Below are 189284 nucleotides of genomic sequence, written 5' to 3'. Positions count from 1 at the left end.
CGAAGGGCGAGCGAAGCGAGTCATCCTGCACGACCCACCAATGTAAAAAGGCACCCTAAAGGTGCCTTTTTGCTATGCGCGATATTTATATGCCTGATGACGCTTCGCTTATCAAGCCTACGGGTCTTGTAGGCCGGATAAGGCGCTTGCGCCGCCATCCGGCAATGCTCAACGAATCAGCGCATCAATCAACTTCGTTAATGCCGGTGTTGCCTGCTGCGGCTCGTAAACAATATACAAATCTGCCGGAATACGTTCTTCCAGAGGGCGGAACACCACGCCCGGCCAGTTCATCTGCGCATAACTGTCTGCGATTAACGTAATGCCAATCCCCATGCTGATCATCGCCAGCACCGTTTGCGGCTCCATAACTTCACGCACTATCATCGGCGTAAATCCGGCTTTCTGACAAACACGTTGCAAAAATGCCCAGTCGGTATGAATCGAAGGCATGGTAACGAAATATTCGTTACGTAACGCATCAAGAGGGATCGCCGGGCAGCAAGCCAGAGGGTGATCTTCCGGCATCGCCACCAGAAATGCGGATTCATGTAAGCGCAGGCTGGTAAATCCCTCCGTCGGTTCGATCGCCATTCGCCAGATGCCAGCATCCAGCTCGCGTCGCTCCAGTAACGCCATCTGCATCGCAGGCATTTTTTCGCGAAATAACACCTCGACATTGGGGTTCTCTTTCAAAAAACGGCGCATCACAGGACGCATTTTCCCCCACATCGCCGTGCCCACAACGCCCAGTTCAATGCGCCCTGCCTCACCGCGTCCGATCTGTTCCACGCGCGCAAATGCCTGATTCGCGCTGAACAACAAACGCCGCGACTCTTCCATGAGAATTTTCCCCGCATGCGTTAACGCCACGCTGCGGGAATGGCGAACAAACAACGGCGTGCCGAGCTGATTTTCCAGCTCTTTGACATGAATACTCAGAGGAGGCTGAGACATATTCAGACGCGCCGCCGCCCGGCCAAAATGCAGCTCCTCAGCAACAGCGAGAAAATAGCGCAATAATTTAAGATCTATACGATGTACACGTTCCATGATTATTGCGCTCCACAGATAAGGAATAATGCGCAACGTTAGCACATTTGTCTCAGGGACGTTGAAACGGCGGCAGGCACTCCGCCGTTTCAGCCGTTAGTGCGCCAGTGGTTTCGCCAGCCATTTTTCTGGCTCATGTTTATATTTGAAAAACAGCGCAAAAATCACTGCCAGCGCCAGCGCATAAGCGGCGAATACCAGCCAGATGGTCTGCCAGTCTTTCACGCCGTCCACCGAGAAGTAGTCCACGACGATACCACTCAAAATTGACCCGACCCAGGCGCCTACGCCATTGACCATGGTCATAAACAGCCCTTGCGCACTAGCGCGGATCGTCGAACTGACTTCCTGCTCAACAAATACCGATCCTGAAATATTGAAAAAGTCGAAAGCGCAACCGTAAACAATCATCGACATCAGCAGCAGCACAACGCCAAACGGGGATGGATCGCCAAACGCAAAAAAGCCAAAGCGCAGCGTCCATGCCAGCATACTCATCAGCATCACGATTTTAATGCCAAAGCGTTTCAGAAAGAACGGGATAGTCAGAATGAAACCCACCTCAGCCATTTGGGAAACAGACAGCAGGATGGAGGGATATTTCACCACAACGCTGTCGGCAAACGCCGGATTGTGGGCAAAATCGTGCAGGAAGGGATTACCGAAAACATTCGTAATTTGCAGCACAGCCCCTAACATCATCGCAAACAGAAAGAAAATCGCCATTCGCGGATTTTTGAATAAGACAAACGCATCCAGCCCCAGTTTGCTGGCAAGCGTGGCGGACGTATTCTTCTTCGCCACCGGAATTTTCGGTAGCGTAAAGGCATACAGCGCCAGTAACAGCGAAGCGCCAGCGGCAATGTACAGCTGCGCGCTGCTTAGCTCCAGCCCCATCAGGCTGACTGTCCACATAGCGATAATAAAGCCCACGGTGCCAAAGACGCGAACGGGCGGGAATGCAGTAACCGGGTCCTGGCCGGACTGCGCCAGGCAGGCGTAAGAAACGCTGTTGGATAAGGCAATAGTCGGCATATAGGCCATTGCATTAATTAACATTATCCAGAACATCGCATCCGGGTCGGTCACGGTCGTGGCATACAACAACGCACCGGCGCACACCAGATGGCAGAGCATATATGCACGCTCGGCACGCAGCCATTTATCGGCGACGATCCCCATAATGCCCGGCATAATAATCGCCGCCAGCCCTTTTGAGCTGTAGATCATTCCAACGTTAGCGCCAGTAAAATGTAAGGTGTTAATCATGTAAGAACCCAGGGTCACCAGCCAGCTTCCCCAGATAAAATATTGTAAAAACGACATGACTTTTAAGCGGGACGTAATACCCATTTTTTTTCGTTCCTTGCCGTAAAGTACGGCCCTGCAAGCAGGGCCATTATTATTTTGTGTTTTAAGCCAGTTGGCGTAAGAAGCCGCAAATCAGATTGATGAAGTTCTGCCGGGAAAGCTCAGCCGCCGCCAGCGTTTGCGCATGGGACAGTTTCACATCACCCAGCCCTTCCGCCAGATTGGTGATCGCGGATACGGCCACCACCTTTAGTCCGCAATGACGCGCGCTCATCACCTCCGGGACGACCGACATTCCCACCACGTCGCCACCGATGATCTGCATCATGCGAATTTCCGCCGCCGTCTCAAAGTTCGGCCCCGGATAAGAGACAAACACCCCTTCGTGAAGCGTGAAACCCTCTTCCCCAGCAACGCGCTGGAGAATGGCGCGGTAATCCGCATCGTAGGCATTGGCCAGCGAGAAGAAGCGATCGCCAAAACGTTCGTCGTTCATCCCCACCATCGGCGTGCCTGGCATCGTATTGATATGATCGCTCAACGCGACCAGGCTGCCTGGCCCGACTTCCGTGCGTAGGGAGCCGGCGGCGTTAGTGCAAAACAGCAGTTCACAGCCCAGCAGTTTCAGGGTACGGATCGCGTCAGTCATGATCGTCATGCCGCGACCTTCGTAAAAGTGCCCACGGCCTTTCATACATGCCACCGGGACTCCAGCCAGATTCCCCAGCACCAGTTCCCCCGCATGCCCGTGAACGGTACTGACCGGAAAACCAGGCAAACGCGCATAAGAAATCGCCACCGCGTCTTCAATTTGCTCCGCCAGTGCTCCCAGACCGGAGCCAAGAATGAAAGCAACACGCGGGGTAAAATCAGGCTTGTGCGCGCGAATGATGTCAGCGCTGTACCAGGGATTCTGCGAAAAAAGGGTGTGGGTCATAAGAGGTCCTTAAAAACGGAATAATCGATAAATACGTTGGGTACGTCGTTGTTATAACGAGAGTAACCAATCGATTACCAATACCGTTTTCCCGGACGATCGATATAAAATGTATATTGATACGTAAAATAAAATGGTCAGACTTTGCCTGATTTACCCACCAGAAATGGCAGGGACTGCTGAAGGTCTGTTCACCTCTGCCGATATTAACGTTTTAAGGCAAGAGGAAATGGTAATGACGACGATCAACACTTCAGTCTCCGCCGTTCAGAGCGGCAGCACGGGCAGCAAGGCCGCTACCGGTAACGATCTGTCTGCGCAAATCTCACGCATCACGCAGCAAATTACAAAGCTTACACAGCAGCTCAAAGAGGTTGCTGACGGCAGTGGCAGCACAGAAGAGAAACAAAAGCAGCAGGAACTGATACAGACGCAAATTAAAATGTTGCAGGCGCAGCTGGCGCAATTACAGCGCCAGCAGGCAGAAGAAACGCAGCAGAAGCAGGAGCAGAAACAACTCAGGGCCGAAGGTGTCAACGCGCCTTCCGACGATCACCAAATTGATGTTTATATCTGATACAACGGATCGCGTGCACGGCCAGCGGTAAGTTCACTGGCCTGCATGCGCACGACGTCCCACAGCGCCTGAGCCGCCGTAGAGAGCGACCGGTTCTTGCGTCTCGCCAGCATCAACTGCCTTTCAACGACGGGCGTCAGCCGTTTCACCTGCAAATGACTTCCCTGGGGCAGCGGCAACGCCAGCGCGGGCAACACGCTGATGCCAATCCCCGCCTCCACCATCGGAAACAGCGTTGCGGGATGCCCAATCTCCTGCACGATCGTGGCATCAATGGCAAAATGCGCGAAAGCCGCGTCAATCAACGGGCGGCTGCCGGAGGCGTAATCCTGCAATACCAGCCGCTCATGTTTAAGATCCTGCCAGTTAACCCACTCCCGCTGCGCTAACGGACTATCCTGGCGACACAACAGCAAAAAGGGTTCTGACAGCACGGCTTCACATTGCAAATCCGAAACAGCCCCGGGATCGATGACAATGCCAAAATCCACATCCCCCTGACGAATGCTCTCCAGCACCCACTGCTGGGGACGATCGTGCAGTACAAAATCAATTTCCGGGTACAGCTGGTTACTCTGCGCGATGCACTGTGGGATAAGATGCGCGGAAATCGTCTGGCTGGCCGCCACGCGCACGGTGCCGGTTAACTGAGTCCCCACTCTTCCGGCTTCCCGCAGAGTACTGTGCAGTTCATCGAGAACACGCTCCAGACGCCCCGCCAGCTGCTGACCCGCTTCCGTCAGCGTCACTTCTCGCGTGGTGCGATCCAACAGCTTAACTCCCGTCTGCCGTTCCAGCTCTTTTACGCTGTGGCTCACCGCAGACTGACTCAGACCAATGACGTCCCCTGCCCGACTAAAGCTTTTAGCCTGAGCAACGGTGACGAAGATACGAAGTTGACGCAGAGAATAATTCATCTGTTAAATTCATATATAGATGCAATAAATCAATTTTATTTCTCAAACGGAAAAAAGCAAAATACCTGCATCGACTTTCAGGAGTTTTTATGAAACTTTTTCGTATTCTTGATCCGTTCACGCTGACGCTTATCACCGTCGTTTTGCTGGCCTCCTTTTTTCCGGCCAAAGGGGATTTCGTTCCGTTTTTTGAAGGCTTAACCACCGCCGCGATTGCGCTGCTGTTTTTTATGCATGGCGCAAAACTCTCACGCGAAGCCATTATCGCGGGCGGCAGCCACTGGCGGCTGCACCTGTGGGTAATGTGCAGCACCTTCATCCTGTTTCCGGTTCTCGGGGTGTTATTTGCCTGGTGGGCGCCCGTCAATGTCGATCCCATGCTGTATACCGGTTTCCTGTACCTGTGTATTTTGCCCGCGACCGTACAGTCTGCCATCGCCTTTACCTCTCTGGCGGGAGGAAACGTCGCGGCGGCCGTCTGTTCGGCATCGGCCTCCAGCCTGCTGGGGATTTTTCTTTCGCCGCTGCTCGTCGGCCTGGTGATGAATATCCACGGAGCGGAAGGCAGCCTGGAACAGGTCGGCAAGATCATGCTGCAACTGTTACTTCCGTTTGTACTGGGGCACCTGTCGCGTCCGTGGATTGGCAACTGGGTCGCGCGTCATAAAAAGTGGATTGCAAAAACGGACCAGACCTCCATTCTGCTGGTCGTCTATTCCGCATTCAGCGAAGCCGTCGTTAACGGTATCTGGCACAAAGTGGGATGGGGCTCGTTGTTGTTTATTGTCGTCGTCAGCCTTGTGCTGCTGGCGATTGTCATTGGCGTTAACGTGTTTGCCGCCCGCAGGTTCGGATTCAACAAAGCGGATGAAATAACCATTGTTTTCTGCGGGTCGAAAAAGAGTCTGGCGAACGGCATCCCGATGGCCAATATCCTGTTTCCCACCTCAGTGATTGGGATGATGGTGCTGCCGTTGATGATCTTCCATCAGATCCAGTTGATGGTCTGCGCGATGCTGGCGCGTCGCTACAAACGCCAGACCGATAAGTTGCAGGCGCAGCAAGAAGGCCGCGCCGCGAAGGCTTAAAGAGGTCGTTTCAGGGGCTGCACCAGCTGCGTCAGCCCCTCGGTTTTAATCAGCAGCGTGATTTGCATCAGCTCGCCCAGTCTTCCCGCCGGAAATTCATCCTTACGGGCAAACCACAGCAAATACTCCTCCGGCACATCAATGAGCCGACGCCCTTTGTACTTGCCGAACGGCATCACCGTGTTGGCTATCTCAATCAGCTGCTCTTTTTCCATGTCAGACACCCAGTAAGCGGAGCATCTCTGCTTCGTCGATCACGTCAATCCCCAGTTCTTGCGCTTTCGCCAGCTTAGATCCCGCCGCTTCGCCCGCAATCACCAGATCGGTTTTCTTCGATACGCTGCCCGCCACTTTCGCCCCCAGCGCCACGAGGCGCGCTTTCGCATCATCTCGCGACATCAGGCTGAGGCTGCCCGTCAGGACGATCGTTTTACCGGCAAACGGGCTGTCGATTTCGTCGGCGTTAACCACGATCGGCGCAGGCCAGTGAATGCCTTCCGCCAGTAACTGCCCGATCACGTCCCGGTTACTCTCTTCAGCAAAGAAGTTAAAGACGTGCGTAGCGACCACAATGCCGACATCCGGCACTTTTTGCAGTTCGTCGATAGAGGCCGCTTCCAGCGCCTCTAACGTACCGAAGTACGCCGCCAGCCCTGCCGCCGTGGCTTCGCCCACTTCGCGGATACCGAGCGCATAGAGGAATCGCGCGAAGGTGGTCTCTTTCGCTTTTTCCAGCGCATTCACCACATTCTGCGCCGATTTCGGCCCCATACGATCCAGGCCCGTCAGTTTGCCTGCCGTCAGACGGAACAGATCTGCCGGGGTGTGGACATACTCTTTCTCGACAAGCTGGTCGATAATTTTATCGCCCATGCCATCAACGTCCATTGCCCGGCGGGAAACAAAGTGCTTGAGCGACTCTTTGCGCTGCGCGCCGCAGATCAGGCCGCCGGTACAGCGAGCGACCGCTTCGCCTTCCACGCGCTCGACATCAGAACCGCACACCGGGCAATGCGTCGGGAACTCGACCGGGCGCGTCTCTTCCGGGCGTTCGGAAAGCACCACGTTCACCACCTGCGGGATCACATCCCCCGCGCGGCGAATCACCACTTTGTCGCCAATGCGCAGGCCAAGACGCTCGATTTCATCCGCGTTGTGCAAGGTGGCGTTGCTGACCAGCACACCCGCAACATGCACCGGTTCGAGACGGGCGACGGGCGTGATCGCGCCAGTCCGCCCCACCTGGAACTCTACATCGCGTACAAACGTCATTTGCTCCTGCGCCGGAAACTTAAAGGCCACCGCCCAGCGCGGCGCGCGGGCGACGAATCCAAGCTGTTCCTGCAACGCCATCGAGTTGACTTTAATCACCACGCCGTCAATGTCAAAACCCAGCGTCGGGCGGTCTTCTTCCACTTTGTGATAGAAGTCCAGCACCGCTTCGGGAGAGTCGCACAGCGTCACCCGGTCGCTTACCGGAAGCCCCCAGGCTTTGAATTGCAGCAAGCGCCCCAGATGCGTATCGGGCAGTTCGCCACCTTCCAGAATGCCGACGCCGTAGCAAAAGAAAGTGAGCGGTCGCTTCGCGGTAATACGCGGATCAAGCTGGCGCAACGACCCCGCCGCAGCGTTACGCGGGTTGGCAAATACTTTATTACCGGTGCGGCGCGCCTCTTCATTAATTTTTTCAAACCCGGCCTGCGGCAGGAAAACTTCGCCACGAACCTCCAGACGCGCCGGAATATTATCGCCACGCAGCTTCAGCGGAATAGCGCGAATGGTACGCACATTGGAGGTGATGTCCTCGCCGGTCGTTCCATCGCCACGCGTTGCTGCGCTGATCAGCACGCCGTTTTCATACAGGATGCTGACGGCCAGGCCGTCCAGCTTCAGCTCGCAGCACCAGGTCAGTTTATCGCTGTTTTTTAGCCGATCCTGCACGCGCTTGTTAAACGCCAGAAAACTCTCTTCATCAAACACGTTGTCCAGCGACAACATGGGCACTTCGTGGCGAATCTGGCTGAACGCCGCCAGAGGCGCCGCTCCGACGCGTTGGCTCGGGGAGTCCGGCGTAATTAAATCTGGATGCTGCGCTTCCAGTTCACGAAGTTCGCGCATCAGACGGTCATACTCAGCGTCCGGGATCTCCGGCGCATCCATCACATGGTAAAGATACTCATGATGGCGAAGCGTGGTTCGCAGTTCTGTCAGTTGTTGTTCGATTGATTCCATATCGCACCATCAATGATAAAAAACCCCCGACAGGCGGGGGTTCAGAAAGGGGGGATCACGCCTGGGTTTCTCAGGCGTTGGATTCTTTCACTTCGCGAATGCGATCCTGATATTCACGCAGTTTCTGCGGCGTCATCATCCGGCGCTGGTCATCAAGCACCACGCCGCCGACTTCATCAGCGATATGCTGCGCAGACTGGAGCATCAGCTTAAAGTTTTGCAGTTCGTCGCCGTAAGAAGGCACCTGCATAAAGATAGTGACCCCCGGCGTGGAGAAATCACCGGTCATTTCAGGATCAAACGTTCCCGGGTTCACCATGTTGGCCAGGCTAAACAGCGCAGGGCCGCTGCCATCCGGGCTCAGGTGGCGATGGAAAATATTCATATCGCCAAATTTGAAGCCCGCTTGCTGGATGCTGTTCAGCAGCACTTCGCCGCTAAGCTCGCTGCCATGATGAGCGGCGACGTTCATAATAATGACCGCTTCTTTACGCTGCGGTTTTTCCGCGACGGGCGCTTCTTCCACTACTGGTTCAGGCGCTGGCGCTGGCTCTGCGACAGGTTCCGCTGGCTGGAAAGTCTGCGGAGCAGGCTGAGGCGCAGGTTGCTGTGGCGCTGGCTGAACAGGCTGTTGCGGCGCAGACTGAACCTGCGGCGCTACCGACTGTTGCTGTACTGGCTGCTGCACAGGCTGTGCCGGTTGTTGTGCCGGTTGCGGTTGCGACGGCTGCCCATACTGCGGCCGTTGCTGCGGCTGCGCTGGCGCTTCAGGCGGCTGCTGAGCCGGTTGACGAGGCTGCGCAGACGCATAAGGCGGCTGGTATTGGTGTTGCGGCGACTGACGAGGCGCATCATGCTCCTGAGCGTTGCCGGGGGCATGATTCACGCGGTGAACACGAACTTCACCCACGCCTTCCTCTTCTTCGACGTCATCGTCGTAAGAATCGTCGTCACGTTTTGACTTCATGCGTTTCAGTGGACGATCGCGGAACATAGAAGATCGTTCTTTACGGCTGGTCCAGAAACCATGTACCAGTAAAGCGATTATGGCGATCGCGCCAACAATGATTAATATCAGACGCAAATCCTGCATCATTATATTCTCTGTTGTTCTAACACCTTGCCACCACGGCAAACATTTACTCACTAAGAGTATTTGCCGATTACGTCAAGTGCAAGTGCGCTCTTGGCTTTCACAGCATAAAGATGAACGAAATCGTGCTTTTTGCTGTTTTTTCGAACATTTCTTAACTGGCGAACGCGTCACAACCCGGTAAGATACGCAAAGTTTACCCGGGGCTTTATTAAAGGAGCATGTCCTGATTATGGTGTCATCATCCGCAACTGCACCTCGCAGCGGCTTTTACTATTTCTCACAGGGGTGGAAACTGGTCACGCAACCGGGGATCCGTCGCTTTGTTATTTTGCCGTTACTGGTAAACATTTTGCTGATGGGCGGCGCATTCTGGTGGCTGTTTACGCAACTGGACGTCTGGATCCCTTCGCTGATGAGCCACGTTCCCGACTGGTTGCAGTGGTTAAGCTATCTGCTGTGGCCCATTGCGGTCATCTCGGTTTTACTGGTCTTCGGCTATTTCTTTTCAACCATTGCCAACTGGATCGCCGCCCCTTTCAATGGGCTGCTGGCGGAACAGCTTGAGGCGCGCCTGACCGGCGCAACGCCGCCAGATACCGGCGTACTGGGTATTATGAAAGATGTGCCGCGCATTATGAAACGCGAATGGCAAAAGTTCATCTGGTATCTGCCGCGCGCCATTGTGCTGTTAATTCTCTATTTTATTCCAGGAGTCGGGCAAACCGTCGCCCCGGTGCTGTGGTTCCTGTTCAGCGCGTGGATGCTGGCGATTCAGTATTGCGACTATCCCTTCGACAACCACAAAGTCCCGTTCAAAGAGATGCGCACCGCCCTGCGCACGCAGAAAGTCGCCAATATGCAGTTCGGCGCGTTAACCAGTTTGTTCACCATGATCCCGGTGCTTAACCTGGTGATCATGCCCGTCGCCGTGTGTGGCGCAACGGCGATGTGGGTTGATTGCTACCGTTCCAGACATGGGTCATGGAAATGAATCACAGCACACCCATAAACCTGTAAAATAGTTGTATAAAAAAGGAGGGGCTTATGCCGCTCCTTATTCCATCCAGGTAACCATTATTTCCCTTCCGAATATAGATATGCTAAATCCTTACTTCCGCATATTCTCTGAGCAGGTATGCTAGCCCATGTATCCCAATTTCATACAGTTAAGGACAGGCCATGAGTAAGATTTTTGAAGATAACTCGCTGACTATCGGTCATACGCCGCTGGTTCGACTGAACCGTATCGGTAACGGACGCATTCTGGCGAAGGTGGAATCACGTAACCCGAGCTTCAGCGTTAAATGCCGTATCGGTGCCAATATGATTTGGGATGCCGAAAAACGCGGCGTGCTGAAACCGGGCGTCGAACTGGTGGAACCGACCAGCGGCAACACCGGTATCGCGCTGGCTTATGTTGCTGCCGCGCGTGGCTACAAGCTGACGCTGACCATGCCAGACACCATGAGCGTTGAGCGTCGCAAACTGCTCAAAGCACTGGGGGCGAACCTCGTACTGACCGAAGGCGCGAAAGGCATGAAAGGCGCTATCCAGAAAGCGGAAGAGATTGTCGCCAGCGATCCAGAAAAATACCTGCTGCTTCAGCAGTTCAGCAACCCGGCTAACCCGGAAATTCACGAAAAAACCACCGGCCCGGAAATCTGGGAAGATACCGATGGTCAGGTCGATGTCTTTATCTCCGGCGTCGGCACCGGCGGTACGCTGACAGGCGTCACCCGCTACATCAAAGGCACCAAAGGCAAAACGGACCTCATTACCGTAGCAGTAGAACCGACCGACTCTCCGGTTATCGCGCAGGCGCTGGCTGGTGAAGAACTGAAGCCCGGCCCGCACAAAATTCAGGGCATTGGCGCAGGCTTCATTCCGGGCAACCTCGATCTGAAACTGATTGATAAAGTTGTCAGCATCACAAATGAAGAAGCCATTTCCACCGCTCGTCGCCTGATGGAAGAAGAAGGTATTCTGGCGGGGATCTCTTCCGGCGCGGCCGTTGCGGCAGCGCTTAAGCTCCAGGAAGATGAAACCTTTACCAATAAGAATATTGTGGTTATCCTACCGTCATCGGGTGAGCGTTATCTGAGCACTGCTTTGTTTGCCGATCTCTTTACTGAAAAAGAACTGCAACAGTAATGCCAGCATGTTAAAAACGCGTAAAAAAGCACCCTTTTGGGTGCTTTTTTGTGGCCTGCTTCAAATTTTCAACCCTCCTGGCATTGATTCACCCTGCCGGGTCTGGTATTTAACCAGACTAATTATTTTGATGCCCGAAATTAATCGTTACAGGAAAAGCGCTAGCTGAATCGATTTAATGATTTGGTTCAAGTCTTCCTTTCACGGCATAATGTTTAATGACGAGCGAAACGTCAGCGGCCAGCAGTTGCCAGCAACGGATTGCGCATAACACCTGGTGTGTCGCGTCCCGTTTACGCCGACGCTAACAATACAGGCTAAAGTCAAACCGCCAGGCTAGACTTTAGTTCCACAACACTAAACCTATAAGTTGGGGAAATACAATGTTCCAGCAAGAAGTTACCATTACCGCTCCGAACGGTCTGCACACCCGCCCTGCTGCTCAGTTTGTTAAAGAAGCGAAAGGCTTCACTTCTGAGATTACTGTGACTTCCAACGGCAAAAGCGCCAGCGCAAAAAGCCTGTTCAAACTACAGACTCTGGGCCTGACTCAGGGCACCGTTGTCACCATCGCTGCTGAAGGCGAAGACGAACAAAAAGCGGTAGAGCATCTGGTCAAACTGATGGCGGAACTCGAGTAAGTTCCCGGGTTCTTTTAAAAATCAGTCACAAGTAAGGTAGGGTTATGATTTCAGGCATTTTAGCATCCCCGGGTATCGCTTTCGGCAAAGCACTGCTGCTGAAAGAAGACGAAATCGTCATTGACCGGAAAAAAATTTCTGCCGACAAGGTTGATCAGGAAGTTGAACGTTTTCTGAGCGGTCGTGCCAAGGCATCTGCGCAACTGGAAGCGATCAAAACGAAAGCTGGTGAAACGTTCGGTGAAGAAAAAGAAGCCATCTTTGAAGGGCATATCATGCTGCTCGAAGATGAGGAGCTGGAGCAGGAAATCATAGCCCTGATTAAAGATAAGAACATGACGGCTGACGCAGCTGCGCATGAAGTTATCGAAGGTCAGGCCACTGCCCTGGAAGAACTGGATGATGAATACCTGAAAGAACGTGCGGCTGACGTGCGTGACATTGGTAAGCGCCTGCTGCGCAACATCCTGGGTCTGGCAATCATCGACCTGAGCGCAATCAAGGACGAAGTCATCCTGGTTGCCGCTGACCTGACCCCATCAGAAACCGCACAGCTGAACCTGCAAAAGGTGCTGGGTTTCATCACTGACGCAGGTGGCCGTACCTCCCACACCTCTATCATGGCGCGTTCTCTGGAACTGCCGGCCATCGTGGGCACCGGTAACGTCACCTCTCAGGTGAAAAACGACGACTATCTGATTCTGGATGCCGTAAACAATCAGGTTTACGTCAACCCAACCAACGAAGAAATTGAAAAACTGCGCGCCGTTCAGGAGCAGGTTGCAACCGAGAAAGCGGAACTCGCTAAACTGAAAGATCTGCCGGCTATCACGCTGGACGGTCATCAGGTAGAAGTTTGCGCCAACATCGGTACCGTTCGTGACGTTGAAGGCGCAGAGCGCAATGGCGCGGAAGGCGTTGGTCTGTATCGTACTGAATTCCTGTTCATGGACCGTGACGCGCTGCCGACTGAAGAAGAACAGTTTGCGGCGTACAAAGCCGTCGCTGAAGCTTGCGGCTCTCAGGCGGTTATCGTCCGTACTATGGATATCGGCGGCGACAAAGAACTGCCGTACATGAACTTCCCGAAAGAAGAGAACCCGTTCCTGGGCTGGCGTGCGGTACGTATCGCTATGGATCGCAAAGAGATCCTGCGTGACCAGGTTCGCGCCATTCTGCGCGCTTCTGCGTTCGGTAAACTGCGCATCATGTTCCCGATGATCATCTCTGTTGAAGAAGTTCGCGCGCTACGCAAAGAGATTGAAATCTACAAACAGGAACTGCGCGACGAAGGTAAAGCATTTGATGAAAGCATTGAGATTGGCGTGATGGTGGAAACACCGGCTGCGGCAACCATTGCTCGTCATTTAGCCAAAGAAGTTGATTTCTTTAGTATCGGCACCAATGATTTAACGCAGTACACCCTGGCAGTTGACCGTGGTAATGATATGATTTCACATCTTTACCAGCCAATGTCACCGTCCGTGCTGAACTTGATCAAGCAAGTTATTGATGCTTCTCATGCTGAAGGTAAATGGACTGGCATGTGTGGTGAGCTTGCAGGCGACGAACGTGCTACACTTCTGTTGCTGGGGATGGGTCTGGACGAATTCTCTATGAGCGCCATTTCTATCCCGCGCATTAAGAAGATTATCCGTAACACGAACTTCGAAGATGCGAAGGTGTTAGCAGAGCAGGCTCTTGCTCAACCGACAACGGACGAGTTAATGACGCTGGTTAACAAGTTCATTGAAGAAAAAACAATCTGCTAATCCACGAGATGCGGCCCAATTTACTGCTTAGGAGAAGATCATGGGTTTGTTCGATAAACTAAAATCTCTGGTTTCTGATGATAAGAAAGACACCGGAACTATTGAGATTGTTGCTCCGCTCTCTGGCGAGATCGTCAACATCGAAGACGTGCCGGATGTAGTTTTTGCCGAGAAAATCGTTGGCGATGGCATTGCTATCAAACCAACCGGTAACAAAATGGTCGCGCCAGTAGACGGCACCATCGGCAAAATCTTTGAAACCAACCATGCGTTCTCTATCGAATCGGATAGCGGCATTGAGCTGTTCGTTCACTTCGGTATCGACACCGTTGAACTGAAAGGCGAAGGCTTCAAGCGTATTGCTGAAGAAGGTCAACGCGTTAAAGTTGGCGATCCGGTAATTGAGTTCGATCTGCCGCTGCTGGAAGAAAAAGCCAAGTCTACCCTGACTCCGGTTGTTATCTCCAACATGGACGAAATCAAAGAACTGATCAAACTGTCCGGTAGCGTGACTGTGGGTGAAACCCCGGTTATCCGCATCAAGAAGTAATTCTTGCCGCAGGGAAAAATGGCGCCGACTGGCGCCATTTTTTTATCCTGGTTACGGTAAAACCGCGCCTGATAGCGCTTCGCTTATCAGGCCTACAATAAAAGATCGTAGGCCGGATAAGGCGTTTTTCGCCGCCATCCGGCATAGTTACGCGCTCACAACAGCGAGGTGACCGGACGGTAGCACTTCTCGCGCATCAGGATCTTCATCCCTTCCGGCCCACTTTCCAGCATCCGCTTCTCCGAGTCCGACACCAGTAATTCACACTGATAGCCGCCCGCAATGCCGAACATCGCGCGCGCCACGCAGATATCCTCCAGCGCATCAAGCCCGCTCGTTTCAAAGTGACCAACCACACGCCCCTGCTGGCGAACCACCAGCCGATAACTCTTCATCGCGCCTCCCCTGCCGGTGGCAGAATCAACTCATCACACCCGCAGCGCTGCGTCCAGGTCATCACCTCCAGCACGCGCTCTGCGGCATGTCGCGTCGCTGCCGTCAGCGCTTTCCCCTGCACAATACCGCTCACCAGTTCGGCGCAGAACAGATCGCCCGTCCCTTTTAAATCGGTTTCCACACGCGGGTGTTCAATCACATCCACGCCGCCGTTCGTCACCACCGCCACATTGATGGTATCCGCCGTCTGGCCTGGCGCACTGGTGATCACAATCCACTTCAGCGTGTCGGAAAGCAGCGATTTCGCCGCTGCAACCGCTTCATCCAGCGTGCCGCACGGTTTGCCGCTGAGCATCTCCAGCTCGAACACATTCGGCGTCAGCCCCTGCGCCAGCGGCAGCAGATAATGACGATACGCCTGCGGGATCTCCGCTTTCACATACATTCCGCTGTCCGTGTCGCCAATAACCGGATCGACCAGAATGCACACCTCAGGATGCGCGATCCGCACCGTTTCCAGCCATTTCGCCAGCAGAACGATTTGTTCCGCACTGCCCATATAGCCCGTTGTGACCGCTTTAAGCTCACGCAGCGCATCCCGCTCATTTAAGGCCTGGAGATAACCGCTGAACCAGTCGGCAGGAATAATGCCGCCGTAAAACGTTTCATAATGCGGCGTATTGCTGAACAGCACCGTGGGCACCGCCGTCACCCGCAAGCCCTGCGCTTTAATCGCCGGTACGGCAATACTGTTGCCTACGCTGCCGTACACCACCTGTGACTGAACGGCGACAATGTCGGTCTGTAAAGCCCGATGCTTATCGTCGAAGAGCACTGACTGTATTTCACTATCCTGCCCCATTTACCTCTCCTCTCACTGGACAGCGGGCTAACGCCTCACTATTATCGTCATATGCTAAAATTCATTTTGTCATAGGTCAATAATGATCGACGGAAAAACCGCCAGCGAAATCTTTGACAGTATTCGTCAGCATGTCACCACCGGCGCACTGGCGCCAGGGGAAACGCTGCCGCCGGTGCGGGAACTGGCATCGGAATTAAACGTGAACCGCAATACTGTCGCGGCGGCTTACAAACGGCTGGTGACATCCGGCCTGGCCCTGAGCCAGGGACGTAACGGTACGGTCATTAAAGGTGCGCCTTCTCCGCTCGCGCTGGAAGGAAGCAGTCCCGATACGCCGCTGACCGATCTTTCCGGCGGTAATCCCGATCCCCAACGGCTGCCCGATCTCAGCAGTTATTTTTCGACAATAAATAAGTCACCGCGACTTTACGGCGATGCGGCCGTTTCTCCCGGCCTTCACGCGTGGGCGAAGCGGTGGATGCAGGATGCCGTACCTGGCGAAGGCGAGATTGATATCACCAGTGGGGCGATTGACGCCATCGAGCGTCTGCTGTGCGCCCATTTACTGCCGGGTGACAGCGTGGCGGTGGAAGATCCCTGCTTTTTAAGCAGCATCAGTATGCTGCGCTACGCCGGGTTTTCCGCCATCCCCGTTGGCGTCGATAGCGAAGGTATGCAGCCTGAGATGCTGGAACAGGCGCTGAAAAATGGCGCCCGCGCCGTCATTTTAACTCCGCGCGCCCACAATCCTACGGGGTGCAGTTTGAACGCCTCCCGCGCCGCCGCGCTACAGAACATTGTGGCGAAATACCCGCAAGCGCTGGTTATTATCGACGACCACTTTGCCCTGCTCTCTTCATCTCCCTGGCACCCGGTGATCGCCCCGGAGACGCTACACTGGTCAGTGGTTCGCTCGATGTCAAAGACGCTGGGGCCTGATCTGCGCCTTGCCATTGTCGCCAGCGATCCCGCCACCTCAGCCAGACTGCGTCTGCGCCTTAATTCCGGCAGTCAGTGGGTCAGCCATCTGTTGCAAGATTTAGTGCATGCCTGTCTGAGTGACAAAAACTATCAGCGAACGCTGGCGCAGACCCGGCAATTTTATGCTTCACAGCAGCAGAAGCTGGCCTGCGCGCTCCAGCGAACCGGTCTTACACACGCCCCCGGCGATGGGTTGAATGCGTGGTTGCCGTTGAAAAGCCACAGCCAGGGCATCGCGTTTATGCTGGCGAAAGCGGGCTGGCTGGTACGGGAAGGCGAAGCATTTGGCGTCAACGCGCCCGCCCACGGTCTGCGCATTACGCTGTCGACGCTGGGCGACGGCGATATCAACAAACTGGCGGCTGATATCCATCAGGCGTTAAAACGTTAACAGGAGAGAAAAAGTGCGAGTTCATTTTGTCGTTCATGAGTCTTTCGAATCTGCCGGAGCCTATCTGCAATGGGCTGAGGATCGCGGTTATCCCCTCTCCTGGTCCCGCGTGTATGCCGGTGAACCTGTCCCCGCCAATGCGGATGGTTTCGATATGCTGGTGGTGTTTGGCGGCCCGCAGTCACCGCGTACTACGCTCGAAGAGTGCCCGTATTTTGATTCTTTAGCGGAGCAGCGGCTTATTAATCAGGCGATCTCTGCGCGTCGTATTGTGATCGGCATCTGTCTTGGTTCCCAGTTGATTGGTGAGGCGCTGGGCGCAAAAGTACGCCAGAGCCCGGAAAAGGAGATCGGCCACTACCCGATTACGCTAACGGAAGCCGGGAAACAGAATCCGCTGCTCGCTCATTTCGGCTCTCCGCTTGTGGTCGGGCACTGGCACAACGATATGCCAGGGTTAACCGATCAGTCGGTCGTTCTCGCGACAAGCGAAGGATGTCCGCGCCAGATCGTGCAATACGGTAACGCCGTTTACGGTTTTCAGTGCCATATGGAGTTTACCGCCGAGGCGGTAGAAGGGCTGATCCAGCATTCAGAACAGGAACTGGCTGCGGCAAAAGGGAAGCGCTTTATTCGCTCGAACGCCGAAATGCGCGAGTGGAATTATCAGGAGATGAACGAGAAACTGTGGCGCTTCCTCGACCTGCTGGTGGAGAAACGTAACGCTTGACGTTGCAGGCCGGATGAGACGCTTTGCGTCGTCATCCGGCGATCATACTTTACGGTTGCCGGATGGCGCTACGCTTATCAGGCCTACAGGCTAAATCCCAGCCCCCTGGCTGAAGTGTTCTTCGCCAAAGACGCCGGTAGAAAGATAGCGATCGCCGCGATCGCAGATGATCGCCACCACCACGGCCCCCGGCGTCGCGCGGGCAACGCGTAACGCACCGGCAACCGCGCCGCCGGAACTCACGCCGCAGAAAATACCTTCGCGTACCGCCAGTTCGCGCATGGTGTTTTCCGCCTCACTCTGGTGAATATCCAGCACCTGATCCACAAGCTGAGCATTAAAAATACCCGGCATATATTCTGCGGGCCAGCGACGAATCCCCGGAATGCTGCTGCCCTCTTCCGGTTGCAGGCCAACAATCGTTACCGGTTTTGCCTGTTCACGCAGGAAGCGCGACACACCGGTAATCGTGCCGGTTGTTCCCATACTGGAGACAAAGTGGGTGATGCGACCTGAGGTTTGCTGCCAGATTTCCGGCCCGGTCGTGGTGTAGTGCGCGTAAGGGTTGTCGGGATTGTTAAACTGGTCGAGCAGCTTACCTTCGCCGCGTTCGGCCATTTCCAGCGCCAAATCGCGCGCGCCTTCCATCCCTTGCTCTTTAGACACCAGAATCAGATCCGCGCCATAGGCGCGCATCGCCGCGCGGCGCTCCTGGCTCATGTTGTCCGGCATCAGCAGTTTCATGCGATAGCCTTTCAGTGCGGCAATCATCGCCAGCGCAATACCGGTATTGCCGCTGGTCGCTTCAATCAGCACATCGCCGGGCTTAATTTCCCCGCGCTTTTCCGCCTGGACGATCATCGATAGCGCCGCCCGGTCTTTCACTGACCCGGCAGGGTTATTGCCTTCCAGCTTGACCCAAATTTCACTGCCGTTATCCGGCGCCATCCGCTGCAATTTCACCAGAGGCGTATTGCCAATTGTTTGTTCTAATGTGTTCACTTCTCTGTCCAGTAAAAAGCCCGGTGGCGCTTCGCTTACCGGGCCTACGCAGATCATATTGTAGGCCGGGTCAGCGCAGCGCCACCCGGCAAAACTACGTGATATTAACCTATCAGGCCGATTCTGCCAGAGCAAGCTCCTCTTCGCGCGTCTCAATGCGCTGGTTGCCATTGTACAACCGCGCATTTTGCAGCCCGACAAACAGCCGCTCGCCGCGCTGTGGGGGATTATCCCCCTGCATCACCACCGTCAGCGGTTCGTTATACCACCCCAGAGGCTGCACGACTAATTGGGTGTAGTGACCTTTCGGACTGGCCTCCAGCACCTGTACCGGCAGCGGGGAATCCAGACTGGTGCGACGGCTGACATCCACCTCCCACGGACGCAGGAACAGATCGACCGCTCCCTGGTACGCTGGCGTATACCCCAGCGGCCAGCGATGCGCGCCAACGTGGAACTGACCGCCGCGAACAGTCCCCTGCAAACGGTTCACTTCGCCCATAAACTCCAGCACAAAGCGGGTGGCGGGTTCACGCCACACCTGATCCGGCGCATCGGCCTGTTCAATGTTGCCCTGGCTCATCACCACCACGCGATCCGCCACTTCCGTAGCCTCTTCCTGATCGTGGGTGACAAACACGCTGGTGAATTTCAACTCTTCATGCAACTGACGCAGCCAGCGGCGCAGCTCTTTACGCACCTGCGCATCAAGCGCGCCAAACGGTTCATCCAGCAGCAGGATCTGCGGCTCAACCGCTAACGCGCGCGCCAGCGCCACGCGCTGTTTCTGCCCGCCGGAAAGCTGTGCCGGAAAACGCTCCGCCAGATGGGCCAGTTGCACCATTTCCAGCAGTTTCGTCACTTTCGCTTTGATGGCCGCCGCATTCGGACGTTCGCGACGCGGCAGCACCGTCAGGCCAAAGGCGATATTGTCGAACACCGTCATATGACGAAACAGCGCATAGTGCTGAAAAACAAAGCCGACTTTACGATCGCGCGCGTGCAGACGGCTTACGTCTGTACCGTGAAAACGAATATGCCCGCTGGTCTGATGCTCCAGCCCGGCAATAATACGCAGCAGCGTGGTTTTACCTGAACCGGACGGCCCCAGCAAGGCAACCATCTGACCTGAAGGAATATCCAGCGAGATATCGTTCAGCACCTGGGTGCGACCAAAAGACTTCTTAATATTGGCAATCTCAATGCTCATGATTTTCCTCCTGTTGCGCGCGTTTTTCCTGATTTTCCAGGCGCCATTGCAACATACTCTTCAAAAACAGGGTAATAATCGCCATCAGCGTCAGCAGCGCGGCGGCGGTAAAGGAGCCGACGGTGTTGTAGTCCTGCTCCAGTAATTCAATCTGTAACGGCAGCGACAGGGTTTCGCCGCGAATCGAGCCGGAAACCACCGACACCGCGCCGAACTCGCCAATGGCGCGCGCGTTGGTCAGCACCACGCCGTACAGCAGCGCCCAGCGAATATTAGGCAACGTAACGCGACGGAACATTTGCCAGCCGGAAGCGCCAAGCAGAATCGCCGCTTCATCTTCCTGGCTGCCCTGACTCAGCATAACCGGCACCAGTTCACGCACCACAAACGGACAGGTGACGAAAATAGTGACCAGCACCATTCCCGGCCAGGCGAACATAATTTGCAGGTTGTGCTCATCCAGCCAGTCGCCCAGCGGGCCGTTCGAGCCGTAAAACAGCAGGTAGACCAGACCGGCCACCACCGGCGAGACGGCAAACGGAATATCCAGCAGCGTCAGCAGCAGCTGGCGACCGGGGAAATTAAAGCGCGTCACCAGCCACGCCAGCAGAACGCCAAACACCAGGTTTACCGGTACGGCAATCAGCGCAATCAACACCGTCAGCCAGATCGCGTGCAGCATGTCCGGGTCGGCCAGGTTCTGTAAGACCGGCATCAGCCCTTTGCTGAAGGCTTGTACGAAGATATAAATCATCGGCACCAGCAAAATAAACGCCGAAACCAGCATCCCGGTGCCAATCAGAAACCATTTTCCCCAGTTAATGCGGGGGGCGTCATAACGCTTCAATTGGGTAACTTCCGCCATTAGTGACCTACCACACGTCGACCAAAGCGACTTTGCAGGGTGTTAATCGAGAACAGCAGCAACAACGACGCCGCGAGGATCACCGACGCAATCGCGCTGGCCGCCGGATAGTCAAACTCCTGCAAACGAACAAAAATCATCAGCGAGGTCACTTCGGTTTTCCACGCAATGTTCCCGGCAATAAAAATCACCGCGCCGAACTCGCCGAGGCTTCGGGTAAACGAGAGCGCAATACCCGCCACCAGCGCAGGAGACAGCTCCGGCAACACCACTTTGCGGAAACTTTGCAGGCGCGTTGCGCCGAGCGTTTCCGCCGCTTCTTCATATTCCGGGCCTAACTCTTCCAGTACCGGCTGCACCGTGCGCACCACAAACGGGATGCTGGTAAAAGCCATCGCTACCGCGATGCCAAGCCAGGTGTAAGTCACTTTGATATCAAACTTCGCCAGCCATTCGCCGTAAAAACCGTTCACGGAAAACAATGACGCCAGCGTCAAACCCGCCACCGCCGTCGGCAGGGCAAACGGCAGATCCATCAGCGCATCCAGCAGAGTACGTCCCGGAAAGCGATAGCGGGTTAAGATCCACGCCATCAACAGGCCAAATACGCCGTTGAAGATTGATGCCACAAACGCCGACAACAGCGTGACCTTGTAGGCCGCTACCACCTGCGGGTTGGTGATAACCTCCCAGTATTGCGCCCAGCTCATTTGCGCCAGCTGCATCACCAGCGCGCTCAACGGAAGCAGCAATATCAGGCAGACGAACAACAGGCTGGTTCCGAGGCTTAAGGTAAAGCCGGGCAGCACACGTCTTGTCGATACTGCGAACATTACTTACGCCCCGCCGCCAACAGTTTGTCCAGCTCGCCGCCGCTGCCGAAGTGGGTTTTCATCACTTCCGGCCAGGAGCCAAACTTATCTTCCACGCGGAACAGTTCGGTCTGTGGGAATTTATCTTTCAGTTTGTCCATCACTTCCGGGTTATTCACGCGGTAGTAGAAGTCGGTGATGATGGTCTGCGCCTGCGGGCTGTAGAGCCAGTTCAGGTAAGCCTTCGCCGCTTTTTCAGTACCGTTAGCCTGTACGTTTTTATCCACCCATGCCACCGGGAATTCGGCCAGAATATTGGTTTTCGGGATAACGACTTCAAATCCCTGCGCTTCATACTGTTTACGGATGTTATTCACTTCCGATTCAAAGCTAATCAGCACATCGCCCAGGCCGCGTTCCGCAAAGGTGGTGGTCGCGCCGCGACCGCCGGTGTCAAACACTTCGACGTTCTTCAGGAACTGGGTCATAAACTGCTCGGTTTTGGCTTTGTCGCCACCGTCAGCTTTATCCGCCGCGCCCCATGCAGCCAGATAGGTGTAACGGGCGTTGCCTGAGGTTTTCGGGTTCGGGAAAATCAGCTTTACATCGGAACGCACAAGGTCATTCCAGTCATGGATATTTTTCGGATTCCCTTTGCGCACCAGGAATCCCATCGTGGAATAGAACGGTGAACTGTTATTCGGCAAACGGCTTTGCCAGTCGGCAGGGATCAGCTTGCCTTTGTCATGCAGGATCTGCACATCCGTGACCTGGTTATAGGTCACTACGTCAGCTTTCAGCCCTTGCAGGATCGCCAGCGCTTGTTTTGACGAACCGGCGTGAGACTGCTTGATGGTCAGCTTATCGCCGCCGTTATCTTTCGCCCACTGCTGTTCAAACGGCGGATTAAGGGCGGCAAACAGTTCGCGAGAAACGTCGTATGAGCTGTTCAGCAGCTCTGTTGCCTGCACCTGCGTGGCCAACAACAGCATCGCGCTCAGCGCCAGGTATCTTTTTTTCAGTAAGTTAACAGCCATTGCGCACCCTTATAAATTTGATGACTTTCTTATGGTCATAATATTTATAACGGGTACGAAAGGAGTAACGGTTTTATATACCGTTTGATGATTTGAAAGTCGAAAAGGGAATAAGAGAATCCCTCCCCACATGCGGTGAGGAGGAAAGCGGCGTTAATCAGACGCCCACGCTCACGCTTTCAGGCAGCGTGCTGCCGCCATCAATCACGTTTTGCGTCCCGGTCAAATAGCTGGACTCATCCGACGCCAGAAAGGCCGCCAGTTCACCCACTTCGAGCGGACAGGCCAGACGGCGCATCGGGATCGCTTTCGCCATTTCGGTGAGTACCGATTCAGGATCGTCAGGATTAGACTGACGGGCAATATTTTCCGCCATCGGCGTGCGGACATAACCCGGACAGATTGCGTTCACACGAACGCCGGACTGCGCATACTCCACGGCCAGGGACTTGGTGAGTCCGATAATCGCCGCTTTAGACAGGGCATAAGCCGTTTCGCCTGGATCGGCCACCATATCCCCGGTCACGGAGGACATCATGACGATACGCCCATCTTTGCGTTCAACCATTTCCGGCAGAACGGCTTTTGTGACGTTCCAGACGCCTTTGATATTAATATCGATATGGAAATCGCGATCTTCTTCGCTCATGTCGAGGAAGTTGCCCAACCGGCAAACACCCGCATTGTTGACCAGAATATCAATTTTACCTTCTATCTTTTTCGCGCGCGCCACTGCCGCCGCGACCGATGCAAAATCCCTGACATCCGCTTTGATGGCGGTACAACGATGACCGCGTCCGCCCAGCTCATCCGCCAGTTTTTCCGCCTCATCGGAGATATCCAGCAAAATTAAATTCGCGCCGTGGCGAGCAAACACTCTGGCGATCCCCTCGCCAATGCCCTGTGACGCGCCGGTAATCAATGCCGTTTTGCCCGTGAGTTTACCCATTTCAATGTTCTCCTTTTCAGTCTGTTGCAGCGCATAAGCGGTGCGTCTTATGCGCTACTCTCGTCTCCAGCGAAACTACGATGAAGCCTTACACTCCATTAACATTGAAAATACAGAAAAAACAAATAAGTGCTGCGGAACAGCTCACTAATTAGGGTAAATCTTACGTAAAAGTCCCTAGCTCCTGCCTAAAAGATTAATCAGCTCGCTGCTGCGCTCAATCATACGAAGCGACTCAACATCATTGAGCTGCACCATGCCAACAAACAGCAGATCGGTCACCGAGTTCTGCGCGGTTCGGGTGGACATGGACGAACTGCGCCATTCGGTCTCACCGGATACGGTATCCAGCGTGTAATCGGCCAGCCGCCGCAGCGGAGAGTCCGTCAAAGAGGTGATCGCAATCACCGTCGCCCCCTGCTTACGCGCCGCTTCAGCGCAAAGCACGATCTCCTTTTTCGACCCGCTGTAGGAAATGGCTATTTGCACGTCCCCTTCCTGCAAGGCCTGAGCAATGGTTGCCTGCACATGGGTATCGACCTCGCAGGCCACGCGATAACCAATTTTCATCAGCTTGAAGGATAAATCCCGTCCTACCAGCGCCGAACCGCCGACGCCCGTAATCTGAATAAGCCGGGCCTTGCTGATCAGGTTAATCACCTGCTTCAGGCGATCGAAATCCATCAGACTACAGGTTTCCTCCAGCGCGAACATTTTTTCTCTGTTCAGCTTACGGGCAATCACCTCCAGGCTGTCTTCACTGGTAATCGTACTGTGCAGATGCAGCGCCGTGTCATGTTTCTTTTCCCGGTTGACGCTGTACTCCTCAATGAGCGCCATTCTGAGCTCGGTGAATCCCTTCGCGCCAAGTTTCTGGGCAAATTTCACAATACTGGACTGGCTGACTTCCAGCTGCTTCGCCAGATTGCGGGAAGAAACGGTTTTTAGCTCGCTGACATGGGCCAAAAGAAAGCTGGCAATTTTCTGTTCATTTTCCGTTAACTCTCCCTCTGCATTACGCATTTTCGCCAGATACAACATCGCTCTTCCGCTCCCGTCATCATGGAATCATTAATTCCAACGCACTGTTCGCAGGATAACACAACGCGGGTGAGAATTTGATAGCCCTCACAATATTTGTATTACGATTCAATGATTCTATTGTAAATATTTTTATGGAATATATGATTCCTTGCGTCTTTCATAGCAACAAAAAACTACACACAGAAAAGGATAATCATAATGAAACGTACTCTGAAGTCCCTGGCAATCTTTACTCTCCTCGCAACCAGCGCCAGCCATGCCGCCGTGATCTACCAGGCCAATGACGGATCGAATATCGATCTCTACGGGCGTCTCGGATTCAATATCTCTGACAAGAAATCAGGCGACACCTCGGGCGATTTTGACGCGCGTATCGGTTTCTCCGCCCGCCAGGCGATTAATGACAAGCTGGCCGTTATTGGTTTTACGCAGTATCAGGTAAATGCCGCAGAGTACGCGAACAACATCAGCGCGGAAAACCCGAATGACTTCACCGCGCGTTACGTCTGGGCAGGGATTGATTTTGCCGAATACGGCAAGCTGACCGGCGGGCGCGTGTCATCCGGCCTGATCATGTTCACGGATATCGGCGATGTGTTCGCCAGCTCCGATGTCGCAATGGCCCGCCAGGCAAACTTTGTTGACCCGACGGCGGTACAGGTTTTCCGTCAGGACGGCACCATCCAGTACCAGAACACATTCGGCAATTTTGATTTCTCTACCGCCTATATTCTGGGCAACAACACCTCCGATCTGGATTACGGTTATAATGCCGCCCTTCGCTATACGCTCGATATGGGCGATTTTGGCCGCCTCCAGCCGGTCATTGCCGGTCAGACAGAGAAAGCGAGCCATGACGATACATCCACGCTGTCGGATAATAATGTCGATAAGTACACCTTTTATGGCATCGGCACCCGCTACTACCTGGGCGATTTCATGTTCGGCCTGCTCTATGCCCAGGATAAAGTCACCTACCTCGACGGTTCTGCGGACAGCACCGATAAAGATTACGAAGCAACGCTGGTCTGGAACGTCAGCCCGGACTGGGCGTTACGTACCGGCTATCGCCATCTGAAAAATGAGGACGGCGACGGGCTGAAACTTCGCGATACCACCTTTGAAGCGCAGTACAAACTCACCGTTCGCAGTTCCATATTTGCGTCTTACTCCTGGCGTAATGGTGAAGAAGGGAAAAAACGGACGAACGGCAATGATGTCTCCTTTGGCGGCAGCAACCCGGCTGATGACTATTTCCACCTTGGCTTACGTTACGAATTCTGATTCCCCTTTTCCGGGAGAGTAAAAATGAAGAAATATTTTATGTCCGCCGCAGCACTGTTGTTTTGCAGCCAGGCTTTTGCCGCTCCACATCTCTTTATTGGCGATAACGTCAGCGTGCTGGCGGCCCGTTCGGCAAAAGTCAGTATTTTTAGTAAAGACGTGGCGCTGCCAGACGGCGCTCAAAAAATGGTAGTGAAGTTCGACAGTCCGGCAAATCCTGAATCGGTGAACAATAACCGGGGCCGCGTAACGTCTAACCCGTATATCATCTCGTTTAACGCTTCCGGCAATGTGGATCTGCAACTGTCTGCGGGAAAACCGCTGGACGAAAAAGAAGCCAGTCAGATGGCGCAAAAACCGGTATTCACCCTGACGGCGGCCGGGAAACCCGTACCGTTTGATATCAAAATTCTCGACCGTGACAGCATCACCGTGTTCACCGACCTGAGCGCCATCGTCAACGATGACAGCACGATGATACCTTCTCCGGCGCGCTCCGCTTCCCCGGCGGCGCCCGCCACTTCGCATGACCAGCTCTCCCAGCTACAGCAACTGTATCTGAAAGCTGACGACACCCAGAAAAAAGCATTCCTGAAATGGGCGCTAAACCTGTAAGGCTGTAAGTAATATGCAACTTGAAAATATGATTACCGAAGGTGTTAACCGCGCCTCTTTTGAGATTGACCGGGCTTCCACCCTCGATATGTGCCGCATCATTAATGATGAAGATAAAACGGTTCCACTCGCCGTGGAGCAGGTTCTGCCCGAAATCGCCGCGGCTATCGACATCATTTATGCGCAGGTCAGCGCTGGCGGGCGGCTGATTTATACCGGCGCCGGAACGTCCGGTCGCCTGGGTATCCTTGACGCCAGCGAATGCCCCCCGACCTATGGCGTGGAATCAGGTCTGGTTATCGGTTTGATCGCCGGTGGCGAGCGCGCGATACAGCATGCGATTGAAGGCGCGGAAGACAACCGCGAACTTGGGGTCAACGACCTGAAGTCCCTCGCACTCAATGAAAAAGATGTGGTTGTGGGCATTGCGGCCAGCGGTCGCACGCCGTATGTGATTGCCGGTCTGGAATATGCCCGTACGCTCGGCTGCCGGACGGTCGGGATCTCCTGCAATCCGGGGAGCGCCGTAGCAAAGGCGGCGGAGCTTGCCATCACACCCGTTGTCGGCGCCGAAGTGGTGAGCGGTTCTTCCCGTATGAAGGCGGGCACCGCGCAGAAGCTGATTCTCAACATGCTGTCCACCGGCCTGATGATTAAATCCGGTAAGGTGTTTGGCAACCTGATGGTGGATGTTGTCGCCACGAACGAAAAACTCAACGTGCGTCAGGTAAATATTGTGAAAAATGCGACAGGCTGCACCGGGCAACAGGCTGAAGCCGCGCTGATGGCCTGTGGCCGTCACTGCAAAACCGCTATCGTCATGCTACTGAAAAACCTCAACGCAACAGAAGCCAGTCTGCGTCTTGAGCAACATGGCGGCTTCATTCGCCAGGTACTGGAAGAGGAATAAAGCGAATGGCAAAAGAAATCAGTAATGATCTCCTGAATACGATTATCTCCCGGGTCGGTGGCCCGGGTAATATTGCCACCTGCGGGAACTGCATGACCCGTTTACGCCTGGCGGTACATGACAGCGATCGGGTCGATCCGGCGATTAAAACGCTCGAAGGCGTGAAAGGCGTGGTCCTCTCGAATAACCAGGTGCAGGTCATTTTTGGCCCCGGTAAAGCGCAGCGGGCGGCAGATGCCATGAATGCGCTACTGAGCGACAACAGCGGCACCGTCACGCAGGCGGCAGATATCGCCGCCAAAACCAAAAGCCAGCTAAAAGCGAAACAAACTTCAGGCATTCAGCAATTCCTGTCGAAGTTCGCCACTATTTTTACGCCGCTCATTCCCGGTTTTATTGCTGCGGGTCTGCTGCTGGGGATTGCCACGCTGCTGGGTACGGTATTGCACGTTCCGGCCGATGCGCAAGGTATGCTTCCCGACGCCCTGAACTTTATGAAAGTGTTCAGTAAAGGGCTGTTTACCTTTCTGGTCATTCTTATTGGCTATAACGCCGCGCAGGCTTTCGGCGGCACCGGCGTTAACGGGGCGATCATCGCCTCGCTGTTCCTGTTGGGATACAACCCTGCCGCCACCACGGGCTATTTCTCCGGTATTGAGGACTTCTTTGGCCTGCCGATCGACCCGCGCGGCAACATTATCGGCGTACTGATCGCCGCCTGGGCCAGCGCGCGTATTGAGGGCTTTATTCGACGCTTTATGCCCGACGATCTGGACATGCTGCTGACCTCCATGTTAACCCTGCTGGTCACCGCCGCACTGGCCTACCTGATCATCATGCCGCTGGGCGGCTGGCTGTTCGAAGGGATGTCATGGCTCTTTATCCACCTCAACAGCAACCCGCTGGGCTGCGCCGTTCTGGCGGGTCTGTTTCTTGTTTCGGTGGTGTTTGGCGTCCATCAGGGCTTCATTCCCGTCTATCTGGCATTAATGAGTAGCCAGGGATTCAACAGCCTGTTCCCTATTCTTTCTATGGCGGGCGCAGGTCAGGTCGGCGCCGCACTGGCGCTCTACTGGCGAGCAGAAAAACACAGCGTGTTACGCAGCCAGGTTCGCGGGGCGATTATTCCCGGCTTACTCGGTGTTGGCGAACCGCTGATTTACGGCGTTACGCTGCCACGAATGAAACCGTTTATCACCGCCTGCCTCGGCGGCGCTGCCGGGGGGCTGTTCATCGGCTTAGTGGCCTGGTCGGGTCTGCCGATGGGCTTAAACAGCGCCTTTGGCCCATCCGGTCTGGTGGCGCTGCCGTTAATGACGTCCGCGCAAGGTATTCTGCCCGCAATGGCGGTATATGCCGGAGGAATGCTGATTGCGTATCTTGGCGGATTTATTTTTACCGCTCTCTTTGGCTGCCGTAATGTGAATCTGGACTAATACCATGAAAATGACATTACTTTTTGCTTCCCTGCTGGCGCTCAGTTGCACTGCCAGCGCCGCGCCATTTCCGGTATTGACTGACGCCGCGCCGGAAAAAGCAGGATTTAATATTGAACGGCTTAACGCGCTGGATAACTGGATAGCGCAACAGGTTGATGCCGGTTATCCGAGCGTTAACCTGCTCATTATTAAAGACAGTCATATTGTTTATCGTAAGGCCTGGGGTCAGGCTAAAAAATATGACGGCAGCGTCCTGATGCCTCATCCCGTCAAGGCAACCACTGACACGCTGTACGACCTGGCATCAAATACAAAAATGTATGCCACGAACTTTGCCCTGCAAAGACTGATGTCAGAGGGCAAATTACAGCCGGACGATCTTATCTCTAAATACATTCCCGGTTTTGGCGATCGCCCGGGGGATGCGATTAAAGGGAAAAGCACGTTACGCATTGCGGATCTGCTGCATCATTCCGGCGGTTTCCCTGCTGACCCGCAATACCCGAACCAGGCCGTCGCGGGCGAATTGTATTCGCAGGATAAAGCCACCACGCTGGAGATGATCAAACGCACGCCGCTGGCGTACCGCCCCGGCACGAAACACATCTACAGCGATGTGGATTATATGCTGCTTGGGTTTATCGTGGAGTCCGTGACGGGCCAGCCGCTCGATCGTTATGTTGAAGAGAACCTCTATCGCCCGCTCGGTTTAACGCATACGGTCTTTAACCCGCTACAGAAAGGCTTCCGCCAACAGCAGATCGCCGCGACGGAACTGAACGGCAATACCCGGGATGGCGTGATTCATTTCCCCAATATCCGCACGACCACCCTATGGGGCCAGGTGCATGATGAAAAAGCATTCTACTCGATGGGCGGTGTTTCAGGACATGCGGGACTGTTTTCGAATACCGGCGATATTGCGGTACTGATGCAGACCATGCTGAATGGCGGAGGGTACGGTAACGTGACGCTGTTCAGCCCGGAAACCGTGAAAATGTTCACGCAATCCTCGCCGGAGGATGCCACGTTTGGTCTCGGCTGGCGCGTTAACGGCAATGCGTCCATGACGCCGACATTCGGCACGCTGGCCAGCGCGCAGGCATACGGCCATACCGGATGGACAGGGACGCTGACCGTTATCGACCCGGCCAATCAGATGGCGATTGTGATGCTGAGCAACAAACCGCACTCACCCGTCGCCGACCCGCAAAAGAACCCGAATATGTTTAACAGCGGGTTGATGCCGATAGCCACATACGGTTGGGTGGTGGATCAGATATACGCGGCGTTAAAACATGAGTAACCGATAAGGCAGGACTGCCGGGGGCGCTTCGCTTGCCCGGCCTACAAAAAGGCTCTGTAGGCCGGGTAAAACGATGCCGCCATCCGGCAAAAGAAATTACAGCGCCATCAATCTGTCCAGAGACGGTGCAAAGTAATAGCCGCCCGTCACTGGCTTCGTGAAGCGCAGCATGGCGTCACGCTTCCCGTCGGTATCGCCAAACATGCTCAGCAACTGCTGCTCAATATTGTACAGACGCGCGCAGTAAGCGCAGAAATAGAGGCCGTGGGTGCCGCTGGCCGTACCGTATGGCAGGCTCTGGCGCACAATTTTCAGCCCTTTGCCGTCTTCTTTCAGATCCACGCGGGTCAGGTGAGACGTGACCGGACGGTCATCGCCATCGATCTCTTCGTTGGCTTCTTTAGTACGACCAATCATCATCTCCTGGTCGTGAACGCTCATGCGGTTGAGTTGCGTCAGGTTGTGTTCCCAACGCTGAACGAACACGTAGCTGCCGCCCGCATCCACGCCGTCTTTGATGACCGCCACGTCGCGGCGAACCTCTTCTCCCGCCGGGTTTTCCGTCCCGTCAACGAAGCCGCTGAGATCGCGTTCTTCCACCCAGCGGAAACCGTGGATTTCTTCCTGCACCTCGATGCACTCGCCAAAAGCCGCCATTGCCGCCTGCGCGACAGAGAAGTTCACGTCGTGACGCAGTGAAAGAATGTGGATCAGCACATCGTACTGGGTTGCTGGCGCCAGACCTTTACCGTAAGGGATAAAATCTTTCAGCTCTTCAGCCCCAGCGCCGCCGCTCAGGGCGCGCCAGGTGTTGTTGCCAAATGCGACAACCGCGCCCAGATGCGCGTCAGGGAATTTCGCTTCGAAGGTTGCCAGTTTATCGGCAAACGCTTTGCTGGCCGCACGCAGGGCATCGACATCCCCTTTTACATTGGCTTCAATCCAAATCGCCGCGCGGCAGTGTTCTGGCAAAATGCCACTTTGAACCTGAGACATTGTTCCTCCTGAAAAATAAGAATGCCACGGCTGCGTGGCATTGATGGGCGTATTGTACCCGTTTTTTCAGCGAGGCGGTTTGTTCAGACGCAAATTAACGGCGCCAGATGATTTTGCTCACTTTCCAGTTCTTCAGCGTGTCGTCAGGAGGCATTAACCCTTCCGGGCCGTTCCACTCGCCGGAGAACAGATAGCTAATATGTTGACTGTCTTGTGCTTTACACTCGACCGACGCGCTGTCATCGCCCGTCGCTTTCTGGCAGTTACCGAAGGCTTTGCTGTAAAGGTCGCTAAACGGCGTACCGATTTCGACGCCTGCCTGCGATGGAATATCGCTGTCCAGCACATCAATACGGCTGATGGTTCCCTGGTCGCCATTGATAACCAGCGCAACCTTGTCCTCTTTCATCACTTCAAAAAAACGCACCACGTTGCCGTTCTGGGTTTTCATTCCGCTACGCAGGCGATAGTCGCCATCCAGCGCGTCAGTAATCGCTTTTTCATCCAGCGGCGTGGACGCAGTTAATGCCCCAACGCCCTGCTCAGTGACCTCTGTCGACGATCCAAACCAGTTCCACGGATTCGCAGCAGACCAGTTCACCGACGAGAGGGTTGAACAGCCGCTCAGCACCAGCGGCATTGCGCATAAAATCAAACGCAGCGATTTCATCTCACTTCCTTTCTTTATTAATCAACGTTGTTTGGAGTCCGGTTTCGCCAAAAAGTGCCGTTATTCTTTTACCGGTGCAAAGCAGGCGCGTAAACGACGGTTAGAGAGCAACCAGATAAGCGCGACAATATCGGCCACCACCAGCGCCAGCCCGATGCCGTTTACCGGTTCACCGTACAGCCACAGCACCGGTTGCCAGCAGAGCAGAACGCCCTGCGCCAGAATCAACAAACCGCGCAGCCCGCGCCACAGCACCGGGAAAGCGTCGCGCCGCCCGCTCAGTAAAAACGCCAGTACCGCCGGGACGCCGGGCAACAACCCCAGCCAGAACGTATCGTGATCGGGATAAAACAGATTCAGCAGCGTATCGCCCTGCTCGCGGGAGGAGCCAGCAATCACAAACAGCACCCAGGTACGCGCCTGAAGCAGCAGCACGCACCAGAACAGAAAAGGCAGGCGCAAGCGCCCATGACCGTCGTAGTCAGCAGGATGAAACTCAGTACTCTTCATCTTCAATCAGACGCTTGCCCAGACTTAACGCGTCCGAATGTTCATAACCCAGGCGCTCGTACATGCCCAGTACAATGTCGTTGTCTTCCCGCACCATGATTTGGATTTTCGGACAGCCGCGAGCAATGAGCTTTTTCTCCAGCCGGTTCAACAGCGCGTTGGCGATGCCACGACCGCGAAACTCCGGGTGTACGCCAAGATAATAGGCAGAACCCCGATGGCCGTCATAGCCGCCCATGACCGTACCGACCACCTCGCCATTCACCTCAGCAACCAGGAACAGGCTGACGTCATGGTTCAGCTTACGTTCGATATCCATTTCAGGATCGTTCCACGGACGCAGCAAATCGCAGCGCTCCCAGAGGGTGATCACCTCTTCGAAATCTTCCTGGCGAAAAACGCGTATCTCCATGGTATTGAGACCCTTTTCAAGGTTAAAACTCCGATTATGGCGCGAACGACTGATTTAGCCAATATCTGACGCGAAACGGCGAAAAAAATGGCATAATGACGGATTGTCACGTATTGAAATGAAAAGTAAAACAATTCTCATCACGAACAGTCGTAACGGATTACGCGATACGATATAACATCTGGAACTCAATTTTCACAACTCAGGCTGTATGAGCACTTTTAAACCCTTAAAAACTCTCACATCGCGCCGCCAGGTGCTGAAAGCCGGGCTGGCGGCTCTGACGCTGTCGGGCATGTCGCACGCCATCGCTAAAGAAGAAGCGCTAAAGACCAGTAATGGTCACAGCAAACCGAAGGCCAAAAAAGCAGGCGCCAGACGCATTGTTGTTCTCGACCCCGGCCACGGCGGTATCGACACCGGCGCGATTGGTCGCAACGGCTCGAAGGAAAAACACGTCGTGCTGGAGATCGCCAAAAACGTGCGCGCGATTTTGCGCAACCAGGGGATTGATGCGCGCCTGACACGCACGGGCGACACCTTTATTCCCCTGTACGATCGCGTGGAAATCGCCCACAAGCACGGCGCGGATCTGTTTATGTCCATCCACGCAGATGGTTTTACCAACCCCAGCGCCGCAGGGGCCTCGGTGTTTGCGCTTTCTAATCGCGGCGCCAGTAGCGCCATGGCGAAATACCTCTCCGACCGTGAAAACCGCGCCGATGAAGTCGCGGGGAAAAAAGCGACCGATAAAGATCATCTGTTGCAGCAGGTGTTGTTCGATCTGGTGCAAACCGACACCATCAAAAATAGCCTGACGCTGGGATCGCATATTCTTAAGAAGATCAAGCCAGTGCATCGTCTGCACAGTCGCAATACGGAACAGGCGGCGTTTGTGGTGCTAAAATCACCGTCAATTCCCTCCGTACTGGTAGAAACCTCATTTATCACCAACCCGGAAGAGGAGCGTCTGTTAGGCACCACCGCATTCCGGCAGAAAATCGCCACCGCGATAGCCAATGGCGTGATCAGTTATTTCCACTGGTTTGATAACCAGAAAGCACACTCGAAGAAACGGTAATCATGAAACCCGATGCACAACGCGTAAAACAGTTCCTGCTCAGCCTTCAGGATGATATTTGCCAGCAGTTAGCCGCCGTTGATGGCGCTGATTTTGTTGAAGATAGCTGGCAGCGCGACGCGGGTGGCGGCGGGCGCAGCCGGGTACTGCGTAACGGCGGCGTCTTTGAGCAGGCTGGGGTAAATTTCTCCCATGTTCACGGCGACGCGATGCCCGCCTCCGCGACGGCACACCGCCCGGAGCTGGCTGGGCGCAGTTTTGAAGCGATGGGCGTATCGCTGGTGGTGCATCCGTTGAACCCGTACATTCCAACCAGCCATGCCAATGTTCGCTTTTTTATTGCGGAGAAGCCCGGCGCGGAGCCGGTCTGGTGGTTTGGCGGCGGTTTCGACCTGACGCCCTATTACGCGTTTGAAGAGGATGCCATTCACTGGCACCGCACGGCGCGGGATCTGTGCCAGCCCTACGGCGAGGACGTCTATCCGCGCTATAAAAAATGGTGCGACGATTACTTTTTCCTGAAGCATCGCGATGAGCAGCGCGGCATTGGCGGGCTTTTCTTCGACGATCTGAACACGCCGGATTTCGACAGCTGCTTTCGCTTTATGCAGGCGGTAGGCAAAGGCTATACCGATGCTTTTCTGCCAATTGTCGAGCGGCGTAAAGCAATGGCCTGGGGCGAGCGCGAGCGTCATTTCCAGCTTTATCGCCGGGGCCGCTATGTGGAGTTTAATCTGGTGTGGGATCGCGGCACGCTGTTTGGCCTGCAAACGGGCGGACGCACCGAGTCCATTTTGATGTCGATGCCGCCACTGGTGCGCTGGGAGTACGACTGGCAGCCGGAAGAAGGCAGCCCGGAAGCGGCGCTGAGCGAATTTATCAAAGTCCGCGACTGGGTATAATTTACCTGGCCGCGTTTTGCCTGATGACGGCTAACGCCTTATCCGGCCTACAACTGCAACGGTAGCGCCCGTAGGCCGGATAAGACGCAAAGCGTCGCATCCGGCACAATAATGTCATCACATCCACTGGCGCATACGCTGATGCAGCGTCAGCGACGGTTTTTCGGCAAACAGCTGCTGGTAATCGGTCGCGAACTGCCCCAGATGCCAGAACCCCCACTGCATTGCCGCCTCTTTGACCGTCGAACTTTGCGACCACGGGCTGATCAGCTCCCGCCGCACCGCGTTTAATCGAATCCGCTTCAGCCACGCGTTCGGGCCAATCCCCAGAATCGCGTGAAACGCGTTTTGCAACGTGCGGCGGCTGACGTGCAGCTGATTACACAGATCGAGCACCGTCAGCGGCTCCGACATATTCTCCAGCACGTATTCCCGCGCGCGGGACAGCAATTTTCGATAGCTCTGATGGCTGACGCTTTCTGCCGTTATAATCGGCTGCGCTTCTTCCAGCATCGTCCCCATCGCCAGCAGCAGGTTATCCCCCAGCACTTTACGCACCGCATGCTGATGCAGGTTTTCCGGGTTCTCGCTGAACGTCGCCAGCGCCTGCTGGACAAAGCCCCACAGCGCCGCTTTATGCTGCTCTTTCACTTCCAGCGCAGACTGGTTACGCAACATATGCAGCACCCTTTCCGGGTGATGCAGGAAATTGGCCTGCCGGGTAAGCACCTCCTCCGAGACAACCACGCCAAGGATGGTGTAATCATCCGGCGTGCTCAGCTCAAACTCCGTCCCGCCAGGACGGGTGGCGATCTCCGCGCTGCCAATGCACTGCGTGCCGATAAAACCTTGCTCGCCGCGCGTTGCCGGAATACCGAACCAGAAGGAGTTCGGCCAGACCAGGCAAGACTGACGCAGCGCCAGACCGGTGTACTCACGGAACACCTGAATTTCATCCAGCAGGATTTCCGTGAATTCCCCATGAAATTTACCGGGATGCAGCTGATCGTAAATCTGCTGCCAGGCGGTTATCGTCAGGGCGTGTTCATAGACGTCCGTTGTCAGCCGCTGGTGAACATTATCCACCTCAACCAGAGGCGTAAGTTTAACGTCTTCGGGTAACGCTTCATGATAAAGATGGTGCAAGTTTGCTGTACGAGTCTTTTTCATGATCTTCAAAGCCGGGGCGCAACGTCCCCGGCACCTCCGACAGGTTATACTTTCTTCAGACGATAGCGACTACTGCGTTTACGCAACGCCCCGTCAGAAAAGAGTTGCTCCAGCGCATTTCTGGCGCGCTCCAGTGACCAGCCAAAATGCGCGGCCACCTCCCCTGCCGTCATTCCCTGACGTACTGATGCTAATAACGCCAACAGCGCTTCTGAGGATTCAGAGGTAACAGGCGCATCTGGCGTCTTTCCGACTTTCGTTGGCTGGCGCTTAAAGCCGCCGATCAGCCACTGGGTGTCGTCTTCCGGCCGCCCAATTTCTTTGCGGCTGATAACACGGCCCGTGCGTTGTGCTGCGGCGCTTCCAGCATCCAGCGCCGCGCGACACGCCGCCAGATCGCCCTCCACCACCAGCGTCAGCCTGCCGGGATCGAGCACTTCGTGGCTGAGCAATCGCACATTGGCGGCTTTCAGCATGGCGTCCGCCGCATCAACGGCGGCAACCATGCCATCCACTTCCAGTAATCCCAGTGCATTGATCATCGCTACCTCTCTTACGCGCGCTGGACGGGATTACGGGCAATATCCAGAACGGCATCGGTAAAGGCGTTGCAGGCGGCTTTACAGGCGGCCTGGCTCCCCGTTAAAAACGCCGCAGAGTAGTTGGTTTCTGACGGCGGCGGCACGTAGGTCACCAGTTGGACATCGGCGGATTTCATCGCCGCATCAATGCCAAACGTCGCTTCCAGCGGCGGCGCCACCAGATAGGCGATAGGATCGCCCAGCGCGATGCCTGAGGTTGACGAGAGATAAGACCCGGTACGCGAAACCACATGCGCCAGGAATGCAGTATCTTCCGCATCGTTGGCCCACTGGAACGCTGCGCCGCCTTCAATATGCGCCACCATCGCATCCAGACCCGCCCGCACTTCCGCCGGGTTCGGGCCGCCCAACATAATCAAGACTTCACCGGCCGTCGGCGACGGCCCGTGGGCCGCTCCGGCATACAGTGAACGGCCATACACCACTTCCACCATCGCCTGTTTTGTCGCTTCGTCTGCCGCAATATACGTTACGTCATCAGAGTCTGCCGTGATGAGACCGAGGCTACGTATATGTGACGGTAATTTAAGCTCACGCGCGAAACCGTCATTCACCGAGGCAATCACGCGCATTGCGGTGACCGACGGTCGAATCAAATCTAATGCTGGCATGTTGCCTCCTTAACGGGTCATATTGATGCCGGATGCTTTCTGCTCCAGCATACGTTTCGCCAAATCCACAATTACCGCGGCGGCTTCAACCGGCGGCGTGCCGCCCTGGTGAATATTCGAAATACAGGTACGATCCGCTTCAACGGTGGTTGCCACCCGTGGTGAGTAAACCGCATAGCAGGAGAGGCTTTCCGACTGGCCTAAGCCAGGACGCTCGCCCACCAGCAGAATCACCACTTTCGCGCCGAGAATTTCGCCGATCTGATCTTCAATCTTCACGCGGCCATAGCGTACAAAGAACGGCGTCCCGACTTTCAGCCCAGCCTGTTTCAGGCCTGAGAGCAGCGGCGGCAGGATCTCTTCATAGTTGGCGGTAATCGCATCCGTCGATAAACCATCGGAAATCACCACCTGGACATCCGGGCTGGCGACACACTGCGCTTTCAGCGCGTCAATGGCCTCCTGGCTCAGACGACGCCCCATATCCGGGCGGGTCAGGTAGAGGTTTTTATCGCTGATTTCCGAACGCACTTCCAGCAGCCCCTGTGCTTTCACCCACTCTTCCGGCACCTCTTTCAGGACGGTATCTTTCGAACGAGAGTGATCCGCCAGGAAGCGCAACAGCGCCAGGGTGCGCGGACGTGGGCCAGCGCGACCGGTACACACGCGCGCAGCGGTGCTGCGGCGCAGTTCGGCCAAAACATCCGCGCGATGCGGATTCTCCACGCCTACCCAGGCTTTCGCCTCAGCCGAACCTAAATCCAGCGCGCAGCTTTCCGCCGCTGAAGGCGCTGAAGGTGCGGCACATTGTTTAGCGCTACAGGCTGGCGCGGATTCTGCGGGGGCCTGCGGCTGCGACTCGCCCATTGACGCCATTACACTGCGTACAATTTCTTCAATCTGTTTTTGATCCATCGTATGTCATCCCCGCGTCATCAGAAGAACAGTGACGGATCGCCCGCCCGCTTGGTCAGGCGACCGTTTTCCATAATGCCCATCGTTTCCAGCCAGCGCTCAAACTCCGGCGACGGACGCAGGTTGAGTAACTGACGTACCGTTGCGGTATCGTGGAATGCGGTGGTCTGGTAGTTGAGCATGATGTCGTCGCCGAGCGGCATGCCCATAATGTAGTTACAGCCTGCGGTGGCGAGCAGAATCATCAGGTTTTCGTTGAGGTTCTGATCGGCGTCGGCGTGGTTGGTGTAGCAGCAGTCGCAGCCCATTGAGATGCCGCTCAGCTTGCCCATGAAGTGATCTTCCAGACCGGCACGAATAATCTGCCGGTCGTTGTAGAGATACTCCGGCCCGATAAAACCGACCACCGTATTCACCAGGAACGGATCGTAGTGCCGCGCCAGGCCGTAGTTACGCGCTTCCATCGTCACCTGGTCGGCGCCGAAGTTGGCTCCAGCCGAAAGCGCAGACCCCTGCCCGGTTTCAAAGTACAGGCAGTTTTCCCCGGCGATACGGTTGAACTCCGCGCCGACCGCACGCGCTTCATCCAGCATCGCCAGCTCCACGCCGAACTCTTTTAATCCTTTTTCGCTGCCGCAAATACTCTGGAAAATCAGCCCGCCCGGCGCGCCGCGACGAATGGCTTCAATCTGAGTGGTGACGTGCGCCAGCACGCAGCCCTGCGTCGGAATATTGAACTTGTCGATCACCCCGTACACGGTATCCAGCACGCGGCTTAAGTTTTCCACGTCGTCCGTTACCGGGTTAACGCCAATCACCGCATCGCCCGCCCCGAAAGAAAGCCCTTCATAGATTTGCGCGGCGATACTCTGTACATCGTCACGGGTATCGTTCGGCTGCAAACGGCAGCTAAAGGTGCCCGGAATACCGATGGTGGTATTGGCCTTTTTGATCACCGGCATCTTCTTACCACCGTAGATCAGGTCGGCGTTGGAGCAGATCTTCGCGACCGCCGCCACCACTTCCGAAGTCAGCCCTTTACGCGTAAACGCAATGTCATCGACGGACGTTTCATCACTCAGCACATATTCGCGCAGCTCACTGATGCTCCAGTTTTTAATGCGGTTATAGGCCGTTTCATTGACGTCGTCCTGAATCAGACGCGTCACGCAGTCCTCTTCATAGGAAATCACCGGGTTGTTGCGAATATCCGCCACCGACATTTCCGACAACACCTGTTTCGCGGCAACACGCTCCTGTGAGCTTTCAGCCGCAACACCTGCCAGCACATCCCCCGAACGCAGTTCGTTGGCTTTTGCCAGCACCTCTTTTACATCCTTAAACTGATAAACATTGCCGAACAATGTGGTCTTTAGTTTCATAAGTCGTTCCCTCAGGAAGGAAATGCGAGTGATTTCACCGTCACCGGCACAACCGATCCGCCAAAAAGAGGCGTACCAATGTCGATATAGTCCCCCGCCCGGACGCTCACTTCGTCAATGACCGCCAGCGGGTGTTGCTGTAACTGTGGGCGCAATAACATGCCCAGGGCTTTGCCAAAGTCCTGCTCGGCCACCACCAGCAGGGGATGCGGATTGGGAAAACGCGCGGTAAACGCCAGCAGCGCGTCGATGACCGTGAGTAATACCGCGTAGCGCACCGGAAGCCGGGCGGGAAGCGCCAGCACGTATGCGTCAGTGCCAGGGTCGAGATCGAGCTGAGTCAGCGCCTGTTCCCAGGCGGCCACCAGTTCGTTTTCATCTTGTGGAATCGCCACCGGCAGGTTGCGCAGCGGAAGCGCCACCCCCTCCAGCCAGATGGTGCTGCCGGACAGCGACAGCGTGTGCGCCCCCGCGCCAATCACCGTGGCGCGCACGGTTTGCGTCGGGAACTGCACGTTCATCTCACGCAGGCGCGGGTGCTCATGCAGCGCCGTCGCCAGCAGCGGGCCGACATCAGAAAAGCAGAACGGATCGGCAGGCTGATTGCGGTAGCACTCCCCGACTCCGCCGGAAAGGGTGATCACTTCCGGTTTCACCCCTGCGGGCAATAATCCGGTTTGCATCAGCGCCTGCGCCAGCGGCGAAGGCTCGCCGTCAATGATTTCGACAATCAAATCCGCCATCCGCCGCACAACCTGCGCCAGCTGTGTGGCATTGAGCGAGCGGGCGTCAGTGCCCGCGCCGAACACCGCCTCAACGATCATCTGCCCCGGTTTATGCGCATGCACCACCCGCCCCTGGCCGTCCGTTTCCAGCAATCTGCCGCCCACGTTCAGACAGGCGGAGCCGCTCACTTTTCCGGCGTCAAACAGAACATAGTTCGAGGTGCCGCCGCCGATGTCGATGTTGAGCACGCGACACAAGCGCAGTTCAGACAGGGTCTGCGCCCCCGCGCCGTGCCCGGCAATCACCGATTCCAGATGCGGCCCGGCGCTGGCGACGACAAAATCGCCGAGAGACTGCGACAGCGCCATCACTGCCGGACGCGCATTGCGGGTTTTCGCGCTTTCGCCGGTAATGATGATCGCCCCGGAATCCACCGTCTCCGGCGCAATCCCCGCCGCCTGGTACTGAGCCAGAATCAGCGCCTTAAGTTCGGCCTCTTTCAACCCGCCCTGCTTATCCACAGGGGTAAAAAAGACCGGGCTTTGCCAGCTAATTTCACGTTTGATAAATTCGTAGCGCGGCACCTGCGACACTGCCGCACGGTTAACCAGCTCAAGGCGTGAGAAGATCACCTGAGTGGTGGTGGTGCCGATATCGATACCGACGCTCAGTAGCTGGCGAGTGTTCACGACTGCGCCTCCACTTCCGTTTCTGCCGGAACATCTTCATCTTTGGGCACCAGCATCATCGCCACGCCAATCGCCGTCACGCCGCCGATCAGCTTGCCGACAATCATCGGGAAGATCATCGCGTTCATGTTGGCGGCCGCAAAGCCTAAGTGGTCGCCCAGCGCAAAGGCAGCGGAGACCGCAAAGGCGCAGTTGATCACTTTGCCGCGGGTATCCATCTGTTTCATCATGCCGAACATCGGAATATTGTTCGCCAGCGTCGCGACCATGCCGCCTGCCGCCATATTGTTGATTTTTAACAGGCCGCCAACGCGCATCAGCGGTTTTTCAAACCAGCGGGTCAGCAGAAGCACCATCGGATAGGCGCCGAGCAGAACGCAGGAGATGGAGCCGATCACTTCAATGGCGCGCATCACTTCGCCAGGCTGGTCGCCAGGGGACATGAAGATCGGGTCAAGACCTGGGATCAGCTCCCATCCCAGCAGGAATTTAATCACCGCAGCCGCCAGGCCAATAGTGATCAACGCCACCAGGAATTTAGCGAAGATCTGGAAACCGCTGATCATTTTCTCCGGGATAAATTTCAGCCCCAGCGCAACCAGCACCGCGACGATGATCACCGGGATCATGTTCATCAGGATCAGCGCGAAGGTGAACTCCACCGGTTGCCCGTTGATCTCCACGCCGGAGTACATCGCCACTAAACCACCGGCGATACAACCAATGGGAATGGTAACAATCCCCGCCAGCACGCCCAGCGCCAGGTAGCGGCGGTCAGACGGCTCGATAATGCCGAGCGCCACCGGAATGGAGAAGACGATCGTCGGCCCCATCATCGCCCCCAGGATCAGGCCGGAGTACAGCCATGCCGCCACATCGCCGCCCGCCAGTTCTTTGGCGAGGAAGAAACCGCCCATATCGCAGGCCAGCAGCGTTCCGGCGAACATCGACGGGTTCGCGCCGAGCATTTCATACAGCGGGATAATCACCGGCCCGAGCAGCTTCGCCAGCACCGGCGCCAGGGCGGTCATACCGACCATCGCCAGCCCCAGCGCGCCCATCGCCATAAAACCTTCTTCAAACTGACCGCCCGATCCCTCGATGCTCTTACCGAATTTACCGAGAAAACGCGCCGAACCACCAAACTGCGACAGGATCCTGTCCACGGCGGCAATCAGCATAAAGAACATCATGATGTACATGATGATTTCGTTAATTCCCATAGCCCTATCTCCATTTGCCAGGTGTTTCGTAGGCCTGATAAGCGCAGCGCCATCAGGCAATAGTGCCGCGTTTTTGCCGGATGGCGGCGCGAACGCCTTATCCGGCCTACATCCTGGTATGCTTTATTGTGCCGCCGCGTACAGGTCGATAATCTGTTCCTGCGTGGCGGTTCGTGGGTTACTGCGAATACAAATATCTTCCAGCGCGCCTTGCGCCCACGCGCTGTAATGCGCGGACGTCGCGCCAACATCGGCGAGGCGTTTTGTCAGCCCGGTTTCAATAATCAGTTCGCTAACTGCGCCGATCGCGTCGCGATCGTCCGCTTTCTTGTTGAGTAACGCCCGGCCGATATGGCTGAACCGTTCGCGACACACCATGCGGTTAAATCCCATCACCGTCGGCAGCAACATACTGTTCGCCTGGCCATGCGGAATATGCAGCGTCGCGCCCGGCTGGTGCGCCATCGCATGACACAGCCCCAGCCCCGCGCTGGAAAAGGCCATCCCCGCCATGCAGGACGCCAGCAGCATGTTTTCCCGCGCCGCCATGTCGTGCCCGTTCCCCACCGCTTTCGGCAGCGACTTGCCGATCATCGCAATAGCGCCAATCGCCAGGCTGTCGGTAAACGGCGTAGCATTCAGAGCGCTATACGCCTCAACCGCATGGGTCAACGCGTCAATCCCGGTCATCGCCGTTACGTGAGAAGGCACCCCTTCCGTCAGCGCCGCATCCAGAATGGCGACGTCCGGCATCAGCGAGGCATGCGCCAGAACCTGCTTGCGCCCGCTTACCGCATCAATAATCACCGTCACGTTGGTGGTTTCCGACCCCGTACCCGCCGTCGTCGGCACGGCAATCAGCGGCAGACGCGGGCGCAGTACGCTCTGCGCCGTCATATCCGCCAGCGTCTGCCCTGGGTTGGTAAAGAGCAGCGCTACGGCTTTTGCCGCATCCAGCACCGAGCCGCCGCCAAACGCCACCACGCCGTCACATTTTGATTCGCGCAGCTGCGCGACCGCCGCGCAAACGTCAGTGATGGAAGGTTCTCCCACCGGGCAGGGCCAGATGCTCATCGCCACGCCTTTCATCGCCAGACTCCGTTCAAGCCCGGCGGTCATCCCTGCCTGATGCAGAAAACTGTCAACCATGACAAACAGATGCGTCAGCCCGCGCGTTTGCGCTTCCTGCCCGCAGGCGCTGAGCGCCCCCAGGCCGCACAGCGTGACGGGCGGAACGCTGAACGTTTTTATCCGTTGCAGATTCAGGGTATCGAATGCCTGAAAGAGCGCGGTCTGCAATTCACTTTGCATAGATCCCCTCCGCTTTTTCTTTCCCGCTGTTGGCAATCGCCAGCGGCGTCATAAACAGGCTGTGTTCAGGTAAATGCACCCGCAGTTCCGGGAAGCGTTTACGGAATAGTTCATCCACGCCCGGTTGCATACAGGAGCCGCCCGCCAGCCACAGATCGGCTATACCTTGCCCTTCGATATGCCGGGCAACAATCTCCGCCATCTTTTCGTACACCGGTTTTACCACCGGCCAAATCTCCCGGGCGTTGCTGCGCTTGAACTGCTCAGCGTCTTCCAGTTCGATGCGGCGGTTTCCGGCCAGCGTCAGGGAAATATGGTGTCCGCCAGTCGCTTCATCAGCGGAGTAAGTCACCTTGCCCTGCTTCACAATGGCGATCCCCGTCGTACCGCCGCCGATATCCACCACGCCCGCGTTATCCAGTCGCAGCAGATCCGCCACGGCGGTCGGCTCATCCAGCACATGACTGACCTCCAGCCCGGCGGATTCCAGAACATTGATGGAGATACGCGGGTCGGTGCCTGGCGGAAATGAGGTCGCCGCGTGGGTGAACTGGCAGCCAAGCTGGCGTCCGAGCGTGTCGAGATGGCGACGCACGATGGTGACGGCGCCGAAGAAGTCCCAGACGATGCCGTCACGCACGACGTCAGCCCAGTCCAGACAAACGGCGACCGGCTGCGCGTCGCGGTCGACAACCATCGACACCACATCGCACGTCCCTAAATCAATACCCAGCCACAGCGGCGAATCGCTGGCGACGGGATGCTGATTACACAGCTCAGCGGCTTTCTGGAGTCTCGGCGTCAGCCAACGTTGTTCATCGTGCGCCATCTCTTTTCTCCTTATAGACAGTCTGCTGGGCCGGTATCAGACGATGCGAAACGCATCCACCAACACGCAGCGACGCAGACGCACGAAGGTGCGCGCGCTGGTCACCCCTTCCCCGGTTGGCGTAGTAATGGTCATGGTGGTCCAGCCTTCGCCGCCCAGACCCAGCCCGGCGATGCACGGTCCGTTCTTGACGAAGATGCTGGTATCAATGGCGTTTGCCATCCGGTTCATGTTGTCGATGTTGCGCGAGTGCATCGCCGCCGTATGGTGGCAACCGCCTTCCAGCGTGACCGCCAGTTCAATGGCCTCTTCTACGTTGGCGACCCGCACCACCGGCAGTACCGGCATCATCAGTTCCGTGACCGCGAACGGGTGCGTGGCAGGTGTTTCCACAAACAGCAAGCGCGTTTGCTCCGGCACCGTCAGCCCAATCGCGGCGGCGATTTTGGCGGCATCACGCCCAACCCAGTCGCGGCTGACCGTTCCTTTGCCACGCTCGTCGATATTTTTCAGCAATACCGGCTGAAGCTGTTCGGCCTGTGCGGCGGTGAGTTTCACCGCATGCTGCCCTTCCATCAGGCGCATCAGTTCATCGGCAACGCTATCGACAACAATCAGCACCTTCTCGTCGGCGCAAATGATGTTGTTATCGAAGGATGCGCCTTTGACGATGGACTGCGCGGCACGCGCCAGGTCAGCGGTTTCATCCACCACCACCGGCGGGTTCCCGGCGCCTGCGGCAATCAGACGTTTGTTGGTGTGTTTACGGGCAGCTTCAACGACCGCTTCGCCGCCGGTCACCACCAGCAGACCGATACCGGGATATTTAAAGAGGCGCTGGGCGGTTTCGATATCCGGGTTCGCAACGGTCACCAGCAGGTTAGCCGGGCCGCCTGCGGCAACAACCGCCTGGTTAAGCAGCGTAATGGCGCGCTGAGAAACCTTTTTCGCCGCCGGATGCGGCGCAAAGACCACGCTGTTGCCTGCGGCAATCAGGCTGATGGCGTTGTTAATCACGGTTGCCGCCGGATTGGTGGACGGCGTAACCGACGCCACAACCCCCCACGGCGCATTTTCAATTAAGGTCAGACCGTTATCGCCGGTCAGTACCTGCGGCGAGAGGCATTCCACGCCCGGCGTACCGCGCGCCTGCGCCACGTTTTTCGCTAATTTATCTTCGACGCGTCCCATGCCGGTTTCTGACACGGCAAGTTCCGCCAGTTCTCTGGCGTGCTTTTCACCCGCCTCACGTATCGCATGAATAGCGAGCTGGCGCATGGCCACGCTCTTCAGCCCCTGCTGAGCCACTTTCGCTGCGGCAACGGCGTCATCCAGGGAGGCAAAGACGCCCATTTCATGAACGGCGGCGGCAGGTTGACTGCTGTCTTTCATTTTCAGCAATACCGCTTTTACCACCTGTTCAATATCCTGTTGATTCATGATGTTCAGTCCTATTTATGGAAAACGACTTTCCCGCCAGCCACCACTTCATCGACAATACCAATCACGCACAGATCGACAGGTGAGGATTCGCTCCGATGCGCCTGGCGGGCAGAACTGCCGCTAACCAGCAGCACCCACTCCCCGGTTCCCGCCCCAATGCTGTCGATTGCAACGGCGCACTGCCCGTCGGGATTCCCTTCGGCATCAATCATTTTCACCATCAGCAATTTGTCATGCGCGAGTCCTTCATGGCGCACCGTACAAACAATTTGTCCTGTGACGACTGCCAGCTTCATACCCGCCTCCATGTGTTGTGTGTTGCGTGCCGAAACTGTAGGCCGGATAAGCGAGGCGCCATCCGGCATCGATGCCATCTCATTGCCGGATGGCGACGCGTTTGCGTCTTCTCCGGCCTACACGATCAGACGTAGCCATCCAGCTTAGATATTGCTGTCACCTTTGAAGCTGATCGGGAACACCTCTTCCAGATCGCCGTGCGGGCGCGGAATGACGTGTACGGAAACCAGTTCGCCAATGCGCTGCGCCGCTGCGGCGCCGGCATCAGTAGCGGCTTTGCACGCTGCCACATCGCCACGCACCATCGCGGTGACCAGACCGCCGCCAATCTGCTTCACGCCAACCAGTTTCACGCGTGCTGCTTTAACCATCGCATCAGAGGCCTCAATCAGTGCAACCAGGCCCCGGGTTTCAATCATTCCTAATGCTTCCATTGTGTTTTCCTCTTCGGTAAGGGGGTCCAGACGGGACCTTTATACAACCAGTGTTTGCGAGTCGTGTTCACGACTCACGTCAGTCTGGCGCGGCACTGCTGCCACCAACGCCAGTTCGATAATTTCCTGTACGCTACAGCCTCGGGAGAGATCGTGAAGCGGTGCGGCAAGCCCCTGAATCAGCGGCCCAACGGCGCGATATCCTCCCAGACGCTGGGCGATTTTGTAGCCAATGTTGCCCGCTTCCAGTGACGGAAAGACCATCACATTGGCTTTGCCCTGTAACGGACTGGCGGGCGCTTTTTGCGCGGCGACGTCCGGGACAAAAGCGGCGTCGAACTGCAACTCGCCGTCAACAATCAAATCCGGAGCGCGCTCGCGAACGATCTCTGTCGCCTGCTGCACATTGGCGACATTGGGGTGACGCGCGCTGCCATGACTGGAGAACGACAGCATGGCGACCCGAGGCTCCTCTCCGGTAATGGTTCGCCAGGTCTGCGCGCTGGCGATGGCGATATCCGCCAGTTGCGCCGCCGTGGGTTGCGGCACCACGCTGCAATCGGCGAATCCCAGCGCCTGCCCGGTGTACTGCGGCAGCATCAGGAAGATCGACGACAGCGTTTTGCAGCCCGGCTGCAAACCGATCAGGCGTAGCCCTGCCCGCAGCACGTTCGCTGTCGAAGAGAGGTTGCCGGCAATGCACACATCGGCATGACCGGCGCTCACCATCGCGGCGGCGAACATCAGCGGGTCGTTCAGTTTTTCCAGCGCATCCGGCGGTGTTTTCTCTCCCGCCCGCGCCAGCCAGCGCCCGGCGAACACCTCGCGCATAGACAGATTGCTCTGTGGGTCAATCACCTGAATGCCATCCATCGCGATACGGTGAGTGAGCGCAAACTGGCGTAGCGCAAACGGGCTGGTGACAAGAACCGGTCGCGCCAGACCATGCCGTTGCAGATAGTGCGCCGCCTTCAGGACACGGACATCCAGCGCATCCGGGAAGACCACCCTGGCGGGCGCGCGTAAGGCCTGTTCGCGGCAACGTTCAATGATCATTGCTCCCCTCCCAGTCGCTGTTGAATCTGGCTGACGGTGAGCGGATGCTTCGTCACGCACAAAATCATCATCACGTAGACCGTACTGGAGAGGCGGTTCAACGCCTGTAGAAGATCCGGGCGCAGCACGTCAAAATTGCGGGTGATAAAGACCTGAGCGGCCACGACTTCCGTCTCACGCACTTTGGTACGCAGCAGATTCAGCAGCGCGGCATCGCGGCCGTGGCTGGCTTCCGGCACCAGATGATCGTGATCGAGATAGCGCAGCGGCTGATGGGACAGACGATGCAATTCGTCTTCGTTTAGCCCCACAATGGCCTGCGCGGCCAGCGGTTCATCCATCGCATCGGCACGCATGATGTTGCCCAGGCGGGAACGAATGTCGGCAAGCCAGGGCTGCCACTGCTCCGGCAACTCAATTTGCAGCCACACCACCAGCGCGATGGTGCTGTCCAGCGCGGCGCGAAATCCCAGGCGCGGATCGCTTTTCGCAACCATTTTGTCGGCGGTCAGGTGGGTCAGCGTATCGGGCTTTTTCGCCACCGGCTGGCGACACAATTCGCAGCACGCCTTAGGGTGCGTATCGCTGCTGGTCAAACCGTGCACCGGCTGTAATTGCTGCTCATCGTCATCGACGAAAAGACGGCCTTGCTCATCCAGAAACTTGATGCGCAAATGGCGGCTTTCCAGCAATTCCCGGGCAGATGGCGTCAGGCGAGCGTCAGCGGGAAGATGGATCTCCGCCCCTTCGCTGAGCGTATGATTCGCTCTGAGCCATGCTTCGGTAATGAAATCCTTCATACATCCGCCTTAGCAGGACTGCCAGTTCGCAGGCCAGGCAACGTATAAGAAGCGCACGGTCGACGGTGTGCCAAACTCAATGCTGGAGCCTTTCGGGATAAACATCACGTCCCCGGCTTTCGCGATCATGGTTTCGCCTTCATGACGCACATGCAGTTCGCCCTCCAGTACCATATCGATCTCGTCGTAGTTCAGCGTCCACGGGAAAAAGGCGTTATCCCACTGCATGAACCCGGCGGCCATGCTGCTGCCGTCCTTGTCGGTGACCAAATCCGTTAAGCCGACACAGTGGGGCTGCGCGCCGTCGAAGCGACCAAACTTCACGCTGCTGCCGTCGATCACTTTTACGCCGCCCTTGCCGGTGACCGACTTAAAGCCCGGCTGCATGTCAGCCTGCTCCAGCGACTGTTTTTCCTTCATCACTTTGTCCATCAGCTGCGCGACCAGGCTTTCGGTAAACTGCCCTTCCGGCAGTTGTGCGATGATGGTTTCACGAATGCGCTGACTTTCGGTTTTCGCGTCTTCCACCGGCGCGACAGCCGGTGCCGATTCGTCGCATTCCACGATCGTGAAGTCCAGCAGTTCCGCAACTTCGCGGGCTTCCGGGGTAATGATGCTGGCGCGCAGAACAACCGACATTTCCTGTTCGCCGCGTGCGTGAGCCGCACGAATATCGTTAGCTGTGATGAGTTTCTTCACCTGCGCCTTCCTCCTGTTCGGTGAGTGCTGCCAGATAATCCACCAGGTGCTGCACACTTTGCGGGTCATGGCTGTTGAGCTCGAAAATCGGCTCCTGAAATCCCAACCCGCTCAGTAGCTGTCGCGCGGCGGCGACGTCGGCATCCGGCATGTCCGTTTTGCTGATGACGGCGATGTGTCGTTTACTGGCGCCAATATCCAATAACCCGGCGGGTAAGCGACTTTCGCGGTCATTTGCCGCATGTACATAAATCAGCGTATCCACATCCTGTAGCGTGGTAATTAAGGCGTGATACCAGCGAGGATGGCTAAAATATTCTCCCGGCGTATCAATATCGCCGTTGTCATTAAATTCCACGGCTTGTGTTTTTCGGGCGAGGGAATAATTTCCCTGCAAGGCGTTAAAAAGCGTTGTTTTCCCCGCGCCAACGGTGCCGACAAACGCAATACGTTTCATTGCCGCCCCCCAATTAACTTTTTGTTAATTCGCACAACGTGAAATTTAATAAGCGTCCCAGCCCGCTGACCGTTTGCAATAAGGCTTCCTCGACGGCGCCAACAGAGCCATAAATCACCAGCGCGCCGCTGAATCTATCGAGAAAACCGATATGTACATCGGCGGCTTTCATGGCTAAATCGCCCGCGATCATCGCCGTTTCCCCTGGCGTTAGCGTCATGATGCCGATGGCACCCGCTTCGGGAACGCCAATCTTTTTCGCCAGTTCTTCACCCGGGTGGGCAATCAGATGCGCCAGCGTGACCTGTTTCCCCGGCACAAATTCCTGAATAATGCGTTCTTTATCCATTGCTCACCGCCTCCGCTGAAACTGACCTCATCGTGGCAATTTTTTGTCAGAGTAAATAACAAAATTCGGCAAGCAGATTTAAAAGGTGAAGTAGATCACTAAGAAAGGAGGAAATAAAAAAGCGCGGGGAACCCCGCGCCGGAATGAATTAAAGTGAAATTACAGTGGTTGTGTTTGCGCTTCGACCACCGCCAGCGCCACCATATTAACGATACGGCGAACAGAAGCGATCGGCGTTAATACATGCACCGGTTTGGCAACGCCCATCAATACCGGCCCTACCGTCACGCCTTCCGAGCTGGAGACACGCAGTAAGTTGTAACTAATACGCGCGGCCTCCACGTTAGGCATAATTAAAATATTCGCCGCCCCTTTCAGCGGGCTGTCCGGCATCCTGTCGTTGCGAATACTTTCAACCAGCGCGGCATCACCGTGCATTTCGCCGTCGATCATCAGCTCAGGCGCGCGTTCGCGTACTAACTCCAGCGTCTGACGCATTTTGCAAGCAGCGACCGACTTAGACGAACCAAAGTTGGAGTGCGACAACAGCGCCACCTTCGGCTCAATACCAAAGCGGCGCACCGTTTCCGCAGCCATTAACGTAATTTCCGCCAGTTGCTCCGGCGTCGGGTCGTCATTGACATAGGTGTCGGCGATAAAGGTGTTGCCGCTCGGCAACAGCAAGGCGTTCATCGCCCCCGCCGCGTGGACGCCCTCACGGTAGCCAAACAGTTCCTGCACCACGCTGAAGTGTTCGTGGTATTCGCCGATGGTGCCGCAGATCATCGCATCCGCTTCACCGCGCAAAACCATGATCGCGCCAATCACCGTGGTATTGCTGATCACCGCCCGCTGCGCCTGTTCCTGCGTCACGCCACGGCGTTTCATGATCTTATAGTATTCACCCCAGTACTCTTTGAAGCGCGGATCGGATTCATTGTTGACGATCTCAAAATCCACACCCGATTTGATCTGTAGCCCCAGCTTCTGAATGCGCATTTCGATCACGCTCGGGCGACCAATCAGGATCGGTTTCGCCAGACCTAACGTAATCAGCTCCTGCGTCGCATGCAGGACACGCGCCTCTTCCCCTTCCGCCAGCACCACGCGCTTCGGCGCTTTACGGGCCAGAGAGAAGATTGGCTTCATGAACAGGTTGGTTTTGTAGACAAATTCGGTCAGCTTATCGATGTAGGCATCGAAATCAGCGATCGGCCGCGTCGCCACGCCGGAATCCATCGCCGCTTTCGCCACGGCAGGCGCAATCTTCACAATCAGGCGCGGGTCGAACGGTTTTGGAATGATATATTCCGGGCCGAAGCTCAAGTCCTGATCGCCATAGGCGGAAGCGACCACTTCACTTTGTTCGGCGTGCGCCAGTTCGGCAATGGCGTGTACCGCCGCCAGTTTCATCTCTTCGTTGATCGCGGTTGCGCCGACATCCAGCGCGCCACGGAAGATGAACGGGAAGCAGAGCACGTTGTTGACCTGGTTCGGATAGTCGGAACGTCCGGTACAGATGATGGCGTCTGAACGCACCTCTTTCGCCAGCGGCGGCAGAATTTCCGGCTCCGGGTTCGCCAGCGCCAGGATCATCGGCGCACGCGCCATTTTTTTCACCATCTCCTGGGTCAGCACTTTCGGGCCGGAACAGCCCAGGAAAATGTCCGCCCCGTCGATCACGTCATCCAGCGTGCGTTTACCGTCATCCACCACCGCATAGGCCGCTTTGGTCTCCACCATGTTGGGTTCGCGATCTTTATAGATAACGCCTTTCGAGTCACAGACCACGATATTGTGTTTCTGCATCCCCAACGCCACCAGCAGGTTCATACAGGCGATTGCCGCCGCCCCTGCCCCGGAAACCACCATCCGCACGTCAGAGATATTTTTTTCCACCACGCGCAGGCCGTTAAGAATCGCGGCGGTGCTGATAATCGCCGTTCCGTGCTGGTCATCATGGAATACCGGAATATTCATGCGCTCACGCAGTTTCTGCTCGATATAGAAACATTCAGGCGCTTTAATATCTTCGAGGTTAATCCCGCCGAACGTCGGCTCCAGCGCGGCAACGACATCAATGAATTTATCCGGGTTATGTTCATCGACTTCAATATCAAACACGTCGATGCCCGCGAATTTCTTAAACAGAACGCCCTTACCTTCCATCACCGGTTTACCGGCCAGCGCGCCGATGTTGCCCAGGCCGAGCACCGCCGTTCCGTTAGAGACCACCGCGACCAGATTGCCGCGAGCGGTGTATTTGTAAGCCGCCAGCGGGTCTTTTTCAATTTCAAGACACGGCGCCGCTACGCCTGGTGAATAGGCCAGCGCCAGATCGCGCTGTGTGGCAAGGGGCTTGGTCGGGGAAACCTGGATTTTACCTGGAACGGGAAATTCGTGGAAATCGAGGGCGCTTTGTTTTAATTGGTCATCCATCTTGTTGTTCCTTTCACGTATCGATCAAAAAAGTGGCGCGGGTAACCTCTGGTGCGCCGCACATTATCACCTCCCTGCGCGGCATAAACTTTGAAGGTAGCCATACTCTCACTACTCAAAGAAAGAATTTGTTATCAATTTATAGCATCCATGTTACCCGCTTAAACCCGCATTACCATGCCTGTCTGCTATGCTTTTTTGTTGTGTACTGCATGAATTTCTCAGAAGTGTGAATCAACGCACTCACCTAACGCTTTACTTTTCAAGGAGTATTTCCTATGAACCAGTTAGACGGCATCAAACAATTCACCACTGTCGTGGCAGACAGCGGCGATATCGAATCCATTCGCCATTATCAGCCTCAGGACGCCACCACCAATCCCTCGCTGCTGCTAAAAGCGGCTGGCCTTGCGCAATACAGCCATTTGATTGATGACGCGATCGCCTGGGGCAAGAAACGCGGTAAAACCCAGGAGCAGCAGGTCGCCGAGGCCAGCGATAAACTGGCCGTCAATTTCGGTGCGGAAATTCTGAAAATCGTCCCCGGACGGGTCTCTACGGAAGTGGACGCGCGCTTATCCTTCGATAAAGAAAAAAGTATGCAGAAGGCCCGCCACCTGGTTGACCTCTACCAGCAGCAGGGCGTGGAAAAATCGCGCATTTTAATTAAGCTCGCGTCAACCTGGGAAGGGATACGGGCGGCGGAAGAGCTGGAGAAAGAAGGCATCAACTGTAACCTGACGCTGCTGTTCTCTTTTGCACAGGCGCGCGCCTGCGCGGAAGCGGGCGTTTTTCTGGTTTCGCCGTTTGTCGGGCGTATCTATGACTGGTATCAGGCGCACAGCCCGATGGATCCCTACGTCGTGGAAGAAGATCCGGGGGTGAAATCGGTACGTAATATCTATGACTACTTCAAACGTCACCGCTACGAAACCATCGTCATGGGGGCCAGTTTCCGTCGCACCGAGCAAATCCTGGCGCTGACAGGCTGCGATCGCCTGACCATTTCTCCCAACCTACTGAAAGCACTACAAGAAAAAGAAGAGACGGTAATCCGCAAACTGGTGCCGTCATCGCAGACGTTCCATCGCCCGACCCCGATGACCGAAGCGGAATTCCGCTGGGAACATAATCAGGACGCGATGGCCGTTGAGAAACTGTCGGAAGGTATCCGCCTTTTCGCCGTTGACCAACGCAAACTGGAAGACCTGCTCGCCGCCAAACTGTAAACCTTGCCACGGAGTGATTTATGTCCCGAAAAGACCTTGCCAATGCCATTCGTGCGCTCAGTATGGATGCCGTACAAAAAGCCAATTCCGGTCATCCCGGCGCGCCAATGGGCATGGCGGATATTGCTGAAGTGCTGTGGAATGATTTTCTCCGCCACAACCCAACCGACCCCGCCTGGTATGACCGCGATCGCTTTATTCTTTCCAACGGCCACGCGTCAATGCTGCTCTACAGCCTGCTGCACCTGACCGGCTACGATCTGCCAATCGAGGAGCTGAAAAACTTCCGTCAGCTCCATTCAAAAACGCCGGGGCACCCGGAAATCGGCTATACGCCAGGCGTTGAAACCACCACCGGGCCATTGGGTCAGGGACTGGCGAATGCCGTCGGTCTGGCGATTGCCGAACGCACGCTGGCCGCGCAGTTTAATCAGCCCGATCATGACATCGTCGATCACTACACGTATGTCTTTATGGGCGATGGCTGCCTGATGGAGGGGATTTCGCACGAAGTCTGCTCGCTGGCGGGTACGCTGGGGTTGGGCAAGCTAATCGGCTTCTACGATCACAACGGCATCTCAATTGATGGCGAAACCGAAGGCTGGTTTACCGACGATACCGCCAAACGGTTCGAAGCGTATCACTGGCATGTAGTGCATGAGATCGACGGACACGATCCCGAAGCCGTGAAGAAAGCAATTCTTGAAGCGCAGAGTGTGAAAGACAAACCGTCGTTGATTATTTGCCGGACGGTAATCGGCTTCGGCTCACCGAATAAAGCTGGGAAAGAGGAGTCTCACGGCGCAGCGCTGGGAGAAGAAGAGGTGGCGCTGACCCGCCAGAAACTGGGCTGGCATCACCCTGCTTTTGAGATTCCGAAAGAGATTTACCGTGCCTGGGATGCGCGTGAAAAAGGTGAAAAAGCGCAGCAGGCATGGCAGGAGAAGTTCACGGCGTATCAGAAAGCGTATCCCGATCTGGCAAGAACGTTTACCCGACGAATGCGCGGCGAGTTGCCAGAGTCCTGGGAAACCACGACGCGAAAATACATTGCTGAATTGCAGGCCAACCCGGCCAAAATCGCCACCCGCAAGGCATCGCAAAATACGCTGAACGCCTACGGCCCAATACTGCCGGAACTGCTCGGCGGCTCGGCGGATCTCGCGCCCAGTAACCTGACTATCTGGAAAGGTTCGACGTCGCTGAAAGAAGATCCGGCCGGGAATTACATTCACTACGGCGTGCGCGAATTTGGTATGACGGCCATTGCTAACGGCATTGCCCACCACGGCGGATTCGTGCCATACACCGCGACCTTCCTGATGTTTGTGGAATACGCCCGTAACGCGGCGCGAATGGCGGCGTTGATGAAAGCCCGGCAGATCATGGTTTATACCCACGACTCCATCGGGCTGGGTGAAGATGGGCCGACGCACCAGGCCGTGGAGCAACTGGCCAGCCTGCGTCTGACGCCAAATTTCAGCACCTGGCGTCCGTGCGATCAGGTTGAGGCGGCAGTCGGCTGGAAGCTGGCGGTTGAGCGCCATACCGGCCCGACGGCGCTGATTCTCTCAAGGCAGAATCTGGCGCAGGTGGAGCGTACCCCGGAGCAGGTGAAGGAGATCGCCCGTGGTGGTTATGTGCTGAAAGACAGCGGCGGTAAGCCGGATGTGATCCTGATTGCCACCGGGTCTGAAATGGAAATCACCCTGCTGGCGGCAGAAAAGCTGACCGGAGAAGGCCATAACGTCCGGGTGGTGTCCCTGCCTTCGACGGATATTTTTGATGCTCAGGATGAGGCGTATCGCGAATCCGTGCTGCCGTCGAACGTTGCCGCTCGCGTGGCGATTGAGGCAGGCATTGCCGACTACTGGTACAAATATGTCGGGCTGAAAGGCGCGATTGTCGGGATGACGGGATATGGCGAATCGGCCCCGGCCGAAAAACTGTTCCCTTACTTCGGCTTTACGGTCGAGAATATCGTCGAAAAAGCGCATAAGGTGCTTAAAGCGTAAAAATGGATGAGTGGGTCGGAAGCCGGATGGCGACGCGATGCGTCTTATCCGGCCTACAAAACAGCCCGTAGGCCCGGTAAGCGTTAGCGCAACCGGGCGCCTTGCCGGATGACGACGCGATGCGCCTTATCCGGCCTACAAAATGGCCCGTAGGCCCGGTAAGCCTTAGCGCCACCGGGCACCTTGCCGGATGGCGACGCGATGCGTCTTATCCGGCCTACAAAACAGTCCGTAGGCCCGGTAAGCGTTAGCGCCACCGGGCGCCCCTAACGTGTGATCCACAACGTGGGCCAGGCATCTGGCCCATGCCAGTTATCGCAGCTTGGCTCTTCGGCATAACGCACCAGACGAAAACGCTGGCCGTCAAAACGCCAGCGCGTCTGGATACCGCAATCGGCCAACCCACGCCCTTTTGCCAGCGTGATTAATTCCCGGGATTTCTCGTCAAAAACCGCGTTCATCAGCTCCATATCATTGCTTTCAGCCCCGGAGTTAAAGGGTAAACGCAACCGTACGGCGCGGGAGGCGAATGGTTTTTTGCGTGAGACAATCCACGCGAGATCGACCGTATTATAGGCTCCGGCTTCGCAACCGGTCATCAGCAGGGCTTTGTCATCGGTCAGGGCCGCGACGCGCGCTTCCCGGCGCATCGGGTCAAGCGAGCAGTGAATACTGTTCATCCGCCAGTTACCGTAATCCAGCAGATCGTTGCGTTCATCATAAGAAAGCGGCGTCGGCGTTGGGTTGACGATAGCCACGCCTTTCAGCGCTGGCGCGGGCGGCACGCTGAGCGGTGGATCATTCCCTTTATCAATCCACGCCGTTTCGCTGCCAACGCGTTTTTGCTGTGCGTCGATAAACAACAGCGCAGCTTTAAGCCCCACCAGAGAAATCGTCTGTTTTCCCTTTTTCAGGGTAATCGCCTGGGCTTCCTGAATGGTCTGTAAAAACGCGGCAATGGTGGCGGTGTCGTCCGTCATCAGATGCCAGGGCGTGATACGCCATTGCCCGGCATTTAGCGGCAGCGGTTTTTCATCCAGCAGCAGACGCGGCGCAATCTCCGCCTCTTTCGCACCGGGTGAGGTCAGCCCCCCCAAATCAATGCGAAGTACCGCATCGGTATGCGCCCCGGCGCTGCGGCTTAACGTCATCACCAGCCCGCGATGTTCGCCGGTATTACGCGCCACGCAAAAATTCTGATTGTTACAGGTGACCTGCCAGTCAGAAAAAGTCTGCTGCGCTGGCGCCGCCCACGTCAGCGACGTCGGCAGCAGACCGAGCAGGAAAACGAAAATAACGCGATTGCGCATGGACGGTACAACCCCAGAAGAAAAACGAAACGGCTTTAGGCGGTATCTTCCTTGCGCGACTCCTGTGGCTCAATCAGATTTGTCGGATAGCGACATCATTATGTAAAGAAATATAAACCTTATTTATCAATTCATTAGCGAGGAAGAATGCAAATAATTGAGCAATAACACGGTCTTACCGTCTCGTATCTCACCGGTTTTGATCATCGCCAGCGCCTGTGTCAATGGCAGTTCCAGTACCTCAATATCTTCATCTTCCACACCGCCGCCTGCGTTTGCCCGCTGGCTGTCGCTGTATTCTGCAATGAAGAAGTGAATCAGTTCCGTCACGCCGCCAGGCGACATGTATAACTCAAACAGTTTACGCACCTCACCCACTTCATAGCCGGTCTCTTCAATCGCTTCTTTGCGAATGCACGCTTCCGGCTCGTCGTTATCCAGCAGCCCGGCGCAGGTTTCTATCAACTGGCCGCTTTCATTGCCGTTCACCCAGGTGGCAACGCGAAACTGGCGGATGAGCACCACGGTCTGTTTTTCGCGGTTATACAGCAGGATCGTTGCGCCATTGCCGCGATCGTAAACCTCGCGCTTATGGCGAATCACATCACCATTTTTACGGGTCAGATCGTAGGTAATATTGCGCAGGATAAAGTAGTTATCAGAGAGAACTTTGTCTTTGATGAGAGTAATTTTTTGCGACATACCGGCTCCACAGCGTAAGAAGACAGGTAATCTTACGCCGCAAGGCCGGTTTTGTCTGCGCGCTATCATGCTGCTCGCGCCGAATGGAGACTTATCCGGTTTGCATGATCCCCAGCCACTGAATAATCCCCTGCGCGGCGTGACGCCCTTCCGCCATCGCCGTCACCACCAGATCGGCGCCGCGCACGGCGTCACCGCCCGCGAAGATTTTAGGATTACTGGTCTGGTAACGGAACGCGCTTTCGACATTTGCCGCAATGCGCCCCCAGTCGTCCACTTTCACACCGTGCGCCTCCAGCCACGGCATACCATGCGGATGAAAACCAAACGCCATAATTACCGCATCAGCGGGCATGACAAACTCGCTGCCCGCGATGGGCATCGGGCGGCGACGCCCCTGCGCATCGGGTTCGCCAAGCTGAGTACGTAAAAAACGCACGCCGCTGACGCAACCGTCGGCATTCAGCACCAGCTCAACCGGCTGTACGTTAAATTCAAAGTGCGCCCCCTCTTCCCGCGCGTTTTTTACCTCTTTTTTCGACCCCGGCATATTCGCCTCGTCGCGACGATATGCGCAGGTCACCTGGCTTGCGCCATGACGCAGCGCGGTACGCACGCAGTCCATCGCGGTATCGCCGCCGCCCAGCACCACAACATTAAGCCCGGCGGTGTCGATAAAAGGTTCGTCAGGCAATTCATCCAGCCCCATAACCTGTTTTGTGTTAGCAATCAGGAACGGCAGCGCATCATATACGCCCGGCGCATCTTCGTTTGGCAGGTCGGCTTTCATGGAACGGTATGTGCCGACACCGACAAAAACCGCATCGTACTCATCCAGCAGCGACGCCAGTCTGACGTCTTTGCCGACTTCGCAGTTCAGTTCAAAATGAATTCCCATCGCGCTGAAGATTTCGCGACGGCGCGCCAGCAGTGATTTATCCAGCTTAAAAGAGGGAATGCCAAAGGTCAGCAGGCCGCCAATTTCAGGGTGGCGATCGAACACGGTCGTGCTCACGCCATGACGCGCCAGCACATCCGCGCAGGCCAGCCCGGCCGGGCCCGCGCCAATAATCGCCACACGTTTATCCTGCTGCTGCACGCCGCTCAGATCTGGCCGCCAGCCTTTGTCCAGCGCCCGGTCGGAAATGTAGCGTTCAATATTGCCGATCGTCACCGCGCCATACTCATCGCGCACCGTACAGGCGCCTTCGCACAACCTGTCCTGCGGGCATACGCGCCCGGTAATTTCCGGCAGACAGTTAGTCTGGTGCGACAGCGCCACCGCATCGTCAATGTTTCCCGCTTTTACCAGCTCGATCCACTGCGGAATATGGTTGTGCAGCGGACACGTCCACTCGCAGATACTGTGTTCACCGCACTTCAGGCAACGGGCCGCTTCGCGTTCAGCCTGCGCGGTACGAAACGGCAGGTAGATTTCATCAAAGCTGGTTTTTCGCGCGTCAATCGCCAGCTTATCCGGCTCGCCGCGTGGGGGCGTCGCCCGCATCTGTTCGACTTTATTGAGCGCACCAGGAGTGACTCCCGTCGCACAGGCATGCCAGGGCTGATTTTCCTGACGCGCGGTGCGCAGACGCCGCGCTTTCGACAGCCGGGTCAGCGACGCTTCCGTTACCAATTGCAACGCATCTGCCGGACAATTTTCAACACAGGCCGGGCCGCCTTCGCGATCCAGACACAAATCGCATTTGTGCGCCGTGGCTTTGACCTGATCCTGACCTGTTGGCGTAAGGATTATCTGCATTGTGCCGAAGGGACAGGCAACCACGCAGGATTTACAGCCGATACATTTTTGCTGGTTGACCTGAACGCTGTCTTTGACATGACGGATTGCGCCATTTGGGCAACTCCGGGCGCAAGGCGCATCCTCGCAGTGGTGGCAGGTTACCGCGCTGCGCTGATGCTGATGTTTGATCACCGTAATTCGGGGCTGAAAATGCCGCTGGTGCAGTACGTGTTGCTCATCATTGTGGGCCATTACGCAAGCGACCTCACAGGCATGGCATCCCAGGCACTGTTGGCTATTGGCCATAATAAAACGATTCATGGCGTCCTTCTGTTTTGGTGGCAAAAACCTTATTCTTTATATGAATGTTATTAACCGACGCCGAAGGGGTCGGCAATGTTCATTTGCCCAGGACGCACAACTATTTATCCAGAACCTGTGGCAGATCAATTTATTTCATCGCTGGTGAAATTGCGTTTCAGTTACACTTGCCAATATTTATCCGTTCACTGTGAGCATATTTTTCGGGGATTACGCGCGTGGTCGTCAAACGCCCTGTCTCGGCCAGCCTGGCCCGGGCCTTTTTTTACATTGTGCTGCTGTCGATTCTCTCAACCGGTATCGCTCTGCTGACGCTGGCGAGCAGTTTGCGGGATGCCGAGGCCATTAACGTGGCCGGTTCACTGCGTATGCAGAGCTACCGACTGGGTTACGATCTGCAAAGCGGCAGTCCGCAATTGAACGCGCACCGTCAGCTTTTTCAGCAAGCGCTCAACTCTCCCGCGTTAAGTAACCTGAACGCCTGGTACGTCCCGCAGACGGTTAAAAGCCGTTACGGGCAACTGCATGCGAACTGGCTGGAGATGAACACGAGACTGGTAGATGCGGATATAAAGTGGTATCGCGCCAATATCAATAACTATGTCGATCAGATCGATCTCTTCGTTCTGGCGCTGCAACACTATGCCGAGCGTAAGGTGATGCTGGTGGTCGGCATATCGCTGGCGGGCGGTATCGGGATCTTCACGCTGGTCTTTTTCACCCTGCGGAGGATTCGCCAGCAGGTAGTCCAGCCGCTTAACCAACTGGTCGCCGCCAGCCAGCACATTGAACATGGTCAGTTCGACATCCCGCCGCTGAATACCCACTTGCCGAATGAGCTGGGGCTGCTGGCCAAAACATTTAGCCAGATGTCGAGCGAGTTGCATAAGCTGTACCGCTCTCTCGAGGCTTCGGTAGAAGAAAAAACCCACGATCTGCACGAAGCCAACCGCCGTCTGGAAGTGCTGTACCAGTGCTCACAGGCGCTCAATACCAGCCAAATCGACGTTCACTGTTTCCGCCATATTTTACAGATCGTCCGCGAACATGACGCCGCTTACTATCTGGAATTAACCGTGGGCGATAACTGGCGGATCAGCGAAGGAGCGGAAAGCGCTGATTTGCCCATGCAGATTCTGCCGGTCACGATGCAGGAAACGGTCTACGGCGAACTGCACTGGCAAAGCCCCAACGTCAGTGCCTCCACCCCGCTGCTGCACAGCGTATCGACCATGCTGGGGCGCGGTTTGTACTTTAATCAGGCGCAAAAACATTTCCAGCAACTGCTGCTGATGGAAGAGCGCGCGACTATCGCCCGCGAGCTGCATGACTCACTGGCGCAGGTGCTCTCCTATTTGCGCATTCAGTTGACGCTGCTGAAGCGCTCAATTCCAGAAGATAATCTCCCCGCGCAAAGCATCATGGCGGATTTCTCCCGGGCGCTGAACGACGCTTATCGTCAGTTGCGCGAGCTGCTGACCACCTTCCGCCTGACGTTACAGCAGGCCGACTTACCTTCTGCGCTGCATGAAATGCTGGATACCCTGCAAAGCCAGACCTCCGCGAAACTGACGCTGGATTGCCGTTTACCGACGCTGGCGCTGGATGCGCAAATGCAGGTGCACCTGTTACAAATCGTTCGCGAGGCGGTGCTGAATGCGATTAAACACGCCAGCGCCACGGAGATCGCCGTTAGCTGCGTCACCGCCCCCGATGGCAACCATACGGTCTATATTCGGGATAACGGCGTCGGTATTGGCGAACCGAACGAACCAACGGGGCACTACGGTCTGAACATTATGCGCGAGCGTGCGGAAAGACTTAGCGGCACGCTGAATTTCTCGCAACCGTCAGGGGGCGGGACGCTGGTCAGCATCAGTTTTCGCTCATCGGAAGATGAAGAGGGTCAATTAGCGTAAAGAACGGCAAAGCACCGCACGGCGGGAATACAGACAGGGCGGCACTGGCACAAAATGTATGCTGTAAACGTGCATGATAATTTACATTATCTTCTTTTTTTCTCCACGTTTGACACGTACCTTGCCGCTACAGTGAAGCAGGTCATACCCAATAATTATACGCAGAAACACGAGGTCCTCCTTTAATGGCGAATTTCTTTATCGATCGCCCCATTTTTGCCTGGGTGCTGGCAATCCTGTTGTGTCTGACGGGCACCCTGGCCATTCTCTCTTTGCCCGTAGAGCAATATCCCGACCTGGCGCCGCCAAACGTCCGCATTACCGCGAATTATCCGGGGGCATCCGCGCAGACGCTGGAGAATACCGTCACTCAGGTTATCGAACAGAATATGACCGGCCTCGATAATCTGATGTATATGTCGTCGCAAAGCAGTGGGACGGGCCAGGCAACGGTGACGCTCAGTTTTGTGGCCGGAACCGACCCCGATGAAGCCGTCCAGCAGGTACAAAACCAGCTGCAATCGGCAATGCGTAAATTGCCGCAGGCGGTACAGAACCAGGGCGTCACGGTCCGTAAAACCGGGGACACCAACATCCTGACCATTGCGTTTGTCTCCACCGACGGTTCAATGGATAAACAGGACATCGCCGACTATGTCGCCAGTAATATCCAGGACCCGCTCAGCCGCGTAAACGGCGTGGGGGATATCGATGCCTACGGTTCGCAATATTCGATGCGTATCTGGCTGGACCCGGCCAAACTCAACAGCTACCAGATGACCGCGAAAGATGTCACGGATGCCATCGAATCACAGAACGCGCAAATTGCCGTCGGGCAGCTTGGCGGCACGCCTTCGGTCGACAGGCAGGCGCTCAATGCGACAATCAACGCCCAGTCGCTGCTGCAAACGCCCGAGCAGTTTCGTGATATCACGCTGCGCGTCAACCAGGACGGTTCAGAGGTCAAGCTGGGCGATGTGGCGACCGTCGAAATGGGCGCTGAAAAATATGATTATCTCAGCCGCTTCAACGGTAATCCGGCCTCCGGTCTGGGGGTCAAACTGGCCTCTGGCGCCAACGAAATGGAAACCGCCAAACTGGTGCTTAACCGCCTGGACGAGCTGGCCGAATACTTCCCGCACGGTCTGGAGTATAAGGTGGCGTATGAAACCACCTCCTTCGTCAAAGCCTCGATTATCGATGTGGTGAAAACCCTGCTGGAAGCCATCGCGCTGGTGTTCCTGGTGATGTACCTGTTCCTGCAAAACTTCCGCGCCACGTTGATCCCCACTATCGCCGTACCGGTGGTATTGATGGGGACATTCTCCGTCCTGTATGCCTTCGACTACAGCATTAACACGCTGACGATGTTCGCGATGGTGCTGGCGATCGGCCTGCTGGTCGATGACGCCATCGTGGTGGTGGAAAACGTCGAGCGCATCATGAGCGAGGAAGGTCTTTCGCCGCGCGAAGCCACCAGAAAATCGATGGGGCAGATACAAGGGGCGCTGGTCGGTATCGCGATGGTGCTGTCAGCCGTATTTGTGCCGATGGCTTTCTTTGGCGGTACGACCGGGGCTATCTATCGCCAGTTCTCCATCACGATTGTCGCCGCGATGGTGCTCTCCGTGCTGGTGGCGATGATCCTGACGCCCGCCCTGTGCGCCACGCTGCTAAAACCCCTGCACAAAGGCGAGCATCACGGACAGAAAGGCTTCTTCGGCTGGTTTAACCGGACGTTCAACCGCAACGCTGAACGCTACGAGAAAGGCGTTGCGAAGATCCTGCATCGCAGCCTGCGCTGGATACTGATCTACGTTCTGTTGCTCGGCGCGATGGTGGTGCTGTTCCTGCGTCTGCCGACCTCCTTCTTGCCGCAGGAAGATCGCGGGATGTTTATTACCTCGGTACAGTTGCCAAGCGGCTCCACGCAGCAGCAGACCTTAAAAGTGGTGCAGGAAGTTGAAAAATATTACTTCACCCAGGAGAAAGACAACGTCATGTCCGTCTTCTCGACGGTGGGATCGGGGCCTGGCGGGAACGGTCAAAACGTGGCGCGCATGTTTGTCCGCTTAAAAGACTGGGACGAACGCAATGCCACGACCGGCACCTCGTTTGCCATTATTGAACGCGCCACGAAAGCCTTTAACAAGATTAAAGAAGCGCGCGTTTACGCCAGCAGTCCACCGGCAATCAGCGGTCTGGGCAGTTCCGCAGGGTTTGATATGGAACTTCAGGACCACGCGGGCGCCGGTCACGATGCCTTAATGGCCGCACGCGATCGGTTGATTGAGCTGGCGGCGCAGGACAGTTCGCTGACCCGCGTGCGTCACAATGGTCTGGACGACAGTCCACAGTTGCAAATTGATATCGACCAGCGCAAAGCCCAGGCGCTGGGCGTCTCTATCGACGACATCAACGACACGCTGCAAACCGCATGGGGCTCCAGTTACGTCAATGACTTTATGGACCGGGGCCGCGTGAAGAAGGTCTATGTACAGGCGGCGGCGAAATACCGCATGCTGCCGGACGATATCAATCTCTGGTATGTGCGTAATAAAGACGGCGGCATGGTGCCTTTCTCCGCCTTTGCAACATCACGCTGGGAAACGGGCTCTCCGCGTCTGGAGCGCTATAACGGCTACTCGGCGGTCGAGATTGTCGGCGAAGCGGCGCCTGGCGTCAGTACCGGTACGGCAATGGATGTAATGGAGTCGCTGGTTCGCCAGTTGCCAACGGGGTTTGGGCTTGAATGGACGGCGATGTCTTATCAGGAACGCCTCTCTGGCGCGCAGGCGCCTGCGCTGTACGCCATTTCGCTGCTGGTCGTTTTCCTGTGTCTGGCCGCGCTGTATGAAAGCTGGTCGGTGCCGTTCTCGGTCATGCTGGTGGTGCCGCTGGGCGTCATTGGCGCGCTGCTCGCCACCTGGATGCGCGGACTGGAAAATGACGTTTACTTCCAGGTCGGGTTGCTAACGGTGATCGGCCTTTCCGCGAAAAACGCGATCCTGATTGTCGAATTCGCCAATGAGATGAACGAGAAAGGCCACGATCTGCTGGATGCCACACTGCATGCCTGCCGCCAGCGTTTACGCCCAATTCTGATGACCTCTCTGGCCTTTATTTTCGGGGTGCTGCCGATGGCGATTAGCAACGGGGCGGGTTCCGGGAGCCAGCATGCCGTCGGGACCGGCGTCATGGGCGGGATGATCTCCGCCACCATCCTGGCGATTTACTTCGTACCGCTGTTCTTTGTGCTGGTGCGTCGCCGCTTCCCGCTGAAACCGAAGCCGGAATAAGACACAAAAAAGGCGACTTACTTTGAGTCGCCTTTTTCTTATCCTTTTCAGGATCAGGATATCTTCCAGAAATTTATTTGCGAAGCATAACTTCGATAAAATCTTTCCAGTTCCCCAGTTCACGTTCAATCATAACAACCTCTCTTATTATTATGGCTATTCTACGAAAACATTATCCTCAAGAGAAGATAATTTAACCGATTGCAGTGATTACATCCTCCGGTGAATGGGGTTCATGGCATTACTATGACCCTGTAACCATAAATTTTATGTGACTTACTGCAATATTTTGAAACATTAATCCACTTCTGAAAACCGCGCTCATTTCAGTTAAGAAACAGCCTATTGCAGCTCGCTGGATTTATACTTCCCGATGAGATGCTTATTAAGCAACATTTCAGAATTATTATTCACAAGAGTTCAACAATGTTATATTTACCGTTTATTATGTCATGATAAATAACCGGTATATGGCAGTTCCGTACTGACGGATACCACGATAATATTGCTTAATTATTCGTAATTCGCGTAAAAGGATTCAACATGATCACCGTCTACGGCATCAAAAATTGTGACACGATTAAAAAGGCGCGACGCTGGCTGGAGGCTCACGGTATTGACTACCGCTTTCACGATTACCGCGCAGACGGAATCGATGCCGCGTTATTGAATACGTTTATTGCGGAGTCAGGCTGGCAGCCCTTGCTGAATACGCGCGGAACGACATGGCGTAAACTTGATGAAGCCACGCGTAACAGCATCACGGATGCGGCGTCCGCCGCAGCATTAATGACTGAAATGCCAGCAATTATCAAACGCCCATTGCTCTGCGCGACCGGGAAGCCTATGCTGCTGGGTTTTAGCGAATCCAGTTATCAGCAGTTTTTTGATGAGGTGTAGTCTATGTCGTGCCCGGTTATTGAGCTGACACAGCAGCTTATTCGCCGCCCTTCCCTGAGTCCAGATGACGCAGGATGCCAGGCGTTAATGATTGAACGCCTGCGTGCAATCGGTTTTACCGTTGAGCATATGGATTTTGGCGATACACAGAATTTTTGGGCATGGCGCGGACAAGGCGAAACGCTGGCCTTTGCCGGGCATACCGATGTCGTACCAGCGGGTGATGTCGATCGCTGGATCAACCCGCCTTTTGAACCGACAATCCGCGACGGAATGCTGTTTGGCCGTGGTGCGGCAGACATGAAAGGCTCTCTGGCGGCGATGGTCGTTGCGGCTGAACGTTTCGTCGCCCAGCATCCAGATCATCAGGGGCGTCTGGCGTTCCTTATCACCTCGGATGAAGAAGCCAGCGCGAAAAACGGCACCGTGAAGGTGGTCGAAACGCTGATGGCGCGTAACGAACGTCTGGATTATTGCCTGGTCGGCGAACCGTCCAGCACTGAAATCGTCGGTGATGTGGTCAAGAATGGCCGTCGCGGGTCGCTGACCTGTAACCTGACGATCCACGGTGTGCAGGGGCACGTCGCTTATCCCCATCTGGCGGATAACCCGGTGCATCGCGCAGCGCCGATGTTGAATGAACTGGTGGCGATCGAGTGGGATCAGGGAAATGAATTTTTCCCGGCGACCAGTATGCAGATTGCCAACATTCAGGCTGGCACCGGCAGCAATAACGTCATTCCGGGCGAGCTGTTTATTCAGTTCAATTTCCGCTTCAGCACCGAGCTGACCGATGAGACTCTCAAAGAGCGCGTTCACGCGCTGCTGGATAAACATCAATTACGCTACACGGTGGACTGGTGGCTTTCCGGCCAGCCGTTCCTGACGGCGCGCGGCAAGCTGGTGGATGCGGTGGTGAACGCCATTGAGCACTATAATGAGATAAAACCGCAGTTACTCACTACGGGTGGAACGTCCGACGGGCGTTTTATTGCGCGTATGGGGGCGCAGGTAGTCGAACTCGGGCCGGTCAACGCCACCATTCATAAAATTAATGAATGTGTTAATGCAGCCGATCTGCAACTGCTTGCCCGCATGTATCAACGTATTATGGAACAACTCGTCGCCTGACGCGTGTTCCTGTAAGAGGAAATAAGCATGGACTGGCTGGCAAAATATTGGTGGATTCTGGTGCTGGTGTTTTTGGTGGGCGTACTGATCAATGTGATCAAAGACCTCAAGCGGGTCGATCACAAAAAATTCCTCGCCAATAAACCGGAGCTGCCCCCGCATCGTGATTTTAACGATAAGTGGGACGATGACGACGACTGGCCGAAGAAAGATCAGCCAAAGAAATAGTCAGATAAACCTGTAGGCCTGATAAGCGTGTCGCCATCAGGCAACATACAGTCTGAATGCCGGATGGCGGCTTTGCCCTATCCGGCCTACGGTTCAGTTCCGGCTTATATCATTTCAATAATATCATCATCATTCGGCTTACCGCCGCTCAACGCTTCATCAAAGTAGTGTTTCGGCACGGTATAGCGCAAATGGTCAAGCGCAAACTGCATACTGCGATCGTCAATCGCATGGCCTAAATCCTCGACGATATCCAGCGTCACATCGCCTCCGGCACGGACTAACGCTTCCTGTGCGGCAACCGCATGAGATAACTCAATCACCCGGTCTTCACCGCCGTGAATCAAATGTACCGTTGTGGCGGTCGTGGCGATTTCCGGCAAGCTGGCGTAGCGTCCGTTGAAAGCAATCACGCGCGATGCCAGACCCGGCTCGGCTTTGATGCTTTCAAGAGACATGATCGCCCCCTGCGAAAACCCAATCAGCGCGGTAGCCTCCGGCCCAACGCCGCTCTGTTTCTGCCAGTAGCGAACCGTCTCGATAAACACCGGCATAATCGCATCAACCCGCGCCTGGCGGTTCTCTTCCGTCACATCCTGAACCGAAAACCACTGACGCCCAGGCGCCGGGCCACAAGGTTCCGCGCCGCCAATGCTGACCACCAGCGCCTCTGGAAATAACGGTGCGAACCAGGAGCCAATTTCTCCCATTGAGACCGGGTTATCGCCCACGCCATGAAACAGCAACAGCAGTTGTTTCGCGGGTTTATCGGGGCTTTGAACAACAAAATGGTCATGTTTCATGGCGATCTCCTTAACTGATAAAACAGATTCTACGCCGCTTAATCACAATGACCATGCCAGGAAATTGAAGGAGTTAGTGAAAAAATTGCCATTGCAAAACGCGTTCGCGTAACCGCTGCGCCCGTTCGTCATCCAGTGCGGTAAGCGCATGGGCGACTTCCCGGCGCTGGGCGACAAGCAGCGCTTTACGCCCAGGCAAACCCAGCCGGATACACAGATTCGCGTCGCTGCACTTCTCCTCCAGGCGTCCACGCAGCGCGGGGAGCGCCAGCTCGCAGCGCTCAAGCAGTCGACTCAGACTGCCTAACGACGTGAGCAACGGTCGATGGGCAAACGCAAAGCCCGCCAGTTCATCCCAGTCATCATCATTAAGCGTAGACGCTTTCAGCGGGATAACCGGGATCGCTTCGCCGTTCCAGCGAGCCAGTATCTCCGCATCCCGGCGCAGACGCTGGTGCTCGCGGTGCGCCAGCCGCGCGCCAGCCTCGCTGATGGGCAGCAAAGCCATCGCCGTATAACAGCCGCTGCTCGCCTCCTTGTGGTTCCCCATCCGCACCAGTACAAAACCGCAACGCTGCCAGAATCGCCAGAGTTCGGCGGTATAACCAAAACTGACGGAGAGATAGTCGCACTGGCTGGCGCCGCCGTATGCCTCAGCGATCAGCTGCTGCCCAATCCCTTCCCGCTGGCGGGCCGGGTGGACGGCAATACGGCTCACCCGACGCCCGGTCAGCGTCGCCGCCAGCGGATCGCCGCCATGAGCGGCCAACGACTGCGCGACAAGATTTCCGCGCGGGCGACGATAGCCCGCCCACACGGCCTGGCTCATCGCGGCCGATAGTCCGCCCTCTTCCACCAGCCAGGCGGCCCCCGCCACTCGTTCAGCCGTAAAAGCGCCGAGAAAATGCTGCCCCGGCGCATCCATCATGCGACGCAGATCGAGCGGAGAGGTGCGGTAATGCGCGCCGGAAAGCAGCTGATACACCGCCAGCGGCTGCGCCGGCCCGGTATGCCAGAGCGCCTGCGTAAAAGCGGAGAACCGAATCGCCCCCTGCGGCGCATGGGCAAACGTCTCGTCGTCGAATATCAGCGCTTCGCCGACCCATTGTTCCAGCGGGCACCCCTGCGCCCAGCGAACAGGCTGTCGCAGTTCAAAACGCCGGAGATGAGGAAAACGGGCGCAGAACTTCAGCAGAAAACCGCGTCCCGTCCCTTCATAGCCCTGAACGGTGGTGGTCAACAATATGCGTGAAAAACGCAACGCCAGGCGATGCAGCAGCGGCGCGGGAATTGCCGCCGCTTCATCGACAATCAGCCAGTCGGTCGTTTCCGTACCCGCCAGCAGCGCATCAGGAGCGAGAAAGCGAAATTTCTCACCGGCAAACTGCGCCAGCACGTCCGTCGCCGCTTTCGACGGCGCAGTTACAATGGCCGTCCCGCTCATCCGCGAAATTAACTGCCCGGCCAGCGCCGATTTCCCCCGACCTCGCGCCGCCGTAACGGCGGCCACGCCGGGTGGCATTCGCAGCAGGTGCTGCAAAATCGCGGCCTGCTCAGGCTGCGGTTCACCCGTAGCGGGTTGCCAGTGGGGACGGGCAGGAAAGCGCGGCCATGAAAACGGTTGAGACTGCTGCCAGTGCAGCGTCTGCTCGTCACGGGACATCACGCGTTTGAGGTGCTGGATAAAATGTGGCGTTGCAACAGGCTGCGGGCAGTCGCTCCAGCGCAGCGAGTCCGCATCGGGACGGGATTCCCATGCAGAATACGGCGGCGTCAGCAGCACCAGCCAGCTTCCGGCTCGCAGCGTGCCGCTCAGCGCCGCGAATGCCGAGGCATCAAACCCTAACTGCGCATCAAAAACCGCGTGGCGGAACTCGCGTCCCAGCAGCGTTTGTAACGCCTGCGGCGTACAGTGCGGCGCGGCGGGCGCATCGGTTGCCACCCACAGCCAGTCGCCAGCCAATGCTTCTCGCAGCGCCAGCGCCCGTTCACGACACCAGGACGCATCGCCGCTGAGCACCAGCAGCCGACGAATCCCTTCCTGCGTCATTTGTGCGGTTAGCGCCCGCAATGCGTCATTGTCAGACATCCCTGCCCCGGTATGTTAAAAACCTTTGCCGAAGGTATTACATTGTGCCGGATCGCCGCTATCAAAACCGCGTTTAAACCAGGTATAGCGCTGCTCGGAAGTGCCGTGAGTGAAGCTGTCCGGCACCACGCGTCCCTGACTTTGTTGTTGCAGACGATCGTCGCCAATCGCCTGCGCCGCATTCAACGCTTCTTCCAGATCGCCGGATTCCAGCACGCCCTGTTGCTGCATGTTGTGCCCCCAGACGCCCGCGAAGCAATCCGCCTGTAGCTCCATACGTACGGAGAGTCGGTTCACTTCCGCTTGCGATGCGGTCTGTTGCAGCTGACGGACCTTCGGTTCGATGCCCAACAGTTTTTGCACATGGTGCCCCACTTCGTGGGCGATAACGTAACCCTGGGCAAAATCGCCATCCGCGCCCAGTTTGTTTTTCATGTCATCGTAGAAGGAAAGATCGATATAGACCGTGCCATCCGCCGGGCAATAGAACGGCCCCATTACGGACTGACCCGCACCGCATCCTGTGCGCGTCGCGCCACGGTACATCACCAGCTTAGGCTGCTGATATGTGCGCCCCATTTTCTCAAACTGCTGGCCCCAGGTATCTTCTGTGGTCGCCAGAATGACGGAGGTAAACTTCGCGGCCTCATCGTCATTTGGACTGATCGAACGCGTCGTTTCCTGCTGAGAAATCGGCTGCCCGGTCATTAAACCGGTAAGATCCACCCCGTAATAGCCCGCCACCAGCACGACAATCAGCAGAATGATTCCGCCTTTGCCGCTGGGCAAACGAAAGCCCGGCCCGCCCATTGACGGGCCGCCGGAGCTATTGCGTCTGTCTTCTACATTGTCACTTTCACGACGCCCTTGCCAGCGCATAATCACCTCAACATACTATTCATTATGATGATGATCGTAGGCGGTTCAGCGCAAGATTACCATTAGAATAATGGTGGTAGAGAAAAACCGGAGAGCGTTGACTCTCCGGTTGATGCTGATGGGGGAAGAATTAATCTAACTGCACACCCAGGCGACGTGCGACGGTTTCATAGGCTTCGATCAGGCCGCCCAGACTCTGGCGGAAACGGTCTTTGTCCATTTTATCCAGCGTCTCTTTGTCCCACAGGCGGCTGCCGTCCGGGGAAAATTCATCGCCCAGCACCACTTCGCCTTTGTACAGACCAAACTCCAGTTTGAAATCGACCAGGATCAGACCGGCATCGTCAAACAGCTTTTTCAGCACGTCGTTAGCTTTGTAGGTCAGCTCTTTCATGCGCGCCAGATTCTCTTTGCTCACCCAGCCGAAGGTTTCGCAGTAAGAATCGTTGACCATCGGATCGTGCATCGCATCGTTTTTCAGGAACAGGTCGAACAGCGGCGGGTTCAGTTCGATGCCTTCTTCAATGCCCAGACGCTTGACCAGAGAACCAGCCGCACGGTTACGCACCACGCACTCGACCGGCACCATATCCAGCTTTTTCACCAGACACTCGGTATCGGACAGCAGCTGCTCCATCTGGGTCGGGATGCCCGCTTCTGCCAGTTTAGTCATGATGAAATGGTTAAACTTGTTGTTCACCATCCCTTTGCGATCAAACTGTTCAATGCGCGCGCCATCCCCTGCTGACGTATCATTGCGGAATTCGAGCACCAACAGGTCCGGGTTTTCCGTGCTGTATACGGTCTTCGCTTTACCACGATACAACTCAGCTTGCTTTTGCATCTTTATTACTCCTGGTGTGAATTAACGATAAAAATTCATTTTCTGCCACACTTTGCCGGATGGCGGCGTTGCCTTATCCGACCTACAGCCTGGGGGCGAAATTACGGTAAAAATTGCGTTTTTCTGCTGACGCACACGTTTGCGTATCATATCAGAAAAAAGGGCTGGATTGCTCCAGCCCCTCAATTTTTACTTGCTGAACGCTGCCTGGAAGACGGCAACCAGCGCGTCGTTCTGGCTCTGCGTCAGGGTATGCCCCTTCGGATCGATAAACTGTAGGCTACTGCGGTTGTCTAAATCGCCCACCTGCAATTTATAGTCGCCGGACGACAGCCCCGGATCGGTTGCGCCCAGCTCCTGCCAGCCGCTGTCAGACAGCGGTTTGTAGGTCACTGCCAGGCTGCCCTGAGAACGCGTGCTGTCGGTCACTTTCATGCCCACTTTTTCAAGCGCGGCTGGCAGACGCTGCCACACCACGTTGAACGGCCCACGGACGACCAGCATTGGCAAACCGGTGTCATCTGCGGCGCTCTGCACATCCATCGTAGCGGCAGAACGGTTTTGCGCGGCGTTCGCAGCGTCGGTGGCGGTTTTATCCAGACCCGCCGAGATTACGTTCATCATCTCAGCGCTATAACGCTGTAGCGAAGCGGCATCTGCGGCAGGCTTGCCAGCCTGTTCCAGATTCACCAGTTTCACCGTTACAGCCTGCTGATAACCCTGCGGTTTCACCGAGATTTGATAACGTCCACGGTACTGCTGGTCTTCATCCAGACGGTTCCATTCAACCCAATCGGTCGTCAGGGTCTGGCTGGCGTCATCACGTTTTTCAATCGTGTAGTTTTTGGACTGAATCACGCTGACAACCTGCGGCCACAGGTTGGTATTGCGACCATTTTCCACCAGCAAGGTTGCGGTATCGCCCGTAAACTGGGTACGCGCGCCGGTCACCAGCGCTAACGGCTGAGCAGGCGGACGAATGTCCAGCGCTTTGCCGACAGCGCCGCTGCCGTTGGTCACCGGAATGTTATAGTCGCCCGTCGTTACCGGCAGAATCATCCCTGCTGGCGCATGAAGTTCAGCAAGCGGCGCGGCTTCCAGATAGGATTCATCACCGCTCACCTGGCGCTTGTAGCGCGAGTCAGAGCTACAGGCCGCGAGCAGCATAATGAGCGAAACACCCGCAACCCTGGCCAGGCGCGACTTTTGTACTGAGTAAGCCATCAAATCTCCCTAAACTTTACAGCAAACCGGCATGCTTGAGCGCCGCTTTGACAATCTCACGACCCGTATCGGTGATCGGCGTCATCGGCAAGCGCAGCGTATCGGTCGCCACAAGTCCCAACTCCTTACATGCCCATTTCACCGGGATCGGATTGGGTTCGACAAATAGTTTGTTATGTAACGGCATCAGACGCTGATTAATCACCCGCGCGTCGGCAAAACGACCTTCCGCCGCCAGTTTGCACATTTCCGCCATATCACGCGCCGCAACGTTCGCGGTAACGGAAATCACGCCATGACCGCCGAGCTGTATGAAGTCCAACCCGGTCGCATCATCACCGCTGAGCAGAATAAAATCGTCTGAAACCAGCTCTTTGATCTGGTGAACCCGACTTAAGTTCCCTGTCGCCTCTTTGATTGCGACAATATTTTTTACTTTCGCCAGACGACCGACGGTTTCCGGCAGCATATCGCAGCCTGTACGGGACGGCACATTATACAGAATTTGCGGCAGGTCAGTATGTTCAGCGATGGCTTTGAAATGCTGGAACAGACCTTCCTGAGTCGGGCGGTTGTAGTAAGGCGTCACTGTCAGGCAACCGACAACGCCGCTGTCGTTGAAACGCTGCGTCAGGCTAATGGCCTCCGCCGTCGCGTTCGCGCCCGTTCCGGCGATAACCGGAATACGCCCGTCCGCCAGCTCCAGCGTCATCATGACCACATCGCCATGCTCGTCATGGCTCAGCGTGGCGGATTCGCCGGTGGTGCCAACAGAAACAATCGCCGAGGTACCGCTGGCGACATGATAATCAATCAGTTTTTTCAGGCTTGACCGGCAGACATTACCTTTTTCATCCATCGGTGTAACAAGCGCGACAATACTTCCCGTGAACATGGGCCATCCTCTGTGCAAACAAGTTTCTCAATGGTACGTTTGGTACGACAATAAAAGCAAGAGACCATAGCCCTTCTGATTATTGTATGCAGGTTTTTTTTATGCTTTCCTTATGATTACCCCACCTCTCAAAGGAAGAACCGGTTTGACATCGTCATCACAACATTACCTGGTTATCACTGCGCTGGGTGCCGATCGCCCGGGAATTGTGAATACTATCACCCGCCATGTCAGCAGTTGCGGCTGCAATATCGAAGACAGCCGACTGGCCATGCTGGGCGATGAATTCACGTTTATCATGCTGCTGTCTGGCTCCTGGAACGCCATCACCCTGATTGAATCAACCTTGCCGTTGAAAGGCGCAGAGCTGGATTTGTTGATTGTGATGAAGCGCACCACCGCTCGCCCCCGTCCGGCCATGCCCGCAACGGTATGGGTACAGGTCGAGGTGGAAGATTCTCCGCATTTAATTGAACGTTTTACCGCGCTTTTCGACAGCCATCAGATGAACATCGCTGAGCTGGTCTCCCGCACGCAACCTGCTGAAAATGAAAAGGCTGCACAGCTGTTTGTTCAAATCACCGCGCACAGTCCGGCATCTCATGATGCCGTAAATATTGAGCATGCCTTTAAAGCACTATGTACAGAACTCAATGCGCAAGGCAGTATTAACGTTGTTAATTACTCACAACATGATGAACAGGATGGAGTTAAGTAATGAATCCACTGAAAGCCGGTGACATCGCACCGAAATTTAGCTTGCCGGATCAAGACGGAGAACAAGTAAATTTGACCGACTTCCAGGGACAGCGCGTACTGGTGTATTTCTACCCTAAAGCCATGACGCCCGGCTGTACCGTACAGGCCTGTGGTTTACGCGATAACATGGACGATCTGAAAAAAGCAGGCGTAGACGTGTTGGGGATCAGCACCGATAAACCTGAAAAACTGTCTCGTTTCGCCGAAAAAGAGCTGCTTAACTTTACGCTCCTGTCCGATGAGGATCATCAGGTCTGCGAGCAATTCGGCGTCTGGGGGGAAAAATCCTTTATGGGGAAAACCTACGACGGCATCCATCGCATCAGCTTCCTGATCGACGCTGACGGCAAGATCGAACACGTATTTGACGACTTTAAAACCAGTAACCACCACGATGTGGTACTGAACTGGCTGAAAGAAAACGCCTGATTTACGTTTTGCCGGATAAAGCCTGATGCGACGCTAATGCGTCTTATCAGGCCTAGATTCGCACAACCCCGTAGGCCGGATAAGGCGTTTACGCCGCCATCCGGCATACGCGTCGTTTATTCAAACGTTCCTTTCACGCACGCTTTACCGTCTTTCACCACCGCTTTGCCTTTCGCCCACAGATGGCTGACTTCCAGCGCCTGATTCAGCACCAGAATGTCGGCGTCACAGCCTGCCGCCAGACGTCCTTTATGCTCAAAGCCAAGAAATTCCGCGACGGTGCGGGTAAGCGGGCGCAGCGCCTGCTCCAGCGGCAGTTTATGCTGCGTAACTAACTGACGCAGCGTGCCGATCAGCGACTCAAAACCCGCCACGCCAATGCCCGTCAAATTCCCATGCTCATCAAATTCCGGCTGGCTGCCGTTGCCATCAGAACTCAGGGTAATGCGCGACAGCGGAACCTCATGGCGCAAGGCTGTCACGATGGCCGTCGCCGGATCGATCGGTTCATCAATGCTGCTGGTAATATCGATGTAGCCGCCATCAAGCGCGTACTCCAGCGCCGCCTGGAACAGCGGTTCGGCACGGTTAACATGCGTCGGCAGCAGTTTCGTGATAGGGACATCGGCGTTGGCGAGAACATCGTACAGCGGTTCCAGCATGTGTGGGCTGTCACCCATATGAAAGACGCTGATTCCCGGCTTCTGGCCCAGTAATCCCCCCACGCGGGACTGCGCCGCCATTGTCGCCAGCGCGGCGGAATTCGGCGCCGAAGAACGATGATCGGAGACGGCGCATTTCACGCCAATCACTTTATCGATCAACGCCACATCGCGATCGACGCTCCCGGTGATGGTTGGCGAGGGCAGAGAATACGCCCCCGTTAACATCCATGCGCTGATCCCTTCATATTCCAGCGCGCGCGTTTTCGCCAGCAGAGATTCAGGATGACGGGTGATGCCGTCCGTTCCCAGCAGCCCGACAACGGAGGTAATACCGGCTTCAACCAACCGTGACAGCCGCACCTCTGGCGTACGGGTATGCGGCCCGGCTTCGCCGCCACCGCCGATGAGATGGACATGCTGATCGATAAATCCCGGGCAGACGATATCACCGTGGAGATCGACCTGCTGGCAACCGGGGAAGTCTTCCGCAGCGATAGTCGGCGCAATAGCGACAATTTTGCCGTTGGCAACCAGAATGTCCTGCTGGCCCAGATCGTCCGGGGCATATACGTGTCCGCGCTGAAAAAGCGTCAGATTAAGAATGGAACAGTCCATGATAGTCCTTTTTAAACAATAGCCTGCATGACCCAAATAGAGACCAGGGCATTAATCACGCACACCGCAATAATATGCGGGTAATAACGCGGATGAACGCCCGCCGTTCCCAGGCAGCGCCCTACATTCTGAACCGGGTTGCCCATCAGGTAAATGGCGGGTAACAGCACAGTGGCATCGTGACCGGACAGCGCGCCAGTAACCACCAGGCTGGCGCAGACACCCACGCCGCCGCCCATACTCATCACCGCAGCCAGCAGAACGGTCGCCGATTCTCCCGGCAAACCCCATAGCGCCATTACCGGTTCACACACTCGCCCGACGATATCCAGCAACCCCGTCACCTTCAGCGCCTGAATAATGACAAAGGCCATGACGACGTTGGGCAACAGGCTGGTGGTGGCGATGGTAAAACCGCGCCGCGCGCCGTCGATAAACAGATCCATAACATTTTTACGTACCTGTGCGCTCATTTCAGGCCTCCTGTTTCATACGACGATGTTCAAGCTGCGCGATCCACACCCGCAACAGGTTCGCACCGATAAATTTGAAGACTAAAATGACCGCCAGCGGCGTAATAACCGGTACGGTTATCGTGGCAAATAGCGCGGCGCCTGATGAGAAGTAGTTCGTCAGAATCGCGCTGCCGCTTGTCTGCCAGCAGGCGAAAATCGCCCGTTCCTGTTCGGTAATCACCCCCTCTTCCGCCAGCTCTTTGGTCATCCCGGCGGCGGCATCCGTATTTTGTAAATTGGCGATAAGCGCCAGAGAGCAAATGCCGGGGATGCCCAGGATCGGCCTGAGTATCGGCGTCATCAACTGCTGTGCGGCGCGCAGTCCGCCCAGCCCTTCCGTCACGGAAATAATGCCGAGCGATAAAATAACCGATGGCGCCAGCTCCAGTGCGAATAAAAAGCCGTCTCTCGCCCCTGTACCGCCAGTGCCGCGAAATGAAACCGCCGTGTCGCCTGCCGCGTTAACCAGGCCAAACGCGCCATTGAGCACGGTAAAATCAAACACTCGCCACCATTCCGTACTTTTCGCGAACATGCCTGAAAAAAGGATAATGGTAATAAAAAAGGCGAGATAACCGCCCCACCCCACTTTTTGCTGCGTGTGCATCTGATGACCCATTTTTTTCTCCGGTTGGTCTTGTCCTTGTGAGATTAAAAAACCATCTATACCGGTAAGTTGAAAGCAAAAAAGGAGGGCGGGACAGCACATTCGGAAAACGTTCAGGAAAGGAGAAAGCGGATAAAACGTGGAACGCCCGATGACGTTGCGCCACCGGGCAGAGTGATAATCGTGCTTAACCGTCGCTGACCTGTCCGTCCGGCCAGGCATGTACCACGGCTTTAATTAACGTCGCCAGCGGGATGGCGAAGAACACGCCCCAGAAACCCCACAGGCCGCCGAAAATCACCACCGACAGAATAATCACCAGCGGGTGCAGGTTGACGGCTTCTGAAAACAGTACCGGCACCAGCAGGTTTCCATCCAGCGCCTGAATGATCAGATACACGGCGAAGCAGCTCCAGAACTCCGTTCCGAGGCCAAACTGGAATAACGCCACGCCAATCACCGGAATGGTCACCACGAACGCGCCGATGTAGGGGATTAATACCGAGAATCCAACCAGAACCGCCAGCAGCAGCGAGTAGTTGAGACCAAAGAGCAGGAAGCCAAGCCAGGTCGCTACGCCAACCACCACCATCTCCAGCACTTTGCCGCGAATATAGTTGGTGATCTGCTGGTTCATCTCCATCCAGACCTGCCCGGCCAGTCCACGATTGCGCGGCAGCACCCGGCGCACGGCATTCAGCATCTGCTCTTTATCCTTGATCAGGAAGAAGACCATCAGCGGCACCAGCACCAGATACACCGCCAGCGTCAGCAACCCGACCAGAGAGGCCAGGGAGTATTTCACGACCGAATCGCCTAACGTCAGCATCCGGGTGCGCATGTTTTCCGCCATCGCATCAATGATCCCGGCATCCATCAGCGCCGGGTAACGACGGGGTAACGTGGCGGCATAATCAGAGAGCTTATTGAGCATACCCGGCATATCGCGAATCAAATAGATCCCCTGCTGCCAGGCCACCGGCATCACGACAAACGCCATCAGCAGTAAAATGCCGACAAAAACAATCAGTACGATTGAGGTGGCCCAACGCCGGGAGCAGCCAATCGCCTCCAGACGGACCGTAGGCCACTCCAGCAGGTAAGCGAGGACAATAGCCACCAGCAACGGCGCCAGAAGCCCACTGAAAAAGAAAAGGATGCCAAAACCGGCAACCAGGATAACCAGCAAGGCGATCGCCTCCGGGTCGCTAAAACGACGGCGATACCACTGCATCAACATCTCAAGCATAGAAACCGTTCCCTGAACCTCAATAGCGGGATTGCGATCCCGAATTGTATCTAAATGTCACAAAAAAGACTTCGCTTTTTGTTGCTGATTCAGGAAACTGAAAAGTCATTTGAGCGGGGTATTCACCACCGGGTTTCGCAGTTACACTCCCTGTGCTGGCGTGGCGGAACGATACGTCGCGGCATCGGTCAAATGGCTATATTAAAGAAAACAGGACAGAGGTCTATGTTCAGGCTGTTGAAGAAAAACCTGGTTGCTACCCTCATCGCTGCGCTGACTATCGGTCAGGTAGCCCCCGCGTTTGCAGATTCCGCAGACACGCTACCGGATATGGGGACCTCAGCAGGAAGCACGCTTTCTATCGGTCAGGAAATGCAAATGGGCGACTATTACGTTCGCCAGTTGCGCGGCAGCGCGCCGTTGATCAACGATCCGCTGTTAAGTCAGTACATCAACGCGCTGGGGATGCGTTTAGTCTCTCATGCAGACTCCGTGAAAACGCCGTTCCATTTCTTTTTGATTAACAACGACGAAATTAACGCCTTCGCCTTTTTCGGCGGCAACGTTGTGCTGCATTCCGCGCTCTTTCGCTATTCCGATAACGAAAGTCAGTTAGCTTCGGTGATGGCGCACGAAATTTCCCACGTAACCCAACGCCATCTGGCGCGCGCGATGGAAGATCAAAAGCGCAGCGCTCCGCTGACCTGGGTCGGCGCCTTAGGCTCTATTCTTCTGGCGATGGCCAGCCCGCAGGCCGGTATGGCGGCGCTGACCGGTACGCTGGCGGGAACGCGTCAGGGGATGATCAGCTTCACCCAACAAAACGAACAGGAAGCAGACCGAATCGGTATTCAGGTGCTGCAACGTTCAGGGTTCGATCCGCAAGCGATGCCGACGTTCCTGGAAAAACTGCTCGACCAGGCGCGCTACTCCACGCGTCCTCCCGAAATTTTGCTGACGCACCCCCTGCCGGAAAGCCGTCTGGCGGATGCCCGCAACCGTGCAAACCAGATGCGCCCGGTGGTAGTAGAGTCGTCGGAAGATTTTTATCTGGCGAAGGCGCGTACGCTGGGGATGTACAATTCTGGCCGTAATCAGCTTACCAGCGACCTGCTCGACGCATGGGAAAAAGGAAACGTGCGCCAACAGCGTGCAGCACAATATGGTCGGGCGCTACAGGCGATGGAAGCCAGCAAGTACGACGAAGCTCGCAAAGCGCTGCAACCGTTGCTGACGGCTGAACCAAATAACGCGTGGTATCTCGACCTGGCGACCGATATCGATCTGGGGCAGAAGAAAACCAGCGAAGCGATTAACCGTCTGAAAAATGCCCGCGATCTGCGCGCAAACCCGGTATTGCAGCTAAACCTGGCGAATGCTTATTTACAGGGCGGGCAAGCCCGAGAAGCCACGACCATCCTCAATCGCTACACTTTCAACAATAAAGACGACGGCAACGGCTGGGATCTCCTGGCGCAGGCTGAAGCGGCGCTCAATAACCGCGATCAGGAGCTGGCGGCACGCGCCGAAGGCTATGCGCTGGCCGGGCGACTGGATCAGGCGATCTCTATGCTCAGCAGCGCAAGTTCTCAGGTCAAGCTGGGCAGCCAGCAACAGGCGCGTTACGATGCCCGTATCGACCAGCTGCGCCAGTTGCAGGAACGCTTTAAGCCATACACCAAAATGTAGTATTCGTTCTGTTGCCGGGTGGCGACGCTATCGCGTTTTATCCGGCCTACAGTTCGCGCGAAAGGAGAAATCATGTCTGATGCAGTAAAAATCTACCACAACCCGCGTTGTTCAAAGAGTCGCGACACGCTGAGCCTGCTGAAATCCAACGGCGTTGAACCGGAAGTGGTGCTTTACCTGGAAACACCTGCCGACGCGGCGACGCTGCGTGAACTGCTGCGTATGTTAGGGATGTCCAGCGCACGCGAACTGATGCGCCAGAAAGAAGATCTCTACAAGTCACTCAATCTGGCCGACAGCCATCTGAGCGAAGAGGCGCTGATTCAGGCGATGGTGGAAAACCCGAAACTGATGGAGCGACCGATTGTCGTCGCCAACGGTCAGGCGCGTATTGGCCGCCCGCCGGAGCAGGTGCTGGAAATCGTGAGCTAATCCATGCGCCGCAGCGCTTCCAGAAAGTCCTGCGGCGTACAATCCCCCAGTTTTTTCTGTGTCTTACCACGGTTGTAGCATTCACATAAGCGGATAAGCAGCTCGCTGGCAGATTCACTATTTAGCCGGGGAACAATCTCATTCAGCGGTATTGTCACCGGCACCCAACCGGGAATCGTACCGGTTATTTGGCATGACATGCCGCGCGTCGCCAGGTGCGTTTTTAGATGCGGGCATATGCGATCAGAAATATTTGTCTCAATAGATTGTATATCAGCCGGGCAGGTTTCCAGCAATTCATCCAGCCAGACCACGACCCGCTGCGGTGAAATACCCGCATACAGTCGGGCAAAGCACCAGCCGCTCATCGGCTCGCGCGCCCAGAACAAATGATGTTCGCCACCGTCGTCCATATGCAACGAGAGTGGAAGGTGATACAGCGCCAGATGATTCGGCAGTATCCCGGATTTTAACGCTTTTTTCCCTTGTAACGACGCCCGCTGTCGCCGAGGTGTCGCCGGTTTAAGATAACGATTCAACGTCGCGCGCGACACAACAATGCCCAGCACCTCGTTCACCAACAATAAGAGGTCATCCAGCGGCGCACCTGTTACGTCGCGCAAGGCGTTCACCAAAACAACCTGCTCTTGTCTCATCGCTTTGTATATCATCTTCGGCGTAGTTTGCCCATCACTAACCCGATCACGATGTCGCCATCGCCTTACTGTCGTAACAGAAATCCCAAGCTCGGCGGCAAGCTCTCTGTCGCTTTTTTCAGACTGCTGAAGATAGCGACGAATACGCGGTGTGGTAGTGGCATTGGCGTGTAATTTTATTTCCATCGCAAGAATCCCTGTCGATTTTTAGATAATTAATCTTATGAGATTTATATGCTAATCGCGATCACATTGTGAGCTATTTCACCTTTCGTTCACACGCCTTCGCAGATAATCCTCATGCATAGCACACACAACGTGAGTTAATCTTGTACGGAGTTCACAATGAACAATGTTCTGGGATTTCTTGAAGCAAAACTGATGCCTCTGGCGGCGAAAACCGCTCAGCAGCGGCATCTCGGCGCGATTCGTGGCGCATACGTTTCGTTTATGCCGTTTATTATCGTCGGCTCGATTCTGCTGGTGATCTCCTCGTTTCCGAATCAAAACTATCAGCAGTTTATGTCTCAGGCTTTTGGCGAGAGCTGGAGTGCGATTATTGAGATCCCGTTTAACGCGGTGTTCTCAACGATGTCGCTGTTTATCAGCTTCCTGGTCGCATTTCGTCTGGCGGAACACTACGGCGAAGATCGCATCTCCTGCGGCATTCTGGCGCTGGTCTGTTTTCTGATCCTTACACCGTTTATCAAAGTGGCGGAAAACGGCGGTATTACCGTGATCCCCGTAGAATGGATTGGCACAAAAGGGTTGTTCGTCGCGATGATCGGTTCGCTGCTGTGGACTGAACTTTTCTGCTGGCTAAAGCGTAAAAATCTGGTGATCAAAATGCCAGAAGGTGTGCCACCGGCGGTGCAAGAATCTTTTGCCGCGCTGATCCCCGCCTTACTGGTCATGATACTGGTACTGAGCATTCGCATCTTGTTTGAAAACACCCATTACCAGACCATCCATCAGTTTATTTACGAAGTGGTCGCCACACCGGTTCGTCATTACGGCACCTCTTACTTTGGCGCGCTGATGACAGTGTTCAGCATCACTATTTTGTGGTCGGTCGGTATTAACTCCGGCTCAATGGTTAACGGCATCATCCGTCCGCTGTGGATGGAAAACCAGACCGACAACATTGCGGCTATTCAGGCTGGCACCACACCCCCACACATCATTACAGAACAGTTTTTTGACATGATTTGGATGGGCGGCGCGGGCGCAACGTTGTCGCTGGTGTTAGCCATGCTTTTCTTTGCGCGCAGTAAAAACATGCGGGAAGTGGCGCGGCTCGGTGCCGGAGCGTCCGTGTTCAACATCAACGAACCGATTCTGTTCGGTCTGCCGGTGATAATGAATCCGATAATGCTGATCCCCTTCAACCTGGTGCCGCTGGTGCTGGTCACCGTACAGTATACCGCGATGAAGCTCGGCGCGGTCGCCGTCACCACGGGCGTCTTTATTCCGTGGACGCTGCCGCCAGTCATTAGCGGTTTTATCGTTACCGGACATATTAGCGGCAGCGTCATGCAGCTCATTAACCTGCTGATTGGCGCAATGCTGTATCTGCCCTTTATGCGGATCGTCGATAAACAGTACCGCGCGGCGGAACTGGCTGCCGTAACACAGCCCGATGCACCACTTGCAAAACAGGAGTAAACCATGTGGGGAATTATCGCAACCTGGCGAATGGCGCTTGAAGGTGTGGCGGAATCCGCGTCTGCACTGGCTGCGGGGAACCCGGTCGCAATGGCGGTGGTAGACGCCGTCGCAACCGTTGAGGACTTTCCGTTTTATAAATCCGTGGGCTATGGCGGACTGCCTACTGAAAATGGCGAGGTCGAACTGGATGCCGCCTATATGGACGGCGATACCCTGGCGTTTGGGGCGGTCGGGAATCTGGTGGATATTGCCAACCCGGTGCGCGTCGCACATGCGTTAAGCCGTCAGCGCTATAACTGTCTGCTGGTTGGCCAGGGTGCGCGTGAATGGGCACTGAGCCAGGGATTTGCGGATAAAACCATGCTCACCGACAGAGCCATCCAGCACTATCAAAAACGCTGCCGGGAGACGCTGGATAAAGGCTTAAGTCCATATAACGGCCACGATACGGTTGGCATTATTGGTCTGGATAAACTGGGGTCGATGAGCGTTGCCACCTCCACCAGCGGCCTGTTTATGAAAAAACGCGGCCGCATTGGCGACTCTCCGGTTATTGGTTCCGGCTTCTATTGCGACAGTGAAGTCGGCGCGGCGACGGCAACGGGCGTCGGTGAAGATCTGATGAAAGGCTGCGCCAGCTATGAAATTGTTCGTCGCATGGCGCAGGGAATGACACCGCAACAAGCGGCTGATTCTGTAGTGTTTGAGCTGGAAGATAAATTGATGTCGCGATTTGGTCGCACAGGCGACCTCTCGGTGGTCTGCATGAACCGTAAAGGCGAGTTTGGCGCAGCCACCAACATCAAAACATTCTCGTTCGTTGTCGCTACCGCACGCCAACCGCTCACCGTATTTCGCGCCGAACGCCAGCACGAGAAGACCCATTATCACCCCGTCGATGAAGAATGGATGCAAGACTATGCCGCACGGATACGTGCTCCAGTCGAGGAAGAAAAATGATTTCATACCAACTGATTTGCTCACCCGCAGAGGTTCAACCACAAGGCCATCTTATCGCGCCTCCTGGCTGTTCTTTATTGCGGGATTCCGCTCTGCTCGCGGAAATGCACGTACTGGCGCAAGATAAAGTAGCGGATACCCGCTTTGGCTGCGCGCCTTTTACGCGAATTACCCTGTTGCCTGATGCGCTCTGGCAGGACAGCCTGACCGAAGGTTTACTCAATGCGATACGACCGCAGCTGGCCTCGCCAGTCAGCGAAAATGTGCTGATTGATGTCACCGAAATAAATGACACTGTACTGGCGCTGCTGCTGCGTTTTCTGTTTAATCAGGCGTATACGCTCAATGATTTACAATTGAAAAAAACGGATGCCACCGCCACTCGCATCCGCCATATCACCGCGTTCTGCCTGCCAGAACAACATGAGAAACGTGAAAAAGTGTTCAGGCAGCAGCAGGCCATTGCCAACGGCATGGTCGCTGCAAGGCGGCTGGCGGATACCCCCTCCGATTGCTGTACGCCGCAGTTCGTGGTCAATGAGGCACAAACCCTGTGCGCCTCTTTTCCTGCGCTGCACTGTGAAGTCCTTGATGAAAAACAAATTGTTGAACAAGGCCTCGGACTGCTCCATGCGGTTGGCAAAGGAGCGACCTGTCCACCGCGTTTGCTTGCCATTCATTACAACGGCATAAGTGACGGCCCGGTACGCTGCTACATAGGTAAAGGGATAACGTTTGATACCGGTGGCCTGTGGTTGAAAGAGGGCGCGGGTATGTACACCATGAAATATGACATGTGTGGCGCAGCCAACGTGTTGGGACTGCTCCTGACGGTTGCGGAGTTAAAACTGCCCGTACGCATAATGGGCGTGCTGGCGCTGGCTGAAAACGCGATCGGCCCGAACGCAATGCAGCCTGGCAGCGTTGCTCGCGCCTGCAACGGTATGACAGTGGAAATCAATAACACCGACGCTGAAGGACGACTGGTGCTGGCCGACGCCATTGCATGGACGAGCCAACGACAGCCGCAGGCCCGTTATATCATCGACATGGCAACCTTGACCGGTGCGGTGGTGAAAGCGCTTGGCTACGAACTCAGCGGGCTGATGACTCAGGACGATGCGTTAAGACAGGCGCTAACAGAGGCTGGACGGCAGAGCGGAGATGAAGTCTGGTCTTTACCTCTGGATGCACGACTGAAAAAGCAGACCGAAAGCGCCATAGCCGATCTCTGTAATACGCCGACGAACAATGCGGCAATCAGCGCTTCCGCAGCCTGGTTACTGCATCATTTTTGCCCGTCGGATATCCCGTGGGCACATCTGGACATTAGCGGTACGGCGCTATGGCGAGAAAACGGCAGAAGCGTCGCGTCCGGCAGGCCGATTCCACTGCTGGTTGAGCACTTACTGGAAGATATTGCCTGAGTTTTTTGCCCGGCCACCGGGCAAAAACGACAGCGTTACAGCGTCAGAATCTCTTTAACGAACGGAATGGTGAGTTTACGCTGTGCGGTGATTGAGGCGTGATCGAGCTGATCCAGCGTAATAAATAGCGTACGCATCTCGCGATCCAGCCGCTTCAACAGAAAACGCCCGACATCTTCCGGCAGTTCAAACCCACGCAGTCTGGCGCGCAGTTGTAACGCCTGGAGTTTGTCTTCATCAGAGAGTGGTTGCAGCTTGTAGATTTGCCCCCAGTCCAGACGAGAAGCCAGATCGGGTAATCCCAGCTTTAGCTGACGTGGAGGACGATCGCCGGTGATCAGCAGGCGCGTTTTTCCCGACTCAAGGATGCGGTTATAGAGATCAAAGATCGCCATTTCCCACAGTTCATCTCCGGCGACACATTCAATATTGTCAATACACACCAGCGACAAATGTTCCATGCCGTCAAGCACTTCCGGTACAAACCAGGTGCGCTTATCCAGCGGCACATAGCCTACCGCGTCGCCGCGTTGCGACAGTTCAGCACACGCCGCGTGCAGCAGATGGCTACGGCCCGCGCCTTCACGCGACCAGAGATAAATATATCCGCTATGTTCCTGACGCAGCACGTTTTGCAGTGCAGCCAGTAAAGAGGCGTTATCCCCCGGCCAGAAACTTGCGAAAGTTTCGTCGTCAGGAAGATAAAGTGGCAGAGAGAGCTGTGCCGGAGTGTTCAGAGATACCTCAATCCAGGATTCCATAAAATCGCGATGAGTTTACCACAGAATTCCATCACGATAGAACCGGGCAGCAAGCACTGCCCGGTTTCAGGATTATTGCTGCGGCGTATCCGCGTCTTTCGCATCCAGCACCACTTCTTCCGGTCGCAGGACGCTGATCAGTTTGAAGATCAGGCTCAGGCCGATCCCAACAATGGTCGCCAGCGCCATTCCTTTCAGTTCAGCCGCGCCAATATGCACTTTCGCGCCGCTGACGCCGATGATCAAAATCACCGAAGTCAGGATCAAGTTCTGCGCTTTGTTGTAATCGACTTTTGATTCAATCAATACACGAATACCGGATGCGCCGATCACGCCGTACAGCAGCAGCGATACGCCGCCCATTACCGGCAGCGGGATTATCTGAATCGCAGCGGCCAGTTTACCCACGCAGGAGAGCAGAATGGCAAAAATCGCCGCGCCACCGATAACCCAGGTGCTGTACACGCGGGTGATCGCCATAACACCGATGTTTTCACCGTAGGTGGTGTTCGGCGTAGAACCGAAGAACCCGGAAATCATCGTTGATAACCCATTGGCAAACATCGAACGATGCAGGCCAGGGTCACGAACCAGATCCTTTTTAACGATGTTCGCCGTCACGACCAGGTGGCCTACGTGTTCGGCAATCACCACCAGCGCCGCTGGCAGAATTGTCAGAATGGCAAACCATTCAAAGCGCGGCGTATAGAACGTCGGCAGCGCGAACCAGTGCGCTTCGGCAATCGGCGCGGTATCCACCACTCCCATTGCAAATGACAGCGCATAGCCTGCCAGCACGCCGATCAGGATCGGGATAATGGCCAGGAAACCCCGGAACAGCACGGAGCCAAAGACCGTCACCGCCAGGGTCACAAGGGAGATGGTAATGGTTTTGGTATCCGGGGATTGCCCTTCAGCAGGCAGTAACCCGGCCATACCCGCAGCCACGCCCGCCAGTTCCAGACCGATAACGGCAACGATTGCGCCCATCGCCGCAGGCGGGAACATCACGTCCAGCCAGCCGGTTCCGGCTTTCTTCACGATAAAAGAGACCAGGCAGAACAGCACGCCGCACATGATAAAACCGCCCAGCGCCACTTCATACCCCAGCGGCAACAGCAGCAGAACCGGCGAAATAAAGGCAAAGCTCGACCCTAAATATGCAGGGATTTTACCTTTACAAATAAAGAGATACAGCAACGTACCGATGCCGTTAAACAGCAGAACGGTAGCCGGGTTGATATGAAACAGGACTGGCACCAGCACGGTTGCGCCAAACATGGCGAACAAATGCTGCAAACTAAGCGGGATTGTCTGTAAAAGCGGCGGTCTTTCACTTACCCCGATAGCACGGCGCGTCATAGTGTTTTCCTCTGAGTGTTGTATGTTATGGGTGTTTTATTCAAAAAAAAGCCGACTCTTAAAGTCGGCTCTTTATTATTCATTCACTTACTTCGTACCAAAGATCTTATCGCCGGCATCGCCGAGGCCCGGAATAATGTATCCGTGCTCGTTAAGTCCCTTATCAATCGATGCGGTGTACAGCTCAACATCCGGGTGCGCTTTCTCCAGCGCCGCAATGCCTTCCGGCGCAGCAACCAGCACCAGCACTTTAATGCTGTGGCAGCCTGCGTTTTTCAGCAGATCGATCGTCGCAATCATTGAACCGCCGGTTGCCAGCATCGGGTCAACCACCAGCGCCATACGCTCATCGATGTTGGATACCAGTTTCTGGAAGTACGGAACGGGCTCCAGCGTTTCTTCGTTACGGTAGATGCCCACCACGCTGATACGCGCGCTCGGCACATGCTCCAGGACGCCTTCCATCATGCCCAGACCGGCACGCAGGATAGGAACCACGGTGATTTTTTTACCTTTGATTTGTTCGATTTCAACCGGGCCATTCCAGCCGTCGATGGTTACCGTTTCGGTTTCCAGGTCTGCGGTCGCTTCATAGGTCAGCAGGCTGCCTACTTCCGAGGCGAGTTCACGAAAGCGTTTGGTGCTAATGTCGTTTTCACGCATCAGACCCAGCTTGTGTTTGACGAGTGGGTGTTTGACTTCCACGATCTTCATACTCTTCTCCTTTCCTCAGACGAGTGGCAACCACAAAAAAAATCGCCGGATTATACCGCTTTTCCTCTCTGGCGCAACACAACGTATGCTTGACATGGATCAACCAAAGTGACATACGTCTGGAGAATGAGTATAAAACACGCCCCGCACAGATGGCGGGGCTGAATAACAACGTATTGAATCTTAAATATTTTCTCCGTTGTTTTTAATTACATTTTGATACCAGGCAAAAGATCTCTTCGGATGGCGCGCTAACGTCCCGCTGCCGTCATTATTTTTATCGACATAGATAAAGCCATAACGTTTTTTCATCTCGCCCGTCCCCGCCGACACCAAATCAATGCAGCCCCACGGGGTGTAGCCCATCAAATCAACGCCATCTTCCACAACGGCTTTTTTCATTTCACGAATGTGCGCTGCGAGATAGTCGATACGGTACCGATCGTCGACGGAACCATCTGCCTGCTGAATATCTATCGCCCCAAAGCCGTTCTCGACAATAAACAGCGGTAGCTGGTAGTGATCCCAGAACCAGTTGAGCGAGTAGCGTAACCCCACAGGATCGATCTGCCAGCCCCAGTCCGACTTCTGCACATACGGATTGGAGACCAGACTTTTCGTTTCGTCGTAATCGAGCTGTGGGTTATCTGCGGTCGCTTTCGTGGCAAAAGACATGTAATAGCTGAAACCGATATAGTCCACACAGCCCTGTAACAGCGCCGCGCGATCTTCATCGGTGATATCCAGCGCAAAGCCCCGACGCGCAAAGTAGTTGAGGATATGCTGCGGATATTTCCCGCGCACATGCACATCCGTAAACCAGTAGCGACGGTGCATCGCGTTCATCGCCATCATCATATCGTCCGGCGCGCAGGTCAGCGGATAGATCGGACACATGGCGATCATGCAGCCAACCTGCAATGCCGGGTTGATCTCCCGCGCCGCTTTCACCGCCAGCGCGCTGGCGACCAGCTCATAGTGCGCCGCCTGATACATCACCGGTTCACGATCTTCGCCCGGCAGGTATTTCAGCCCCGAGTTGGTGAACGGCGCGAAATCTTCGTGATAATTGGCCTGGTTGTTGATCTCATTGAAGGTCATCCAGTATTTCACTTTGTGCTGATAGCGGGTAAATACCACTTTCGCGAAGCGCACGAAGAAATCGATCAGCTTACGGTTACGCCAGCCGCCATATTCCGTGACCAGATGGTAAGGCATTTCAAAATGCGACAGCGTAATCACCGGTTCAATACCGTACTTCAGGCATTCATCAAACAGGGCGTCATAAAACTGCAAACCCGCTTCATTCGGCTGTAATTCATCCCCCTGCGGGAAAATGCGCGTCCAGGCGATAGAGGTGCGAAAACATTTAAAGCCCATCTCGGCAAAGAGCTTAATATCGTCTTTGTAGCGATGATAGAAATCGATAGCCTCATGGTTGGGGTAATTTTTCCCGGCGATCACGCCGTCGGTAATTTCCCGCGGAACGCCATGCGCACCGGCGGTCATCACATCCGCCACGCTAATCCCCTTTCCGCCTTCCTGCCAGCCGCCTTCTAACTGGTGAGCAGCAACGGCGCCGCCCCACATGAAATTCGCTTTAAATCCAGACATACGTTTCCCTCATTGTAATTGCAATGTTAACGCCGCTACGCTGACAACCCGAAGCAAAACAGAAACCGGTTTCAGTACGATACTGTGCATAACTGGCGCAGGTTTCAAGCACGGTAATGAACCCGGTTTCATTTTCGTGGAGCAGTTCAAACAAATGGGTACACAACGGTAAAACGCTGAAAAATTCGGCAGATAAAAACGGATGCAGAGCAGGCTCGCAAACGTTTGCTTTCCCTGTTAGAATTGCGCCGAATTTAATTTTCACCGCAAGTAACGCGTGGGGACCTAAGCAGTGACCGACAAAACCTCTCTTAGCTATAAAGATGCCGGTGTTGATATTGACGCTGGTAATGCTCTGGTTGATCGAATCAAAGGCGTAGTGAAGAAAACTCGCCGCCCGGAAGTCATGGGTGGTTTGGGTGGCTTCGGCGCGCTGTGCGCATTGCCGCAAAAATATCGTGAGCCTGTACTGGTTTCCGGCACTGACGGCGTAGGGACAAAACTGCGTCTGGCGATGGATCTGAAACGCCACGACACCATCGGGATCGACCTGGTGGCGATGTGCGTCAACGATCTGGTCGTTCAGGGCGCGGAGCCGCTGTTCTTCCTGGATTACTACGCGACCGGCAAGCTGGACGTCGATACCGCCGCCAGCGTGATCAACGGTATTGCCGAAGGTTGTCTGCAATCAGGCTGCGCGCTGGTCGGCGGCGAAACCGCTGAAATGCCAGGGATGTATCATGGCGAAGATTACGATGTCGCCGGTTTCTGCGTCGGCGTGGTGGAAAAATCAGAAATTATCGACGGTTCCAAAGTGGCCGATGGCGATGTGCTGATTGCCCTTGGCTCCAGCGGCCCGCACTCCAACGGCTATTCTCTGGTACGCAAGATCGTTGAAGTCAGCGGCTGCGACCCGGAAAACACCGAGTTGGAAGGCAAACCGTTAGCCGATCACCTGCTGGCGCCAACCCGCATTTATGTGAAGTCCATTCTGGAACTGATTGAAAAAGTCGATGTGCACGCCATCGCCCACCTGACCGGCGGCGGTTTCTGGGAAAATATTCCTCGCGTATTGCCGGACAACACCCAGGCGGTGATTGACGAATCTTCCTGGCAATGGCCAGCCGTCTTCAACTGGCTACAAACCGCGGGCAACGTCAGCCAGCATGAAATGTATCGCACCTTCAACTGCGGCGTCGGGATGGTGATCGCCCTGCCGGAAGCGGAAGTGGATAACGCCCTCGCCCTGCTGAAAGCAAAAGGTGAAAACGCCTGGAAAATCGGTATCATTAAAGCCTCTGATTCCGAACAGCGCGTGGTTATTCAATGATGAATCTTGTGGTGCTTATTTCCGGCAACGGAAGCAATTTGCAGGCGATTATCGATGCCTGCAAAGAGAAAAAAATCAAAGGCACCCTTCGGGCAGTATTCAGTAACAAGGCCGACGCGTTCGGCCTTGAACGCGCGCGTGAGGCCGGAATTCCGGCACATGCGTTAACGGCCGATCAATTCGCCAGCCGTGAAGCGTTTGACCGCGAACTGATGCGTGAAATAGACGCTTACGCCCCCGATCTCGTGGTGCTGGCGGGCTATATGCGCATCCTGAGCCCCGCGTTCGTCGCCCACTATGAGGGGCGTCTACTCAATATTCACCCTTCCCTGCTGCCAAAATACCCGGGGTTGCATACGCACCGTCAGGCGCTGGAAAACGGCGATGAAGAACACGGAACCTCTGTCCATTTTGTTACCGATGAACTCGACGGCGGCCCGGTTATTCTGCAAGCGAAGATTCCGGTCTTTGAAGGCGACAGCGAAGATGAAATTACGGCCCGCGTTCAGACGCAGGAACACGCTATCTATCCGCTGGTCGTCAGTTGGTTTGTGGATGGCCGTCTGGAAATGCGTGATAACGCCGCCTGGCTGGATGGCAATCGCCTGCCGCCGCAAGGCTATGCCGCCGAGTAATAACATTCCCTCGCAGGACGGCGCCATCAGGCAATCCAACGTTTCAATGCCGGGTGGCGCGTCAACGCTTTATCCGGCCTACGCCTCAGGAATTCCCCTCATCTCTTTGCTTATCTGACGGTTTATTGTCATATTTTTCTGGCACAGTTGGACATCTGAGCGCAATGCTCGCCATAATAATCAGGCAGTGTCCCGTGAATAAAACGGAGTGTGAGTTGTAATGGGTCAGGAAAAACTATACATCGAGAAAGAGCTAAGTTGGTTAGCGTTCAACGAACGCGTGCTCCAGGAAGCTGCGGATAAATCAAATCCGCTTATTGAACGCATGCGCTTCCTGGGCATCTATTCCAATAACCTTGACGAGTTCTATAAAGTTCGTTTCGCCGAACTGAAACGTCGCATCATAATCAGCGAAGAACAGGGTTCTAATTCTCATTCTCGCCATCTGCTAGGTAAGATCCAGTCCCGGGTACTAAAAGCCGACCAGGAATTCGACAGCCTGTACAACGAATTGCTGCTGGAAATGGCGCGTAATCAGATCTTCTTAATCAACGAACGCCAACTGTCGGCCAACCAGCAAAGCTGGCTGCGGCATTATTTTAAACATTACTTACGCCAACACATCACGCCAATTCTGATCAATCGCGAAACGGATTTAGTTCAGTTTCTGAAAGATGATTACACCTATCTGGCCGTAGAGATTATTCGCGGCGATGCTATCCGCTACGCGCTGCTGGAAATTCCATCCGACAAAGTGCCGCGTTTTGTGAATCTGCCGCCGGAAGCGCCGCGTCGCCGTAAGCCGATGATCCTGCTGGATAACATTTTGCGCTACTGCCTGGACGACATCTTCAAAGGCTTCTTTGACTACGACGCGCTGAATGCCTACTCAATGAAGATGACCCGTGATGCCGAATACGATTTGGTGCACGAGATGGAATCGAGCCTGATGGAGCTGATGTCCTCCAGCCTGAAACAACGCCTGACCGCCGAGCCGGTGCGTTTTGTTTATCAGCGCGATATGCCAAACGCGCTGGTGGAAGTGCTGCGTGAAAAGCTGACCATCTCCCGCTACGACTCCATCGTACCCGGCGGCCGGTATCACAACTTCAAAGACTTCATTAGCTTCCCCAACGTGGGCAAAGCCAATCTGGTGAACAAGCCGCTGCCGCGACTGCGCCATCTCTGGTTCGATAAAGAGAAGTTCCGCAACGGGTTCGACGCCATTCGCGAGCGCGACGTTCTGCTCTATTATCCGTACCACACTTTCGAACATGTGCTGGAATTGCTGCGCCAGGCCTCCTTTGACCCCAGCGTGCTGGCGATCAAAATCAACATCTACCGTGTGGCGAAGGATTCACGCATCATCGACTCGATGATTCACGCCGCCCATAACGGCAAGAAAGTCACCGTGGTGGTAGAATTGCAGGCGCGATTCGATGAAGAGGCGAATATCCACTGGGCGAAGCGGCTGACCGAAGCAGGCGTACATGTGATCTTCTCGGCGCCAGGCCTGAAAATTCACGCCAAACTGTTCCTCATCTCGCGTAAAGAAGGCGATGAGGTGGTGCGTTATGCGCACATCGGCACAGGGAACTTCAACGAAAAAACGGCACGCCTGTACACCGACTATTCCTTACTGACCGCCGATGCGCGTATCACGAACGAAGTCCGTCGCGTGTTCAACTTTATCGAGAACCCTTACCGCCCGGTGACGTTCGACTATTTGCTGGTCTCTCCGCAGAACTCACGACGCCTGCTGTACGAGATGATCGATAAAGAAATCGCCAACGCCCAGCAAGGTCTCCCCTCCGGCATTACGCTGAAGTTGAATAACCTGGTGGACAAGGGGCTGGTCGACCGTCTGTACGCCGCATCCAGCTCGGGTGTGCCGGTCAATCTGCTGGTTCGTGGGATGTGTTCGCTGATTCCAAATCTGGAAGGCATTAGCGACAATATCCGCGTGATCAGTATCGTGGATCGCTATCTCGAACATGACCGGGTTTATATTTTTACCAACGGCGGCGATAAGCAGGTGTATCTTTCCTCCGCTGACTGGATGACGAGAAATATCGATTACCGTATCGAAGTTGCTGCGCCGCTGCTCGACCCGTGTCTTAAGCAACGCGTGCTGGATATTATTGACATCCTGTTTAGCGACACGGTAAAAGCCCGCTACATAGATAAAGAACTGAGTAATCGCTACGTGCCGCGCGGAAATCGTCGCAAGGTGCAGTCGCAACTGGCGATTTACGACTACATCAAATCACTCGAGCAACCTGACTAACGCTATGCCAATACATGACAAGACACCCCGGCCGCAGGAGTTCGCGGCGGTCGACCTCGGTTCGAACAGTTTTCATATGGTCATTGCCCGCGTGGTGGATGGCGCCATGCAGATCATCGGTCGGCTGAAACAGCGCGTACATCTGGCGGATGGTCTCGGCGAAGACAATATGTTAAGTGAAGAAGCGATAGAACGCGGGTTAAGCTGCTTATCGTTATTCGCCGAACGCCTACAGGGATTCTCCCCGTCAAGCGTGTGTATCGTAGGCACCCATACCCTGCGCCAGGCGCTGAACGCCACCGATTTTCTGAAGCGCGCGGAGAAGGTCATCCCCTACCCGATCGAAATCATTTCCGGTAACGAAGAAGCCCGCCTGATTTTTATGGGCGTGGAGCATACGCAGCCGGAAAAAGGCCGCAAGCTGGTGATCGATATCGGCGGGGGGTCGACGGAGTTAGTCATCGGCGAAAACTTCGAGCCAAAACTGGTCGAAAGCCGTCGCATGGGGTGCGTCAGTTTCGCACAAATCTATTTTCCTGGCGGCGCCATCAGCCCGGAAAATTTCCAGCGCGCCCGAATGGCCGCTGCGCAAAAACTGGAGACGTTAACCTGGCAGTTCCGCATTCAGGGCTGGAACGTCGCGCTGGGCGCGTCCGGCACCATCAAAGCCGCCCATGAAGTGCTGCTGGAAATGGGTGAGAAGGACGGCTTCATTACGCCAGAACGGCTGGATAGACTGATGGCTGAAGTGCTCAGGCACCGCTCCTTTGAAGCGCTGAGCCTGCCGGGTCTGTCTGAAGAGCGAAAAGCGGTCTTTGTACCGGGTCTGGCCATTCTGTGCGGCGTTTTTGATGCGCTGGCGATCCGCGAACTCCGCCTTTCCGACGGGGCGCTGCGCGAAGGCGTGCTGTACGAAATGGAAGGCCGCTTCCGTCATCAGGATGTGCGCAGCCGTACGGCCAAAAGCCTGGCGAATCAGTATAACATCGACAGCGATCAGGCCCGGCGCGTGCTGGAAACAACCATGCAGATGTATGAACAGTGGCAGACGCAACAGCCAAAGCTGGCGCATCCACAGCTGGAAGCGTTACTGAAGTGGGCTGCAATGCTGCATGAGGTGGGGCTGAACATCAACCACAGCGGCCTGCACCGCCACTCTGCCTATATTCTGCAAAACAGCGATTTGCCGGGTTTTAACCAGGAACAGCAACTGATGATGGCGACATTAGTCCGTTATCATCGTAAAGCCGTTAAGCTGGATGACTTGCCCCGCTTTACGTTGTTCAAGAAAAAACAATTCCTGCCGTTGATTCAGCTATTGCGCCTGGGCGTTCTGCTGAATAATCAGCGCCAGGCCACCACAACGCCGCCAACGCTACGGCTTAAAACTGACGACAATCACTGGACGTTGCGCTTCCCGCATGACTGGTTTAGCCAAAACGCGCTCGTCCTGCTCGATCTGGAAAAAGAGCAGCAATACTGGGAAGCGGTCACGGGCTGGCGTCTCAAAATCGAAGAAGAGAGTTCGCCCACTATCGCGGCGTAATTTCGCCTCAGGCACCAGACAATGGTGCCTGTACCTCTTCCAGCGTCGCCGCCAGCGGCCTGGGTTCGCCAAGCAAATAGCCCTGAAGGTAATCGATCCCCAACGCGCTCACCGCGCTACGAATTTCTTCGCTTTCCACATATTCCGCCACCACTTGCATATTCTTCATTCGCGCCAGATGGCAAATGGACGCCACAATCTGATAATCGAGACTATTAGAGACGATATTACGAATAAAGCTGCCATCGATCTTGAGAATATTCGCGCTCACATTTTTCAGCCGCGCATAACTGGCATAACCGGTTCCAAAATCATCAATCGCTATCTGGCAACCTAACTGTTGCAACTGTGACAACGTTGCCTGACCCTGTTCGGCATTGGTGAACGCATTGCTTTCGGTCACTTCAAAGATCAGCTGCCACGCTTCAACTTCGTACTGGCTCAGCAGGTTACTGACATCAATCGGAAACTGGGCGCGGCATACCGACGTTGGTGACAGATTGATGGCAAAACGGTGGGCTGGCAGCTTATCCCGGTTCTGCGCCATAAAGCGCAGGGTATTTTCAATCACCCACAGATCGATGCTGGACGACAGGCCAAATTCGTGAGCAACGGGCAGAAACCCATCGGGATTGATCATGCCGCCATTATCGTCTTTCAGTCGCAGCAGTATTTCATGGTAAACATCGCCGCGAATACCTGAAATCGGCTGCGCCATCAGGCAAAAATGATCGTGCTCCAGCGCATACTGCAAGCGGTTCATCATCGCCACTTTATCTTTCAGGTCCCGCTGCAAATGCATTGCGCCACGCCGCTGCATATTCTCCGGTTTGTTGGTCATCAGGGAAAGATCGGCGATGGTGCTTAATTCGCCTAATAACAGATAGATATGGCTGACCGGAGAGCGCACATAGCAGTAGCTGACCCCAACCTGCGGCTGGAGCGGCATATCATCCCACATGAAACGGAATTGCTTGATATGGTTGTCCAGCGCTTCAATGCGCTGTTGATGCGACTCCATATTCAGACGCAGAATCAAATCATGCCCCGACAGCTGATACACGCATTCACCGGGCGCCAGCAAGGTGTTTATCCAGTGGGAGAGCTTTTGCTTGTACTGAATTCTCAGCATAACGCCATAGTTCTTCCCCAGTAATTCCAGGCCGGGCACGCGTAAAAAACAGAGTGCTGACCAGGGCGAATTTTTCAGCGCGCGATTTAGCGCCCGCAGGTTAGGCAGATGCACGACGGGATCAAGATACGCGAGCCGACGCGCCCGACCGCTGACGATTCTCTGGCGCGTCGCCAGCACCGCCATATAGCTCACAATAAAAGAGAAAACCAGGTAGCTTGAAGACGTAATAGTGAGTTGTGTGTCATACCCGGAATAATAAGGCATGTAGCTCTGGTAATAATGAATTGCGGTAATGAGAACAGCCGACCATATCAGCGAAATAAATCGATAACCGTAGCGCATCGCTCCCCATAGCATTACCGGCAATAATAATGACAAGGTATAGTTAGTGCTAAATATTGAACTATTTTCATTCAATGGCATGCAAAGCATTGTCATGAGCAATGTCAGCACGAGTAACCAGATAACAACCTCTTTCTTTGTGACTTTCTTATCAAACTGTTGTTTCAGCTGCGCATAATATCCACGCAGATATAGCGGATTGCGGACAGTACGAATAATAAAATAACACAGCGGAACGCCGATAAGATTTCCCACCAGCAAAGCCTGATAGTTAATCAATGTATTGATATTAAAAGGCATTACGCCCATCATGCTTGATTTGCTCGCATACATTCCCAGGAAGGCGGCAAATTGAAAAAGCACCAGAAATAACGTCGCCGGGCAAAATACCTGCCAGAACATCCGCTGAAACATCAGGTGAGCATCGCCATGAGACACCTGATTGCGCCGGGGAGTAAACACGCGATACCCGCCCCAGCAGAGCACGACCGGGATAATGAAATGTCCGATAATGGAGAGCGTCTCATACAATCCCACTATCGGATAGCGGTTCCAGAAGATTGCGACCGCAATGCCTGGTAATGCCGCCCAGTCAAAAAATGACATCAGGCTAATGGTGAATGCCAGGGGAAGATAAAAAAGCGTGACATTGCCGGAACCCGTATTGGTATGCGCGTAGGTATTGGCAATGCTTAATATGGGCAACAGCAAAGAGGGTAAAATGAGAGGTAGCACCCACCATTTATCTCTGATTTTGATATAGGTCTGATTTAGTTTCATAGATGCTCAGCAAAAACCCTCGCTTCCTGCAAGGTGCTTCAGACAGGCATCCCACCTGACTTTAAAATAATAATAAAAACAACGTCACAATATGTGTCTTGATTCTAGTTATCAACGGGAAGCAACATTTGATATATATCAATCAATTTCCTTCTCATTAACTAATAATTACGTTTTTTCTGCTTCGTTATCATTAATTTATTATTAATGTAAATACTAAAATTATCTTCCATAACAATAAGAGATAAATCAACTGACGTATTTTTACATAATCGACAATTGACCATTCCTTTACAATGTGCCTTAATGTACCCATCGCCCACTATGCTGGGCATACCCTAAGGAACCTTTTGTGAGTCAGGCAACCAGTATGCGAAAACGACATCGATTTAACAGTCGAATGACCCGTATCGTACTGTTTATCAGTTTTCTCTTCTTCTTCGGACGCTTCGTCTACTCTTCTATCGGTGCCTGGCATCATCATCAGGATAAAAAAGAAGCTCAACAGTCCACTCTCTCAGTCGAGACACCTGCTCAACGCTAAACTTTTCCTGCTCACATAGACATACTGTTTTCTGGATTGCATATGCATTCGCCGGACAGATAGCGCTGTGCCTCAGTCTGGTAATAGACTCTGGAAGACGGGTATCGTCGCCTGATTGTTCAGGCGGCAATCAGACGCCTGAACAACAACTGCTGTATGTCCTGCCGATGTGACAAAATCGCATGTGCTGTCACTAATGTGCCGTCTACTGAATACAAAACTCGATAGCCTTCAGCGTGGTTAAACTCCCGGTACTTTGCACAGCCAATTTTCAGCAGTTCAGGGCAAATCTGGCATCCCAGCGGGAACTGCCCAACGATACTTTCAAACTGTGTAAGAATATCTGCGATAACCGGGCGCGGTTCGACATCAACGCGTCGGAGGAAACCCGCTATTGTGTCAATGCAGTGTTTTACAGTAAGCGTGTACTCAAAGGTCACCTGCTGTTCCATGGAAGTCCCTTAACGTTGAGTGCTCTGCGTTTAATCCGCAAGTCCATCCAGCAGTTGGCCTTTTGAGAACACGCGCCCTTCAGCTTTATCTTTCTCTGAAAGGGTAAGCAGCTTCAGCAACGCAATAGCGTTTTCCCGCTCCTGCTGCTGGTCATAGGATTCAATAACATAAGCAGGGACACCATTTTGCGTGACCAGGATCGGTTCCGACAGATCAAGCGTTGCTGCGTTCTTTTTAACGTAGCTAATTGTCTCTACTTTCATGATACGCCCCACCTAATAGTCATTGGTCACTTTTCGGTTCAAATATAGACCACATTTAGACCAACAACAAGTATTCATCTTTTTCCTGTTGTCGAGGCTTGCTAATGTGGAGCGGTCAGCAAACGCTCTTCGACGATACCGTCACCTGTACCGTCAAAAGATGTGAGATAGAGTGGATAGACATGAATACATAAAAACAAAAACCCTCCGCAATTACAGAGGGCTAATGATGAATCTGAATAGATATGATGAGCTATGAACTAGCTCCACTCTATCCTCAACAGGAGACAAATACCCTTATATTTCAGATTGTTGAGAATACATATCATATCAATACTATGATAAATACCATATTCAGTTTATCCGACTAAAAAATGCTTGTTCTGCCTGCGTTCGGTCATGACCGATTCGAGGTGGCCACCGTCACACAGGGCGGGCACAAACTTGATGACGAACGTATGCAGACGATCCAACGCCCCTCCAGCTGATTCTTTTTGATGGCTTCGCGGACGTGCTCTGCCGCCACCTCAAAGCTACGCACGCCTGCGGTCGCCGCTAGCGCATCCATCTCGGCCACGGGTTGGTCGCTAAGCAAGCGTTAAGCGATCTTTCGGCAGTCCTCGATCAACAACATGGTTCGCAATATGTCCGCATGTGATCGGCCCTGGACGCTCCCTTTGTGCGGTAGTGCTCGGCGTCGATCTCGACCCAGTACTCGTCGAAGAAGTCGCCAAAGGTACGGTCGGAGAAATTCAGGACATAACAACTACCCATGCCAAGCAGCTTTTCCAACTTTCGACGCTCACTACTGGTCAGATCAGACATGGCGCAAATTACTCACTGCCTTCATCACTATCCTCTTCTTTGATAGCAACCTCTTCTAATGTTTGACCTGGCCGGTCTAATAATTCCCACAGATCAGAATAGAAGAAATGATCGATGGTCTTAATGTGTTGCGCGAGCAATAAGTCATCAACCATATTTGGCCGAATATCACAATAGTACACGCCATCCAACGGATTTAGCTTAACAGTGTACGCTTTGAAATGTCCTGGCAAGAACGTAGCGCTGACACCATATTCATTTTCACGCCTGGATTTCTTACGCTGTACATCGTTCAAAAATATTGCGATGTGCGGGAGCGCGGTATCGGTAAGGCGGTTATATAGAAATTTATCCATAAAGACTTTGTCAATTCGGTCTTTACTTGAAGTTTTGACAGAGCCAATTATCTTCAACTCATCCCCCTTACTCAGCATCAAATCATGTTGATAGCTTGATTTGAAAAGCTCAGCTCCACCTTCATCTTTAACTGGAACCTGCATTGTTCCAGAAACACAATCGACGTTGAGCGACACGATCAACAATCTAATAAGCCGCTCAAATAAATCCCCATTCACCTTTCTTGCCTGATTTGATTTACCAGCAGGCAAGCCATCAAGTGCCGCACCGATGGATTGTTGAAGCGTGTAGATGGTACAAATCAGGTTCTCACGCAAGTCATCGGATGGCTTTTGCCCATCTCTCAACTGGGTAAGTGTCAAACGAAATCGTTGTACAGCCTGAGAAAAGCTATCCGCGTCATACATTAACCTTGAATTAATTGGTCGCGTAATATTAAAACTACCATCTTGTTTATATTGAAAAAACTGGTAATGGATTTCATTCTGTGAAACGATTCGAGCCTGCAATTCTGTTTCCACGTACTCCAAGTATCGAGTGCAAAAATCAATGTAATTCTCGATAGTGTGAAACCGTTCTTTATCTGTGGCATAGTTAACTAAGTTTGAAAGACTCATCGGATAGATTCCCTTCGTTCTGCTGTTTTTCGATCGTGCGCTATCCACTCGTCCTTCGTCATGCGCCGAACGTTTTCAATCCTTTGAATCGCCCATTCGTTGTATTGTGGATTAAGATCACACGCCATCCACTGTCGGTTGAGCTGTTCTGCTACGACTGCCGTAGTTCCAGACCCAGAAAATGGGTCAATAACTAGATCACCTTCGTTCGATGAAGCGAGAACGAGTTTCCGAACCAATTCTTCTGGCTTTTGCGTAGGATGTGGAGTCTTCTCTCCCATTCCGTTGCAGGTAGTGGGAATATCAAATACATCCTTCGGCTTCGCACCTTTAGGATGAGGCATCCAGTTATCACGTTTCTTATTTGCACCTTTACCATAGGCGCTAGACTCCGCTTGCGGATGGGATGGATATTTAAGCGTATGTGCCCCATATGGGGTGCGAACATCATCAATGTTCAGCCTGGACGCATCAGACTTCCTAAAGTGAATGATGCTCTCATGTGAACGTCCCCAATCACTACCTAAATTAGCCTTGTTCTTGTAATGCCAAATAAGCCAACGGCAATGTTTAAAGTATTTTGAGGCAGGGTGTTTCAAATCAGCCAGAATCTCAGAGAATCCACACACATACAACGACCCGGTAGGCTTTAGAATACGAGACGCTTGCCTGATCCAGCTAAGGGACCATTCAATATACTTCTCTTGACTCTCAAAATTATCCCAATCGGCTTTTTTTATGTTGTATGGTGGATCAGCAAAAACAAGATCAACACTTGCGTCATCAAGTGATTCGAGCCAATCAAATGAATTACCTTGATATAAGCGCCCATTCGGGTGCTCATATTGGAGCCTGAATCCCTCTGTCACTGGCTTAAAATTAATATCCTTTTCGACAGGATAAGCATTGGCTGACATGGTAGCCGACGCAGATCCAGAAGCCGGTTTATCTCTCAGCACTTCTGTCGTTTCACTCATAACAACGTCTTTATCAATCATCGCCATAACCTTATTGCCTCGACGCTACAACGCCGACGTGCTTGTAAAGGGTAGTTCGGGACACGCCATAACCGCGGGCCACCTCGGCCACCTTAATATCTGGGTCGCGCAACAGGGCTTTGATCTCTCATACCTGCTGGTCATCTAACTTCGGCTTCCAGCCACCGGCACGGGGCTGCTACCAGCGCTGCTCAAGCTCCGGGTGTGACGCACTCTTTCCGCTGGCCGCCTCTTCATAGATCACGCTGCACCCGGCCTGCTGGAGCGCGTCGCGCTACAGAAGATCCGGGTGCTGGTCGTCCGTCGAAACACGGGCGTATCCAATGCGTTGATTCATTGAAGATACCGAAACATTAAAAAATTGACGGGTATCTTAACACTAATAAGATATGTCCAACCACAAAAGCGCGAAGCCTGGCAGACCGTCAAGAAAGCCTCTAGTTTTGGGACAAAAAACGGGCTATCGAGCTCCAAATCACTCCTTGAAGCGAGCTTTACTGATTGTCCACTCATCGATCATGTCGGCCCAACCCTGTAACACCGCCTGGCGCTGATCGCGGTACTCCGCCTTGCTGTAGACGGCACGAACTCCCTTCTGTTCGTGTGCAAGACACTTCTCGATCCAATCAGTGTTAGCGGAATGAAATCGAACCCGCAGGCGTGATGACCACGTAGAGGCCGTCACGGTCATTCACTTTGTAGAGCTTGTCCTTTGCTTGAGGTTGCGCAGCATGGTATCGAGTGCCGAACATGGCATCAGATTCTGATCGTACCATCTACCATGCCATAGAAACGGGGGGCTTGGCGATGCGGGAATTTGCCAGACAGCGTCAGGCCAAAAATAAAAAAAAGCCCGCAGTTACGCGGGCTTAGAGGTACTTTACTGCTTTTACGCGCAGGCTGTTGCCAGACGTTAAATCATTCCCACTCAATCGTTGCTGGCGGCTTACCGCTGATGTCATACACCACGCGGGAGATGCCGTTGACTTCGTTGATGATGCGGTTAGAGACGCGGCCGAGGAAATCATACGGCAGGTGCGCCCAGTGCGCGGTCATAAAGTCGATGGTTTCTACCGCACGCAGGGAGACAACCCAGTCGTATTTACGGCCATCGCCCATTACGCCAACGGAGCGAACCGGCAGGAACACGGTGAACGCCTGGCTCACTTTGTTGTACAGATCCGCTTTGTGCAACTCTTCGATGAAGATAGCATCCGCACGACGCAGCAGGTCGCAGTACTCTTTCTTCACTTCACCCAGCACGCGTACGCCCAGACCCGGCCCTGGGAACGGATGACGGTACAGCATGTCGTACGGCAGGCCCAGTTCCAGACCAATCTTGCGCACTTCGTCTTTGAACAGCTCTTTCAGCGGCTCAACCAGACCCATCTTCATCTCTTTCGGCAGGCCGCCCACATTGTGGTGAGATTTGATGACGTGCGCTTTACCGGTGGCGGAAGCGGCGGACTCGATAACGTCAGGATAGATAGTGCCCTGCGCCAGCCATTTCACGTCTTCCAGTCTGAACGCTTCTTCGTCGAAGACTTCAACGAATACGCGACCGATGATCTTACGTTTCGCTTCTGGATCGTTTTCGCCTTTCAGCGCGGTCAGGAAACGTTCTTCCGCCGGAACGTGAACAATGTTGAGACCAAAATGATCGCCGAACATGTCCATTACCTGCTCGGCTTCGTTCAGACGCAGCAGGCCGTTATCAACGAATACGCAGGTCAGGTTTTTACCGATGGCACGGTGCAGCAGCATCGCGGTAACGGAAGAGTCAACGCCGCCAGACAGGCCGAGGATCACTTTGTCGTCGCCAACCTGTTCACGAATGCGATTTACCGCATCGTCGATGATCTTCGCCGGAGTCCACAGCGCTTCACACTGGCAGATATCACGCACAAAGCGTTCCAGCATGCGCATACCCTGACGGGTGTGCGTGACTTCCGGGTGGAACTGCACGCCGTAAAAACGTTTTTCCTCGTTAGCCATAATGGCGAACGGGCAGGTTTCGGTGCTGGCAACGGTGACAAAGTCAGACGGGATAGCGGTAACTTTATCGCCGTGGCTCATCCACACGTCCAGCAGCGGCTTGCCGTCTGCGGTCAGGGAGTCTTCAATGCCGCGAATCAGCGCGCTGTCGGTTCTCACTTCCACCTGCGCGTAACCGAATTCACGTTCATTGGATGCTTCAACATGGCCGCCCAGTTGCATCGCCATCGTCTGCATGCCGTAGCACACGCCGAATACCGGCACGCCAGCTTCAAACACATACTCCGGCGCGCGTGGGCTGTTTTCTTCAGTGGTGCTTTCCGGGCCGCCGGAAAGAATAATACCGCTTGGGTTGAATTCGCGAATTTGTGCTTCCGTAACATCCCACGCCCACAGTTCGCAGTAAACGCCGAGTTCACGCACGCGACGCGCAACCAGCTGAGTGTACTGAGAACCAAAATCCAGGATGAGAATGCGATGTTTATGAATATTTTCCGTCATTGACGCTAATTCCGAGGCAAGTGAAACAGATTAAATAAATCGCCCGACACGAGGTCGGGCGAAGAAAATCAGGAGCCCAGACGGTAGTTCGGGGACTCTTTGGTGATGGTCACGTCATGAACGTGGCTTTCCTGAATACCCGCACCGCTGATGCGTACAAACTCCGCTTTGGTACGCAGCGCGTCGATAGTACCACAGCCGGTCAGACCCATACAGGAGCGCAGGCCGCCCATCTGCTGGTGAATGATCTCTTTCAGGCGGCCTTTATACGCTACGCGGCCTTCGATACCTTCCGGCACCAGTTTGTCTGCCGCGTTATCGCTCTGGAAATAACGGTCAGAGGAGCCTTTGGACATCGCGCCCAGAGAACCCATACCACGGTAGGATTTGTAAGAACGGCCCTGGTACAGTTCGATTTCGCCCGGGGATTCTTCAGTACCCGCCAGCATGGAACCGACCATTACCGCGCTTGCGCCTGCGGCGATCGCTTTGGCGATATCGCCGGAGAAACGAATACCGCCATCGGCGATAACCGGAATGCCCAGGCCTTCGAGTGCTTCTACTGCATCAGAGACAGCAGTAATTTGTGGAACGCCTACGCCTGTGACGATACGGGTCGTACAGATAGAGCCAGGACCGATACCCACTTTCACCGCGCTGACGCCAGCGTCTGCCAGCGCGCGCGCGCCTGCGCCGGTTGCTACGTTGCCGCCGATGATTTGCAGATCCGGGTATTTGGCGCGGGTTTCACGAATGCGTTGTAGAACGCCTTCGGAGTGGCCGTGAGAGGAGTCGATCAGCAGTACGTCAACGCCAGCGGCAACCAGCGCGTCAACGCGCTCTTCGTTGCCCGCGCCCGCGCCGACTGCCGCGCCAACGCGCAGACGACCCTGCTCATCTTTACAGGCGTTCGGTTTACGTTCCGCTTTCTGGAAATCTTTTACGGTGATCATGCCGATCAGATGGAAGCTGTCATCCACAACCAGCGCTTTCTCAACGCGTTTTTCGTGCATTTTGGCAAAAACCACTTCACGCGCTTCACCTTCGCGCACTGTGACCAGGCGCTCTTTCGGCGTCATATACACGCTGACAGGCTGGCTCAGGTCGGTGACAAAACGCACGTCACGACCGGTAATGATACCGACCAGCTCGTTATCTTCGGTGACAACCGGATAGCCAGCAAAACCGTTACGTTCGGTCAGTTCTTTCACTTCACGCAGCGTGGTGGTTGGCAGAACGGTTTGCGGGTCGGTAACCACGCCGGATTCATGTTTCTTCACGCGGCGAACTTCTTCCGCCTGACGCTCGATAGACATATTTTTGTGGATAAAACCGATGCCGCCTTCCTGTGCCAGGGCGATTGCAAGGCGCGCTTCCGTCACGGTATCCATTGCTGCGGAGAGCATAGGGATGTTCAGACGAATGGTTTTCGTCAACTGCGTGCTGAGGTCGGCAGTATTCGGCAGAACGGTGGAGTGAGCGGGAACGAGGAGGACGTCGTCAAACGTCAGAGCTTCTTTAGCAATACGTAGCATGGGCAATATCTCTAACCTGGGGGTGGATAAATATTGCCGTGGCATTATACAGAGCGAAACCGATTGCATCCACACTTTTTTGCAAATAATGCTTGCGATCCCCTGTGGGCGGGTTACTATCGACTGAATAACTTGCTGATTTAGAATTTGATCCCGCTCACATGTTATCCTCTCAGACCTCCTCAATCTTTACCGTAAGCCGCCTTAATCAGACGGTTCGTCTGCTGCTTGAGCAGGAAATGGGGCAAGTATGGATCAGCGGTGAAATCTCTAATTTCACGCAGCCCGCCTCCGGTCACTGGTACTTTACGCTAAAGGATGACACCGCCCAGGTACGCTGCGCGATGTTCCGTAACAGCAACCGCCGCGTCACTTTTCGCCCGCAGCACGGGCAACAGGTGCTGGTTCGCGCCAATATCACCCTGTATGAGCCACGCGGCGACTATCAGATCATCGTTGAAAGCATGCAGCCTGCGGGTGAAGGCCTGCTCCAGCAGAAATATGAGCTGCTGAAAGCAAAATTGCAGGCTGAAGGGCTGTTCGATCAGCAGTATAAACAACCGCTCCCCTCGCCCGCTCACTGCGTCGGGGTGATCACCTCAAAAACCGGTGCCGCTTTACATGACATTCTTCATGTCCTGAAACGCCGCGATCCCTCCCTGCCGGTTATCATCTACCCGACCGCTGTTCAGGGTGATGACGCGCCGGGCCAGATTGTTCGCGCCATTGAACGGGCTAACGCCCGAAGTGAATGCGACGTGCTGATCGTCGGGCGCGGCGGCGGTTCACTGGAAGATCTGTGGAGTTTTAACGATGAACGCGTCGCGCGGGCGATTTTCGCCAGCCGCATTCCGGTCGTTAGCGCCGTCGGCCATGAAACCGACGTCACCATCGCCGATTTTGTTGCCGACCTGCGTGCGCCGACGCCTTCCGCAGCCGCCGAGATAGTCAGCCGTAATCAGCAGGAGTTGCTGCGCCAGATTCAGTCCGCGCAACAACGCCTCGGGATGGCGATGGATTACTATCTGGCAAACCGCAACCGCCGTTTTACGCAGCTTTTCCACCGGTTACAGCAGCAACACCCGCAACTGCGCCTGGCGCGCCAGCAGACGATGCTGGAAAGATTGCGCCAGCGGATGAACTTCGCGCTGGATAATCAACTCAAGCGCGCGGCCTCGCGCCAGCAACGTGTCCTCCAGCGTTTAAACCAGCAAAACCCGCAGCCGCGAATTTATCGCGCGCAAACGCGTATTCAGCAGTTGGAGTATCGTCTGGCCGAGAACGTGCGCGCACGTCTGAGCGCCACACGCGAACGCTTTGGCAATGCGGTAACGCATCTTGAAGCTGTCAGCCCGCTCTCCACGCTGGCGCGCGGTTATAGCGTAACCACGGCGACGGACGGCAAGGTGCTGAAGCAAACCAGACAGGTGAAAGCCGGTGATGTGCTCACCACCCGGCTGTCAGACGGCTGGGTGGAAAGCGAAGTGAAAGGCGTGACGACCGCGAAGAAAACGCGCAGGAAAAAGACGGATTAAAGCGGCACAAACTCCACGCGCTTTTTAGAGATCAGCCCATGACCATTCTGGCAGAAATAATCCACCGCGCCGCAGGCTTTTAACACCTGGAGCGGCTTATGGCAATCCGGGCAGCGCGCTTCAAGTTCAATATCTTTATTGCAGCTGTCGCAGTGCGCCGCACCGTTTTGCGGTTCCAGCTCTGTATGGCAATCCGGGCAGGTAATCGACACGGTAACTCCTTTGATATGTTGCGAGCTGAGCATCAAAGCCCATGACCAATAAATCCCTGAACGTCTGTTCCCGTCTCGTTCGTTGAACTGCCGGGGCGTCACTCACGCCCCGGCCAGGTCGGATGTTGCATCAGGCGTTAGTGACCGGCTTCTGCTCATTTTTAGTCTGTGTATTTTCCAGCATACGACGAACCGGAACAATAAGCACGATCAGCACCGCAGCGCAAATCAGCAGGGCGACGGAGCAACGCGCGAAGAGGTCCGGCAGCATATCGAGCTGATCGGCCTTCACATGGCCGCCAATCAGGCCCGCAGCCAGGTTACCCAGCGCGCTCGCACAGAACCACAGCCCCATCATCTGACCGCGCATTCTTTCCGGCGCCAGCAACGTCATGGTCGCCAGACCAATCGGGCTCAGGCACAGCTCGCCCAGCGTCAGCATCAGAATGCTGCCTACCAGCCAGAACGGTGATACGCCCGCCCCGCCGTTATTCAGCACGTTCTGCGCCGCCAGCATCATCAGGCCAAAGCCCGCCGCCGCACACAGAATACCGATAACAAACTTGGTGATGCTGCTCGGGCGAATGTTCATGCTCGCCAGCTTTGGCCATGCCCAGCTGAACACCGGCGCCAGCAGGATGATAAACAGGGCGTTGATCGACTGGAACCATACGGCCGGGATCTCAAAATCGCCGATCATGCGGTTAGTGTAGTCGTTGGCGAACAGGTTGAATGAGGTCGGCTTTTGCTCAAACGCAGACCAGAAGAATGCGGCTGAAACCAGCAGGATAAAGCAGACCAGCAGTCGTGCGCGCTCTTTACGGTTCAGGCCCGCAAAAACAAACAGGTAGATAAAGTAGAGCGCAACAGACGCCGCAATCACGTACACCAGCATGCTGGCTACCGCGACCGGGTTAATCACAATCACGCCCTGAGCGATCAGCGCAACGATAACCACCACGCCTACTGCCAGCGCCAGCAGCCATGCGCCCACGCCGTTTCTCTTCACTACCGGGCTGTTCCAGGTGGAGTCCAGCCCCACTTCGCTGTCGTAGCGTTTCATTGCCGGAACGGCAAACACGCGGAAGATGATCAACGCCACCAGCATCCCGATGCCGCCGATACCAAAGCCCCAGTGCCAGCCGTGGCTTTTAATCAGCCAGCCGGAGATCAGCGGCGCAATGAAGGACCCCATATTGATGCCCATATAGAACAGCGAGAAACCGCCGTCACGACGTGCATCGCCTTTTTTATACAGCGTCCCTACCATGACCGAGATACAGGTCTTGAACAGGCCAGAACCGAGCACGATAAACATCAGGCCGATAAAGAACAGGTTGTCGCCCATCACGGCAGAGAGCGCAATCGACAGGTGGCCGAGCGCAATCAGAATCGAGCCGTACCAGACCGCTTTCTGCTGGCCGAGCCAGTTATCCGCCAGCCAGCCACCCGGCAACGCCGCGAGATACATCGTACCGGCAAAGATACCGACAATCGCAGAGGCGTTTTCACGCGCCAGTCCCATGCCCCCGTCATAGACGGTCGCAGCCATAAACAGAATCAGTAACGGACGGATGCCGTAAAACGAGAAACGTTCCCACATCTCGGTGAAGAACAGCGAACCGAGCGGATAAGGATGGCCGAAGAACGTTCGGCTTTCTTTTTGATGAACAGAGGATTGCATAATTCTCCCGAAAAGGTATGTCGTTGTGCTTATAAACACCGCAATGCACGCCGACCAGTTACGTATCTGACCGATTTTTTTACATGCGGCGAAGGGTTATTTAACCATTTGATAACCTGGAGCCAGTTTTGTCTAGTACCAACCCCTGGACTTTAAGATGAAAATTCGACAATTGTCTACTTTCTTAGATTTAAAGTTGGAAGAAAACGAATAGTCATTGACATCACACAGGGAAACCATCGGCTGGAGCAAAACAAAAAAACCCGCGACAGGCGCGGGTTTTATCAACGTCAGCGACGATTATTTGCTTTTCTTAATGTGCTTAATCAGACGTTTACGCTTACGCATCTGGGTCGGGGTCAGCGTATTGCGCTTATTCGCATACGGATTTTCCCCTTCTTTAAACTGAATACGGATAGGCGTTCCCATCACGTCCAGCGATTTGCGGAAGTAGTTCATCAGATAGCGCTTGTAAGAGTCCGGCAGGTCTTTCACCTGGTTGCCGTGAATCACCACGATTGGCGGGTTATATCCCCCGGCGTGGGCATATTTCAGCTTCACGCGGCGACCGCGAACCAGCGGTGGCTGGTGATCTTCAACCGCCATAGTCATGATGCGGGTCAGCATGGCGGTGCTGACGCGACGGGTTGAACTGTCATACGCTTCACGTACGGACTCAAACAGGTTGCCCACGCCACTACCATGCAGCGCAGAGATAAAGTGTACGCGCGCAAAGTCGATAAAGCCCAGACGGAAGTCCAGCGTCTCTTTCACCTGCTCTTTCACTTCCTGGGTCAGGCCGTCCCATTTGTTCACGACGATGACAAGTGAGCGCCCACTATTAAGGATAAAGCCCAGCAGCGACAGATCCTGATCGGAAATCCCTTCGCGCGCATCGATAACCAGCATCACCACGTTGGCATCTTCAATCGCCTGCAACGTTTTAATGACGGAGAATTTTTCTACCGCATCGGTGACTTTCCCACGCTTACGTACGCCTGCGGTATCAATCAGCACGTATTCACGATCGTCGCGTTCCATCGGAATATAGATACTGTCGCGCGTCGTTCCCGGCATGTCATAGACCACTACGCGGTCTTCACCCAGAATACGGTTAGTCAGTGTGGACTTACCTACGTTCGGACGACCGACAATCGCCAGTTTGATTGGCAGATCCTGAGGGTTGAAGTCATCTTCCGGCTCCTCTTCCCCGTTCTCTTCCGCTGCCAGTTTCGCCCAGTATTCGGCGTCTTCATCCACCTCTTCCTGCGGGGCGACGTCGTCCATCCACGGCAGCAGAACATGCTCCAGCAGGCTGAGCACGCCACGACCGTGAGAAGCTGCAATCGGGTGAATTTCACCTAAACCCAGCGCATAGAAGTCGACAACCGCCTGCTCGGGATCGAGCCCGTCAGTTTTGTTTGCCACAAGGAACGTGGGTTTTTCGCGGGAGCGCAGATGTTTGGCGATCGCTTCATCCGCTGGCATCAGGCCAGCACGCGCATCCACCATGAACAGCACAACATCAGCCTCTTCAATCGCCAGCAGCGACTGTTCCGCCATGCGGGTTTCCACACCGTCTTCAGTGCCATCAATACCGCCGGTATCAATACAGATAAACTCGCGGCCTTCAATCTCCGCACGACCGTACTTACGGTCACGAGTCAGACCCGGGAAATCCGCAACCAGCGCATCTCGGGTGCGAGTTAGACGGTTAAATAACGTGGATTTTCCGACGTTAGGGCGCCCGACAAGCGCGACCACAGGTACCATGTTTAAAGCCTCATTTAAAAAATCATCAAACAACGCGCGCGATTTTTGCGCCGTTGTTAAAAACAGTAAAACGGCCCCTGCACCAGGAGCCGTTTTTCAAAGCGTGCGGCCGTGACGATTAACGCGTAATAGAATACAGCGTACCGTCTTTCGCCTGGATCAGCAGTTTGCCATCGGCAGAGACCGGTTCGGTCAGGAAGCCGGAGCTATCCACTTTTTGCTGAGCCACAAAACGACCGTCCTCAACGTTAATCCAGTGCATATAGCCTTCGCTATCGCCTACCACCAGATTGCCATTATACAGCGCAGGCGATGTCAGCAGGCGGTGCAGCAGATCGCTTTGCGTCCACAGCGTCACGCCGCCGTCGGTGGTCAATGCCAGAATACGGTCATTCTGATCCACCAGGTAGATACGATCGCCGTCAACGATGAAATCATTCACCGAGCCCAGCTCACGTTTCCACATAATCTGACCACTGCGCAGATCCAGCGCCGTCAGGTTACCATTATAAGCCAGCGCGTAAACGACGCCATTGACGATAACCGGCGTGGTATCGACATCGCTCAGACGGTCGATTTCAGTCGAACCGGTCGCCTGGGAAATACGCTGTTGCCAAATCATCTGGCCCTGCTGCATCAGCACGGCGCTGACGCGACCGTTATCACCACCCACAATGGCGGCGCCATACGCAGTAGCCGGAGCGGACTCACCGCGCAGCGAAAGCGACGGCATGTCGAGGTTCACGGTCCATTTGATCGCGCCGTCCGCCTCATTCAGCGCCTGCAACTGACCGTTGCTGGTATGAATAAGCACCAGGCCATCACTGACAACCGGGCGAGATAACGCTTCACCGGCGACTTTCGTCTGCCACGCCGTCGTACCGTCAGCCGCGTTCAACGCATAAACCTGCGCTTTTTCGCTGCCAATATAGACATGGCCGCCGGAGACCGTTACGCCGCCAGACAGCAACGCAGGCGCTCTGGAGAACCAGCCGTCTTTCTCCGCCAGGTTCACGGACCAGACTTCTTTCCCGTCATCCGCGTTTACCGCTTTTACGATGCCTTTACGGTCAGCCGCGTAGACCACGTTATCGGCATACGCCGGGTGCAGGTTGGAATAAAACTCGCCGATACCGCTACCTACAGACGTACTCCATGCGGTAGACGGCGTAAACTGGTTTTCCACCGTCGGCAACGGGGACATTTTGACAACATCTTCTTCGCCACTAAACAGTGAACAACCGCTCAATAACGTAACAGAAAGCAGTCCTGGCAGAAGTAATTTACGCAATTGCATCGGGTCCCTCTCAGATGGACAAATTATTGATTTTCATCTGCATCATTTCACTCAGCGCCGGGCTGGCATCGCTTTTCACGCCTGCTTCCCATGCGCTGCGCGCGCCTTGTTTATCGCCTTTGCTCAACAACGCTTCGCCACGCAGATCGGCGACAATCGCAGCCCATCCTTCACCTTTTACGGTATCGAGCGTTTTCAGCGCGGTATCGGCCTGCTTGAGCTGCACCTGAACGCGGGCAAGACGCAGATTAATCACCGCTTTGAGGTTCTCATCGCTGGTGGCCGCCAGTCCTTGCTGTAGCTGGGCTGCGGCTTTCTCAAGTTCATTTTGATCAACAAACTGCTGCGCCAGTTCCATAGAAGCTAACGCGCCGTAGGTATTTTTATTCTCCGTGGCGAATTTCTCCGCAGCGGAGATGCTATCCGGTTTGCCCGCGCTCACCGCGGTCACCGCATTTTGATATGCCAGAGAAGCAGAGCGTGCGGACTCCGTCTGATGACTGGTCCAGTAGCGCCAACCGAGCAGCGCGCCAACCCCTAAAATCACCCCAACAGCCAGCGCTTTGCCATTTTCAGCAAAGAAGCGTTTAATCGCATCAACCTGGTCGTTTTCGTTCTCGTAAATTTCCACGCTGTCCTTCTCCTTAACCCAATAACGTGCGCAAATGTGCGGTCACACTATCCTGTGCGACTGCCGTTTGCTCACCAGAGCGCAAATCCTTCACTACAACGGTGCCGTCAGCCACTTCGGACTCACCCAGCACCAGTGCAACGCGGGCGCCCCATTTATCGGCACGGGCAAACTGTTTCTTAAAGTTGCCGCCGCCGTGGTTAGTCATCAGTTTCACGCCCGGATTTTCATCACGCAGGCGCTCCGCCAGTGTCATCGCCGCAGACTGCGTATCCGCGCCTGAGGCTACCAGGTATATATCGACAACAGGATCGGCATTAAATTCCAGATTAACTGCCTGAACTAACAAAACAAGTCGTTCCAGACCCATCGCAAAGCCCACCGCCGGGGTTGCGCGACCGCCAAGTTGCTCCACCAGACCGTCATAACGACCACCGGCGCACACTGTGCCCTGAGACCCCAGACTGTTGGTTACCCATTCAAATACGGTGCGGTTGTAGTAATCAAGGCCGCGAACCAGACGCTGGTTGACGGTGTAAGCGATACCCGCCGCTTCCAGCAGTTTGCACAGACCGGCAAAGTGCTCGCGGGAGTCGTCATCCAGATAGTCGCCCAGAGCAGGCGCATCGTTGAGCAGCGCCTGAACGTCCGGGTTCTTGGAATCCAGCACGCGCAGTGGGTTGGTGTACATGCGGCGTTTGCAGTCTTCGTCCAGCTTCTCTTTATGCTGTTCAAGGTATGCCACCAGCGCATCACGATAGTTGGCGCGCGCGTCAAGCGAACCGATGGAGTTCAGCTCCAGATTCACATGTTCAGCAATACCCAACGCACGCCACCAGCGCGCGGTCAGCAGAATCAGTTCCGCATCAATATCCGGCCCTTGTAGACCGAAGGCTTCGACACCCAACTGATGGAACTGACGATAACGCCCTTTCTGCGGACGCTCGTGGCGGAACATCGGCCCGATATACCACAAGCGCTGTTCCTGATTGTACAGGAGACCATGTTCGATACCGGCGCGTACGCAACCCGCCGTCCCTTCAGGACGCAACGTCAGGCTGTCGCCATTACGATCCTCGAAGGTGTACATCTCTTTTTCAACCACGTCAGTGACTTCACCGATAGCGCGTTTGAATAACGGGGTCTGCTCTACAATCGGCAAACGGATTTCACTGTAACCGTAGCTGCCGAGCACGTTTTTGAGTGTGCCTTCAATGCGCTGCCAGATGGCGGTTTCGCCAGGCAGATAATCGTTCATGCCGCGAATGGCTTGAATGTTTTTTGCCACGTTTATTCTCTTTCTGAATATAAAAATGAACCCTCAGCGCTTCCCAAACGATACGGGAGCCATGCGGGTTCAATCATACACGGGAAGCGCGCCGCTTCCCATCGCGTTATTATTTTTCAACCTGCTGCACGTCGATTCGACGCGCTTCGTCCATAATGCTGGCCTTCGCGCGGATACGGGCTTCAAGCTGCGTAATCATATCATCGTTGTCGAGTCTGTCTTTACGCACGCCGTCTTCATACAGGCCGCTTTTCTTGTTGCCGCCCGTTACGCCCAGCGTCGAAACCAGCGCTTCGCCCGGCCCGTTCACCACACAGCCGATGATGGAAACGTCCATTGGCGTGATGATGTCTTCAAGGCGTTGTTCCAGCGCGTTGACCGTGCCGATGACGTCGAACTCCTGACGGGAACAGGTTGGGCAAGCGATAAAGTTGATCCCACGTGCACGAATGCGCAGCGATTTCAGAATATCGAAGCCCACTTTAATTTCTTCTACCGGATCGGCCGCCAGAGAGACGCGCAGCGTATCGCCAATGCCTTCCGACAGCAGTAAACCGAGGCCGATCGCCGATTTCACCGCGCCGCTGCGCGCGCCGCCCGCTTCGGTGATCCCAAGATGCAACGGTTGTTCGATCTGTTTCGCCAACAGACGATAGGATTCTACCGCGAGGAAAACATCCGAGGCTTTCACGCTGACTTTAAACTGATCGAAGTTCAGGCGATCGAGATGATCCACATGGCGCATCGCCGATTCCAGCAGCGCCTGCGGCGTCGGCTCACCGTATTTTTCCTGTAGATCTTTTTCCAGCGATCCGGCGTTTACGCCGATACGGATAGGAATATTTTTATCGCGAGCGCAGTCGACAACGGTACGAATACGCTCTTCGTTACCGATGTTGCCTGGGTTGATTCGCAGGCAATCCACGCCATATTCCGCCACTTTCAGCGCAATGCGATAGTCGAAGTGGATATCAGCAACCAGCGGGACATTAACCTGCTGCTTGATCAGCTTAAACGCCTCTGCGGCATCCATTGTCGGCACGGAGACGCGGACGATATCCGCGCCAACACGTTCCAGCGCTTTAATTTGATTGACCGTCGCTTCCACATCCGTCGTGCGCGTATTGGTCATTGACTGTACGGCGATGGGGGCGCCATCGCCAATCGGCACATTCCCAACGTAAATACGTTTCGATTTTCTACGTTGAATTGGAGCCTGGTTATGCATGAAAAATCTCCCGCGTTGCCCGTCTGTTACTGCGCCGGTGATTGTTCGGCATTAAGGGTCAGACGCGCAACCTGGTTAGTTCTGATAAAACGGCTCAGATCGACAGGTTTTCCTTGATACTGGATCTGTACCGCAGCCGGGGCGCCAATTTTAAGCTTATAAGGCGCCTGACCGGTTAGGTTTAAATTGCCATCTTTACGCTGCATTCCGCTAAACAGTTTTTTACCTGTCGCATCGGTGACTTCCAGCCAGCAATCGGCGGTAAAGTTCATCACCAGCGCGTTCTGATCGACCGCTGACGTAGCCACGCCCGCCTGATCGGTCGGCAATGACGCCGCATCACCCGTCGCGGCAGGCGCCGTGGTTGCGGTATCCACATTCGCCTGAGAAGGCGCAACGACCGCATTCTGCTGAGCGTCTGCGGCTGGTGCCGTGGTCGTAGCGGACGCATCCGGCGTCTGCGGCACGGCGTTTGTCGCCGTAGAGTCAACAGGCGCAGTTGGCGCTGGCGTCGAATCCTGGCTTGCGGCTTCGCTGGTGTCCAGCGGTACGCTCTGGGCGCTATCGCCGCCGGCATTCAGTTCAGCAGAGGATTGATCGACCATCGTGGTGAGTTCTTCCTGCTGCGCCTTATGGTTTTGCCACCACCAGGCCCCCGTCAGGCCAACCACCACAAACAGCACCAGCCAGGTGAACGTCATCAACCAGCCATCGCGCTTTTTACGACGCTTACCTAAAGAGAAGCTCTGCATCGGCGCGACTTTGGAAGGACGAACCGGCGCCTGTTTTTCCAGACCGGGCAGCAGTTCTTCTTCAGGGATGTGCACCAGACGCGCATAAGAGCGGATATACCCGCGCAGAAACGTTGAAGCGAGATCGGCCGGGGCCTTATCTTCTTCAATATCGCGTACCGTGGAAACCTTCAGGCAAAGTCGCTCTGCAACCGCCTGCTGGCTGAGTCCGAGTTGTTCACGGGCATTGCGCAGACGAACGCCGGTGGATTGTGCTTCATTTTGGTCGTGCGTGGCTTCAGTATTCATTCGCTACAGCTGCTGGTACGTAAATTGGGGTTCAGGCGCCGGTGAGACACAATGCCCACCCGCACCGCGAAACATCTGGTCAGTTAACCTTAGTTGGACAGTATAAGACTGTCAGGCTACTTATGACAAAACAGCTTAATCCTTAAGGCTAAACTATTGTTGCACCGCTACATACTGCCCTAAAGTTGACAAAAACGCACCGTTAATATTGACCAGATAAGTACAACTTGAGGCATCATTCAACCAACATTGCGCCACTGTACACAAAACACACAATGGCGCAAGCCGTATCAGACCGCCTTAATGTCGATAGCCTCACCTTGCATACGCTTACGCAGAGTACGTTTGGTACGGTCAATCACATCCCCGGCAAGCTGACCACAAGCGGCATCAATATCGTCGCCACGTGTTTTACGCACAATGGTCGTGAAACCATAGCTCATCAACACCTTAGAAAAACGATCGATGCGGCTGTTGGAACTCCGGCCATACGGCGCGCCCGGGAACGGGTTCCACGGAATCAGGTTAATCTTACACGGCGTATCTTTCAGCAGTTCCGCCAGCTGATGCGCATGTTCCGTTCCATCGTTGATGTGGTCCAGCATGACGTATTCAATTGTGACGCGTCCCTGATTCGCATTGGATTTCTGCAAATAACGGCGAACCGCGTCGAGGAACGTTTCGATGTTGTACTTTCTGTTGATCGGTACAATTTCATCGCGAATTTCATCGTTCGGCGCATGCAAAGAGATCGCCAGCGCAACGTCAATCATGTCGCCCAGTTTATCCAGAGCCGGAACAACGCCTGACGTCGACAGCGTAACGCGGCGTTTAGACAGACCGAAACCGAAATCATCCAGCATGATTTCCATCGCCGGTACAACGTTGGTCAGGTTCAGCAGCGGTTCACCCATGCCCATCATCACCACGTTGGTGATCGGACGTTGCCCGGTGACTTTCGCCGCGCCGACGATTTTCGCCGCACGCCACACCTGGCCGATAATTTCAGAGACGCGCAGGTTACGGTTAAAGCCCTGCTGCGCAGTTGAGCAGAATTTACACTCCAGCGCGCAACCAACCTGTGAAGAGACGCACAGCGTGGCGCGATCGTCTTCCGGGATGTAGACCGTTTCCACGCGCTGATCGCCAACGGCAATCGCCCATTTGATGGTGCCATCTGAAGAACGCTGTTCTTCCACCACCTCTGGCGCGCGGATTTCCGCCACCTCTTTCAGTTTGCCACGTAACACTTTGTTGATGTCGGTCATCTCATCAAAGTTATCGCTGCAATAGTGGTACATCCACTTCATCACCTGATCGGCGCGGAAGGGTTTTTCACCTAATTCTTTAAAAAACTCCCGCATCTGCTGACGGTTCAGATCCAGCAGGTTGATTTTTCCATTTTTATCAGGAACAACCGGGGTGATGATTTCAGACGTGACAATTTGTTCAGACATATTCTATTCCGGCCTCGTTATTACACGTTATGGCCCCTGGAGGGTTGAAAAAAGAAGCGCCCCAGTGAGCGGTGCTCGTCCTGGGGCGCTGCATTGTACAAATTCTATCGCAAGGATGCCACGCCTGCGCGGGACATTAGCGAAAATAATGTGTAAAGGCAGAGCAGCGTCGTAGACCTGATAAGTCGTAGGCCGGATAAGCATCAGCGCCATCCGGCATTGCGCGACTGCCTGATGGCGCTGATGCTTATCCGGCCTACATACTACATCACTGATTTATTAACGAGTGCGCGGGCACACTTCGCCTTCACCAAAGAAATAGGCGATTTCACGCTGAGCGGATTCCAGAGAATCTGAACCGTGGGTGCCGTTTTCGGTGAAGCTGTCCGCGTAGTCGGCACGCAGGGTGCCCGCCAGCGCGTTAGCCGGGTTGGTTGCGCCCAGCAGGTCGCGGTGACGCTGCACGGCATTTTCGCTTTCCAGTACGGAAACCACGATCGGGCCAGAGGTCATGAACTCGACCAGACCGTCGAAGAACGGTTTACCATCGTGCTCGGCATAGAAACCGCGCGCCTGCTCAACGGTCAGGTGCAGCATTTTCGTACCGACAATTTTGAACCCTGCTGCTTCAAAGCGCGCAAAGATGTTGCCAATAACGTTTTTTGCCACCGCATTTGGTTTGATGATGGAAAAAGTACGTTCAATCGCCATGATTACCTCTGTAATGTGTTCTGCTGTTGTATATATGCTTGTACGACCTGGCGCGGATTATAAAGAGCATCCGGGTTATTGCCTATGGATGAAGGTAACATTTTTTTAAAATAAGATGAGTATTAGCAACAAACTATTGCTATCAGGTCTATTGCAGAGTAAATCGCAGCGCAGAAATCTGTCCAGCAGCATCCATAACCAGTAATTGATACTCGCCTTTTTCGGCAAGATGTAACGTAATATTCCGCTCGCGTTCTCCCAACGGCTCACCATTGAGGAACCACCAGCGCGCCCCCGCGCCACCACTGCTCTGAATCGATAAATCCACCCCGGAAGCGCCGGGTAACCGTTTCACTATCGCGCCATCACGCACGCCCGTTAACTGTAGAGGTAAAGGCGCATCCTGCCCCAGCGGCGGGCAGGTCGTCGAAGCCGTCGGCAGTCGCGCAGCGCGGCGTTCAGCAGCGGGCAACCAGGGCTCCAGCGGCAACGGCCAGACAATCAACGTCTGCTCCCGCGCCTGAGCACAATCGGCGGCGACGCGTTTTCCGTCATTATCCAGCCAGACAGGAAAACGAATGCCGCTAATCCCTTCCTGTTCAGGTAACAGCAGCGTCGGCGGTTGGCTGTTTTCCAGCAGCCAGGTCGCCAGTCGACGGCGGCAGTTATTGTCTCCCGCCGAAAGCGCCTGTCCGCCCGGCCAGCAGATAACGCCCCGGCTCACCGACGCCGGACGCGGATCTTCAGGCTGCGTCGCGGCGCGCGCCATCAGCATATTATTCACCTGATTAAGCAGCGGCACCGCGCTGGCAAAACCAAACTGTCCGGCAACGGGTGTGCCGTCGGGCCTGCCCGTCCAGATGCCAGTCACGTAGCGGGAGCTAACACCTATCGCCCACGCGTCGCGATAGCCATAGCTGGTGCCGGTTTTCCAGGCGAGCGGCACTACGCGCGGCAGGGCGCTATCCGGTAACGGCTGCGCTTCATCGGCCATCACCCGCCGGATGATCCACGCCGCACCCGGCGACATCAGCGGACGCTCCTGCAACGAATCCCCTGGCTGCAAGCGCAATGTTGCCGCCTTGCCATGACGGGCGAACGCACTGTATGCCGCCACCATCTCGTCCAGCCTTGCGCCCGCGCCGCCCAGAATCAGGGAAAGATTAGGGGCCGCGCCCGCAGGCAGATACAGCGGCAGGCCAACGTTACGCAGTTTTGCCGCAAAACGTTTTGGGCCATATGCTTCCAGCACCTGTACCGCAGGCAAATTTAACGAACGCACCAGAGCTTCGCTCATGCTGACGGGGCCATGAAACCCGCTGTCAAAGTTTCCCGGGCGATAATCGCCGGTACGGCGCGGCACATCCTGTAACAGCGAGGCGGGATGGATCAACCCGTCATCCAGCGCCAGCCCATAGACAAAGGGTTTAAGCACCGATCCCGGCGATCGGATCGCAGTGACCATATCCACATGACCAAAACGACTGTCATCATTCATATCCACCGATCCAACCCAACCACGCACGCTCATATCGGTATGATCGACAACGATCATCGCCAGCGAACTGCGCGCAGGAAGCCGCCCCTTCCAGTTTTGCGCCAGCTCTTCAAGCTGACGCTGCAACCCGGCATCCAGCGTGGTGACGATTTTGTCACTGTTGCTTTTGCCCAGCATCATGCGTGAGAACAGCGGCGCCAGTTGCGGCATTTGTCGGGGCGCCAGCCAGACGGGTTCTTCGCGGGCCTCCTGAACATTCCGGGCCGACCATACGCCCTGCGCCGCCATCCGCTCCAGCACTTTATTGCGCGCCGCTTGCGCGCGATCCGGCCAGCGATCGGGACGCAAGCGGCTCGGCGCCTGCGGTAAAACCGCCAGCAACGCCGCTTCCGAATAGCTCAGTTGCGTCGGTGGTTTACCCAGATAAGCCCAACTGGCGGCGCCGATGCCCTGCAACGTTCCGCCAAACGGCGCACGGTTCAGATACAGCGTCAGAATATCGCGCTTGGACAGGTGCCACTCCAGCTGGAGCGCGCGCCAGAGCTGGCGAAATTTACCACCAAAGGTTCGCGGATGCGGATCCAGCAGTCGCGCCACCTGCATGGTCAACGTACTGCCGCCGGAAATCACGCGTCCTGACGACAGATCCTGCCAGGCGGCACGCAGTACCGAAAACGGATTCACGCCCGGATGCTGCCAGAACCAGCGGTCCTCGTAATTGATTAACGCGTCAAGATAGCGGGGAGAAACGTCTTCAATCGTCACGGGATAGCGCCAGATCCCCTCCGCATCGGCAAAGCGCCACAGCGGTGTGCCGTCATGCGCCACTACCACCCGTGCCGGATTGACCTCGTGCAGCGGCAGCGGCCAGATTTTGTCCGCCGCCCAGACTGTCAGAATCATCAGAAATGGAGCGATGGCCAGCCAGCGCCAGCCACCGCGTAGACTGCGCAGGACGATCATTTATGGCGTGACAATCAAAAGCCCCTCGGTTGATCCCGTCGCCCGCCACTGTGGAACATACATTGACTCCACCTGCGGGATAGGAACCTGATAGGTTCCCGGCGTCACCGCGCGCGCCAGATACACCAGCGTCACCGGCTGCCCCTGGTTAACCGCCACCGCCGCGACAAAGCGATCGTCACGGAATTCCATATGCTGAATATCCGCCTGCTGCATCTGATTTAACAGGTTTTGCACTTCACTGCCGCTGTCTTGCAGGCTGGCGCTGCTGTTTGCCAGGTTCTGGTTTTCCAGCTCCAGACCGGCAGGCAGCAGGTCGACCACCAGCGCGTCTGGCACGTTTTGACTCGCTTTCACTTCGAGCCAGACCAGCACCAGTTCACCGCTGCGCAGGGAACTGAGCGATTTACTCTGACCATCGGTTCCCAGAATCTGGCGCTCGATGTGCAACACATTGCTGGCAGGTACGGGCGCCGTTTGCGGGTATCCGCTGCTGTCCAGACGCAGCCACAGCGGTTGGTCGCCGCTGTTGGTCACCTGCAACGCGGAAAGCCGATCGGCATCCAGATTACGCGTTTGCGCTTTATCGCCCGTCAACGGCTGATCAGCGAGCGAAGTCTGCGCCTGCCATGTCCCCGGCAGATCCTGTAGCGTGCGCGCAGCAAGGAACAGCGCATTACTCTCCTGCGTCGAAAGCCAGCGCTGACCAAATGCCTGTTCAGAAAGCGTCGTCAGCAGCGTATTTTGCGCCTCGGGTTGCAGTTTATTTTCCTCCAGCAGCGACAGCATGAGCGCGTTATCACGCAACGGGCTACCGTAATCCGCCATCCATTGCTGCGCGTCACGGCGCGGCGTGTTCAGCGCCAGCGTCAGCGCCTGTTCACTGCGGCTGGCATCGCCCATATTTTTCAGCGCAATGCCCAGTTGCAGAAGCGGCAAGCCCGACGCGGCCTGACCCCGGCGTTCCCAGATTTCACGCAGCGCGCCAAGCGGCGCTTTTTGCTGACGCGCCAGCACCAGTCCCGCATACGCCTGAACGGCAAATTTGCTGGCCTGGATATCGTCGCTATAGCGAACCGACATCATGCCCGGGTCCTGCAAATAGCGCAGCAGGCGTTCATTTCCCCGGTTAATCGCATCGGCCGGAACGCTGTATCCTTGCTCGCCAGCGCGCACGAGGAAATCCATCGCGTATGCGGTAAGCCAGTATTCTTCCGGCCCGTTGTTATCCCACAGGGCAAAACCGCCGTTATCACGCTGCATTTGCAGCATCCGGGAGATCCCCGTGTCGACTGCCGCACGGCGTTTTTCATCGGTATCACCCGCGATCCCCAACGCCTTCAGTTGCGCCGCGTTGGTATAGAGCGACGGGAACAGGCCGCTGGCGGTTTGTTCCAGACAACCATACGGATAAGCCTTCAGCTCCCGAATATAGCGCGCCAGGTTCAGCGGCGGTTTGCCGCTAAGCAACAGCTGCCCCTGCAACGTTACCGGTGAGAAGTTCTCCAGATTTTGGGCGGGCGCATGCCAGGTTTCCCCCGCCTGAAGCACCGTTCCGCTATTTACCGTCTGCGCAGGCCAGGCCGGACGGACGCCAATTTTCCACTGCTTATGCTGAGCGGGAAGCGTCTCGCCAGGCAGGTTCAGGCCGGTCAGCGTGGCCTGCAATTCTCCCTCGCCAAACCCTTCTTTTGCGCGTACCGGGATAAACAAGGTCGTACGCACGCCCGGCGCCAGGTTTACCGGAGCAGGTTGCTGACTCACCAGTTCCAGTAACCCACTGGCGGCGAGTTCAATCGTCAACATCTGCGGTTTGTCTGTCAGGTTAGTGACATCCAGCGTCAGGCGCGAAGTATCGCCGCCCGCCATAAAGCGCGGCTGATTCAGCTCCGCAATCACCGGAGCGGCAACAATCACCTTGTTTTCACTGCTGCCGAAGTCCTCTGCCGTCCACGCCTGGGCCATAACGCGTAACTCACCGTTAAAATCACCAATCGGCAACGTAACGGAACCTTCGCCCTGCTCATTGAGCGTAACCGGCAGCGCCTGCTGCGCCACGATGTTGACATGGTTGACCGGCGGTTTGCCGCCGCGTTTAAGTTCATCGCCATCGCCGCCAAAACGCAGCGTCGCCAGACGTCCCTGCCCTTCAATCACCTGACCGTAGATATCATAAATATCCGCGCCATAGCGTTTTTGCCCGAAGAATGCCTGCCACGGATCTGGCGTAACGTAATCGGTGATATTCAACACTCCGCTGTCCACCGCAGAGAGCAGTACGTTGATCTGTTTTGGCGTTTCGCCATGTTTAGCGCTGGCTTTGACGTTCACCGTCAGCGGCTGGTTTGGACGTATTTTAGCCGGGCTTTCCAGCGTCAGATCCAGACGACGATTTTCATCCCCCAACGGCAGGTGCAGCAGCCCAACCGCGCGTTTCGGCGTCGCTGAACGCGACTTATCGCCCGGACGCACAACCAGCGCGCTCAGGTAGAGATCGTGTCGATTCCAGGCTTTATCGACGGGAATCGACAGGTCGAGGCCCTCGGCAGGTACATCTATTTCCTGCCACCAGAGCGGGCCGTCGCTTGATTCCACCATCGCGTAGCCTTTACCCGCCACCGGCGCGGCGACATGCAGTTTGATGGTGTCCCCAGGACGATAGGTGGGTTTATCCAGCTTCAGGGTGACGCGATCCGGGCGCGCCGCTCCGCTGCCGTCGCTGTTATCCTGCCAGCTGTAACCTGCCCAGAAGCGCACGCTGCTGATCGCATCGTTCGGGGCTTTCACTTCGAGACGATACGATCCCCAGTCAACCGGGAAGCTCACCTTGCCCGTTTCATCGGCGCTGAGATCCAGCGTCTGCTCCCCTTCAACCAGATCTTTTTGATCAAACTGCGACTGCCAGCCTTCGCTTTCCGACCAGTTCCAGTAGTAATCGCGCCGTTCACGGATCAAACGAACCTGCAAACCCGAAGCGGCTTTTTTATTGCCTTGCGCATCGGCGTAGACAATATCAAAGGCGGCGTTACCGCCCTCATCCACGATGGGTTGGTTAACCGTGGCGTCAGTACGATAGTCATACACCGCTTTAGAGGCGAATTGCGGACGAATACCCGGCAAGGTATCGGCAGGCCAGATAGCCTGTTCCGCACGGCGAGTGACCGGGCGACCACCTGATTCCAGCAGGCTTGCTTGCAGGATCACCTGTAACGGCGAATGCGCTTCCTGCCACTGGCTGTTGGCGGAGACGTCGCCACGGCCATTTTCATCCAGCGTAAGCTGGACTTCGTCCAGACTGCGGGAAAGGTTTTCTTCCGCAATATCGCCAAACTGGAAGCCCGGCAGCGCCTGTACCGCTTCACGCTGCGGGCGCAGGAAGAGTTGCCCCTGTAACGTGTTGCCATTGGCAGGCGCTCCGTACAGGTAGTAACCAACAACGGAGAACGTCACCTCTTCCGACGGGGCTAACGGCGTTTTCTGCGCGCTGAGATTAAGCGCCATTCGCTCCGGCATAAAATCTTCGACATGGAAATCCCACATCCGGGGCTGGTTATCACCCGTGTTCGCGCGGATGTGCCACATGCCGGTTGGCGCACCGCTATCCAGCGGATACGTAAAGCGGTATAACCCGTTTTCAGGCTGGCTGACAACGGTGCGCAGTACCTGACCGTCCGGCTTTACCACTTCCAGTTTGACGGGCTGATCGGGCAAGGTTTTACCGTCGCTGTCGCGCAGCAGTCCGTTGAGGATCACCGTTTCCCCAGGACGATACAGATCACGCGGGCCGAACATAAAGAACTGCTTGCTGTAGCCCGGCGCGCCCGCAATCGCGAACTCCGCCAGATCCAGCGCGGGCAGTTTCAGATCCAACAGCGTGGTTTGCCCGTCTTTTCGCGCCAGCAACAGCGCCGCCTGCTGACTATTTTCCAGCTGTACATGCCCCTGCGCATCGCTGGCGGCTTGCGCCAGCGTCTGACCTTTCTCATCAAGCAGAGCAACCTCAACCCCCTGCTGCGCCGCGCCGTTTTCCAGACTCTGCGTAAAGATATCAAGGCGATTGTGATAACGGTGGGCGGAAACGCCAATGTCGCTGAGGGTAAAGAGCGTGGCAGGATTACTGTAGTTGTAATGTCCGGCCTGATTCATTACCGCAATGTACACGCCCGCCTGTTGCAGGGGCTTAATGTCACTCAGCGGCAGCAGGCGTTTTTCACGCGTATTACGCGCAGGATTGAGATCAAAACGCCCGGTATAGACCAGATCCGCCATTTTGAGCAGGTTGTCAGATTCCCAGTTCGAAAGAGCATTGCGGTATTCCCACTGGCTGACGAATGCCGCCAGCGACTCAGGCTTCACGCGAAAGAAGTTTACATCCACCTCGTTCACGTTCAGCGCCATGACCGGCAAGCCTTCCACCACTTTTCCCGGCAGCAGCGAGCCACGGCTGGCAAAGCCGACGCTCGGCTGAACGTCTCGCGTGGTAATGGTTTTTTCATACGCGCGGCCAAAAGCGGCTTTATTCAGCGCCGTTAAATCACGTTCAACGGACACCACCAGATCGCGGTTGGGTTCCAGGTGGCGCAAGCGCAGCTCTTTCAGATTCGGCGACAGCTCCCAGGCGCCATCAACCTTGCCGCTTTTTTTATCGACCACATGTACGGTGCGGGCAAAATCTTGTTCAGGATCTAACGGAATGGAGAACGTCAGCACCAGCGTCGCCGCGCCGTCCAACTGGACTTCGGAGGCGTCCAGCAGCGTCAGTTCTTTACCTTCGCTCTGTTGCGCCAGCTTTTGCAGTTGTGCCGGATCTTTCGTCGGAGCGGATTGCGCGGCGGGCGTCTCATCGTTTTTCACCGCCGTTGGCGCGTTATCGTTGTTATCGCACCCCGCCAACGCCAGCATGAGCATGCAAGCGGCTACGCGTATGTGTTTCATTCTTTCATCCCTGGCCACAGTGGCCCGTTAGCAACGTAGAGTAACTATTATGCGTGAGATTTCCCGTTGTGAAAGCCAGTATTCGTTATATAAGTTCTGATTTTTTCATCAGAAATGTGGTTTCACCAGCCAAATCAGCCTCTTTTACTTGTCCCTTTGCGGTAAACGTCCGACAATTTGGCATTATTATGGCAAAAGATGGAGACGCCTATGTCCACCTCCTGGTTTGTCGCCGCCGACTGGCTGGCAGAGCATATCGACGATCCGCAAATTCAAATTATCGACGCCCGCATGGCGCCTCCCGGACAGGAAGACAGGGATGTTGCGGGTGAATATCGTTCAGGCCACATCCCCGGAGCACTCTTTTTCGATATTGAAGCGCTCTCCGATCACACCTCGCCGCTGCCGCACATGATGCCGCGCCCGGAAGCCTTCGCCGTGGCGATGCGTGAACTGGGCGTACACCAGGACAGACATCTGGTGGTCTACGATGAAGGCAACCTGTTTTCCGCCCCGCGCGCGTGGTGGATGCTGCGAACGTTTGGCGTAGAAAACGTCTCAATTCTTGCCGGTGGTCTGGCGGGCTGGCAGCGCGATGAGCTGCCGCTTCAGGAAGGCGAAGTGGAACTCCCGGAAGGGGAATTTGACGTTAAATTCACGGCGGAGAAGGTTGTGCGTCTGACCGATGTACTTCTGGCGAGCCATGAAAGAACCGCGCAAATCGTTGATGCCCGCCCGGCGCCACGGTTTAATGCCGAAGCCGATGAACCGCGTCCGGGTCTGAAGCGTGGCCATATTCCCGGCGCGTTGAACGTTCCCTGGACAGAGCTGGTGCGTGAAGGGGAATTAAAAACGACCGATGAACTGGACGTCATTTTCTTCAGTCACGGCGTCAGTTTTGACAGACCGATTATCGCCAGCTGCGGTTCAGGTGTCACTGCGGCGGTCGTGGTGCTGGCGCTCGCCACGCTGGATGTGCCCAATGTCGCGTTGTATGACGGCGCATGGAGCGAATGGGGCGCGCGTAATGATTTACCGGTAGAGCCGGCCTGACGTTTTGTAATGTGCCGGATGGCGCTTGCGCTTATCCGGCCTACAGTGCGGGTTGTCCCGGATGACGTGAACGCCATCCGGCTACCGGGATCAGATAATCCGATTCTGTTTGAAATCGCGCAGGAACCCGCCCCAGCGGCGCTCGTAGAACGGCGCGATGTGCTCGGTAATAAAGTGGCTGATGCCCTGCTCACCTTTTTTCACCTGACAGATATCAATCGGTTCATCGCCGGGCAAGGTATCAGTCGCCACGCTGCCCGCCGCATGAATGATCTCTTCGATGTCGCCATCCGCTTCGATGCCAATCAACAGATTCGGCTGGGCGTCATTGCTCTCTTTAATGGTGCAAAGAAAGGCGCGCTTAACCAGTTTGATGGTTTTAAACAGCGTGGTCAGGGAGTCGATCATCTGCGCAGGTGGTTCTGCCACCTCAGACAGAATCAGCGATTCACCGCCTTCCAGCACTTCCTGTGTACTCAGCGGATTGCCCTCTTCACCGATCAGATGGCTGATCTCACGCGGCATAAACTCTTTGCCGGTAGGCAGTTTTGCGTTCAGGAAGAGCGTTTCGCCGAGCGTCATTTCAAATAACGTGCGCACCGGCATCACCACGAATGCCTGCTCGTCTTCTACCGCCTGCTGCAAGGCTTCCAGAGAGGTAAAAAACGGGATGACCGTCGTGCCGTCTTCTTTTTCCCAGTGCTGCAAATCCAGCGCGCTATCGTCAACAATCGCTTCGCCTTCAGCCGCTGTGCCTGGCACCCAGACGGTGGACTCCAGTAAGGTACGGAAAAATGCCGGACGATGCGCGGGTTCAGTCGCCGCCTTCTCCAGCAGGGTTTCTAATTCGTTTTTTGTTTCGGACATAAGGATCACAATAGAGATGCGTGTAGGGCGGGCAAGCGAAGCGCCCCCGCCGTTATCTTGCCGGATAGCGCTAACGCTTATCCGGCCTACATAATTATGCTGTTAACAGGTTAGCGATGGTGCGCACACCCAAACCGGTCGCCCCTGCCGACCACTGCTCAACCGGCGCTTTACGGTAGGTTGCAGAGCAGTCAATGTGCAGCCAGCCCTGCTGGTAGTTTTCGACAAAGTGCGACAGGAAGCCCGCAGCGGTGCTCGCCCCGGCAGGATACGCCGCGCTACCGGTATTGTTCAGTTCCGCAAAGTTAGAAGGCAACTGATTGCGGTGGAACTCCGCCAGCGGCAGACGCCAGAACGGTTCATTTTCTTCTGCCGCACTCGCCAGCAGACGCCCCGCCAGCGCGTCATCAAAACTGAACAACGCGTGGTAGTCGTTACCCAGCGCGGTTTTCGCGGCGCCGGTCAGCGTCGCCGCATCGATGATCAGCTCTGGTTTTTGCGCACTGGCGTCGATCAGGCCATCCGCCAGCACCAGGCGCCCTTCCGCATCCGTGTTCATCACTTCCACGTTCTTACCGTTGCGATAATGAATAATATCGCCCAGTTTAAACGCGTTGCCGCTGATCAGGTTATCCGCGCAGCACAGGTACAGCTTCACGCGTTTGTTCAGACCACGGGTAATCGCAAATGCCAGCGCGCCCGTTACCGTTGCCGCACCGCCCATATCGGACTTCATCGAGTCCATAAATGCGCTTTGCTTGATGCTGTAACCGCCGGAGTCAAAGGTAATGCCTTTGCCCACCAGACAGGCGTAAACCGGCGCGTCTTTATCGCCGGTTGGGTTGTAATCCAGCGCCAGCAGCACCGGCGCGCGATCGGAACCCCGGCCAACGGTATGCAGCCCCATGTAGTTTTGCTCGCGCAGATCTTCGCCTTTGGTAATGCGGTAAGAGACATGATCGCACGCGACGCTGCACAGCAGATCAACGGCACGCTGCGCCAGCTGTTCCGGCCCCAGCTCTTCCGCCGGCGCGTTAATGATGTCGCGTACCCAGTCAATGATCGTCAGACGGTTGTCCAGTTCTTTCTGCTTCTCATCGTCAAGATCTGGCCACTCGACCTTGCGGCTGCCTTTCGGCCCTTTGTAACCCTGCCAGAATGCCCAGCTACGCTCCACATCCCAGCCAGCGCCGGTCAGTTGTACGTGTTTAATGCCCAGGCCGTCGATTTTACGCGCCGCGCGCTGGATTAAACCGGAATCATCTTTACCGTTCAGGTGCAGGGTAATGCCGTCGTTATTGATGCTGTATGTGGCTTTGTCTCCCCAGCGAGCGTCAGCCGGTTGGGTGGAGAGCGTAATTTTCATCGCTTCAGTCATTGTTCTTTTCCTTCTTCGCGCATACAGGAAAACGGGCCACCCGTGGGCAGCCCGTTTATTTATTCAGCTTCGTCCAGCCAGACCAGCAGGATAGCCTCAAGGATCTTTTCATTTGATGCCTGCGGGTCATCATCAAAATCCTCAAGATCGCAAATCCATTGATGCAGGTCGGTGAAACGAACGGTCTTAGGATCGAGATCGGGGAACGCGTCGTACAGCGCCTCGCCGATTTCGCGGCTATCAGTCCACTTCAGTCCCATACTACCCTCTGTTAATGCTCGCGTGCATGGTTGATTGTGTAACGTGGGATTTCGACCACCAAATCTTCATCGGTGACGCGCGCCTGACAGCCTAAACGGCTCTCCGGCTCCAGACCCCAGGCTTTATCCAGCATATCGTCTTCGTCTTCCGTGCTTTCCGGCAGGGAATCGAAACCTTCACGCACGATGCAGTGGCAGGTCGTGCAGGCACAGGATTTTTCACAGGCGTGTTCAATCTCGATACCGTTACGCAGGGCAACGTCAAGAATGGTTTCGCCGGTCTCAGCTTCCAGAACTGCGCCATCGGGACAGAGATCCTGATGAGGCAGAATAACAATCTTTGGCATATTAAACCTCGTCCACGGAATGGCCTTGCAGCGCGCGACGAACAGATTTGTCCATGCGACGAGCGGCGAATTCCTGGGTTTGTTTGTCTACGTTTTTAATGGCTTGTTCTATCGCGTCAACATCATCGCTCTGCGCAACCTCGCTCAAGTGCGCGGCGGCATCATCAATGACCTGACGTTCTGCGGCGCTTAGCAGCGCGGCATCAGCAGCGAGCGCGCCGGTCAGGCTTTCCAGCACGCGCGCCGCTTCCACTTTTTGCTCTGCCAGCATACGGGCTTTTACATCCTGCTCGGCAAAGCTCATTGAATCCTGAATCATGGTGGCGATTTCGCTGTCCGTCAGACCGTAAGACGGTTTGACCTGGATAGACGCCTCAACGCCGGTGGATTTCTCCATCGCGGTGACGCTCAGCAGGCCATCGGCATCCACCTGGAAGGTGACGCGGATATGCGCCCCGCCCGCTGGCATCGCCGGGAGCCCGCGCAGCGCGAAGCGCGCCAGCGAACGGCAATCCTGCACCAGCTCGCGCTCGCCCTGCATGACATGGATCGACATCGCGGTCTGACCATCTTTAAAAGTGGTGAAGTCCTGCGCGCGCGCCACCGGAATGGTGGTGTTACGCGGGATCACTTTCTCCACCAGGCCACCCATGGTTTCCAGCCCCAGCGACAGCGGAATCACGTCCAGCAGCAGCATTTCGCTGTCCGGCTTGTTGCCGACGAGGATATCCGCCTGAATCGCCGCGCCAATGGCGACGACCTTATCCGGGTCGATTGCCGTCAGCGGCGGACGACCAAAAAATTCGCCCACGCGTTCGCGCACCAGCGGCACACGGGTGGAGCCGCCGACCATCACCACTTCCAGCACCTCCTGCGCCTCAACGCCCGCATCTTTCAATGCGCGGCGACAGGCCATCAGAGTACGTTTAACTAAAGCGGCGATAAGGTCATTAAACTGTTCACGGGTGATGTCACCCTGCCAGCCCGCCACATTGACGCTAACGGAATCGGCATCACTCAGCGCGATTTTTGCCGCGATGGCGGCATCCAGCAGTTCACGCTGAACGCGGTTATCGCTGCGATCGGCTATGCCCGCCTGCTCACGGATGTAATCGGCCAGCAGATGGTCGAAGTCGTCGCCGCCGAGCGCGGAATCACCGCCGGTCGCCAGCACTTCAAACACGCCGCGACTCAGGCGCAAAATAGAGATATCGAAGGTGCCGCCGCCGAGGTCGTAAACCGCGATAACACCTTCTTTGCCGGAGTCCAGACCGTAGGCGATCGCCGCCGCCGTAGGTTCATTGAGCAGACGCAAGACGTGCAGCCCCGCCAGACGCGCCGCGTCTTTCGTTCCCTGACGCTGTGCATCGTCAAAGTAAGCGGGCACGGTAATGACCACACCATCCAGCTCGCCCGACAACGCTTCCGTCGCCCGCGCCGCCAGCGCTTTCAGGATATCGGCAGAAATACGTACCGGGTTGAGCAGACCTGCCGCCGTTTCAATCATCGGCAGACCATTTTCACTGGCCTGGAACTGATACGGCAGATGGGGATAGCGCGTCTGAATATCCGCCAGCGAGCGGCCCATCATGCGTTTTACCGAGCTGATGGTGTTAGCCGTGTCCTGCGCCGCGTTCGCGCGCGCCGCGTAACCGACCGTGTGGCCCTGCTGCTGATAGTGAACGACTGACGGCAACAGATGGCGACCGTCGTGATCGGCCAGCGTTTCTGCCTGGCCGCTGCGAACGGTCGCAACCAATGAGTTGGTAGTACCTAAATCGATGCCTGCCGCCAGACGACGCTGGTGCGGCGCAGCGCTCAGACCAGGCTCACTAATTTGTAATAAGGCCATATTCGCTTCCGGGAATTAAAAATCGAGCAGCTTTTCTTCGAGTTGTTCGGCGCTGCTTCGCAGTTTATCGAGAAAACGCAGTTTACGCACGGTGTCCGCCGCCACGTCCCACGTCTCGTTGTCCAACTGTTCCACCATCAGCTGATGGCGGGCATCAAACATTGTTTTCACGCGCTTGATGAAACTTTCCAGTCGCGCTTCGTCCTTTGCCTGTTCTATTTCATCAAGCTCTTCACGCAGTTCCAGCTGTTCCATCAAAAACGCAGTATCGCGCACCGTATGCTGCTCGCTGGCCAGATCAAAGCCGTGTAGTGACAGTAAATATTCGGCGCGCGTCAAAGGGTGACGCAGCGTTTGCCAGGCCTGATTAATGGTCGCGGAGTGTTGTACGGCGGCGAGTTGCTCAGCCTGCGTACCGCTGGCGAATTTATCAGGATGATACTGACGTTGAAGATCCTGAAAACGGAGGCTCAGCGCCTGGATATCGAGTTGATAGTGGGCTGGCAAGCCAAAGAGGGTGAAGTAGTCCATAACATTCTCAGGGCATCGGCTCTCTGATGTTTCAGGGAGTCAGGTAAAACAAACCCCACGCGCAGGTGACCACGGTGGGGTTATCGGTAAGCACGTTACACGTTGAAGCTTTCGCCGCAACCACACTCGTCTTTTACGTTCGGGTTGGTGAATTTAAACCCTTCGTTCAGACCTTCTTTTACGAAGTCTAACTGCGTACCGTCCAGAAATTGCAGGCTCTTACCGTCGATCACGACTTTTACGCCTTTGTCTTCAAACACGGTGTCTTCTGCCGCCGGTTCATCAACAAATTCCAGTACATAAGCCATACCTGAACAGCCGGAAGTTCTCACCCCCAGGCGCAGGCCAAACCCTTTACCACGGTTTGCCAGAAAGGTATTTACTCGCGCTGCAGCACTGTCGCTAAGTGTAATCGACATAACAACCTCAACTCTTCTTATTTTGCTTCACGTTTGCTTTTGTAATCCGCAATAGCGGCTTTAATTGCGTCTTCTGCCAGAATGGAGCAGTGAATTTTCACCGGAGGCAGTTCAAGCTCGTCTGCGATATCGGTATTTTTAATCGCCTGCGCTTCGTCCAGAGACTTCCCTTTCACCCATTCGGTGACCAGGGAGCTGGACGCGATAGCGGAACCGCAGCCGTAAGTCTTGAAACGCGCGTCTTCAATGATACCTTCATTGTTGACTTTAATCTGCAACTTCATCACGTCGCCGCAAGCCGGTGCACCCACCATGCCGCTGCCTACGTTTTCGTCGCTGTTGTCAAAGGAACCCACGTTGCGTGGATTCTCGTAATGATCGATTACTTTTTCGCTGTAAGCCATTATAAATTCTCCTGATTCCGATACCGATTAATGATGAGCCCATTCGATGCTGTTCAAATCCACGCCCTGTTTGAACATTTCCCACAGCGGGGAAAGGTCACGCAGACGACCGATGGATTTGCGCACCAGCTCAATGGTGTAGTCGATCTCTTCTTCAGTAGTGAAACGACCTAAAGAGAAACGGATAGAGCTATGCGCCAGCTCGTCATTCATGCCCAGTGCGCGCAGCACATAGGACGGTTCCAGACTTGCGGACGTACAGGCGGAACCTGAAGACACCGCCAGATCTTTCAGCGCCATAATCAGGGATTCGCCTTCAACGTAGTTAAAGCTGACGTTGAGAATGTTCGGCGCGCCCTGTTCCAGGTCACCGTTCAGGTAAACTTCTTCGATATCGTTGATGCCGTTCCACAGACGGTTACGCAGCGTGCGCAGACGCGCCATCTCGGTTTCCATCTCTTCTTTCGCGATACGGTAAGCTTCGCCCATACCGACGATCTGGTGTACAGGCAGCGTACCGGAACGCATACCGCGCTCGTGACCGCCGCCGTGCATCTGCGCTTCGATACGAATACGCGGTTTACGACGCACATACAGCGCGCCAATCCCTTTCGGGCCATAGATTTTGTGGCCGGAGAAGGACATCAGGTCCACTTTCAGCTGGCTCAGGTCGATAGGCAGTTTGCCCACGCTCTGGGTGGCGTCAACGTGGTAGATAATACCACGCGCACGGCACATTTCGCCGATGGTCGCGATATCCTGCACCACGCCGATTTCGTTGTTAACGTGCATGATGGACACAAGAATGGTGTCATCGCGCATCACCGCTTCGAGTTCTTTCAGATCGATAATGCCGTTGCTCTGCGGCGCCAGGTAAGTAACCTCAAACCCTTCGCGCTCAAGCTGACGGCAGGTATCCAGCACGGCTTTATGCTCGGTTTTGCTGGTGATGATGTGCTTGCCTTTTTTCTGATAAAAGTTGGCCGCACCTTTAATCGCCAGGTTGTCGGATTCAGTCGCACCGGAGGTAAAGACGATTTCACGCGGATCGGCGCCAACCAGTTCTGCGATCTGGTTGCGGGCGATATCTACCGCTTCTTCAGCTTGCCAGCCGAAACGGTGTGAACGAGAGGCCGGGTTACCAAAGGTTCCGTCCAGGGTCAAAAACTGCATCATTTTCTCGGCAACACGCGGGTCCACCGGCGTGGTTGCGGAGTAATCGAGATAGATCGGTAATTTCATTGCTCTATAAACTCCGTACATCGCTTCAATGCAAGGAATCAGGCAACCGGCTGGATGTACGACCGAGTACACGGGGCGAGTAAACGCCCCGGCCTGATTCTGAAATCTATTATAATTTTTTACCCTAACTGTTTTGCGGTGCAGCAAGGCGACAAGCTTGTGAAACCCAGGCGCTTACATAAGTAAGTGACTGAGGTGAACAAGCGCGGCCAACGCAGCAGCGCCCCGAAACAGGGCGGGTAAATTACGCGCGCAGTTTGACGTCGATTGCGTCTTGCGTGCGGGTGCTACGTGGCGCGTCATGGGTGTGCTGACGATCAGACACATCCAGAACTTCCTGGTTATTCACCAGTTCGCCTAAGGTAATGTTGTTGAGGAAACCGGTCAGACGGTCACTCAAATCACGCCACAGCGCATGCGTCAGGCATTTATCGCCGCCCTGACAGCCGCCTTTGCCCTGACAACGGGTCGCATCTACCGACTCGTCAACAGCGCTAATCACTTCGCCAACCGCGATGCTACCTGCGTCTTTACCCAACAGATAACCACCGCCTGGGCCACGTACGCTGGAAACCAGACCATTTTTACGCAAACGTGAAAACAGCTGTTCCAGATAAGAAAGGGAAATTCCCTGACGTTCAGAAATATCAGCCAACGGTACCGGGCCCGCTTCGGAGTTGAGCGCAACGTCCAACATTGCGGTCACGGCATAACGCCCTTTAGATGTCAGTCTCATGTCTTACTTAACCTCAAACTCGCCCCTGCCCGGGGTTTTTTATTGTAAAATGGGGGTATTGCATAGCAGGGTCAAGTCTGACATTCCCGACTAAATCAGTCAACTATTTACTTGACTAATTTAGTCAGGTATTTAACCTTCAGTGCCGTTTCTGTTTGCCGGATGGCGCTTCGCTTATCCGGCCTACAATATTCGGCCTGCAAATCGTGCAGCCATCCGGCATCAACACGCTTACTTGCCTTTATTCTGCTGCTCAATAGAAGCAAGAATGCCGCGCAGGATGTTCAGTTCCTGGCTTTCCGGGCGCGCACGCGTAAACAGACGACGCAGTTTGTTCATGACCTGCCCCGGATGGCCTTCACGGATGAAGCCGGTTGAAAGCAGCGTCTGCTCCAGATGGCCGTAAAAACGTTCCAGGTCGTCCACCAGCGGATATGGCGTCTCTTCATGTTCCGCCGCCTCGTCGTTTTCCTGCGTTGCCAGCCAGGCCATACGAACTTCGTAGGCGATCACCTGTACCGCCATCGCCAGGTTGAGCGAGCTGTATTCCGGGTTTGCGGCAATCGCCACATGGTAATGGCATTTTTGCAGTTCGTCGTTGGTCAGACCAACGCGCTCGCGGCCAAAGACCAGCGCAACCGGCGTATTCGCGGCTTCCGCCACGCTTTTCAGACCGCATTCGCGCGGGTCCAGCATCGGCCACGGCAGCGTGCGGGAACGCGCACTGGTGCCGACCACCAGGCTACACCCTGCCAGCGCGTCATCGAGCGTATCGACGATCTGCGCATTGCCGATCACATCGCTGGCGCCAGCCGCCAGCGCGATAGCCTGGGAATCCGGCTTGACCAACGGATTTACCAGCCACAGGTTTGTTAAACCCATTGTTTTCATGGCGCGGGCAACAGAACCCATATTGCCGGTGTGAGAGGTTTCCACCAGCACAATTCGAATATTTTGCAGCATTGTCTTTCTTCGGCTAAAGATTATTCGGGCATATTATCATAAAACGGAGACATATTCCGAACTCGCTGCTATACTCTGCGCCGTTTTCCCGTTCTTTAACATCCAGTGAGAGAGACCGATGCATCCGATGCTGACCATCGCCGTGCGCGCAGCGCGCAAGGCGGGTAATGTAATTGCCAAACACTACGAAACGCCTGACTCAGTAGAAACCAGCCAGAAAGGCAGCAATGATTTTGTGACCAACGTCGATAAAGCCGCCGAAGCGATTATTATCGAAACGATCCGCAAATCTTACCCACAGCACACCATCATTACCGAAGAAAGCGGTGAACATGAAGGTACCGATCAGGATGTTCAATGGGTTATCGATCCACTGGATGGCACCACCAACTTTATCAAACGTCTGCCGCACTTCGCGGTATCTATCGCCGTACGCATCAAAGGCCGTACTGAAGTCGCGGTAGTTTACGATCCTATGCGTAACGAACTGTTCACCGCCACTCGCGGTCAGGGCGCACAGCTGAACGGTTACCGTCTGCGCGGCAGCACCGCGCGCGACCTGGATGGCACCATCCTGGCGACCGGTTTCCCGTTCAAAGCCAAACAGTATGCGACCACCTACATCAATATCGTTAGCAAACTGTTCACCGAATGCGCTGACTTCCGTCGCACCGGTTCTGCTGCGCTGGATCTGGCGTATGTGGCTGCGGGTCGCGTTGACGGTTTCTTTGAGATCGGTCTGCGTCCGTGGGATTTCGCCGGCGGCGAACTGCTGGTACGTGAAGCGGGCGGTATCGTCAGCGACTTTACCGGCGGCCATAACTACATGACGACCGGTAACATCGTGGCCGGTAACCCGCGCGTGGTTAAAGCGATGCTGGCAAGCATGCGCGACGAATTGAGCGATGCGCTGAAGCGCTAATCGTTTGATGCCGGATGACGGCTAGCGCCTTATCCGGCCTACCAGGGGAGTTTCCCGTAGGCCTGATAAGCGAAGCGCCATCAGGCATTCATCCTACAACTGTGCTAAAACGGTCTTAATCCCCTGCCCACCGGCACCGCACTCATCCACATCACCACCGCCGCCACAACCAAAATCACGCCACCGGCTAACGCCAGCGTTGTCCAGCCAATCTGTCGCCACAATACCGGCGTTTTATTGCCGCTTAATTTTACCGCCAGCGTGCGGAAACTGTGAACCAGCAACGCCAGAGAGGTAATGGTCAGCGAGGTTCCCGCCGCCATCGCCAGCGCCGACGCCATTCCCCAACTAAAGACGCCAATAACTTTACTGAACAGCAGCACCATAATCGCGCCGGAACAGGGGCGCATCCCCATCGACAGAATAATCATCAGCCGCGCGCGCCAGTCATCGCCATTCCTGAGTTGCTCTGGGTTCGGCAGATGCTGATGCCCACAGCCGCAATGTTCGTGGTGAACATGATGCGGCGTAAATGAGATAAATTTCGGCTTGCGCAGCAGCGCGCGAAGCGTCTTTAGCGCCCGCCAGCAAAGCAATATTCCCAGCACGCCGACTAACGCATAACTGCCCTTCTCCAGCCAGAAGCTGCTCAGATGTAACTGCCTCGCCGGAAGCTGCAATACCGTCAGCACCACAACCACCAGCGCAATGGCCACCAGCCCCTGCAACAACGATGAGGCCAGCGTCAGGCCGATGCTTGATTTCAGCTTTGATGGATGCGTCGCCAGCCATGTGGTAATCACCACTTTTCCATGACCCGGCCCCAGCGCATGGAGTACGCCATACAGAAAGCTAAACAACAGCAGCGAACCGCCCGCCTGCGCCGGATTCGCCGCCACCGCTTTTAATAAGGCGCTCATCTGCTGATTCACTTCCCGCTGCCAGACAATGCTTTTCACCATCACCTGCGGCCAGGCCTGCCATAACCACAGCCCGCCCGCGATGGCCAGCAACAGAAATACCGCCAGCGGCCACAGCGGCAGCCAGCGTCGGGAGCGCGGGCGTTGTTGGGAGATTACTGACATTGCACCGTTACCTTCTGCGCGAACTGTTTACCCAAATCCATATCCTCCGGCGGCGCGTCTTCTTTATCCAGCGACTGCGCAAAACTGAGCGTCTCTTCACTCGGCGTCGGCGTATGCACGCTCATGCTGCATTGTGTGCTTAACGCCTGCGGCAACGAGGCGTCCCGATCGTTGGCATAGCTCATATCCACATAGTATGTGGGATCGAAGGTCGAAAAAGTGTAAGTCTGGCCGCTCAGCGGCTGCGGTTCAGCCAACGGCAGGACAAACGTCAACACCGCCTGGTGCGCTTCCCGTTCCATTCCGTATTCCGTCGGGCGATTTTTAAACTTGACCTTTTGTCCGTTGTGCCACACTTCGGTGAAGTAGTGCTGGCCGAGCACGTTCGCCATCACTTCCGCCGCCAGCTTTTTCCATATCTCCGAACCGGGCTTCGCGTCTCCCGCGTCGTAAAGCAGGTCGGCGGAGGTGATTTCATCCATCGTCCAGCGCATGTTTAGCGCCACAAACCGATCGTTTTCACTCACCAGCTGCGTCTGCAATCGAATAAAGCTATGAGGGTGCGCCTGCGCTGTGAAAGATAAAACAGCGAGAAAGAGTGTTAAAGCGCTGCGTTTAACTAATTGCATCTGTTCCTCACGTTAAAAATTCTGTGATGCTCGCCAGCATTCCTGGCGTAAAGCCCTCTTATAACCATTTCCACGCACAAACTTTAGCTATCCTTATCAAACAAACTAACGGGAGACCAGACAGATGATGCCAACGCTTACTTCGCCGTCTGTACTTTCTGCTCCCCAGCGCCGCTGCCAGGTTTTACTGACGCTTTTCCAGCCGGGGCAAATCGCCACCACGGAAACATTCAGCGCGCTCAATGGCGTCGATGATGAAATTGCCCGTGAGGATATCACCGAAACAGGCCTGGAGATCCAGCGCTATCATCGACTCGCCATCACAACGGGTCAGAACGGACGCTACCGAATCGAGGGGGCTGCGCTCAACCAACGTTTGTGCCTTTTACACTGGCTCAGACGCGGCTTACGCATATGCCCGACCTTCATTACGCAACAGTTTACGCCGGCATTAAAAACCGAGCTTAAACGGAGAGGGATCGCGCGTACGTTGTATGACGATACCAATCTGCATGCGCTGATCAACCTTTGCTCGCGGCGGCTGCAAAAACCGTTTGAATGCCGGGATGTGCAGTTTCTGCGGCTGTTTTTACAATATTGCCTGCTACAGCATCATGCGGGCATCGCACCGGCGTTTAATCCGCTACAGAAACAGTGGGCGCAGTCCTGCGCCGAATACCCGCTCGCGCTGGAGATTGGCCGTCACTGGCAGCGCCGCGTCATGCAAAACGCGCCGCTCGACGAAACGCTGTTTATGGCTTTACTGTTTTCCATGATTCGCATCCCCGACCCTATCCACGACAACCATCAGCAGGATCACCGCCTGCGCCTGGCTGTCGCCCGGCTGGTGTTGCGCTTTCGGGAAATGGGGCAGGTACGCTTCAGCGACGAACAGGGACTTAACGACCAACTCTATGTGCACCTTGCCCAGGCGCTGAGCCGAAGTTTATTCGCCATTGGTATTGATAACACGCTGCCGGAAGAGTTCAGTCGCCTCTACCCTCGGCTGGTGCGCACCACGCGTGACGCCCTCGCCGGGTTTGAAAGCGAATACGGTGTGCGTTTCTCTGATGAAGAGACAGGGCTGGTCGCGGTAATTTTTGGCGCATGGCTGATGCAGGAGAACGACCTGCACGAAAAGCAGATCGTGTTACTGACAGGCAATAACGGCGAACTGGAGGCACATATTGAGCAGCAATTACGAGAACTGACGCTCCTGCCGCTCAATATTAAGCATGTGCCGACGCAGACCTTCCAGAAAGACGGTTCGCCGCGCGGCGTGGCGCTGATTGTCACCCCGTATGCCACACCGCTGCCGCTCTTTTCGCCGCCGTTGATTCATGCGGACCTGTCGCTTACCGCACACCAACAGCAGCAGATCCGCAAAATACTGGAATCATGATGACGCGGCGACGTTAGGCCGTAAGAAAATAGCAGGCAACGCCACCAATGCCATCACCCAGAATACGCCGTTCCCTAAATGCTGATACAGGAATCCGGCGAATACGGTCATGATGGCGATGCTGCCGCCCATCGCCACGGCAGAATAGACCGCCTGTAGACGAATCACTTCGCTTCCCTGGCGAGCGGCGATATAACGCATCGCGGCCAGATGGCAAACGGTAAAAGTGCCGCAATGCAGAATCTGGATCGCTATCAACCACGGCAGCGCGGTGCTCCAGCCCATTAATCCCCAGCGAATGACGCCGCATACGGCGGAGAGCAATAGCAGATCGCGAGCGCTAAAACGGCGGAACAGTTTGTTGCTCAGCGCAAAAATAACCACTTCCGCCACCACGCCCAGCGACCACAAATACCCCACTGCCGAGGCGGAATAGCCCGCCCCCTGCCAGTAAATCGCGCTGAAGCCGTAATAAGCGGCATGCGCGCCTTGCAGCAGGCACACGCAGGCGAGAAAGCGCCAGCTCTGAACGACGAGCGTACGCCAGGCAGGCCAGCCCGCGCTCTCCTGATGACGGCTTTCCCCCTGCGGTAATACGCTCGGTCGCAGCAGCATACCTAGCAGCATCGAGGCCACCCCAAGCGTCAATAGCCCCAGAATCGCCTGATAATCAAAGAGGCTCACCAGCTTCCCGGTCAACGCCGAGCCGATCACAAACGCAATGGACCCCCACAAACGCACCCGGCCATAGTCCATCGTTAACTGTTTTTGCCAGGTATTGGCCAGCGCATCGGTGAGCGGCACCAGCGGCGAGAAGAAGAGGTTAAAACCGATCATCACCACCATCAGCCACGCGACGTGCGTCCCTGCCCAGAATGCAAGGGCAAACACCAGCGTCAGCAACGCCAGAAGGCGTAACGCAGAAATCAAGCGGGAAGGATCGCTCACCCGTGGCGCAATCAACAGGCTACCGAGGAAACGCGCCACCAGCCCCGCCCCTAGCAAGAGACCGATGGTTTCCGGCGTCAGTCCCAGGCCTTTAAGCCAGACGCTCCAGAATGGCAGAAAAATACCGTAGCTAAAGAAGTAGGTAAAATAACCGAGCGCCAGCCAGCGCGTGGAGTGCAAAACCATGATTCCCTCCCGTATGGAGGCGATAGTCTGGCGATAAATGCAGGCTGGCGCAAGAGAGCATTAACAGGCGAATAACATCTTTTTTGGCCTAAACAACAGCGATTTGCATCGCGAAATGGCACTGGTCTCCCTGAGCTAAAGCCTGGAGTCCCGGTTGCCCCGGCATGTTGTGGGCATTTACCGGGTGCGACTGCGGTTCCAGACACAAGAATGACTCCCCTTGCATTCTGAATAGCATAAGCCAGGGCGTTTGCGATAAAAGCGTGACCTTCATCACATCACGCTGCACAATCGCCCGCCCGCTCCAGCCGGAATACCCTACGTTAAGCCACGCATCCTCGCCATATTGCGCGCCGGAAAAATCCGCCTGCCGGGGAATATCGCTTTGCCATTCCTGCGGCAGATGCTGCTTACCTTCCGGCCAGTAACCGCTGGCGGCAAACTGCACAGTACTGTGACGATCAAAAGCAAAGTACGGGTGGAATCCGCAACCATAAAGCATCGGTCGTTCCCCCCGGTGCGTTATCGTCAGCGAGGCATGAAGCACAGAAGCGTTCAGCTGATAGTGAAGATCCGCGACATAATCATAACCGCACGCCATTTGACGACCTGAACGCAGATGACAGGCATCCTCATGAACGGCAATCGTATCCCAGCGCCTGAGCCAGCCGTCACCGTGCAGAAAGAAAACGGCATCCTCCTCATGCCGGGGAAGATTCACCGCCTCTCCCCGGAACAAAAAACGGTTTTCGGCAACGCGATTGGCGACCGGCAGCATGGGGAACAGGCCGCATTCGCCGGGTTTTACGCCGCATCCTTCACGTAAAACGGCCTGCTGATGCGCTAATGAAAACAAACTCAACAATCTGCCGCCCTGCGGATCAACACGCATCCGCAGATGCGTGTTTTGTAATATCAGCGTATCGTCCATTACCGTGCGCTTCGCTGTTGAGTTGACGGGCTGGATTTCACATGCCGCGCCGCCAGTTGCTCTTCCAGCGCCTCCAGCGTCACGCCTTTCGTTTCAGGCACATTGCGCAGCACGTAGAAATACCCCATCGCGCAGATAATGCCGTAAAGCAGGAAACTGCCCGCCGCTCCCAGCCCCGCATTAAGCAGCGGGAACGTGTAGGTCAGCAGGAAGCAGGCAATCCAGAGCGCCAGCGTCCCCAGCGACATCGCCAGACCACGGACGCGATTCGGGAAGATTTCCGACAACAGAACCCAGGTGACAGGCGCCAGCGTCAGGGCGTAAATCGCAATAGCCGCCAGCACCAGCACCAGAACCGGCCAGCCCATAATCCCCATCCCGTAAGCGGCGGCAATCAGTACATAAATCACCGTGAGTCCTGAAGCGCCAAACAGCATCAGTTTTCGGCGACCAATTTTATCGACCAGCGGCAGCGCTGCGAGGGTGAAGACGAGGTTAATGATCCCTGTGGCGACAATGGATTTTAACGTTCCGTTGATATCAAACCCTGCGGAAGCGAAGATCTCCTGCGCATAGTTGAAGATCACATTGATCCCGCACCATTGCTGGAAGACGGCCAGCACCATACCGATGATGACAATCGGTTTAATCTGCGGCTGCAATAGCGTTGACCAGGCCACTTTGTGGTTGTCTTTCAGCAGAGTATGTTCTATTTCCCGCAACGTCTGCCCGGCATACTCCGCTGAGCCAATCCGTTGCAGCATGGCGCGGGCGCGTTCAGGTTTGCCCGCTTTGACCAGCCAGCGCGGTGATTCCGGCACAAAGAACATCAGAACCAGAAACGCCAGCGCAGGCACCAGTTCCGCGCCAAACATCCAGCGCCAGCCCATCTGCCCATTCCAGCTTTCAACAATCGCCTGCCGGGTCGCGTCGGTCGCCACCGGTTCAGCAATCATCAGGTTAATGAGCTGAGCCGCCAGCACGCCGATCACGATCGTGAGTTGGTTGACCGCCACAAAACGTCCACGCTTTTCCGCTGGGCTGACTTCCGCGATGTACAGTGGGCTAAGGGCGGACGCCAGGCCGATTCCTACGCCGCCAACGATACGGTAAATCACAAACATATCGAAATTGCTGGCGACAGCGGTTCCCCAGGACGATGCGCTGAACAGGATCGCGGCCAGAATCAGCGGCATTTTTCGCCCAAATTTATCAGCGCACCAGCCGGACATCAGTGCACCAAAGATACAGCCGACCAGCGCTGAACTCATCGCCCAGCCGGACTGCGCGGGATCGGTAATTGAAAAATAGGCTTCGTAGAACGGTTTGGCGCCGCCAATCACCACCCAGTCATAGCCAAACAGCAAGCCGCCGCAGGCGGCAACCAGACAGATAGTCCAGACATAACCGATTCTTAAATGTGTCTGCGTGTTATTCATTATGATTCCTCTTTCAGGGAAACGCAGGGAACAGCAGGTTTCAGGTGGAGTCGCCTCCACCTGTTCAGGGTCTATTGAAATAACGGTACGTTGAGCGCATGGCGCAGCAGCTGCGCCTTGTCATGCGTCGGATTGCGTTGCAGGAGCGCGTTTAGCGCCTGCTGGCACGCCGGGATATCGCCCAGCCCCAGATGGCCCAGCGCGGTAATGAACAGGCAGTGCTGCTGGTGTTTCTCCTGCGCGGGTGTATCCAGCACGACCAGATCCGGTAACGATACGGCGAAGAAATCGACGTCGGGAACCTTGTCACGCTGCGTCTCCACCCATTGCAGGAAACTCTGGAAAAGAAGGTTCGCTTCAGTGCAGTCACCTGACGCTTTCAGCGCCATCCCCTGCCAGAAGAGATAATCCACCGGCTGGTCATTGTAGTAACGTCCCGCGTCCAACGAGCTGCCTCCGCGAGTCGCGCGGGTGAAATAGCGCTGCGCCTCATCATGATGACCTTGCTGGCGCGCGCAATAGCCCAGCAAATACCAGATGTCATTATCCGTTTGTCCCGGTAAACGCCCCTCGCCGAGATTGTGCGGATAGTGCAACGCCTGCTGAAGCAAAACGGTGGCGTTTTGCGGCTCGCCACGGCGAATAGCCTCCAGCGCCTGATGGATCTGATTCAGTAAATATTGCCCGGTGGCTTTGCCCTCCCCGCCTTCCCAGGGGTGAAAAACACGTTCGCGCAACACCCCGGCGGCCGCTTCGTAGCGACCGAGGCTATTCCATACGCTAAGCAATTCCACGGTCAGATCGTCGCGATGGAAAACAATCTCTTTGCTGGCCTCCAGCCGTTGTAAACGCGCCTCGGCTGGCGCTGCCATCAGTTTGTTCAGATAATCCAGCTCAAACAGGAAGCGGGCATTCTTCGGCTCCAGCGCAACCGCCTGAGACAGGTATTTCAGCGCTTTCTGCGCATCGTGCTGTTTGTTCCAGGCGTAAATCCCCAGCAGCCGATGCACCGGCGCGAAATTCGGTTCCTGCTCCAGCGTAAACTGCCAGCAATTCACCGCCTCTTCATAACAACGCTTGCTGTACCAGAAACAACCCAGCAGATAGCGAGCGAAGGCGCAATCCGACAGCGTTTGCAGCATTTGCACTTCGTCGAGCGTGTTGGGAAAACGAACGCGGTTGTGCAAACAGTCGCGAGCCAGCGCAATAAACGGTTGCGGATCATCACTCAGCGACGCGCGCCACAGCATGGGCAGCGTCTCCTGGCTGTCGAGCAGCGTCAGCACCGCGCGGGCGGCCTCTTTTTGCCCACAAGAGACCAGCCAGCCCGCCAGCTCGCAGGCGTTGGCGCCACGGCGCCCGGTAATGGCGATAAGCGCCTCTTTCGCCGCCTCATCCTGACGGATAGCCCAGCGCGCATAATGCAGGGTATAACTCAGCGGGTACTCAATAAGCTGCTGTGAAATATACGCCAGCGCTTCGGTTGTGCGCCCGAGTCCGGCCAGAGCCAGTGCTTTCAGCCCCATCGCCAGATTATTGCTGCCATTAAAGCGCAAACTCAGATTCACTTTCTCCAGCGCATCGGCGTAATCATTCCGCTTCATGGCGATTCGCGCCAGCGACCAGAAGGCCGCGTCACGACAGTTGCCGCTCCAGCTGGCTTTGTAGTAGTGCTCACGGGCGAAGTCGTCCTTGCCCTGGCGTTCCAGCGCGGCGGCCAGCAGCATACTCGCTTCCCCATCACGCGGGTTTTTATTGAGCTTATGCGCCCGCTGTAAAGCAGACTGCGCACAGCGCTCTGCCTGCGCCCAGTCCGCACGATTCAGCGCCAGCGTACCCAGCGCAACATTGTTGCGATAGTCATGCGGGTCCACGTCCAGCGCTCGCTGGTAATACTCTTCTGCATAGCGGCTGGCATGGTTGTACTGCTCCAGATGCTGACCAATAAAATAGAGCTCATCAGTACAGGACAGCGCCTCTGGCAGTTCGGGCGCGCAGGCCGCTTTCGGCAACGGCAAGTCCTCCGCGATATGCTCCTCATACGCCAGCAGCGTGACGCCATCACGACGGGCAACGGTCATTTTCACCCGCGCGTGGCCCGCGTCAGAAAGATCGGCGCGCCAGCTTTGACCGGGTTCCAGCGTGAGTGTTTTTTCAAAGAACGGTTGCCCCTGGGCACAAAGCGTTACCTGAACGTCATGTAGCGGCGCAACGGCATAAACGCCGGATGAAAGCTGGTTCCCTTCTCGCTCAAGGCGCAGCGCAAGCTGCGTACTGGCGTTTTGCACCATGCCCAGTTCACTGTAGGGCAGGAAATTTTGCACGAAGACTTTCTCTTCATACGGCGCAAGCCAGGTAAAATCAGGCTGGTTGTCGGTGAAGACCCCGGTCATGAGTTCAATGTACGGGCCGTTGTCATCGGTCAGGTTGCGATCCCAGGCCACGCCAAAATCACCGTATCCCCACGTCCACTGTTTTTTACCCGGCGAAATATGGTGGTCGGCCACATGCAGCAGTCCCCCTCGTTCGCCATGATGCCAGGCGCCGACAAAATCATAATCTGACTTTTCAGCCATATAAGAGGTCGGCACCGGTACATTTTTATAACGCGAGATATCCACGCCGGCGGAGTAGTCCACTTTGTAATAAGTGCCCGTCGCGATCGGAAAGGCGGAGACATCCCGTTTACCGTGGTCATATACGGCAGTGACGTCCGGCGGGAAAACGCTCTGGTGGTCGTCTCCGCCTTTCACCGCCGGGTTTGCCCACCACAAAAAATGGCGCGGCGTAGCGTTGCCGTTAAAGACTTTTCCGGTGATTTCAATTAATGCCCGATCGGGGTACAGCGTAAATCCGGTCATCACCTGCAAGCCGCGCATGGGCTCCACTTCCCCCATCCACACGGTTTGTTCTCCGCGTTCGCCCTGCTGACAGGTAAAATCCACCGGCATAAATGTGGTAGGACGGTGATGCTGCGGCCAGTTAAATTCAATCCCACCGGAGATCCACGGCCCCAGCAGCCCGACCAGCGCGGGTTTCACCACTTCGTTGTAGTAAACAAAATCACGCTGCTGCACTTTGTCATACGCGCGATGAATACGTCCGCCCAGCTCCGGCAACAGCATGATGCGAATAAAATCATTCTCCATCCAGACTGCCTGATACTCGCGCATTTCACGTTCACCGGTCAGCGTATCGATGACGCCATAAGGATAAACCGCGCCTGAAGACCCCTGATAAACCCGTTTTTCCAGGAACATCGGGTTCGGATCTTCTTCGCCGGTTGTCCACGTAGGGAGTGAGAGTGTTTCCTGCCAGACCTTAACTGAACCGTACATGTCATTCTCCACTAAACAAACAAAAGTAAAATTTCACCTTGCTGCTATTCTGGGGCAGATAACTGGCGTTAAAATACGCAATGCTCACGCAATATAGTTAAGGGAGTTAAGTGTATGCAGCGTACAGGGTTCAATAACGCCCGGGTCAGGCAAGCCAACAAGCAGATCTTTCTGTCGCACCTGTGGCGTGAAAAACAGCTCAGTAAATCCCGGCTGGCGCAGCTCAGCGGCCTGTCGATTCCGGCGGTCAGCAATATTCTGGAGGAGTTGATCGATGAGGGAAGAATTTGCCATTCCCGGGAGACGTTAAGCCAACGAGGGCTGAGTAGCGGCAGCTATCACCTGCCCGAACAGGGAGACTGGACGCTGTGTATGAACGTGACGCCCACCAGCATCACCAGCCAGTTGGCAGATGCGCGTCTGGTCGCCGTGGGCGACTGGCGCCATGCGGAGATCAATGCCGGTTCGCCAAAAGCCTTGCTGACCGCGCTTGCCGCGCACTGGCGGGAATATCGTCAGCGCTATCCCGACGTGACCATCAATCTGGCATTAGGCGTTCACGGTCAGGTCGATCCCATTACCGGGGCGTCAAAAACCATGCCGCAGGCACCGTGGAAAACCCCGGTTGAGATTAAATATTTGCTGGAGGAGATGCTCGGCGTACAGGTGCGGTTAGACAATGACTGCGTGATGCTGGCGCTGGCGGAGAAGTGGCAAAACCCGGCGGCAAACCGCGATTTTTGCGTCATTAACGTCGATTACGGAATTGGTTCCTCCTTTGTCATCAACGACAACATCTGGCGCGGCAGTTTGTATGGCAGCGGTCAGATCGGACATACCATCGTCAACCCGGACGGGGTGGCCTGTGATTGCGGCCGCTACGGCTGTCTGGAAACTGTGGCCTCGCTCAGCGCGCTTAAAAAACAGGCCCGACGGTGGATGAAAACGCAGCCCACGGCGGATTGCGACCCAGAAACTATCACCATCGATCAACTGATTACCGCCTGGCAACAGGGCGATGTCCGCATCCAGGCCTGGGTGGAACACGCCGCCAGCGCGATTGGCCTGAGTTTATATAACTTTCTGAATATCCTGAATATTAACCAAATCTGGATTTATGGCCGCAGTTGCGCCTTTGGCGAAAGCTGGCTGAATACGCTGGTGCAGCAAACGGGGTTTAATCCCTTTGATCATGGCGATAACCCGCAGGCAAGATCCACCCGGATCGGCTTTGGCACACTCAGTCGTTCGCAACAGTTGATGGGGATCGGCTATCTGTACGTCGAATCACAGCTAAACGCGCTCTGAATATGAGTCCGACACCCTGCGATGAAAGGAGACTCGCTTGTCGAATGAAAAACCACCGGCGCGGTATTAAAATTATTCATATAACCGGGTATCAAAGTCGCGCCTGGATTCGCCCGCACGGCGTGACCCGGAAATAAAAAAGGCTTCCCGCAGGAAGCCTTTTTCACGATGCCAGGCGTATCGCTTACGCGTAAACAGGGAAGCGTGCGCAGATGTCCAGCACTTTGCCTTTGATGCGCTCGATAACCGCTTCATCGTTGATGTTGTCCAGCACATCGCACATCCAGCCAGCCAGCTCTTTGGCTTCTGCTTCTTTAAAGCCGCGACGCGTAATGGCCGGAGAACCGATACGGATACCGGAAGTAACAAACGGGCTCTTCGGATCGTTCGGCACGCTGTTTTTGTTAACGGTGATGTTGGCACGACCCAGCGCGGCGTCAGCTTCTTTACCGGTCAGGTTTTTGTCCACCAGATCCAGCAGGAACAGGTGGTTCTCCGTACCGCCGGAAACCACTTTGTAGCCACGGTTCAGGAACACTTCCACCATCGCTTTGGCGTTTTTGGCAACCTGCTGCTGGTAGACTTTGAACTCCGGTTCCATCGCTTCTTTCAGCGCCACCGCTTTACCGGCGATCACGTGCATCAGCGGGCCACCCTGAGCACTAGGGAAAACGGCAGAGTTCAGTTTTTTGTACAACTCTTCGTCACCGCCTTTCGCCAGGATCAGGCCGCCGCGCGGACCCGCCAGGGTTTTGTGCGTGGTGGTGGTCACAACGTGAGCATGCGGAACCGGGTTCGGATAAACGTCTGCGGCGATAAGACCCGCGACGTGCGCCATATCAACAAACAGGTACGCGCCAATGCTGTCGGCAATTTCACGCATTTTTGCCCAGTCAACGACGCCGGAATAAGCAGAGAAGCCGCCGATGATCATCTTCGGTTTATGAGTCTGAGCCAGCTTCGCCATCTCTTCGTAGTCAATTTTACCGGACTCATCGATGCCGTAAGGCACGATGTTGTACAGTTTACCGGAGAAGTTTACCGGAGAACCGTGAGTCAGGTGGCCACCTTGCGCCAGGTTCATACCCAGAACGGTGTCGCCCGGTTGCAGCAGCGCAGTGTAGACCGCGAAGTTAGCCTGAGAACCAGAGTGCGGCTGGACGTTGGCGTAGTCTGCGCCAAACAGTTCTTTCGCGCGGTCAATCGCCAGTTGCTCAACGACATCCACATATTCGCAACCGCCGTAGTAGCGCTTGCCCGGATATCCTTCAGCATATTTGTTGGTCAGCTGAGACCCCTGCGCCTGCATCACGCGCGGGCTAGTGTAGTTTTCGGAGGCGATCAGTTCGATGTGCTCTTCCTGACGTACTTTTTCCTGCTCCATAGCCTGCCACAGTTCGGCATCATAATCGGCAATGTTCATTTCACGCTTTAACATCCGCATCTCCTGACTCAGCTAACGATAAATTTTTGGCCTAAAAAGGCAATCCCGTGGGACAACGGCCAACAGTATAACCGAATCATTCTGCGATAACAGGTCTTGACAAAGGATTTTACGCAAACGATTACCTTCATGCTGTACAAGGCTTTGTCGAATGAAGACCTTACGAATTTCAACGGATTTCTTTTCAGGTTTGTGATGCAGATTTTTCACGTTGTAACGTTAAAAACGCAAAGTTACAAAGAACCATTTACAATACAGGGTTATTTTTTATAAGATGTATTTGACATACATCATTAAAGTCTCAGATAAAGGAAGACAGTATGCTTGACGCTCAAACCATCGCCACAGTAAAAGCCACCATTCCCCTGCTGGTTGAAACCGGTCCAAAACTGACCGCCCATTTCTACGATCGCATGTTTACCCACAACCCTGAACTCAAAGAAATTTTTAACATGAGTAACCAGCGAAATGGCGATCAACGTGAAGCGCTGTTTAACGCCATCGCGGCCTATGCCAGCAATATCGAAAACCTGCCTGCGCTGCTGCCTGCGGTAGAAAAAATCGCCCAGAAGCACACCAGTTTCCAGATCAAACCAGAACAGTACAACATCGTTGGTGGCCACCTGCTGGCAACGCTGGACGAAATGTTCAGCCCGGGCCAGGAAGTGCTGGATGCCTGGGGTAAAGCGTATGGCGTTCTGGCCAATGTCTTTATCAATCGCGAAGCGCAAATCTACAGCGAAAACGCCAGCAAGAATGGCGGCTGGGAAGGCACTCGTCCGTTCCGTATCGTCGCGAAAACGCCGCGCAGCGCCCTGATTACCAGCTTTGAATTTGAACCGGTCGATGGCGGCCCGGTCGCAGAATATCATCCGGGTCAATACCTGGGGGTCTGGCTGAAACCGGAAGGCTTCCCGCATCAGGAGATCCGTCAGTATTCCCTGACCCGCAAGCCGGATGGTAAAGGTTATCGCATCGCAGTTAAGCGTGAAGATGGCGGTCAGGTTTCCAGCTGGCTGCACAACCACGCAAGCGTCGGCGATATCGTCCACTTAGCCGCTCCGGCTGGTGATTTCTTCATGGATGTCGCAACGGACACGCCTGTTTCTCTGATTTCCGCAGGCGTAGGCCAGACTCCGATGCTGGCTATGCTGGATACGCTGACCAAAGCCAACCACACCGCGCAGGTGAACTGGTTCCACGCAGCGGAAAACGGCGACGTGCATGCGTTCGCAGATGAAGTGAGCGAGCTGGGTAAAACCCTGCCGCGCTTTACCGCACATACCTGGTATCGCGAACCGACAGAAGCCGATCGTGCGAATGGCGCATTCGACAGCACAGGTCTGATGGATTTAAACAAACTGGAGAGTGCGATCAGCGATCCGGCAATGCAGTTTTATCTGTGCGGTCCGGTCGGCTTTATGCAGTTTGCTGCGAAGCAGCTGACAGGGCTGGGCGTGAAAAGCGAAAACATTCATTACGAATGCTTCGGCCCACATAAAGTGCTGTAATTAAGTCATGCCTGATGGCGCTGCACTTATCAGGCCTACGGGATTTTGTAGGCCGGATAAGGTGTTTACACCGCCATCCGGCAAGCACGACGCGGCTTAAATTGCCGCGTCGTCTTCTTCACCGGTACGAATACGAATCACGCGCGCAACGTCAAAGACGAAAATTTTACCGTCACCGATTTTCCCCGTCTGCGCGGTGCGAATAATGGTGTCAACGCAGGTATCCACGATATCGTCGGTCACCACGATTTCAATTTTCACCTTCGGCAGAAAATCCACCATATATTCCGCGCCACGGTACAGCTCGGTATGGCCTTTCTGACGCCCAAAGCCTTTCACTTCGGTAACCGTCATACCGGTAATGCCTACCTCAGCCAGCGCTTCACGGACGTCGTCCAGCTTGAAGGGTTTAATAATCGCATCAATCTTTTTCATGCTATTCCTTGAAAAGGTCGCCTGTCTTTTAATCTGATAAACGTAACATAATTCACGCTACTTTACGGCATGAAAACTACTCTTTGAAATCGTTTGCATCCAACTCATGGCGCGAGAGCAGCTTATAAAATTCCGTCCGGTTACGCCCTGCCATTCTCGCCGCATGGGTGACATTCCCTTTGGTGATTTGCAGCAGTTTACGCAAGTAGTTAAGCTCAAACTGATTACGCGCCTCAACAAACGTCGGCAGCGCCGTATTTTCGCCTTCCAGCGCCTGCTCCACCAGCGCGTCGCTGATGACCGGCGAGGAAGTTAACGCCACGCACTGCTCAATAACGTTCACCAACTGACGCACGTTTCCCGGCCAGCTTGCGGTCATCAGACGCTTCATCGCATCCGTTGAAAACGCCCGCACAAACGGTTTATGCCGCTCTGCTGACTGGCGCAGAAGATGATTCGCCAGCAGCGGAATATCTTCCGTACGCTCCGCCAGCGTCGGGATCTTCAGACTCACCACGTTCAGACGGTAATATAAGTCTTCGCGAAATTCACCCCGCGCCATCGCCTTAGGCAGATCGCGGTGCGTTGCGGAGATAATGCGCACATCAATATCGATATCGCGATTGCTGCCAAGCGGTCTGACTTTGCGCTCTTGCAGAACGCGCAGCAGCTTAACCTGTAACGGCGCGGGCATATCGCCGATTTCATCAAGAAACAGCGTGCCGCCTTCCGCCGCCTGAAATAACCCTTCGCGATTGCTGACCGCGCCGGTAAACGCCCCGCGCGCGTGGCCAAACAGTTCGGACTCCAGTAGCTGTTCCGGCAGCGCGCCGCAGTTAATGGCGATGAAAGGTTTACTGCTGCGCGGGCTGGCGTTATGGATAGCCTGCGCGAAAATCTCTTTCCCAGTGCCGCTTTGCCCGTTAATCAGCACGCTGACATCCGATTGCGCCACCATCCGCGCCTGTTCCAGCAAGCGTATCATCAACGGACTGCGCGTAACGATTGATTCGCGCCAGCTGTCGTCCATTGCCGGCGCCGATTGTTCAAGCGCGTCATCAATGGCCTGATACAGCGCATCTTTATCGACCGGTTTGGTCAGAAAGCTAAACACGCCTTTTTGCGTCGCCGCCACCGCATCAGGAATGGAGCCGTGTGCGGTCAAAATGATGACGGGCATGCCAGGCTGGACTTTCTGGATTTCCGTGAACAGCTGCATGCCATCCATTTCATCCATTCGCAGATCGCTAATGACCAGATCCACTTTCTCGCGATTCAGTACGCGCAGCCCTTCCTGACCTCTTTCCGCCGTCACGACGCTGTAGCCTTCGCTGGTCAGGCGCATCCCAAGCAGTTTCAACAGCCCCGGGTCATCGTCCACGAGCAGCAGATGTGCCGGTTTGCGGCTTATCATGGCGTTACCTCATCTTGTGGCAGTGCGGAAGATGCGCCGTCGTCAGGCGCTGCGGGTTTGTCATTTCCGTGTGTCGCGTCAGGATTGTAGTTGCCTGCGGGTTTGCGCGTGGAGAGCTGGCGCTCAATATCAGTCAGATTCTCCAGCTTGCGCGTCGTGAGATCGAGCTGCGCCTGTAAGTGCTGATGCTGCTGACGCAACGTATCAAGCTCGCTATCCGACGCTTGCTGGAGTTTACTGTAACGCTGGCGCTCTTCGGCAAGCTGTAACTGTAGCGCCTGACCGTCGCGCCAGAGCTGATAAAGCGGGCGCACCTGAGCGGGAATTTGCGCGCTTAGTGCATCGAGGCGAGTGACCATATCGCGCCGTTCAAGGGGTGTAATTTTAGCATCCGCCAGCAGAATCCCGCGTTTGAACGTGTTCTGCCAGCTGCCATCTTCCAGCGCCCGCGCTTCATTGCGTGACTGAACGGGCAACAGGCGATCGGCACAATCAATTGCCCGCTGCCAGTAAAGCGGATTGTTATCCGTCGATGGCCCTTTGAGTAACCAGATATCCGTACAGTCGGTAGAGAGATAATCCGCCAGCTGATACGGTGGAATTTTTTCCTGCGACGCATCATTTACAACATGCTTCGCGGCATGTGGCGCGCACCCCATCAGCACCAGGCAAGGCACACTCGCTAACCATCCTCTTCGGGAAAATAATCGCTTCAGAACTCGAACAAAAACGTGTGGCATACTCACCAGGCTTAGCTTCATTTTTAGTGGTTTTTCGATGCAGATAGCGGCAGTTCGATACGGAAGCAAACTTCTTGCGCATTCTCATCGACCAGATACAGTTCCCCCTGCATACGACGGATGCAGTCCCTGGCGATACTTAACCCTAATCCGCTCCCCTTCACCGCGCCTTTACGCTGATGGCTTCCCTGGAAAAAGGGCTCAAAAATCATGGCTCTTTCCGCTTCCGGGATCGGCGTGCCCGTATTGATCACATCAATGTGCGCCTTTGAACCATATACATTGCTGCGAATACAAATGTTACCGGATTCAGCGCCATAGTGCACCGCATTGGAATAAAGATTGTCCAGCACGCTCATTAATAGCATCGGCTCGGCCAGACAACTGTCGATAGCCAGCCTGACCTCGGTATGCATCATTTTAGCGCGCGCAGGCAAACTGTGAGCGGAAACCACCATATCCACCAGCGGTTCAAGCTCCACGGTTTCCATCTCAATCGCGCTGTCCGCCAGTTTCCTGTTGTAATCAAGCAGTTGCTCAATCAACTTCTGTAAGTTGCGGCTGCTATCGTCCAGAATGCCGACGACCTCTTTTTGCTCCGGCGTCAATGGCCCCACGACCTGATCGGCCAGCAGCTCTGTCCCTTCGCGCATACTGGCCAGCGGCGTTTTCAGCTCATGCGACAGGTGGCGTAAAAACTGATGCCGTTGGGATTCCAGCCAGGACAGACGTTCACTCAACCAGATAATGCGCTGCCCCACCGAACGCAGCTCGCGCGGCCCGGTAAACGACACGGTATTCCCCAGAGAGCGCCCTTCTCCCAGCCGGTTAATCATCCGTTCTATCCCTTTCACCGGCCCAATGATCATCCTTGTAAAAAGCAGCACCATCGCCAGGCTGACCAGAAACAGCACCAGCGCCTGCCAGCCAAAGAATTGTCCGCGCTCTGCGATTTCCTGCTGTAACTGCTGCCCGCGCGAGAACACCACCGTGCGCGTTGCCTGCACCATTTCCGTATTGGCATTGGCAAAAGCCTCCAGCCGCGCGGCGGCGGTAGCGTCAGGGCCGCTATTTTTACACTGTAATTGTGCAAGACCGTTCAGATCATCGCGTAGCGCCTGGTAAAGTTTAGCGTCCGGCAATACTCCCGCATGTGCGTCCAGCATTTCGCTGTAGCGTTTTCGCTGGCTCTGATACACCTTCGCCAGCGTACGGTCGTCGAGCACGCAATATTGCCGGTAGCTGCGCTCCATCTCCAGCGCCACGTTGGTCATCGCTTCGCTGCGCCGGGCATCTATCAGCGTGGTGCGGTTAGTCTGCGCCGCCTGGGCGCTGAGCGCGTTGAGACTTTGCCAGGCCTGCCAGGCCAGTACCAACAAAGGCAACAGAATCAGCAGAAATGCCAGCATAACCAGTTGTCGCAAGGACCGGGGGAAAACAGACCAGCGCTTCAAGGCGTTACTCTCATCGGATAAGGATACAAGGATGCTAACCGAGGGGAACATCAGATACAACAAAGCCGGGATTAACCCGGCTTTGTTATGGAATAAGGCGGTGCCTAACTCGACGTTTCGCCCGGTGGTTGATAAAGCGACGCTATTATCAGAAGTTGGACGGCAGGCACCTTGTTGTGCGTCATTCGAAGTTTATGTAGCGCTTCCCGAAGGGGCTGACATAAGAAGGTGAATGAGCCACTGGTTACTATTATGCAGTAAGTGTGCCAATTCTGAAAACAAATAATTAACATTATGATTTTATTTGGTTTTATAGAGAAACCGTCACCATTACAAAACGAACAAAATTTCATCAAGGTGTCGCCATTCAGAGACACCTAAAAACAAACCTTACGCCATCTTTGTAAATTAATGAGTTAAATGTCTCCTTTTGGCGACACAAACAATCTGCTGATGTCGGCATTTCCCGACACCTTTATGGTTGATGGCTGGGCAAAAAAAAGCTCCCTTACGGAAGCTTCCTTGCCGGATGGCGGCTTCGCCTTATCCGGCCTACGCGTATGTCCAGGCCCGATAGCGCTTTGCTTATCGGGCCATTTACGTGCGGATTAACCTAACTGCTTACGCGCATTGCGGAAAATACGCATCCACGGGCTGTCTTCGCCCCAGTTTTCCGGGTGCCAGGAGTTGCTGACGGTGCGGAAGACGCGCTCCGGGTGCGGCATCATAATGGTTGCACGACCGTTTTCCGTGGTAACGGCGGTGATGCCATTTGGCGATCCGTTCGGGTTGGCCGGGTAGTTTTCCGTAACCTTACCGAAGTTATCGACATAACGCAGCGCAACCAGACCTTTGCTTTCCAGCCCAGCCAGATGCGCATCGTCACGCACTTCAACGCGTCCTTCACCGTGGGACACCGCGACAGGCATCTGTGAGCCAACCATTCCCTGCAACAGCAGAGACGGGCTTTGGGTCACTTCCACCAGGCTGAAGCGCGCTTCAAAACGGTCAGAATGGTTACGCACAAAACGCGGCCACAGCTCGCTCCCCGGAATCAGTTCACGCAGGTTAGACATCATCTGGCAACCGTTACATACGCCAAGCGCCAGCGTCTGCGGGCGGTGGAAGAACGTTTCGAACTCGTCGCGTACGCGATTGTTGAACAGAATCGATTTCGCCCAGCCTTCACCCGCGCCCAGCACGTCACCGTAAGAGAAACCGCCACAGGCAACCAGCGCCTGGAAATTACCCAGCCCAATACGGCCAGCCAGCAGATCGCTCATATGCACATCAATCGCGTCAAAGCCCGCGCGATGGAACGCCGCCGCCATCTCAACGTGGGAGTTCACGCCCTGTTCGCGCAGTACGGCAACCTTCGGACGCGCGCCGGTAGCAATATACGGCGCGGCGATATCTTCATTGATATCGAACGACAATTTCACGTTCAGACCCGGGTCGGCATCGTTGGTTTTTGCGTCATGTTCCTGATCGGCACATTCCGGGTTGTCGCGCAGGCGCTGCATCTGCCAGGTCGTTTCCGCCCACCAGGTACGAAGCGTGGTGCGGCTTTCGCTGAAGACGACCTGCCCGTTGGATTCAATCACAAAACGGTCGCCGGAAACGGCCTGACCTAAATAGTGTACGCAGTCACTCAGACCGTGCTTCGCCAGCAGCGCCTCGACCGCTTCGCGATCGGCCGCCCGCACCTGAATCACTGCGCCCAGCTCTTCGTTAAACAGCGCCGCCAGGCGATCGTCGCCAGATGTTGCAATATCGACCTGAATACCGCAGTGACCGGTAAAGGCCATCTCGGCAAGCGTGACCAGCAGGCCGCCGTCGGAACGGTCGTGATACGCCAGCAGTTTACGCTGCGCCACCAGCGCCTGAATCGCATCGTAGAAGCCTTTCAACTGTGCCACATCGCGCACGTCTGCCGGTTTGTCGCCCAGTTGACGATACACCTGCGCCAGCGCCGTTGCGCCCAGCGCGTTATGCCCCTGACCCAAATCGATCAGCAGCAGCGCGTTATCTTCGGTCGAGAGCTGCGGCGTGATGGTATGACGCACATCTTCCACGCGGGCAAACGCGGAAATCACCAGCGACAGCGGCGAGGTCATTTCGCGCTGCTCGTTGCCTTCCTGCCAGCGGGTTTTCATCGACATAGAGTCTTTGCCCACCGGAATCGTCAGGCCAAGCTGCGGGCAGAGTTCTTCGCCTACCGCTTTCACCGCGTCATACAGACCGGCATCTTCACCCGGATGACCGGCCGCCGCCATCCAGTTTGCGGACAGCTTGATGCGTTTGATATCGCCAATCTGGGTCGCGGCGATGTTCGTCAGCGCTTCGCCAACGGCCAGACGGGCGGAAGCGGCAAAGTCCAGCAGCGCTACCGGCGCACGTTCACCGATAGACATCGCTTCACCGTAGTAGCTGTCGAGGCTGGCGGTGGTCACCGCGCAGTTCGCCACCGGCACCTGCCACGGGCCGACCATCTGATCGCGCGCCACCATACCGGTCACGGTACGGTCGCCGATGGTCACCAGGAATGTTTTCTCCGCCACGGTCGGCAGATGCAGAACCCGTTTAACCGCGTCAGCAATCGTGATATCAGCACGATCCAGCGCATCGCCTTTCGCTGTCAGCGTCTGCACGTCGCGGGTCATTTTCGGCGTTTTACCCAGCAGCACGTCCAGCGGCAGATCGATCGGTTGATTATCGAAGTGACTGTCGTTCAGGGACAGATGCTGTTCTTCGGTGGCCTCACCGATCACCGCATACGGCGCGCGCTCACGCTTGCACAACTCATCAAACAGCGGCAACTGGTCGGCGGCCACGGCCAGCACATAACGCTCCTGAGACTCGTTACACCAGATTTCCAGCGGGCTCATGCCCGGCTCATCGCTGAGGATATCGCGCAGCTCAAATTTACCGCCGCGCCCGCCGTCGCTCACCAGCTCCGGCATCGCGTTGGAGAGACCGCCTGCCCCGACGTCGTGAATAAACAGGATCGGGTTGGCATCGCCTAACTGCCAGCAGCGGTCGATCACTTCCTGGCAGCGACGTTCCATTTCCGGGTTATCACGCTGCACGGAGGCAAAATCGAGATCCGCATCCGACTGACCAGAAGCCATAGAGGACGCCGCCCCGCCCCCCAGACCAATGTTCATCGCCGGCCCACCGAGCACGATCAGCTTTGCGCCAACGACGATCTCGCCTTTCTGTACGTGATCGGCGCGGATGTTGCCGATCCCGCCCGCCAGCATGATCGGCTTGTGGTAGCCGCGCAGCTCTTCGCCGTTGTGGCTGTTTACTTTTTCTTCGTAAGTACGGAAGTACCCGTTCAACGCCGGGCGACCAAATTCATTATTAAACGCCGCGCCGCCCAGCGGGCCTTCGGTCATAATGTCCAGCGCGGTAACGATACGCTCTGGTTTACCAAAATCTTCTTCCCACGGCTGTTCAAAGCCCGGAATACGCAGGTTAGACACGGAGAAGCCCACCAGACCCGCTTTTGGCTTCGCGCCGCGTCCGGTTGCGCCTTCATCACGAATCTCACCACCGGAACCGGTCGCCGCGCCCGGCCACGGCGAGATTGCCGTCGGGTGGTTATGGGTTTCCACCTTCATCAGGATATGCGCGGGCTCCTGGTGGAAGTCATAGCGACCGCTCTCGTGGTCAGCGAAGTAGCGTCCCACGTCAGAACCTTCCATCACCGCCGCGTTATCTTTATAGGCAGACAACACATGATCCGGCGTGGTTTCAAAGGTGTTTTTGATCATCTTAAACAGCGACTTCGGCTGCGGTTTCCCGTCGATAACCCAGTCAGCGTTAAAAATCTTATGGCGACAGTGTTCGGAGTTTGCCTGCGCGAACATATACAGTTCGATATCGTTCGGATTGCGCCCCAGCTTCGTAAAGGCGTCTTGCAGGTAATCAATTTCGTCATCCGCCAGCGCCAGGCCCAGACGCAGGTTGGCGTCAGTCAGCGCCTGACGCCCTTCACCCAGCAGATCCACACTGGCAACCGGCGCAGGCTGGTGATGAACAAACAGTTTTTCCGCATCAGATAAAGAAGAGAACACGGTCTCCATCATCCGGTCGTGCAGTTCAGCGGCAATCGTCTGCCACTGTTCAGCCGTGAGCGTAGCGGCTTCAACGTAGTATGCAACGCCACGCTCCAGGCGACTTACCTGTTGCAGACCGCAGTTATGGGCGATATCAGTCGCTTTGGAAGACCAGGGGGAGATGGTGCCAGGACGCGGCGTGACCAGCAGCAGCTTTCCTTCAGGGGTATGGCTGCTTAAGCTCGGCCCATATTTCAGCAAACGTGCAAGTTGCGCGTGCTCATCCTCGTTTAAGGGGGCGCTCAGGTCAGCAAAATGGACATACTCAGCGTAAATATTGTGGACCTGAAGATTGGCCGCCTGAAAACGCGCCAGCAGTTTGTTAATACGGAATGCAGACAGTGCAGGCGAACCACGCAGAATTTCCATCATAAGTCTCTCGTCTTCGAAGCGCCTGAGGCGCTTTAAGTGTGCGCAAGGGGGGAAACGGGCGACATTATAAAGAATCTGACGCCCCGACGAAACCGTTTGCGTCGAAATAAAATCGCCGCCTTTTCTTATCATACGGTGCGGCCAATCATTCTAATTAGTTGCCAACTGGCGCATTGTTGCGCAAAATGCCGCACATTCATGATGATTTTAACCCACCAAAATGACATTAGCAGGCTGAGATTACGCACGATTCAGAGAATTAACTAATTGAAAAAATTAAAGATTAATTATCTGTTCATCGGCATATTGACTCTGCTGCTGGCAGCGGCCCTCTGGCCATCAATCCCCTGGTTCGGCAAAGCCGACAATCGTATCGCCGCGATCCAATCGCGGGGAGAGTTACGCGTCTCAACAATAGAGTCGCCGCTGACCTACGCCCGCATTAACGGAAAAAAGTACGGTCTGGATTACGAACTGGCGCAGCAGTTCGCCAGCTATCTTGGCGTAAAGCTGAAAATTACCGTACGCCAGAATATCAGCCAGCTATTTGACGATTTAGATAACGGCAACGCCGATCTGCTGGCGGCAGGACTGGTTTACAACAGCGAGCGCGTGAAGAACTATCAACCCGGCCCGACCTACTATTCCGTTTCGCAACAGCTGGTTTACCGGGTAGGACAATACCGGCCTCGCACGCTGGCCACGGTGAATGAAAGCCAGCTCTCTATCGCGCCTGGGCATGTCGTGGTGAATGACTTGCAGGCGCTGAAAGAGACAAAATTTCCCGATCTGAGCTGGAAAGTCGATGACAAAAAAGGGACGGCGGCGCTGCTCAGCGAAGTCATCAGCGGCAATCTGGACTATACCATTGCCGATTCTGTCGCGATCAGCCTGTTCCAGCGCGTACATCCTGAACTGGCCGTCGCGCTGGATGTCACCGATGAGCAGCCTGTCACCTGGTTTAGCCAACTGGACGATGACAACACGCTTTCCGCTGCGCTGCTCGATTTCTTCAACGCTATTAATGAAGACGGCTCACTGGCGCGTATGGAAGAGAAGTATCTGGGGCACGGCGACGATTTTGATTATGTCGATACCCGCACCTTCCTGCGGGCCGTGGACGGCGTACTGCCCGATCTCCAGCCGTTGTTTGAAAAATACGCGCAGGAGATAGACTGGCGCCTGCTGGCCGCAATTTCCTATCAGGAGTCACACTGGGACCCGCTGGCCACCTCCCCGACGGGCGTTCGCGGTCTGATGATGCTCACCAAAAACACCGCGCAAAGTCTGGGGCTGACGGACCGTACCGATGCGGAACAGAGCATCAGCGGCGGTGTGCGTTATATCCAGGATATGATGGGCAAAGTGCCTGAAACCGTGCCGGAAGAGGAGCGTATCTGGTTTGCGCTCGCCGCCTATAACATGGGTTATGCGCATATGCTTGACGCCCGTGCGTTGACGGTCAAAACCAGGGGCAACCCGGATAGCTGGGCCGATGTAAAACAACGGCTGCCGCTGCTCAGCCAGAAACAATATTACAGCAAGCTGACGTACGGCTATGCGCGCGGGCATGAAGCCTACGCTTATGTGGAAAATATTCGGAAGTATCAGATTAGCCTGGTCGGCTATCTGCAAGAAAAAGAGAAGCAGGCGGCAGAAGCGATAAAGCTGGCGCAGGATTACCCGGCAGTGTCTCCGGCCGAGTTTGACACGGAGACATTTCCTTTCTCTTCTTTCTTATCGCAGCCGTCATCGAACTACCTGTCACACTCTCCTTCTTTGCCGTTTTCACTGAAGAAGAAAGACGAAAACTAATCTCACAGGGCTGGACGCTTTCGCGCCCTGGCCGCCCTACAACGATTCTTGCGAAGATTTTTTTAGCGCTTTGATCTCCTGGCGACGCATGCGAAAGAAATCACTGAGCAGCGCTGCGCACTCATCGCGTAACACACCTTCGGTGATCTCTACGCGGTGGTTCATGCCCGGATGATGCAATACGTCCATCAGCGACCCTGCCGCGCCGGTTTTCGCGTCGCGAGCGCCAAATACCACCCGACCAATGCGGCTGTGTACCATTGCTCCCGCGCACATCACGCACGGCTCCAGCGTCACGTAAAGCGTGGTATCCAGCAAACGGTAGTTCTGAAGCACCAGCCCGCCCTGACGTAGCGCCATGATTTCAGCGTGCGCAGTGGGATCATGATGACCTATCGGACGGTTCCAGCCTTCGCCAATGACGCGATTGTTATGCACCAATACCGCGCCAACCGGCACTTCACGCTCATCCCAGGCGCGTTTCGCCAGCGTCAACGCATGACGCATCCAGTATTCGTGGCTAAATTCAACATCAGACAAAGGAGACACTCCGGTAATAAAAGCGGGCGCATTATACATGGGCGCTATCGTTAACTCTATTCGAGTTGCTGGAGCTCCCCTCGCGGCGTGACGCGCCAGCGATGCTGGCAAAAATAGAGAAGCGGGTTATCCTGCTTACTGTCGCTGTAGCCGCTGTACAGACGTAACGGCGCACCAATCTGGCGTTCCAGTTGGGCGACCTTCTCGTGCCCCAGACAGCGCATAGTCAGCAGCCAGCCGCCGTAGCCACGCCGCATCTGGCTGGCGATCAGGTTCACGCGCGGCAGCCAGAGCGTATCGAAATAGACCTGTTCCACCAGCGATTGCGGAGAGCCGGTAATCAGCCAGATATCAGCGTCAGAGCTTAACAGATAGGTCGTCAGGCGCTCCTGAACAACCGGAAACGCCGTGACGTTATCGCGAAACCAGCGAACGAAATCCGCCTGATGCGCCTTGAGCCGCGCTTCACTGTGACCGAAGGTACAGCCCCATAGCAGCAGGCTCATCGGCCAACGCGCCGCCCGACCTTTAATCAACAAGCCAATCCCGATAACCGGCAATAACGGCAGCACGAGCAACGCATTCAGCGGCTGGCGACGCAACAGATAACGCAGGAAACTGCCAAACATATCCTGCTGGTGCAACGTACCGTCCAAATCAAAAAATACGACACGACGCTCGTGATTAACCAAACCCTACTCCTCTGGATTGTTGAAGCCCAATAGCCGGGTCAACCGAAACCCGGCGATAATCGTTACCAAATAGACTAACAGATAGAACCTCAATTTTCCGGTAACGTTAGCGTTCTAACGCCGCCCGTAGAAATCCCTGGTGAGCGGACAATTTCGCCCTTGCGTCTTCGGCATTCAGCCCGGTAAGCGCCATCAGAATGGCCGGTTTAACCTCAAAATCTGTCTGCTTAAGCAGCGCTTCGGCCTCTTCACGCATAATCCCGGTAGCCTCAACCACCATCCGGCACGCTCTGTCGACGAGCTTAACGTTGGTGGCTTTCATGTCCACCATCAGGTTCTGGTACACCTTGCCGAACTTCACCATCGCCCCGGTGGAGATCATATTGAGCACCAGTTTTTGCGCAGTACCGGATTTCAGTCGCGTCGAACCGGTTAGCGCCTCCGGCCCAACGACCGGCGAAATGGCGATGTCAGCCTCACGCGCGATGGGAGAATCGGGATTACAGGAGATAGCCACCGTGACGCAGCCCACCTGACGTGCGTATTTCAACCCGCCAATGACGTACGGCGTACGACCGGACGCCGCCAGCCCGACAACCAGATCCTGCGCGGTCACGTTAAGCGCCAGGAGATCGTCCTCCCCTAACTGCTGACTGTCTTCCGCGCCTTCCACCGCTTTCAGCAGCGCGCCGGGCCCGCCGGCAATCAGCCCGATCACCAGCCCGTGCGGTACGCCAAACGTTGGTGGGCATTCGGAGGCGTCCAGAACGCCAAGGCGTCCGCTGGTGCCTGCGCCCATATAAATAATGCGCCCTCCCGCCTTTAAGGCGTCGGCGGCGGCATCTACCGCGCGGGCAACGTCTGGCAGCGTCTCTTTTACTGCTTGCGCTACAAGCGTATCCTGTTGATTAAAACGATGAACCAGCTCAAGCGTAGGGAGTGCGTCAAGATCCATAGTCTGTGGATTGCGGGTTTCTGAAACTAACGAGCCGAGATTCATTTTTGTTCCTTAGGAATTTTTAATTCATAATAACTATAATAATGGAATATTATATTCTTTCGGGCGAGGGAAAATCTTTTTATGATCCCCGTCATGTTTTTCGCCAGGAGTCCTCATGAACTGTTTGATTCGTATACGTCAGCGTTATCCGGACCTCGCACAAAGCGATAAAAAGCTTGCTGATTATATTCTTGCTCAGCCGGATGATACACGGCATCTCAGCTCACAACAGCTTGCCGTTGAGGCGGGCGTCAGTCAGTCCAGCGTGGTGAAATTCGCGCAGAAACTGGGCTTTAAAGGCTTTCCGGCACTGAAGCTGGCGATCAGCGAAGCGCTGGCCAGCAATCCAAATCCTCACTCTATTCCGGTACATAATCAGATCCGGGGCGACGATCCGATGCGGCTTGTCGGCGAAAAATTGATCGAGGAAAATGTCGCCGCAATGCACGCAACGCTCGATGTTAACAGCGAAGAGAAATTGTTCGAAAGCGTCATGATGCTGCGCAATGCCCGGCGTGTTGTCATAACCGGTATTGGCACATCGGGCCTGGTGGCGCAGAACTTCGCCTGGAAGCTGATGAAGATAGGATTCAATGTCGTCGCCGAACACGATATGCATGCGCTGTTAGCCACCGTGCAGGCGCTGGCGCCGGACGATCTCCTGCTGGCTATCTCCTATAGCGGCGAGCGCAGAGAGTTGAATATGGCGGCGGATGAAACGTTGCGGGTGGGAGGAAAGGTTCTGGCGATCACCGGCTTTACACCGAATGCCCTGCAACAACGCGCCACTCGTTGCCTGTATACGATCGCCGAAGAGCAGGCCACGCGCAGCGCCGCAATCTCCTCTACGCATGCGCAGACGATGTTGACGGATTTGCTCTTTATGGCGCTGGTACAGCAGGATTTGGGGCGCGCGCCGGAGCGTATTCGCCACAGTGAGGCCCTGGTAAAAAAACTGGTCTGAGCAAAGAATGCGCGTATAATGCCCGCCCGGTTTGTGATGTTTTGAGAGTTTCCTGATGGCCCTGTTAATCACTAAAAAGTGTATCAATTGCGATATGTGCGAGCCTGAATGCCCGAATGAGGCGATTTCAATGGGCGACAGCATTTACGAGATTAACAGCGACAAGTGCACCGAATGCGTGGGCCATTACGAAACGCCGACCTGCCAGAAGGTGTGCCCGATCCCCAATACCATTCTCAAAGACCCGGCGCATGTCGAAACGGAAGAACAGCTGTGGGATAAGTTTGTCCTGATGCATCACGCGGATAAGCTGTAACCCTCCCTGATGGAATGACGCCAGGCCGGATGGCGGCGTAAATGCCTTATCCGGCCTACAAAGACCCGAATCTAGCTTTCGATGATCACCGTCGCACAGGCGTAATGACGTTCATCCGCTAATGTCACATGCATATGCGCCACGCCCAGCCTCTCCGCCAGTTTCAACGCCTCGCCCCACAAACGCAAACGCGGTTTACCCAGCTCATCGTTAAACACTTCAAACTGATTGAACGCCAGCCCATTGCGAATGCCGGTGCCGAACGCTTTTGCCGCCGCCTCTTTTACCGCGAAACGCTTGGCGAGAAAACGCACCGGTTGCTGATGCATCTCCCAGATAGCCCATTCGTTGTCGCTAAGCACGCGTCTTGCCAGGCGCTCTCCAGAACGGGAGATCACCGCCTCAATGCGGGCGATCTCCACAATATCCGTGCCTAACCCCAGAATCGCCATTAGCCGCGCGCTTCCAGCATCAGGCGTTTCATCTCGGCGACCGCCTCTTTCAGGCCGCTCATGACCGCCCGCCCAATAATGGCATGACCGATGTTCAGTTCATGCATTTCCGGCAGTGCGGCAATGGCCTGCACATTGTGATAGGTCAGGCCATGACCGGCGTTCACTTTCAGCCCCAGGCTTGCCGCAAACGTCGCCGCTTTGGCGATGCGCGCCAGTTCCTGCGCTTGCTCAGCATCCGTTTTAGCATCCGCATAACAGCCGGTATGGATTTCAATGTACGGTGCGCCAACGTCCGCAGCGGCTTTAATCTGTTCTTCATCGGCATCAATGAACAGCGATACCAGAATACCTGCATCTGCCAGCCGTTTGCAGGCATCACGCATTTTGTCACGCTGACCCGCGACGTCCAGCCCGCCTTCGGTGGTCACTTCCTGACGTTTTTCCGGCACCAGGCAGCAAAAATGCGGCTTCGTCTCAACGGCAATCGCCAGCATCTCTTCAGTCACCGCCATTTCCAGATTCATACGCGTATCCAGCGTCTGGCGCAAAATGCGTACATCACGGTCGGTAATATGGCGACGATCCTCGCGCAGGTGTACGGTTATACCATCCGCCCCCGCCTGCTCGGCGATAAACGCCGCCTGTACCGGGTCCGGGTAAGCAGTACCACGCGCATTACGTAAAGTGGCAATATGGTCAATGTTGACGCCTAACAGTAATTCAGCCATGACAATCCTCGTTAATCATTATTCGTATTTTCTGCCCGCCCTGGCCGTTTCGGCATAAATTGTCGAAACAGTTCCCGGCTTTTTAACGGCTTACCACCAAGATACGGCTTTAGCGCCATGCGGGTAAAGCGTTTCGCCGCGCGCAACGTATCAACATCAGGAAATTCTCGTGCATCCAGCGCTTTCAGATGCCGCCCGGTAAAGGTGCTGTTATCAATGACCACGCTGGCCATGAATCCCTTCTCTTCGCGATAGCGGTAGGTCATGGTGTCATCGACCGTCTCGCCGCTCCCTGCGCAATGCAGAAAATCCACGCCGTAGCCCAGATGCCCCAGCAGGGCGAGTTCGAAACGGCGAAGCGCAGGTTCGGGCGAACCGGTCGCGCCAGCCAGCGACTGAATACAGTTCAGGTAATCAAAAAAGAGTTCAGAGAAGCGCGTTTCGTATTCCAGAACGCGGGAAAGCAGTTCGTTGATGTACAAACCGCTATAAAGCGTGATGCCGCTTAAGGGGAGCGCCAGAGAGACCGCTTCAGCGCTGCGTAAGGTTTTCACCTCGCCGCGCCCGCCAAAGCGGAGCAACAGTGGCGTAAAAGGTTGTAATGCGCCTTTCAGACTGGAACGTTTAGAGCGTGCGCCTTTGGCAACCAGACGCACGCGCCCCGACTCTTCCGTGAAGACGTCCAGCATCAGGCTGGTTTCGCTCCAGGGGCGACTATGCAGGACGAAAGCTCTCTGCCAGCCTTCCACGTAGTGCTAACTCAGAGGTCGTCTACATAACCGAGACTGCGCAGCGCACGCTCATCATCGGCCCAGCCGGATTTCACTTTCACCCACAGTTCCAGGTGTACCGGCGCTTCAAACATTTCCTGCATGTCTTTTCGCGCTTCGATACCGATGGTCTTGATTTTGGCTCCTTTGTTGCCAATGACCATCTTCTTCTGCCCTTCGCGCTCAACGAGGATCAGGCCGTTAATATCATAACCGCCGCGTTCGTTAGAAACGAAACGTTCAATCTCAACGGTCACGGAATACGGCAGTTCGGCACCGAGGAAACGCATCAGTTTTTCACGGATGATTTCAGACGCCATAAAGCGCTGTGAACGATCGGTGATGTAATCTTCCGGGAAGTGATGAGTCGCTTCCGGCAGGTGTTTACGCACGATACCAGCGATGGTATCCACGTTCATGCCAGTTTCCGCAGAAACAGGCACGATATCGAGGAAGTTCATCTGGCTTGCCAGGAATTGCAGGTGCGGCAGCAGATCGGCCTTTTCCTGTACGTTATCCACTTTGTTAACGGCCAGAATGACCGGCGCTTTACCGTCGCGCAGTTTATTCAGCACCATCTCGTCATCCGGCGTCCAGCGGGTGCCTTCCACGACAAAAATGACCAGCTCAACGTCGCCAATCGAGCTGCTTGCCGCCTTGTTCATCAGGCGGTTGATGGCGCGTTTTTCTTCCATATGCAGCCCCGGCGTATCAACATAGATAGCCTGGTACGCCCCTTCGGTATGGATACCGACGATACGGTGACGCGTGGTCTGCGCTTTACGGGACGTGATCGAGATCTTCTGTCCGAGCAGCTTGTTCAACAGGGTGGATTTGCCTACGTTCGGACGTCCGACGATGGCAATAAATCCGCAATAGCTTTTATCTTCGCTCATTCCAGCTCCAGTTTTTTCAGCGCCTGTTCGGCGGCAGCCTGCTCCGCCTTACGACGGCTCGAACCCGTGCCAACCACCGGTTCACTCAGGCCGCTGACCTGGCAGTGGATAGTAAATTCCTGATCGTGTGCCTCGCCGCGCACCTGCACCACCAGATAAGACGGCAGCGGGAGATGACGACCCTGCAAATATTCCTGCAAACGCGTTTTCGGATCTTTTTGTTTATCGCCCGGGCTGATTTCATTCAGGCGCGTTTGATACCAGTTAAGGATCAACTTCTCGACGGTTTGGATATCGCTGTCGAGAAAAACGCCGCCGATTAACGCTTCTACGGTATCCGCCAGAATAGATTCACGACGGTAGCCGCCGCTTTTCAGTTCACCAGGCCCTAAACGTAAGCATTCACCCAGATCAAATTCACGGGCCAATTCCGCCAGCGTATTGCCGCGCACCAGCGTGGCGCGCATACGGCTCATATCACCTTCGTCCACACGCGGGAAGCGGTGATAAAGCGCGTTGGCGATAACAAAGCTCAAAATCGAGTCGCCTAAAAATTCTAAACGCTCATTGTGTTTACTGCTGGCGCTGCGGTGGGTTAATGCCTGCTGCAACAGCTCCTGATGAGTAAAAGTGTAGCCCAGCTTCCGTTGAAGCCGATTAATTACGATGGGGTTCATGCGATACCAATAAATGAATGCGTCAACAATTCAGCACACGAAACAGACCTGAGGAAACCAACGCTGTTTAGTGTGCCGTGGCAACCTGACGGCGCCAACCTAAAACTTCGGGGGAATATTCTATACACAACGACAGGGGATGTCGTTAGTCTGCGGAGATTTATCCAATAAATAATTCATGTTGTCGCCGCAATGACGACAACATGAACGATTATCAGAAATTAATGGATCCCACCAATACGGCTTAAGCGTACGCCGGTCGGCCATTCACCTTCCTGTTTGTCGAAACTCATCCAGATCGCGGTCGCTTTACCAACCAGATTCGCTTCCGGTACAAATCCCCAGTAACGGCTGTCCGCGCTGTTATCGCGGTTATCACCCATCATGAAGTATTGTCCTGGCGGTACGATCCAGGTCGCCAGTTGCTGCCCCGGCTGACGGTAATACATCCCCGCCTGATCCTGTGCGATCGGTACGGTCAGAATACGGTGGGTTACGTCGCCCAGCGTCTCTTTACGCTCCGCCAGACGAATGCCGTTATCTTTCGTTTCGTTTAATGGCACTTCGAAGAACCCACTGCTGGCTTCTCCCCCATTACGGCGGGCAAAGGTCTGCACGAAATCGCTGGGCTGAACGTCGGAGTAAGTCACCGGCAGCGCGTTTTCACATGCCTGACCGGAACGGCACCCTGGCTGTACAGTAACCTCTTTGGCTACCGGATCGTACGTCACTTTGTCACCCGGCAGGCCGACAGCGCGTTTAATGTAGTCCAGGCGCGGATCTTCCGGGTATTTAAAGACCACGATATCACCGCGTTTCGGATGACCCGTTTCAATCAACGTTTTCTGGTAAATCGGATCTTTAATTCCATAGGCGAATTTCTCCACCAGAATAAAGTCACCGATTAACAGCGTCGGCATCATCGAACCCGACGGGATCTGGAAAGGTTCATAAATAAATGAACGCACCACCAGCACAATCGCCAGTACCGGAAAAACCGAAGCCCCTGTTTCCAGCCAGCCCGGCTTAGGCGCCACTTTTTTCAACGTGGCTTTATCCAGTGAATCACCCGCAGCGGCCTGTGCCGCTGCCTGACGTTCCCGACGTTTTGGCGCGAAGATAAATTTATCAACGCACCATAAAATGCCCGTCACCAGTGTGGCAATCACCAGAATCAGGGCAAACATATTCGCCATGCCAACTCCTTAGGATTATTTGCTGTCTTTACCGACATGCAGAATGGCGAGGAACGCTTCCTGAGGCAGTTCGACGTTACCGATCTGCTTCATTCGCTTCTTACCTTCTTTCTGTTTCTGTAGCAGCTTTTTCTTACGGCTGATATCACCGCCGTAACACTTGGCCAGAACGTTTTTACGCAACTGCTTCACGGTAGAACGCGCAATAATATGCGTGCCAATCGCTGCCTGAATCGCAATGTCGAACTGCTGACGAGGGATCAGCTCTTTCATCTTCTCCACCAGCTCACGACCACGGCTCTGCGAATTACCACGGTGAGTGATCAGCGCCAGCGCATCGACACGTTCGTTGTTGATCAGCACGTCGACGCGCACCATGTCGGACGCCTGGAAGCGCTTGAAGTTATAATCCAGCGACGCATAACCACGAGACGTTGATTTCAGGCGGTCGAAGAAATCGAGCACCACTTCCGCCATCGGGATTTCATAAGTCAGCGCCACCTGGTTACCGTGGTACACCATGTTGGTCTGGACGCCGCGCTTCTCGACACACAGCGTAATGACGTTGCCCAGGTATGCCTGAGGCAGCAGCATGTGACACTCGGCAATCGGCTCGCGCAGTTCATAGATGTTATTCAGCGGCGGCAGCTTGGACGGGCTATCGACATAGATAATCTCTTTCGCCGTGGTTTCCACTTCGTACACAACGGTCGGCGCGGTGGTGATCAGATCCAGATCGTATTCACGTTCCAGACGCTCCTGAATGATCTCCATGTGCAGCAGACCCAGGAAGCCACAGCGGAAGCCGAAGCCCAGCGCGGTTGAACTTTCCGGCTCGTAGAACAGAGAGGCGTCGTTCAGGCTCAGCTTGCCGAGCGCATCCCTGAAGTTCTCATAGTCATCAGAACTCACCGGGAACAGACCGGCGTATACCTGCGGCTTCACTTTTTTGAAGCCCGGCAGCGCTTTCTCTGCCGGATTACGCGCCAGCGTTAATGTATCGCCAACCGGGGCGCCATGAATGTCTTTAATTGCGCAAACCAGCCAGCCTACCTCGCCGCACTTCAGTTCGGTACGGTCAATCTGCTTCGGCGTGAAGATCCCCAGACGGTCAGCGTTATAAACCTGCCCGGTGCTCATCACTTTGACTTTGTCGCCTTTACGCATGGTGCCGTTTTTAATACGCACCAGCGACACTACGCCGAGGTAGTTATCGAACCAGGAGTCGATAATCAGCGCTTGCAGCGGGCCTTCCGGATCGCCTTCCGGCGGCGGGATATCGCGCACCAGGCGTTCCAGCACATCCTGTACGCCTACGCCGGTTTTTGCCGAGCAGCGAACGGCATCGGTCGCATCAATGCCAACAATGTCTTCGATCTCTTCAGCCACACGCTCAGGATCGGCGGCTGGCAGGTCAATCTTGTTCAGAACCGGCACCACTTCGAGATCCATTTCCATCGCGGTATAGCAGTTCGCCAGCGTTTGCGCTTCGACGCCCTGCCCGGCGTCAACCACCAGCAGTGCGCCTTCACACGCCGCCAATGAGCGGGAAACTTCATATGAGAAGTCAACGTGGCCTGGGGTGTCGATAAAGTTCAGTTGATAGGTTTCACCATCAGCCGCTTTGTAATCCAGCGTCACGCTTTGCGCTTTGATAGTAATACCGCGCTCACGCTCAAGATCCATTGAGTCGAGAACCTGCGCTTCCATTTCACGGTCAGACAGGCCACCGCAGATCTGGATAATGCGGTCAGACAGCGTCGATTTACCGTGGTCGATATGAGCAATGATCGAAAAGTTACGTATGTTCTTCATATAGAGTAATTATTGTGCCTTACGCCTGCCTGAGCAGGCTCTTAGAAGTCGCTGTTCTGAGCTTAACGTCTGTTTAACTGAAACGCCGCATTCTACACTACAACACTGAGGCGAGGAAATGTTCATACAGCAAGGATAGCGGGAACCGGAAACGGCATCGCTTTTCTGATGTAAAACGTCGTAAGGGAAGCATGATGCCCGATAGCGCGAGCTTATCGGGCCTGGAGAGTCTGCTTATCGTTCCCAGGCCGGATCAGGCGAAGCCGCCATCCGGCAAAAATATCACGGGTTCGTTTCGGAAGATGGTGTTTCAACGCGGACCAGACCGGGAGGAAGAGCAACGTTAAGAATGACCGGCTGCCAGGCCTCGCGTTCAGCCAGTTTACGCGAGTAGCCGCGCGCAATCAGAAAACCCCCGACGCCGCCCAGCACCGCGCCGCTCAACGCGGCAATATCAGAACCAAACAGTACCTGGAACAACGCCGCGAAGATAAACAGCCCAACCAGCGGCGACAGGTAAACCAGCATTGCTGACCCCAGCAGGCTGCCTTCGGCAATTCCCAGTTCCACTTTTTGACCAGGCGCCAGCGGTTCGGCACTTGGCACCACAATAGTATGTGTGGTCTGCGGCCCGAGTTTATTCAGCACACGACTGCCGCATCCGGCCCGTGAGGCGCAACTGCTGCACGATGCTTTGACGTCGCAACTCACCAGTGCCTGGCCATTTTGCCAGGAGACAACGGTCGCCCACTCTTTAATCATTGTGCCGCCCCGAACTTAATATTGTCCGCAATGCGTTTCGCGGTTTGCGGCGGAAGTTCGCCGACAATCGTAATTTCAGCGTTTTCACGCACGCTGGTGCTGACCGTTCTGCGCCCGGTTCGCAGCATCTGATCGGTGCTGTTCTGCGTCGCACGATTCACGTTCACAGAGAAACTGAACAGGCCGTCAGAATAAAGGCGTGACTCGATAGGCAAATTATCCATTGTAGGCAGCGGACGTCGGCTGCTGGAGACTTCGCTAAACCCTTGCGGCAACCACGTCGGGCTCCAGTTAAACTTCGCCTTTTCCCCCACAGGAACAGAGAGCAATGGCGGCAAATTCGCTTTCGCCAGCATCTGCATGCTATTACCAACGTCCTGATTCACAGTGAAGGAAATCACGCGGAACTGCTCCAGCGTTTCACCATCCCGGTCAAGGAGATCCACCCGCATCGGCAGCTTTGTTTCGGTATCCAGCCATACGATATAGCTATAACGGGTGCCGTCGCGCGCGACAACACGAATGACTTCACACAGCCTGTCGGCAATGCGGGTGCGGCCTACGGAAATAAAGTCATACCAGGGAGAAAGACGTTTAAAATCGGCATAGATAAGGGACGGCAGAGAATCGACAATATAGTCGCCGTTCAGGGTGAACGGTTCGAGCCCAGGTTCGAAGTAGCTGATTTCGTTACCACGCTGCACTACTTCCCGGCGCGGGCCATCCATTTGCAACAGTTGTGCAAGAGGACGATTGTCCAGGCGTGCATGTCGATAACGCAGAGACTCAACGCCTTGTTTATTGATGCTGACGAATGACAGCTCGTAATTCAGTGACTGGCTGGCCAGATTCATCTGCTGCAATAACGCCCCGGACGCAGTATTGGCCGAGGCGTTAACAGAGAAGAACAGGCTACCCGCCACAAGTGACATGGCAAACCAAAGTTGCTTCATTACTGCGATTGCGTTCCTAAAGTTTGAATTCCTGGCACCTGTACAGCGGCTTGCTGTGTTTGCGCCTGCTCAAACTGAAGCTGTTCGGAGTGCAGTCGGCGTTGCAGTTCGTAATCCTGCAACATGGCATTAATGCGACGACGCTGCTCCTGCACCTGCTGTTGCTGACCGCCGTTAGCCGTCGCGTCAGAAGGTACTCCCAGGCTCACCGGACTGGCTTTGCCCATCATCGGTAATGTATTGAATACCGGCGTTTCGGGCTGCTGGGACGTTTCAGATTGTCCATTATAGTGCTGGACGCCAACAATAACTGCAAGTGATACGCATGCAGCCACACCCATTTGAGTGAGCTGCGCCGCCCACGGACGCATTTTCTGCCAGAATGGCATTTTCTGCCACTGGTGCGGTGCGGGCTGGGCCTCAGGAATCAGCGGCACCGTCTGGCGTACCGGCTCATTTTCGATGGCGGCCATTACGCGGGCGGAAATATCGAAATGGAGAACGTCAGCGGTATCACCCCGCATGGAATCGCGGATCAGGTGATAACTCTCCCATGTTTTTTGCATTTCCGGGTCGTGAGCCAGTTCTTTCAGCAGCTCACTGTCCAGCGTTTCGCCATCCATTAAAGCGGAAAGTTTTTCTTTCTGCATGCCTAATACCTTTTCCAGTATCCCGCTATCGTCAACGCCTGATAAGCGGTTGAACTTTATTATCAATAGCTTCCCGCGCACGGAAGATACGTGAACGCACCGTACCCACCGGACAATCCATGATAGCGGCTATCTCTTCATAGCTCAGGCCATCCAGCTCCCGCAAGGTTATTGCCATGCGTAAATCCTCGGGGAGGGACTCAATAGTTCGGAAAACTATCTGTCTCAGCTCTTCTGACAACATTAAGTTCTCAGGGTTCGAAATTTCTTTCAATGCGCCGCCACTTTCGAAGTTTTCTGCGTCAATCGCATCAACATCGCTGGAAGGCGGCCTGCGTCCCTGAGCAACCAGGTAATTCTTCGCCGTATTGACGGCAATACGGTACAACCAGGTATAAAAAGCGCTATCCCCCCGGAAAGAATCCAGCGCGCGATAGGCCTTAATAAATGACTCTTGCACCACATCGGGAACATCGCCCGACGGTACATAGCGGGAAACCAGGCTCGCCACTTTATGCTGGTAGCGCACTACCAGTAAGTTAAAGGCTTTCTGATCTCCCTTCTGGACCCGTTCAACCAGGACCTGGTCCGTTAACTGCTCGCTCATCCGAGGTAAAGTCTCCCCAAACCAAATTTCCACGCGCTCTCGAAACGCCACTCCATAAACTGCACTATGAGCAAGCAACAGCTTAGAGTGTCTCTTTTTCGTAAAGTTCCGTTACGCATCTGTTTTTGTTTGTCATGTTGTAGACAGATCATTATCTCTCATTATAAGTCTACAGAGTCTGAACAACGCACTATCTGTATAGAAATGCCCTTTTAGCCGCTTGAAGAGTAACCCAACAGCCACTTTATTTCATCACATAATCTGGCGCTAACGGCCTGCTTCGCAAAATATTTTCTTTGTTTTACTTCCCCTTGAATTTTCCTTTAATGTTTAGCCATTGCAACACATTCAAAAATAAAACGTGCTGTATCGCGCAGTATGGTGCTATGCTGCCCAAACACTGTTTAGTAAATTAAACAAACGCTATGACTACGACTCCTGAACTTTCCTGTGACGTGCTGATTATTGGCAGCGGTGCTGCCGGACTCTCTCTGGCGCTGCGCCTGGCTGAAAAACATCAGGTGATTGTCCTGAGTAAAGGCCCGGTGAGCGAAGGCTCAACGTTTTATGCTCAGGGCGGTATTGCCGCCGTTTTCGACGAGACGGACAGTATCGATTCGCATGTTGAAGATACACTGATCGCCGGGGCCGGTATTTGCGATCGCCACGCGGTGGAGTTTGTCGCCAGCAATGCCCGCTCTTGCGTACAGTGGCTTATCGATCAGGGGGTATTATTTGACACCCAGGTGCAACCGAACGGGGAAGAGAGCTACCATCTGACCCGTGAAGGCGGCCATAGCCATCGCCGTATCCTGCATGCGGCTGACGCCACCGGCAAAGAAGTGGAAACTACCCTGGTCAGCAAGGCGCAGAACCATCCGAATATTCGCGTACTGGAGCGGAGTAACGCCGTCGATCTGATCATCTCCGATAAAATCGGCCTGCCAGGAACACGCCGCGTCGTCGGCGCCTGGATCTGGAATCGGAATAAAGAGTCGGTCGAAACATGCCACGCGAAGTCAGTCGTTCTGGCGACAGGCGGGGCATCGAAAGTGTATCAGTACACCACCAACCCGGATATCTCTTCCGGCGACGGTATCGCGATGGCCTGGCGCGCCGGGTGCCGCGTCGCGAATCTTGAATTTAATCAGTTCCACCCTACCGCGCTGTATCATCCTCAGGCACGAAACTTTCTGCTGACGGAAGCGCTGCGTGGCGAAGGGGCACATCTCAAGCGCCCGGACGGCACGCGCTTTATGCCTGATTTTGATGAGCGTGGCGAACTGGCTCCGCGCGATATCGTCGCTCGCGCCATTGACCACGAAATGAAGCGTCTCGGCGCAGACTGCATGTTCCTCGACATCAGCCATAAACCGGAAGCATTTGTCCGTCAACACTTCCCAATGATTTATGAAAAATTGCTGGGGTTGGGAATCGATCTGACTAAAGAGCCGGTTCCGGTCGTACCTGCCGCCCACTACACCTGCGGCGGCGTGATGGTCGACGATTTTGGCCGAACCGATGTGGACGGTCTGTATGCCATTGGCGAAGTAAGCTATACCGGCCTGCACGGCGCGAATCGCATGGCGTCCAATTCTCTGTTGGAGTGTCTGGTGTATGGCTGGTCAGCGGCAGAGGATATCGACAGACGTATGCCGTATGCCCGTAGCGTTAGTACGCTTCCGGCCTGGGATGAAAGTCGCGTTGAAAACCCGGATGAGCTGGTCGTAATCCAGCATAACTGGCATGAGCTACGTCTGTTTATGTGGGACTATGTCGGCATTGTGCGCACCACCAAACGTCTGGAGCGCGCCCTGCGACGCATTACGATGCTGCAACAGGAAATCGACGAATATTATGCTAACTTCCGCGTATCGAATAATCTGCTGGAGCTGCGCAACCTGGTGCAGGTCGCGGAACTGATTGTGCGCTGCGCGATGATGCGTAAAGAGAGCCGTGGCCTGCACTACACGCTGGATTACCCCGCATTGCTGCCGGAATCCGGCCCGTCGGTGCTTTCGCCGCTCAACGCTTACATGAACAAATAAAACGCCTGGGTCAGCGCCGTGTACCCTTCAGAGTAAAGCTGGTCTGGCCCACGAATCACCAGGCGATCGCTAAAGCATTCCCCCGTTCGCGGGGAAAATGCCAACAGTACCCGATGAGGCAATCGCGACTCCGTTTCGGCTACGTCGGTACGTAAACGCAAATGCCAGCCCATGCTTAACGCCTGCTGCGTGAAGGTGTTGCCAGTCTGTTCCGGCAGCACCACGCAGAAGAATCCCTCTTCCGTAATACATTCAGCCGCAGTGGTAAGTAATGCTTCGTGATCGAGCGTGGTGGTATAACGCGCCTGCTCTCGCTGTGGCGTTGCGCATTCCACCCCTTGTTCATAATAAGGCGGGTTACTGATGATAAGATCAAAGCGCGCGGTCTGGCGCGGCACCCACTGCCGGACATCTTCCGTATGCACCGTTATCCGCTGCGGCCACGGTGAGTGGGCGATATTCTCCTGCGCCTGCGTCGCCGCTTCGCTGTCCAGCTCAACGGCATCAATGGTGACGCTTTCGTCGGTACGCTGCGCCAACATCAGCGCCAGCAGACCGCTGCCGGTACCAATATCGAGGATCCGCGTTACGCCTGCGACTGGTGCCCATGCTCCCAATAAAATACCATCAGTACCGACTTTCATCGCGCAGCGATCGTGCGCCACGAAAAACTGCTTAAAGGTAAATCCATTACGACGAAGTGTGGATGTAGACTGGGACATGAAAGAACAACCTTCCTGGAAAAACGGCAATAGCGTAGGGTGAAAACAATACCTGAGAAGCGATATCCATACAAACAGATGAAGATTGCAGCCGTAACGTCTATAATCAGCGCCCCACACAGAGGTAGAACATGACTGTAACGACTTTTTCCGAACTTGAACTCGATGAAAGCCTGCTGGATGCCCTCCAGGATAAAGGCTTTACTCGCCCGACCGCCATTCAGGCTGCCGCCATTCCGCCTGCGCTCGATGGGCGTGATGTACTCGGTTCTGCGCCAACAGGCACCGGTAAAACGGCGGCATACCTGCTGCCAGCGTTGCAGCACCTGCTCGACTTCCCGCGTAAAAAATCCGGTCCGCCGCGTATTCTGATCCTTACGCCGACCCGCGAACTGGCGATGCAGGTTGCCGATCACGCCCGTGAACTGGCGAAACACACCCATCTGGATATTGCGACAATCACCGGCGGCGTGGCTTATATGAACCATGCCGAGGTGTTCAGCGAGAACCAGGATATTGTGGTCGCCACCACGGGTCGCCTGCTGCAATATATTAAAGAAGAAAACTTTGACTGCCGCGCGGTTGAAACGCTGATTCTTGATGAAGCCGACCGTATGCTGGACATGGGCTTCGCCCAGGATATCGAGCATATCGCAGGTGAAACCCGCTGGCGCAAACAGACCATGCTGTTCTCCGCTACGCTGGAAGGCGGCGCAATTAGCGATTTTGCTGAACGTCTGCTGGAAGATCCGGTCGAGGTCTCAGCGACCCCGTCTACCCGCGAACGCAAAAAGATTCATCAATGGTACTACCGTGCCGATGACATTCAGCACAAAACCGCTTTGCTGGTACACCTGTTAAAACAACCTGAAGCCACCCGCTCTATCGTCTTCGTGCGTAAACGTGAGCGTGTACATGAGCTGGCAGGCTGGCTGCGCGAAGCAGGCATCAATAACTGCTATCTCGAAGGCGAGATGGTACAGGGTAAGCGTAACGAAGCGATCAAACGTCTGACCGATGGCCGCGTGAACGTGCTGATCGCAACCGACGTCGCCGCTCGCGGGATTGATATCCCTGATGTAAGCCATGTTTTTAACTTCGATATGCCACGCAGCAGCGATACCTATCTGCACCGTATCGGCCGTACCGGACGTGCAGGGCGTAAAGGAACGGCGATTTCCCTGGTAGAAGCGCATGACCATCTGCTGCTGGGAAAAGTGGGTCGCTATATTGAAGAGACACTGAAAGCGCGCGTCATTGATGAATTGCGTCCAACCACTCGTGCGCCGAGCGAAAAACTGACCGGCAAGCCGTCCAAGAAAGTGCTGGCTAAACGTGCTGAGAAGAAAAAACAAGAAAAAGAGAAGCCGCGCGTGAAGAAACGTCACCGTGATACCAAAAACATTGGTAAACGCCGTAAGCCTGCTGGTACGGGTACGGACGCGCAGAAGCAGTCCAACGAAGAGTAAAAAAAACGCCGGGGCTAACCCGGCGTTTTTATGTTATCAGTCAGTCTTACAGGCTTTCAGTAAAGGTACGAGCGATAACGTCGCGCTGCTGTTCCGGCGTCAGGGAGTTAAAACGCACGGCATAGCCAGAAACACGGATGGTCAGCTGCGGATATTTTTCCGGGTGCTTAACGGCATCTTCCAGCGTTTCGCGACGCAGAACGTTAACGTTCAGGTGCTGACCGCCTTCAACGCGAACTTCCGGTTTTACTTCCATCGGAATTTCACGGTATTCGATTTCACCCAGTTTGTTCACTGCAACCACTTCATCTTCGGCAAAACCGGCTTTCGCTGCGATGCAACGTGCTTCGCCTTTTTCGCTGTCCAGCAACCAGAAAGAATTCAGCAGGTCGTCGTTAGCGGCTTTAGTAATCTGGATACCTGTAATCATGTGATGCCTCCCCGGCAAAAGTGTTTGATTATGATCGGCCTGTTCGCGGCCAATTGGTAAAACCATTGTTGCTTGAGTGTATATATACCCCTCACACACCCTTGATTCTTTGATTTAAATCAACAAAAACCACACCACAAAGAGGGTGTTGCATGGAATTTATTGTTTTACATCAACTTACGCCACGTCCACACATAAACTTTTTACATAAATTTTCAACTATCTTTAAGGGGTAGCCGGGTTTGTGACGCACGCGATTTTGCACCATAGAAAGAAGCAGTTAAGCTATGCAGATTGAAAAATTCGCAGGAGAGCGAGATGGCCACCGATTTAACCTGGCACGATGTGCTGGCAGATGAGAAGCAGCAGCCCTATTTTGTTAACACACTCCATACCGTTGCGGGCGAACGTCAGTCAGGAATGACTGTCTATCCTCCACAGAAGGATGTATTTAACGCGTTTCGCTTCACTGAACTCGGTGATGTCAAAGTGGTGATTCTGGGGCAAGACCCTTATCACGGCCCTGGGCAGGCGCATGGTCTGGCGTTTTCTGTTCGTCCGGGTATTGCCACACCGCCTTCTCTGCTGAACATGTATAAAGAACTGGAAACGTCCATACCGGGCTTTACCCGCCCGGCTCATGGGTATCTGGAGAGCTGGGCGCGTCAGGGGGTATTGTTATTAAATACCGTGCTGACCGTCCGCGCAGGCCAGGCGCATTCTCACGCCAGTCTGGGATGGGAAACCTTTACAGACAAAGTGATCAGCCTTGTTAACGAACATCGTGAAGGGGTCGTCTTTTTACTCTGGGGTTCGCACGCACAAAAGAAAGGGGCGATTATCGATCGCCAGCGCCATTACGTGTTGAGAGCGCCGCATCCGTCGCCGTTGTCGGCACATCGGGGATTCTTTGGCTGTAACCATTTTGTATTGGCGAATCAGTGGCTGGAGCAGCACGGCGAGAAGCCGATTGACTGGATGCCGGTATTACCGGCAGAGAGCGAATAAGTTTTTGCTTTGCGCCGGGTGGCGGCTTCGCCTTACCCGGCCTACGAATCATTACCGCAGACCCGGATAAGCACAGCGCCATCAGGCGCTTACGCCAAGTACCCGGCCCACGAATCATTACCGCAGGCCCGGATAAGCGCAGCGCCATCAGGCGCTTACGCCGAGTACCCGGCCTACGAATCATTGCCGTAGGCCTGATAAGCGCAGCGCCATCAGGCACTTACACCTGATTATGCTTTATTCTGACGCCACCATTCGCCCAGCAATACGCCGGTTGCGACAGAGACGTTGAGGTTTTCAACATTTCCGGTGCCATCAATTTTCACGCACAGATCGCCAGGTTCACGCGCGGCTTCCGGCAGGGACTCCAACTCACGCCCTAATACCAGCACCATTTTCGCTGGCAACGCCGTACTAAACAACGGCTTGCCCTGATCGCTGGACGTGGTGACGATCGTATAACCCGCCTGACGGAAATCATCCAGCACATCCACAATGCTGTCGCCCGTGATCGGCTGAACATGCTCCGCGCCGCCTTCTGCCGTACGGATCGCCGCACCGGATTCAAGAAGCGCCGCGTCCTGTACCACCACGCCTTTTACGCCAAAGTGCGCACAGCTACGCATCATGCCGCCAAGGTTGTGCGGGTTAGCCACATCTTCCAGCGCCAGCACGCAATCCTGCGCGTCCGCCTGGCTTACCCACTGCTTAACGGTCGTACCGTTACGCTTTTTAATCAGGAAACAAACGCCGCCGTGGTGCTCAGTTCCAGAGGCTTTCGCCAGTTCAGCTTCATCCACAACGTGGTACGCTTTGCGGTTAGCCGCCATCCAGCGTAACGCTTCTTTAAAGCGAGGGGTCACGCTCTGAATGAACCATGCGCGGACAATCGCATCCGGGCGACTCTGGAACAGGGCCTGACAGGCGTTTTCGCCGTAGACACGGGTCTCTTCCGCACGCTGACGACGTAAAACTTCAGGGTCGATAAAACTTTTACCGCTGATTCCACCGTGATCGGCTTTCTCAGGCGTGTCATCGCCTGGCGCACGGGAAACGGTACGCCACGGTGAGTCTTCACGCTTACGATCGCGAATCTGACCGCTTCTTTCATCACGAGCATCGCGGGCGGGGCGACGGCCACCGTCAGTACGAGACTTTCCTGGACGGCCTCCCCCTTTCCCGGTACGCGGGTTATGGGTGCGTTTATCAGAGTCATCATCACTGCGGACATACATCACTTTGACCTTGCCGCTTTTGTTCTTTAATTCATCGTTCATGCTTTTCTCCACCAGCGCTGCGCGAAGCGCGAAGATTACCCGATGTGCACCCGGTTAGCCATTATTTCATTTAAAAGCTAATGACTATTGTACTCATTGAATAAAACACATTGTTGTTTAAAACAGTCTCATCGATAATATGTAACATATTGGAAACATATCGGCGTGATTGCCGGAAAAGTCTACCCTACTCATCCAGAGGTTAGTTATGAATACCGTTTGTACCAGCTGCCAGGCAATCAACCGCATTCCCGATGATCGTATTCAGGATGCGGCAAAATGTGGACGCTGTGGTCACGACCTGTTCGATGGAGAGGTGATTAATGCGACCGGTGAAACGCTGGATAAGCTGCTGAAAGACGATCTCCCTGTGGTGGTCGATTTCTGGGCGCCGTGGTGCGGCCCATGCCGTAACTTTGCCCCGATTTTTGAAGATGTCGCGGAAGAGCGCAGCGGTAAGGTGCGTTTTGTGAAAGTTAACACAGAAGCGGAACGTGAACTCAGCGCCCGTTTCGGTATCCGCAGCATCCCGACCATCATGATCTTTAAGAACGGCGAAGTCATCGACATGTTAAATGGCGCAGTTCCTAAAGCGCCATTCGACAGCTGGCTGAACGAATCGCTGTAATCTCCACGGGGCGCATCTTGTGCCCCGTTTTCACCTCTGCGACAATAGCGTTTTTCACTGTATTCTTCCATGACTGATAACGCTGTTCTCCAGTTACGCGCCGAACGCCTCGCACGCGCCACGCGTCCTTTTCTTGCCAGAGGAAACCGCATTCGTCGCTGTCAGCGCTGTCTGCTCCCGTTGAAACTCTGCCTGTGCGATACGCTCTCGCCTTCTCAGGCGACAAGCCGTTTTTGTCTGGTGATGTTTGATACCGAGCCAATGAAACCCAGCAATACGGGGCGTCTGATTGCCGATATTCTGCCGGATACAACGGCCTTTCAATGGTCGCGTACCGAACCGCCGCAGGCGCTGCTCGATCTGGTTAACAACCCGGATTATCAGCCGATGGTCGTATTCCCCGCCTCCTATGCCGGGGAAGAACGCGAGGTCATTTTCACGCCACCAGCCGGAAAACCGCCGCTGTTTATCATGCTCGACGGCACCTGGCCGGAAGCGCGCAAAATGTTCCGTAAAAGCCCTTATCTCGATAACCTGCCGGTTATTTCCGTTGATTTATCGCGTCTTTCCGCCTATCACCTGCGAGAAGTTCATGCCGAAGGGCAGTATTGCACTGCCGAAGTGGCAATAGCACTGCTGGATCTGGCGGGCGACACGGCCACGGCAACCCATTTAGGCGATCACTTCTCACGCTTTAAAACGCGCTATCTGGCAGGAAAAACGCAACATCAGGGAAGCGTCACAACAGAAACAGCAGAAAGCGTTTAAAATCATTCGGTCACTTCTGCGTAAGGGAGACCGGCATGAGTCAGAGAGGACTGGAAGCACTACTGCGACCAAAATCGATAGCGGTGCTAGGGGCGTCGATGAAGCCCAATCGCGCAGGTTACCTGATGATGCGTAACCTGCTGGCAGGAGGCTTTAATGGCCCGGTATTACCTGTAACGCCCGCATGGAAAGCCGTCTTAGGCGTCCTGGCCTGGCCCGACGTCGCCAGTTTGCCTTTTACACCGGATCTCGCCGTTCTGTGCACCAACGCCAGCCGTAATATCGCGTTGCTGGAGGCGCTGGGGGAAAAAGGCTGTAAAACCTGCATTATTTTGTCGGCGCCCGCAGCGCAGCACGCTGAACTTCTGGCATGTGCCCAACGCTATAAAATGCGGCTACTCGGCCCAAATAGCCTGGGTTTACTCGCCCCCTGGCAAGGGCTTAACGCCAGCTTCTCTCCGGTTCCGATCAAGCGTGGAAAACTCGCTTTTATTTCGCAATCCGCCGCCGTCTCCAATACGATTCTCGACTGGGCGCAACAGCGGGAGATGGGCTTTTCTTATTTTATCGCGCTTGGCGACAGTCTGGACATTGATGTTGATGAACTGCTGGATTATCTGGCGCGCGACAGCAAAACCAGCGCCATTTTGCTCTATCTCGAACATCTGAGCGATGCGCGACGCTTTGTCTCCGCCGCCCGTAGCGCATCGCGAAATAAACCCATTCTGGTGATTAAAAGCGGTCGCAGCCCGGCGGCGCAACGTTTGTTAAATACCAGTGTCGGCATGGACCCGGCATGGGATGCCGCCATCCAGCGTGCGGGGCTTTTACGCGTGCAGGATACTCACGAACTCTTCTCGGCGGTCGAAACGCTGAGTCATATGCGGCCATTACGTGGCGACAGGTTGATGATCATCAGCAATGGCGCTGCGCCCGCCGCGCTGGCGCTGGATGAGCTGTGGTCGCGCAACGGCAAGCTCGCCACCCTGAGCGAAGAGACCCGACTTAAGCTAAGCGAAGCGCTACCTGCTCACGTCGATATCGCCAACCCGCTGGATTTGCGTGATGATGCCAGCTGTGAACACTACGTCAAAACGCTGAATATCTTACTCGCCAGCCAGGATTTTGATGCGCTGATGGTGATCCACTCACCCAGCGCCGCCGCACCTGGCACCGAGAGCGCGCACGCGCTCATTGAAGCGGTGAAACATCATCCCAGAGGGAAATTCGTCACCTTACTCACCAACTGGTGCGGCGAGTTTTCCTCTCAGGAAGCCCGCAAAATGTTCAGTGAAGCGGGATTACCTACCTATCGAACACCGGAAGGCACCATCACTGCCTTTATGCACATGGTGGAATACCGGCGTAACCAGAAGCAATTACGGGAAACCCCGGTGTTGCCAGGCAACCTGACCTCAGACACGGCTCAAGCGCATAACCTGTTACAGCAGGCGATTGCAGAGGGCGCAACGTCGCTGGATACCCATGAAGTTCAGCCTATCTTGCAGGCGTATGGGTTACACACGCTCCCCACCTGGATTGCTGGCGACAGCGCGGAAGCTGTGCATATCGCCGAGCAAATTGGCTACCCGGTAGCGTTAAAACTGCGTTCGCCGGATATTCCGCATAAATCGGAAGTTCAGGGGGTAATGCTCTATCTGCGCACGGCAACGGAAGTTCAGCAAGCCGCGAATGCCATTTTCGATCGTGTAAAAATGGCCTGGCCCCAGGCGCGCATTCATGGTCTGTTAGTCCAGAGTATGGCGAACCGTGCCGGCGCGCAGGAACTTCGCGTCGTCGTCGAACACGACCCGGTCTTTGGGCCGCTGATTATGCTTGGCGAAGGCGGCGTAGAGTGGCGACCCGAAGAGCAGGCCGTCGTCGCGCTGCCGCCGTTAAACATGAATCTGGCGCGCTATTTGGTTATTCAGGGAATCAAAAGTAAAAAAATTCGTGGCCGGAGCGCGCTACGCCCGCTGGATATCACAGGGTTAAGCCAGTTGCTGGTACAGGTCTCGAACCTGATTGTCGATTGCCCGGAAATTCAGCGTCTGGATATCCATCCCCTGCTGGCTTCTGCTGGCGAGTTTACCGCGCTGGACGTCACGCTGGATATCGCCCCTTATGATGGCGACAACGAGAGCCGACTCGCTATTCGCCCCTATCCGCAGCAGCTTGAAGAGTGGGTTGAGATGAAAAACGGCGAACGTTGCCTGTTTCGCCCTATCCTGCCGGAAGATGAGCCTTATCTACAGCAGTTCATTTCTCAGGTGACAAAAGAGGATTTGTATTACCGTTATTTTAGCGAGATCAATGAATTTACTCATGAAGATTTAGCCAACATGACGCAGATCGACTACGATCGGGAAATGGCATTTGTTGCCGTGCGCCGTATTGATCAAACTGAAGAGATCCTCGGGGTAACGCGCGCGATCTCCGACCCGGATAACATTGATGCGGAATTTGCCGTGCTGGTTCGCTCAGATCTCAAAGGGTTAGGATTAGGCCGGCGATTAATGGAAAAATTGATTGCTTATACCCGAGATCACGGACTGAGACGCCTGAATGGCATTACGATGCCAAACAATCGCGGCATGGTGGCACTGGCCCGAAAGCTCGGGTTTGATGTTGATATCCAGCTCGAAGAGGGGATTGTTGGGCTGACGCTGAATCTGGCCCAATACGAGGAATCGTGAGTAAGGTACTGGAAATGTTGACCACTTTAACGGGTACTGGTGTTATCATTGCTCGCTTATGTCGTCTGCATAGCACAGAGGACCCTTCAATGAACAGAGAAGAAATGCACTGTGATGTTGTCAAAATTTAAGCGTAATAAACATCAACAACACCTTGCCCAACTACCTAAGATCTCTCAGCCAGTTGATGATGTAGATTTCTTTTATGCTCCCGCTAATTTCAGGGAGACTCTGCTGGAGAAGATAGCCAGCGCGACGCAGCGTATTTGCATTATTGCCCTGTATCTTGAACAGGATGACGGCGGCAAGGGCATACTCGACGCGCTCTATGAGGCTAAACGGCAGCGTCCTGAGCTGGATGTTCGGGTACTTGTCGACTGGCATCGCGCTCAGCGTGGACGTATTGGCGCAGCCGCGTCTAATACCAACGCTGACTGGTATTGCCGAATGGCGCAAGAAAACCCAGGCATCGATATTCCTGTCTACGGCGTGCCGATTAACACGCGTGAAGCGCTTGGCGTACTGCATTTTAAAGGCTTTATCATTGATGATAGCGTCCTTTACAGCGGCGCTAGCCTGAACGACGTCTATCTGCATCAGCATGATAAATATCGTTATGATCGTTACCAGTTGATTCGTAATGCAAAGATGGCCGACATCATGTATGAGTGGGTCACGCAGAATCTGCTTAACGGTCGCGGCGTAAATCGCCTGGACAGTGCCCAACGTCCGAAAAGCCCGGAGATTAAAAACGACATTCGTTTGTATCGCCAGGAATTGCGCGATGCGTCATACCATTTCCAGGGCGATGCCGACAACGAGCAACTTTCCGTTACGCCACTGGTTGGGCTGGGAAAATCGAGCCTGCTGAACAAGACCATTTTCCATCTTATGCCCTGTGCAGAGCATAAGCTCACAATTTGCACACCTTATTTCAACTTGCCTGCGCTGCTGGTTCGCAACATCATCCAACTGCTGCGCGAAGGGAAAAAGGTTGAGATTATCGTGGGTGATAAAACCGCCAACGACTTTTATATCCCTGAGGATGAACCGTTTAAAATCATCGGCGCGCTTCCCTATCTCTACGAGATTAACCTACGTCGCTTCCTCAGCCGTTTACAGTATTACGTCAACACCGATCAGCTCGTAGTGCGTTTGTGGAAAGATGACGACAATACTTATCACCTGAAAGGAATGTGGGTTGATGATAAGTGGATGCTGCTCACCGGGAACAACCTTAACCCGCGAGCATGGCGTCTGGATCTGGAAAACGCAATTCTGATTCACGATCCAAAACAGGAACTTGCTCCCCAGAGAGAGAAAGAGCTGGAGCTTATCCGCACTCACACCACGGTTGTTAAGCATTACCGCGATCTACAAAGCATCGCTGACTATCCGGTCAAAGTCCGTAAGCTCATCCGCAGACTCCGTCGTATTCGAATCGACAGATTAATCAGCCGTATTCTGTAAATCAAAAAGCCCCGTCCCTGCGACGGGGCTTTTCCTGTGAGGGTCACGGTGCGTTTCCTTATACTTTTTAGCATGTTGTTGCTCTCAGGCTGTAGCCATATGTCCAATGACAGCTGGAGCGGGCAGGATAAAGCGCAACACTTCATTGCATCAGCCATGCTTTCCGCCGCCGGGAATGAGTATGCCCGGCATCAGGGAATGAGCCACGATCGCAGTGCAACCGTTGGGCTGCTGTTCTCCATTAGTCTCGGTGCGTCAAAAGAGATGTGGGACAGCCGCCCCGGAGGGAGCGGCTGGAGCTGGAAAGATTTCGCCTGGGATGTCGCAGGCGCAACCACAGGTTACGCCGTCTGGCAAATGGCGCGGAACTAGAGACGTAACCCTTTTCCCTTGCGGTGCAGCATCAGCGACACCAAAAATGCCACGATAGCCATAATGGTCACATACCAGAAGAATGATGTCTCCATACCAACGGACTTCAGAGACAGCGCAACATATTCCGCAGAGCCGCCGAACAGCGCATTCGCCACCGCATAGGAAAGCCCTACCCCCAACGCCCGCACCTGGGCAGGAAACATTTCCGCCTTCAGGATCCCACTGATTGAGGTGTAGAAACTCACGATCAACAAGGCGCACATCACCAATCCAAAGGCTGCATAAGGTGAAGTGACATTCTGTAATGCTGACAGAATAGGTACGGTGAATAGCGCAGCCAGAGCGCCAAAGCAGAGCATTGATGTCCGTCGGCCGATTTTATCTGAGAGAGCGCCAAACAGGGGTTGAATTAGCATGTAGACAAACAGCGCCGCCGTCATGATTCCGCTGGCGACATTGGCATGCATACCGGCGGTATTCACCAGATACTTCTGCATATAGGTTGTGAAGGTATAGAAACACAGCGAACCCGCAGCGGTAAATCCCAGTACCATGATAAACGCTTTACGGTTACGCCATAGTCCTTTGAGCGATCCAGCCTCTTTCAGCGCGCGGGTTTCTTGTTTTGAGGTTTCATCCAACTGTCGACGCAACCAAAGCGCGACAACGGCCAGTACGGCGCCCAATGCAAAAGGAATACGCCATCCCCATTCTCTGAGGGAAGATTCCTCCAGCGTTTGCTGCAAGATAACCACAACCAGCAGTGCCAGTAACTGACCGCCGATCAGAGTGACATACTGGAACGATGCGTAAAAACCTTTGCGGCCTTCAACAGCTACCTCACTCATATAGGTCGCACTGGTTCCGTATTCTCCTCCAACAGACAGCCCCTGAAACAGACGAGCCAACAGCAGAAGAGCCGGAGCCCAGGTGCCGATCGTGGCATACCCCGGCAGGCAGGCAATGACTAACGAGCCCATACACATCATGCAAACAGAGAGAAGCATTGATTTCTTACGACCATGCTTATCGGCAATCCGACCAAAAAGCCAGCCGCCAATGGGACGCATCAGGAAGCCTGCGGCGAAAACCCCGGCTGTCTGTAAAAGCTGAGTGGTGGTATTTCCCGAAGGAAAAAAGATGTGCGCAAAGTAGAGAGAGCAGAAGGAATAGACATAGAAATCAAACCACTCGACCAGATTCCCTGATGATGCCCCCACAATTGCCCATACGCGACGACGGGTGTCACTGCTTGCCAGCGACCCGTTTACAGTTACACTGCTTTCAGTCATTAGAAATATACTCCCGCCAAAGATCCACCCGAGCTCGTCGGTACTTTTCACTGTCTTTTTTAGTAAATGAAATGTTATATAATTGTTATTATTTATTTTGTGACAGAGATCGATATTTTAGTTAGCAGGAAAACGATTTAGGAGTATACGGAGGGAATAGTCATCCGGCAGAACAGCGCATATATGCCGGGCGCATGAACGCAAAAAGGCTCAGTCTTTCGACTGAGCCTTCTGCTTTATTTGATGCCTGGCAGTTCCCTACTCTCGCATGGGGAGACCCCACACTACCATCGGCGCTACGGCGTTTCACTTCTGAGT

At 55.0% G+C, this 189284-nt stretch carries 171 protein-coding genes, 1 rRNA gene and 4 pseudogenes; 53 read left to right on the top strand and 123 right to left on the bottom strand.

The annotated features are described in order from the left end of the window. Positions 1–168: 168 nt before the first annotated feature. The 3 genes from OGX75_RS00900 to xapA all read right to left on the bottom strand — a co-directional run bounded on the left by OGX75_RS00900 (position 169) and on the right by xapA (position 3301). Positions 169–1053, bottom strand: a complete 885-nt coding sequence (locus OGX75_RS00900; RefSeq protein WP_012131381.1) for a LysR family transcriptional regulator — start codon at positions 1051–1053, stop codon at positions 169–171. 96 nt (positions 1054–1149) lie between these two features. After that, positions 1150–2406, bottom strand: a complete 1257-nt coding sequence (locus OGX75_RS00895; protein WP_286450873.1) for a nucleoside permease — start codon at positions 2404–2406, stop codon at positions 1150–1152. Between the two features lie 61 nt (positions 2407–2467). After that, entirely contained in the window at positions 2468–3301 is an 834-nt protein-coding gene (gene xapA / locus OGX75_RS00890) for a xanthosine phosphorylase (RefSeq protein ID WP_286450872.1), read from the bottom strand. 235 nt (positions 3302–3536) lie between these two features. Between xapA and OGX75_RS00885 the strand changes: the two genes are divergently transcribed. Beyond that, positions 3537–3878 carry a FlxA-like family protein gene (locus OGX75_RS00885; RefSeq protein WP_024130136.1) on the top strand — a complete coding sequence of 114 codons (342 nt, stop codon included), beginning with the start codon at positions 3537–3539 and terminating at the stop codon, positions 3876–3878. On the opposite strand, the gene OGX75_RS00880 is transcribed toward OGX75_RS00885, so the two are convergent. Continuing rightward, positions 3869–4795, bottom strand: a complete 927-nt coding sequence (locus OGX75_RS00880) for a LysR family transcriptional regulator (RefSeq protein WP_012131376.1) — start codon at positions 4793–4795, stop codon at positions 3869–3871. The two genes, OGX75_RS00885 and OGX75_RS00880, sit on opposite strands and share 10 nt — an antisense overlap. A gap of 89 nt (positions 4796–4884) precedes the next feature. Here OGX75_RS00880 and OGX75_RS00875 point away from each other — a divergent pair, with 89 nt between their 5' ends. Continuing rightward, positions 4885–5883, top strand: a complete 999-nt coding sequence (locus tag OGX75_RS00875) for a bile acid:sodium symporter family protein (protein ID WP_012131374.1) — start codon at positions 4885–4887, stop codon at positions 5881–5883. Here the strand turns inward: OGX75_RS00875 and OGX75_RS00870 are convergent. The 3 genes from OGX75_RS00870 to zipA form a co-directional block, all read right to left on the bottom strand. Continuing rightward, complete coding sequence (locus tag OGX75_RS00870) at positions 5880–6098, bottom strand: DUF3820 family protein (protein ID WP_012131373.1); 219 nt, start codon at positions 6096–6098, stop codon at positions 5880–5882. The genes OGX75_RS00875 and OGX75_RS00870 overlap by 4 nt on opposite strands. A gap of 1 nt (position 6099) precedes the next feature. Further along, a complete protein-coding gene (gene ligA / locus OGX75_RS00865) occupies positions 6100–8115 on the bottom strand; it encodes an NAD-dependent DNA ligase LigA (RefSeq protein WP_058667836.1) in 2016 nt (671 codons plus the stop codon). A 70-nt stretch (positions 8116–8185) separates the two neighbouring features. Next, positions 8186–9211, bottom strand: coding sequence for a cell division protein ZipA (zipA, locus tag OGX75_RS00860; RefSeq protein WP_115181312.1), 1026 nt, complete (start codon positions 9209–9211; stop codon positions 8186–8188). A 229-nt stretch (positions 9212–9440) separates the two neighbouring features. Between zipA and cysZ the strand changes: the two genes are divergently transcribed. The 5 genes from cysZ (at position 9441) to crr (ending at position 14325) form a co-directional block, all read left to right on the top strand. Continuing rightward, on the top strand, positions 9441–10202 hold the full coding sequence (cysZ, locus tag OGX75_RS00855) for a sulfate transporter CysZ (RefSeq protein WP_112001786.1): 762 nt from the start codon (positions 9441–9443) through the stop codon (positions 10200–10202). 188 nt (positions 10203–10390) lie between these two features. Continuing rightward, a complete protein-coding gene (gene cysK / locus OGX75_RS00850; protein WP_112001785.1) occupies positions 10391–11362 on the top strand; it encodes a cysteine synthase A in 972 nt (323 codons plus the stop codon). Between the two features lie 383 nt (positions 11363–11745). Then, positions 11746–12003, top strand: a complete 258-nt coding sequence (gene ptsH, locus OGX75_RS00845) for a phosphocarrier protein Hpr (RefSeq protein WP_005971891.1) — start codon at positions 11746–11748, stop codon at positions 12001–12003. 44 nt (positions 12004–12047) lie between these two features. After that, complete coding sequence (ptsI, locus tag OGX75_RS00840) at positions 12048–13775, top strand: phosphoenolpyruvate-protein phosphotransferase PtsI (RefSeq protein ID WP_047462162.1); 1728 nt, start codon at positions 12048–12050, stop codon at positions 13773–13775. 40 nt (positions 13776–13815) lie between these two features. After that, positions 13816–14325, top strand: a complete 510-nt coding sequence (gene crr / locus OGX75_RS00835; protein WP_000522253.1) for a PTS glucose transporter subunit IIA — start codon at positions 13816–13818, stop codon at positions 14323–14325. 155 nt (positions 14326–14480) lie between these two features. On the opposite strand, the gene OGX75_RS00830 is transcribed toward crr, so the two are convergent. Together OGX75_RS00830 and pdxK are read right to left on the bottom strand one after the other, a co-directional pair. Beyond that, the gene (locus tag OGX75_RS00830) at positions 14481–14720 is read right to left on the bottom strand and encodes a hypothetical protein (protein WP_012131365.1); all 240 of its coding nucleotides are present in this window, start codon (positions 14718–14720) and stop codon (positions 14481–14483) included. Further along, the gene (pdxK, locus tag OGX75_RS00825) at positions 14717–15583 is read right to left on the bottom strand and encodes a pyridoxine/pyridoxal/pyridoxamine kinase (protein ID WP_012131364.1); all 867 of its coding nucleotides are present in this window, start codon (positions 15581–15583) and stop codon (positions 14717–14719) included. Before pdxK ends, OGX75_RS00830 begins: the two co-directional genes overlap by 4 nt. 82 nt (positions 15584–15665) lie before the next feature. Here pdxK and ptsJ point away from each other — a divergent pair, with 82 nt between their 5' ends. Together ptsJ and OGX75_RS00815 are read left to right on the top strand one after the other, a co-directional pair. Then, positions 15666–16958 carry a MocR-like B6 salvage transcription factor PtsJ gene (ptsJ, locus tag OGX75_RS00820; protein WP_286450871.1) on the top strand — a complete coding sequence of 431 codons (1293 nt, stop codon included), beginning with the start codon at positions 15666–15668 and terminating at the stop codon, positions 16956–16958. Positions 16959–16971: 13 nt separating this feature from the next. Next, positions 16972–17688: a type 1 glutamine amidotransferase gene (locus OGX75_RS00815; RefSeq protein WP_012131362.1), complete on the top strand. Its 717-nt coding sequence runs from the start codon at positions 16972–16974 to the stop codon at positions 17686–17688. 90 nt (positions 17689–17778) lie between these two features. On the opposite strand, the gene cysM is transcribed toward OGX75_RS00815, so the two are convergent. The 7 genes from cysM to murR all read right to left on the bottom strand — a co-directional run bounded on the left by cysM (position 17779) and on the right by murR (position 24604). Beyond that, entirely contained in the window at positions 17779–18690 is a 912-nt protein-coding gene (gene cysM, locus OGX75_RS00810; RefSeq protein WP_286450875.1) for a cysteine synthase CysM, read from the bottom strand. 112 nt (positions 18691–18802) lie between these two features. Then, entirely contained in the window at positions 18803–19900 is a 1098-nt protein-coding gene (gene cysA, locus OGX75_RS00805) for a sulfate/thiosulfate ABC transporter ATP-binding protein CysA (protein WP_071258012.1), read from the bottom strand. Continuing rightward, the gene (gene cysW / locus OGX75_RS00800) at positions 19890–20765 is read right to left on the bottom strand and encodes a sulfate/thiosulfate ABC transporter permease CysW (protein ID WP_012131359.1); all 876 of its coding nucleotides are present in this window, start codon (positions 20763–20765) and stop codon (positions 19890–19892) included. Before cysW ends, cysA begins: the two co-directional genes overlap by 11 nt. Beyond that, the gene (gene cysT, locus OGX75_RS00795) at positions 20765–21598 is read right to left on the bottom strand and encodes a sulfate/thiosulfate ABC transporter permease CysT (protein WP_012131358.1); all 834 of its coding nucleotides are present in this window, start codon (positions 21596–21598) and stop codon (positions 20765–20767) included. Before cysT ends, cysW begins: the two co-directional genes overlap by 1 nt. Continuing rightward, positions 21598–22614, bottom strand: a complete 1017-nt coding sequence (gene cysP, locus OGX75_RS00790) for a thiosulfate/sulfate ABC transporter substrate-binding protein CysP (RefSeq protein ID WP_286450870.1) — start codon at positions 22612–22614, stop codon at positions 21598–21600. Before cysP ends, cysT begins: the two co-directional genes overlap by 1 nt. A gap of 157 nt (positions 22615–22771) precedes the next feature. Then, positions 22772–23563, bottom strand: coding sequence for an SDR family oxidoreductase UcpA (ucpA, locus tag OGX75_RS00785; protein ID WP_012131356.1), 792 nt, complete (start codon positions 23561–23563; stop codon positions 22772–22774). Between the two features lie 177 nt (positions 23564–23740). Then, the gene (murR, locus tag OGX75_RS00780; RefSeq protein ID WP_012131355.1) at positions 23741–24604 is read right to left on the bottom strand and encodes an HTH-type transcriptional regulator MurR; all 864 of its coding nucleotides are present in this window, start codon (positions 24602–24604) and stop codon (positions 23741–23743) included. A gap of 201 nt (positions 24605–24805) precedes the next feature. Between murR and OGX75_RS00775 the strand changes: the two genes are divergently transcribed. The 5 genes from OGX75_RS00775 to pbp4b are packed head-to-tail and all read left to right on the top strand — an operon-like array spanning position 24806 to position 30161. After that, complete coding sequence (locus OGX75_RS00775) at positions 24806–25891, top strand: porin (RefSeq protein ID WP_012131354.1); 1086 nt, start codon at positions 24806–24808, stop codon at positions 25889–25891. Positions 25892–25915: 24 nt separating this feature from the next. Next, the gene (locus OGX75_RS00770; RefSeq protein WP_286450869.1) at positions 25916–26506 is read left to right on the top strand and encodes a DUF2057 family protein; all 591 of its coding nucleotides are present in this window, start codon (positions 25916–25918) and stop codon (positions 26504–26506) included. Positions 26507–26519: 13 nt separating this feature from the next. Beyond that, the gene (murQ, locus tag OGX75_RS00765; protein ID WP_101744325.1) at positions 26520–27416 is read left to right on the top strand and encodes an N-acetylmuramic acid 6-phosphate etherase; all 897 of its coding nucleotides are present in this window, start codon (positions 26520–26522) and stop codon (positions 27414–27416) included. Between the two features lie 5 nt (positions 27417–27421). After that, positions 27422–28852 (top strand): PTS N-acetylmuramic acid transporter subunit IIBC, encoded by a 1431-nt coding sequence (murP, locus tag OGX75_RS00760; protein WP_012131350.1) that lies wholly within the window; start codon positions 27422–27424, stop codon positions 28850–28852. Positions 28853–28856: 4 nt separating this feature from the next. Continuing rightward, a complete protein-coding gene (pbp4b, locus tag OGX75_RS00755) occupies positions 28857–30161 on the top strand; it encodes a penicillin binding protein PBP4B (RefSeq protein ID WP_219936771.1) in 1305 nt (434 codons plus the stop codon). A gap of 96 nt (positions 30162–30257) precedes the next feature. Here the strand turns inward: pbp4b and OGX75_RS00750 are convergent, their stop codons facing one another. The 4 genes from OGX75_RS00750 to OGX75_RS00735 all read right to left on the bottom strand — a co-directional run bounded on the left by OGX75_RS00750 (position 30258) and on the right by OGX75_RS00735 (position 32749). Next, the gene (locus OGX75_RS00750; RefSeq protein WP_071258029.1) at positions 30258–31157 is read right to left on the bottom strand and encodes a Dyp-type peroxidase; all 900 of its coding nucleotides are present in this window, start codon (positions 31155–31157) and stop codon (positions 30258–30260) included. Between the two features lie 94 nt (positions 31158–31251). Then, complete coding sequence (locus tag OGX75_RS00745; protein WP_049009817.1) at positions 31252–31827, bottom strand: RpoE-regulated lipoprotein; 576 nt, start codon at positions 31825–31827, stop codon at positions 31252–31254. Between the two features lie 60 nt (positions 31828–31887). Next, positions 31888–32337 carry a DUF2919 domain-containing protein gene (locus tag OGX75_RS00740; RefSeq protein ID WP_049009818.1) on the bottom strand — a complete coding sequence of 150 codons (450 nt, stop codon included), beginning with the start codon at positions 32335–32337 and terminating at the stop codon, positions 31888–31890. Further along, positions 32324–32749, bottom strand: coding sequence for a GNAT family acetyltransferase (locus OGX75_RS00735; protein ID WP_012131345.1), 426 nt, complete (start codon positions 32747–32749; stop codon positions 32324–32326). The genes OGX75_RS00740 and OGX75_RS00735 overlap by 14 nt, the downstream gene beginning before the upstream one ends. A gap of 211 nt (positions 32750–32960) precedes the next feature. Here OGX75_RS00735 and amiA point away from each other — a divergent pair, with 211 nt between their 5' ends. Together amiA and hemF are read left to right on the top strand one after the other, a co-directional pair. Beyond that, the gene (gene amiA / locus OGX75_RS00730) at positions 32961–33830 is read left to right on the top strand and encodes an N-acetylmuramoyl-L-alanine amidase AmiA (protein WP_071258031.1); all 870 of its coding nucleotides are present in this window, start codon (positions 32961–32963) and stop codon (positions 33828–33830) included. 2 nt (positions 33831–33832) lie between these two features. Continuing rightward, a complete protein-coding gene (gene hemF, locus OGX75_RS00725) occupies positions 33833–34732 on the top strand; it encodes an oxygen-dependent coproporphyrinogen oxidase (protein ID WP_101744322.1) in 900 nt (299 codons plus the stop codon). Positions 34733–34849: 117 nt separating this feature from the next. Here hemF and eutR read toward each other — a convergent pair whose 3' ends face one another. The 18 genes from eutR to maeB all read right to left on the bottom strand — a co-directional run bounded on the left by eutR (position 34850) and on the right by maeB (position 52164). Then, positions 34850–35902 carry an HTH-type transcriptional regulator EutR gene (gene eutR / locus OGX75_RS00720; RefSeq protein WP_047462135.1) on the bottom strand — a complete coding sequence of 351 codons (1053 nt, stop codon included), beginning with the start codon at positions 35900–35902 and terminating at the stop codon, positions 34850–34852. A gap of 44 nt (positions 35903–35946) precedes the next feature. After that, entirely contained in the window at positions 35947–36444 is a 498-nt protein-coding gene (gene eutK, locus OGX75_RS00715; RefSeq protein WP_012131340.1) for an ethanolamine utilization microcompartment protein EutK, read from the bottom strand. 11 nt (positions 36445–36455) lie between these two features. Beyond that, entirely contained in the window at positions 36456–37115 is a 660-nt protein-coding gene (gene eutL / locus OGX75_RS00710) for an ethanolamine utilization microcompartment protein EutL (RefSeq protein WP_047462132.1), read from the bottom strand. Between the two features lie 9 nt (positions 37116–37124). Next, positions 37125–38030 (bottom strand): ethanolamine ammonia-lyase subunit EutC, encoded by a 906-nt coding sequence (gene eutC, locus OGX75_RS00705; RefSeq protein ID WP_012131338.1) that lies wholly within the window; start codon positions 38028–38030, stop codon positions 37125–37127. 20 nt (positions 38031–38050) lie between these two features. Continuing rightward, positions 38051–39412: an ethanolamine ammonia-lyase subunit alpha gene (gene eutB, locus OGX75_RS00700; RefSeq protein WP_012131337.1), complete on the bottom strand. Its 1362-nt coding sequence runs from the start codon at positions 39410–39412 to the stop codon at positions 38051–38053. An 11-nt stretch (positions 39413–39423) separates the two neighbouring features. Beyond that, positions 39424–40827, bottom strand: a complete 1404-nt coding sequence (gene eutA, locus OGX75_RS00695) for an ethanolamine ammonia-lyase reactivating factor EutA (RefSeq protein ID WP_275147202.1) — start codon at positions 40825–40827, stop codon at positions 39424–39426. Then, on the bottom strand, positions 40824–42050 hold the full coding sequence (eutH, locus tag OGX75_RS00690; protein WP_047462122.1) for an ethanolamine utilization protein EutH: 1227 nt from the start codon (positions 42048–42050) through the stop codon (positions 40824–40826). Before eutH ends, eutA begins: the two co-directional genes overlap by 4 nt. Positions 42051–42173: 123 nt before the next feature. Continuing rightward, positions 42174–43361 (bottom strand): ethanolamine utilization ethanol dehydrogenase EutG, encoded by a 1188-nt coding sequence (gene eutG / locus OGX75_RS00685; RefSeq protein WP_012131334.1) that lies wholly within the window; start codon positions 43359–43361, stop codon positions 42174–42176. Continuing rightward, complete coding sequence (gene eutJ, locus OGX75_RS00680; RefSeq protein ID WP_275147203.1) at positions 43351–44190, bottom strand: ethanolamine utilization protein EutJ; 840 nt, start codon at positions 44188–44190, stop codon at positions 43351–43353. The genes eutG and eutJ overlap by 11 nt, the downstream gene beginning before the upstream one ends. A gap of 36 nt (positions 44191–44226) precedes the next feature. Further along, positions 44227–45630 (bottom strand): aldehyde dehydrogenase family protein, encoded by a 1404-nt coding sequence (locus tag OGX75_RS00675; RefSeq protein ID WP_012131332.1) that lies wholly within the window; start codon positions 45628–45630, stop codon positions 44227–44229. An 11-nt stretch (positions 45631–45641) separates the two neighbouring features. Continuing rightward, a complete protein-coding gene (eutN, locus tag OGX75_RS00670; protein WP_024130131.1) occupies positions 45642–45929 on the bottom strand; it encodes an ethanolamine utilization microcompartment protein EutN in 288 nt (95 codons plus the stop codon). A 144-nt stretch (positions 45930–46073) separates the two neighbouring features. Next, a complete protein-coding gene (gene eutM, locus OGX75_RS00665) occupies positions 46074–46364 on the bottom strand; it encodes an ethanolamine utilization microcompartment protein EutM (protein ID WP_000387720.1) in 291 nt (96 codons plus the stop codon). Positions 46365–46403: 39 nt separating this feature from the next. Next, positions 46404–47420 carry a phosphate acetyltransferase gene (pta, locus tag OGX75_RS00660; protein ID WP_012131330.1) on the bottom strand — a complete coding sequence of 339 codons (1017 nt, stop codon included), beginning with the start codon at positions 47418–47420 and terminating at the stop codon, positions 46404–46406. Further along, entirely contained in the window at positions 47417–48220 is an 804-nt protein-coding gene (gene eutT / locus OGX75_RS00655; protein ID WP_012131329.1) for an ethanolamine utilization cob(I)yrinic acid a,c-diamide adenosyltransferase EutT, read from the bottom strand. Before eutT ends, pta begins: the two co-directional genes overlap by 4 nt. 9 nt (positions 48221–48229) lie before the next feature. Next, positions 48230–48919, bottom strand: a complete 690-nt coding sequence (gene eutQ, locus OGX75_RS00650; protein ID WP_012131328.1) for an ethanolamine utilization acetate kinase EutQ — start codon at positions 48917–48919, stop codon at positions 48230–48232. Beyond that, positions 48897–49376, bottom strand: a complete 480-nt coding sequence (gene eutP, locus OGX75_RS00645) for an ethanolamine utilization acetate kinase EutP (protein ID WP_012131327.1) — start codon at positions 49374–49376, stop codon at positions 48897–48899. The genes eutQ and eutP overlap by 23 nt, the downstream gene beginning before the upstream one ends. A gap of 13 nt (positions 49377–49389) precedes the next feature. Then, complete coding sequence (gene eutS / locus OGX75_RS00640; RefSeq protein ID WP_012131326.1) at positions 49390–49725, bottom strand: ethanolamine utilization microcompartment protein EutS; 336 nt, start codon at positions 49723–49725, stop codon at positions 49390–49392. 159 nt (positions 49726–49884) lie between these two features. Continuing rightward, the gene (gene maeB / locus OGX75_RS00635) at positions 49885–52164 is read right to left on the bottom strand and encodes an NADP-dependent oxaloacetate-decarboxylating malate dehydrogenase (protein WP_012131325.1); all 2280 of its coding nucleotides are present in this window, start codon (positions 52162–52164) and stop codon (positions 49885–49887) included. A gap of 278 nt (positions 52165–52442) precedes the next feature. On the opposite strand from maeB, the gene tal reads away from it, so the two are divergent. After that, a complete protein-coding gene (tal, locus tag OGX75_RS00630; protein ID WP_012131323.1) occupies positions 52443–53393 on the top strand; it encodes a transaldolase in 951 nt (316 codons plus the stop codon). Between the two features lie 20 nt (positions 53394–53413). Further along, a complete protein-coding gene (tkt, locus tag OGX75_RS00625; RefSeq protein ID WP_286450868.1) occupies positions 53414–55408 on the top strand; it encodes a transketolase in 1995 nt (664 codons plus the stop codon). A gap of 266 nt (positions 55409–55674) precedes the next feature. Here tkt and OGX75_RS00620 read toward each other — a convergent pair whose 3' ends face one another. From OGX75_RS00620 to aegA, 3 genes are all read right to left on the bottom strand, one after another. Continuing rightward, positions 55675–56718: a DUF1176 domain-containing protein gene (locus OGX75_RS00620; RefSeq protein WP_286450867.1), complete on the bottom strand. Its 1044-nt coding sequence runs from the start codon at positions 56716–56718 to the stop codon at positions 55675–55677. Between the two features lie 126 nt (positions 56719–56844). Further along, complete coding sequence (gene nudK / locus OGX75_RS00615) at positions 56845–57420, bottom strand: GDP-mannose pyrophosphatase NudK (protein WP_286450866.1); 576 nt, start codon at positions 57418–57420, stop codon at positions 56845–56847. A gap of 91 nt (positions 57421–57511) precedes the next feature. Beyond that, entirely contained in the window at positions 57512–59485 is a 1974-nt protein-coding gene (gene aegA / locus OGX75_RS00610) for a formate-dependent uric acid utilization protein AegA (RefSeq protein WP_049009705.1), read from the bottom strand. A 218-nt stretch (positions 59486–59703) separates the two neighbouring features. On the opposite strand from aegA, the gene narQ reads away from it, so the two are divergent. Next, a complete protein-coding gene (narQ, locus tag OGX75_RS00605) occupies positions 59704–61404 on the top strand; it encodes a nitrate/nitrite two-component system sensor histidine kinase NarQ (protein WP_104868364.1) in 1701 nt (566 codons plus the stop codon). Positions 61405–61589: 185 nt separating this feature from the next. Continuing rightward, complete coding sequence (gene acrD, locus OGX75_RS00600; protein ID WP_047462093.1) at positions 61590–64703, top strand: multidrug efflux RND transporter permease AcrD; 3114 nt, start codon at positions 61590–61592, stop codon at positions 64701–64703. 73 nt (positions 64704–64776) lie between these two features. On the opposite strand, the gene ypfM is transcribed toward acrD, so the two are convergent. Beyond that, positions 64777–64836, bottom strand: coding sequence for a protein YpfM (gene ypfM / locus OGX75_RS00595; RefSeq protein ID WP_001386977.1), 60 nt, complete (start codon positions 64834–64836; stop codon positions 64777–64779). 410 nt (positions 64837–65246) lie between these two features. On the opposite strand from ypfM, the gene OGX75_RS00590 reads away from it, so the two are divergent. The 3 genes from OGX75_RS00590 to OGX75_RS00580 are packed head-to-tail and all read left to right on the top strand — an operon-like array spanning position 65247 to position 66962. After that, a complete protein-coding gene (locus OGX75_RS00590; protein WP_115614572.1) occupies positions 65247–65603 on the top strand; it encodes an ArsC family reductase in 357 nt (118 codons plus the stop codon). A gap of 3 nt (positions 65604–65606) precedes the next feature. Further along, complete coding sequence (gene dapE, locus OGX75_RS00585) at positions 65607–66734, top strand: succinyl-diaminopimelate desuccinylase (RefSeq protein ID WP_012131309.1); 1128 nt, start codon at positions 65607–65609, stop codon at positions 66732–66734. A gap of 27 nt (positions 66735–66761) precedes the next feature. Continuing rightward, positions 66762–66962, top strand: a complete 201-nt coding sequence (locus OGX75_RS00580; RefSeq protein ID WP_012131308.1) for a YpfN family protein — start codon at positions 66762–66764, stop codon at positions 66960–66962. A 104-nt stretch (positions 66963–67066) separates the two neighbouring features. Here the strand turns inward: OGX75_RS00580 and ypfH are convergent, their stop codons facing one another. The 6 genes from ypfH to dapA all read right to left on the bottom strand — a co-directional run bounded on the left by ypfH (position 67067) and on the right by dapA (position 73696). Continuing rightward, positions 67067–67765 carry an esterase gene (gene ypfH, locus OGX75_RS00575; RefSeq protein ID WP_012131307.1) on the bottom strand — a complete coding sequence of 233 codons (699 nt, stop codon included), beginning with the start codon at positions 67763–67765 and terminating at the stop codon, positions 67067–67069. Positions 67766–67838: 73 nt separating this feature from the next. Beyond that, entirely contained in the window at positions 67839–69854 is a 2016-nt protein-coding gene (locus OGX75_RS00570; RefSeq protein ID WP_286450865.1) for a tRNA(Met) cytidine acetyltransferase TmcA, read from the bottom strand. 15 nt (positions 69855–69869) lie between these two features. Then, positions 69870–70733: a KPN_02809 family neutral zinc metallopeptidase gene (ypfJ, locus tag OGX75_RS00565; RefSeq protein WP_024130129.1), complete on the bottom strand. Its 864-nt coding sequence runs from the start codon at positions 70731–70733 to the stop codon at positions 69870–69872. 130 nt (positions 70734–70863) lie between these two features. Then, positions 70864–71577, bottom strand: coding sequence for a phosphoribosylaminoimidazolesuccinocarboxamide synthase (gene purC / locus OGX75_RS00560; protein ID WP_012131304.1), 714 nt, complete (start codon positions 71575–71577; stop codon positions 70864–70866). Positions 71578–71766: 189 nt separating this feature from the next. Beyond that, positions 71767–72801 (bottom strand): outer membrane protein assembly factor BamC, encoded by a 1035-nt coding sequence (gene bamC, locus OGX75_RS00555; RefSeq protein ID WP_115181295.1) that lies wholly within the window; start codon positions 72799–72801, stop codon positions 71767–71769. Positions 72802–72817: 16 nt separating this feature from the next. Then, positions 72818–73696 (bottom strand): 4-hydroxy-tetrahydrodipicolinate synthase, encoded by an 879-nt coding sequence (dapA, locus tag OGX75_RS00550; protein WP_012131302.1) that lies wholly within the window; start codon positions 73694–73696, stop codon positions 72818–72820. A 145-nt stretch (positions 73697–73841) separates the two neighbouring features. On the opposite strand from dapA, the gene OGX75_RS00545 reads away from it, so the two are divergent. Together OGX75_RS00545 and bcp are read left to right on the top strand one after the other, a co-directional pair. Next, positions 73842–74414, top strand: coding sequence for a glycine cleavage system transcriptional repressor (locus tag OGX75_RS00545; protein ID WP_024130128.1), 573 nt, complete (start codon positions 73842–73844; stop codon positions 74412–74414). Further along, positions 74414–74884: a thioredoxin-dependent thiol peroxidase gene (bcp, locus tag OGX75_RS00540; protein WP_012131300.1), complete on the top strand. Its 471-nt coding sequence runs from the start codon at positions 74414–74416 to the stop codon at positions 74882–74884. The genes OGX75_RS00545 and bcp overlap by 1 nt, the downstream gene beginning before the upstream one ends. A gap of 116 nt (positions 74885–75000) precedes the next feature. Here bcp and iadA read toward each other — a convergent pair whose 3' ends face one another. The 4 genes from iadA to OGX75_RS00520 all read right to left on the bottom strand — a co-directional run bounded on the left by iadA (position 75001) and on the right by OGX75_RS00520 (position 78535). Next, the gene (gene iadA, locus OGX75_RS00535; RefSeq protein WP_286450864.1) at positions 75001–76164 is read right to left on the bottom strand and encodes a beta-aspartyl-peptidase; all 1164 of its coding nucleotides are present in this window, start codon (positions 76162–76164) and stop codon (positions 75001–75003) included. An 11-nt stretch (positions 76165–76175) separates the two neighbouring features. Next, positions 76176–76637, bottom strand: coding sequence for a YjiG family protein (locus OGX75_RS00530; RefSeq protein ID WP_047462074.1), 462 nt, complete (start codon positions 76635–76637; stop codon positions 76176–76178). A gap of 1 nt (position 76638) precedes the next feature. Then, positions 76639–77298 carry a nucleoside recognition domain-containing protein gene (locus OGX75_RS00525; protein WP_024130126.1) on the bottom strand — a complete coding sequence of 220 codons (660 nt, stop codon included), beginning with the start codon at positions 77296–77298 and terminating at the stop codon, positions 76639–76641. 175 nt (positions 77299–77473) lie between these two features. Then, positions 77474–78535 (bottom strand): AI-2E family transporter, encoded by a 1062-nt coding sequence (locus OGX75_RS00520; protein WP_012131296.1) that lies wholly within the window; start codon positions 78533–78535, stop codon positions 77474–77476. A 225-nt stretch (positions 78536–78760) separates the two neighbouring features. Here OGX75_RS00520 and bepA point away from each other — a divergent pair, with 225 nt between their 5' ends. Together bepA and arsC are read left to right on the top strand one after the other, a co-directional pair. Next, positions 78761–80224, top strand: a complete 1464-nt coding sequence (gene bepA / locus OGX75_RS00515) for a beta-barrel assembly-enhancing protease (protein WP_024130125.1) — start codon at positions 78761–78763, stop codon at positions 80222–80224. Positions 80225–80296: 72 nt separating this feature from the next. Further along, positions 80297–80656 (top strand): arsenate reductase (glutaredoxin), encoded by a 360-nt coding sequence (gene arsC / locus OGX75_RS00510; RefSeq protein ID WP_012131294.1) that lies wholly within the window; start codon positions 80297–80299, stop codon positions 80654–80656. Here arsC and OGX75_RS00505 read toward each other — a convergent pair. Continuing rightward, positions 80653–81498: an XRE family transcriptional regulator gene (locus tag OGX75_RS00505; RefSeq protein ID WP_286450863.1), complete on the bottom strand. Its 846-nt coding sequence runs from the start codon at positions 81496–81498 to the stop codon at positions 80653–80655. The two genes, arsC and OGX75_RS00505, sit on opposite strands and share 4 nt — an antisense overlap. Before the next feature lie 159 nt (positions 81499–81657). Here OGX75_RS00505 and celB point away from each other — a divergent pair, with 159 nt between their 5' ends. From celB to OGX75_RS00490, 3 genes are read left to right on the top strand one after another with little or no spacing between them, the layout of a single operon-like run. Further along, positions 81658–82977: a PTS cellobiose transporter subunit IIC gene (gene celB, locus OGX75_RS00500; RefSeq protein ID WP_047462068.1), complete on the top strand. Its 1320-nt coding sequence runs from the start codon at positions 81658–81660 to the stop codon at positions 82975–82977. Between the two features lie 3 nt (positions 82978–82980). Then, positions 82981–83940 (top strand): glycosylasparaginase, encoded by a 960-nt coding sequence (locus OGX75_RS00495; protein WP_012131290.1) that lies wholly within the window; start codon positions 82981–82983, stop codon positions 83938–83940. Then, positions 83937–85367: a leucyl aminopeptidase family protein gene (locus OGX75_RS00490; protein WP_286450862.1), complete on the top strand. Its 1431-nt coding sequence runs from the start codon at positions 83937–83939 to the stop codon at positions 85365–85367. The genes OGX75_RS00495 and OGX75_RS00490 overlap by 4 nt, the downstream gene beginning before the upstream one ends. Before the next feature lie 35 nt (positions 85368–85402). On the opposite strand, the gene OGX75_RS00485 is transcribed toward OGX75_RS00490, so the two are convergent. The 4 genes from OGX75_RS00485 to OGX75_RS00470 form a co-directional block, all read right to left on the bottom strand. After that, positions 85403–86104 (bottom strand): DnaA inactivator Hda, encoded by a 702-nt coding sequence (locus OGX75_RS00485; RefSeq protein ID WP_213164963.1) that lies wholly within the window; start codon positions 86102–86104, stop codon positions 85403–85405. Between the two features lie 96 nt (positions 86105–86200). After that, entirely contained in the window at positions 86201–87490 is a 1290-nt protein-coding gene (gene uraA, locus OGX75_RS00480) for a uracil permease (RefSeq protein ID WP_012131287.1), read from the bottom strand. 87 nt (positions 87491–87577) lie between these two features. Then, positions 87578–88204 carry a uracil phosphoribosyltransferase gene (gene upp, locus OGX75_RS00475; RefSeq protein WP_012131286.1) on the bottom strand — a complete coding sequence of 209 codons (627 nt, stop codon included), beginning with the start codon at positions 88202–88204 and terminating at the stop codon, positions 87578–87580. A gap of 183 nt (positions 88205–88387) precedes the next feature. Further along, positions 88388–89818: a 6-phospho-beta-glucosidase gene (locus OGX75_RS00470; protein WP_047462059.1), complete on the bottom strand. Its 1431-nt coding sequence runs from the start codon at positions 89816–89818 to the stop codon at positions 88388–88390. Between the two features lie 292 nt (positions 89819–90110). On the opposite strand from OGX75_RS00470, the gene purM reads away from it, so the two are divergent. The 4 genes from purM to ppx all read left to right on the top strand — a co-directional run bounded on the left by purM (position 90111) and on the right by ppx (position 95616). Continuing rightward, the gene (gene purM, locus OGX75_RS00465) at positions 90111–91148 is read left to right on the top strand and encodes a phosphoribosylformylglycinamidine cyclo-ligase (RefSeq protein ID WP_024130122.1); all 1038 of its coding nucleotides are present in this window, start codon (positions 90111–90113) and stop codon (positions 91146–91148) included. Further along, positions 91148–91783: a phosphoribosylglycinamide formyltransferase gene (gene purN, locus OGX75_RS00460; RefSeq protein ID WP_077956824.1), complete on the top strand. Its 636-nt coding sequence runs from the start codon at positions 91148–91150 to the stop codon at positions 91781–91783. Before purM ends, purN begins: the two co-directional genes overlap by 1 nt. A 220-nt stretch (positions 91784–92003) precedes the next feature. Beyond that, a complete protein-coding gene (ppk1, locus tag OGX75_RS00455) occupies positions 92004–94070 on the top strand; it encodes a polyphosphate kinase 1 (RefSeq protein ID WP_012131280.1) in 2067 nt (688 codons plus the stop codon). Positions 94071–94074: 4 nt separating this feature from the next. Then, positions 94075–95616 carry an exopolyphosphatase gene (gene ppx / locus OGX75_RS00450; protein WP_286450861.1) on the top strand — a complete coding sequence of 514 codons (1542 nt, stop codon included), beginning with the start codon at positions 94075–94077 and terminating at the stop codon, positions 95614–95616. Between the two features lie 7 nt (positions 95617–95623). Here ppx and OGX75_RS00445 read toward each other — a convergent pair whose 3' ends face one another. Next, complete coding sequence (locus OGX75_RS00445) at positions 95624–97873, bottom strand: sensor domain-containing phosphodiesterase (RefSeq protein ID WP_115181293.1); 2250 nt, start codon at positions 97871–97873, stop codon at positions 95624–95626. A gap of 164 nt (positions 97874–98037) precedes the next feature. After that, positions 98038–98106: pseudogene (locus OGX75_RS21250) on the bottom strand (hypothetical protein); the annotation flags it as partial. A gap of 119 nt (positions 98107–98225) precedes the next feature. Here OGX75_RS21250 and OGX75_RS00440 point away from each other — a divergent pair. Beyond that, complete coding sequence (locus OGX75_RS00440) at positions 98226–98417, top strand: YfgG family protein (protein ID WP_012131276.1); 192 nt, start codon at positions 98226–98228, stop codon at positions 98415–98417. Between the two features lie 119 nt (positions 98418–98536). On the opposite strand, the gene OGX75_RS00435 is transcribed toward OGX75_RS00440, so the two are convergent. The 8 genes and pseudogenes from OGX75_RS00435 to guaB all read right to left on the bottom strand — a co-directional run bounded on the left by OGX75_RS00435 (position 98537) and on the right by guaB (position 105961). Further along, the gene (locus OGX75_RS00435; RefSeq protein ID WP_047462046.1) at positions 98537–98869 is read right to left on the bottom strand and encodes a type II toxin-antitoxin system RelE/ParE family toxin; all 333 of its coding nucleotides are present in this window, start codon (positions 98867–98869) and stop codon (positions 98537–98539) included. A gap of 30 nt (positions 98870–98899) precedes the next feature. After that, positions 98900–99133 (bottom strand): type II toxin-antitoxin system Phd/YefM family antitoxin, encoded by a 234-nt coding sequence (locus OGX75_RS00430; protein ID WP_020801504.1) that lies wholly within the window; start codon positions 99131–99133, stop codon positions 98900–98902. 833 nt (positions 99134–99966) lie between these two features. Next, positions 99967–100932, bottom strand: coding sequence for a hypothetical protein (locus tag OGX75_RS00425; RefSeq protein ID WP_198448660.1), 966 nt, complete (start codon positions 100930–100932; stop codon positions 99967–99969). Further along, a complete protein-coding gene (locus OGX75_RS00420) occupies positions 100929–101936 on the bottom strand; it encodes a DNA-methyltransferase (protein WP_198448661.1) in 1008 nt (335 codons plus the stop codon). The genes OGX75_RS00425 and OGX75_RS00420 overlap by 4 nt, the downstream gene beginning before the upstream one ends. A gap of 4 nt (positions 101937–101940) precedes the next feature. Next, a complete protein-coding gene (locus OGX75_RS00415; RefSeq protein WP_286450874.1) occupies positions 101941–102045 on the bottom strand; it encodes a helix-turn-helix domain-containing protein in 105 nt (34 codons plus the stop codon). A gap of 360 nt (positions 102046–102405) precedes the next feature. Further along, positions 102406–102564: pseudogene (locus OGX75_RS00410) on the bottom strand (tyrosine-type recombinase/integrase); the annotation flags it as partial. Between the two features lie 284 nt (positions 102565–102848). Further along, positions 102849–104426 carry a glutamine-hydrolyzing GMP synthase gene (guaA, locus tag OGX75_RS00405; protein ID WP_058667885.1) on the bottom strand — a complete coding sequence of 526 codons (1578 nt, stop codon included), beginning with the start codon at positions 104424–104426 and terminating at the stop codon, positions 102849–102851. A 68-nt stretch (positions 104427–104494) separates the two neighbouring features. Continuing rightward, positions 104495–105961, bottom strand: a complete 1467-nt coding sequence (gene guaB, locus OGX75_RS00400) for an IMP dehydrogenase (RefSeq protein ID WP_012131273.1) — start codon at positions 105959–105961, stop codon at positions 104495–104497. 161 nt (positions 105962–106122) lie between these two features. On the opposite strand from guaB, the gene xseA reads away from it, so the two are divergent. Continuing rightward, positions 106123–107496, top strand: coding sequence for an exodeoxyribonuclease VII large subunit (xseA, locus tag OGX75_RS00395; RefSeq protein ID WP_104868347.1), 1374 nt, complete (start codon positions 106123–106125; stop codon positions 107494–107496). Here xseA and OGX75_RS00390 read toward each other — a convergent pair. The 12 genes from OGX75_RS00390 to OGX75_RS00335 form a co-directional block, all read right to left on the bottom strand. Continuing rightward, entirely contained in the window at positions 107493–107708 is a 216-nt protein-coding gene (locus tag OGX75_RS00390) for a zinc ribbon domain-containing protein (RefSeq protein ID WP_115182314.1), read from the bottom strand. The genes xseA and OGX75_RS00390 overlap by 4 nt on opposite strands. Before the next feature lie 130 nt (positions 107709–107838). Continuing rightward, positions 107839–109392, bottom strand: a complete 1554-nt coding sequence (locus tag OGX75_RS00385; protein WP_112001766.1) for a peptide MFS transporter — start codon at positions 109390–109392, stop codon at positions 107839–107841. A gap of 300 nt (positions 109393–109692) precedes the next feature. Continuing rightward, positions 109693–111165 carry a ribosome biogenesis GTPase Der gene (der, locus tag OGX75_RS00380; RefSeq protein WP_286450860.1) on the bottom strand — a complete coding sequence of 491 codons (1473 nt, stop codon included), beginning with the start codon at positions 111163–111165 and terminating at the stop codon, positions 109693–109695. A gap of 118 nt (positions 111166–111283) precedes the next feature. After that, positions 111284–112462 (bottom strand): outer membrane protein assembly factor BamB, encoded by a 1179-nt coding sequence (gene bamB, locus OGX75_RS00375; protein ID WP_130028887.1) that lies wholly within the window; start codon positions 112460–112462, stop codon positions 111284–111286. Positions 112463–112472: 10 nt separating this feature from the next. Next, on the bottom strand, positions 112473–113093 hold the full coding sequence (locus tag OGX75_RS00370) for a YfgM family protein (RefSeq protein WP_012131267.1): 621 nt from the start codon (positions 113091–113093) through the stop codon (positions 112473–112475). Between the two features lie 13 nt (positions 113094–113106). Further along, positions 113107–114381 carry a histidine--tRNA ligase gene (hisS, locus tag OGX75_RS00365; RefSeq protein WP_024130119.1) on the bottom strand — a complete coding sequence of 425 codons (1275 nt, stop codon included), beginning with the start codon at positions 114379–114381 and terminating at the stop codon, positions 113107–113109. 109 nt (positions 114382–114490) lie between these two features. Next, positions 114491–115609: a flavodoxin-dependent (E)-4-hydroxy-3-methylbut-2-enyl-diphosphate synthase gene (gene ispG, locus OGX75_RS00360; protein ID WP_012131265.1), complete on the bottom strand. Its 1119-nt coding sequence runs from the start codon at positions 115607–115609 to the stop codon at positions 114491–114493. A gap of 26 nt (positions 115610–115635) precedes the next feature. Beyond that, positions 115636–116649: a cytoskeleton protein RodZ gene (gene rodZ / locus OGX75_RS00355; RefSeq protein WP_115625806.1), complete on the bottom strand. Its 1014-nt coding sequence runs from the start codon at positions 116647–116649 to the stop codon at positions 115636–115638. Positions 116650–116939: 290 nt separating this feature from the next. Beyond that, the gene (rlmN, locus tag OGX75_RS00350) at positions 116940–118106 is read right to left on the bottom strand and encodes a dual-specificity RNA methyltransferase RlmN (RefSeq protein WP_012131263.1); all 1167 of its coding nucleotides are present in this window, start codon (positions 118104–118106) and stop codon (positions 116940–116942) included. A 279-nt stretch (positions 118107–118385) separates the two neighbouring features. After that, on the bottom strand, positions 118386–118817 hold the full coding sequence (gene ndk, locus OGX75_RS00345; protein WP_012131261.1) for a nucleoside-diphosphate kinase: 432 nt from the start codon (positions 118815–118817) through the stop codon (positions 118386–118388). Positions 118818–118965: 148 nt separating this feature from the next. Continuing rightward, positions 118966–121278 carry a peptidoglycan glycosyltransferase PbpC gene (gene pbpC, locus OGX75_RS00340; protein WP_286450859.1) on the bottom strand — a complete coding sequence of 771 codons (2313 nt, stop codon included), beginning with the start codon at positions 121276–121278 and terminating at the stop codon, positions 118966–118968. Beyond that, a complete protein-coding gene (locus OGX75_RS00335; RefSeq protein ID WP_286450858.1) occupies positions 121279–126213 on the bottom strand; it encodes an alpha-2-macroglobulin family protein in 4935 nt (1644 codons plus the stop codon). 210 nt (positions 126214–126423) lie between these two features. Between OGX75_RS00335 and sseA the strand changes: the two genes are divergently transcribed. After that, positions 126424–127266, top strand: a complete 843-nt coding sequence (gene sseA, locus OGX75_RS00330) for a 3-mercaptopyruvate sulfurtransferase (RefSeq protein ID WP_024130118.1) — start codon at positions 126424–126426, stop codon at positions 127264–127266. Positions 127267–127356: 90 nt separating this feature from the next. On the opposite strand, the gene sseB is transcribed toward sseA, so the two are convergent. The 11 genes from sseB to trmJ all read right to left on the bottom strand — a co-directional run bounded on the left by sseB (position 127357) and on the right by trmJ (position 136265). Continuing rightward, entirely contained in the window at positions 127357–128133 is a 777-nt protein-coding gene (gene sseB / locus OGX75_RS00325) for an enhanced serine sensitivity protein SseB (RefSeq protein WP_012131255.1), read from the bottom strand. Positions 128134–128227: 94 nt separating this feature from the next. Beyond that, entirely contained in the window at positions 128228–129511 is a 1284-nt protein-coding gene (gene pepB / locus OGX75_RS00320) for an aminopeptidase PepB (protein ID WP_286450857.1), read from the bottom strand. Between the two features lie 59 nt (positions 129512–129570). Beyond that, positions 129571–129771 (bottom strand): Fe-S cluster assembly protein IscX, encoded by a 201-nt coding sequence (gene iscX / locus OGX75_RS00315; RefSeq protein ID WP_012131252.1) that lies wholly within the window; start codon positions 129769–129771, stop codon positions 129571–129573. A gap of 11 nt (positions 129772–129782) precedes the next feature. Further along, on the bottom strand, positions 129783–130118 hold the full coding sequence (fdx, locus tag OGX75_RS00310) for an ISC system 2Fe-2S type ferredoxin (RefSeq protein ID WP_012131251.1): 336 nt from the start codon (positions 130116–130118) through the stop codon (positions 129783–129785). Position 130119: 1 nt separating this feature from the next. Then, on the bottom strand, positions 130120–131970 hold the full coding sequence (hscA, locus tag OGX75_RS00305) for a Fe-S protein assembly chaperone HscA (protein ID WP_071258070.1): 1851 nt from the start codon (positions 131968–131970) through the stop codon (positions 130120–130122). Positions 131971–131985: 15 nt separating this feature from the next. Beyond that, positions 131986–132501, bottom strand: coding sequence for a co-chaperone HscB (hscB, locus tag OGX75_RS00300; protein ID WP_114848602.1), 516 nt, complete (start codon positions 132499–132501; stop codon positions 131986–131988). Positions 132502–132596: 95 nt separating this feature from the next. Continuing rightward, positions 132597–132920, bottom strand: a complete 324-nt coding sequence (iscA, locus tag OGX75_RS00295; RefSeq protein ID WP_004104506.1) for an iron-sulfur cluster assembly protein IscA — start codon at positions 132918–132920, stop codon at positions 132597–132599. Between the two features lie 17 nt (positions 132921–132937). Next, positions 132938–133324 (bottom strand): Fe-S cluster assembly scaffold IscU, encoded by a 387-nt coding sequence (iscU, locus tag OGX75_RS00290; RefSeq protein WP_002913991.1) that lies wholly within the window; start codon positions 133322–133324, stop codon positions 132938–132940. 27 nt (positions 133325–133351) lie between these two features. Next, positions 133352–134566, bottom strand: a complete 1215-nt coding sequence (iscS, locus tag OGX75_RS00285) for a cysteine desulfurase (protein WP_115625810.1) — start codon at positions 134564–134566, stop codon at positions 133352–133354. Positions 134567–134810: 244 nt separating this feature from the next. Further along, positions 134811–135302, bottom strand: coding sequence for a Fe-S cluster assembly transcriptional regulator IscR (gene iscR / locus OGX75_RS00280; RefSeq protein ID WP_012131246.1), 492 nt, complete (start codon positions 135300–135302; stop codon positions 134811–134813). 231 nt (positions 135303–135533) lie between these two features. Next, the gene (gene trmJ, locus OGX75_RS00275; RefSeq protein WP_071258072.1) at positions 135534–136265 is read right to left on the bottom strand and encodes a tRNA (cytosine(32)/uridine(32)-2'-O)-methyltransferase TrmJ; all 732 of its coding nucleotides are present in this window, start codon (positions 136263–136265) and stop codon (positions 135534–135536) included. 118 nt (positions 136266–136383) lie between these two features. Here trmJ and suhB point away from each other — a divergent pair, with 118 nt between their 5' ends. After that, complete coding sequence (gene suhB / locus OGX75_RS00270) at positions 136384–137187, top strand: inositol-1-monophosphatase (RefSeq protein ID WP_024130116.1); 804 nt, start codon at positions 136384–136386, stop codon at positions 137185–137187. A gap of 104 nt (positions 137188–137291) precedes the next feature. Here the strand turns inward: suhB and OGX75_RS00265 are convergent, their stop codons facing one another. Next, positions 137292–138272 carry a nickel/cobalt transporter gene (locus OGX75_RS00265; RefSeq protein ID WP_110493948.1) on the bottom strand — a complete coding sequence of 327 codons (981 nt, stop codon included), beginning with the start codon at positions 138270–138272 and terminating at the stop codon, positions 137292–137294. After that, the gene (locus OGX75_RS00260) at positions 138263–138901 is read right to left on the bottom strand and encodes a DUF1007 family protein (protein WP_286450856.1); all 639 of its coding nucleotides are present in this window, start codon (positions 138899–138901) and stop codon (positions 138263–138265) included. Before OGX75_RS00260 ends, OGX75_RS00265 begins: the two co-directional genes overlap by 10 nt. Before the next feature lie 124 nt (positions 138902–139025). Here OGX75_RS00260 and csiE point away from each other — a divergent pair, with 124 nt between their 5' ends. Next, positions 139026–140303, top strand: a complete 1278-nt coding sequence (gene csiE / locus OGX75_RS00255) for a stationary phase inducible protein CsiE (RefSeq protein WP_286450855.1) — start codon at positions 139026–139028, stop codon at positions 140301–140303. Here the strand turns inward: csiE and OGX75_RS00250 are convergent. The 4 genes from OGX75_RS00250 to OGX75_RS00235 form a co-directional block, all read right to left on the bottom strand. After that, the gene (locus OGX75_RS00250) at positions 140298–141437 is read right to left on the bottom strand and encodes a 3-phenylpropionate MFS transporter (protein WP_047461985.1); all 1140 of its coding nucleotides are present in this window, start codon (positions 141435–141437) and stop codon (positions 140298–140300) included. The genes csiE and OGX75_RS00250 overlap by 6 nt on opposite strands. Before the next feature lie 88 nt (positions 141438–141525). Then, positions 141526–142368, bottom strand: coding sequence for an aldose 1-epimerase (locus OGX75_RS00245; protein ID WP_286450854.1), 843 nt, complete (start codon positions 142366–142368; stop codon positions 141526–141528). Further along, positions 142368–143807, bottom strand: coding sequence for a sugar porter family MFS transporter (locus OGX75_RS00240; protein WP_110493944.1), 1440 nt, complete (start codon positions 143805–143807; stop codon positions 142368–142370). Before OGX75_RS00240 ends, OGX75_RS00245 begins: the two co-directional genes overlap by 1 nt. A gap of 71 nt (positions 143808–143878) precedes the next feature. Then, complete coding sequence (locus tag OGX75_RS00235) at positions 143879–147145, bottom strand: DUF5107 domain-containing protein (protein WP_286450853.1); 3267 nt, start codon at positions 147143–147145, stop codon at positions 143879–143881. Between the two features lie 114 nt (positions 147146–147259). Between OGX75_RS00235 and OGX75_RS00230 the strand changes: the two genes are divergently transcribed. After that, the gene (locus tag OGX75_RS00230) at positions 147260–148453 is read left to right on the top strand and encodes an ROK family transcriptional regulator (protein WP_047461977.1); all 1194 of its coding nucleotides are present in this window, start codon (positions 147260–147262) and stop codon (positions 148451–148453) included. A 184-nt stretch (positions 148454–148637) separates the two neighbouring features. Here OGX75_RS00230 and glyA read toward each other — a convergent pair whose 3' ends face one another. Next, entirely contained in the window at positions 148638–149891 is a 1254-nt protein-coding gene (glyA, locus tag OGX75_RS00225) for a serine hydroxymethyltransferase (protein WP_024130115.1), read from the bottom strand. Positions 149892–150217: 326 nt separating this feature from the next. Between glyA and hmpA the strand changes: the two genes are divergently transcribed. Together hmpA and OGX75_RS21245 are read left to right on the top strand one after the other, a co-directional pair. After that, positions 150218–151408, top strand: coding sequence for an NO-inducible flavohemoprotein (gene hmpA / locus OGX75_RS00220; RefSeq protein ID WP_012131231.1), 1191 nt, complete (start codon positions 150218–150220; stop codon positions 151406–151408). Between the two features lie 4 nt (positions 151409–151412). Then, positions 151413–151508: pseudogene (locus OGX75_RS21245) on the top strand (hypothetical protein); the annotation flags it as partial. Here OGX75_RS21245 and glnB read toward each other — a convergent pair. The 5 genes from glnB to purL all read right to left on the bottom strand — a co-directional run bounded on the left by glnB (position 151505) and on the right by purL (position 159947). Continuing rightward, positions 151505–151843 carry a nitrogen regulatory protein P-II gene (gene glnB, locus OGX75_RS00215; protein ID WP_002914032.1) on the bottom strand — a complete coding sequence of 113 codons (339 nt, stop codon included), beginning with the start codon at positions 151841–151843 and terminating at the stop codon, positions 151505–151507. The pseudogene OGX75_RS21245 and the gene glnB overlap by 4 nt on opposite strands. Positions 151844–151919: 76 nt before the next feature. Further along, positions 151920–153254: a two-component system response regulator GlrR gene (gene glrR / locus OGX75_RS00210; RefSeq protein WP_353622025.1), complete on the bottom strand. Its 1335-nt coding sequence runs from the start codon at positions 153252–153254 to the stop codon at positions 151920–151922. Continuing rightward, positions 153254–153997 carry a two-component system QseEF-associated lipoprotein QseG gene (gene qseG, locus OGX75_RS00205; protein WP_286450851.1) on the bottom strand — a complete coding sequence of 248 codons (744 nt, stop codon included), beginning with the start codon at positions 153995–153997 and terminating at the stop codon, positions 153254–153256. The genes glrR and qseG overlap by 1 nt, the downstream gene beginning before the upstream one ends. 23 nt (positions 153998–154020) lie before the next feature. After that, a complete protein-coding gene (gene qseE, locus OGX75_RS00200; protein WP_047461964.1) occupies positions 154021–155451 on the bottom strand; it encodes a two component system sensor histidine kinase QseE/GlrK in 1431 nt (476 codons plus the stop codon). 608 nt (positions 155452–156059) lie between these two features. Continuing rightward, on the bottom strand, positions 156060–159947 hold the full coding sequence (gene purL, locus OGX75_RS00195) for a phosphoribosylformylglycinamidine synthase (protein WP_200090957.1): 3888 nt from the start codon (positions 159945–159947) through the stop codon (positions 156060–156062). Between the two features lie 267 nt (positions 159948–160214). Between purL and mltF the strand changes: the two genes are divergently transcribed. Further along, on the top strand, positions 160215–161762 hold the full coding sequence (mltF, locus tag OGX75_RS00190; RefSeq protein WP_049011303.1) for a membrane-bound lytic murein transglycosylase MltF: 1548 nt from the start codon (positions 160215–160217) through the stop codon (positions 161760–161762). A 36-nt stretch (positions 161763–161798) separates the two neighbouring features. Here mltF and tadA read toward each other — a convergent pair whose 3' ends face one another. The 4 genes and pseudogenes from tadA to murQ (OGX75_RS00170) form a co-directional block, all read right to left on the bottom strand. Further along, the gene (tadA, locus tag OGX75_RS00185) at positions 161799–162341 is read right to left on the bottom strand and encodes a tRNA adenosine(34) deaminase TadA (RefSeq protein WP_012131222.1); all 543 of its coding nucleotides are present in this window, start codon (positions 162339–162341) and stop codon (positions 161799–161801) included. Positions 162342–162358: 17 nt separating this feature from the next. Beyond that, on the bottom strand, positions 162359–162994 hold the full coding sequence (yfhb, locus tag OGX75_RS00180) for a phosphatidylglycerophosphatase C (RefSeq protein ID WP_012131221.1): 636 nt from the start codon (positions 162992–162994) through the stop codon (positions 162359–162361). 3 nt (positions 162995–162997) lie between these two features. Next, positions 162998–163099, bottom strand: a pseudogene (locus OGX75_RS00175) (PTS transporter subunit EIIC); the annotation flags it as partial. Position 163100: 1 nt separating this feature from the next. Then, on the bottom strand, positions 163101–163994 hold the full coding sequence (gene murQ / locus OGX75_RS00170; RefSeq protein WP_047461954.1) for an N-acetylmuramic acid 6-phosphate etherase: 894 nt from the start codon (positions 163992–163994) through the stop codon (positions 163101–163103). A 115-nt stretch (positions 163995–164109) separates the two neighbouring features. Between murQ (OGX75_RS00170) and OGX75_RS00165 the strand changes: the two genes are divergently transcribed. Then, entirely contained in the window at positions 164110–164958 is an 849-nt protein-coding gene (locus OGX75_RS00165) for a MurR/RpiR family transcriptional regulator (RefSeq protein ID WP_012131219.1), read from the top strand. Positions 164959–165013: 55 nt separating this feature from the next. Further along, complete coding sequence (gene yfhL, locus OGX75_RS00160) at positions 165014–165274, top strand: 4Fe-4S dicluster ferredoxin YfhL (RefSeq protein ID WP_012131218.1); 261 nt, start codon at positions 165014–165016, stop codon at positions 165272–165274. A gap of 71 nt (positions 165275–165345) precedes the next feature. Here the strand turns inward: yfhL and acpS are convergent, their stop codons facing one another. The 12 genes from acpS to rseD all read right to left on the bottom strand — a co-directional run bounded on the left by acpS (position 165346) and on the right by rseD (position 174935). Beyond that, positions 165346–165726: a holo-ACP synthase gene (gene acpS, locus OGX75_RS00155; protein ID WP_114848590.1), complete on the bottom strand. Its 381-nt coding sequence runs from the start codon at positions 165724–165726 to the stop codon at positions 165346–165348. Further along, positions 165726–166457, bottom strand: coding sequence for a pyridoxine 5'-phosphate synthase (gene pdxJ, locus OGX75_RS00150; RefSeq protein ID WP_012131216.1), 732 nt, complete (start codon positions 166455–166457; stop codon positions 165726–165728). Before pdxJ ends, acpS begins: the two co-directional genes overlap by 1 nt. Before the next feature lie 11 nt (positions 166458–166468). After that, a complete protein-coding gene (gene recO, locus OGX75_RS00145; protein WP_024130108.1) occupies positions 166469–167206 on the bottom strand; it encodes a DNA repair protein RecO in 738 nt (245 codons plus the stop codon). An 11-nt stretch (positions 167207–167217) separates the two neighbouring features. Then, on the bottom strand, positions 167218–168123 hold the full coding sequence (gene era / locus OGX75_RS00140; protein WP_012131214.1) for a GTPase Era: 906 nt from the start codon (positions 168121–168123) through the stop codon (positions 167218–167220). Continuing rightward, positions 168120–168800 (bottom strand): ribonuclease III, encoded by a 681-nt coding sequence (gene rnc, locus OGX75_RS00135; protein ID WP_024130107.1) that lies wholly within the window; start codon positions 168798–168800, stop codon positions 168120–168122. The genes era and rnc overlap by 4 nt, the downstream gene beginning before the upstream one ends. A 221-nt stretch (positions 168801–169021) precedes the next feature. Then, the gene (gene lepB, locus OGX75_RS00130) at positions 169022–169996 is read right to left on the bottom strand and encodes a signal peptidase I (protein WP_012131213.1); all 975 of its coding nucleotides are present in this window, start codon (positions 169994–169996) and stop codon (positions 169022–169024) included. A 15-nt stretch (positions 169997–170011) separates the two neighbouring features. Then, positions 170012–171811: a translation elongation factor 4 gene (gene lepA / locus OGX75_RS00125; RefSeq protein WP_047461945.1), complete on the bottom strand. Its 1800-nt coding sequence runs from the start codon at positions 171809–171811 to the stop codon at positions 170012–170014. A gap of 282 nt (positions 171812–172093) precedes the next feature. Then, the gene (gene rseC, locus OGX75_RS00120; RefSeq protein ID WP_012131211.1) at positions 172094–172573 is read right to left on the bottom strand and encodes a SoxR-reducing system protein RseC; all 480 of its coding nucleotides are present in this window, start codon (positions 172571–172573) and stop codon (positions 172094–172096) included. Then, on the bottom strand, positions 172570–173526 hold the full coding sequence (gene rseB / locus OGX75_RS00115; protein ID WP_047461939.1) for a sigma-E factor regulatory protein RseB: 957 nt from the start codon (positions 173524–173526) through the stop codon (positions 172570–172572). Before rseB ends, rseC begins: the two co-directional genes overlap by 4 nt. After that, positions 173526–174176, bottom strand: coding sequence for an anti-sigma-E factor RseA (gene rseA, locus OGX75_RS00110; RefSeq protein ID WP_275055598.1), 651 nt, complete (start codon positions 174174–174176; stop codon positions 173526–173528). The genes rseB and rseA overlap by 1 nt, the downstream gene beginning before the upstream one ends. A 31-nt stretch (positions 174177–174207) precedes the next feature. Then, positions 174208–174783 (bottom strand): RNA polymerase sigma factor RpoE, encoded by a 576-nt coding sequence (rpoE, locus tag OGX75_RS00105; RefSeq protein ID WP_006176728.1) that lies wholly within the window; start codon positions 174781–174783, stop codon positions 174208–174210. Then, entirely contained in the window at positions 174780–174935 is a 156-nt protein-coding gene (gene rseD / locus OGX75_RS00100) for a rpoE leader peptide RseD (protein WP_123907454.1), read from the bottom strand. The genes rpoE and rseD overlap by 4 nt, the downstream gene beginning before the upstream one ends. A 273-nt stretch (positions 174936–175208) precedes the next feature. Here rseD and nadB point away from each other — a divergent pair, with 273 nt between their 5' ends. Then, on the top strand, positions 175209–176831 hold the full coding sequence (nadB, locus tag OGX75_RS00095) for an L-aspartate oxidase (protein WP_049009471.1): 1623 nt from the start codon (positions 175209–175211) through the stop codon (positions 176829–176831). On the opposite strand, the gene trmN is transcribed toward nadB, so the two are convergent. After that, on the bottom strand, positions 176816–177553 hold the full coding sequence (gene trmN, locus OGX75_RS00090; RefSeq protein WP_024130106.1) for a tRNA(1)(Val) (adenine(37)-N(6))-methyltransferase TrmN: 738 nt from the start codon (positions 177551–177553) through the stop codon (positions 176816–176818). The genes nadB and trmN overlap by 16 nt on opposite strands. A 131-nt stretch (positions 177554–177684) precedes the next feature. Here trmN and srmB point away from each other — a divergent pair, with 131 nt between their 5' ends. Further along, the gene (gene srmB, locus OGX75_RS00085) at positions 177685–179022 is read left to right on the top strand and encodes an ATP-dependent RNA helicase SrmB (protein ID WP_286450850.1); all 1338 of its coding nucleotides are present in this window, start codon (positions 177685–177687) and stop codon (positions 179020–179022) included. Between the two features lie 46 nt (positions 179023–179068). On the opposite strand, the gene grcA is transcribed toward srmB, so the two are convergent. Next, entirely contained in the window at positions 179069–179452 is a 384-nt protein-coding gene (gene grcA, locus OGX75_RS00080) for an autonomous glycyl radical cofactor GrcA (protein WP_012131205.1), read from the bottom strand. A 318-nt stretch (positions 179453–179770) separates the two neighbouring features. Between grcA and ung the strand changes: the two genes are divergently transcribed. After that, complete coding sequence (gene ung, locus OGX75_RS00075) at positions 179771–180460, top strand: uracil-DNA glycosylase (protein ID WP_047461918.1); 690 nt, start codon at positions 179771–179773, stop codon at positions 180458–180460. Positions 180461–180690: 230 nt separating this feature from the next. On the opposite strand, the gene OGX75_RS00070 is transcribed toward ung, so the two are convergent. Next, a complete protein-coding gene (locus OGX75_RS00070) occupies positions 180691–181737 on the bottom strand; it encodes a tRNA/rRNA methyltransferase (RefSeq protein WP_012131203.1) in 1047 nt (348 codons plus the stop codon). Between the two features lie 208 nt (positions 181738–181945). Here OGX75_RS00070 and trxC point away from each other — a divergent pair, with 208 nt between their 5' ends. The 5 genes from trxC (at position 181946) to OGX75_RS00040 (ending at position 187671) form a co-directional block, all read left to right on the top strand. Then, entirely contained in the window at positions 181946–182365 is a 420-nt protein-coding gene (gene trxC / locus OGX75_RS00065; RefSeq protein WP_047461913.1) for a thioredoxin TrxC, read from the top strand. A gap of 69 nt (positions 182366–182434) precedes the next feature. Further along, the gene (tapT, locus tag OGX75_RS00060; protein WP_286450849.1) at positions 182435–183133 is read left to right on the top strand and encodes a tRNA-uridine aminocarboxypropyltransferase; all 699 of its coding nucleotides are present in this window, start codon (positions 182435–182437) and stop codon (positions 183131–183133) included. Between the two features lie 35 nt (positions 183134–183168). Continuing rightward, the gene (locus OGX75_RS00055) at positions 183169–185829 is read left to right on the top strand and encodes a bifunctional acetate--CoA ligase family protein/GNAT family N-acetyltransferase (protein WP_047461908.1); all 2661 of its coding nucleotides are present in this window, start codon (positions 183169–183171) and stop codon (positions 185827–185829) included. 114 nt (positions 185830–185943) lie between these two features. Then, positions 185944–187299, top strand: coding sequence for a CDP-diacylglycerol--serine O-phosphatidyltransferase (gene pssA, locus OGX75_RS00045; protein WP_012131199.1), 1356 nt, complete (start codon positions 185944–185946; stop codon positions 187297–187299). A 48-nt stretch (positions 187300–187347) separates the two neighbouring features. Beyond that, the gene (locus tag OGX75_RS00040) at positions 187348–187671 is read left to right on the top strand and encodes a YfiM family lipoprotein (protein ID WP_058669113.1); all 324 of its coding nucleotides are present in this window, start codon (positions 187348–187350) and stop codon (positions 187669–187671) included. On the opposite strand, the gene OGX75_RS00035 is transcribed toward OGX75_RS00040, so the two are convergent. Together OGX75_RS00035 and rrf are read right to left on the bottom strand one after the other, a co-directional pair. Further along, positions 187668–188966 (bottom strand): MFS transporter, encoded by a 1299-nt coding sequence (locus OGX75_RS00035; RefSeq protein ID WP_047461905.1) that lies wholly within the window; start codon positions 188964–188966, stop codon positions 187668–187670. The genes OGX75_RS00040 and OGX75_RS00035 overlap by 4 nt on opposite strands. 245 nt (positions 188967–189211) lie before the next feature. Next, positions 189212–189284, bottom strand: a 5S ribosomal RNA gene (gene rrf, locus OGX75_RS21240); the annotation flags it as partial.

The organism is Citrobacter sp. CK199 (assembly GCF_030333285.1).
Classification (GTDB): domain Bacteria; phylum Pseudomonadota; class Gammaproteobacteria; order Enterobacterales; family Enterobacteriaceae; genus Citrobacter_B; species Citrobacter_B koseri.
This window is presented reverse-complemented; position numbering and strand designations above follow the sequence as displayed.

Bases quoted from the DNA above. Each gene is read 5' to 3' on its own strand.
- OGX75_RS00900 (WP_012131381.1), bottom strand. From the start codon at position 1,053: ATGGAACGTGTACATCGTATAGATCTTAAATTATTGCGCTATTTTCTC.
- OGX75_RS00895 (WP_286450873.1), bottom strand. From the start codon at position 2,406: ATGGGTATTACGTCCCGCTTAAAAGTCATGTCGTTTTTACAATATTTT.
- xapA (WP_286450872.1), bottom strand. From the start codon at position 3,301: ATGACCCACACCCTTTTTTCGCAGAATCCCTGGTACAGCGCTGACATC.
- OGX75_RS00885 (WP_024130136.1), top strand. From the start codon at position 3,537: ATGACGACGATCAACACTTCAGTCTCCGCCGTTCAGAGCGGCAGCACG.
- OGX75_RS00880 (WP_012131376.1), bottom strand. From the start codon at position 4,795: ATGAATTATTCTCTGCGTCAACTTCGTATCTTCGTCACCGTTGCTCAG.
- OGX75_RS00875 (WP_012131374.1), top strand. From the start codon at position 4,885: ATGAAACTTTTTCGTATTCTTGATCCGTTCACGCTGACGCTTATCACC.
- OGX75_RS00870 (WP_012131373.1), bottom strand. From the start codon at position 6,098: ATGGAAAAAGAGCAGCTGATTGAGATAGCCAACACGGTGATGCCGTTC.
- ligA (WP_058667836.1), bottom strand. From the start codon at position 8,115: ATGGAATCAATCGAACAACAACTGACAGAACTGCGAACCACGCTTCGC.
- zipA (WP_115181312.1), bottom strand. From the start codon at position 9,211: ATGATGCAGGATTTGCGTCTGATATTAATCATTGTTGGCGCGATCGCC.
- cysZ (WP_112001786.1), top strand. From the start codon at position 9,441: ATGGTGTCATCATCCGCAACTGCACCTCGCAGCGGCTTTTACTATTTC.
- cysK (WP_112001785.1), top strand. From the start codon at position 10,391: ATGAGTAAGATTTTTGAAGATAACTCGCTGACTATCGGTCATACGCCG.
- ptsH (WP_005971891.1), top strand. From the start codon at position 11,746: ATGTTCCAGCAAGAAGTTACCATTACCGCTCCGAACGGTCTGCACACC.
- ptsI (WP_047462162.1), top strand. From the start codon at position 12,048: ATGATTTCAGGCATTTTAGCATCCCCGGGTATCGCTTTCGGCAAAGCA.
- crr (WP_000522253.1), top strand. From the start codon at position 13,816: ATGGGTTTGTTCGATAAACTAAAATCTCTGGTTTCTGATGATAAGAAA.
- OGX75_RS00830 (WP_012131365.1), bottom strand. From the start codon at position 14,720: ATGAAGAGTTATCGGCTGGTGGTTCGCCAGCAGGGGCGTGTGGTTGGT.
- pdxK (WP_012131364.1), bottom strand. From the start codon at position 15,583: ATGGGGCAGGATAGTGAAATACAGTCAGTGCTCTTCGACGATAAGCAT.
- ptsJ (WP_286450871.1), top strand. From the start codon at position 15,666: ATGATCGACGGAAAAACCGCCAGCGAAATCTTTGACAGTATTCGTCAG.
- cysA (WP_071258012.1), bottom strand. From the start codon at position 19,900: ATGAGCATTGAGATTGCCAATATTAAGAAGTCTTTTGGTCGCACCCAG.
- cysW (WP_012131359.1), bottom strand. From the start codon at position 20,765: ATGGCGGAAGTTACCCAATTGAAGCGTTATGACGCCCCCCGCATTAAC.
- cysT (WP_012131358.1), bottom strand. From the start codon at position 21,598: ATGTTCGCAGTATCGACAAGACGTGTGCTGCCCGGCTTTACCTTAAGC.
- cysP (WP_286450870.1), bottom strand. From the start codon at position 22,614: ATGGCTGTTAACTTACTGAAAAAAAGATACCTGGCGCTGAGCGCGATG.
- ucpA (WP_012131356.1), bottom strand. From the start codon at position 23,563: ATGGGTAAACTCACGGGCAAAACGGCATTGATTACCGGCGCGTCACAG.
- murR (WP_012131355.1), bottom strand. From the start codon at position 24,604: ATGTTGTATCTGGCGAAAATGCGTAATGCAGAGGGAGAGTTAACGGAA.
- OGX75_RS00775 (WP_012131354.1), top strand. From the start codon at position 24,806: ATGAAACGTACTCTGAAGTCCCTGGCAATCTTTACTCTCCTCGCAACC.
- OGX75_RS00770 (WP_286450869.1), top strand. From the start codon at position 25,916: ATGAAGAAATATTTTATGTCCGCCGCAGCACTGTTGTTTTGCAGCCAG.
- murQ (WP_101744325.1), top strand. From the start codon at position 26,520: ATGCAACTTGAAAATATGATTACCGAAGGTGTTAACCGCGCCTCTTTT.
- murP (WP_012131350.1), top strand. From the start codon at position 27,422: ATGGCAAAAGAAATCAGTAATGATCTCCTGAATACGATTATCTCCCGG.
- pbp4b (WP_219936771.1), top strand. From the start codon at position 28,857: ATGAAAATGACATTACTTTTTGCTTCCCTGCTGGCGCTCAGTTGCACT.
- OGX75_RS00750 (WP_071258029.1), bottom strand. From the start codon at position 31,157: ATGTCTCAGGTTCAAAGTGGCATTTTGCCAGAACACTGCCGCGCGGCG.
- OGX75_RS00745 (WP_049009817.1), bottom strand. From the start codon at position 31,827: ATGAAATCGCTGCGTTTGATTTTATGCGCAATGCCGCTGGTGCTGAGC.
- OGX75_RS00740 (WP_049009818.1), bottom strand. From the start codon at position 32,337: ATGAAGAGTACTGAGTTTCATCCTGCTGACTACGACGGTCATGGGCGC.
- OGX75_RS00735 (WP_012131345.1), bottom strand. From the start codon at position 32,749: ATGGAGATACGCGTTTTTCGCCAGGAAGATTTCGAAGAGGTGATCACC.
- amiA (WP_071258031.1), top strand. From the start codon at position 32,961: ATGAGCACTTTTAAACCCTTAAAAACTCTCACATCGCGCCGCCAGGTG.
- hemF (WP_101744322.1), top strand. From the start codon at position 33,833: ATGAAACCCGATGCACAACGCGTAAAACAGTTCCTGCTCAGCCTTCAG.
- eutR (WP_047462135.1), bottom strand. From the start codon at position 35,902: ATGAAAAAGACTCGTACAGCAAACTTGCACCATCTTTATCATGAAGCG.
- eutK (WP_012131340.1), bottom strand. From the start codon at position 36,444: ATGATCAATGCACTGGGATTACTGGAAGTGGATGGCATGGTTGCCGCC.
- eutL (WP_047462132.1), bottom strand. From the start codon at position 37,115: ATGCCAGCATTAGATTTGATTCGACCGTCGGTCACCGCAATGCGCGTG.
- eutC (WP_012131338.1), bottom strand. From the start codon at position 38,030: ATGGATCAAAAACAGATTGAAGAAATTGTACGCAGTGTAATGGCGTCA.
- eutB (WP_012131337.1), bottom strand. From the start codon at position 39,412: ATGAAACTAAAGACCACATTGTTCGGCAATGTTTATCAGTTTAAGGAT.
- eutH (WP_047462122.1), bottom strand. From the start codon at position 42,050: ATGGGAATTAACGAAATCATCATGTACATCATGATGTTCTTTATGCTG.
- eutG (WP_012131334.1), bottom strand. From the start codon at position 43,361: ATGCAAAGTGAATTGCAGACCGCGCTCTTTCAGGCATTCGATACCCTG.
- eutJ (WP_275147203.1), bottom strand. From the start codon at position 44,190: ATGGCGCACGATGAACAACGTTGGCTGACGCCGAGACTCCAGAAAGCC.
- OGX75_RS00675 (WP_012131332.1), bottom strand. From the start codon at position 45,630: ATGAATCAACAGGATATTGAACAGGTGGTAAAAGCGGTATTGCTGAAA.
- eutN (WP_024130131.1), bottom strand. From the start codon at position 45,929: ATGAAGCTGGCAGTCGTCACAGGACAAATTGTTTGTACGGTGCGCCAT.
- eutM (WP_000387720.1), bottom strand. From the start codon at position 46,364: ATGGAAGCATTAGGAATGATTGAAACCCGGGGCCTGGTTGCACTGATT.
- pta (WP_012131330.1), bottom strand. From the start codon at position 47,420: ATGATCATTGAACGTTGCCGCGAACAGGCCTTACGCGCGCCCGCCAGG.
- eutT (WP_012131329.1), bottom strand. From the start codon at position 48,220: ATGAAGGATTTCATTACCGAAGCATGGCTCAGAGCGAATCATACGCTC.
- eutP (WP_012131327.1), bottom strand. From the start codon at position 49,376: ATGAAACGTATTGCGTTTGTCGGCACCGTTGGCGCGGGGAAAACAACG.
- eutS (WP_012131326.1), bottom strand. From the start codon at position 49,725: ATGGATAAAGAACGCATTATTCAGGAATTTGTGCCGGGGAAACAGGTC.
- maeB (WP_012131325.1), bottom strand. From the start codon at position 52,164: ATGGATGACCAATTAAAACAAAGCGCCCTCGATTTCCACGAATTTCCC.
- tal (WP_012131323.1), top strand. From the start codon at position 52,443: ATGAACCAGTTAGACGGCATCAAACAATTCACCACTGTCGTGGCAGAC.
- tkt (WP_286450868.1), top strand. From the start codon at position 53,414: ATGTCCCGAAAAGACCTTGCCAATGCCATTCGTGCGCTCAGTATGGAT.
- OGX75_RS00620 (WP_286450867.1), bottom strand. From the start codon at position 56,718: ATGCGCAATCGCGTTATTTTCGTTTTCCTGCTCGGTCTGCTGCCGACG.
- nudK (WP_286450866.1), bottom strand. From the start codon at position 57,420: ATGTCGCAAAAAATTACTCTCATCAAAGACAAAGTTCTCTCTGATAAC.
- aegA (WP_049009705.1), bottom strand. From the start codon at position 59,485: ATGAATCGTTTTATTATGGCCAATAGCCAACAGTGCCTGGGATGCCAT.
- acrD (WP_047462093.1), top strand. From the start codon at position 61,590: ATGGCGAATTTCTTTATCGATCGCCCCATTTTTGCCTGGGTGCTGGCA.
- OGX75_RS00590 (WP_115614572.1), top strand. From the start codon at position 65,247: ATGATCACCGTCTACGGCATCAAAAATTGTGACACGATTAAAAAGGCG.
- dapE (WP_012131309.1), top strand. From the start codon at position 65,607: ATGTCGTGCCCGGTTATTGAGCTGACACAGCAGCTTATTCGCCGCCCT.
- OGX75_RS00580 (WP_012131308.1), top strand. From the start codon at position 66,762: ATGGACTGGCTGGCAAAATATTGGTGGATTCTGGTGCTGGTGTTTTTG.
- ypfH (WP_012131307.1), bottom strand. From the start codon at position 67,765: ATGAAACATGACCATTTTGTTGTTCAAAGCCCCGATAAACCCGCGAAA.
- OGX75_RS00570 (WP_286450865.1), bottom strand. From the start codon at position 69,854: ATGTCTGACAATGACGCATTGCGGGCGCTAACCGCACAAATGACGCAG.
- ypfJ (WP_024130129.1), bottom strand. From the start codon at position 70,733: ATGCGCTGGCAAGGGCGTCGTGAAAGTGACAATGTAGAAGACAGACGC.
- purC (WP_012131304.1), bottom strand. From the start codon at position 71,577: ATGCAAAAGCAAGCTGAGTTGTATCGTGGTAAAGCGAAGACCGTATAC.
- bamC (WP_115181295.1), bottom strand. From the start codon at position 72,801: ATGGCTTACTCAGTACAAAAGTCGCGCCTGGCCAGGGTTGCGGGTGTT.
- dapA (WP_012131302.1), bottom strand. From the start codon at position 73,696: ATGTTCACGGGAAGTATTGTCGCGCTTGTTACACCGATGGATGAAAAA.
- bcp (WP_012131300.1), top strand. From the start codon at position 74,414: ATGAATCCACTGAAAGCCGGTGACATCGCACCGAAATTTAGCTTGCCG.
- iadA (WP_286450864.1), bottom strand. From the start codon at position 76,164: ATGGACTGTTCCATTCTTAATCTGACGCTTTTTCAGCGCGGACACGTA.
- OGX75_RS00530 (WP_047462074.1), bottom strand. From the start codon at position 76,637: ATGAGCGCACAGGTACGTAAAAATGTTATGGATCTGTTTATCGACGGC.
- OGX75_RS00525 (WP_024130126.1), bottom strand. From the start codon at position 77,298: ATGGGTCATCAGATGCACACGCAGCAAAAAGTGGGGTGGGGCGGTTAT.
- OGX75_RS00520 (WP_012131296.1), bottom strand. From the start codon at position 78,535: ATGCTTGAGATGTTGATGCAGTGGTATCGCCGTCGTTTTAGCGACCCG.
- bepA (WP_024130125.1), top strand. From the start codon at position 78,761: ATGTTCAGGCTGTTGAAGAAAAACCTGGTTGCTACCCTCATCGCTGCG.
- arsC (WP_012131294.1), top strand. From the start codon at position 80,297: ATGTCTGATGCAGTAAAAATCTACCACAACCCGCGTTGTTCAAAGAGT.
- OGX75_RS00505 (WP_286450863.1), bottom strand. From the start codon at position 81,498: ATGGAAATAAAATTACACGCCAATGCCACTACCACACCGCGTATTCGT.
- celB (WP_047462068.1), top strand. From the start codon at position 81,658: ATGAACAATGTTCTGGGATTTCTTGAAGCAAAACTGATGCCTCTGGCG.
- OGX75_RS00495 (WP_012131290.1), top strand. From the start codon at position 82,981: ATGTGGGGAATTATCGCAACCTGGCGAATGGCGCTTGAAGGTGTGGCG.
- OGX75_RS00490 (WP_286450862.1), top strand. From the start codon at position 83,937: ATGATTTCATACCAACTGATTTGCTCACCCGCAGAGGTTCAACCACAA.
- uraA (WP_012131287.1), bottom strand. From the start codon at position 87,490: ATGACGCGCCGTGCTATCGGGGTAAGTGAAAGACCGCCGCTTTTACAG.
- upp (WP_012131286.1), bottom strand. From the start codon at position 88,204: ATGAAGATCGTGGAAGTCAAACACCCACTCGTCAAACACAAGCTGGGT.
- OGX75_RS00470 (WP_047462059.1), bottom strand. From the start codon at position 89,818: ATGTCTGGATTTAAAGCGAATTTCATGTGGGGCGGCGCCGTTGCTGCT.
- purN (WP_077956824.1), top strand. From the start codon at position 91,148: ATGAATCTTGTGGTGCTTATTTCCGGCAACGGAAGCAATTTGCAGGCG.
- ppk1 (WP_012131280.1), top strand. From the start codon at position 92,004: ATGGGTCAGGAAAAACTATACATCGAGAAAGAGCTAAGTTGGTTAGCG.
- ppx (WP_286450861.1), top strand. From the start codon at position 94,075: ATGCCAATACATGACAAGACACCCCGGCCGCAGGAGTTCGCGGCGGTC.
- OGX75_RS00445 (WP_115181293.1), bottom strand. From the start codon at position 97,873: ATGAAACTAAATCAGACCTATATCAAAATCAGAGATAAATGGTGGGTG.
- OGX75_RS00435 (WP_047462046.1), bottom strand. From the start codon at position 98,869: ATGGAACAGCAGGTGACCTTTGAGTACACGCTTACTGTAAAACACTGC.
- OGX75_RS00430 (WP_020801504.1), bottom strand. From the start codon at position 99,133: ATGAAAGTAGAGACAATTAGCTACGTTAAAAAGAACGCAGCAACGCTT.
- OGX75_RS00425 (WP_198448660.1), bottom strand. From the start codon at position 100,932: ATGAGTCTTTCAAACTTAGTTAACTATGCCACAGATAAAGAACGGTTT.
- OGX75_RS00420 (WP_198448661.1), bottom strand. From the start codon at position 101,936: ATGGCGATGATTGATAAAGACGTTGTTATGAGTGAAACGACAGAAGTG.
- guaA (WP_058667885.1), bottom strand. From the start codon at position 104,426: ATGACGGAAAATATTCATAAACATCGCATTCTCATCCTGGATTTTGGT.
- guaB (WP_012131273.1), bottom strand. From the start codon at position 105,961: ATGCTACGTATTGCTAAAGAAGCTCTGACGTTTGACGACGTCCTCCTC.
- xseA (WP_104868347.1), top strand. From the start codon at position 106,123: ATGTTATCCTCTCAGACCTCCTCAATCTTTACCGTAAGCCGCCTTAAT.
- OGX75_RS00385 (WP_112001766.1), bottom strand. From the start codon at position 109,392: ATGCAATCCTCTGTTCATCAAAAAGAAAGCCGAACGTTCTTCGGCCAT.
- der (WP_286450860.1), bottom strand. From the start codon at position 111,165: ATGGTACCTGTGGTCGCGCTTGTCGGGCGCCCTAACGTCGGAAAATCC.
- bamB (WP_130028887.1), bottom strand. From the start codon at position 112,462: ATGCAATTGCGTAAATTACTTCTGCCAGGACTGCTTTCTGTTACGTTA.
- ispG (WP_012131265.1), bottom strand. From the start codon at position 115,609: ATGCATAACCAGGCTCCAATTCAACGTAGAAAATCGAAACGTATTTAC.
- rodZ (WP_115625806.1), bottom strand. From the start codon at position 116,649: ATGAATACTGAAGCCACGCACGACCAAAATGAAGCACAATCCACCGGC.
- rlmN (WP_012131263.1), bottom strand. From the start codon at position 118,106: ATGTCTGAACAAATTGTCACGTCTGAAATCATCACCCCGGTTGTTCCT.
- ndk (WP_012131261.1), bottom strand. From the start codon at position 118,817: ATGGCGATTGAACGTACTTTTTCCATCATCAAACCAAATGCGGTGGCA.
- pbpC (WP_286450859.1), bottom strand. From the start codon at position 121,278: ATGATCGTCCTGCGCAGTCTACGCGGTGGCTGGCGCTGGCTGGCCATC.
- OGX75_RS00335 (WP_286450858.1), bottom strand. From the start codon at position 126,213: ATGAAACACATACGCGTAGCCGCTTGCATGCTCATGCTGGCGTTGGCG.
- sseA (WP_024130118.1), top strand. From the start codon at position 126,424: ATGTCCACCTCCTGGTTTGTCGCCGCCGACTGGCTGGCAGAGCATATC.
- sseB (WP_012131255.1), bottom strand. From the start codon at position 128,133: ATGTCCGAAACAAAAAACGAATTAGAAACCCTGCTGGAGAAGGCGGCG.
- pepB (WP_286450857.1), bottom strand. From the start codon at position 129,511: ATGACTGAAGCGATGAAAATTACGCTCTCCACCCAACCGGCTGACGCT.
- iscX (WP_012131252.1), bottom strand. From the start codon at position 129,771: ATGGGACTGAAGTGGACTGATAGCCGCGAAATCGGCGAGGCGCTGTAC.
- fdx (WP_012131251.1), bottom strand. From the start codon at position 130,118: ATGCCAAAGATTGTTATTCTGCCTCATCAGGATCTCTGTCCCGATGGC.
- hscA (WP_071258070.1), bottom strand. From the start codon at position 131,970: ATGGCCTTATTACAAATTAGTGAGCCTGGTCTGAGCGCTGCGCCGCAC.
- hscB (WP_114848602.1), bottom strand. From the start codon at position 132,501: ATGGACTACTTCACCCTCTTTGGCTTGCCAGCCCACTATCAACTCGAT.
- iscA (WP_004104506.1), bottom strand. From the start codon at position 132,920: ATGTCGATTACACTTAGCGACAGTGCTGCAGCGCGAGTAAATACCTTT.
- iscU (WP_002913991.1), bottom strand. From the start codon at position 133,324: ATGGCTTACAGCGAAAAAGTAATCGATCATTACGAGAATCCACGCAAC.
- iscS (WP_115625810.1), bottom strand. From the start codon at position 134,566: ATGAAATTACCGATCTATCTCGATTACTCCGCAACCACGCCGGTGGAC.
- iscR (WP_012131246.1), bottom strand. From the start codon at position 135,302: ATGAGACTGACATCTAAAGGGCGTTATGCCGTGACCGCAATGTTGGAC.
- trmJ (WP_071258072.1), bottom strand. From the start codon at position 136,265: ATGCTGCAAAATATTCGAATTGTGCTGGTGGAAACCTCTCACACCGGC.
- suhB (WP_024130116.1), top strand. From the start codon at position 136,384: ATGCATCCGATGCTGACCATCGCCGTGCGCGCAGCGCGCAAGGCGGGT.
- OGX75_RS00265 (WP_110493948.1), bottom strand. From the start codon at position 138,272: ATGTCAGTAATCTCCCAACAACGCCCGCGCTCCCGACGCTGGCTGCCG.
- OGX75_RS00260 (WP_286450856.1), bottom strand. From the start codon at position 138,901: ATGCAATTAGTTAAACGCAGCGCTTTAACACTCTTTCTCGCTGTTTTA.
- csiE (WP_286450855.1), top strand. From the start codon at position 139,026: ATGATGCCAACGCTTACTTCGCCGTCTGTACTTTCTGCTCCCCAGCGC.
- OGX75_RS00250 (WP_047461985.1), bottom strand. From the start codon at position 141,437: ATGGTTTTGCACTCCACGCGCTGGCTGGCGCTCGGTTATTTTACCTAC.
- OGX75_RS00245 (WP_286450854.1), bottom strand. From the start codon at position 142,368: ATGGACGATACGCTGATATTACAAAACACGCATCTGCGGATGCGTGTT.
- OGX75_RS00240 (WP_110493944.1), bottom strand. From the start codon at position 143,807: ATGAATAACACGCAGACACATTTAAGAATCGGTTATGTCTGGACTATC.
- OGX75_RS00235 (WP_286450853.1), bottom strand. From the start codon at position 147,145: ATGTACGGTTCAGTTAAGGTCTGGCAGGAAACACTCTCACTCCCTACG.
- OGX75_RS00230 (WP_047461977.1), top strand. From the start codon at position 147,260: ATGCAGCGTACAGGGTTCAATAACGCCCGGGTCAGGCAAGCCAACAAG.
- glyA (WP_024130115.1), bottom strand. From the start codon at position 149,891: ATGTTAAAGCGTGAAATGAACATTGCCGATTATGATGCCGAACTGTGG.
- hmpA (WP_012131231.1), top strand. From the start codon at position 150,218: ATGCTTGACGCTCAAACCATCGCCACAGTAAAAGCCACCATTCCCCTG.
- glnB (WP_002914032.1), bottom strand. From the start codon at position 151,843: ATGAAAAAGATTGATGCGATTATTAAACCCTTCAAGCTGGACGACGTC.
- qseG (WP_286450851.1), bottom strand. From the start codon at position 153,997: ATGCCACACGTTTTTGTTCGAGTTCTGAAGCGATTATTTTCCCGAAGA.
- purL (WP_200090957.1), bottom strand. From the start codon at position 159,947: ATGATGGAAATTCTGCGTGGTTCGCCTGCACTGTCTGCATTCCGTATT.
- tadA (WP_012131222.1), bottom strand. From the start codon at position 162,341: ATGTATAATGCGCCCGCTTTTATTACCGGAGTGTCTCCTTTGTCTGAT.
- murQ (WP_047461954.1), bottom strand. From the start codon at position 163,994: ATGAATCTCGGCTCGTTAGTTTCAGAAACCCGCAATCCACAGACTATG.
- OGX75_RS00165 (WP_012131219.1), top strand. From the start codon at position 164,110: ATGAACTGTTTGATTCGTATACGTCAGCGTTATCCGGACCTCGCACAA.
- yfhL (WP_012131218.1), top strand. From the start codon at position 165,014: ATGGCCCTGTTAATCACTAAAAAGTGTATCAATTGCGATATGTGCGAG.
- acpS (WP_114848590.1), bottom strand. From the start codon at position 165,726: ATGGCGATTCTGGGGTTAGGCACGGATATTGTGGAGATCGCCCGCATT.
- pdxJ (WP_012131216.1), bottom strand. From the start codon at position 166,457: ATGGCTGAATTACTGTTAGGCGTCAACATTGACCATATTGCCACTTTA.
- era (WP_012131214.1), bottom strand. From the start codon at position 168,123: ATGAGCGAAGATAAAAGCTATTGCGGATTTATTGCCATCGTCGGACGT.
- rnc (WP_024130107.1), bottom strand. From the start codon at position 168,800: ATGAACCCCATCGTAATTAATCGGCTTCAACGGAAGCTGGGCTACACT.
- lepB (WP_012131213.1), bottom strand. From the start codon at position 169,996: ATGGCGAATATGTTTGCCCTGATTCTGGTGATTGCCACACTGGTGACG.
- lepA (WP_047461945.1), bottom strand. From the start codon at position 171,811: ATGAAGAACATACGTAACTTTTCGATCATTGCTCATATCGACCACGGT.
- rseC (WP_012131211.1), bottom strand. From the start codon at position 172,573: ATGATTAAAGAGTGGGCGACCGTTGTCTCCTGGCAAAATGGCCAGGCA.
- rseB (WP_047461939.1), bottom strand. From the start codon at position 173,526: ATGAAGCAACTTTGGTTTGCCATGTCACTTGTGGCGGGTAGCCTGTTC.
- rseA (WP_275055598.1), bottom strand. From the start codon at position 174,176: ATGCAGAAAGAAAAACTTTCCGCTTTAATGGATGGCGAAACGCTGGAC.
- rpoE (WP_006176728.1), bottom strand. From the start codon at position 174,783: ATGAGCGAGCAGTTAACGGACCAGGTCCTGGTTGAACGGGTCCAGAAG.
- rseD (WP_123907454.1), bottom strand. From the start codon at position 174,935: ATGATCTGTCTACAACATGACAAACAAAAACAGATGCGTAACGGAACT.
- nadB (WP_049009471.1), top strand. From the start codon at position 175,209: ATGACTACGACTCCTGAACTTTCCTGTGACGTGCTGATTATTGGCAGC.
- trmN (WP_024130106.1), bottom strand. From the start codon at position 177,553: ATGTCCCAGTCTACATCCACACTTCGTCGTAATGGATTTACCTTTAAG.
- srmB (WP_286450850.1), top strand. From the start codon at position 177,685: ATGACTGTAACGACTTTTTCCGAACTTGAACTCGATGAAAGCCTGCTG.
- grcA (WP_012131205.1), bottom strand. From the start codon at position 179,452: ATGATTACAGGTATCCAGATTACTAAAGCCGCTAACGACGACCTGCTG.
- ung (WP_047461918.1), top strand. From the start codon at position 179,771: ATGGCCACCGATTTAACCTGGCACGATGTGCTGGCAGATGAGAAGCAG.
- OGX75_RS00070 (WP_012131203.1), bottom strand. From the start codon at position 181,737: ATGAACGATGAATTAAAGAACAAAAGCGGCAAGGTCAAAGTGATGTAT.
- trxC (WP_047461913.1), top strand. From the start codon at position 181,946: ATGAATACCGTTTGTACCAGCTGCCAGGCAATCAACCGCATTCCCGAT.
- tapT (WP_286450849.1), top strand. From the start codon at position 182,435: ATGACTGATAACGCTGTTCTCCAGTTACGCGCCGAACGCCTCGCACGC.
- OGX75_RS00055 (WP_047461908.1), top strand. From the start codon at position 183,169: ATGAGTCAGAGAGGACTGGAAGCACTACTGCGACCAAAATCGATAGCG.
- pssA (WP_012131199.1), top strand. From the start codon at position 185,944: ATGTTGTCAAAATTTAAGCGTAATAAACATCAACAACACCTTGCCCAA.
- OGX75_RS00035 (WP_047461905.1), bottom strand. From the start codon at position 188,966: ATGACTGAAAGCAGTGTAACTGTAAACGGGTCGCTGGCAAGCAGTGAC.